Source organism: Streptomyces sp. NPDC052496 (assembly GCF_040679095.1).
GTDB lineage: Bacteria > Actinomycetota > Actinomycetes > Streptomycetales > Streptomycetaceae > Streptomyces.
Genome location: NZ_JBFAUH010000004.1, coordinates 114,678 through 345,363, shown reverse-complemented (window position 1 = coordinate 345,363; position 230,686 = coordinate 114,678). Strand labels below are relative to the sequence as shown.

Annotated in this window: 189 protein-coding genes and 10 pseudogenes (1 of these 199 running past the window's edge); 108 read left to right on the top strand and 91 right to left on the bottom strand. The window is 71.6% G+C overall.

What is annotated here, in order from left to right; translation table 11 throughout:
* On the top strand, positions 1 to 2,234 hold the 3' portion of the coding sequence (gcvP, locus tag AB0L45_RS08685; RefSeq protein WP_365837463.1) for an aminomethyl-transferring glycine dehydrogenase. It extends 652 nt beyond the left edge of the window; 2,234 of the gene's 2,886 nt are visible here — the last part of the coding sequence; the start codon falls outside the window, past its left edge; it ends in the stop codon at positions 2,232 to 2,234.
* A gap of 148 nt (positions 2,235 to 2,382) precedes the next feature.
* Here the strand turns inward: gcvP and AB0L45_RS08680 are convergent, their stop codons facing one another.
* Together AB0L45_RS08680 and AB0L45_RS08675 are read right to left on the bottom strand one after the other, a co-directional pair.
* Positions 2,383 to 2,589, bottom strand: coding sequence for a DUF5999 family protein (locus AB0L45_RS08680; RefSeq protein ID WP_365837461.1), 207 nt, complete (start codon positions 2,587 to 2,589; stop codon positions 2,383 to 2,385).
* A gap of 365 nt (positions 2,590 to 2,954) precedes the next feature.
* A complete protein-coding gene (locus AB0L45_RS08675; RefSeq protein WP_365837459.1) occupies positions 2,955 to 3,542 on the bottom strand; it encodes a hypothetical protein in 588 nt (195 codons plus the stop codon).
* Between the two features lie 622 nt (positions 3,543 to 4,164).
* On the opposite strand from AB0L45_RS08675, the gene AB0L45_RS08670 reads away from it, so the two are divergent.
* Positions 4,165 to 5,691 (top strand): glutamate--cysteine ligase, encoded by a 1,527-nt coding sequence (locus AB0L45_RS08670; RefSeq protein WP_365837457.1) that lies wholly within the window; start codon positions 4,165 to 4,167, stop codon positions 5,689 to 5,691.
* A gap of 93 nt (positions 5,692 to 5,784) precedes the next feature.
* Here AB0L45_RS08670 and AB0L45_RS08665 read toward each other — a convergent pair.
* A pseudogene (locus AB0L45_RS08665) lies at positions 5,785 to 5,889 on the bottom strand (bifunctional 5,10-methylene-tetrahydrofolate dehydrogenase/5,10-methylene-tetrahydrofolate cyclohydrolase); the annotation flags it as partial.
* Positions 5,890 to 6,293: 404 nt separating this feature from the next.
* Here AB0L45_RS08665 and AB0L45_RS08660 point away from each other — a divergent pair.
* A complete protein-coding gene (locus tag AB0L45_RS08660) occupies positions 6,294 to 7,049 on the top strand; it encodes a CPBP family intramembrane glutamic endopeptidase (protein ID WP_365837509.1) in 756 nt (251 codons plus the stop codon).
* 237 nt (positions 7,050 to 7,286) lie between these two features.
* On the opposite strand, the gene AB0L45_RS08655 is transcribed toward AB0L45_RS08660, so the two are convergent.
* Together AB0L45_RS08655 and AB0L45_RS08650 are read right to left on the bottom strand one after the other, a co-directional pair.
* Positions 7,287 to 8,111 carry a PhzF family phenazine biosynthesis protein gene (locus AB0L45_RS08655; protein WP_365837455.1) on the bottom strand — a complete coding sequence of 275 codons (825 nt, stop codon included), beginning with the start codon at positions 8,109 to 8,111 and terminating at the stop codon, positions 7,287 to 7,289.
* Between the two features lie 231 nt (positions 8,112 to 8,342).
* Positions 8,343 to 9,146: an aminotransferase class IV family protein gene (locus AB0L45_RS08650; protein WP_365837453.1), complete on the bottom strand. Its 804-nt coding sequence runs from the start codon at positions 9,144 to 9,146 to the stop codon at positions 8,343 to 8,345.
* Between the two features lie 155 nt (positions 9,147 to 9,301).
* Here AB0L45_RS08650 and AB0L45_RS08645 point away from each other — a divergent pair, with 155 nt between their 5' ends.
* Positions 9,302 to 9,649, top strand: a complete 348-nt coding sequence (locus AB0L45_RS08645) for a MerR family transcriptional regulator (protein WP_365837507.1) — start codon at positions 9,302 to 9,304, stop codon at positions 9,647 to 9,649.
* Here the strand turns inward: AB0L45_RS08645 and AB0L45_RS08640 are convergent.
* Complete coding sequence (locus AB0L45_RS08640; protein WP_365837452.1) at positions 9,628 to 11,016, bottom strand: MFS transporter; 1,389 nt, start codon at positions 11,014 to 11,016, stop codon at positions 9,628 to 9,630. The two genes, AB0L45_RS08645 and AB0L45_RS08640, sit on opposite strands and share 22 nt — an antisense overlap.
* 478 nt (positions 11,017 to 11,494) lie before the next feature.
* Between AB0L45_RS08640 and AB0L45_RS08635 the strand changes: the two genes are divergently transcribed.
* The 4 genes from AB0L45_RS08635 (at position 11,495) to AB0L45_RS08620 (ending at position 15,782) form a co-directional block, all read left to right on the top strand.
* A complete protein-coding gene (locus AB0L45_RS08635; protein WP_365837450.1) occupies positions 11,495 to 12,097 on the top strand; it encodes a PadR family transcriptional regulator in 603 nt (200 codons plus the stop codon).
* A 429-nt stretch (positions 12,098 to 12,526) separates the two neighbouring features.
* Positions 12,527 to 13,057 (top strand): Clp protease N-terminal domain-containing protein, encoded by a 531-nt coding sequence (locus tag AB0L45_RS08630; protein ID WP_365837448.1) that lies wholly within the window; start codon positions 12,527 to 12,529, stop codon positions 13,055 to 13,057.
* Between the two features lie 265 nt (positions 13,058 to 13,322).
* Entirely contained in the window at positions 13,323 to 14,537 is a 1,215-nt protein-coding gene (locus tag AB0L45_RS08625) for an EamA family transporter (protein ID WP_365837446.1), read from the top strand.
* A 252-nt stretch (positions 14,538 to 14,789) separates the two neighbouring features.
* Positions 14,790 to 15,782 (top strand): EamA family transporter, encoded by a 993-nt coding sequence (locus AB0L45_RS08620; protein ID WP_365837444.1) that lies wholly within the window; start codon positions 14,790 to 14,792, stop codon positions 15,780 to 15,782.
* Between the two features lie 303 nt (positions 15,783 to 16,085).
* Here the strand turns inward: AB0L45_RS08620 and AB0L45_RS08615 are convergent, their stop codons facing one another.
* Together AB0L45_RS08615 and AB0L45_RS08610 are read right to left on the bottom strand one after the other, a co-directional pair.
* Positions 16,086 to 16,727, bottom strand: a complete 642-nt coding sequence (locus AB0L45_RS08615) for an FMN-binding negative transcriptional regulator (protein WP_365837443.1) — start codon at positions 16,725 to 16,727, stop codon at positions 16,086 to 16,088.
* Positions 16,728 to 16,738: 11 nt separating this feature from the next.
* Entirely contained in the window at positions 16,739 to 17,413 is a 675-nt protein-coding gene (locus AB0L45_RS08610) for a pyridoxamine 5'-phosphate oxidase family protein (protein ID WP_365837441.1), read from the bottom strand.
* A 35-nt stretch (positions 17,414 to 17,448) separates the two neighbouring features.
* Here AB0L45_RS08610 and AB0L45_RS08605 point away from each other — a divergent pair, with 35 nt between their 5' ends.
* Entirely contained in the window at positions 17,449 to 18,780 is a 1,332-nt protein-coding gene (locus AB0L45_RS08605; protein ID WP_365837439.1) for an aminotransferase class I/II-fold pyridoxal phosphate-dependent enzyme, read from the top strand.
* Positions 18,781 to 19,043: 263 nt separating this feature from the next.
* Positions 19,044 to 19,619 (top strand): GNAT family N-acetyltransferase, encoded by a 576-nt coding sequence (locus tag AB0L45_RS08600; protein WP_365837437.1) that lies wholly within the window; start codon positions 19,044 to 19,046, stop codon positions 19,617 to 19,619.
* Positions 19,620 to 19,794: 175 nt separating this feature from the next.
* On the opposite strand, the gene AB0L45_RS08595 is transcribed toward AB0L45_RS08600, so the two are convergent.
* The gene (locus AB0L45_RS08595) at positions 19,795 to 20,859 is read right to left on the bottom strand and encodes a DMT family transporter (protein WP_365837505.1); all 1,065 of its coding nucleotides are present in this window, start codon (positions 20,857 to 20,859) and stop codon (positions 19,795 to 19,797) included.
* A gap of 38 nt (positions 20,860 to 20,897) precedes the next feature.
* On the opposite strand from AB0L45_RS08595, the gene AB0L45_RS08590 reads away from it, so the two are divergent.
* Positions 20,898 to 21,806 carry a LysR family transcriptional regulator gene (locus AB0L45_RS08590; RefSeq protein ID WP_365837435.1) on the top strand — a complete coding sequence of 303 codons (909 nt, stop codon included), beginning with the start codon at positions 20,898 to 20,900 and terminating at the stop codon, positions 21,804 to 21,806.
* A gap of 122 nt (positions 21,807 to 21,928) precedes the next feature.
* On the opposite strand, the gene AB0L45_RS08585 is transcribed toward AB0L45_RS08590, so the two are convergent.
* Positions 21,929 to 22,291, bottom strand: a complete 363-nt coding sequence (locus AB0L45_RS08585; protein WP_365837433.1) for a hypothetical protein — start codon at positions 22,289 to 22,291, stop codon at positions 21,929 to 21,931.
* Between the two features lie 216 nt (positions 22,292 to 22,507).
* On the opposite strand from AB0L45_RS08585, the pseudogene AB0L45_RS08580 reads away from it, so the two are divergent.
* A pseudogene (locus AB0L45_RS08580) lies at positions 22,508 to 22,661 on the top strand (transposase); the annotation flags it as partial.
* 42 nt (positions 22,662 to 22,703) lie between these two features.
* Here the strand turns inward: AB0L45_RS08580 and AB0L45_RS08575 are convergent.
* The 5 genes from AB0L45_RS08575 to AB0L45_RS08555 form a co-directional block, all read right to left on the bottom strand.
* A complete protein-coding gene (locus AB0L45_RS08575; RefSeq protein ID WP_365837431.1) occupies positions 22,704 to 23,108 on the bottom strand; it encodes a pyridoxamine 5'-phosphate oxidase family protein in 405 nt (134 codons plus the stop codon).
* Between the two features lie 89 nt (positions 23,109 to 23,197).
* Entirely contained in the window at positions 23,198 to 23,689 is a 492-nt protein-coding gene (locus AB0L45_RS08570) for a GNAT family N-acetyltransferase (protein ID WP_365837429.1), read from the bottom strand.
* Between the two features lie 33 nt (positions 23,690 to 23,722).
* On the bottom strand, positions 23,723 to 25,225 hold the full coding sequence (locus AB0L45_RS08565) for a carboxyl transferase domain-containing protein (RefSeq protein ID WP_365837503.1): 1,503 nt from the start codon (positions 25,223 to 25,225) through the stop codon (positions 23,723 to 23,725).
* A 178-nt stretch (positions 25,226 to 25,403) separates the two neighbouring features.
* Complete coding sequence (locus AB0L45_RS08560; RefSeq protein WP_365837427.1) at positions 25,404 to 26,858, bottom strand: acyl-CoA synthetase; 1,455 nt, start codon at positions 26,856 to 26,858, stop codon at positions 25,404 to 25,406.
* Between the two features lie 456 nt (positions 26,859 to 27,314).
* Complete coding sequence (locus tag AB0L45_RS08555; protein WP_365837425.1) at positions 27,315 to 27,779, bottom strand: pyridoxamine 5'-phosphate oxidase family protein; 465 nt, start codon at positions 27,777 to 27,779, stop codon at positions 27,315 to 27,317.
* A 212-nt stretch (positions 27,780 to 27,991) separates the two neighbouring features.
* Here AB0L45_RS08555 and AB0L45_RS08550 point away from each other — a divergent pair, with 212 nt between their 5' ends.
* Entirely contained in the window at positions 27,992 to 28,666 is a 675-nt protein-coding gene (locus AB0L45_RS08550; RefSeq protein ID WP_365837423.1) for a cysteine hydrolase, read from the top strand.
* A gap of 72 nt (positions 28,667 to 28,738) precedes the next feature.
* On the opposite strand, the gene AB0L45_RS08545 is transcribed toward AB0L45_RS08550, so the two are convergent.
* Both AB0L45_RS08545 and AB0L45_RS08540 read right to left on the bottom strand, forming a co-directional pair.
* Positions 28,739 to 29,185, bottom strand: a complete 447-nt coding sequence (locus tag AB0L45_RS08545) for a Rieske (2Fe-2S) protein (RefSeq protein ID WP_365837421.1) — start codon at positions 29,183 to 29,185, stop codon at positions 28,739 to 28,741.
* 298 nt (positions 29,186 to 29,483) lie between these two features.
* Positions 29,484 to 31,805: a prolyl oligopeptidase family serine peptidase gene (locus AB0L45_RS08540; protein WP_365837419.1), complete on the bottom strand. Its 2,322-nt coding sequence runs from the start codon at positions 31,803 to 31,805 to the stop codon at positions 29,484 to 29,486.
* A gap of 293 nt (positions 31,806 to 32,098) precedes the next feature.
* Between AB0L45_RS08540 and AB0L45_RS08535 the strand changes: the two genes are divergently transcribed.
* The 4 genes from AB0L45_RS08535 (at position 32,099) to AB0L45_RS08520 (ending at position 35,909) form a co-directional block, all read left to right on the top strand.
* Positions 32,099 to 32,518, top strand: a complete 420-nt coding sequence (locus tag AB0L45_RS08535; RefSeq protein WP_365837501.1) for a helix-turn-helix transcriptional regulator — start codon at positions 32,099 to 32,101, stop codon at positions 32,516 to 32,518.
* 10 nt (positions 32,519 to 32,528) lie between these two features.
* Complete coding sequence (locus tag AB0L45_RS08530) at positions 32,529 to 32,945, top strand: VOC family protein (RefSeq protein WP_365837417.1); 417 nt, start codon at positions 32,529 to 32,531, stop codon at positions 32,943 to 32,945.
* A 511-nt stretch (positions 32,946 to 33,456) separates the two neighbouring features.
* Positions 33,457 to 34,863: a cytochrome P450 gene (locus AB0L45_RS08525; protein ID WP_365837415.1), complete on the top strand. Its 1,407-nt coding sequence runs from the start codon at positions 33,457 to 33,459 to the stop codon at positions 34,861 to 34,863.
* A gap of 92 nt (positions 34,864 to 34,955) precedes the next feature.
* Positions 34,956 to 35,909 (top strand): bacteriocin fulvocin C-related protein, encoded by a 954-nt coding sequence (locus tag AB0L45_RS08520; RefSeq protein ID WP_365837413.1) that lies wholly within the window; start codon positions 34,956 to 34,958, stop codon positions 35,907 to 35,909.
* A 194-nt stretch (positions 35,910 to 36,103) separates the two neighbouring features.
* On the opposite strand, the gene AB0L45_RS08515 is transcribed toward AB0L45_RS08520, so the two are convergent.
* Positions 36,104 to 36,601 carry a DUF6232 family protein gene (locus tag AB0L45_RS08515; RefSeq protein ID WP_365837411.1) on the bottom strand — a complete coding sequence of 166 codons (498 nt, stop codon included), beginning with the start codon at positions 36,599 to 36,601 and terminating at the stop codon, positions 36,104 to 36,106.
* Between the two features lie 136 nt (positions 36,602 to 36,737).
* Between AB0L45_RS08515 and AB0L45_RS08510 the strand changes: the two genes are divergently transcribed.
* On the top strand, positions 36,738 to 37,826 hold the full coding sequence (locus AB0L45_RS08510) for a BTAD domain-containing putative transcriptional regulator (RefSeq protein WP_365837409.1): 1,089 nt from the start codon (positions 36,738 to 36,740) through the stop codon (positions 37,824 to 37,826).
* The gene (locus AB0L45_RS08505) at positions 37,816 to 38,001 is read left to right on the top strand and encodes a hypothetical protein (RefSeq protein WP_365837407.1); all 186 of its coding nucleotides are present in this window, start codon (positions 37,816 to 37,818) and stop codon (positions 37,999 to 38,001) included. The genes AB0L45_RS08510 and AB0L45_RS08505 overlap by 11 nt, the downstream gene beginning before the upstream one ends.
* A 61-nt stretch (positions 38,002 to 38,062) precedes the next feature.
* Here AB0L45_RS08505 and AB0L45_RS08500 read toward each other — a convergent pair whose 3' ends face one another.
* Entirely contained in the window at positions 38,063 to 40,450 is a 2,388-nt protein-coding gene (locus tag AB0L45_RS08500) for a SpoIIE family protein phosphatase (protein ID WP_365837405.1), read from the bottom strand.
* 79 nt (positions 40,451 to 40,529) lie between these two features.
* Positions 40,530 to 44,768: a HAMP domain-containing protein gene (locus AB0L45_RS08495; RefSeq protein ID WP_365837499.1), complete on the bottom strand. Its 4,239-nt coding sequence runs from the start codon at positions 44,766 to 44,768 to the stop codon at positions 40,530 to 40,532.
* A 1,138-nt stretch (positions 44,769 to 45,906) separates the two neighbouring features.
* Here AB0L45_RS08495 and AB0L45_RS08490 point away from each other — a divergent pair.
* From AB0L45_RS08490 to AB0L45_RS08475, 4 genes are all read left to right on the top strand, one after another.
* The gene (locus tag AB0L45_RS08490; RefSeq protein ID WP_365837403.1) at positions 45,907 to 53,619 is read left to right on the top strand and encodes an SDR family NAD(P)-dependent oxidoreductase; all 7,713 of its coding nucleotides are present in this window, start codon (positions 45,907 to 45,909) and stop codon (positions 53,617 to 53,619) included.
* Positions 53,620 to 53,884: 265 nt separating this feature from the next.
* A complete protein-coding gene (locus AB0L45_RS08485; RefSeq protein WP_365837401.1) occupies positions 53,885 to 55,129 on the top strand; it encodes a cytochrome P450 in 1,245 nt (414 codons plus the stop codon).
* 187 nt (positions 55,130 to 55,316) lie between these two features.
* Positions 55,317 to 56,222, top strand: coding sequence for a hypothetical protein (locus AB0L45_RS08480; RefSeq protein ID WP_365837399.1), 906 nt, complete (start codon positions 55,317 to 55,319; stop codon positions 56,220 to 56,222).
* Positions 56,223 to 56,481: 259 nt separating this feature from the next.
* Positions 56,482 to 57,831 carry a cytochrome P450 gene (locus AB0L45_RS08475; RefSeq protein ID WP_365837397.1) on the top strand — a complete coding sequence of 450 codons (1,350 nt, stop codon included), beginning with the start codon at positions 56,482 to 56,484 and terminating at the stop codon, positions 57,829 to 57,831.
* Between the two features lie 37 nt (positions 57,832 to 57,868).
* On the opposite strand, the gene AB0L45_RS08470 is transcribed toward AB0L45_RS08475, so the two are convergent.
* Both AB0L45_RS08470 and AB0L45_RS08465 read right to left on the bottom strand, forming a co-directional pair.
* Entirely contained in the window at positions 57,869 to 59,002 is a 1,134-nt protein-coding gene (locus AB0L45_RS08470; RefSeq protein WP_365837396.1) for a glutamate dehydrogenase, read from the bottom strand.
* A complete protein-coding gene (locus AB0L45_RS08465) occupies positions 58,999 to 59,703 on the bottom strand; it encodes a hypothetical protein (RefSeq protein WP_365837394.1) in 705 nt (234 codons plus the stop codon). Before AB0L45_RS08465 ends, AB0L45_RS08470 begins: the two co-directional genes overlap by 4 nt.
* Positions 59,704 to 59,958: 255 nt before the next feature.
* Here AB0L45_RS08465 and AB0L45_RS08460 point away from each other — a divergent pair, with 255 nt between their 5' ends.
* The 5 genes and pseudogenes from AB0L45_RS08460 (at position 59,959) to AB0L45_RS08440 (ending at position 63,613) form a co-directional block, all read left to right on the top strand.
* Complete coding sequence (locus tag AB0L45_RS08460; protein ID WP_267958755.1) at positions 59,959 to 60,084, top strand: hypothetical protein; 126 nt, start codon at positions 59,959 to 59,961, stop codon at positions 60,082 to 60,084.
* A gap of 1,729 nt (positions 60,085 to 61,813) precedes the next feature.
* A complete protein-coding gene (locus AB0L45_RS08455; protein WP_365837497.1) occupies positions 61,814 to 62,155 on the top strand; it encodes an anti-sigma factor antagonist in 342 nt (113 codons plus the stop codon).
* Positions 62,156 to 62,176: 21 nt separating this feature from the next.
* Positions 62,177 to 62,433 (top strand): annotated as a pseudogene (locus AB0L45_RS08450) (IS110 family transposase); the annotation flags it as partial.
* 141 nt (positions 62,434 to 62,574) lie between these two features.
* Positions 62,575 to 63,387 (top strand): GAF and ANTAR domain-containing protein, encoded by an 813-nt coding sequence (locus AB0L45_RS08445; RefSeq protein ID WP_125048470.1) that lies wholly within the window; start codon positions 62,575 to 62,577, stop codon positions 63,385 to 63,387.
* Positions 63,388 to 63,451: 64 nt separating this feature from the next.
* On the top strand, positions 63,452 to 63,613 hold the full coding sequence (locus tag AB0L45_RS08440) for a hypothetical protein (RefSeq protein ID WP_154806424.1): 162 nt from the start codon (positions 63,452 to 63,454) through the stop codon (positions 63,611 to 63,613).
* Between the two features lie 316 nt (positions 63,614 to 63,929).
* Here AB0L45_RS08440 and AB0L45_RS08435 read toward each other — a convergent pair whose 3' ends face one another.
* The 3 genes from AB0L45_RS08435 to AB0L45_RS08425 form a co-directional block, all read right to left on the bottom strand.
* Complete coding sequence (locus AB0L45_RS08435) at positions 63,930 to 64,619, bottom strand: GAF and ANTAR domain-containing protein (RefSeq protein ID WP_033035372.1); 690 nt, start codon at positions 64,617 to 64,619, stop codon at positions 63,930 to 63,932.
* Between the two features lie 101 nt (positions 64,620 to 64,720).
* Positions 64,721 to 65,461 carry a GAF and ANTAR domain-containing protein gene (locus AB0L45_RS08430; RefSeq protein WP_125048471.1) on the bottom strand — a complete coding sequence of 247 codons (741 nt, stop codon included), beginning with the start codon at positions 65,459 to 65,461 and terminating at the stop codon, positions 64,721 to 64,723.
* Positions 65,458 to 66,201 (bottom strand): ANTAR domain-containing protein, encoded by a 744-nt coding sequence (locus AB0L45_RS08425; protein WP_158710827.1) that lies wholly within the window; start codon positions 66,199 to 66,201, stop codon positions 65,458 to 65,460. The genes AB0L45_RS08430 and AB0L45_RS08425 overlap by 4 nt, the downstream gene beginning before the upstream one ends.
* 368 nt (positions 66,202 to 66,569) lie before the next feature.
* Here AB0L45_RS08425 and AB0L45_RS08420 point away from each other — a divergent pair, with 368 nt between their 5' ends.
* Complete coding sequence (locus AB0L45_RS08420) at positions 66,570 to 67,307, top strand: GAF domain-containing protein (RefSeq protein WP_125048472.1); 738 nt, start codon at positions 66,570 to 66,572, stop codon at positions 67,305 to 67,307.
* Between the two features lie 306 nt (positions 67,308 to 67,613).
* On the opposite strand, the gene AB0L45_RS08415 is transcribed toward AB0L45_RS08420, so the two are convergent.
* The 3 genes from AB0L45_RS08415 to AB0L45_RS08405 form a co-directional block, all read right to left on the bottom strand.
* Entirely contained in the window at positions 67,614 to 68,615 is a 1,002-nt protein-coding gene (locus tag AB0L45_RS08415; protein ID WP_365837391.1) for an acyl-CoA desaturase, read from the bottom strand.
* 101 nt (positions 68,616 to 68,716) lie between these two features.
* Positions 68,717 to 69,184 carry a DUF5994 family protein gene (locus AB0L45_RS08410; RefSeq protein WP_063749331.1) on the bottom strand — a complete coding sequence of 156 codons (468 nt, stop codon included), beginning with the start codon at positions 69,182 to 69,184 and terminating at the stop codon, positions 68,717 to 68,719.
* The gene (locus AB0L45_RS08405) at positions 69,181 to 69,459 is read right to left on the bottom strand and encodes a hypothetical protein (protein WP_234339626.1); all 279 of its coding nucleotides are present in this window, start codon (positions 69,457 to 69,459) and stop codon (positions 69,181 to 69,183) included. Before AB0L45_RS08405 ends, AB0L45_RS08410 begins: the two co-directional genes overlap by 4 nt.
* Before the next feature lie 323 nt (positions 69,460 to 69,782).
* Between AB0L45_RS08405 and AB0L45_RS08400 the strand changes: the two genes are divergently transcribed.
* A complete protein-coding gene (locus tag AB0L45_RS08400; protein WP_365837389.1) occupies positions 69,783 to 70,985 on the top strand; it encodes an IS110 family transposase in 1,203 nt (400 codons plus the stop codon).
* 218 nt (positions 70,986 to 71,203) lie between these two features.
* Here AB0L45_RS08400 and AB0L45_RS08395 read toward each other — a convergent pair.
* From AB0L45_RS08395 to AB0L45_RS08340, 12 genes and pseudogenes are all read right to left on the bottom strand, one after another.
* Positions 71,204 to 71,599, bottom strand: a pseudogene (locus tag AB0L45_RS08395) (DUF5994 family protein); the annotation flags it as partial.
* Positions 71,600 to 71,781: 182 nt separating this feature from the next.
* Positions 71,782 to 72,870: an acyl-CoA desaturase gene (locus AB0L45_RS08390; RefSeq protein WP_125048473.1), complete on the bottom strand. Its 1,089-nt coding sequence runs from the start codon at positions 72,868 to 72,870 to the stop codon at positions 71,782 to 71,784.
* A gap of 20 nt (positions 72,871 to 72,890) precedes the next feature.
* The gene (locus AB0L45_RS08385; RefSeq protein ID WP_365837387.1) at positions 72,891 to 74,042 is read right to left on the bottom strand and encodes a ferredoxin reductase; all 1,152 of its coding nucleotides are present in this window, start codon (positions 74,040 to 74,042) and stop codon (positions 72,891 to 72,893) included.
* Between the two features lie 1,356 nt (positions 74,043 to 75,398).
* The gene (locus tag AB0L45_RS08380) at positions 75,399 to 75,722 is read right to left on the bottom strand and encodes an STAS domain-containing protein (protein WP_234339621.1); all 324 of its coding nucleotides are present in this window, start codon (positions 75,720 to 75,722) and stop codon (positions 75,399 to 75,401) included.
* Positions 75,723 to 76,618: 896 nt separating this feature from the next.
* Positions 76,619 to 78,370, bottom strand: coding sequence for an alpha/beta fold hydrolase (locus AB0L45_RS08375; RefSeq protein ID WP_365837385.1), 1,752 nt, complete (start codon positions 78,368 to 78,370; stop codon positions 76,619 to 76,621).
* A 787-nt stretch (positions 78,371 to 79,157) separates the two neighbouring features.
* Positions 79,158 to 80,063, bottom strand: coding sequence for a LysR family transcriptional regulator (locus AB0L45_RS08370; RefSeq protein ID WP_365837383.1), 906 nt, complete (start codon positions 80,061 to 80,063; stop codon positions 79,158 to 79,160).
* A 299-nt stretch (positions 80,064 to 80,362) separates the two neighbouring features.
* Positions 80,363 to 81,040 carry a type 1 glutamine amidotransferase domain-containing protein gene (locus AB0L45_RS08365; RefSeq protein ID WP_033035380.1) on the bottom strand — a complete coding sequence of 226 codons (678 nt, stop codon included), beginning with the start codon at positions 81,038 to 81,040 and terminating at the stop codon, positions 80,363 to 80,365.
* A gap of 114 nt (positions 81,041 to 81,154) precedes the next feature.
* A complete protein-coding gene (locus AB0L45_RS08360; RefSeq protein WP_365837381.1) occupies positions 81,155 to 81,931 on the bottom strand; it encodes a type 1 glutamine amidotransferase domain-containing protein in 777 nt (258 codons plus the stop codon).
* Positions 81,928 to 83,133, bottom strand: a complete 1,206-nt coding sequence (locus tag AB0L45_RS08355; RefSeq protein ID WP_365837379.1) for an MFS transporter — start codon at positions 83,131 to 83,133, stop codon at positions 81,928 to 81,930. Before AB0L45_RS08355 ends, AB0L45_RS08360 begins: the two co-directional genes overlap by 4 nt.
* A 258-nt stretch (positions 83,134 to 83,391) precedes the next feature.
* Positions 83,392 to 84,183, bottom strand: coding sequence for an HAD family hydrolase (locus AB0L45_RS08350; protein WP_234339622.1), 792 nt, complete (start codon positions 84,181 to 84,183; stop codon positions 83,392 to 83,394).
* Positions 84,183 to 84,734, bottom strand: a complete 552-nt coding sequence (locus AB0L45_RS08345; RefSeq protein ID WP_033035381.1) for a DJ-1/PfpI family protein — start codon at positions 84,732 to 84,734, stop codon at positions 84,183 to 84,185. The genes AB0L45_RS08350 and AB0L45_RS08345 overlap by 1 nt, the downstream gene beginning before the upstream one ends.
* 89 nt (positions 84,735 to 84,823) lie before the next feature.
* Positions 84,824 to 85,612, bottom strand: a complete 789-nt coding sequence (locus AB0L45_RS08340; protein WP_078659543.1) for a cupin domain-containing protein — start codon at positions 85,610 to 85,612, stop codon at positions 84,824 to 84,826.
* Between the two features lie 538 nt (positions 85,613 to 86,150).
* On the opposite strand from AB0L45_RS08340, the gene AB0L45_RS08335 reads away from it, so the two are divergent.
* Entirely contained in the window at positions 86,151 to 87,326 is a 1,176-nt protein-coding gene (locus AB0L45_RS08335; RefSeq protein WP_078659544.1) for a cytochrome P450, read from the top strand.
* 158 nt (positions 87,327 to 87,484) lie between these two features.
* Entirely contained in the window at positions 87,485 to 88,741 is a 1,257-nt protein-coding gene (locus AB0L45_RS08330; RefSeq protein ID WP_033035405.1) for a cytochrome P450, read from the top strand.
* A 272-nt stretch (positions 88,742 to 89,013) separates the two neighbouring features.
* On the opposite strand, the gene AB0L45_RS08325 is transcribed toward AB0L45_RS08330, so the two are convergent.
* The 6 genes from AB0L45_RS08325 to AB0L45_RS08300 all read right to left on the bottom strand — a co-directional run bounded on the left by AB0L45_RS08325 (position 89,014) and on the right by AB0L45_RS08300 (position 92,909).
* Positions 89,014 to 89,181 (bottom strand): CsbD family protein, encoded by a 168-nt coding sequence (locus AB0L45_RS08325; RefSeq protein WP_234339623.1) that lies wholly within the window; start codon positions 89,179 to 89,181, stop codon positions 89,014 to 89,016.
* Positions 89,182 to 89,278: 97 nt separating this feature from the next.
* Positions 89,279 to 90,721 (bottom strand): GAF domain-containing SpoIIE family protein phosphatase, encoded by a 1,443-nt coding sequence (locus AB0L45_RS08320; RefSeq protein WP_078659546.1) that lies wholly within the window; start codon positions 90,719 to 90,721, stop codon positions 89,279 to 89,281.
* 19 nt (positions 90,722 to 90,740) lie between these two features.
* Entirely contained in the window at positions 90,741 to 91,367 is a 627-nt protein-coding gene (locus AB0L45_RS08315; RefSeq protein WP_234339624.1) for a hypothetical protein, read from the bottom strand.
* Entirely contained in the window at positions 91,364 to 91,744 is a 381-nt protein-coding gene (locus tag AB0L45_RS08310) for an STAS domain-containing protein (RefSeq protein WP_033035382.1), read from the bottom strand. The genes AB0L45_RS08315 and AB0L45_RS08310 overlap by 4 nt, the downstream gene beginning before the upstream one ends.
* 312 nt (positions 91,745 to 92,056) lie before the next feature.
* The gene (locus tag AB0L45_RS08305; protein ID WP_033035383.1) at positions 92,057 to 92,335 is read right to left on the bottom strand and encodes a hypothetical protein; all 279 of its coding nucleotides are present in this window, start codon (positions 92,333 to 92,335) and stop codon (positions 92,057 to 92,059) included.
* Between the two features lie 7 nt (positions 92,336 to 92,342).
* On the bottom strand, positions 92,343 to 92,909 hold the full coding sequence (locus tag AB0L45_RS08300) for a DUF5994 family protein (protein ID WP_033035384.1): 567 nt from the start codon (positions 92,907 to 92,909) through the stop codon (positions 92,343 to 92,345).
* A 526-nt stretch (positions 92,910 to 93,435) separates the two neighbouring features.
* On the opposite strand from AB0L45_RS08300, the gene AB0L45_RS08295 reads away from it, so the two are divergent.
* Positions 93,436 to 93,564 carry a hypothetical protein gene (locus AB0L45_RS08295; RefSeq protein WP_324607473.1) on the top strand — a complete coding sequence of 43 codons (129 nt, stop codon included), beginning with the start codon at positions 93,436 to 93,438 and terminating at the stop codon, positions 93,562 to 93,564.
* A gap of 20 nt (positions 93,565 to 93,584) precedes the next feature.
* On the opposite strand, the gene AB0L45_RS08290 is transcribed toward AB0L45_RS08295, so the two are convergent.
* Positions 93,585 to 94,292, bottom strand: a complete 708-nt coding sequence (locus AB0L45_RS08290) for a DUF4386 domain-containing protein (RefSeq protein ID WP_033035385.1) — start codon at positions 94,290 to 94,292, stop codon at positions 93,585 to 93,587.
* A 64-nt stretch (positions 94,293 to 94,356) separates the two neighbouring features.
* Positions 94,357 to 94,992, bottom strand: a complete 636-nt coding sequence (locus tag AB0L45_RS08285; protein ID WP_033035386.1) for a DUF4386 domain-containing protein — start codon at positions 94,990 to 94,992, stop codon at positions 94,357 to 94,359.
* 699 nt (positions 94,993 to 95,691) lie between these two features.
* Here AB0L45_RS08285 and AB0L45_RS08280 point away from each other — a divergent pair.
* Together AB0L45_RS08280 and AB0L45_RS08275 are read left to right on the top strand one after the other, a co-directional pair.
* Positions 95,692 to 96,366 (top strand): annotated as a pseudogene (locus tag AB0L45_RS08280) (IS701 family transposase); the annotation flags it as partial.
* A gap of 220 nt (positions 96,367 to 96,586) precedes the next feature.
* A pseudogene (locus tag AB0L45_RS08275) lies at positions 96,587 to 97,518 on the top strand (IS5 family transposase).
* Positions 97,519 to 97,673: 155 nt separating this feature from the next.
* Here the strand turns inward: AB0L45_RS08275 and AB0L45_RS08270 are convergent.
* The 3 genes from AB0L45_RS08270 to AB0L45_RS08260 all read right to left on the bottom strand — a co-directional run bounded on the left by AB0L45_RS08270 (position 97,674) and on the right by AB0L45_RS08260 (position 100,794).
* Positions 97,674 to 98,129 (bottom strand): hypothetical protein, encoded by a 456-nt coding sequence (locus AB0L45_RS08270; RefSeq protein ID WP_234339450.1) that lies wholly within the window; start codon positions 98,127 to 98,129, stop codon positions 97,674 to 97,676.
* A gap of 134 nt (positions 98,130 to 98,263) precedes the next feature.
* Entirely contained in the window at positions 98,264 to 98,587 is a 324-nt protein-coding gene (locus AB0L45_RS08265) for a hypothetical protein (RefSeq protein WP_033033242.1), read from the bottom strand.
* 158 nt (positions 98,588 to 98,745) lie between these two features.
* Positions 98,746 to 100,794: a hypothetical protein gene (locus tag AB0L45_RS08260; protein ID WP_033033241.1), complete on the bottom strand. Its 2,049-nt coding sequence runs from the start codon at positions 100,792 to 100,794 to the stop codon at positions 98,746 to 98,748.
* A 619-nt stretch (positions 100,795 to 101,413) separates the two neighbouring features.
* On the opposite strand from AB0L45_RS08260, the gene AB0L45_RS08255 reads away from it, so the two are divergent.
* The gene (locus AB0L45_RS08255) at positions 101,414 to 101,614 is read left to right on the top strand and encodes a hypothetical protein (RefSeq protein WP_365837372.1); all 201 of its coding nucleotides are present in this window, start codon (positions 101,414 to 101,416) and stop codon (positions 101,612 to 101,614) included.
* 22 nt (positions 101,615 to 101,636) lie between these two features.
* On the opposite strand, the gene AB0L45_RS08250 is transcribed toward AB0L45_RS08255, so the two are convergent.
* Positions 101,637 to 101,903, bottom strand: coding sequence for a MoaD/ThiS family protein (locus tag AB0L45_RS08250; protein ID WP_050509122.1), 267 nt, complete (start codon positions 101,901 to 101,903; stop codon positions 101,637 to 101,639).
* A gap of 714 nt (positions 101,904 to 102,617) precedes the next feature.
* Positions 102,618 to 103,724, bottom strand: coding sequence for a PP2C family protein-serine/threonine phosphatase (locus tag AB0L45_RS08245; RefSeq protein ID WP_050509121.1), 1,107 nt, complete (start codon positions 103,722 to 103,724; stop codon positions 102,618 to 102,620).
* Between the two features lie 356 nt (positions 103,725 to 104,080).
* Here AB0L45_RS08245 and AB0L45_RS08240 point away from each other — a divergent pair, with 356 nt between their 5' ends.
* The 4 genes and pseudogenes from AB0L45_RS08240 (at position 104,081) to AB0L45_RS08225 (ending at position 107,856) form a co-directional block, all read left to right on the top strand.
* Positions 104,081 to 106,234 (top strand): hypothetical protein, encoded by a 2,154-nt coding sequence (locus tag AB0L45_RS08240; protein WP_365837370.1) that lies wholly within the window; start codon positions 104,081 to 104,083, stop codon positions 106,232 to 106,234.
* Between the two features lie 139 nt (positions 106,235 to 106,373).
* A pseudogene (locus AB0L45_RS08235) lies at positions 106,374 to 107,042 on the top strand (transposase); the annotation flags it as partial.
* The gene (locus AB0L45_RS08230) at positions 107,038 to 107,700 is read left to right on the top strand and encodes a hypothetical protein (protein WP_365837515.1); all 663 of its coding nucleotides are present in this window, start codon (positions 107,038 to 107,040) and stop codon (positions 107,698 to 107,700) included. The pseudogene AB0L45_RS08235 and the gene AB0L45_RS08230, both read left to right, overlap by 5 nt.
* 27 nt (positions 107,701 to 107,727) lie before the next feature.
* Positions 107,728 to 107,856 (top strand): hypothetical protein, encoded by a 129-nt coding sequence (locus AB0L45_RS08225; RefSeq protein WP_365837513.1) that lies wholly within the window; start codon positions 107,728 to 107,730, stop codon positions 107,854 to 107,856.
* A gap of 87 nt (positions 107,857 to 107,943) precedes the next feature.
* Here the strand turns inward: AB0L45_RS08225 and AB0L45_RS08220 are convergent, their stop codons facing one another.
* Positions 107,944 to 108,138: a hypothetical protein gene (locus AB0L45_RS08220; protein WP_365837368.1), complete on the bottom strand. Its 195-nt coding sequence runs from the start codon at positions 108,136 to 108,138 to the stop codon at positions 107,944 to 107,946.
* Between the two features lie 442 nt (positions 108,139 to 108,580).
* Between AB0L45_RS08220 and AB0L45_RS08215 the strand changes: the two genes are divergently transcribed.
* The 3 genes from AB0L45_RS08215 (at position 108,581) to AB0L45_RS08205 (ending at position 109,552) form a co-directional block, all read left to right on the top strand.
* Positions 108,581 to 108,859, top strand: coding sequence for a DUF6211 family protein (locus AB0L45_RS08215; protein WP_365837366.1), 279 nt, complete (start codon positions 108,581 to 108,583; stop codon positions 108,857 to 108,859).
* Positions 108,860 to 109,060: 201 nt separating this feature from the next.
* Positions 109,061 to 109,315, top strand: coding sequence for a hypothetical protein (locus AB0L45_RS08210; RefSeq protein ID WP_234339449.1), 255 nt, complete (start codon positions 109,061 to 109,063; stop codon positions 109,313 to 109,315).
* 3 nt (positions 109,316 to 109,318) lie between these two features.
* Positions 109,319 to 109,552, top strand: coding sequence for a hypothetical protein (locus AB0L45_RS08205; protein WP_365837364.1), 234 nt, complete (start codon positions 109,319 to 109,321; stop codon positions 109,550 to 109,552).
* A 412-nt stretch (positions 109,553 to 109,964) separates the two neighbouring features.
* On the opposite strand, the gene AB0L45_RS08200 is transcribed toward AB0L45_RS08205, so the two are convergent.
* Positions 109,965 to 110,510 carry an isoprenylcysteine carboxylmethyltransferase family protein gene (locus AB0L45_RS08200; RefSeq protein ID WP_365837362.1) on the bottom strand — a complete coding sequence of 182 codons (546 nt, stop codon included), beginning with the start codon at positions 110,508 to 110,510 and terminating at the stop codon, positions 109,965 to 109,967.
* A 335-nt stretch (positions 110,511 to 110,845) separates the two neighbouring features.
* On the opposite strand from AB0L45_RS08200, the gene AB0L45_RS08195 reads away from it, so the two are divergent.
* The 5 genes from AB0L45_RS08195 (at position 110,846) to AB0L45_RS08175 (ending at position 116,682) form a co-directional block, all read left to right on the top strand.
* The gene (locus AB0L45_RS08195; RefSeq protein WP_365837360.1) at positions 110,846 to 111,769 is read left to right on the top strand and encodes an acyl-ACP desaturase; all 924 of its coding nucleotides are present in this window, start codon (positions 110,846 to 110,848) and stop codon (positions 111,767 to 111,769) included.
* 50 nt (positions 111,770 to 111,819) lie between these two features.
* A complete protein-coding gene (locus AB0L45_RS08190; RefSeq protein ID WP_033033280.1) occupies positions 111,820 to 112,080 on the top strand; it encodes an acyl carrier protein in 261 nt (86 codons plus the stop codon).
* Entirely contained in the window at positions 112,067 to 113,290 is a 1,224-nt protein-coding gene (locus AB0L45_RS08185; RefSeq protein WP_033033231.1) for a beta-ketoacyl-[acyl-carrier-protein] synthase family protein, read from the top strand. Before AB0L45_RS08190 ends, AB0L45_RS08185 begins: the two co-directional genes overlap by 14 nt.
* A 33-nt stretch (positions 113,291 to 113,323) precedes the next feature.
* Complete coding sequence (locus tag AB0L45_RS08180; protein WP_365837358.1) at positions 113,324 to 114,430, top strand: type III polyketide synthase; 1,107 nt, start codon at positions 113,324 to 113,326, stop codon at positions 114,428 to 114,430.
* Between the two features lie 149 nt (positions 114,431 to 114,579).
* A complete protein-coding gene (locus tag AB0L45_RS08175; RefSeq protein WP_365837356.1) occupies positions 114,580 to 116,682 on the top strand; it encodes an MMPL family transporter in 2,103 nt (700 codons plus the stop codon).
* Between the two features lie 568 nt (positions 116,683 to 117,250).
* Here AB0L45_RS08175 and AB0L45_RS08170 read toward each other — a convergent pair.
* A pseudogene (locus AB0L45_RS08170) lies at positions 117,251 to 117,346 on the bottom strand (3-oxoacyl-ACP reductase); the annotation flags it as partial.
* A gap of 811 nt (positions 117,347 to 118,157) precedes the next feature.
* Here AB0L45_RS08170 and AB0L45_RS08165 point away from each other — a divergent pair.
* From AB0L45_RS08165 to AB0L45_RS08105, 13 genes are all read left to right on the top strand, one after another.
* The gene (locus AB0L45_RS08165; RefSeq protein ID WP_154806426.1) at positions 118,158 to 118,787 is read left to right on the top strand and encodes a tyrosine-type recombinase/integrase; all 630 of its coding nucleotides are present in this window, start codon (positions 118,158 to 118,160) and stop codon (positions 118,785 to 118,787) included.
* Positions 118,788 to 119,022: 235 nt separating this feature from the next.
* Complete coding sequence (locus tag AB0L45_RS08160; RefSeq protein WP_125048485.1) at positions 119,023 to 119,229, top strand: helix-turn-helix domain-containing protein; 207 nt, start codon at positions 119,023 to 119,025, stop codon at positions 119,227 to 119,229.
* Between the two features lie 211 nt (positions 119,230 to 119,440).
* Positions 119,441 to 120,199: a tyrosine-type recombinase/integrase gene (locus tag AB0L45_RS08155; protein WP_244955486.1), complete on the top strand. Its 759-nt coding sequence runs from the start codon at positions 119,441 to 119,443 to the stop codon at positions 120,197 to 120,199.
* Between the two features lie 417 nt (positions 120,200 to 120,616).
* Entirely contained in the window at positions 120,617 to 121,570 is a 954-nt protein-coding gene (locus AB0L45_RS08150) for a hypothetical protein (RefSeq protein ID WP_365837354.1), read from the top strand.
* Positions 121,571 to 122,472: 902 nt separating this feature from the next.
* Positions 122,473 to 122,877, top strand: coding sequence for a helix-turn-helix domain-containing protein (locus AB0L45_RS08145; RefSeq protein WP_324607449.1), 405 nt, complete (start codon positions 122,473 to 122,475; stop codon positions 122,875 to 122,877).
* 40 nt (positions 122,878 to 122,917) lie between these two features.
* Complete coding sequence (locus tag AB0L45_RS08140; RefSeq protein WP_174856506.1) at positions 122,918 to 124,156, top strand: site-specific integrase; 1,239 nt, start codon at positions 122,918 to 122,920, stop codon at positions 124,154 to 124,156.
* A gap of 166 nt (positions 124,157 to 124,322) precedes the next feature.
* Positions 124,323 to 125,147 (top strand): HipA family kinase, encoded by an 825-nt coding sequence (locus AB0L45_RS08135; protein ID WP_365837352.1) that lies wholly within the window; start codon positions 124,323 to 124,325, stop codon positions 125,145 to 125,147.
* Positions 125,144 to 125,539 carry a DUF3037 domain-containing protein gene (locus tag AB0L45_RS08130; RefSeq protein WP_365837350.1) on the top strand — a complete coding sequence of 132 codons (396 nt, stop codon included), beginning with the start codon at positions 125,144 to 125,146 and terminating at the stop codon, positions 125,537 to 125,539. Before AB0L45_RS08135 ends, AB0L45_RS08130 begins: the two co-directional genes overlap by 4 nt.
* Positions 125,540 to 125,729: 190 nt before the next feature.
* Positions 125,730 to 126,491: a 3-oxoacyl-ACP reductase FabG gene (fabG, locus tag AB0L45_RS08125; protein WP_365837348.1), complete on the top strand. Its 762-nt coding sequence runs from the start codon at positions 125,730 to 125,732 to the stop codon at positions 126,489 to 126,491.
* Between the two features lie 17 nt (positions 126,492 to 126,508).
* Positions 126,509 to 127,279 (top strand): SDR family oxidoreductase, encoded by a 771-nt coding sequence (locus tag AB0L45_RS08120; protein ID WP_365837346.1) that lies wholly within the window; start codon positions 126,509 to 126,511, stop codon positions 127,277 to 127,279.
* 320 nt (positions 127,280 to 127,599) lie between these two features.
* Positions 127,600 to 128,565, top strand: a complete 966-nt coding sequence (locus AB0L45_RS08115; RefSeq protein ID WP_365837344.1) for an aldo/keto reductase — start codon at positions 127,600 to 127,602, stop codon at positions 128,563 to 128,565.
* A 111-nt stretch (positions 128,566 to 128,676) separates the two neighbouring features.
* Positions 128,677 to 129,354, top strand: a complete 678-nt coding sequence (locus tag AB0L45_RS08110; RefSeq protein ID WP_365837342.1) for a uracil-DNA glycosylase — start codon at positions 128,677 to 128,679, stop codon at positions 129,352 to 129,354.
* 111 nt (positions 129,355 to 129,465) lie between these two features.
* Positions 129,466 to 130,296 (top strand): hypothetical protein, encoded by an 831-nt coding sequence (locus tag AB0L45_RS08105; protein ID WP_365837340.1) that lies wholly within the window; start codon positions 129,466 to 129,468, stop codon positions 130,294 to 130,296.
* 38 nt (positions 130,297 to 130,334) lie between these two features.
* Here the strand turns inward: AB0L45_RS08105 and AB0L45_RS08100 are convergent, their stop codons facing one another.
* Together AB0L45_RS08100 and AB0L45_RS08095 are read right to left on the bottom strand one after the other, a co-directional pair.
* Entirely contained in the window at positions 130,335 to 130,817 is a 483-nt protein-coding gene (locus AB0L45_RS08100) for a hypothetical protein (protein WP_365837338.1), read from the bottom strand.
* Between the two features lie 101 nt (positions 130,818 to 130,918).
* Entirely contained in the window at positions 130,919 to 131,551 is a 633-nt protein-coding gene (locus AB0L45_RS08095) for a TetR/AcrR family transcriptional regulator (RefSeq protein ID WP_365837336.1), read from the bottom strand.
* 214 nt (positions 131,552 to 131,765) lie between these two features.
* Between AB0L45_RS08095 and AB0L45_RS08090 the strand changes: the two genes are divergently transcribed.
* Together AB0L45_RS08090 and AB0L45_RS08085 are read left to right on the top strand one after the other, a co-directional pair.
* On the top strand, positions 131,766 to 133,046 hold the full coding sequence (locus AB0L45_RS08090) for an FAD-dependent monooxygenase (RefSeq protein ID WP_365837334.1): 1,281 nt from the start codon (positions 131,766 to 131,768) through the stop codon (positions 133,044 to 133,046).
* 94 nt (positions 133,047 to 133,140) lie between these two features.
* Positions 133,141 to 134,046, top strand: a complete 906-nt coding sequence (locus AB0L45_RS08085; RefSeq protein ID WP_365837332.1) for a Gfo/Idh/MocA family oxidoreductase — start codon at positions 133,141 to 133,143, stop codon at positions 134,044 to 134,046.
* A gap of 29 nt (positions 134,047 to 134,075) precedes the next feature.
* On the opposite strand, the gene lnt is transcribed toward AB0L45_RS08085, so the two are convergent.
* The 4 genes from lnt to AB0L45_RS08065 all read right to left on the bottom strand — a co-directional run bounded on the left by lnt (position 134,076) and on the right by AB0L45_RS08065 (position 140,713).
* The gene (gene lnt, locus AB0L45_RS08080) at positions 134,076 to 135,620 is read right to left on the bottom strand and encodes an apolipoprotein N-acyltransferase (RefSeq protein WP_365837330.1); all 1,545 of its coding nucleotides are present in this window, start codon (positions 135,618 to 135,620) and stop codon (positions 134,076 to 134,078) included.
* A 75-nt stretch (positions 135,621 to 135,695) separates the two neighbouring features.
* Entirely contained in the window at positions 135,696 to 136,193 is a 498-nt protein-coding gene (locus AB0L45_RS08075) for a nuclear transport factor 2 family protein (RefSeq protein ID WP_365837328.1), read from the bottom strand.
* A gap of 180 nt (positions 136,194 to 136,373) precedes the next feature.
* Positions 136,374 to 138,290 (bottom strand): ABC transporter ATP-binding protein, encoded by a 1,917-nt coding sequence (locus AB0L45_RS08070; protein WP_365837326.1) that lies wholly within the window; start codon positions 138,288 to 138,290, stop codon positions 136,374 to 136,376.
* Between the two features lie 302 nt (positions 138,291 to 138,592).
* Positions 138,593 to 140,713 carry a heavy metal translocating P-type ATPase gene (locus tag AB0L45_RS08065; protein WP_365837324.1) on the bottom strand — a complete coding sequence of 707 codons (2,121 nt, stop codon included), beginning with the start codon at positions 140,711 to 140,713 and terminating at the stop codon, positions 138,593 to 138,595.
* A gap of 98 nt (positions 140,714 to 140,811) precedes the next feature.
* On the opposite strand from AB0L45_RS08065, the gene AB0L45_RS08060 reads away from it, so the two are divergent.
* The gene (locus tag AB0L45_RS08060) at positions 140,812 to 141,282 is read left to right on the top strand and encodes a metalloregulator ArsR/SmtB family transcription factor (protein ID WP_365837322.1); all 471 of its coding nucleotides are present in this window, start codon (positions 140,812 to 140,814) and stop codon (positions 141,280 to 141,282) included.
* A 91-nt stretch (positions 141,283 to 141,373) separates the two neighbouring features.
* Here AB0L45_RS08060 and AB0L45_RS08055 read toward each other — a convergent pair whose 3' ends face one another.
* Together AB0L45_RS08055 and AB0L45_RS08050 are read right to left on the bottom strand one after the other, a co-directional pair.
* The gene (locus AB0L45_RS08055; RefSeq protein WP_365837320.1) at positions 141,374 to 142,729 is read right to left on the bottom strand and encodes an NAD(P)/FAD-dependent oxidoreductase; all 1,356 of its coding nucleotides are present in this window, start codon (positions 142,727 to 142,729) and stop codon (positions 141,374 to 141,376) included.
* A 292-nt stretch (positions 142,730 to 143,021) separates the two neighbouring features.
* Entirely contained in the window at positions 143,022 to 143,573 is a 552-nt protein-coding gene (locus AB0L45_RS08050; RefSeq protein WP_365837318.1) for a GNAT family N-acetyltransferase, read from the bottom strand.
* A gap of 266 nt (positions 143,574 to 143,839) precedes the next feature.
* Between AB0L45_RS08050 and AB0L45_RS08045 the strand changes: the two genes are divergently transcribed.
* Together AB0L45_RS08045 and AB0L45_RS08040 are read left to right on the top strand one after the other, a co-directional pair.
* Complete coding sequence (locus AB0L45_RS08045) at positions 143,840 to 145,252, top strand: SLC13 family permease (protein WP_365837316.1); 1,413 nt, start codon at positions 143,840 to 143,842, stop codon at positions 145,250 to 145,252.
* Positions 145,253 to 145,813: 561 nt separating this feature from the next.
* Complete coding sequence (locus tag AB0L45_RS08040; protein WP_365837314.1) at positions 145,814 to 146,308, top strand: STAS domain-containing protein; 495 nt, start codon at positions 145,814 to 145,816, stop codon at positions 146,306 to 146,308.
* Positions 146,309 to 146,315: 7 nt separating this feature from the next.
* Here the strand turns inward: AB0L45_RS08040 and AB0L45_RS08035 are convergent, their stop codons facing one another.
* Together AB0L45_RS08035 and AB0L45_RS08030 are read right to left on the bottom strand one after the other, a co-directional pair.
* Positions 146,316 to 146,804 carry a glutathione peroxidase gene (locus AB0L45_RS08035; RefSeq protein ID WP_365837313.1) on the bottom strand — a complete coding sequence of 163 codons (489 nt, stop codon included), beginning with the start codon at positions 146,802 to 146,804 and terminating at the stop codon, positions 146,316 to 146,318.
* A 338-nt stretch (positions 146,805 to 147,142) separates the two neighbouring features.
* Positions 147,143 to 147,286 carry a hypothetical protein gene (locus tag AB0L45_RS08030; RefSeq protein ID WP_365837311.1) on the bottom strand — a complete coding sequence of 48 codons (144 nt, stop codon included), beginning with the start codon at positions 147,284 to 147,286 and terminating at the stop codon, positions 147,143 to 147,145.
* Between the two features lie 332 nt (positions 147,287 to 147,618).
* Here AB0L45_RS08030 and AB0L45_RS08025 point away from each other — a divergent pair, with 332 nt between their 5' ends.
* The 10 genes and pseudogenes from AB0L45_RS08025 to AB0L45_RS07980 all read left to right on the top strand — a co-directional run bounded on the left by AB0L45_RS08025 (position 147,619) and on the right by AB0L45_RS07980 (position 162,189).
* Positions 147,619 to 149,997, top strand: a complete 2,379-nt coding sequence (locus AB0L45_RS08025; RefSeq protein WP_365837308.1) for a glycosyltransferase family 39 protein — start codon at positions 147,619 to 147,621, stop codon at positions 149,995 to 149,997.
* A 168-nt stretch (positions 149,998 to 150,165) separates the two neighbouring features.
* Positions 150,166 to 151,512: an ArgE/DapE family deacylase gene (locus AB0L45_RS08020; protein WP_365837306.1), complete on the top strand. Its 1,347-nt coding sequence runs from the start codon at positions 150,166 to 150,168 to the stop codon at positions 151,510 to 151,512.
* Positions 151,509 to 153,062, top strand: coding sequence for an aldehyde dehydrogenase family protein (locus AB0L45_RS08015; RefSeq protein ID WP_365837304.1), 1,554 nt, complete (start codon positions 151,509 to 151,511; stop codon positions 153,060 to 153,062). The genes AB0L45_RS08020 and AB0L45_RS08015 overlap by 4 nt, the downstream gene beginning before the upstream one ends.
* A 74-nt stretch (positions 153,063 to 153,136) precedes the next feature.
* A complete protein-coding gene (locus AB0L45_RS08010) occupies positions 153,137 to 153,967 on the top strand; it encodes an SDR family oxidoreductase (RefSeq protein WP_365837301.1) in 831 nt (276 codons plus the stop codon).
* A 76-nt stretch (positions 153,968 to 154,043) separates the two neighbouring features.
* Positions 154,044 to 156,443, top strand: coding sequence for a penicillin acylase family protein (locus AB0L45_RS08005; protein WP_365837299.1), 2,400 nt, complete (start codon positions 154,044 to 154,046; stop codon positions 156,441 to 156,443).
* A 201-nt stretch (positions 156,444 to 156,644) separates the two neighbouring features.
* Positions 156,645 to 157,625, top strand: a pseudogene (locus AB0L45_RS08000) (RNA polymerase sigma factor); the annotation flags it as partial.
* Between the two features lie 182 nt (positions 157,626 to 157,807).
* Entirely contained in the window at positions 157,808 to 158,422 is a 615-nt protein-coding gene (locus AB0L45_RS07995; RefSeq protein ID WP_365837297.1) for a hypothetical protein, read from the top strand.
* A 7-nt stretch (positions 158,423 to 158,429) separates the two neighbouring features.
* Positions 158,430 to 159,500, top strand: coding sequence for a hypothetical protein (locus tag AB0L45_RS07990; RefSeq protein WP_365837295.1), 1,071 nt, complete (start codon positions 158,430 to 158,432; stop codon positions 159,498 to 159,500).
* Between the two features lie 92 nt (positions 159,501 to 159,592).
* Positions 159,593 to 160,987, top strand: a complete 1,395-nt coding sequence (locus AB0L45_RS07985) for a hypothetical protein (RefSeq protein WP_365837293.1) — start codon at positions 159,593 to 159,595, stop codon at positions 160,985 to 160,987.
* Between the two features lie 212 nt (positions 160,988 to 161,199).
* Complete coding sequence (locus AB0L45_RS07980) at positions 161,200 to 162,189, top strand: alpha/beta hydrolase (RefSeq protein WP_365837291.1); 990 nt, start codon at positions 161,200 to 161,202, stop codon at positions 162,187 to 162,189.
* 48 nt (positions 162,190 to 162,237) lie between these two features.
* Here AB0L45_RS07980 and AB0L45_RS07975 read toward each other — a convergent pair whose 3' ends face one another.
* Both AB0L45_RS07975 and AB0L45_RS07970 read right to left on the bottom strand, forming a co-directional pair.
* Positions 162,238 to 163,116 (bottom strand): alpha/beta hydrolase, encoded by an 879-nt coding sequence (locus AB0L45_RS07975; protein ID WP_365837289.1) that lies wholly within the window; start codon positions 163,114 to 163,116, stop codon positions 162,238 to 162,240.
* A 352-nt stretch (positions 163,117 to 163,468) separates the two neighbouring features.
* A pseudogene (locus AB0L45_RS07970) lies at positions 163,469 to 164,962 on the bottom strand (amino acid permease); the annotation flags it as partial.
* 567 nt (positions 164,963 to 165,529) lie between these two features.
* Here AB0L45_RS07970 and AB0L45_RS07965 point away from each other — a divergent pair.
* The 4 genes from AB0L45_RS07965 to AB0L45_RS07950 all read left to right on the top strand — a co-directional run bounded on the left by AB0L45_RS07965 (position 165,530) and on the right by AB0L45_RS07950 (position 171,023).
* The gene (locus tag AB0L45_RS07965) at positions 165,530 to 167,371 is read left to right on the top strand and encodes an ABC-F family ATP-binding cassette domain-containing protein (RefSeq protein ID WP_365837495.1); all 1,842 of its coding nucleotides are present in this window, start codon (positions 165,530 to 165,532) and stop codon (positions 167,369 to 167,371) included.
* 335 nt (positions 167,372 to 167,706) lie between these two features.
* Positions 167,707 to 168,849: a Vms1/Ankzf1 family peptidyl-tRNA hydrolase gene (locus AB0L45_RS07960; protein WP_365837287.1), complete on the top strand. Its 1,143-nt coding sequence runs from the start codon at positions 167,707 to 167,709 to the stop codon at positions 168,847 to 168,849.
* 243 nt (positions 168,850 to 169,092) lie between these two features.
* Positions 169,093 to 169,374, top strand: a complete 282-nt coding sequence (locus AB0L45_RS07955) for a hypothetical protein (RefSeq protein ID WP_365837285.1) — start codon at positions 169,093 to 169,095, stop codon at positions 169,372 to 169,374.
* 422 nt (positions 169,375 to 169,796) lie between these two features.
* Entirely contained in the window at positions 169,797 to 171,023 is a 1,227-nt protein-coding gene (locus AB0L45_RS07950; RefSeq protein WP_365837283.1) for an amidohydrolase, read from the top strand.
* Here AB0L45_RS07950 and AB0L45_RS07945 read toward each other — a convergent pair.
* Positions 170,987 to 171,187 (bottom strand): hypothetical protein, encoded by a 201-nt coding sequence (locus AB0L45_RS07945; RefSeq protein ID WP_365837281.1) that lies wholly within the window; start codon positions 171,185 to 171,187, stop codon positions 170,987 to 170,989. The genes AB0L45_RS07950 and AB0L45_RS07945 overlap by 37 nt on opposite strands.
* A 307-nt stretch (positions 171,188 to 171,494) precedes the next feature.
* Between AB0L45_RS07945 and AB0L45_RS07940 the strand changes: the two genes are divergently transcribed.
* Entirely contained in the window at positions 171,495 to 171,614 is a 120-nt protein-coding gene (locus AB0L45_RS07940) for an LPFR motif small protein (RefSeq protein ID WP_365837280.1), read from the top strand.
* 84 nt (positions 171,615 to 171,698) lie between these two features.
* On the opposite strand, the gene AB0L45_RS07935 is transcribed toward AB0L45_RS07940, so the two are convergent.
* Positions 171,699 to 173,798, bottom strand: a complete 2,100-nt coding sequence (locus tag AB0L45_RS07935; protein WP_365837278.1) for a catalase — start codon at positions 173,796 to 173,798, stop codon at positions 171,699 to 171,701.
* Positions 173,799 to 174,148: 350 nt separating this feature from the next.
* Here AB0L45_RS07935 and AB0L45_RS07930 point away from each other — a divergent pair, with 350 nt between their 5' ends.
* Together AB0L45_RS07930 and AB0L45_RS07925 are read left to right on the top strand one after the other, a co-directional pair.
* Positions 174,149 to 174,988, top strand: a complete 840-nt coding sequence (locus tag AB0L45_RS07930; protein WP_365837276.1) for a SigB/SigF/SigG family RNA polymerase sigma factor — start codon at positions 174,149 to 174,151, stop codon at positions 174,986 to 174,988.
* A 51-nt stretch (positions 174,989 to 175,039) separates the two neighbouring features.
* Positions 175,040 to 175,870, top strand: a complete 831-nt coding sequence (locus AB0L45_RS07925; RefSeq protein WP_365837274.1) for a VOC family protein — start codon at positions 175,040 to 175,042, stop codon at positions 175,868 to 175,870.
* Between the two features lie 16 nt (positions 175,871 to 175,886).
* Here the strand turns inward: AB0L45_RS07925 and AB0L45_RS07920 are convergent, their stop codons facing one another.
* The 10 genes from AB0L45_RS07920 to AB0L45_RS07875 all read right to left on the bottom strand — a co-directional run bounded on the left by AB0L45_RS07920 (position 175,887) and on the right by AB0L45_RS07875 (position 190,947).
* Positions 175,887 to 176,645 (bottom strand): class I SAM-dependent methyltransferase, encoded by a 759-nt coding sequence (locus AB0L45_RS07920; protein WP_365837272.1) that lies wholly within the window; start codon positions 176,643 to 176,645, stop codon positions 175,887 to 175,889.
* 134 nt (positions 176,646 to 176,779) lie between these two features.
* The gene (locus AB0L45_RS07915) at positions 176,780 to 177,991 is read right to left on the bottom strand and encodes an aminotransferase class V-fold PLP-dependent enzyme (RefSeq protein ID WP_365837270.1); all 1,212 of its coding nucleotides are present in this window, start codon (positions 177,989 to 177,991) and stop codon (positions 176,780 to 176,782) included.
* Positions 177,992 to 177,996: 5 nt separating this feature from the next.
* Complete coding sequence (locus AB0L45_RS07910; protein WP_365837268.1) at positions 177,997 to 179,331, bottom strand: pyridoxal-phosphate dependent enzyme; 1,335 nt, start codon at positions 179,329 to 179,331, stop codon at positions 177,997 to 177,999.
* On the bottom strand, positions 179,328 to 180,902 hold the full coding sequence (locus AB0L45_RS07905) for an alanine racemase (protein WP_365837266.1): 1,575 nt from the start codon (positions 180,900 to 180,902) through the stop codon (positions 179,328 to 179,330). The genes AB0L45_RS07910 and AB0L45_RS07905 overlap by 4 nt, the downstream gene beginning before the upstream one ends.
* Before the next feature lie 93 nt (positions 180,903 to 180,995).
* Entirely contained in the window at positions 180,996 to 182,567 is a 1,572-nt protein-coding gene (locus AB0L45_RS07900) for an APC family permease (RefSeq protein WP_365837493.1), read from the bottom strand.
* Positions 182,568 to 182,968: 401 nt separating this feature from the next.
* Positions 182,969 to 185,284: a collagenase gene (locus AB0L45_RS07895; protein ID WP_365837264.1), complete on the bottom strand. Its 2,316-nt coding sequence runs from the start codon at positions 185,282 to 185,284 to the stop codon at positions 182,969 to 182,971.
* A gap of 195 nt (positions 185,285 to 185,479) precedes the next feature.
* Positions 185,480 to 186,214, bottom strand: coding sequence for a GntR family transcriptional regulator (locus AB0L45_RS07890; protein ID WP_365837262.1), 735 nt, complete (start codon positions 186,212 to 186,214; stop codon positions 185,480 to 185,482).
* A gap of 121 nt (positions 186,215 to 186,335) precedes the next feature.
* Positions 186,336 to 188,504, bottom strand: coding sequence for a glycosyltransferase family 39 protein (locus AB0L45_RS07885; protein ID WP_365837260.1), 2,169 nt, complete (start codon positions 188,502 to 188,504; stop codon positions 186,336 to 186,338).
* A 279-nt stretch (positions 188,505 to 188,783) separates the two neighbouring features.
* Complete coding sequence (locus AB0L45_RS07880; protein WP_365837491.1) at positions 188,784 to 190,031, bottom strand: HAMP domain-containing sensor histidine kinase; 1,248 nt, start codon at positions 190,029 to 190,031, stop codon at positions 188,784 to 188,786.
* 328 nt (positions 190,032 to 190,359) lie between these two features.
* A complete protein-coding gene (locus AB0L45_RS07875) occupies positions 190,360 to 190,947 on the bottom strand; it encodes a helix-turn-helix domain-containing protein (RefSeq protein ID WP_365837258.1) in 588 nt (195 codons plus the stop codon).
* A gap of 101 nt (positions 190,948 to 191,048) precedes the next feature.
* Between AB0L45_RS07875 and AB0L45_RS07870 the strand changes: the two genes are divergently transcribed.
* Positions 191,049 to 191,507, top strand: coding sequence for a nuclear transport factor 2 family protein (locus tag AB0L45_RS07870; protein ID WP_365837256.1), 459 nt, complete (start codon positions 191,049 to 191,051; stop codon positions 191,505 to 191,507).
* 130 nt (positions 191,508 to 191,637) lie between these two features.
* Here the strand turns inward: AB0L45_RS07870 and AB0L45_RS07865 are convergent, their stop codons facing one another.
* The 3 genes from AB0L45_RS07865 to AB0L45_RS07855 all read right to left on the bottom strand — a co-directional run bounded on the left by AB0L45_RS07865 (position 191,638) and on the right by AB0L45_RS07855 (position 195,565).
* Positions 191,638 to 193,248: a M4 family metallopeptidase gene (locus AB0L45_RS07865; protein ID WP_365837255.1), complete on the bottom strand. Its 1,611-nt coding sequence runs from the start codon at positions 193,246 to 193,248 to the stop codon at positions 191,638 to 191,640.
* Positions 193,249 to 193,615: 367 nt separating this feature from the next.
* Entirely contained in the window at positions 193,616 to 194,143 is a 528-nt protein-coding gene (locus tag AB0L45_RS07860) for a DUF4232 domain-containing protein (RefSeq protein WP_365837253.1), read from the bottom strand.
* A gap of 267 nt (positions 194,144 to 194,410) precedes the next feature.
* Positions 194,411 to 195,565, bottom strand: coding sequence for a right-handed parallel beta-helix repeat-containing protein (locus AB0L45_RS07855; protein ID WP_365837251.1), 1,155 nt, complete (start codon positions 195,563 to 195,565; stop codon positions 194,411 to 194,413).
* A gap of 418 nt (positions 195,566 to 195,983) precedes the next feature.
* Between AB0L45_RS07855 and AB0L45_RS07850 the strand changes: the two genes are divergently transcribed.
* The 4 genes from AB0L45_RS07850 to AB0L45_RS07835 all read left to right on the top strand — a co-directional run bounded on the left by AB0L45_RS07850 (position 195,984) and on the right by AB0L45_RS07835 (position 198,986).
* Positions 195,984 to 196,298 carry a hypothetical protein gene (locus AB0L45_RS07850; RefSeq protein ID WP_365837249.1) on the top strand — a complete coding sequence of 105 codons (315 nt, stop codon included), beginning with the start codon at positions 195,984 to 195,986 and terminating at the stop codon, positions 196,296 to 196,298.
* 151 nt (positions 196,299 to 196,449) lie between these two features.
* A complete protein-coding gene (locus AB0L45_RS07845) occupies positions 196,450 to 196,995 on the top strand; it encodes a hypothetical protein (RefSeq protein ID WP_365837247.1) in 546 nt (181 codons plus the stop codon).
* 196 nt (positions 196,996 to 197,191) lie between these two features.
* Complete coding sequence (locus tag AB0L45_RS07840) at positions 197,192 to 197,809, top strand: flavin reductase family protein (RefSeq protein ID WP_365837245.1); 618 nt, start codon at positions 197,192 to 197,194, stop codon at positions 197,807 to 197,809.
* A 187-nt stretch (positions 197,810 to 197,996) separates the two neighbouring features.
* Positions 197,997 to 198,986 (top strand): endonuclease/exonuclease/phosphatase family protein, encoded by a 990-nt coding sequence (locus AB0L45_RS07835; RefSeq protein ID WP_365837243.1) that lies wholly within the window; start codon positions 197,997 to 197,999, stop codon positions 198,984 to 198,986.
* Here the strand turns inward: AB0L45_RS07835 and AB0L45_RS07830 are convergent.
* The 4 genes from AB0L45_RS07830 to AB0L45_RS07815 form a co-directional block, all read right to left on the bottom strand.
* Positions 198,935 to 199,216, bottom strand: coding sequence for a DUF2277 domain-containing protein (locus tag AB0L45_RS07830; protein ID WP_365837241.1), 282 nt, complete (start codon positions 199,214 to 199,216; stop codon positions 198,935 to 198,937). The genes AB0L45_RS07835 and AB0L45_RS07830 overlap by 52 nt on opposite strands.
* 44 nt (positions 199,217 to 199,260) lie before the next feature.
* Positions 199,261 to 199,923 carry an alpha-ketoglutarate-dependent dioxygenase AlkB gene (locus AB0L45_RS07825; protein ID WP_365837490.1) on the bottom strand — a complete coding sequence of 221 codons (663 nt, stop codon included), beginning with the start codon at positions 199,921 to 199,923 and terminating at the stop codon, positions 199,261 to 199,263.
* Positions 199,924 to 199,954: 31 nt separating this feature from the next.
* Complete coding sequence (locus AB0L45_RS07820) at positions 199,955 to 200,899, bottom strand: GNAT family N-acetyltransferase (protein WP_365837239.1); 945 nt, start codon at positions 200,897 to 200,899, stop codon at positions 199,955 to 199,957.
* Positions 200,900 to 200,994: 95 nt separating this feature from the next.
* A complete protein-coding gene (locus AB0L45_RS07815) occupies positions 200,995 to 201,180 on the bottom strand; it encodes a hypothetical protein (protein ID WP_365837237.1) in 186 nt (61 codons plus the stop codon).
* A 349-nt stretch (positions 201,181 to 201,529) separates the two neighbouring features.
* On the opposite strand from AB0L45_RS07815, the gene AB0L45_RS07810 reads away from it, so the two are divergent.
* The 14 genes from AB0L45_RS07810 to AB0L45_RS07745 all read left to right on the top strand — a co-directional run bounded on the left by AB0L45_RS07810 (position 201,530) and on the right by AB0L45_RS07745 (position 219,092).
* A complete protein-coding gene (locus tag AB0L45_RS07810; protein ID WP_158712156.1) occupies positions 201,530 to 201,736 on the top strand; it encodes a hypothetical protein in 207 nt (68 codons plus the stop codon).
* A gap of 128 nt (positions 201,737 to 201,864) precedes the next feature.
* Complete coding sequence (locus AB0L45_RS07805) at positions 201,865 to 202,116, top strand: hypothetical protein (RefSeq protein WP_365837235.1); 252 nt, start codon at positions 201,865 to 201,867, stop codon at positions 202,114 to 202,116.
* Positions 202,117 to 202,272: 156 nt separating this feature from the next.
* Positions 202,273 to 202,776, top strand: a complete 504-nt coding sequence (locus AB0L45_RS07800; RefSeq protein ID WP_365837233.1) for a hypothetical protein — start codon at positions 202,273 to 202,275, stop codon at positions 202,774 to 202,776.
* Between the two features lie 245 nt (positions 202,777 to 203,021).
* Positions 203,022 to 203,984, top strand: a complete 963-nt coding sequence (locus tag AB0L45_RS07795) for a hypothetical protein (RefSeq protein ID WP_365837231.1) — start codon at positions 203,022 to 203,024, stop codon at positions 203,982 to 203,984.
* Between the two features lie 511 nt (positions 203,985 to 204,495).
* Positions 204,496 to 205,716 carry an MFS transporter gene (locus AB0L45_RS07790; RefSeq protein ID WP_365837229.1) on the top strand — a complete coding sequence of 407 codons (1,221 nt, stop codon included), beginning with the start codon at positions 204,496 to 204,498 and terminating at the stop codon, positions 205,714 to 205,716.
* Between the two features lie 448 nt (positions 205,717 to 206,164).
* Complete coding sequence (locus AB0L45_RS07785; RefSeq protein ID WP_365837227.1) at positions 206,165 to 209,995, top strand: amino acid adenylation domain-containing protein; 3,831 nt, start codon at positions 206,165 to 206,167, stop codon at positions 209,993 to 209,995.
* Positions 209,992 to 211,287: an ATP-grasp domain-containing protein gene (locus AB0L45_RS07780; RefSeq protein WP_365837225.1), complete on the top strand. Its 1,296-nt coding sequence runs from the start codon at positions 209,992 to 209,994 to the stop codon at positions 211,285 to 211,287. Before AB0L45_RS07785 ends, AB0L45_RS07780 begins: the two co-directional genes overlap by 4 nt.
* Entirely contained in the window at positions 211,284 to 212,231 is a 948-nt protein-coding gene (locus AB0L45_RS07775) for a peptidase (protein ID WP_365837223.1), read from the top strand. The genes AB0L45_RS07780 and AB0L45_RS07775 overlap by 4 nt, the downstream gene beginning before the upstream one ends.
* Before the next feature lie 2 nt (positions 212,232 to 212,233).
* Complete coding sequence (gene asnB / locus AB0L45_RS07770) at positions 212,234 to 214,027, top strand: asparagine synthase (glutamine-hydrolyzing) (RefSeq protein ID WP_365837221.1); 1,794 nt, start codon at positions 212,234 to 212,236, stop codon at positions 214,025 to 214,027.
* Positions 214,028 to 214,096: 69 nt separating this feature from the next.
* Positions 214,097 to 214,930, top strand: coding sequence for a hypothetical protein (locus AB0L45_RS07765; RefSeq protein WP_365837219.1), 834 nt, complete (start codon positions 214,097 to 214,099; stop codon positions 214,928 to 214,930).
* 11 nt (positions 214,931 to 214,941) lie between these two features.
* Entirely contained in the window at positions 214,942 to 215,856 is a 915-nt protein-coding gene (locus tag AB0L45_RS07760) for an aminotransferase class IV (RefSeq protein WP_365837217.1), read from the top strand.
* 60 nt (positions 215,857 to 215,916) lie between these two features.
* Positions 215,917 to 216,867 carry an AEC family transporter gene (locus AB0L45_RS07755; RefSeq protein WP_365837216.1) on the top strand — a complete coding sequence of 317 codons (951 nt, stop codon included), beginning with the start codon at positions 215,917 to 215,919 and terminating at the stop codon, positions 216,865 to 216,867.
* Positions 216,868 to 216,968: 101 nt separating this feature from the next.
* Positions 216,969 to 217,931 (top strand): TauD/TfdA family dioxygenase, encoded by a 963-nt coding sequence (locus AB0L45_RS07750; protein ID WP_365837214.1) that lies wholly within the window; start codon positions 216,969 to 216,971, stop codon positions 217,929 to 217,931.
* Between the two features lie 186 nt (positions 217,932 to 218,117).
* Positions 218,118 to 219,092, top strand: coding sequence for a carbon-nitrogen hydrolase family protein (locus AB0L45_RS07745; RefSeq protein ID WP_365837212.1), 975 nt, complete (start codon positions 218,118 to 218,120; stop codon positions 219,090 to 219,092).
* A gap of 118 nt (positions 219,093 to 219,210) precedes the next feature.
* Here AB0L45_RS07745 and AB0L45_RS07740 read toward each other — a convergent pair whose 3' ends face one another.
* The 3 genes from AB0L45_RS07740 to AB0L45_RS07730 all read right to left on the bottom strand — a co-directional run bounded on the left by AB0L45_RS07740 (position 219,211) and on the right by AB0L45_RS07730 (position 222,091).
* The gene (locus tag AB0L45_RS07740; protein WP_365837210.1) at positions 219,211 to 219,969 is read right to left on the bottom strand and encodes a winged helix-turn-helix domain-containing protein; all 759 of its coding nucleotides are present in this window, start codon (positions 219,967 to 219,969) and stop codon (positions 219,211 to 219,213) included.
* Positions 219,970 to 220,046: 77 nt separating this feature from the next.
* On the bottom strand, positions 220,047 to 220,658 hold the full coding sequence (locus AB0L45_RS07735; RefSeq protein ID WP_365837208.1) for a class I SAM-dependent methyltransferase: 612 nt from the start codon (positions 220,656 to 220,658) through the stop codon (positions 220,047 to 220,049).
* 152 nt (positions 220,659 to 220,810) lie between these two features.
* A complete protein-coding gene (locus AB0L45_RS07730) occupies positions 220,811 to 222,091 on the bottom strand; it encodes a glycosyltransferase family 4 protein (RefSeq protein ID WP_365837206.1) in 1,281 nt (426 codons plus the stop codon).
* A gap of 262 nt (positions 222,092 to 222,353) precedes the next feature.
* Here AB0L45_RS07730 and AB0L45_RS07725 point away from each other — a divergent pair, with 262 nt between their 5' ends.
* The 4 genes from AB0L45_RS07725 (at position 222,354) to AB0L45_RS07710 (ending at position 227,081) form a co-directional block, all read left to right on the top strand.
* Positions 222,354 to 223,046, top strand: a complete 693-nt coding sequence (locus AB0L45_RS07725) for a response regulator transcription factor (RefSeq protein WP_365837204.1) — start codon at positions 222,354 to 222,356, stop codon at positions 223,044 to 223,046.
* A gap of 127 nt (positions 223,047 to 223,173) precedes the next feature.
* Positions 223,174 to 224,670: an ATP-binding protein gene (locus AB0L45_RS07720; protein WP_365837202.1), complete on the top strand. Its 1,497-nt coding sequence runs from the start codon at positions 223,174 to 223,176 to the stop codon at positions 224,668 to 224,670.
* A gap of 32 nt (positions 224,671 to 224,702) precedes the next feature.
* Positions 224,703 to 226,295 carry a hypothetical protein gene (locus tag AB0L45_RS07715; protein ID WP_365837201.1) on the top strand — a complete coding sequence of 531 codons (1,593 nt, stop codon included), beginning with the start codon at positions 224,703 to 224,705 and terminating at the stop codon, positions 226,293 to 226,295.
* Positions 226,296 to 226,334: 39 nt separating this feature from the next.
* Positions 226,335 to 227,081 (top strand): phosphotransferase, encoded by a 747-nt coding sequence (locus tag AB0L45_RS07710; protein ID WP_365837199.1) that lies wholly within the window; start codon positions 226,335 to 226,337, stop codon positions 227,079 to 227,081.
* A 127-nt stretch (positions 227,082 to 227,208) separates the two neighbouring features.
* On the opposite strand, the gene AB0L45_RS07705 is transcribed toward AB0L45_RS07710, so the two are convergent.
* Entirely contained in the window at positions 227,209 to 227,835 is a 627-nt protein-coding gene (locus AB0L45_RS07705; RefSeq protein ID WP_365837197.1) for a helix-turn-helix domain-containing protein, read from the bottom strand.
* A gap of 127 nt (positions 227,836 to 227,962) precedes the next feature.
* Here AB0L45_RS07705 and AB0L45_RS07700 point away from each other — a divergent pair, with 127 nt between their 5' ends.
* Positions 227,963 to 229,402: an amidase gene (locus tag AB0L45_RS07700; RefSeq protein ID WP_365837195.1), complete on the top strand. Its 1,440-nt coding sequence runs from the start codon at positions 227,963 to 227,965 to the stop codon at positions 229,400 to 229,402.
* Positions 229,403 to 229,581: 179 nt separating this feature from the next.
* The gene (locus AB0L45_RS07695; protein WP_365837193.1) at positions 229,582 to 230,535 is read left to right on the top strand and encodes a chlorophyllase; all 954 of its coding nucleotides are present in this window, start codon (positions 229,582 to 229,584) and stop codon (positions 230,533 to 230,535) included.
* The last annotated feature ends 151 nt before the right edge of the window (positions 230,536 to 230,686 follow it).

Sequence of the window (230,686 nt, the reverse complement as noted above, 5' to 3'; positions counted from 1 at the left end):
TCTTCGGTGTGCTGCTCCAGTACCCCGGTGCCTCCGGCGCCGTACGGAACCCGCGCGCCGTCATCGAGCAGGCCCACGACCTGGGCGCGATCGTGACCGTCGCCGCCGACCTGCTGGCGCTGACGCTGCTGACCTCGCCCGGTGAGCTGGGCGCGGACATCGCCGTCGGCACCACGCAGCGGTTCGGTGTCCCGATGGGCTTCGGCGGCCCGCACGCCGGGTTCATGGCCGTACGGGAGAAGTTCGCCCGCAGCCTGCCCGGCCGCCTGGTGGGCGTCTCGGTGGACGCCGACGGCGACAAGGCGTACCGCCTCGCCCTCCAGACGCGTGAGCAGCACATCCGCCGCGAGAAGGCCACCAGCAACATCTGCACCGCGCAGGTGCTGCTCGCCGTGATGGCCGGCATGTACGCGGTCTACCACGGCCCGGACGGCCTGGCGGCCATCGCGCGCCGCACCCACCGCTACGCCTCCATACTGGCGGAGGGGCTGCGGGCGGGCGGCGTCGAGGTCGTGCACGGCGCGTACTTCGACACGCTGACCGTACGGGTGCCGGGCCGGGCCGCCGAGGCCGTCGCCGCGGCCCGCGAGGCCGGGGTCAACCTGCGGCTGGTCGACGCCGACCTGGTGGGCATCGCCTGCGACGAGACCACCGGACGCGCGCAGGTGCACGCCGTGTGGAGCGCCTTCGGCGTGCAGGCCGACATCGAGCAGCTGGACGCCGCCGTCACCGACGCGCTGCCGTCGGAGCTGCTGCGCGACGACGCGTACCTGACGCACCCGGTCTTCCACCAGCACCGCTCCGAGACCGCCATGCTGCGCTACCTGCGCCGGCTGTCGGACAAGGACTACGCGCTGGACCGCGGCATGATCCCGCTCGGCTCCTGCACCATGAAGCTGAACGCGACGACCGAGATGGAGCCGGTCACCTGGCCCGAGTTCGGGCAGCTGCACCCGTTCGCGCCGGTCGAGCAGGCGCAGGGCTACCTCACTCTGATTGCGGAGCTGGAGGAACGTCTCGCCACGGTCACCGGCTACGACAAGGTCTCCATCCAGCCGAACGCCGGCTCCCAGGGCGAACTGGCCGGTCTGCTGGCCGTACGGGCGTACCACCGCGCCAACGGCGACGAGCAGCGCACCGTCTGCCTGATCCCGTCCTCCGCGCACGGCACCAACGCCGCCAGCGCCGTGATGGCCGGCATGAAGGTCGTCGTCGTCAAGACCGGCGAGGACGGCGAGGTGGACACCGACGACCTGCACGCCAAGATCGAGCAGTACCGGGACCAGCTCGCGGTGCTGATGGTGACCTACCCGTCCACGCACGGCGTGTTCGAGGAGCACATCACGCAGATCTGCGCGGCGGTGCACGACGCGGGCGGCCAGGTGTACGTGGACGGCGCCAACCTCAACGCGCTGGTCGGGCTCGCCGAGCCCGGCAAGTTCGGCGGCGACGTCTCACACCTGAACCTGCACAAGACCTTCTGCATCCCGCACGGCGGCGGCGGCCCCGGCGTCGGCCCGGTCGGCGTCCGCGCCCACCTGGCGCCGTACCTGCCCAACCACCCGCTGCAGCCCACCGCGGGCCCCGAGACGGGCGTGGGCCCCATCTCCGCGGCGCCGTGGGGCTCCGCGGGCATCCTGCCCATCTCCTGGGCGTACGTCCGGCTGATGGGCGGCGCGGGCCTCAAGCGCGCCACCCAGGTCGCGGTGCTCGGCGCGAACTACATCGCCAAGCGCCTGGAGCCGCACTACCCCGTGCTCTACACCGGCCCCGGCGGCCTGGTCGCGCACGAGTGCATCATCGACGTCCGGCCGCTGACCAAGGCGACCGGCGTGAGCATCGACGACGTCGCCAAGCGGCTGATCGACTACGGCTTCCACGCGCCGACGATGTCCTTCCCGGTGGCCGGCACGCTGATGATCGAGCCGACCGAGAGCGAGGACCTGCACGAGCTCGACCGGTTCTGCGACGCGATGATCGCGATCCGCGGGGAGATCGAGAAGGTCGGCTCGGGGGAGTGGGACCAGGACGACAACCCGCTGCGCAACGCTCCGCACACCGCGGCGGCGCTCAGCGGCGAGTGGACGCACCCGTACACCCGTGAAGAGGCGGTCTTCCCGGCCGGCGTCGAGGCGGCGGAGAAGTACTGGCCGCCGGTGCGCCGGATCGACGGCGCGTTCGGCGACCGCAACCTTGTGTGCTCCTGCCCGCCCATGGAGGAGTACGACGGCTGATCCGCCGTCGGCGCGCACCGTCCGCGGTCGCGCGGCATGCGAAGGGCCCTCGGCGTCGACGCCGGGGGCCCTGTTGTCCGTTGTGCTGTGTTGTCAGCCGGCCTGTGCCGAGCTGTGCGGTTCCGCGTGGTGGCGTGCGCCCGTGTGATCAGGCAGCGGCGGCCACGTGCGGCGTGCCCAGAACCCGGTGCGGCGCGATGACCTGGCCGTCCGGCAGCAGTTCACCGGTGTCCTCGAACAGGAGGACACCGTTGCACAGCAGGCTCCAGCCCTGCTCCGGGTGGTGCGCCACCAGATGGGCGGCCTCCCGGTCGGCGGAGTCTGCGGTCGGGCACGGCGGTTGATGCTGGCACATGGATGATGTCTTTCGCTGCGATGTGGTCTGATTCGTCCTGCGGCTCGACGAGATGCTCATGGCCGCTCCCCCGTTTCAGTAGGTCGATACCAGTGTTGCCCCACGGGCCGGATTCCGCAGGGATTTGGCTGCAGCGGCACTCACTAGATAATGACGCATCACCCGTGCGGTCGGTTCATTTCAAGTGCGTCCCCCTTACGGGGCGTTGGGAGCAGGGCGGACACGTACTCCGCGCGGGTGAGCACAGCGGAGCGCCCCGCGGCCGTGGAGGGCGCGGGGCGCGTTCCTGTGAGGCGGTGTGCTTCTGTGCGCGGTTGCGTCGTACGGCCTCGGCCGGTCGCCGCGGAGAAACCCCCTGCCGGGTCTCAGGCCGGCGACCCCAGGAGGGGCACCGGCGCGAGGCGCAGGGTCAGCCGGGGCAGCAGGTCCGCCACCCGGTGGGGCCGGTGGGCGGCGATGCCCGGCGGAGCCGGTGCCAGGGGGACGAGGACATCACCCGGGGCGGGCACCCCTTCGGCGCCGTCCGCGGCGATGTCGTGGTGCAGCCACAGGGTGAGCATGTACAGCTCCGGCACGGACAGCAGCCGTGGCTGGTACGGGGACGGTACGGACTCCGCCTGACGCAGTGCCCGTTCGGTCGACGTGACGTAGGGGCCCTCGCAGAAATGCGAGAAGGTCCAGCCGTCGGCCGTGAGCATGGCTTCCGCGGTCGCCACCGCCCGTTCGCCGTTGCGGATCAGGAAGCGCCAGCCGGTCAGCCGGGTACGGGGCGGCCCGGCGGGGTGGCTGACATCGTCCAGCACGTGTACGGGAAGGGGGAGTTCGGGGCTCAGCGGACCCTGGTGGGCACGGAGGGCGGGGGTGCGGGCCTCGCGCACGGCGGTGGGGGAACCGAGGGCGGCGAGGACGCTGCGGAGGGCAGGCGCGGGGGCAGGGGGAACATGCAGCGGCATGGTGGGTCGCCTCTCACTTGGGAGACACGGTGGTGCTGGGCATGGTGCGGACGGCGTCGTCAGCGTGCGGGGTCAGAGCGCCAGTACTTGGCCGACCGGGGATGTCGGCCCGGCGGGGTCAGCCGCTTTGCCACAGCCCCGGTGGAACACCGCAACGCTGGGCGCCAACTCTCTGCCTCGTCAGCGAAGTTTATACGACGTGTGTTCACCAAGTGTTTCGGCTAGCCGTTCCACGGATTGCCGACAAGGCGGAATCCGGACCCGCCCGAGCGGTGTTTTCGGTGCCTTTGTGCGGTGCGCGGTGCGACGGCCTGCTATTCCGTCGTGAACACGGTAGGCCGGATCTGTACGGTCATTTTCCGGATCTCGACGGCGTTTACCGCGACGCAATGATCCGGCCTCCGGAACCGACGGTATGCCCTCGGAATGTGCCAGCCCCCGCGTCTCTGGGAGCCTACCGGTTCCGGCGCACGTCCGAGGCGTTATCGATCGGATTGGCGGGCATCATCGACCGTAGCGCGATCGCCGGGGTGCCGCCGGGGAGTTCAGCGGCCCGGGCGCTGCCGGAAGCTCCGGACGGCCCGCCGGGCCGGGGCCCGTCGTCATGAGGAGGGACGCTTCGATGGGGGAGAAGGTTGCGGCGGGCGGTACCGGTCTCACCGACCGGCAACGCTATCGAAGAAAGCTGCACGAGTGTCTGACGGGATTGCAGAGGCTCCTGAACGACAAGCGGTTCGATCGTCCCAAGAACCTGATGGGGCTGGAGATCGAATTGAATCTCGCCGGCCCTGACGGTATGCCGCGCATGATGAACTCGCAGGTCCTGGAGCGCATCGCGAGCCGTGATTTCCAGACCGAACTGGCCCAGTGCAACCTGGAAGTCAATATCCTTCCGCACCGGTTGTCCGGGCGCGTCCTCGACCAGCTCGCCGAAGAACTGCGCACGGGCCTGGCCTATGCCGACCGCAAGGCCGCCGAAGTCGCCGCCCGTATCGTGATGATCGGCATTCTGCCGACGCTGGCCGCCGAGGACCTGGTCGCCTCCAACCTCTCGGAGATCGACCGTTACGTCCTGCTCAACGACCAGATGCGGGCCGCGCGCGGCGAGGATTTCCAGATCGATCTGGAAGGCGTCGAGCGGCTGGTCTCCTCCTCGGCGTCCATCGCGCCCGAGGCCGCCTGCACGTCGGTGCAGCTGCACCTCCAGGTCACCCCCGGCCGCTTCCCCGCCGTCTGGAACGCGGCCCAGGCCGTCGCCGCCGTCCAGATCGCGGTCGGTGCCAACTCGCCGTTCGTCTTCGGCCGCGAACTGTGGCGCGAGTCGCGCCCGCCGGTGTTCCAGCAGGCCACCGACGTCCGGCCGCCGGAGCTACGGGCTCAGGGGGTGCGTCCGCGGACCTGGTTCGGGGAGCGCTGGATCGATTCCCCGTTCGACCTGTTCGAGGAGAACCTGCGCTTCTTCCCGCCACTGCTGCCCATCCACTCGGACGAGGACCCCCTCGCCGTCCTGGACGAGGGCGGCGTCCCGAGCCTGGCGGAGCTGGTGCTGCACAACGGCACCGTCTACCGCTGGAACCGCCCGGTGTACGGCGTCGCCGACGGCGTCCCGCACCTCAGGGTCGAGAACCGGGTACTGCCCGCGGGGCCCACCGTCACCGACGTCATCGCCAACACGGCCTTCTACTACGGGCTGGTGCGGACCCTGGCCGAGGAGCCGCGCCCGGTCTGGACGCGGATGCCGTTCGCCACGGCGGCCGAGAACTTCGACACCGCGTGCCGCCGCGGCATCGACGCCGTACTGAAGTGGCCCCGCTCCGGCCGCTCCGGCGGTCTCGGCGAGATCTCCGCCGTCCGCCTGGTACGTCAGGAACTGCTGCCCATGGCCGCGGCCGGCCTGGACGCCTGGGGTGTCGAACCGGTCGACCGGGACCACTACCTCGGCGTGATCGAGGCACGCTGCCGGCGCCGGGTCAACGGGGCGTCCTGGCAGGCCGCCGCGTACCACCACGCGCTCGGCCGCGGCCTGGACCGGGGCGCCGCGCTGGCGGCGATGACCCAGCGCTACAGCGAACTGATGCACTCGGGGGAGCCGGTGCACGCCTGGCCCGTCGAGTGGACCGCCGCGCCGGTGGCGGCGGGGCGGGGCTGAGGGGCGGGCGGGCGCGGTTCCGTACGTCGTCTCTGGGGCGGGCGTACGTCGCTTCCGGGACGGCCGTGCGTCGCCTCCAGGGCGGCCCGCTGTGAGCTGACGCTCCGTCGACCCGACCGTCCGCGCCAGGAGTACGGCAACGGTCGTCGGACCGACGCCCCCTGGCACCGGCGTGACCGGACTCGCTCGTTCCCGGGCGTGCCGGTAGTGCGGGAGACGAAGCCGGGCAACGCCACGTGCCGTGACCGTATCCCCGATCCCCGCCTTCGCACTTCGGAACGCTTCCTCCGTACGTGTCGTCGAGGCGAGGTTTACGAAGATGGGGCGACGCCCCGTGCGGCTCGCCGGAGCCGTCTCGGGCAAGGTATGACGTTCCAGGCGTCAGCGCGATCGTGCAGTGGTGCGGTCGCGAGTGGCCCCGTAGCGCGGTCGTGAGACAGCCCCGTGGTGCGGTCGTGAGGTAGTCCCGTAGGGCGGAAGTCGGAAGTGCGGAAGTGGAGGCAGCTGTGCAGTCGGACGCGAGTCCCGTGACCGGTGTGGGATCGCCCGGCCGGGAGTGGCAGGGCCCGGACGAAGGGCGGGACGAGGGCGCGGCCGGCGGGCTGCCGCGGCGGATCCTGCGCGGTGAGACGGTGCTGGTCCTGGCGCTCTCGCTGGGCGCCAGCGGCGTGTCCGCGCTGATCAGCTTCATCGGGTCGCTGACCAAGCCCGGCGGCCTCAAGGACCAGGCCGCGATGCTGAACTCCTCGCACGCGCCGGGACGCCCGTGGCTCGACCTGGCCTGGCAGCTGTTCGGCATCGCCACCGCTCTCGTCCCCGTGGCGCTGGTGGCGCATCTGCTGATCCGGGAACGGGCGGGCGGTCTCCAGGCGGTCGGCTTCGACGGGCGCAGGCCCGGCTCCGACCTGGGGCGCGGTGCCGGCGTGGCGGCGGTCATCGGCGGCAGCGGACTGCTGCTGTACCTCGGTGCGCGGGCGGCCGGCTTCAATCTGACGGTGGTTCCGGAGGGGCTGCCCGACGTCTGGTGGAAGTTCCCCGTACTGATCGCCTCGGCGGTGCAGAACGCCGTCGTCGAGGAGGTCATCGTCGTCGGCTACCTGCTGCGGCGGCTGGGGCAGCTGGAGTGGACCCCGGTGGCCGCGCTGGCCACGAGTGCGGTGCTGCGCGGTTCGTACCACCTGTACCAGGGCGTCGGCGGGTTCGTCGGGAACATGGTGATGGGCGTGATCTTCGTCCTGCTGTACCGGCGCTGGGGACGCGTCGGCCCGCTGGTCGCCGCGCACGCGCTGATCGACATCGTGGCATTCCTCGGATACGCGCTGCTGGCGGGGAAGGTGGGGTGGCTGCCTACGGGGTGAGGGGAGCCGCTGTGTCGTTATGGGAGTGTCGGCCGGGACGGGAGCGTCGGTCGTTACGGGAGCGTTGGCCGGTACGGGCCGTCGACCCGTACGGGAACGGGTCGGAATCGGGCCGGGGTGGGGCCGGAATCGGGCTGGGGTGGGGCCGAGCCCAGTCGGTACAAGGCGGCTGGGCTCGGTCCCGTCGGGCGCGTCGGGGCGCGCCCGCATCCCAGGGAGGGCAAGGCCCGGCAGCCCTCAGGGCGTGACCAGCAGCTCGCCGTCGATGACGGTGACGGCCGAGCCGGTCAGCAGCGTACGGTCGCCGCGCAGCGCGGTGCGTACGAGGCCGGTGCGGCGGGCGGGGCCCTGGAGGCCGGTGAGTTCGTCGCGGCCCAGCCGGGCCGACCAGAACGGCGCGAGCGCGGTGTGCGCGCTGCCCGTCACCGGGTCCTCATCGATGCCCACGGCCGGGAAGAAGCAGCGGCTGACGAAGTCGTGGCCGCCGTCCGGGTCGTCGGCCGCCGCGGTGGCGATCACCCCGCGTCCGCCGGGCGAGGCGAGCGTCCTCAGGTCCGGCTCCAGCGCCCGTACGGCCTTCTCGTCGGCCAGTTCGACGAGGAGGTCACCCAGGTTCGCGCCGGTGTCGTACGCGCCGCGGATCTCCACCCCCAGCGAAGCGGCGACCGCCGGCGGCACCTCGACCGGCGTCAGCGGAGAGGTCGGGAAGTCCATGGTGACCGCGCCGCTGTCGTCGGCCGTCGTGGTCAGCACGCCGCTGCGGGTGGCGAAGCGGACCGTACCGGTGGCGGTCCCGGTCGTGTGCAGGACGTGTGCGGTGGCCAGGGTGGCGTGACCGCACAAGTTCACCTCGGCGGCAGGAGTGAGCCAGCGCAGCGCCCAGTCGGCGGTGCCGCCCGCGGGCAGCGGGTGGGCGAAGGCGGTCTCGGAGAGGTTGACCTCGGCGGCGACCCGCTGGAGCCAGGCGTCGTCGGGGAAGCCGCCGGCGTCGAGCAGGACGACTCCGGCAGGGTTGCCGCCGAAGGGGCGGTCGGTGAAGGCGTCAACGATACGAATCCTCATGGCCTGGAGCTTAGGAGGCCACCTCGTTTCCGCCCAAGGCCAATTGCGAGGAGGTGGACTGAATTCGGGGCCGGAGTCGGGCTGGAGCGGGGAAGTGGCTGGCCCTGGGAGGTGGGAGAGTGAAGCCAGTCAGGCAGAGGTGCGCAGGGCTCGGGGTCTAGCGCCTGGCTTTGACGGGCTCTCCGCTTTGACGGGCTCCCCGCTTTGACGGGCTCTCCGCTCTCAGCCGATTCAGGGCGCGACGAGCGGCTCGGCCTCGTACGCGCGGTGCAGCAGTTCCAGGAAGTCCGGCGCGTCCGGCAGGGGCGTCGCGCCGATCCGGTGCACGGCCACGCCCGGTGTCCACGAGTTCATGACCACGCCGCCGGCCAGCGACGGCAGGTCGTCCAGGGCGACCTCCTGGACGCGCTGGGGGACGCCGAGGCCCTCCAGCTGCCGCCGGACGATGCCCATCGTGGTGCCGCCCAGCATCTCGGCCGCGGGCCACACCACCGAAGAGCCGTCCCAGAAGGCCAGGTTCCAGATGGAGCCCTCGCTGAGCCGGCCCCGGCGGTCGATGAAGGCGGCATCGTCGAAGCCCTGGCTCGCGGCCTCCCGGAGGAAGTACGTCTTGCCCACCTCGCCGACGTGCTTCACGCCCGGGAGGGGCCTTTCGTACGCGACCGCCGCCAGCGTCAGCGGTCCCCGCGGTCCGGTCGCGGCCGGGCCCGTACGGACCAGCACCTCGGGCTCCACATCGGCCCCGGCCACGGTGAATTCGCCCGCGGGCGAGAACACGGTGGCCGTCACCGAAAGATCGGCCGGACCTGCCTCCAGGGCCGCCCTCAGGTAGGCACGCACCCGGTCGTCGGCCACCGCCCGGCCGAACATCTCCTCCGACGCGGTCCGCAGCCGCTCCAAGTGGAGGTCGAGGCCCCGGACCCGGCCGCCGCGTACCTGTAGGGCGGTGAAGTGGGCGTATCCCGCGAAAGCGAGCGGTGCCAGGTCCCCGGCCGTCGCCGCCCGGCCGTTACGTTGCACGACGAAAGAGGTCATGATGTCACTCCAGCTGTACGACAACGGGGCAGGTGCCGGCAGGCCTCGGCCCCTGGGCGGTACGGCGCGGAACGTTCGCTCCGCGGGCGACGTTAAGGCTTCACACCAATGGAAAGGTCAATCTCAAAATGGGCGGGGCAGTGGGGACGGAGCAGATGCTGATCGGGGAGTTGTCCCGGCGTACCGGAGTCAGCCCCCGATTGCTGCGGTACTACGAGGAGCAGGGCCTGCTGTCCGCCGAGCGCGGTCCGAACGGCTACCGCTGCTACGACGACAGCACGGTGGTCACCGTGCTGCAGGTCCGCGCCCTGCTGGACGCGGGGCTGACCACCGAGGTGATACGCGCGGTGCTGCCGTGCGCCCGGGGTGTGCAGCCGGAGATCGAGATGTGCCCGTCCGTGCGGGCCGTCCTGAACCAGGTGCTGGCGGACACCGAGGAGCGCATCGACCACCTTCAGCGCAGCCGTAACGCCGTCGCGGGCTACTTGGGGCAGCAGTCCTGACCCGTGGGCGGGAGCGTGCGCGAGTGCGCTCCCGGAAGGCTCTTCCCCAGGCGCGCCAGCGGGGAGAGACCCATGATCAACGGCGAGAGGGCCAAACCGGCGGCGGTCACCAGCAGAGCGGTACGCAGCCCCCACTGGTCGGCCAGCCGGCCGCCGAGCAGCGAACCGAGCGGGGCCGGCCCCAGGCCCGCGAAGTTGATCGTCGCCACCACCCGGGCCTGAAGAGGCACGGGGGTGACGGCCTGCCGTACGGCCATGACGGTCACGTTGACCACCTGGCTGAAGGTGCCGAAGAGGACGTTGACGCCCACGAGCAGGGCGACCGTGACGGCGGTGGAGCCGTGCAGCGCGGGAACGCAGAGCAGCGCACCGTCCGCGAGGGCCGCCGCCGACACCAGTACCAGGCCGTGGCCGTACCTGCGGGGCAGCCAGGCGGCCAGCAGCGAGCCCAGGACCGCGCCCGGTCCCATCGCGGCGAGGGCCAGGCCGACGGCGGTGCCTGAGAGGTGCAGCTCTCGGGGCAGGAAGAGCAGGTAGACGGTCATCAGGGCCGCGAAGGAGAACTGGAAGGCGGCGGAGGCCAGGCCCACGGCGCGCAGCGTGGCGTTGCCGAGGACGAAGCGCAGCCCTTCGCCGATGTGGGACAGCGTCGGCTGGGCCGGGCGCGGCCGGGTGGGCCGAGCGGTGTCGGCGATGCTCGTGCCCGTGGCGTGATCGCCGGTGTCCGTAGCGCCGCAGCCGGCGCCCCCGGGGACCGCCTCCCGCCGTCGGATCCGACGGACCGACAGGTAGGACAGCGCGAAGCAGCACGCACCGGCAGCGGCCGCGACGGGCGCCGACAGCAGTGACGCCAGCGCGCCGCCGAGAGCGGGGCCGCCGATCTGCGCCGCGGACCTGCTGCCTTCGAGTGCGCTGGTGCCCTGCGTCAACTGATCGTGCCGTACCAGCCGTACGAGCGAAGCCTGGTACGCCACGTCGAAGAACACACTGAGCACGCCGACGACGAGCGCGACAGTGATCAGCACCGGCACCCCGAGGACACCGAGAAGGTACGCGCAGGGGAGTGCCGCCAGCGCGAGAGCCCGCCCGAGGTCCGCCGTCATCATGACGTCGCGCGCCCGCCGGCGGTCCACCCACGCACCGGCGAAGAGCGAGAGCAGCAGGACCGGGGCCTGCTCCACCGCGCGCAGGGCGCCGAGTTCGGACGCGCCGGCATCGAGGGCCAGCACGGCGATGAGCGGCAACACCACCTGACCGGTGCGTTCCCCGAACTGGGAGGCGCTCTGTCCGACCCAGGAGCGACGGAAGTCGACGTCACCCCACAGGCTCCGCGGGTTCGGTGGGCGGCGCTCGGACGTCGTCTTCATCGGCCGCACTGGAACCGGACCCCTCCTTGGGTTGCCGCACGGGAACCGAGCCCCCATCGGCTGCCGCACCGAAACCGGGCCCCCTTCGGCTGCCGCACCGAAACCGGGCCCCCTTCGGCTGTCGCACCGAAACCGGGCCCCCTTCGGCTGTCGCACCGAAACCGGGCCCCTTCGGCTGCCGCACCGAAATCGGACCTCCTTGGGGTGCCGCACCGGAACCGAGCCCCTAGGGCGGGCCGCTGCTGAGGAGCGCGCCGTGCTGCTGGGCGGGCTGTGGGGCAGCACTGGCGGCGAGGCTAGCTGGCGGCCGTCGGCCGCTGCAGGGATTTTCGCGCGGCTGGGCCGCGACGACCTCGGGTGTTGCCAGCCGAACAGTTCCGATATATCGTTGAAGCATCGCGAACGATCAAAGTGATGTCGCGATTGATCAAAGAAGCAGTTGCGAACTGAAGCAGTGACGACGAGAAAGGAGCGCATCATGCGTTCCCACGGACACGAACACCACGGACACGGCCGCCACGGAGGCCGAGGAGACTACGAAGGACGGTTCGAAGGGCGGCGCGCCGCGTTCGGGCCGTTCGGGCCGCCTTTCGGAGGGCCGCCGTTCGGCGGTGGCCGTCGCGGCGGCGGGCCGCGGGGCCGGGCGCGGCGCGGTGACGTACGCGCCTCGATCCTCGCCCTGCTGAAGGACCGGCCGATGCACGGTTACGAGATGATCCAGGAGATCGCCGAGCGCAGTGGCGGCGCCTGGAAGCCGAGCCCCGGCTCGGTGTACCCCACCCTCCAGCTCCTGGAGGACGAGGGGCTGATCAGCAGCGCGAGCGAGGGCGGCAAGAAGCTCTTCTCGCTGACCGAGGCCGGCCGTACGGAGGCGGAGAGCGTCGCCGACGCCCCGTGGGAGGAAGCCGGCCGAGGCGTCGACTGGGAGGCCATGAACGAGATCCGTAAGGCGGGTGGCGGCCTGGTCGAGGCATTTCGCCAGGTGTGGGCCACCGGCACGCCCGAGCAGCGGGAGAAGGCCATCTCGGTGGTCAACAAGGCCCGCAAGGAGCTGTACCTGATCCTCGCCGAGGACGAGTGACCCGCTCGCCGTCGCACGCGTGGAGTTGAGGCGCGGCGATGACGGGTGAGTTCGGCAGGGGCCGTGACCAGGGGAACCGGGTCACGGCCCTTTTGTGTACATGCGTGCGTGCCTGCGCGTAAGGGTGCGGGCCCGCCGGGGTGCGTGAACGGTTGGGCGCGTGAGCGTGAGTGGGCCGGAATGGCAGGGGTGCGTGCTGTCGGCCGGGGCGGAGGGGGGCGTTCCGCGGTGGCTCGGTGCGGTGGCGTTCCGGCGGTGAATTCGGGAGGTTTACGACGGCGGCATATGTCCTACTCGGTCTCAGGGGCGGCGCGCCGGCTCTCCTCCGCAAGGATGAGATTCCGGAAACGCGTGCCCAACCCTGGGCGGATGCGCAAATGCTTCCCGCCGGGGATGTTCCGGGCGTCAGCTGCTGGTGGGGTGGGGACTGTGCAAAACCGTACTGCGTACAACAGCGGAGAAGGCCCTCCTCGTGAGGACCTCGAAACGCGGCTCACCGTAGAGCTCGCGTCGGTGGTCTCCGCTGCCCGCAGGCGTGCCACGCGGGACGGTGACCGCCAGGTGGACACGGCCCACCTGCTGCACGGACTCCTGGAGTCGGACCCTTCGGTGCGGGCGGCGTTCGACAGTGGGGCGCAGGTCGCCCGGCTGCTCGGCTATCTCGTACAGCGCAGCATCGGCTACGGCCTCCAGTGGCACGGCACCGTCGAGGACTCCGGCGCGGTGCCGATGGTGACCGAGGGGGTGGCGCCGGGCTGGTCCCCCGCCGCGGCTGCCGCCCTGGACGGCGCACTCGACCGGGCGCACGCCCGGTACGCGACCCATGCCGCCTGCCTCGATCTGCTCGCGGCCCTCGTGGACGACCCCGAGTCGCGCGCGGTCGAGGTACTGCGCCGGGCCTCGGTCGACACGGAACAGCTGGCGGCCCGACTGGACGGGGACCGGGCGGGTCAGGAATGACGGGTGTGTGGATGACTGGAGCGTGGCCGGAATGACGGGCGCGTGCCTGTCGGGATGACGGGCGCGCGTCGGGGATGACAGGCGCATCGGGGATGACGCTGCTGACGGCTCCTGTCATGATGTGCCGATGCGTGCGTCTACGGGGAGTCAGGAGGCCTGCGGGGCTGGCGAGGGCTTGGGGGTTTCCAAGGTTTCGGGTGGTCCTGGGGTTTCGGGTGGCCCGGGTGGTCCTGGGGCTTCGGGGCGTCCTGAGGTTTCGGGGAAGTTGAAGACGTCAGGTGGTACCGGTCATGCGTCGCAACGTCCAGGGTGCGACGGTGCGGCCAACAGGGCCCGAAAAACCGGGCTCGCCCTCGCACTGATCTCCGCCGTGGCCTTCGGCGGCTCGGGTGTGGCAGCCAAACCCCTGATCACAGCCGGCCTCGAACCCCTGCACGTCACCTGGCTACGGGTCGCGGGCGCCGCCCTCGTCATGCTGCCCGTCGCCTGGCGCCACCGGCGACTGCCGCTGCGCCGCCCCGCTCTCCTGGCGGGTTTCGGCCTGCTCGCCGTGGCCGGCGTCCAGGCGTGCTACTTCGCGGCTCTCTCCCGCATTCCCGTGGGAGTCGCGCTGCTCATCGAATACCTCGCGCCCGCGCTGGTGCTCGGCTGGGTCCGCTTCGTACAGCGGAAGCCGGTCACGCGGGCCGCCGCGGTCGGTGTCGTCCTGGCGGTCGGCGGACTGGCCTGTGTGGTGGAGATCTGGTCCGGCCTGAGATTCGACCCGGTCGGCATCGCTCTGGCCCTCGGTGCGGCCTGCTGCCAGGTCGGGTACTTCGTGCTCTCCGACCACGGCACTGACGGCGAGGACGCGGCGGACCCGCTCGGCGTCGTCGCGTACGGGCTGCTGGTCGGCGCGGCCGTGCTGACCGTGGTCGCCCGGCCTTGGGAGATGGACTGGCCGGTGCTCGGTGGCAGCGCCTACCTGGACGGAACCCGGGTGCCCGCCATGGCGCTGCTCGGGTGGCTCGTACTGGTTGCCACCGTGCTGGCGTACCTCACCGGCGTCCTGTCGGTGCGTCGGCTGTCTCCGCAGGTGGCGGGGGTGGTGGCGTGTCTGGAGGCGGTGATGGCGACCGTCCTGGCGTGGGTGCTGCTCGGCGAACACCTCACCGCGCCGCAGCTGGTGGGCGGCGCGGTGGTCCTGATCGGTGCGTTCATCGCACAGTCGGCGACTCCGAAGGCGGCAGCGGAGGTCATTCGGAAGACGGCTGTGGGGACGGGTCCGGACGCGGCTGTGGAGACGGGCCCGGAAGCGGTTGCGGGGACAGGTCCGGAGACAAACCCGGAGACAGGTCCGGAGACAAACCCGGAGACCGGTCCGGAGACAGACCGGGAGACGCCTCCGTCGGCGGGCCCTGAGGCGCTCCCGAAGGCGCTTTCGAAGGCGGGCCGGAAGGACGAGGCCGCCCAGGACGGCGCGGTGCGCCGTGCGCCGTGACGACGGTTCCGGCTTGTCGGCCGACCGACGTTCCTCGTAAGGTGCCGATCATGCGATTGACTGTGCTGCCCCCTCCCGCCGCGTAGCGCGGGCGGCGGTCTCCGAGAGAGAACCTGGCCCGGGCCCGGTGTGATCCGAATCCGAAGGACACGCCCCGCCCCGGACTGGTCGCTGCTGCCCGCATACGGGCTACGCGACCTTTCCACTCCACGGCGCTCGGCGCCGTCCCGGATCTCCCGGAGAAGCACAGCCATGCATGGTGTCTCTTCCCCCGCCCTGCCCGTGGGCCGGGGCCTGTTGTACGTGACCCTCGCCGCGACCGCCTGGGGCACGGCGGGCGCGGCCGCCTCCCTCCTCTACCGCAGCAGCGGTCTGGGGCCTCTCGCCCTCACCTTCTGGCGGACCGCCGGCGGCCTCCTGCTGTTGTCGGCCGCGCGGGCGGTGCTTCGCCGCCGTACCGTGAGCGCGCCGGATTCCGCCGTACGCCCTAAGGAGCCGATGCGACGCCGCGCCGCGCGCATCGCCACCACCGGGGTCGCGCTGGCCGTCTTCCAGACCGCGTACTTCGCGGCCGTCGAGACCACCGGGCTGGCTGTCGGCACGGTCGTGACCATGGGGGCCGGGCCCGTCCTCATCGCGCTCGGCGCGCGGCTGACCATGGGCGAACGGCTCGGGGCCGGCGGAGTCCTGGCGGTCGTGGGCGCGCTGTCCGGGCTGGCCGTACTGGTTCTCGGAGGCGGTGATTCCGGTACGGTGCGGCCCGCCGGGGTCGCCCTTGCGCTGCTGTCCGCCGCGGGCTGTGCCGTGATGACGCTGACCACCCGCCGCCTGGGCCGGGCTGGTGACGTCGCCGACCCGTACGGTTCCACGATCAGCGCCTTCGCCGTCGGGGCCGGATGCCTGCTGCCGTTCGCCGCGGCCGAAGGTCTGTGGCCGCAGGCTCACGAACTGGGCCTCTCCCTCTGGCTGATGGGCTACATCGCCGCCGTACCGACGGCCCTGGGCTACGGCCTGTACTTCGCGGGCCTGGCGGCCGTACGGGCGGCCACGGCGTCGGTGATCTCGCTGGTCGAGCCGGTGTCCGCGGCGGTGATCGCGGTGCTCTTCCTGGGGGAGGAGCTGACGGCGGGCACGGTTGTCGGTACGTGCGTGCTGCTCGCGGCCGTCGCGGGGCTGGCCGTGGCGGAGGCTCGGGGCGCGATGGCGGCTCGTACGGGCGAGGCACGGGCGGCTACGGTGCGCTGACCGGCAACCGACGGCATCCGACCGGCATCCGACCGGCATCCGACCGGCCACCGACCGGCCACCGACCGGCAACTGACCGGCATCTGACCGGCCACCGATCGGCTGCTATCGGCCACCGACCGGCAGCTGATCCGCATGCGACCGGCAGCTGATCCGCATGCGACCGGTTGCTGACCGGCTGCTGACCGGTCGCGAGTCGGGGCGGGCTCCACCTGCCGCCCGCCCTCGGCTTCCCCCCCCGCGACCCCCGGCTGCGGTTCCCACCGCCCCCGCCCCTCCCCGGCTGCGGTTCCCGCCCAGCCGTCAGCCCCGGCCGGTCGCCAGTCGCCGCAGCTGGTGGGCGCGGGCCTGGGCGTCACGGGGTGCGGCCCGCTCGGCCAGCCGTTCCGAGATCCGCTGCTGGACGGTCTCGCTCCGCTTGCCCGCGTACTTGAACTTGGCCCGTACGTCCGTCACTTCCAGCCGCAGTCCCCGGATGCCGGGCAGTTGGCGTCCGTACGGCGGGCCGTCCGCGGTGACCGGTGCCGACCCGCCCTCGGGCTGGAAGTGCCCCAGCTGACGTTCCAGAAGTGCGGCCTTCTCCTGCGGATCGTCCACGATGTGGGCTGTGCAGGTGAGCTGTACGGCGGCGTAGAAGCTGGTCGGGACGCCGTGCTCGGGCGGGTCCTCCTCGGCGGCCTGCCACGGCCCGGGTATGAACACGTAATCGTCCACGACGCTGAGCAGGACGGCCGGGGCGGCCTCCAGCGCGCGCCATATCGGGTTCGGGCGGGCGAGGTGGGTGACGGCCTCGCGGCGGGCCGGGTCGTAGGCGAAGTGCAGGGGCTGGACGAGGGGCGGGGCGCCGGGCGGGCCGTTGACGGCGAGCTGGCCGAAGTCGTGGCCGGCCAGCCAGTTCTGCCACTCGGCGTCGTCGGTGGGCGCGTCCCACGGGTGGATCAGCACGCGGTCCCCCTTCAGTGAGCGGAGAGGTAGGCGGGCTCGGCGATGTCCGCGGCGAGATCGTCGGCCGGGACGGGCGTGCCGTACACGGGGGCGACCGGCAGGACGCCGCTCCAGTAGGGGAGCAGGTGGTCTTCGGGCTCGTCGTTCGGGCCGCCGGCGCGGATCTTGGCGGAGACCTCGTCCAGGTCGAGGCGGATGACGGCGGTGGCGGCCAGTTCCTTGGCGTTCGCCGGCCGGGAGTCGGCGGCCCGGCCCGGCAGGACGTGGTCGACCAGGGCGTCGAGGGCGGCCGTCTTCTCGTCGTGCTCGACGACCTGGTGGGCGGTGCCGTGGACGACGACGCTGCGGTAGTTGACCGAGTGGTGGAAGGCGGACTTGGCCAGGACCAGCCCGTCGACATGGGTGACCGTGACACAGACGGGCAGGCCTGGGTCGGCCGTCTCACCGGCCATGCGCAGCGGGCGCGAACCGGTCGAGCCGTGGAGGTACAGCCGGTTGCCGACCCGGCCGTAGAGCGTGGGCAGCACGACGGGGGCGCCGTCGCGGACGAAACCGAGATGGCACAGGTAACCGGCGTCGAGGATCGCGTGCACGGTCTCGTGGTCGTAAGCGGCGCGCTCGCGGGCGCGGGTCGGTACGGTGCGCTCCGTCCGGGCGAAGGACAGGTCCTGGGGCGCCTGGGGCATTGCGGACTCCATTGCACTAGTGCATACTTGGTTTTGTGCTAGAAGATTATCGGATCGAAGGGCGGCGCGCATCGGAGATTGCCGCCAGCGTCGAGCGAGCCGTCGGTGCGGGCGAGCTCCAACCGGGCGAAGTCCTGCCTCCGCTGCGGGAGTTGGCCGTCTATCTGGAGGTCAATCCCAATACGGTGGCGTCCGCTTACCGGACGCTGCGGGACCGCGGGGTGATCGAGACGGCGGGCCGCCGCGGCAGCCGGGTGCGCCCGCGGCCGGCCAGTACGGCTCGTGAGGCGGCGCTGGGGCCGGTGCCGCCCGGCGTGCGCGACGCGGCGGCCGGAAATCCTGACCCCGCGCTGCTGCCCGCCCTCGGGCAGGCGCTGGCCGCGGCCGCCGCCCGCAGCGCGGAGCGGCCGGTTCTGTACGGGGCCCCAGCCGTCGGCACCGAGCTCGAACGGATGGCCCGCGCCGCCTTCGAGGCGGACGGGGTGCCGAGCGGCGCCATCGCCGTCGCGTCCGGTGCGCTGGACGCGATGGAGCGGGTGCTCGGCGCGCACTTGCGCCCCGGTGACGCGGTCGCGGTCGAGGACCCGGGCTGGGGGAGCCTGCTGGATCTCGTCCCGGGACTCGGACTGCGGGCCGTGCCGGTCGCGGTGGACGACGAAGGGCCGCTGCCCGAGCAGGTCGGCCGGGCGGTGCGTGAGGGCGCCCGGGCCCTGGTCGTCACGGACCGGGCGCAGAATCCGACGGGCGCGGTGCTCAGCTCCGGGCGCTCCCAGGAACTGCGCGAGGTGCTGGCGGCCCATCAGGACGTGCTGCTGATAGAGGACGACCACGGCCACGACATCGTCGACCTCCCGCTGCACTCGCTCGCGGGAGCCACCGACCACTGGGCGCTCATCCGCTCCACGGCCAAGGCGTACGGCCCCGACCTGCGGCTCGCCGTGCTGACCGGGGACGCCGTGACCGTGGACCGGGTGCGCGGACGCCAGCGGCTCGGGCCCGGCTGGGTGAGCCACCTCCTGCAGGACGCGGTGGTGCACCTGTGGCGTACGGGAGCGGTCGACCCCAAGGCCGTCGCGGACGCCTACGGCAGGCGCCGGGACGCCCTGATCAACGCCCTGGCGGCCCGCGGCATCCAGGCGCGGGGCCGCAGTGGAATCAATGTATGGATCCCGGTCCCCGACGAAACCGGCGCGGTCGCCCGGCTGCTGCATGCCGGCTGGGCCGTTGCCCCGGGAGCCCGCTTCCGTATGCACTCACCACCGGGCATACGTGTCACCATCGCGGGCCTCACGGAAGACGAACTGCTGACACTGGCGGATGCCATCGCTTCCGCCGTCGAGCCGATGGAGGCGCGCAGATACGACTGAAGACCGCTTCGACGGAACAGGGCCGACCGGCCGGATCGACCGATCGACCGGACGACCGACCGGACCGAGCGACCGGACCGACCGACCGACCGGACCGACCGACCGGACCGACCGACCGGCCGGATCGACCGAGCGACCGGACCGAGCGACCGGACGACAGACCGACTGACAGACCGATCGAGAGACCGACCGAGGGGTCACCCGACCGAGGGGCAGGCCGACCGGCCGAACAACGGGGGAACGATGCTGGCTACCATCGCACGATGCCTGATCAGAGCTTTCTTGTCCGTGGTCCGAGGGTGGCCCTCCGGCGGATCTCCTTCCAGGACCAGGAGGAGATCGCGGTCCTGGAGCGGGCAAGCGCCGCACTGCACCACCCGTGGATCCCCGCGCGGGACACCACGGAGGAGGCCTTCCGCGCGTACGTCACCAAGTTCGACCAGCCCACCCACGAGGGCTTCGTGGTCTGCCTCCGGGACACCGGCGCGATCGTCGGCGGCGTCAACATCAACAACATCGTGCGCGGCGGTATCCAGAGCGGAGCCCTCGGTTACGTCGCCTATGCGTCCACCACCGGGCACGGCTATATGACCGAGGGCGTGCGCCTCGTCGTCGAGTACGCCTTCACCGAGCTGGGGCTGCACCGGCTGGAAGCCAACATCCAGCCCGGCAACGCCCCCTCGGTCCGGCTCGTCGAGCGGCTGGGCTTCCGGCTGGAGGGCTACTCCCCGCGCTTCCAGTACGTGGACGGCGCATGGCGCGACCACGAACGGTGGGCAGTGACGGCCGAGATGACCGGGCACGCCACGGGGGCGGATTCCCCGGACCACGCGATCTGACCGAGGCGACCCCCCTTGATCCCGCGCCGCTCAGGCATCGTGAACGACTTGGCAGGGCCAAGGCCAGGGCCAAGGCCAGGGCCAAGGCCAGGGCCAAGGCCAGGGCCCGGGCGGCGCGGCACATCACGACAGGCTGTTGCCGAGGAATCAGGGCGAATGTTGTCCGGGAGCGGTTCTAATCGTCGCCGCGCGGGGTGGTGCGGCGGGGACGGCTCTGGGTCAGGGCGGCGCCGGCCAAGACGATCAATGCGCCGACGGGCGTGTTCCAGCTGAGCTGTTCGCCGAGCAGGGCCACACCGGCCGCCGTGGCGATGACGGGGACGAAGTAGGTGACCATCTGGGCGGTCGTGGGCCCGACCTCCGCCACCAGTCCGTACTGCAGCAGGAAGGCGAAGCCGGTGCCCAGGGCGCCGAGCGCGAGGACGGCGAGGAGGGGGACCAGGGGGTAGGACGTCGGAACGGGAGTGAAGAGCGCGGCCACCACGCCGACCTGGACGGTGGCGAGGAGCATCTGGGCGCTGGAGAGCGCGACGTTGGATTCATCGACGCCGGCGAGGGTGCGCCGGACATAGATCCAGCCGATGGGGTAGCTCAGTGACGCGCCCAGGGCCATCGCCGTGCCCGTCGGGTCCGTACCGGAGAATCCCTGCCAGGCACCGAGCACGGTCAGCACGCCCAGGAAGCCGAGGCCGAGGCCCGCGACGCGGCGGCGGGTGGGCCGGTCCTCGGACAGGGCCACCAGCGAGAGGGCCATGCCCCACAGCGGGGAGCTGGCGTTGCAGATGCCGGCCAGGGTGGAGGGGATGGTCAGTTCGGCGTAGGCGAAGAGGGAGAAGGGGAGGGCGTTGAGGAAGAAGGCGGCCACTGTCAGGTGACCCCAGGTCCGAGCGGAGCGGGGCAGCCGCTCTCGCTTGGCCACCAGTACGGCGACGAGCACCACGGAACCGAACGCCACCCGGCCGAAGGTGACGTGCAAAGGCGCGTACCCCTGTGTGCCGACCTTGATGAAGAGAAAACTGAAGCCCCAGACCAGGCACAGGATTCCGAACCGCAGGCGCCAGTCGAAGACGCGGCGTGCCACGACCCGTTGCGTGGCGGGACGGGGAAGGGTGTGGGGCGAGGGTGGGTGGGTCGTTTTGGCGGACCCTGGTGGGGCGGAGTCCGGGTCGGTCATGTCGGCTTCGGAAGGGGCGGCGGTGCTCATGGGCACTACGATGCGGCTCGCGATCTCGTAGTACAAGCGAATTTTCATAGGGGGTATCGCTTAGCATTGCTTACATGTTGAATCTTGATCGCTTGCGGACGCTGAGCGCGGTGGCCCGGCACGGCTCGGTGAGCGCGGCGGCGGACGGTCTGCATGTGACCACCTCGGCCGTCTCGCAGCAACTCGCCAAGCTGGAGCGGGAGACGGGACAGCAGTTGCTGGCCAAGAACGGCCGCGGCGTGCGGCTGACCGACGCCGGCCGGCTGCTGGCCGATCACGCGGTACGGATCCTGTCGCAGGTCGAGCTGGCTCAGGCCGAGCTGGAGGCTCATCGTGGCCAGGCCGTCGGTGAGCTGCGGCTCGGTGCATTCCCCACCGCGGCGCGTGGGCTGTTCCCCGCCGCGTTGGCCGGTCTTCGCGCCGATTACCCCCAGCTCCGGCCGAAGCTGCGGGAGATGGAGCCGGATGCCTCGGTGCGGTGCGTGGTGCGCGGTGACATCGACCTGGGTGTCGTCCTGGACTGGCACAACCGGCCGCTCTCCCTGCCCGAGGGGCTGGCGAAGGCGCCGATACTGAACGACCCCGCCGACGTGGTCGTGCCGACCGGTCATCCCCTGGCGGGTCGCGACTCGGTCGAGCTTGCGGAGCTGGCCGATGACGAGTGGATCTCCTGGCCGCAGGGCGAGTTCTGTCACGACTGGCTGATGTTCACCCTGCGCGGTCAGGGGATCGAGCCGCGCATCTCCCACATGGTGGAGGAGCATCACACCCAACTGGCGCTGATCGCGGCCGGGCTGGGCGTCGCGGTGGCTCCGCGGCTGGGGCGCGGGCCGGTGCCGGAGGGGGTGAGCGTGGTGCCCGTACGGCACACGATGCGGCGGCACGTCTACGCGATCTGGCGCGCCGACGCCGACCGGCGGCCGTCCATCCGCGCCGCGGTCGCCGCGCTGCGTGCGGCGGGGGAGGAGGTCGAGGGCCGCTGAAGTCGTGGCACCGGACAGCCCCGACCCGGCGCGGTGACGCGACCGGCACGACGACGCGACCGGCACGACGACGTACGGGGGTGACGGGACCGCGGGACGACCCCGCTCATCCGGGCGGTCGGCTATGCGGCCGTCGCGCGGAAGCGGGCCAGAAGGGCCTGGGCCGACGGGGCGTCCGCGTCGAAGAACTGCGTGGCCAGTGCGGGTGGCACGGCCGTTCCGTGCATGCGGGCCTCGTGGCACGTGAAGCAGAACGCCGCCTCGAACAGCGCCAGGCCGAGGGAATCCTCGTACGCCCGGATGCCCCAGCCTGGCCGGAAGCCGCAGCGGTGTTGCTCGCTGCCAGGCAGGTTTCCGATCGAGGTCAGGGCATCGGCGGCCTGGCTCCCGGTCCAATGGTCAACCGTCCTGCCGGGGTATGCGACGCCTCGCTCGGCCGGGAGGCCGGAGATCCTTATGACCTCGATCAGTACGGTGGCGGCCACGGCGTCGGCGGGGAGGTGTGCAGCGACGATCTCGATCGGAGCCGGTCCGGGCCCGGCTCCGCCATGTCCTCCTCGACGGACTCGGCGCCTGAGGGGACTGGACTGGTCGGGGTGCGCGATCGACTCCGTCAGCGTCCGGGCAGCAAAAAGGGGGCCTGGCCGGACCGAATCCGACCGACCGCGGCAAGAGCGGATCGAAAATCCGCCTGGTCACCGGGCATCGAGTCCTCCACGCGGCTGGGCCGCCGCCGCTGGGCCGTGGAGAGGACGGTCTCCTGGCTCGTACGGCTGCCGCCGCCTGCACCGCCGGTACGAACGCAAGGCTGAGCGTTTCCTCGCCTTCGCCGGCATCGCCGCGGCCCTCATCTGTCACCGCTGGCTCATCGCTTCAAGCCGACTCCTGTTGCCACTGTCACTGGGCCGTGCCAGCCAGCAGCCACCGACGTACACGCACTTCCAGCACCACACGCTTGCTGGTGGGGCGCTCGGGAGCGGATACGTCCCACGCGTACTTCTGCTCGAACGCGGTCACGATCTCGCGGGGGAACCCCTCACCTCTCAGGAGTGCGTCTCCTTCGGCAACTACCGGGAACCGGCCATCCTCCAAAGCCAGGGACACCCGGGGCTCCTTGCGGATGTTTCTGACCTTGACGGAGCTGAGATCCGAACCGATCCACCACCGAGAGCTTTGGTAGACGAACCAGACGGGCGTGACGTGCGCAGAGCCGTCCGGGCGCACGGTGCACAGCCAGACGTTCCTTTCCTCGGCCAAACGCAGACGGACGGCTGGGCCTGGCTCGTTGACAAGATCACTCATTCCGTCATCCGACCAGCACGCGTGAGCGACCGCATCGGGCCGGCGCGTCGGACCATCGGCTTAGGTCTCACGGATCAAAAGAAACGACGTCAAGGGCATTGCTCGGAGTGATCGCGGGCTTCGGGTACATCGGCTTGCAGTAGGGAGGGGGACGTGCTGAAGCCGTGGCGTGAGTAGGCTCCGACGGCGCGTGCGCTGGAGTGCACTGTTACGCGTTCGAGGCCCTGCTCGTGGGCCAGTTCCAGCAGCGCGTCGATCAGCTGTCCGCCCAGCCCGCTGTCCCGTTCGTGCGGTGCCACGTACACACACTGCACGTCGCCCGATGCCCGGTCCAGCGCGCGCGGAGTCGGAACGCGCCGGGTGACCGCCAGCCAGGCCATGCCGATGACCGTGTCACCGCGCGCCAGGACCAGGCACTGGTGCGAGGACGCGTTCTCCCGGGCCCATGCCGCGAAGTGACGCCGGAACGTTTCGCGTGTGGTGGTGGGCGCGCCTCCGAGCTCCTGCACCCACTGCCAGCGGAGCTCGGCGACGGCGTCGAGTTCGTCCGGCCGGACGGGGCGAATACGGATGGTGTCCATGGGGGCATGGTGGCTCGGGGCAGCATCGGGAGGTCACCCGTCGGAGCGCGGTGGGACGACTCCCCGGATCAGTCCGAGGTCCAGCAAATCCTGGGGACGGACGCGGAGTTGGTCGGCGGTGCCCCGTGCCGCGTCCGCGTCGCGCTTGAGGATGGCGGCGGCTGCTTCCGGGGCGATGACGGAGAAGTAGCTGTCCGGCGTCGCCCACAGCCGGTCCGGCGCGGCCAGGGCCAGCGCGCCACCGGAACCGCCCTCTCCGATCAGCAGCGAGGTGACCAGCGTACGGACCGAGGCCAGCGCGGAGAAGACGTCGGCGATGGCGGCGCCCGCGCCGGCCCGTTCGGCTGCCGGGTCGTTGGCCGCGCCCGGGGTGTCAATGAGGGTGAGCACCGGTATGCCGAGGCGGTCTGCCAGCCGGATCAGTCGGGCCGCCGTGCGGAACCCCGCGGGGCGTACGGCCGTGCCGCACTGGGCGGCGAACGCGATCGTGCGCCCGTCGTGCCGGCCGAAACCGCAGCGTATGCCGGGGTCCGTACCGCCGCAGCGGTCGCCGCTGATCTCCTCGCGCCAGTCGAAGTACGCGTCCAGATACGCCTCGGCGCGGGGGCGCCGCGCGTCCCGGGCCGAGCACACGGCTTCCCATCCGGACGCCGGAAGTCCGGCCGTACCGAGCGCGGGTGGGGGAGGCGCGGGTGCGGCGGAGGGAACCTCGCTGTGCCGGGATGGCGCGGTTCTGGTGGAGGGGGTCTCGCCGTGCCGGGGTGGGGTGGTCTTGGTGGAGGGGGTCTCGCCGTGCAGGGGTGGCGCGGTTTTGGGGGAGGGGGCCTCGTCGTCACCGGGAGACAGCAGTCGTAGCCAGCGGCCGAGCGCCGCGCGCAAGTCGTCCGGCGGGACGACGGCATCGACCTGTCCTGCCGCCAACTGGCCTTCGGCGCTGTACGCGTACGGGTCGGCGTCCGCCGGTCGTACGCGCGAGCCCGCGAAGCCGACCTGCGCGCCCGGCAGTGCGAGCACCACATCGGCACCCGCGCCGAGCGTCGCCCAGCCGCCGCCGGTCGTCGGGTCGCGGACCACGGCGACCTGCGGCAGTCCCGCGGCCCGGTTCAGCGCGGACTGGCCGGCCACCCGCTGGAGCTGGGTCAGGGCCCGCATACCCTCCTGCATCCGGCTGCCACCCGTGGCGATCAGGGTCACCACCGGCAGGCGCAGTTCCCTGGCGCGGGTCCAGGCGGCCACCAGTCGGTCACCCGTGCGCTCCCCGAGGGAGCCGCCGAGAAAGCCGAACTCGAAGGAGACCAGGACGACGGGCACGCCCGCGACCCGGGCGGTGCCGCTGACCACGGACTCGTCCTCACCGGTCCGCTCCCGCGCCTGCTGCCGCGCGAAGCCGTACCCGTCCCAGGCGAGCGGCCCGTCGTCGTACGGGGCGGTGGGCGTGGGTCCGGCTGCCGTGGATCCGGTCGGCGTAGGCCGCGGGGCGCTGGTCGCCGCCTCCGGTGCCGGGAACTCCGCGAAGTCGTCCGTCACCACGGCGATCGCCTCGCGCGCCGACCAGCGCGGCGACGGCCCGGCCGGTACGGGCCGCCCGCCCACGTAACCGCCGCCTGCGTCCCCGCCGGCCTCCGCGCCACCAGCCGCTCCACCGTTGAGGTTGCCGTCCGGGAAGTCTGTGCCGCCTCCGGCTGCCGCGCCCGGGCCGGTCCCCGGAGCCCCGCTACGCACGGAGGTTCCGTTTCAGGATCTTGCCCATGTCGTTGCGGGGGAGGGCGTCGAGGAAGTGGACCACGCGGGGGCGCTTGTGCGGGGCGAGCCGGCGGGCCACGTGGTCGGCGAGTTCGGCGTCGGTCGGTCTCGGGGCGCTCTCGGCCGCCTGGGCCGGGACGATCCAGGCGACGATCCGCTCGCCCAGGTCCTCGTCCGGCTCGCCCGTCACGGCGGCCTCGCTGACGCCCGGGTGCTCCAGCAGGGCGTTCTCGATCTCCCCCGCGCCGATCTTGTAGCCGCCGCTCTTGATCAGGTCGGTGGCCTTGCGGCCGACGATGCGGTAGTTCCCGGCCGCGTCGCGCGTCGCCATGTCGCCCGTACGGAACCAGCCGCCGTCGAAGGCGGCCGCGGTGGCGTCCGGGCGGTTGAGGTACTCGACGAACAGGTTGGGGCCGCGGACCTGGATCTCGCCGACCGTCTCGCCGTCGCTCGCCTCGACGGCCTGGCCGGACTCGTCGACGAGCCGGACGTACACACCGGGCAGCGGAACGCCGACGGTGCCGGGCGCGGGCTCGCCGTCGGCCCGTACGCTCGTGTTCATCAGCGTCTCGGTCATGCCGTACCGCTCGATGACGCGGCACCCGGCGGCCGCGGCCAGCCGCTCGTGGTCGGTACGCGGCAGGGCCGCCGAGCCGGACACCAGGAGACGGGCCCGGCCCAGCGCCCTGGCCAGCGCCGGGTTGTCGCCGGCCTCGACGGCCAGGCGGTGGTACATCGTCGGCACCCCGAACAGCATCGTGCCGTCCGCCGCCAGCTCCCGGAGCACCCCCTCGGTGCTGAAGCGCCCCAAGTGGTGCACGCGGCCGCCGCGCCGCAGCGGCCCGAGAATGCCCAGGACGAGGCCGTGCACATGGAACAGCGGCAGGCCGTGCACGAGGACGTCGTCGGCGGTCCACTGCCACGCCTCCGCCAGCGCGTCCAGGGTGTGCGCGATCGCCCGGCGGGGGATGACGACGCCCTTGGGCGGGCCGGTCGTGCCGGAGGTGTAGACGACGAGGGCGGCGGATTCGGCGCCCGGCTCGTACGGCAGGGGCGGCACCTCCTCGCTGCCGGCGGTGGGCTCGACGTCGATACGGGGGAGGGCGGCCAGCGCGCCGGGCAGTTCGTCGTCCGGACCGGCCAGCACGAGCGTCGGCCCGCTGTCCGACACGATGTGCGCCAACTCGCTCTCGCCGATCTTCGGGTTGACGGGCACGGCGGCCACCCCGGTGAGCAACGTGGCCACCACGGCGACCGCGGTCTCCAGGGTGGGCGTGGCCCAGACGGCCACCCGGGTGTGACCGTCGAGGCGATCGGTCAGCCGGCACGCGGCCGCAGCCAGTTGGCGGTAGCTGAGCGCCCGCTCGCCGAAGCGCAGCGCGGGCTGCGGCGACGCGTCGCTCAGCGCCGGAAAGAGCACGTTCACCAGGTCTCCCTCGTCCTCGTCGTCCCACGTCGGTGCCGCCGCCCCGGACCTGCCGGAACGGGCCGACCCCACCACTGTGGCAGAGACCACCGACAACGCGATCACGGACCACCGGGGTGGTGATCACGGGCCGCTGAGATGGTGATCACGGACTGCCGGTGCCGGCGATCGTGGACTGCCGGTGCCGGTGATCACGGACCGACGGTGCCGGTGATCACGGATCACCGGTGTCACGGTCGCGTGGCGCCGCGCGGGAGCGAAACGGGCCGCCTGTACGGGGTGGCTCGCATCGGGCTGCCGAACGGGGCTGCTCGCATCGGGGATGCCGCACGGGGATGCCGCACGGGGCCGCCGCACGGGGCGGCTCGCACCGGGCCGCCGCACGGGGCCGCCTGCGCCGCGCCACCCGCACCGAGCCGCCGCACCGGACTGCGACCACGCCCGGTGCGGCCCGGCTCACCCCGTCATCTTGCGGAAGTCCCAGGACACCACGGCGTCCGGAACCAGTCGCAGCCAGGCGTGCCGGCCGTCGTGCGGCATCCGGTCCAGGCCGAAATACTTGGTGGCGAACAGGCGTTCCGGAACATCCAGTTCCGCGCAGGTGTCACCCGTTCGCGGGACCTCGCCGACGACCGCCACGCTGCCGGTCAGCTCCACCCCGCGCAGCTCGTCGTAGCCGTGTCCGTCGTCGACGACCGCCGCGATCCGTGGATTCCCGCGCAGCTGCGCCCACCGCTTGCTGCGGGTGATCGAGTACAGCCAGAGCGCCGTGCCGTCCCAGGCGAACCACAGGGCGCCGACGTGCGGCGTGCCGTCCGCGCCCACGGTGGCCACCCGGCACGTGCGCTGCTCCGCCAGGAAGGCGTCCCGTTCGTGCGGCGTCATCATGATGCGGCGTCCGCGCCGCTGTGTGCCCGTCATCCGTCGCCCACCTTCGTCGCCCACCTTCGTCGCCGTCGTACGGCTGCGGCCTGACTGGCCGTCAGGAACTGGTGGCAGGCATCATCCGGTCTCTTCCGCGCCGGCGCAATGGCGGCTACGCTCGCGCGGCCCGCGCCCGTGGTGCCATGGCGGGCGGGTGCATCGCGCATCGGTACGGCTTCGCGACGACCGGCCCCGGGAGGGACGAGACGATGGTTTCGGGCGCCCGCCTCTGGGAACAGACCGATCCGGCGACCACGGCCCTGCTCACCGTCGAGTGCCAGCGCGGGGTCGTCGGGCCGGACGGCGCGCTGCCGGAACTGGCCGAAGCGGCCCGCGCGTCCGGTGCGCTCGGCCGGGTGGCGCGGCTGGTCGGGGCCGCGCACGGGGCGGGCGTCCAGGTGCTGCACGCCGTCGCCGAGCGCCGCCCGGACGGCCGTGGCGCCAACCGCAACGCGCGCCTGTTCGCCGCCGCCGAGCGCCTGCCCGTACAGCAGCTCGCCGGTACGGCCGCGGTACGCATCGCCGCCCCGGTGCCGGTCTCCGAGGACGACCTGATCGTACGCAGGCTGCACGGCCTGTCGCCGCTCGCCGGCACGGACGTGGACCCGCTGCTGCGCAATCTCGGCTGCCGGACTCTGGTCATCGCCGGGGTGTCGGCGAACGTGGCGATCCCGAACGCCGTCTTCGACGCGGTCAACCTCGGTTACACGGCGGTGGTGCCCGCCGACGCCATCGCCGGTGTGCCGGCGGACTACACCGCGGCGATGGTCCGGCACACCCTCGCCCTCGTCGCCACCGTCACGACCACCGACGACCTGCTCTCCTGCTGGAGCGGGGCACCCGGCCCGCTCGGCGACGCAACCCGACCGGTCGGCCCGGCCTGACCGTCACCTCAGGCTGACCGTCACCTCAGGCTGAACGTCACCTCGATCTGATCGTCACCTCGATCCGACCGGTCACCCCAGCTTGATCGAGTCACCCTCCACGCTCACCTTGGCCGCGATCAGCCCCTTGGTGGCGGGGCCCTTGCGGACGCTGCCGTCGTCGATGGCGTAGGTGCTGCCGTGGCAGGGGCAGTTGATCGTGCCGTTCGCCACCTCGTTCACCAGGCAGCCCTGGTGCCGGCAGACCGCCGAGAACGCCTTGAACTCGCCCTTGGCGGGCTGCGTCACCACGAGCTTGCGATCCTTGAAGACCTTGCCGCCGCCTTCAGGGATGTCCGCGGTCCTCGCCAGCACGCCCCCGGCCGCACCGGCACCCGCGCCCCCGGTGTCCCGGCTTCCGGTGTCCGCGCCCCCGGGGGCCGTGTCGCCGTTCTTCGGCCCGTCGTCCGGGGACGACGCGCTGTCCCCGTACCCGTCCGCGCCGCTCCCGCACGCCGCGAGCGCGGCGGCCAGCCCCACCGCGCCGGCCGCCGCGACGACCGTACGGCGCGCCGTCGCCGTACCCGACCGCCCTCCCTGCGCCGGGCGAATCGCTGCCCGCCGAGTCTGCGTCTGCCGAGCCGGTGCCCGCTGATCCGATGCCCGCTGATCCGATGCCTGCCGAGCCGATGCCTGCCGCGTCATGGCGTGCCTCCCACTGTCGGTGCCCGGGGGTGCCGCGCGCCGCGCGCCGCGCGCCGCGCGTGGTGCGTGCCACGTGGCGGATGCGTCCCCTGGGCGTTGTGGAAGTTCCATACGGGTGGGCAGGCGCGGGCGTTCAGCTCTTGTCGAGTGCTGAGCGCAGGAAATCACGTTCGAAGCGGAGCAGGTTCTCGGTGACCGCCGTGTCGGCGGGCGCGTGGCCCGCGCCGGGCAGCGGCAGCACGCTGTGCTGTCTGCCGGCGGCCAGCAGTTCGGCGGAGAAGCGCAGGGTGTGGGCGGGGGCCACGTTGTCGTCCGACAGGCCCTGGACGAGCAGCAGCGGGCGGCGCAGCAGGTGACCGTGGCCCACCAGGGAGGAGCGCGCGTAGTGGTCCGGTACCTCGGAGGGGTGGCCGAGGAAGCGTTCCTTCCAGTGGGTGTCGTACAGCCGCTGGTCCGTCGCCGGAGCGCCGGCGACCGCCGCGTGAAAGACATCGGGACGGTGCAGGACGGCAGCGGCGGCCAGGAACCCGCCGAACGACCAGCCACGGATCGCCACCCGCGACAGGTCCAGCTCCGGGAAACGCGCGGAGGCCGCGTGCAGCGCGTCGGTCTGGTCCTCCAGTACGGGGGTGAGTTGATCGCCGTGGACGGCCTTCTCCCAGGCCGGGCTCCGGCCGGGGGTACCGCGCCCGTCCGTGGCCAGTACGGCGAAGCCCTCCTCGGCGAACCACTGCGCCACACAGGCGAACCAGGTGCGCGCCCGTACCGCGAACTGGATGCCCGGGCCGCCGTACGGGAAGAGCAGTACCGGCAGGCTGCCCGTACCGGGCTCGTGCCAGGAGGGGAGGTACAGCGCGCTGTGTACCTCTCGTCGCCCCAGCACGAGATGGTGCGGGCGCGGGGTGACGACCGGCTCCTCACCGAGCGAGGCGATGGTCCCGGCGACCTCAGTAGAACCGAGGGCCCTAGTAATCGAAGCAGCCCCAGCAGTCCCAGCAGTCCTAGCAGTCGAAGCAGTCCCAGCAGTCGAAGCACTCCTAGCGGTCCCAGCAGCCCCAGCGACCCCGTCCGCCCCAGCAGCCCCGTCGGCCCCAACGGCCCCGTTGGCCCCGGAACCGCGTACCTCGGCCACCGGTCCCTCCGGTGTGACCCCGCTGAGGACCACCGTGCCGCCTCCAACGGCGGCAGTGAAGAGTCCCGGCCCCTCGCTCAGCCGGACCAGGCCGCCCTCCGGGCCCCACCGCCACACCCCCACCGTCGTCGGCTCCTCGTTGGCGGTGAACCACACTTGCTCGCCCTCCACGGCGACGACCTCGCGCACCTGTAGTCCGGGCGGCGTCACGGTGGTGCCACCCACGCTCAGATGGCGGGTGCCGGGCGTGTCCTCGGGCACGACCAGGGCTCCCGAGGCCGTACGGGCCGGGGTGCCGGGCACGATCTCGGTCCAGGCGGGGTCGGTGCGCTCGTGCAGCAGCGCGGTCGCGCCGGTGCCCGTGTCGACCGCCAGGGTGCGCAGTGTCCGCTGGTCGCGGCTCTGTACGCCGATGAGCGGCCCGTGCGCGTCCCAGCCGGCGCTGACGAGGTACTCGTACGCGGCCCGGTCCCACGCCACCTCGACGTGCTGCCCTTCGGAGGCGGCGGCCACCGGCACGACGCGGAGCGTCACCTCCGCGTTGGCCGTTCCCGCCGAGGGGTACGCCACCACGCGCGGTGGCTGCTCGGGGCGCGCCGGGTCGCTGATGTGGCGCCGTGCCACGCTGGACGTGTCCACCCTGGCCACCAGGAGGTGACGGCTGTCAGGGGCCCACCAGTAGCCGCGCGTGCGGCCCATCGACTCGGCCGCCACGTATTCAGGCAGCCCGTAGGTGACGTCCGGGCCCTCGGCAGCCGCCAGTTGCCGGTCGGTCCCGTCCTCCAGGGCGACGACGTGCAACGATCCGTCGGTCACGTACGCGACGAGCCGTCCGTCCGGAGAGGGCCGGGGATCGACGACCGGACCGGCGGTCGGCACGTGGCAGGGGGCGCAATCGTCCGTACGCACCACCCACAGCGCGCCGGAGAGCGCACAGGCCCCCACGCGCGCCGTCGCGTCGGTCGCGTACGCCACCACACCCGTGGAGTGCTCGCGCGCCCGCTCCCGGCGCAGCCGCTCCGCCTCGGGCAACTCCTCCTCCGTGGCCGTGCCCGCCCCCAACAGCACCGGATCGGCCACCACCCGCTCCGCACCGCCCTCGTACTGCCACAGCCGGCCTACGGGGTCACTGCCCCCGCCGGTACGGACGAACAGCACCCGGCGGCCGTCGGGGGAGACGCCGAACTGCCGTGGCACACCGAGGGAGAAGCGCCGGGTCCGCGCGAACTGCGGGGGGAAGGCGGCCGCCGTCTCGGAGTCAGCGCCGGGCGAGCGGTAGGAACCATCAGCGAAATCATCAGCGAAATCATCAGCAACGGTCATGACGGGACTCTGGCATCCACCAGGCCGGTCAGGCACCGGGGCGACGCAAGGTCGAAAGAAGATGATGCCGAAAGGGAAAGTTGTCGAAAGGAGAAGGTGTCGAGAGGAGAAGGGGTCGCGAGGAGAAGGTGTCGCGAGGAGAAGGAGGAGACGACGAAGCCCCGCGGACGGGGGAACCGCGGGGCTTCGTTCGATAAGTGTACATGTGTTCAGGTGTTTATGTCCTGCTGAGCGCGGTGCGCCTCCAGATGTTCTCCCCGGCGCCGGCCCCCGCCACGTGGGATGATGACCAGGTGACGCTGGAGGACCTCGTCCGGCTCCGCCGGGCCCGTGACCTGATGGACCGCGAGTACGCCAAGCCGCTCGACGTGCCGGCGCTGGCGCGTGCCGCGCTCATGTCGACGGGCCACTTCTCCCGCAGCTTCCGCGCCGCCTTCGGGGAGACGCCGTACAGCTACCTCATGACGCGCCGCATCGAGCGGGCGAAAGCGCTGCTGCGGCGCGGTGACCTGTCGGTGACGGAGGTCTGTTTCGAGGTCGGCTGTACGTCGCTGGGGTCGTTCAGCTCGCGGTTCACCGAGCTGGTCGGTGAGAGCCCGAGCGCGTACCGGGCGCGCAGTCACGACGACGGCGCCGCCATCCCCGCCTGCTACGCCAAGATCTATACGAGACCGGTCAGGAATGGAGAAGCGAAGCCCACTTCCCGACCGTAGCGTTGTCCGTATGAACATCAGCCTTTCAACATGCTTCATCGCCGTGGACGACCACGACAAGGCGCTGGCCTTCTACCGGGACGTGCTCGGCCTGGAGGTGCGCAACGACGTCGGGTTCGAGGGGATGCGCTGGGTGACTGTCGGCGCGCCGTCGCAGCCGGACGTGAGCATCGTCCTCGAACCGCCCCTCGCGGACCCGAACGCCTCGCCCGCCGACCGCGAGGCCATGGCGGAACTGCTGGCCAAGGGCCTGCTGCGGGCCGTCATCTTCACGACCGACGACTGCGACGCCACCTTCGAGCGCATCCGCGCCGCGGGCGGCGAGGTGCTCCAGGAGCCGGTCGACCAGCCGTACGGCGTCCGCGACTGCGCCTTCCGCGACCCGTCCGGCAACATGCTGCGTTTCAACCAGGCGCGGGAGAAGTAGCGCACCGTACGACGCATGAGGGCGGCCCGGTCCGCTTCCCCGGAGCACGTACCGGGGGAGCGGACCGGGCCGCGCGTGCGTGAACGAGCGCACATGAGCGACAACATGAAACCCACCGGCACCGACCGGAAGGCGCCCCCGCGGACCCAGAAGGCCGCGCGCTCCCTGAAGGTGCGGCGGGCAAACTGGGGTGGAAGCACTGCACCGCCAGCGGTACGGACGTCGACCTCCTCAGCCGGAAGCCGATCGAGAAGACCGACTCGTTCGCCGAGGAGTTCGGCGGTGCGAGGGCCATCGCGAGATCACCTTCGAGCTGCGACCACCTTCGAGCTGCGACCACCTTCGAGCTGCGACCACCTTCGAGCTGCGACCAGCTACTAGCTCTGACGACTTCCAGCTCTGACCACTTCCAGCTCTGACCGCACGATGATGGAGCCCGCACCCCCGCCGCGCGGGCCCCCACACGGGCCCTCCGTGCGCGGAACCGGCTGTCAGTCAGGAGGCGTTGGTCATGCGTATCCCTGGTCCCGAGCCCCAGCCGGACGGCGGGGTGGGAGCGGTCGCCGCGGCGGGCGGACTGCACATCTACCAGCTGCGGCTGCACGCGGAGTACGGTCCCGTCGTACGGTTCCAGCTGCCGGGCGCGGAGACGGCCGTGTCGGTCGCCGACCCCGTACTGCTGGAGGCCACGGCCCACCTCGACAAACGCCCGGAGCGGCTGTTCGAGTTCCTGGCCCCGCTGTGCGAGGCGGGCAATCTCCAGGTGCTGCCCGCCGAGGAGCACACTCCCTGGCGGCGCGTCCTGCTGTCGGTGCTGGCCGGGCGCCCGTCCCACGAGCGGCACGCCGCGCGGTTCACCGCACTGGCGGTCGATCTCGCCGACCGCTGGGGCCGGCAGGCCGGCCGCGGTCCCGTCGCGCTGCAGAAGGACCTCACCGCGCTGTCACTGCGGATGATCTGTTCTTACGCGCTGGAGGACGAAGCCACCGACCCGGATGCCACCGACCCGGATGCCACCGATCCGGACGCCGCCGATCCGGACGCCGCCGATCCGGACGCCGCGGACCCGGACGCCGTCGTCGCGGCCTTCGAGGAGGTGCTGACCGAATACCTGGGCCGGCTCTACCAGGTGCCGGCCCCGGGCACCGAGGCGGAACGCGCCGAACGGGCGGCCCGGGCCCTCGCCTACCTGCGCGCGACGGTCGACCGGGTCGTCGCGGCGCACCGCTCCGGCAGCCGCGCGGACCGCAGCGATCTGATCGGGGCACTCGTCGAGGCCGGTGAGAGCCCCGCGCGGATCCGCGACACCGTCATGGTGACGCTGCTGGCCGCGCACCACACCACCGGAGTGGCCGTCTCCTGGACCCTGCACCTCCTGGGGCGCCACCCCGAGGCGGCGGACCGCGTCGCCGCCGAACTGGATCGCGTACTCGGGGACCGCGCGGTGCCCGAGTATGCCGACCTGCGGCACCTCCCGTACCTGGACATGGTGCTGAAGGAAGCGATGCGGCTCTACCCGCCCGGCCCGTACGGCGCGCGGGAGACGACCGAACCCCTGGTCCTGGGCGATTACGAGCTGCCGGCCGGGACGACGGTCTTCTACCCGTTCTGGGCCGTGCACCTGAACCCCGACCACTGGCCCGAGCCCGAGAGGTTCGTCCCCGAACGGTTCGCCCCCGAGAAGGTGGCCGGGCGGCCGAGGCTGGCCTACATCCCGTTCGGCATCGGGCCGCGCAGCTGCGAGGGCGCCGGCCTCGCCATGGTCGAGGCCGAACTCGTGCTGGCCGTCCTGCTCAAGCGCTTCCGGTTCCGGCCCGCGCCGGGACACCGGGTGACACCGGTCGAACGGTTCGTGCTGTGGGCGCAGGACGACATCCGGATGCTCGTGACTCCGCGCGGCACCGCACCGCGCCCGTAACTCCGTGCACCCTCCGTGCGCTGCCGGGGCTGGGGTGAGGGGAAGGCGGGTATGCATGGGGCGGCAGTGCCGGTGCGAGCAGGGGAGTGGCCATGACGGAGTGGTTATTGGCGTTCGACGCGGGCTGCGGCGTGTGCGGCGAGGCGGCCGGGAGGATCGGCGGGGTGGTCGACGACCGGCTGACGCTGGTGGGGCTCGGTGAGGAGCGGGTACGCGCCCTGCGGCGCACGGCGCTGGGCGGCGAACCGCCGTTCGCCCCGACGCTGCTGGCCGTGGACGGGGAGCGGGTACGGGCGTGGACGGGACCGGCGCTGTCGGCGCGCCTGTGCCGCCTTCTGGGGCCGGTCGGTTCGCTGCGCGTGGTACGGGCCCTGAACCGGACCGATGTGCTCGTGCACGGAGACCGGCGCCGGCTCCTCAAGGCCGTGCCGGGCCTGGCGCTGGGCGCCTTCCTCGTCTCCGGCGGGCTCGCCGCCCCGGCCATGGCCTCGGCCGGCCGCCGGATGACGGCCGCCGGCGCCGAGGAGTGGGCCGCCGGCCTCACCCGGATCCCCACCGGCTACCGCGAGGTGACCGCGCTGCCGATGCCGCAGCGCCGGGCCGTGTACGCCCGCATCCCGGACCGCGCGAAGGCCGGACTGTGGCTCGAACACGTACAGCGCTACCGCGCGGCGCACCCCGAACTGTCCGGGCCGCGGACGGCGATGCTGGAGAAGGTCGCCGCGGCCGTACCGGCCGTTTTCGCCGGGACGGGCGCCTGGTCGGCGTCGGATGTCGAGCGGCTACGGGAGGAGTCGGTGGCGGTGCTCGGCCCCGACGTGTCGTTCGCCGCGCTCGGCGTGCTCGGCCCGGCCGAGTCGCCTGCCCCCGCCGCCCCCGCCGCCTCGGCCGGTTCCCGTGCACGGAACCGCGTCCTGATGAACTGCGACTGTCACAAAGGCGCCAGCGGGTGCAGCTCCTGCGGCAATTCCGTGCCCTGTACCGAACAGGCCTCCGGATGTGGGTGGTTGTGGCAGCAGAGGTGTGACGGTGTGTGCGGGGGATGAAAGGCCGGGGAAGGCCGAGAGAATCCGAGAAAAGCCGAGAACAACCGAGAAGGGTTCCCGGGCCTGGTCCGCCGATCCGTCTCTCCAGACCATTCGTGACCCCGCGACATCGCCGTACGTCACCGGGGCCATGGCCTTGCCCGTGTTCCGGTCGCCGATCTGAAAGATCCTGTCACCGAAATGCACGGTTTCGCTCACCTGGTCACCTTGGCCGTGTTGTGGTTGCCGAACTGCTTGATGCTGTCGCCGACGTGGAAGTTCTCCACCTGGAACTGGAATTCCGTCTGTGGATTGTCGATCGCGTCCATGACCGAGCGGGCGATGTGCGCCACCAGATTCTTGTCAGGACTGGTCAGGATGGCATACGGCGCCCCCGCCGTCTCGATGTCGAGCCGGTGCAGTTCCCGTCGTGGCAACGCCGTGAACAGCCATATGAGACCGGAGGCCAGCAGCATGAGCAGGACGGCGAGAAACACCGACGAGACGCTCACGCCCGTGGTGCCCCCACCGCCGGCGCCGACCGACAGCGCCATGAGAACGGCGAAACTCCCGAGCATCCAGGGCCGCGCGCGCTTCATCACCACCGAGAATCTCGGCTTCACTTCGGTCGTCGTCACACAGGCGATGTTGTGCAGCGGGTACGCCGCGGATCCCACCCACAGGGTCCGCCGGCTGACCTCGACATTGATCATTTCACGTCGGTAGAACACACTTCCCCCGAGCTGTCGCGCTGTGGGTGCATCACGGTCGGCCCAGCATTGCCGAAGGCGTGGGCTCCGCGCAGGGGTTCCGCCGGAATTCCCTCCAGGCGTCCTGAACACTGAGCCGGTGGGAACGCGCATAGCGGTGCTCGGGCCGGTGCGGGTCTTCGACGGTGACGGGACGCCGGTGGGCATCGGAGGTGCGAGGCCGCGTATGCTGCTGGCCCGACTGGCGCTGGCGGCGGGCGACATGGTGGCCCAGGGCGCGCTCATCGACGGCCTGTGGGGCGTACGGCCTCCCACGGACGCGCTCAACTCGCTGCACGCGCTGGTGTACCGGCTGCGCAAGGCGCTGCCCGACGGCGGGCTGCTGGAGTCGTCAGGGGCGGGCTGCCGGCTCGCGGTGCCGAGGGGGCACGTGGACGCCGCTCGTTTCGAAGCGCTGGCGGCCCGGGGCGGGCAGGAACTCGCCGCCGGGACGCCCGGGAAAGCCGCTTCCGTGCTCGGTGAGGCGCTCGCGCTGTGGCAGGGGCCCGCGTTGGCCGACGTACGGGAAGCACCGTACGCCGCGTCGGCGGCGGCCCGGCCGGAGGAGTTGCGCGTCGCGGCGTTCGAGGACCGCTGCGAGGCGGAGCTGCGGCTGGGCCACCACACCCGGGTCCTGGCCGACCTGGAGACGGCAGCGGCCGATCACCCACTGCGGGAAGAGGCCGTCGAGGCGGTCTGTTCGGGCGGTCCGCTGCCGGCCGGGGACGTCCCGTACGTACTCGGCTCGCTGGTCGACAAGTCCCTCGTGGAACGGGCCGGGGACGGCTACCGCATGCTGGAGACCGTACGGGCGTACGCGGTGGAACGGCTCCTCCAGGCGGGCGAGCGGGAAGCGGTCCGGGACCGTCTCGTGCGGCACTTCGCCGGCGTGGCCGAGGAACACGAGCCGCTGCTGCGCTCCGCCCGGCAGGAAGAATCGTTCGCGCTCTTCGCGGCCGAATACGACAACCTTGCGTTCGCGCTGCGCACGGCCGTCGACGGACGCGACGCGGACGCGGCGGCCCGGCTGCTCGGCCCGCTGCGCTGGTACTGGAACGCGCTGCGCCACGACGCTCGCGCGGGCTCCCTGGCCGCCGGGGTGTGCGAACTCGGTGACGCGCAGCCCGAGGATGCCGCACGCCGCGTACGGCCTCGGTGTCTTCGAACTGGGCCCGGCGGTGACCGGTGACGTCCGGCTCCGCGGCATGGGCGGCAGCATGCAGGGCTCGCGCTTCTTCGCTGTGGGCACCTCCGACGGCGCAGAGTCCGTCGCCGTCCACACCAACACCGAGTTCAAGACCTGGCAGGTGCTCTTCCGGGTCCTGGAGGCCCAGTTCGGCATCCCGGCCGTCCCGGGGGTGTGACAGCGCCGTCCGGCCCGTTCCCCGCCGAAGACGGCGCGGGTCCGGGCCGGAGCCGGCCGTCTCAGACCACCTGCACCCCGATCAGACACGTGTCGTCGTCGGTGTCGGACTTGCTGTGGGTCAGCAGGCGGTCGAGCCGGTGCTCCAGCGTGGGGGCGGGGGCCTGCGCGGTGGCGAGCAGCTGGGCCAGGGAGTCGTGGATGGCGGTGTCCCGGCGCTCGACCAGGCCGTCGGTGTACATCAGCAGGGTGTCGTCCGCCTCCAACTGGAGCACGGCCTCCTCGTACGTGGCTTCCGGGAGCGCTCCCAGGAGCAGCCCGCGGACCAGTGGCAGCCTGCTCGCCTCGTGGCCGCGGACCAGTACGGGCGGCAGATGGCCGGCCCTGGCCCAGCGCAGCGTGCGGGTTCTGGGGTCGTACACGCCGCAGACGACCGTGGCGGACACCTGGTCGGTGAGGTGGTGGGCCACGATGTTCAGCCAGGACAGCAGCTGGCCGGGGCCGGCCCCGGTGACGGCGAGGCCGCGCAGGGCGTTGCGCAGCACCACCATGCCGGTGGCGGCCTCGATGCCGTGCCCGGCGATGTCACCGACGCACAGCAGGACGCGCCGGGAGGGCAGGACGACGGCGTCGTACCAGTCGCCGCCCACCAGGGACTCGGTCTCGGCGGGCCGGTAGCGTACGGCGATCTGCAGGCCGGGGGCGGCGATGGGGCCGTGGCTCGGCGGCATGATGGCCTGCTGGAGCTGGAGCGCGAGGCGGTTGCGCTCGGCCGACTGCTGCTCGGTGTGGGCGAGCTGGTCGCGGGTGGCGGCGAGCGCCACCTCCGTCCAGTGCTGGGAGGAGATGTCCTGGTACGCGCCGCGGACGGACAGCAGCCGGCCGTCCGCGTCGAGGACGGGCTCGGCGATCACCCGGATGTGGCGGGTGACGCCGTCGGGGCGCCGGAGGCGGAAGGCGGCCGAGGCGGGGCGCTGGTGGTGCAGCACGGCGCGCAGGAAGCGGCCGATGGCGACACCGTCGTCCGGGTGCGCGTGGGCGGCCAGGTCGTGCAGCGAGACAGGAGGGTCGCCGGCCGACCGCCCGTACAGCGTGAAGAGCTGCCCGTTCCAGGTGATCTCGCCGGTCAGCAGATTCTCCTCGAAGCCACCGATCCGGCCGAGGCGCTGGGCGTGCTGGAGGAGGCTGGCGAGCCGGGCGGCCTCGTCCTCGATGCGCCAGATGAGCAGCACACAGTTGCCGTGGCGGCTGACGCTGAGGTCGGCGACGGCGGCCAGCGGCACCTGGTCCACCAGTGCGGTCAGGGTCATGCGCTGGGCGCGGAAGGGCTCGCCGGTGGCGTAGACGCGCTGGACCTTGTCGAACAGGTCGCTCTCGTCGGCCGCCATCGGGTACGCCTCCAGCAGCAGCGCACCGTTCACGAAGCTACGGGGCCGGCCGGCCGGGTCCATGAAGCGCCCGTTGACGTGGTGGATCCGGAAGTCGGTGAGCTGACCGTCCTCCGCGAGGTGCGGGGTGAGGACCAGCGCCGGGTCGTGGAGGCCGTCCGCCAGGTCCACCAGCTCGGCCACCGCGGTGCTGTGCCGGGCGGCGGTCGGGCCGTGTTCCCGCGGCGTGGGGCCGTCCTGGAGGGTGTGGGCGCACAGCTGCGCCAGCGCCTCGATCTGCCGCAGGATCGCGGGCGGCTGCGGGGGCAGCGGCTGCTGCCAGCAGATCTCCAGGACGCCGTGGATGCGCCCGCCGGTGCCGGCCGGAAGCGCCACCCGGCCGCCGTACGGGTGGTGGGCACGGCCGATCGAGGGGATGCCCGTGTCGGCCAGGGAGGCGAACCGGACGGTGTCCCGTTCGGTCAGCGCCTGGCGGGCGACGGTGACCACGCCCGGCGGCACGTAACGCCAGCGCACCGCCTCGTCGGCGGGGAAGCCCGCGTGGCCGGCCAGCGTGAGGGAAGTGTCCGGCCCCGCGGACCAGATGGCGACGGCCGTCGCGCCCAGCGGAGCCAGCGCGTGCTGGAGCAGCGAGTCGGCTACGGACTGGGTGTCGTCGGCGGCCAGCACGGCGCTCTCGGCAGTGCGCAGCCGCACCGCCGCGGCCGGGTCCGTGCCGGCCGGCTCGGGACGGGTACGCCGCAGAAAGGCGTCGGCGATCTCCGCCACGCGGTCGCGGGCCGCCTGGTTGATGATGTCCACGGCCAGTTCGAGCTGCGAGACCGCCGCCTTCTCGGCCAGTTCGGCGAGCTGCCGGGTCGCCTGCGCCGGCCCGCAGTGCAGCCGCTCGATCAGGATGCCCTTGGCCAGTTCGATCAGGGCCCGCCCGTCGGCCGCGGCGTGCGCCTCCTGGACCTCGCTGCGCAGGCGCTCGACCGTGGCGGCCAGGCGGCCGACGGCGGATATCCGGCCCGGCGACACGCCGTCCCCGGAAGGGGTGACGACGTGCTCGTGAGTGCTCATGATGCTGTCGATTCTTCGATGCGATGGGTGCGTTCGTGAGCGGGTCGGGGGCGGCGCCCGGCCGTCCGGGCGCCGCCCTTCAGGAGGTCAGCCACCGGCGGACGCAGGCGATCAGGTCGTTGGTGTCCACCGGTTTGGTGACGTAGTCGCTGGCCCCGGAGGCGAGGCTCTTCTCACGGTCCCCGGGCATGGCCTTGGCCGTGACGGCGATGATGGGCAGGTGGGCGTGGGCCGGCATCCGCCGGATCTCCGCCGTCGCGGTGTAGCCGTCCATCTCCGGCATCATCACGTCCATCAGGATGAGGTCGATGTCCGGATGTTCGATGAGCGTCTCGATGCCCTTGCGCCCGTCCTCCGCGTGGCGGACGTTCAGGCCGTGCATTTCCAGGATGCTGCTGAGCGCGTACAGGTTGCGGGCGTCGTCGTCGACGACGAGGACGGTCCGGCCGCTGAGACTGTCGTCGACGGGCTGGGGAGCCTGCTGTACGGGCTCCTCCGGCCGCACCAGCGGCAGCACGTCACCGGGCTGCTCGGCGGACAGGTGCAGGGCGATGCGCTCGCGCAGCTCGTCGAGGCTGGACAGCAGCTCCAACGGCTGGGTGCCCGCGCGCTCCTGGAGAATGCGTTCCTGCTCCGCCTCCAGGCGCCTGCTGTTGTGCGCGAGGACGGCGACGGTGCGCACGGCGGCGTCGCCGTCCATCGCGTCCAGGAAGCGCAGGGCTTCCCCGTCGGCCATGTCCAGGTCGAGGACCACACAGTGGAACGGGCCGGCGGCCAGCGCGCCGGCGGCCTCCTGGGCGCCGACCGCGGAGACGACCTCGATGCTCTCCGCGCGGTCGCCCAGGTCCTGACCGCCGGTGAACTCCGCGACCGCGCTGTCCGCCACATGGGAGAGCAGCCCGTGGGCCCGCTCCTCGATCACCAGCAGGCGGCGGGGCTGCGCGGGGGCCGCGACGGGGGTACGCGGCCGGCTCACCGGCACGTCGTCCCGCTCGTCCGCCGGGCCCTTCGGGGCCGGGACCGTACCGGGCTCCTCCCGGAAGTCGGCGCGCGCGACCGGCAGGTACAGGGTGAAGGTGCTGCCCAGCCCCGGCGTGCTCTCGGCGGTCACCGCTCCGCCCAGGAGGTGCGCGATCTCGCGGCTGATGGACAGGCCGAGTCCGGTGCCGCCGTACTTGCGGCTGGTGGTGCCGTCCGCCTGCTGGAACGCCCCGAAGATCACGTCCAGTTGCTGCTCGGCGATGCCGATCCCGGTGTCCTTGACGCGGAAGGCGACCACCGGCCCGCCGCGGTGCACCGTGCCGGGCAGTTCACTGTCGGCGGCGGGCTCGATGCGCAGCTCGACGCTGCCCTGTTCGGTGAACTTCACCGCGTTGGACAGCAGATTGCGCAGCACCTGACGCAGCCGCGCGTCGTCGGTCAGCAGGTCCACCGGCACGCCGGGCGCGGCGGTGATGGTGAAGTCGAGGCTCTTCTGCGTGGTCAGCGGCCGGAACGTCGCCTCGACGTAGTCCAGGAGCTGCCGCAGCGCCACCCGCTCCGGGGTGATGTCCATCTTGCCCGCCTCGACCTTCGACAGGTCCAGGATGTCGTTGATGAGCTGGAGCAGGTCCGAGCCCGCGGAGTGGATGATGCCCGCGTACTCCACCTGTTTGGGCGTGAGGTTGCGGGTCGGGTTCTGGGCCAGCAACTGCGCCAGGATCAGCAGGCTGTTGAGCGGGGTGCGCAGCTCGTGGCTCATGTTGGCCAGGAACTCCGATTTGTACTTCGAGGCCAGCGCCAGCTGCCGGGCCCGGTCCTCCAGCTCCTGCCGCGCCTGCTCGATCTCCGAGTTCTTGGTCTCGATGTCGCGGTTCTGCGAGGCCAGCAGCTCGGCCTTCTCCTCCAGTTCCGCGTTGGACCGCTGGAGTTCCTCCTGCTGACGGGTCAGCTCCCCGGAGCGGGCCTGGAGCTCACCGGCCAGCCGCTGCGACTCCTCCAGCAGCTCGTCGGTCCGCGCGTTGGCGACGATGGTGTTGACGTTGACGCCCACCATCTCCATCAGCTGCTCCAGGAAGTCCTGGTGCACGGGGGTGAAGGCGGTGAAGGACGCCAGCTCGATGACGCCGAGGATCTGGTCCTCGACGACGATCGGCAGCACGATCAGGCTGCCCGGCGCCGTCCGGCCGAGACCGCAGGAGATGCTGATGTAGTCGCCCGGCACGCCGTCGGCGACGATCGTACGGCGACTGCGGGCGGCCTGGCCGACCAGGGACTCGCCCAGCCGGAAGCGGTCGTGGCCCGCGCTGTCGGCGGGCCGGCCGTATGCGCCGACGAGGCTGAGCACGGTGCCGTTCCCGTTCTCCTCGGCCAGGTAGAAGGCGCCGTACTGGGCCGAGACGAGCGGCGTCAGCTCGTCCATGACCAGCTCGGCGACGACCGAGAGGTCCCGGTGGCCCTGCATGAGGCCGGAGATGCGCGCCAGGTTGCTCTTGAGCCAGTCCTGCTCCTGGTTGGCCCGGGTCGTCTCGCGCAGGGACCGCACCATGGAGTTGATGTTGTCCTTCAGCTCCGCGACCTCGCCGGAGGCGTCCACCGTGATGGAACGGGTCAGATCGCCCTCGGCGACCGCGCTGGTCACCTCGGCGATGGCCCGCACCTGCCGGGTGAGGTTGCCTGCCAGCTCGTTGACGTTCTCGGTCAGGCGCTTCCAGGTGCCCGACACGCCCTCGACCTCGGCCTGGCCGCCGAGCCGCCCCTCGCTGCCGACCTCGCGGGCGACGCGGGTGACCTCGGAGGCGAAGGAGGACAGCTGGTCGACCATCGTGTTGATGGTCGTCTTCAGCTCCAGGATCTCGCCCCGGGCGTCGACATCGATCTTCTTCGACAGATCACCGTTGGCCACGGCCGTGGTGACCTGGGCGATGTTGCGCACCTGACCGGTCAGGTTGTTGGCCATCGAGTTGACGTTGTCGGTCAGGTCCTTCCACGTACCGGCCACGTTCGGTACGCGGGCCTGGCCGCCGAGCATCCCCTCGGTGCCGACCTCGCGCGCCACCCGCGTCACCTCGTCGGCGAACGCCGACAGCGTGTCGACCATCGTGTTGATCACGCCGGCGAGGGCGGCCACCTCGCCCTTCGCCTCCACCGTGATCTTCTGCGACAGGTCGCCCTTGGCGACCGCGGCCGCCACCTGGGCGATCGAACGCACCTGGCCGGTCAGGTTGGAGGCCATCACGTTGACGTTGTCGGTCAAATCCTTCCAGGTGCCCGACACGCCCCGTACGGTGGCCTGGCCACCGAGATTGCCTTCGGTACCGACCTCGCGGGCCACCCGCGTGACCTCGTCGGCGAAGGCGGACAGCTGGTCCACCATCGTGTTGATGGTGCTCTTCAGCTCCAGGATCTCGCCCCGGGCGTCCACCCGGATCTTCTGCGACAGGTCGCCCTGCGCCACGGCCGTGGTGACCTCGGCGATGGACCGCACCTGTGCCGTGAGGTTGTCCGCCATCACGTTGACGGACTCGGTCAGGTCCTTCCACGTACCGGAGACGCCCTTGACGTCGGCCTGGCCGCCGAGGCGTCCTTCGGTGCCGACCTCGCGGGCGACGCGGGTGACTTCGTCGGCGAAGGCGGACAGCTGGTCGACCATCGTGTTGATGGTGTTCTTCAGCTTCAGGATCTCGCCGCGGGCATCGACGGTGATCTTCTGCGACAGGTCGCCCTGGGCCACCGAGGTCGCGACCGCCGCGATCGAGCGCACCTGTGAGGTGAGGTTGCCGGCCATGAAGTTGACGGAGTCGGTCAGATCCCGCCACGTACCGCCCACGCCGGGCACCTGGGCCTGGCCGCCGAGGCGTCCTTCGGTGCCGACCTCGCGGGCGACGCGGGTGACTTCGTCGGCGAAGGCGGAGAGCTGGTCGACCATCGTGTTGATGGTCGTCTTCAGCTCCAGGATCTCGCCGCGGGCGTCCACGGTGATCTTCTGCGACAGGTCGCCGCGGGCGACCGCGGTGGTCACCTGCGCGATGTTGCGCACCTGCGAGGTGAGGTTCCCGGCCATGAAGTTGACCGAGTCGGTCAGATCCCGCCACGTACCACCCACTCCGGGCACCTCGGCCTGGCCGCCGAGCCGCCCCTCGCTGCCGACCTCGCGGGCGACGCGGGTGACTTCGTCGGCGAAGGCGGACAGCTGGTCCACCATCGTGTTGACGGTGTTCTTCAGCTCCAGGATCTCGCCCTGCGCATCGACGTCGATCTTCTGCGACAGATCGCCCCGGGCGACCGCGGTGGCCACCTGCGCGATGTCGCGCACCTGCGTGGTGAGGTTGCCGGCCATGACGTTCACCGAGTCGGTCAGATCCGCCCAGGTGCCGGAGACTCCCGGCACCTCGGCCTGGCCGCCGAGCCGTCCCTCGCTGCCGACTTCGCGGGCCACCCGGGTCACTTCCGAGGTGAACAGGGACAGCTGGTCGACCATGCCGTTGAAGACGGTGGCGATCTCGCCGAGCAGCCCGTCGTCCTCGTCCGGCAGCCGTGTGCCGAAGTTCCCGTCACGTACGGCCGTGAGCCCCGCGAGCAGTTGCCGCAGCTCCGGCTCCCCGACCCGTCCCCCCGTACGCCCCGACCTCGTCCGCGACACCGGACGCGCGTTCTCGCCCGCCGTCTCTGCACCCATGACCCGACCTCGCTCCACTTACCGAACCCCTTGCGCAGGGCACGACGGCGCTGTGTCCCCGCATCGAAGGCGCGCACCCCTGTGCCGCACGCCGACACCTCGTGACCTTGCCGCTCGGCAAGTACGGGAAGAGTACCGCGAGGCGTCTCACCGGAAGACATGACAACCGCACTTTTGTCCCGGATCCGGCCCCGTAACCACTCCTCGCCCCGATTCCGTGGCCCCGCCGCCTTTCCTCACCGGCCCGGCGGCCCGCTTCCGCCCCATTCGTCTGCGCCCGCCCGCCGCGCCCGCCGTTCCTGCCACCACACCCACCCTTCCTGCACCTTTCTGAGCACGGTCATGGCGGCGAGCAGGAACACGGCGGAGAAAAAGCGACGCAACAGGACCTGATTCCTTACCCGTACTCGTGTGGGGAATATCCGCACTCATGTGTGGCAGGCGTGCCGGGCGGACGCCTGGTGGAGCCCCCGTGACGAGGCGTCACGCTCAACGAGCACGCGCGTGGCGGGTGACGGCCCGGCATGATGATATTTCCGCCGCGCGCATCACCTCCGTGCGGCGCTGAATCCCCGGCGATGTGCGCGGTGAGTGTTTCGGCAGGCAATCCGAAAATCCGTCTTGTCGCGCCGATTCGGTACCCCATTAGGGTTACCGCCGCTTGTGCTGTGCTGATGCGCTGGTCAGGATGCGCTGTCGTCGGCCAAAGAAGCCCAGCGGGGCCCGGCACGCGACGAGCCCTTCCGGTGTCCGGCCAATGGGACCGTGCCGCCCTCGCGTTGCGCGCAGTGAGAGGCTCATGTCAGTCAACTCCAGCAAGGCACCCGGTCCCGCCCGAAAGATCGCGGTCATCGGGACGGCCTGCCGGCTGCCCGGCGGCATCACCGGCCTCGACAGTCTCTGGGCGGCGCTGTCGGCCGGCGCTGACCAGGTGACGGAGGTCCCGGAGTCCCGGTTCGAGGTGGCGCGCTTCGTCGACCCGGCCATGCCGCGGCCGGGAAAGAGCTATACGAAGGCCGGCGGATTCCTGGCGGACGTCAGCGGATTCGACGCCGCGTACTTCGGCATCTCACCGAAAGAAGCGGCACAGATGGACCCCCAGCACCGGTTGCTGCTGGAACTGGCCGTCGAGGCCTGCGACGACGCCGGGGTGGCCCCCGCCGCACTGGCCGGCTCGGACACCGCCGTGTACGTGGGAGTGTCGGACCATTCCTACGGCGCGCTGCAGATGATGGTGCCGGAGAACGTCAACGCGTACACCATGTCCGGTGCCGCGTCCTCGATCGCCGCCAACCGGCTCTCGCACTTCTTCGACCTGCACGGCCCCAGCATGATCGTCGATACCGCGTGCTCGTCGTCGCTGGTGGCCCTGGCCGAGGCGTGCCGGGCGCTGCGGGACGGCACCAGCCGCGCCGCCCTGGTCGGCGGCGTCAACCTGCTGCTCAGCCCGCAGCACTTCGTGGGCTTCTGCCAGGCGTCGATGCTCTCGCCCAGCGGGCGGTGCCGCTCCTTCTCGGCGGACGCCGACGGTTACGTCCGGGCCGAGGGCGGCGGCATGGTCCTGCTCAAGCCGCTCACCGAAGCGCTCGCCGACGGGGACCGGGTGGACGCGGTGATCGTCGACTGCGCCGCCAACAGCGACGGGCGCACCCCCGGACTGGCCCTGCCCCGCATGGAGTCGCAGCGCGCCCTCCTGGAGAGCGTCTACGCCCGCGCCGGCCTGGAAGCGGACGACATCGCCTACCTGGAGGCGCACGGTACGGGCACGCCGGTGGGGGATCCCATCGAGGCCGAGGCGATCGGGCGGGCGCTGGGGGTCCACCGCACCGTGGGCCCGCTGCCCATCGGGTCGGTGAAGTCCAACGTGGGCCACCTGGAACCGGCGTCGGGCATGGCCGGTCTGTTCAAGGCCCTGCTGGTGCTCCGGCACGGCGTCGTCCCGCCGTCGCTGCACGCCGCTTCCCTCAGCCCGCACATCGACTTCGAACGGCTGCGGCTGCGCCTGGTGGACCGCACCTGCCCGGTCGGCATCGGCGAGCGGACGGTGGCCGGCGTCAACTCCTTCGGCTTCGGCGGCGCGAACGCCCACGCGATCCTGGCCCCCGGCCCCGCCCGCGCCGTGGCGAGGAGCGCACCACGGGCCGCGGGGCCGTTGCCCGTGGTGGTCTCGGCACGTACCGAGGCCGCGCTCGACGCAACGCTACGGCGAGCGGTACGGCAGCTGTCGGCCGCCGACGCGGGGTCGTTCTACGACCTGGCGTGGACCATGACCGCCCGGCGGGGCCGGCATCCGCTGCGGGCGGCGGTGCTGGCCGATTGCCCGCAACAGGCGGCGGCTTCGCTGGCTCGACTGGTGGGGACGCCCGAGTCGGAGGGCGGATCCGAGGGGGGCGTCACCGAGGAGGACGTCACCGAGGAGGCAGCCACCGGGGAGGCCGCCACCGAGGGGGGCGTAATCGAGGACGGCATTACCGAAGGGGCCGTCTCCGAAGGGGCTGTCTCCGAAGGGGCTGTCTCCGAAGAGACCACCTCCGAAGCGGCCATCCCCGAAGCGGCCACCCCCGAAGTGACCGCCCCCGAACAGACCACCCCCGCGGACCCGCCGCAGCCGGCAGCGCCGCCGGCGCAGCGGGCCGAGGCGGTCCGCGACGGGCGGCCGGTGTTCGTCTTCTCCGGCAACGGGGCCCAGTGGGTGGGCATGGGCGCCGGGCTGCTGCGCGAAGACGCAACGTTCCGCCGCGCGTTCGCGGCCGCGGACGCGGTGCTGACGGGTGAGCTGGGCTGGTCCGTCCTGAGCGAGCTGGAACGGCCGGCCGGCCGGTGGTGCCTGGACCGGACCGAGATCGCCCAGCCGCTGATGTTCGCCCTCCAGGTCGCGCTGACGGCGATGCTGCGCGGCCAGGGCGTCGAGCCGGCCGCCGTACTCGGGCACAGTGTCGGCGAGATCGCCGCGGCGCAGGCGGCGGGCGCGCTGACCCTGCCGGACGCCGCGCGGGTCATCGCCGCACGCGGGCGGGCCCAGGCCGCCACCGCGGGTACGGGCCGCATGGCCGCCCTCACGCTGCCGTGCGCGCAGGTCCAGGAGCTGCTGCCGCGGTACCCCCAGGTGGAGATCGCCTGCGTGAACACCGCGCGCGACGTGACGGTGGCCGGCCCGGCGCGTGACGTGGAGGACCTGGTCGCCCACTGCGCGGCCCGAGGTGTCGCCGGCGTCCTGCTCGACCTGGACTACGCCTTCCACAGCCGCGCCATGGACCCCGTACGGGAGCAGCTGCTCGCCGACCTGACCGGGCTGCGGCCGCAGGACGGCACCGTCCCGATGATGTCCGCCGTGACCGGCCGGCCGGTGGCGGGCCACGCCCTCGACGGTGCCTACTGGTGGCGCAACGTACGCGACACCGTCCAGTTCGAGCCCGCGGTGACCGGCCTGCTGGCCGAGGGGTACGACGTCTTCGTGGAGGTGGGCCCCCACCCGATCGTGCGTCCGTACCTGAGGCGGATGACGGCCGGTTCACCCGCTCCGGTGGCCGTCGTACCGACGCTCTCCCGCGACGGTGACGGCCCGCGGCAGCTGCACGCCGCGGTGGCCTGCCTGATCGCCGCCGGAGCGCGCGTCGACACGAGCGCGTACTTTCCCGCCCCCGGGCACGTCGTCCGGCTGCCCGCCTACCCGTGGCAGCGCGAGCGCCACTGGAACGGCGAGCGCCACACCTGGTCCGGCGACATCGGCACGTACGACCACCCCTTGCTGGGCGTGCGCACGGCCCACTGCGAGCCGGTCTGGCACGGCCCGGTGCAGCCGCCCCTCGTCCCGTGGCTGGCGGACCACCGCGTCGCCGGCGCGGTCATCCTGCCCGCCTCCGGGTACGTCGAGATGGCGCTGGCCGCCGGACGGCGGGTGCTCGACGCCGCCTGCGAGGTGGAGAACCTGGAGCTGACCAGGCCCGTCGTCGTTCCCTGGGACGATCCCGGCCAGGTGCGCCTGGAGCTGACCTGGTCCCCTGAGGACGGCGTGGTCAGCATCGCCGCCGGGGACGGCCGGGCCGGCCGGGCACGCCGGCACGCCCGCGGCCGCGTACGGCAGCTGTTCAGCCGCCCGCCCGCGGGCCTGGACGTACCGGCCGTACGGGCCCGCTGTCCGCACCTCGTCACCGCCGAACAGCACTACGCCGCCATGACCGCGGCGGGCATCGATTACGGCCCCTCCTTCCGGGTCCTGCGCGACCTGCGGGCGGGGGACGGCGAAGTCCTCGCCCGCTACCGTCTGACGGCCGACGCGGCCGGCTACGAGGTCCACCCGGCGCTGTTCGACGGGGCGCTCCAGGCCGGTCTGCCCCTGATCGAGCAGGCGGTGGACCAGCGGCGGGACGCGTATCTGCCCGTCGGGTTCGGCGCCGTACGGGTCTGGCGTACCCCCGCGTCCGAAGGGCTGGTGCAGGTGCGTCAGCGGAGCCGTACCGCCACCGAGCTGTGCTGGGACATCGTGGTCACGGACCTGGACGGTACGGTCCACGCGCACCTCGAAGGCTGCCGGCTGCGCCGCTTCGACGGCATGCGTTCCGTCCCCCTGACGTACCAGCGCACGGTGATGCGCGCCGCCCCGCACGCCGGCCACACCGTCGCCGCCGGCCCGCTGCCGCCCACCGCCGACCTGCTGGCCGGTGCCCGGGACCGCCTCGCCCCGCTGCTGGGCCCCGCCGGCGGGGCCGCCGTCACCAGCCGTGTGCTGAAGCGGGTCTTCGCACGTGGCGCCGCGGAGGTCTTCGCCGGGCTCGTACCGGAGCCGGCCGCTGCCTTCTCCCTCGACGACCTGGTGGCCGGCGGCATGCTGGAGCGCCACCGGGAGCAGGCGCGGCTGCTGCTCGGCCTTCTGGTGCGTCAGGGGCTTGCCGCCCGCGAGGACGGCGAGCGGTTCCGGCTGACCGGCCCGGACGCTCGTCACTCCGGGGCCCTGCTCCCGACGGCCGGCAGCGACGCGGTGGGCCCGGCCCTCACCCTCCTGAACAACTTGTGTGCGCGGCACGGCAGTGAACTGCTGCGGGGCGAAGCCGACCTGCTGGAGAAGCTCCTCGACGACGGCGTCTCCACCGCCTACGAGCAGGTCTACGACATCGAGTTCCCCCTGCGCCGCCACAACCGGATCGTGCAGGCCGTCGTGGCGCGGCTGGCCGGCCTGTGGCCCGCCGACCGGCCGCTGCGCGTCCTGGAGATCGGCGCGGGCACCGGTGGCCTGACGGCGGCCGTCCTGCCCGTACTGCCTCCCGACCGTACGCAGTACGTCTTCACCGACGTCTCACCGCAGTTCCTCAGCCCCGCGCAGAAGCGGTTCGCGCGCTACGTCTTCGTCGGTTACCGCACCTTCGACCTCGACCAGGACCTCACCGGCCAGGGGCTGACCGAGGGCAGTTTCGACCTGGTCGTCGCGGGCAACGCGCTGCACACCGCGGCCGCGGTGGCCCCGGCGCTGCGCAGGGTGGAGCGCCTGCTGGGGTCCGGCGGACGGCTGCTCGCGCTGGAGTCGCACGACACGGAGCTGCTCGCCCCGCTGTTCGGATCCCTGGCCAGTTTCTGGAACGTCACCGACCACGACCTGCGCGGCGGCTCCCCGCTGCTCTCCGCCGACGCGTGGTTGCGCCTGCTGCCCGCGTGCGGCTTCTCCGACGCCACGACGGTCGGCGCCACCGCCGACGCCCCCGGCGAGGGCTTCTCCGTCTTCCTCGGCACTGCCACCACGGCGCCCGCCACCGCACCGGCCGCGCCCACCGCCGACCCTGACACCGCCTGGGTGGTGGTCGCCGAGGACACCGACCGGACAGGCCTGTGCGCGGCGGTGGCCGGCGCCCTGACCGCCGCCGGCGCGCCCTCGGCCCGGTGCCGGACCGCTCCGGACCTGCTCGGCGACGCTACGCGGTGGCTGCCCGCCCCGCCCGCCGACCCGGCCGTGGTCCTGGTCCTGGAGACGCCCGAGCCCGAACCCCGGACCGGGCCGGACGCCGGCGCCCCGGACGCGGTCCGGCTCACGGCCCGGCGCGCGGACCTCCTCCGTACCGTCGCCGGCGCGCTGGACACACTCGCCCTCGGCCGCGACCGCACCCTGTGGCTCGTCACCCGCCCCAGCGGCGCGCTGCCGGCCCCCGAACAGCCCTCGTGCGTCCTGGACGCCGCCGCCTGGGGCATCGCGCGGACGGTGAGCAACGAGTACCCCGACCTGACGGTCAAACGGCTGTCCTTGCAGCGCACCGGCGACCCCACCGCCGACGCACAGCGGGTCGTCCAGGAGCTGCTGACCGCGACCGACGAGACCGAACTGGCACTGACCTCGGCCGGCCGGTTCGTCCCCCGCCTGACCGAACTGCCCTCGCCCACCGGCACCCGCCCGGGGGACGGCTGCCGCGCCTACACCCTCGACGTACGCAATCCCGGCCTCTCCTACGACCTGGCCTGGCGCGAGACCACACCCCCGACCGTCGGCCCGGGCCAGGTGGCCGTCGCCGTCCGGGCCGCCGCACTGAACTACCGCGACATCATGCAGGCGACCGGTCTGCTGCCCGCGGAGGCGGAAGAGATCACCGGCGGGCAGGCCGGGCTGGGCCTGGAATGCTCAGGGGTCGTCACCGCGGTCGGCGACGGGGTCACCGCGCTGTGCGTGGGGGACCGCGTCCTCGCCCTCGCGCCCGACTCCCTGAGCACCCACACCGTCACCTCGGAGCACGCCGCCGGCCGCATCCCGGACACGATGACCTTCGCCGACGCCGTCACCCTCCCGGTGGCCTTCCTCACCGTCCACTACAGCTTCGCCCGCCTGGCCCGGCCGGCCGCGGGGGAGACCGTCCTGGTGCACGGCGGGGCCGGCGGAGTGGGCCTGGCCGCCCTCCAGTACGCGCGACGCTGCGGAGCACGCGTCATCGCCACCGCCGGGTCCGCGGCCAAGCGCGACCTGCTGCGCCGGCTCGGCGCCGAACACGTCCTGGACTCCCGCAGCCTGGCCTTCGCCGACGACATCCGCCGGCTGACCGGCGGCCGGGGCGTCGACGTCGTCCTCAACTCGCTCGCCGGCGAAGCGGCTGCCCGCAGTCTCGAACTGCTCACCCACGGCGGGCGCTTCGTCGAGCTGGGCAAGCGCGACATCTACGAGAACCGCCCCCTGCTGCTGCGCCCGTTCCGCAAGAACATCACCTTCCACGCGGTCGACCTCTTCGGCCTGCTCCAGGACCCGCGGCTGGCGAGGGAACAGTTCGCGGAGGTCACCGGGCTCATCCGCAGCGGCGCCTACCGGCCCCTGCCGCACAGCAGTTACCCGGCCGCCCGCGTCGACGAGGCGTTCAGGCTGCTGCAGCACTCCCGCCACATCGGCAAGGTCGTCGTCACCTTCGGGCCCGAGGACCCCGCACCGCGCGTCGAACCGTACGGGCACCTGCCCCGGCTCGACGCCGCGGCCACCTACCTGGTGACCGGCGGCCTGTCCGGCTTCGGCGCGCTCACCGCCCGCCACCTCGCCGAACGCGGCGCCCGCCACCTCGCCCTGGCCGGCCGGCGGGGAGCCGCGACGCCCGAAGCCGAAGCCCTGCTCGCCGACCTCACCGCGCGGGGCGTCCAGGTGTCGGTCCACCGCGCCGACGTCAGCGACGCCCGGGCCGTGGAACGGATCGTGGCCCGGGCCGCCGCCTCCGGGCACCCGCTGCGCGGCGTCGTCCACTCGGCCATGCACCTGGAGGACGGCGCCCTGTCCGAGCTGACCGACCAGCAGTGGCACGCCGTCCTGACCCCCAAGATGGCCGGAGCGGCGGTGCTTCACGACCTCACCCGACACCTGGACCTGGACTTCTTCCTGCTGTACTCCTCGGTCACCGCCATGCTCGGCAACATCCGGCAGGCGAACTACGTGGCCGGCAACCTCTACCTCGAAGCGCTGGTACGCCGGCGACGGGCCCTGGGCCTTCCGGCGACCGCGCTGGCCTGGGGCGCACTCGGCGAGACCGGTTACGTCGCCCGCAACGACCTGACGGGCGTCATGAGCCGCGCGGGCTTCGAACCCGTCAGCCCCCGGCAGGCGCTGCACGCCGTCGACGCCGTCCTGACGCACCCCACGGACGTCCTGGGGGTCGGCTGCTACAACTGGGCGCCGCTGTCCCGGATCCTGCCCGCCATCGTCACCCCGCGCATCGTCGCCCTCCTGCCGGTCCTCTCCGACGACGCCGGACACAGCAAGGAGGAACTGGCGCGCACGCTGGCCCGTATGTCCGTCGACGAGGCCCGCGCGGTGATCGCCGGCATCGTGGCTGCCCTGTTCGCCGATGTCCTGCACATGTCGCCGGAGCAGATCGACCACCACCGGCGGCTGGACGAGTACGGCATGGACTCCCTGATGGGCACCGAACTGCTGGTCACCGTCCGGCAGCAGTTCGACCTCGACCTGCCTCCCATGGAACTGCTCAGGTCCGAGGGCACCATCGCGGACTTCGCCCGCATCGTGCACACCCGCCTGGGCCTGTCCCGCTCCGCCGACGGGTGACGGGACGGGCGGGGGCGGAGTGGAGGTGCGGGCAGCCCGCAGCCCCCGCCCGGGAACCAGGAGCCGGAAGACTGCGCCCGGGAACAGAACGCGCGCCGGAACACCCGGCGGCGCCGGCGGCGCCCGGACATCGTCACCGCCGTGCCGATGCGGGGCCTGACCGGCTGGCTGGCGCCCGGGAACAGGCGAGCGGCCGGTGTCGCGAAGCAGGGCGTCCGTCCGTCCGCCAGGTTTCGGGCGGGGCGGGCGGGACACCCCCATCCGCATGAATCTTCGTCGTCCTGTTCTCGACAGCACCGTGCCGCTGCTGACCCAGGGGTACGCCTGGCTGCCCGACCGCCGGCGCCGTACCACCGCGCCGGTCGTCCGGGCCCGGCTGATGGGCCGTCCGGCGGTCGCCCTGCACGGTCCCGAAGCGGTGCCGTTCTTCTACGACGAGCACCACGTCCACCGCCACGGCGCGCTCCCCGGGCCGGTGCTGTCCACCCTGTTCGGCCACGGCGCCGTACACACCCTCGACGGTGAGCCGCACCGCGTACGCAAAGCGCTGTTCCTGTCCCTGCTGAAGGACTCCGGAGGAGTGGAGGCGCTGGCGGAGCGCGTCCGTGAGGTGTGGGACGAGACGGCCACCGCATGGCCGGGACGGTCGCGGGTCGTGCTGTTCGACGAGGTGAGCGCCGTCCTGACCCGGGCCGTGTGCCGCTGGGCGGGCGTTCCCATGGCCGGCACCGAGGCGCAGCCGGTCGCCCGCGACCTGGTGGCGATGGTCGACGGGTTCGCCACGGCCGGGCCGCGGCACTGGCGTGCGCGAGCGGCCCGCCGGCGCCAGGAGGCGTGGCTGGCGCAGCTCTTCACCGACGTGCGGGACGGCACGGCGCACGCACCGGCCGGCTCGGCGGTGCACGCGGTGGCGCACCACCGGGACGCCGACGGCGAGCGGCTCGACCCGCGGACCGCCGCGGTGGAACTGCTCAACGTCATCCGGCCCACCGTGGCCGTCACCTGGTTCGTCACCTTCGCCGCCCACGCCCTGCACCGCCGCCCGCAGGAGCGCTCGCGGCTGCTCAAGGAAGGGCCCGCGTACGCGGAGGCGTTCGCCCATGAGGTGCGCCGCTTCTACCCGTTCGCGCCGTTCACCGCGGGCCTGGCCGCCAGGGAACTGACCTGGCAGGGCGAGCGGATCCCCGAGGGCGCGCTCGTCCTCCTGGACCTGTACGGACAGAACCACGACAGCGCGCTCTGGCCCGACCCGTACGTCTTCGACCCGGGGCGCTTCCTCGACCACCCGCCCGGCCGCGACGACCTCGTGCCGCAGGGCGGCGACGACCCGGCGACCGGGCACCGCTGCCCCGGCGAGGACGTCACCGTGGCCCTGCTGCGCACCACTTCGGAACGGCTCGCCGCGCTGGAGTACGACGTCCCGGAGCAGGACCTGCGCATCCCGCTGCACCGCATCCCGGCTCGGGTACGCAGCGGGTTCGTCATCAGCGGCGTCCGTACACCGGTCTGACCACGAGCCCCGGCCGACGGCAGCCGTCCCCCCAGGTCCCGTACGGGACATTGGCGCGTTCCCGTCCCTACCTGCCCAATTTTCTCGTATCTGACAGGCCAACTGGCGGTATTGTCACGGAAAACGACTGATGCCCTCCGTCTTCCGGACATGAGGGGACAGAGTGGCACATAGATATGGGGGATCTGTGTTACGAACGCATCGAGCGCGCCGCCGTGTCCGTCTGGCACTGGCCGCGGCCGCCACCGTCACCGCCGCCCTCCTGCCGGTGACCTCCGCCACGGCCGCCCCGGCCGGCGCGCCCGTCTCCGCCCCCGCCGCGCAGGCGGACGAGCTGCCCGCCTCCGAGCGGCCGGCTCTCTACGCCCGGGACCAGTACGGCGTGTTGTGGCAGTACGAGGGCACCGGCCACTCGGCCAAGCCGTTCAAGCTCCCGGTGAAGATCGGCGGAGGCTGGAGCTACCGGCTGGTCACCTCGCTCGCGGGTACGACCGCCGACGGCAAGGGCGACCTGGCCGCCGTCGACCGGGACGGCACGCTGTACTTCTACCAGGGCACCGGCGACCCCTCCGCGCCGTTCGCGCCGCGCGTCGAGATCGGGGGCGGCTGGGACCGGTACGTCAGCATCGCCGGCGCCTCGGACACCAACCACGACGGCAAGAACGACCTGGTGGCCCGCGACCGTGACGGCGTCCTGTGGTTCTACGCGGGCACCGGCGACCCGACCGCGCCCTTCGCACCTGCGGTTCGGGTGGGCGGCGGCTGGAACGCCTACGACACCGTGACCACCTACAGCGACGGCGTCCTGGCCCGCGACCGCGACGGCGTCGTATGGGCCTACAAGGCCAGCGGTTCCAGCTATCCCAGCGAGCCGTTCTTCCCCCGCGTACGGGTGGGCTACGGCCTGAGCGGCTACTCCACCTTCGTGGGCGTCACCGACATGACCAGCGACAAGCTGGCCGACGTGGTGGCCCGCGACGCCAACGGCAAACTCTGGCTCCACTACGGCGAACGCAGCCAGGGCATGGTCGTCCCCATGGAGGGCGCCCTGCCGATCGGCGGCGGCTGGAACATCTACACGCTGCTCTTCTGAAGGGTCTTCCGAGGATCTTCTGAGGGCTTCCAAGGGCGCTCCTGAGGGGCGCCCTTGGTGCCTGCCGCCCGGGGCCGGGGCAGGGGCCGGGCGGCCTCCGTGCCCCCTTGGCCCTCCCGGGCAGCCGAGCGTGTCCCGTAGGCTGCGCGCGTTGCCACGGCGAAAAGGTGCATAAGGTGTGACGCACGGCCCGTACGCATGCGCGCATGGGGCAGCGGGCCCGGTCCGACGGTCACCTACGAGGCGAAGGCGCAGCGCCATGCCGATCCGTGCTGCTGACGGGCTCTACACCGTTTCCTCGGGATGTGCGCTCCGGGAGTTGCGCAGAGGCGGCCCGCTGGGGTTGTTGGAGTGGGTCGGCCGGCTGTCGCGAGGGGCGCTGGTCCGGTTGGACCTCGGGGCGTTCCGTCCATTCGTGGTCACGCACCCTGACCACGTACGCCATGTGCTGCGCGACCGGGTGGCCGATTACCGGCGGGGCACGGCCATGTGGCGGGCGCTGGGCCGGCTGACGGGTGACGGCATCGCGGGTGAAGGGGAGCGGTGGCGGGCGAGCCGTGACCTCTGGTGCCGGGGCCTGTCGGGTGTGTCCGCGCAGACTCTCGCCGAGGGGCTGGGCCCCTGGGTCGCCGGGGCGGTGGCGGACCTGGAGCGGCGTGTGGCGGCGGGGGAGACGGTGGTGGACGCGGAAGCGGAGATGACCCGGATCCTGCACCGGATCATCAATCCGGTGCTCTTCGGCTCCCGCATTCCCCAGCACGAGTGCGACCGGCTCGCCGCGGCGGTCGCCGTCGCGTTCGATTCCTTGCTGTGGCGGATGGCGCTGCCCTTCGTACCGCTGACGGTGCCCGTGCCGGGTGACCGCGCGTTCCGCCGCGCCACGCTGACGGTCAGGGAGATCCTGCTACCGCAGGTCCGCCGGGCACGGCATACGGGCGGCAGGGGGCCGGACCTGGTGAGCGCTCTGCTCGACGGGGTGGACGGCGGCGGCCGGCCGCTGAGCGACCAGCACGTCGCCCAGGACATCGTGGCGTTGTTCGTGGCGGGCTCGGAGTCCAGCGCACTCACCCTGACCTGGGCCTGGGCGGCACTCGCCCGCAATCCGGAGGTCGCGGCGCGGGTCCGCCGCGAGGCCGACGAGGTGCTGGGCGACGGCCCCGTCCGGCGCGAGGTGCTGCGCGAGTTGGTCTATACGCGGCAGGTGGTGGCCGAGGTCTGCCGGCTGCACGCGGTGGCCTGGGCGGTGCCGCGCACGGCCGTTCGCGACGACGTCATCGACGGGGTACGGATTCCGGCCGGGGCCACGATGGTGCTCTCCCCGTACCTGACCCACCGGCTGCCCCAGTTCTGGGAGCGGCCGCTGCACTTCGACCCCGGTCGCTTCACCAAGGACAGGGTCCGCAACCGGCACCCGCTGGCGTACCTGCCCTTCGGCGACGGGCCCCACCAGTGCGTCGGGCAGGCCTTCTTCCTCCAGGAGGCCGCGTTGATCATTGCCGTGATGATGCACCGTTTCGACATCACGGTGAGCGGCCGGGCCGAGCCGAAGGCGGCGGTGGCACTGCGGCCCCGGCAACGGGTCGGCCTGCTGCTCGCACCACGCCGCTGAACGGTACGGGTTCGCGCCGGGCTCCCCGGGATCGCCGTCAGAGGCGGTCCCACCACCAGGCGATGGACGGGATCGGCGGCGCGTCGCCACGCGGTGCGGCCCGGGTGAAGGAGCCGGTGGTGGTGACCGCCGCCGGGTGGCGGCCGTCGGGGTTGGTGTAGCGGCCGGCGCGCAGGCCCCATTCGAGGTTGCCGCGGATCAAGTGGGAGAGGTGGTCGAGGTAGCACCGCAGCGGTGCGCACGCGGTGGGCAGCACCTGGTCGCGCAGCCGCACGAAGCGCAGGGTCAACCGGTTGCACAGGTCCACGGCCGCTTCCAGCGCCGCTTCGAGGCCCAGACCGTGTTCGGCCGCGAGGATGTCCACGAGGTTCAGCCGGCACCGCGGGGGGTGCGGGGCGCGGGCGGCCAGCCAGTGTTCCTTCCCGTAGGAGAACAGGTCGTCGTCGAAGGCGGCAGTGGTGAGGGCGAGTTCCCCCAGCGCGCGTACCGCGGGAGCGTCCATCGCCCGTCCCGGGATCTCCGCACCGTCGATGATCTCCATCCAGCTGGTCGTCGCCGTTCCGGCCGCGGTGTGCTGCCGCATGCGGGCGTAGACGTCGAGCGTCGGCGTACGGCAGCGCAGACGGCAGCCGAATTCCCACAGCACGCCGAGGAACCAGGCACGGTGCCCCTTGAGCACGCGCCCGACCTGCACCGGCGTACCTGCCGAACGGCAGCGCGCCGCCAGGTCGCCCGCCGCAGCCAGGAACGGCTCGCCCCCGGCCGGCTCCGCGTGCGGGGCCTCCAGAACGCGCAGCAGGCGCGTGGAGACATCGGCGAAGTTCCCGGCACACATGCTGGCCGGGCCCTCGTCGCAGTGCAGATCGTCGAAGGCGAACATGAGCACGCACCAGTCCACCGCGAGCTGGAGGCGGTCGGCCGGCGCCCGGGGCATCAGCCGGCCGTAGAAGCCGCCGCAGTCGTTGCCGGTCATCCGGACACGCTGCACGCCCTCCCGGCACAGGCCGTACCCGTTCAGCCAGGACGCGGCGCGCGTGTTCAGCAATGCGGTGTCCGGGTGCTGGGCGGTGGGCAGCGGGCAGTACCGCGGCGGAATCACCACATGGAGGTGGTCCGCACCGTTCCCGCCGCGGGCCCGGGCCGCCGCCGGGAGCAGGACGTTGCCGCTCATCCCGCGTACGGCAGCAGGATGCCGGACAGGGCGCGGGCGGCCTGCCGGGCCGCCTGGGCCACGCTCCCGGTGGCGGTGGCATCGAATACGGTGCCCTGGGCCGGCAGCGGACTGGTGCCGAAGGCGTCCTTGAGCGCCTGCTGCCCGCCCGGCCCCGCATTCAGGGAAGCGGCGCCCTGGGCCGTCCCCTTGGCCACGTCGACCTTGGTCTTGTCCATCTGGAAGGCGAAGCCGAACAGTTCCACCGGCTGCTGCCGCACACCCCGGCCGGCCTTGGTGCCGTCCGTGCTGGTGCCGTTGGCCTTGTGGGTGGCGAAGTCGAACGTCGGATCCGCGAAGGTGACGGTCTTGCCGGCGGACTGCTTCGTGAAGGTGATGCCGCCGTCGGCCGGCACCGACCCCGTGCTGAGATCGAGCGCGAACTCCCCCCTGGTCATCGGCAGCCGCACACACCGGCGGCCACCGACGTCGACGGTGCTCGCCGGACTCTTCGCGCCCAGTGTCACCCCTTGGTCGGCCAGTGCCTTGGCAACGGCAGGCGTCGGGCACAGATCCGTCTCCGCCCGCGACACCTTGACCTGGGGAGCCGGCAGCACACTCGGAGTGACCCCGGCCGCCGCACCGGCCCAGGACAGCACACACCCCGCTCCGGCCACCGCACAGACGGGCACGACAAAACGGCTCCAGCGTGAACAGGACATGACTACTCCTCAGGCCCCGAGCCAGACGTCACCAGCGACTCTGCCGCCTCCGCTACGCCGGCCCCTCCTTGCCGGACCGACCGACTCCACGCGACCACGTCCTGGGGCGGGGCACCATCCGTACGGGCCAGTCAGGTGACACTCGCCCGGACTGAGCCGATGCAGGCGTACCGATATAGTTGCATCGTTACTGGCGTGCTGCCTCACCCACCGGTCGCTGACCTGCGACAGAGCCCAGGAAGTAGCCTGATCCCCATGTTGTCCGAAGTCACCGCGACCCGTTATGTCACGCCCTTGCGTGAAGGCGGGTCGCTTCCGGGGATCGTCGAGGCCGACGATCTCGGTACGTACGTCATGAAGTCGTCTACCAGGCCGGGCTGACCTGCGGTTATGTGGCCCTTCGGGCCTCTGACCTGCGCAGAACGATCTTTCGGCGTCTTTCGGCGTCGTGCCGCGTTACGCAGCCGATTCTCCCCAGCCGCTCCCCAGCGGCCTCCATACTCCCCAGATTCTCCCCAGAGAGGACTGGCCGTGAGGGGCGGGGACGCGGGCAATCAGTCCTTACGGAGACTTTTGGTGAGTACGCTGCGTGACCCGGGGAGGGCTGGGTGTGGGACGGCGAAACGGCCCGCAGTTTCTTCGTCTGCTGGTGGTACAGGACTCATTGTGGTGCTGACCTGTTGCGTCGGCACATGTCACGGGCGCTCGGGGAGTGTTGGTCCGCGTATGGTCCGGATCTTGGTACCAGCACCGGAGCTGGTGATGGGCCGCTCGGTGCGGTGCTGGAGAGGGGCGGGGTGGTGACACGAGGCCGGTGACGTCGTGCTGATCGGGCAGTCGCCGAACAGAGGGACTCGGGGAAATGCTGTCTCTCCACTCATCATGGCGCGCACGGAACGGGCGGGGCCGGCGCAGGCGTTTCCGGGCAGCCCGGCACCAATGCGGGACGCGTTAAGCGGTACGACATGGCACATGGCGTAGAAGCGTGATCCAAAACGAGTGAGTACGCCCGGGCATCGCGTACAAGGAGACAGCGCACGGTGAATCGTCGGGCCGGGGCAAGTACGCGGTGATACCGGAGGGTGGTCACCGGGGCGTACAGACGACGGCGTGCGTCCGCGGACAAGGGCGCCGCCGCTATTCCGCGTCCGCGTTGCCCGGACGGGGTACACGAAAGGCGCACCGGTCACCGGGCGGCGGCCCGCCGCCCGGACCGCGATGAGCTGTTCCTTGGGTGGATCGACGATCGCCGCACGAATCCACCCGCATGCCCAGGCCGAGTACCTCCTGCCGCATTGCCATGAGACCGTCTTCTGGGCCCGCTGGCTGACCACCGCTTTCCTGGCCCGCGCCGACCCGCCGTCAGCCGACTCCGGCGATGCCGCGCTGATCGTCACCGAACTGGTCGCCAATGTCATCCGGCACACCGAGAGCCGTTGCCGTCTGAGTCTGTGTGCCGGCCCTGGATATTCCCGCTCACCGTGCACACCGAGAGCGGCCGGGGTCTGGTCATCGTGCACGCCCTCACCCAGCACCTGGAGATCGTCGATGATCCGTGGGAAGACCGTCCGCGCCGCCCTCGCCGCACCCTGAAGCCACCTCCCAGGGGCAGGCGAACTCGGGCGCGGGGCGGGACAGGCGGCAGCCGGACCGGCCGGCGCGGCTGCTGAACCGGCGCGTGCCCCGGACGGAGAACGAGGCGTCCGGTCGCCGGCTCGCCCATGGCCTCAACTGGCTCCGAACCGACGCCTGTCATCCGCGCTTCATCGAGACGCTGCCCGCCGTGGAAGGCGCTATGAGCGGGCAGTCTGTGCCGGTCGAGGGTGAGGAGCCCGCTCGATGTAGTACGGAACTGGTCGGCGTTCATTCGTACGGGGTAACCGGCGAGGGTCTGAGCAGATGCACCCGGCACACCTGGCTATCTTCGACCCGTCGCCCCTGGACCCCGGGTGCTGTCTGTTCAGCACACGATCTCGTCACCATCCGGGCGCGGGGCGTGCCGATCCAGGACTACGCCATGGCGAAGACCACACGCCGCATAGCCGGATCCCAGGCTTCATCCGGCTCTGCGAATGTTTACGGACCAGGCGACCACAAACCCCCTTATGCCGTGCAGGGGTTCACCGTGATCGAGCTGCGCGGCGACCTCGACCTGTTCACCTCCGATCACGCCAGTACTTTGCTGGAGGCCGCCTTCACTCTCCCCGGCCCCCGGATGCTGGCGGACCTCCGATCGGTGGACTTCTTCGACGGCTCAGCCCTGTCCCTGCTGTGCCGGGCCCGCCGACGCGCCGTGGCACACGGCGGCTACCTGGGGCTGGTTTGCGTTCGTCCCTGGCACCTGCGCATCCTGTGCCTGGCCGGGCTGAGCGAAGTTCTCCGCCCACGGCCCACGGTCGATCAGGCAATCGCGGCGGCCCTGCTCCACTTGGAGGGCCGAACTCGCCCCTGACGCAACCCTCGATGTTCACTCGACGCGCTCGACGAGCGGACCGTCGTCGTTCCCGGCACCGGCCCCCCGACATCGTCATTCCGTCGCCGGCCCGCTCCCTGGCGGCCGTCCACGAACAACGACGATCCTTGGAAGCCCAGATCAGCGAACCGTTGGAGGCACACCCTCTGCACCAGGTCCTGACCTCAATGCCGGGGCTCGCGGTCAGGACCGCCGCCGTCCTGCTGGTCACCGTCGGCGGCGGCACCTTCCACGAATCCGGAAAACACCTCGCTTCGCTTGACGAAAGACGTAGAGGTCCCCCCCCGGGGAAGAGTAGTTTAGTGATAAGCCAGTCCCCGCCCGGGTGGTATTCCACCCAGACCCCGTAGTGTGCTTCCGGCCACGGTTGCTGGCACCGTCCTGACCGGAGGCCGCCCATGTCCAGCTCACCCATTCCGCCGCCGGATCCGTCCGCGAAGAACGGTCCTTCCCGGCTGCCGCGCGAGGCGCGGATCACCGCCGCGCTGATCGACCTCGCCGACACCCTGGTCGATGACTTCGACCCCGCCGAATTCCTCTACCGCGTCGCCGAACACTGCATGGACCTGCTCGACATCGGCGACGCCGGCGTCATGCTCGCCCTGCCCGGCGGACCGCTACGCCTGGTCGCCGCCTCCTCCGAACGCGTACGCCTGGTCGAACTCTTCGAACTCGACGCCAGCGAAGGCCCCTGCTGCACCGCCTTCCACCAGGCCACCTCCGTCGACCACACCCTCAACGCCACACCCTCACCGCGCTGGCCGCGCTTCAGCACCCGCGCCCACTCCGCCGGCTACACCTCTGTGCACGCCACTCCCATCCGGCTTCGCGCCGACACCATCGGCGTGCTCAACCTCTTCCGCCGTGTCCCCGGGCCGCTGCTGCAAACCGACCGGCACCTGGCCCGCGCCCTGGCCGACGCCACCGCCATCTCCCTGCTCCAGCAGACCACCCTCGACCAGCACCGCACCGTCCGCGCCCAGCTCGAAAAAGCCCTGGACACCCGCACCATCATCGAACAGGCCAAAGGCTTCCTGACCGCCCGCCACGAAACCGACCCCGACACCGCCTTCCACCACATGCGCGCCCACGCCCGCCACCACCACCTGCGCCTGGTCGACCTCGCCCGCGACATCGTCAACGGAACTACTGTTATCCCGCCTCACCCTGCCGCCGGGGCCCCCGAACCACCTGGGCAGGGAACGCGGTGACGTGCCCCTGTAGCGTCGGCGCGATCCGGCCCCCTTGTGCACAGCACCCCGTATGCGTTTCGGCATGACGCGTGCCATCGCCCGTGACGCACCCGCTGTGTCCGTCGACCTGCGCTCGACGATGTTCATCGACTGCTGTGAAGCGCGGGAACTCCTGCGTGCCCGACAGCAGGTACGGGCACGGTCGGACGGTTCTACCTGGTCCGCGATGATCAGCGCACCCTGAGAGCACTCGTGATCACCGGCCGCCTGCCGACCTTCCGGCTCGCACGGACGCCGAAGGAAGCGCTCGCAGATGCCGGAGGACGCTTCGGTCGAGAGCCGAGTGAAGCGCGGTGCTGTCCGAGGCCGGTGCCCGGTTGCGCGCCGCTGAAGACACCGGCCGCGACCTGATCACCCGACTGTCTCCGTATCCGGCCCACAGCGGTACCACCGACGCGGCCTCCGCCCTCGCCGGACGGCTCATCCGGCCGTGCGCCACTCCGGTCTTCCCTCGTCCGCGCCCTAGGACCGTGACGGCCGCGGGGGCCGACAGATGGGTGTCAGTCGAGTTCGTGGGTGTCGAGGACATGTTGGGCGGTGTGGAGCAGGGGCTGGCTGTGGCGGAAGGAGTGGGCGCGCAGGCGGGCGAGGGCGTCGTCGGGGGTGAGGCCGTATTTGGCGGCGAGGACGCCGGCGGCCATGTGGACGGTGGGTGGGTAGCCCTGAGGCCCGCGCTGGGCGGGGCGGGCGGGGGCGGTGAGCAGGTGGGGATGCTCGTCCAGGGCGAGGAGGGCAAGGATACGGGCGTAGGCGCCGGCGCGGTCTTTCTGCGCGGGGGTGAAGCGGACGGGGTCCCGGCGGTAGAAGTCCAGGGCGCCGACGGGGAAGTCGTCGAAGGTCAGAGGCAGGGCCAGGACGCTGCGGGCTCCTTGTTCGCAGGCAATGGGGACATAGGCGGGCCATCGTTCGGTGTGGTGCAGGTCGGCTGCTTCGATGAGGGTGCGGTGGGTGTAGGCGTCGGTGCAGGGGCCTTCCCCGGTGACCAACTGCGCGTCTTCCACCGCCCGGGCGCGTTCGTCGGTGGCCGCGGCCAAAAGTCGCAGCTCACCGGCGACGACCAAGGTGATTCCGGCGAAGTCGGCGTCGAGGTCGTCGGCGCAGGCGCGGCAGCCGGTGGTGAGGCTGAGGCCGCCGTTCAGAACGGCGGCGCTGATGCGCTGCCAGGCTGTGGCGCGATGATCATGGTCCATGGGATCCCTGCACGGCGGAGGCGGTATGGCGGGAGGACCGTCCTTCCGCCGGGGGCTGGGGCGGGTGCCGGGCCGGGCTCGGTGCGGGCCGGGCGATGCGATCAGGCGGAGCAACCGGGGCGTTGTATGGCGCCGGTGTCCAGGGAGCCGTCGATGAGCTGCCGGCACATGGTGGTCAGTCGAAGTTGATGCCTGCGGGCGTGTTGACGCAGGGCGTTGAAGGCGGTGTCGAGGTCGGTGTCCCAGCGTTCGGTCAGGATGCCCTTGGCCTGTTCGATGACGATGCGGCTGGACAGGGCGGCTTTGAGCTGGGCCCGCTCGACGTTGCCGTGCACGATGGTGCGGTGCTGCAGGATGGCGATGGTCGCCACGTCCGCGAGCGCCTGTGCCACCCGCGCGTCAGGATCACTGAGTTTCTGCTCGCGCACGTCGAAGAGGTTCATGGCGCCCACGATCTGCTGCCGCAGCCGCATGGGCAGGGCGTGGGTGGTGGTGAAGCCGGTCTGGCAGGCGCGTTCGGCGAAGAGCGGGAAGGCGGCCACCTGGGCGGAGACGCGCAGATCGATGTTGAGGCGGGCGACGCCGCTGCGGTGGCATTCCACGCAGGGGCCCTGGTCGGTCTGCAGGGCGAACAATTCCAGCAGCCGGGTGTGCTCGTCGGAGGCGGCGATCAGGTGGAGCCTGCCGTTCGGGTCGGCGAGCATGACTCCCACGGCCGTCACGTCCAGCAACTCGTTGCAGCGGTCGCACAACTGGTGCAGGAAGTCGATCAGGTCGAAGTCGTCGACAAGGGTGTCGACTGCCTCGACCATGGCCGCCAGCAGCTGCTCTTCACGTGTCATGGCCCTTCAGTCCCTTCGCCGGCAGCGGTGCCCGGCCCGTTTTCATCATCTCGGAAGCTCAGTCGTCTGGCCACCACGTCCTCGGCGACTTCGGTCACCGTGCGCCCGTGGCGGAAGGCGTAGGCCCGCAGCCGTAGCAGCGCCTGCGCCAGTGAGACTCCGGCCTGCACGCTGACCATGCCGCTGGCCTGGTGGACAGCGGCCCGGTAGAAGTCCGATTCGTTCTCCGCGGCGGCGAAGGCGTCCCGCTGCGGACCACCCTGCAGGAGGATGGCGGTCAGGGCGTTGGCCACGATCCAGGCGTCGGTCATCGCGGTGTCCGACAGCGGGCCGGGGGCCGCCCGCTGCAGGGTCAGGGTGCCCAGGCAGGCGGAGCCGACGTGCAGCGGGAGGCAGAAGACGGCGCCGATGCCCAGCTCCGTGAGCTGGGGCAGCAGGGCGGGCCACCGGCCGGTCGGCACGCGTGACAGATCCGGCACGAGCACCGGCGCGCAGCAGGCGGTCGTCTCGGGGCCCGGCCCCTGGCCCAGGGTGTACTGCCAGTCCTCCAGCCGCGTGCTGGCGCCCGGGGTGGACCACAGCACTTCAGCCAGGCCACCGTCGGTCGTCGCGGAAGCGGCGAGACCGTCCACCCGCAGGACCTGCGCACACAGGTGCGGGTCGGCGCCGATCAGGCCCGTGGTGCCGCGCGAGGGGCGCAGGCTCCCCAGTACGGCCGCCAAGTCACTGCCAGTGCCCACCTTCACCTCCCTGCGTGATCTTCGGGAAATCCTCTTCGGCACAGGGACGGCCCGACGACCACCAGTCTAGGTAACTTCACGTCGCGCGGACACCTGACCGTGGAACTCGGAAAAGCGGTGCCCAGGCCCGGACGCGGCCCCCCGAACAAGCGGGCCACGGCGCCTCTCTTCCCGCGAACCCTGTGCAGGGCCCGATGGCGGCGTAGGGTGAGGAAGCAGGCTGCCCGCAGGCGATACTGACCGCCAACGAACCCTGACATTGGCCTCCGATCGGGGCAGCGTCGGCGGTGAATGCCGGAGATCGGTCGCGTTCCCATGGAGACTCGCTTTTGGGGTGTACGTACGCCCTCTGCCGCGTCGAGCTCCCCGTGACCGGGCCCCGGCCGCAGGCCGTGGCGCTCGCCGCCCGCTACGTAGGCCAGGACCACCCGGCCCGGCAGATCGGCGAAGCCTGCTGGACGGCCCTGCACGGCGCCTACTCGGTGGGAGTGACCCTCGCGGCCGACGCCGCCTTGGCCCAGCGGGTCTCGCTGTGCGCCGTCGGTCCCCTGGCCGAGCGGGGTGAAGCATTGCAGATCAATCTCGGCGAAGGCCCCTGCGTCCAGGCTCTGCGCCAACGCGCACCGGTCCTCGCCGACGACCTCCGGGATTCCGACGCCACCCGCCAGTGGCCCGTCTACGCCCGGCACGCACAGGAAGACCACATTCGGGCGGCGTTCGCACTGCCCGTTCTGGCCGGCCCCGGTCCCGCGCAGGAGGCCGGGCTCGTCCTGACTCTCTACAGCGACCGGCCCGGCCCGCTCACCGCAGCCGACCTGCACATTGCCCGTGATCACGCCGATGCCGCCGAGCTCCTGCTCCTGACTGCCCCGGTGCCGGCCGAGGACGACCTCGCCCACGCCTGGCTTCTGCCCACCGACGCCGTCGTCCACCAGGCCATCGGCATGATCAGCTACCGCCACGCCGCCACCACCGGCCAGGCCCTGGCCCTGCTGCGCGCGCATGCCCACACCCAGGACACCGACCTGGTCGTCCTCGCCCACGCAATCGTCCACGAACACCACACCCTCCCCGTCACCCCCGAACCACCCGGACCCACGGCCTGACGAAGCTCGACGGCCGGCCTCGAATCCGCTCCGTGCAGCGCCGCGGCATTCCGGGGCCGCCGGGTGAGGAACTGCCGGGAGTGGCGCCGCGGCGGAGGAGGACACGTCCTGCTCCCTCGCCGCCCGGCACCGGCCCCGCGTCGTCTCGACGAGCACACACAGGCCAGCGAGGGCACCGTGCCGCTTTCGCCACTTGCCCGAGCTGAAAGTTGCACGCGAGGGCCGCGAGGGCCCCCACCACGCATACCACGCCACCGTGCCGTTCAGCCCACGCGAGGTGCGGGACCACTCAGCATTCCGGTCGGGTCACTTGCGGTAGTGGTCGAGGCGGGCGGGGCTGGGCCAGCGGATGTCGGTGGCCCAGCCGAGGAGTTCGAAGAGGCGGATGACGGCGGCGGTGGGGTCGAGCTGGCCGCGGTCGACGCCGTGGCGGGCGCAGGTGGGGTCGGCGTGGTGGAGGTTGTGCCAGCTTTCACCGAAGGAGAGCAGGGCCAGCGGCCACAGGTTGGTGGCGCGGTCGTGACGGCGGGTGCGGAAGGGGCGCCTGCCGGCCATGTGGCACAGCGAGTTCACGCTCCATGTCACGTGCTGGAGCAGGGCGACGCGTACCAGGCCGGCCCACAGCAGTGCCGTCAGCGCGTCGTGCAGGGTGCCGCCGACGCCCCAGCCGATGGCGAAGGGCAGGGCGAGGCTGAGGGCGCACAGGGCGGGGAAGGCGCGGGAGACGGCGCGCAGCCCGCGGTCGGCGAGCAGGTCGGGAGCGTAGCGTTCGGCAGGGGCCGGGAGGCTGGTTTCGCGGTGGAAGAGCCATCCGGCGTGGGCGTGGGCCAGGCCGCGGAGCTGTCCGCGCAGGCTGGTGCCGTAGCGGAACGGTGAGTGGGGGTCACCGGGGCGGTCGGTGAAGGCGTGGTGGCGCCGGTGGGTGGCGACCCAGCCGATCACATCCCCCTGGAAGCTCATCGAGCCGGCCACCCCCAGAGCCAGGCGCAGCGGCCGGGCGGCGGTGAAGCTGCGGTGGGTCAGGCCCCGGTGGAACCCGGCGGTCACGCCCAGTCCGGTGACGACGTAGAAGACGAGGGCGATGACGATGTCGGCCGGGGCGAGCAGGCGCCCCCACAGCCCCCACCCGGCCAGGACCACGGCCAACAGGGGAAACGCCACGATGGTCCCGGCCAGGACCAACTGGAGGCGCTGGGCGCCGGTACGGGCAGCGGGATGCCCGGGGCACGGGAAGGGGGAGGTCCCGTCATAGGCGGGTGGGCTCCCGGGCCGTTCGCATGATGCCTGGGGTGCGGTGGTCGTGGTCATGCCTGGCTCCTCGGCCTGGTCGCAGGGGTCCGGTGCGGCCGGGGGCTCGGGCCGGTGAAAGGCGGGATGCCGGAGCGGTGCGGCGTGGCTCCTGCCGGTCGTCAGGTGCTGTGGGACGGGGCCGCGTGCGGGGCGTGGTGCCCATGACGCAACCGCGGCCCCGTGTCGCCGTCCGTGCGGGACGCGCTGGTCATCATGCGGTCGGCCCGCCCCGGTGGGGTGCCGGGCGCCACGACGAGCAGGTCGCACCGGCCGGTGCCGAGGGCGAGCAGGCACACGGTGTGCCGGTGGCCCGTTCCGCCGGACCGGCTGACGCGGATCACCCGACGGCCGAGCACCAGACGGCGGGGGCCGGCGTTCCACATGGCGTCGTCCACGGTGACCCGCGTGATACGGCCCCAGCGCGGCGTCAACGCATCCAGCAGGGCTGGCAGTTCGGTGGCGAGATCGCGGGTGTGCGGCCACCACGCACCGTCGATCCGGTGCGGTCCGTTCCCCTGCGGGAGCAGCGCCAGGCGGAGGGGAACGGCCTGGTATGCGGCGGCCGTTGGCGCGTCGGTGCTGGTCATCGTGTCCGCCTGTCTCCAGATGGTTCGCCGGGTGTGGGAGGTAGGGGCCGCCGGGGGGCGGCGTTCGTGAGTTCGTCGTGGTGGGGCGGGCCGGTGACCGGCCACGGCGGGGACGTTCCTTCGGTACCGGGGGTGCGGGCGGTGTCGACCGTGAAGTGGAGCCTGGTACCGCCGTCGGGCCCGTCGGTGGGGTAGCTGCGCTGCTCGGTGGCGGCATAGCGGTCGCGCAGCGTCTGGGCGACCAGCCGGGCCGCTTCGGGCGACGCCGCCACGATGCGGACATCGGCGTGTCCGGGCGCCGGCGACGACTCCTCGGCCGCCGTAGTGGCCCCCGGGCGAGGGGTGGCGCGTTCGGGGCGGTTGCTCAGTGGGCGACGGTGTGTCATGCGTTCTCCGTAAGTTGTTAGGCGGCCCGGGAGGGCCGGGTGTGGCTTATGCGTTCTTGCCATCAGTGGCTTCCGAGGAGTGGCCGCCCGGTCCTCCGGGGCGCCCCGGCTGCTGATTGAGATGTGCGCGCTTCGTGCGGTCGCTGATTACGGAGATGACAGCGGGGTGTTCCTCGGGCCGACGGCGTGCCGTGCGACGCGAGGAGGGGCGAGTGAGCGAGCGACGGGCCCGGGTCTGGGCCGGTATCGACGCAGGCAAGAGCCACCACTGGGCGGCGGTGGTCGACGAGACCGGCGCGACCCTGTGGTCGAAGAAGATCGACAACGACGAGTCGGCGATCCTGACCGCGCTCGGCGAGATCCTGGACCTGGCGGACAAGGTGTCCTGGGCGGTGGACATCTGCGGCACGTCCTCCGCCTTGCTGTTGGCCCTGCTCGCAGCGCACGGCCAACAGGCTGTCTACGTGCCCGGCCGCACGGTCAACCGCATGTCCGGCGCCTACCGGGGCGAGGCCAAGACCGACGCCCGTGACGCCTACGTGATCGCTGAGACCGCCCGCCACCGCAGGGACTTCGCCACCATCGACGTGCCCGCCCAGCTGGCTGCCGATCTGGCCCTGCTGACTGCCCACCGCACGGACCTCGTGGCCGATCGGGTGCGGATGATCAACCGTCTGCGCGATGTGCTGACTGGCGTCTTCCCCGCCCTGGAGCGTGCCTTCGACTACAGCTCGCACAAAGGCGCGTTGATCCTGCTGACGGGCTACCAGACCCCGGCTGCCATCCGCCGCCGCGGCCGGGCAAGACTGACTGCCTGGCTGGCCAACCGGAGCGTCCGCGGCGCCGACGCCGTCGCGGCAACCGCCCTGGAGGCTGCTCAAGCCCAGCAGGCCGCCCTGCCCGGCGAGGACGTCGCCGCGCAGATCGTGGCCGAGCTGGCCACGCAGATCCTGGCCCTGGATGATCGTCTGAAGCGGATCGACAAGCAGATCCGAGAGGCGTTCCGTGATCACCCGCAGGCCGAGATCATCGAGTCGCTGCCCGGCATGGGACCGATACTCGGGGCGGAGTTCGCCGTCGCGGCCGGCGACCTGTCGGCCTACGCAGACGCAGGCCACCTGGCCTCGGCGGCCGGACTCGTACCGGTCCCGCGTGACTCGGGCCGGCGCACCGGCAACCTGCACCGGCCCAAGCGCTACAGTCGCCGCCTGCGCAGGGTGTTCTACATGTCCGCGCAGACCAGCATGATGCGCAAGGGACCGAACCGGGACTTCTACCTCAAGAAGCGCGGCGAGGGCTGCAAGCACGTTCAGGCCGTCATCGCCCTGGCCCGCCGACGAGCCGGGGTGCTGTGGGCGCTGCTGCGTGACGGACGGGTCTTCACCTCCGTTCCACCGGCCACGCAAGCGGCTTGACTTCAACATTGAGACTCCTTGAGGGCGGCGCGGGGGCGGCCGCGGGTGGTGGTCGGTCACGGTCGCCGTCGGGGGCGTGGCGGTGCGCTGAGCGTGCGGCCCCCGGGCGGATGCCGGGCTTCCGGGCAGCGTGTGCAGGCTGTCCGTCGTCCCCTGGGCAACCGGGACCGTCGGTGCCCTGGTCGCCTCCCCCAGTCGCGGGCGGTACGGACGTCGTGCGGATCGGCCGCGGCGTGCGTCAGCGCGGCGGCACGGCCGGGGGCGGTTTCGGGCGCCAGGATCAGCCGATCCCAGCGCCCGACGGTGTACGAGGCGAGGAACAGCTCGTGCGGGTCCTGTTCGTCCCTGAATGCGCCCACCCGCACCACATGATCGTGCACGGGCGTCTTGCGCGGAATCACCGGCCGGTGGCTGGGATTCACCGTGATGTGGGTGATCCGGTCCCACAGCGCGTCCAGTGTCGCGGTGAGAGCAGGTAGTTCACGCCCCAAGTCGCGGGAACAGGGCCACCGGTCGCCGTCCAGCGGGCCACCCGACCGGCTCGCCGGCACCAGGGAAAGCCCAGCCGTTCGCCGGGCGGAAGAGAGGGGCGTCGGTTCGGCGAGCACCGTCATGGCTCGCTCCCACCTGAGAGGCACCACGACGGGCGGGGTCGGCTGCCTGGGGTCGTCGCTCTCCGGGAACGACACCGGCATCTGAGCCGGTGTGCGGAATGCTCCCGGTAGTGCCAGCCTACCGCGCCCGGGAGGCGCGCGGCCCGAGCGGAGGACGGCCCGCAAAGCACGCGGGCGGGGCGTCAGGAGCCGTCGGGACGCCGTGTCGCTGTCGTACCCGGGAGCGCGTAACGGAGGATGCGGCTCCAGGTGGAGGCGTACTGCCTGCGCAGCGGGCCGGTCACGTACGGGATCCCGTACGCCTCGCAGGTCTTGCGCACCCGGTGGGCGATCTCGGCGTAGCGATTGCTGGGCAGGTCGGGGAAGAGGTGGTGCTCGATCTGGTGGCCGAGGTTGCCGCTGAGGACGTGGAAGAGCGGGCTGCCTTGGAGGTTCGCCGAGCCCCGGATCTGCCGGAGGTACCACTCGCCCCGGCTCTCGCCTTCGACCTCCTCTTCGGTGAAGGTGCGCACTTCGCCGGGGAAGTGGCCGCAGAAGATGATGGTGTGCGCCCAGATGTTGCGCAGGGTGTTGGCGGTGAGGTTGCCGAGAAGGCACGGCACCGCGGACGGACCCGCGAGCAAGGGGAACAGGAGGTAGTCCTTGGTGAATTGCCGCAGGGCCTTGCGGGCCAGCCCCGCGGTGTCGGTGACGAGCCGGCGGACGCTCTTGCGACCGGAGATGACGGCGTCCGTCTCCAGGTCGTACAGCGCGATGCCCCACTCGAAGACCGGCGCGAGGAGGGCGGCGTAGAGCGGCTGGAGGAGGTGAGCCGGATGCCAGCGCTGATCCGCGCTCATGCGCAGGATGGTGTATCCGAGGTCGCGGTCGCGTCCGACCACGTTGGTGTAGGTGTGGTGGAGGTGGTTGTGGGTGTGCTTCCAGGCGTCGGCGGGGGAGGGAAAGTCCCATTCCCAGGTCGTGGAGTGGATGGCCGGGTCGCCCATCCAGTCCCACTGCCCATGCAGGATGTTGTGGCCCAGCTCCATGTTCTCCAGGATCTTGGCGGTGGTCAGCATTCCGGTGCCCGCGAACCAGGCGGGCGGCAGCAGGGAGACGGCGAGGGCGGCGCGGCCCCCTGCCTCCAGCGCGCGCTGCACGGCGACCACGGTGTGGATGTAGCGGGCGTCGGAGGCGCCGCGGCCGGTGACGACATCGGCGCGGATTCGGTCCAGCTCCTGTCCGATTGCCTCGATCCGGTCGGGAGTCAGGCCGGGGACGGCGGTCGCCATGGTGTGGCTCCTTCACATGCCTAGATGTCGAGGGCGAGCGGATTCGCCGCGGCGTTCACGCAGCTCTGGATCAGCTTCCCCGGCTCGCCGTGCACCTCGCCGGTCCGCAGATCGCGCACCCGGCCGTGGAGCAGCGGTACGAGACAGCCGAAGCAGATGCCGCGCCGGCAGCCGTACGGCATGGGCACACCGGCCTGCTCCCCGGTCACCAGCAGTGGGACGGCCGGGGCGGACTCCGCCTCGACGCCGCTTCTGGCGAACCTGACCCTGCCTCCACGAGCGCCGGGCTCCGGTGGGCGCGGCGGGGCGGGGGCGAAGCGCTCGGTGTGCAGCCGTCCGGTGAGGCCGGCTGCCGCCCAGTGCTCCTCGATCGCGGCCAGCAGGCCGGGTGGTCCACAGGCCCAGGTCTCGCGAATCCGCCAGTCCGGACAGGTGCCGGTGATGTCCGTGGGGGTCAGCCGGCCCGGTGGCGGGGCCTTTCCCGCCGGAAAGGCGTGGGAAGCCTGGGAGCGGGTGTGCCGTTCATGGAAGCGGAACCACGGCAACCGGGCTGCCATGTCCCGCAGCTCGGCGCGGAACAGGACCTCCCGCTGTGTGGGAGCGCTGTGCAGAAGTACGACGTCCGGGGGGCCGGGCCGTCGGGGGCGACGCTTCGCCAGCGTACGCAGCATTCCCATGACCGGTGTGATGCCACTGCCCGCTGACACCATCAGCATCCGGCATGGCGGCGGGTCGGGGAGCACGAACTCGCCCTGGGCGGGGCCGAGCCGCAGCACGGTGCCGGGCGGGGTGTGGTGGACCAGACGGGGGGAGACCCGGCCCCGCCGGTCCGCCTTGACCGTGATGGCCAGCGCCGTACCGGCCCCGCCGGGCGGGGAGGTCAGCGAGTAGGTGCGCCAGTGCCGCACGCCGTCCAGTTCGACACCGACGGGCAGGTACTGTCCGGCCCGGTGCCCCGCCCAGCCGCGGCCTGCCCTGATCACCAGGGTGGCGGCGCCGGGTCCTTCCGGCCGTACGGCGACGACCCGGCCCGCCGGGTGGCGCGCCGACAGCAGCGGATCGATCAGACCGAGGTAATCGTCCGGCGCCAGCGGGGTGGTCAGCAGGGCCGCGGCCGACAGGATCCGGTCGGTGAACCGACCGGTGAAGAGCGAAGGCGCGGACCAAGACATCTGCGGGTTCCTCTTCTCGTGCCCTGTGCGGTGACGCGAGCAGTCAGAACGTTGCACACATGTACATGCTTGTCTGGCGGTGACCACCGCCAGACAAGCACAGGCGCCCGGCCGCGTGGAGGGAATCCCGCCAGTGGGCACGGGGCCCCGGCTCCTGTTCGCGGCCGTGGTGGACTCCGCCGTCCACGGGTCACCTCCACGGACCGCGCGTCCGGTACGGGGGCCCTGACACCGGAGCGCACCGGGCATGTCGGGATGGGACGGCTCGACAGGGTCCCGGTTCCGACAGCCGGTACTCGTGCGCCCGATGCCGGCGGCGCGACCGGTCGGCAACGCGGGCAGCCGGTTCGGGCACAACGCGGCAGGTACGTCGTCGCACCCTGTGTCCGCGGGGCGCCCGATCCGCCGCCGGGCACAAGATGTCCGTAAATGGCCCTGCGGTTCGTGTCGGGAGCCGGTCACTGTGGGGCTGCTCGAAGGGACGCGGACCACCGGGCCGGGAGCCGGCGGTGCGGGCCGGGCGCCCGGCAGGAGTGTGCGCTCAGCAGCGACGCGCCGTCGGGAGCTGGAACATCGACGTCCTGATGCGAGGGTGAACCGGTCCAGCGGGCCGACGCGACGCGCCGCGGCGTCCGGCACAAGGGCCGGTGAGACCAGGGGGAAGCCTGCGGCGCCCCCGGGGCCGGCCGGCCGTCGCACGGCTCATCGTCCGCTTCGCCGCCGACCTCGACCCGGCAGCCGCCCTGACCACCGCCTGCCGTACCGTCCTGACCGGCCCGTGTGCGGTCGGTCCGACGCCGGCCGTCGATGCCGCCCGGGCCCGGCGTACACCGTCTCGGCCGCACGCCGGGCGGCGACCGCCGTTTCGGGCGACGGCCGCGTGCCCCGTGCGGTGCGGCGTATGCCGCGCCCGCCGTCTCACGTGACACTCCCTCATCGGCAGCCAGTAGCGTGAGGATCTGGCTCATGAACGCCCGAGGAACGATCCGGATCCGCCGCCGGGAGAGCAGAGGCGGGTCCGGCGTCTCGTGAGTGTGCACCGCAGGCTCGCTCATCTGCGGCACGTACCCCCGGGCCCGGCACCGACGACCGAGGGCTCCTCCCTCACCCTAGGGCTGCTCGCCGCCGTGGGAGCGCGGCCCGCCGCAACTGGTACACAACGACGGGACCGGACGTGCAGCAGAGCCGCCGGTGTGACAGGCCGCTGTCAGCGCCTCCCGCGATTCCGGCCGCACACCCGTACCCCGACAGCGTGCCACGGTCCCTCTGCGTTCTCTCCCGGCCGAGGGAGCCGCTTGGTGGGACAACGAAGCCGCAGCCACCGGTCGGGATCGTCGCGATTCCGCCCCGCCGTGGTCATGGCCGCGGACGTCCGAGTGACGGTGGCGGTGGATCCGACGGTGGCGGCGGATCGGTGAAGAGGGTGCTGTGCCCGGCTGTCAGCTCCGCCCGGCGCCAGGCGCGGCCGTCTTCGGCCAGCGCGTTCACCGCGGCGGCACCGTCGGCGAACACGGGCAGCAGAGACACGGTGCCGGTGCGCTCGATGACCTTGCGTACGGCGAGGCAGGGGCCCGCGAGCAGCAGTTCGCCGCCGACCGAGTGCAGGCGCATCGCCTTGCGGACCAGGACCGCGAGGGCGTCGATGGTCAGACGCTCCACTGCCGTCACATCGAGGATCACGGTAGGTACTGCGGCGCGGCACCGGATGACGGAAGCCAGGCAGCTGATCGTCTCCCAGGAACCGTCGGGCAAGGGGAGCAGGTGATACTGGGCAGGTCGAGACAACGAAATCGGGGCCTTCCGCGCGCAGAGCGGACGCTTCGGGCCCCAGAGGTGTCGCGGCCCCACGGCCCGACGCGCTTACCGTGCCGCTGGCATACCCCCTCACCCCCCGCGGCACCCCGCCCACTTGCCATGAGATTTTCTACGCTCAATGTCCACCAGAGACTCGGAGCTCCGCATCGGGAAGCGCGGACCAGCAGCGGGAGGAATCGAGCGGCGCGGGCCGGCCCGTGCTCCCGGAACCGAACTGACCCTGTGTCCGGCGTTTACGCTCCCAGCGCGGGGTTACCCGCCCGGTACCTCGATCGCATGTTTTCGAGCGTCGCGGTCAAGGCATGTTCATCGCCGTCGGCCGGCGGACCGTGGTGCACGGTCGCCGCCGTCGGGCAAAGGCGGCGGCGATACACCGCACCTCGGTCGGCCGACTTTTCGAACTCGGCGTCGGTTTGAGGGTCATGACTGGGAACGCGGCTCAGGCGATCTGCCGCCCGGCCGCGGACTGGCCGCGGACACCCAGCCCCACGCGCACGCCGCCAACGGCTTCCATGTGAAAAACGGCCGGACGGCCGGTTCGTCGAGAAGAACGGCACCGACTTCGTCTTCCGCGGTGTCAATCATTCCCACGCCTGGCGTCCTGACCGGACCGCCCGGGCCCTGTCGCTCCGTTCAAGGGACGCAGCCGATGCCCGTTCCGGCATGGAGCGGACATCGGTACGGCTGCCCGCCGGCGCTGCCGCCAAGGGGAGTCGGACCCGCCGGGTACAGCCGCTCCCGGGCGGGACCGGCGGAGGATCTCAGCCCAGGGGGAGTTCGAGGTAGGAGGCGTCGCCGTCGGGGGAGCTGATGGTGAGGGTGTGCGGTGCCTCGTTGGTGTCGCTGTAGAACGCGTCCTTGCTGTCGATGACCAGCATCAGGCGGCGCCCTGCGCGGATGTCGTAGCCGGTGGCCTGGAGTTCGAGGTCGACGGTGCCGGAGCCGCCGATCGTAGCGGCCGGCGCGGTGAACGGCGCGTGGGTGATGATGTGCGCGTTGCCGTCGGCGCCCGCGTCCAGCAGGTAGGCGATGAAGGTGGCCTCGCGTGTGCTGCTGGTCACGGTCAGGTGCAGCTTCGGGATGCCGTGCAGGCGCAGGCGCTCGGAGGTCGCCGGTGCTGACCAGACAAGCGCGTCGGAACGGGGGATGTCCGGTGTCGCGTAGACCTTGGGACGGCCCAGCATCTCGGCCAAGCCGGTCCAGATGACGGTGTCGGCGACCTCGGCCAGGGTGTGGGTGCCGACCTGGAACGCCCGCTCCCAGCCGGCCGACTCGGCTTCGGTCAGGTGCCCGTCGCCGCCGCCCTCTGCGGGGCTGGAGAGGTACAGCTTCCGGGTGTCCTGGGTGACCGCGGCCCAGTCCGGGTGGGTCTCCAGGGCACGGGACCACATGATCTGGCTGACGACCTCGCTGTCGTTCCCGGTGCCGTTGTCCTCTTCCCTGAGGAAGTGGTCGAACCACCGGTTGGCGGCGGACCAGATCCGGTTGGGCAGGCCGATCATGCCGGACATCTCCGGCCCTGAATGGTCGCCGACCGAGAAGAGCAGCCGTTTGGGTCCTTCGAGCCTGTTGAACATCTCCAGTGTCTGGTTGGACGGGAAGAGCGTCTCGTGCCATGCCTGCGCGAACAGGATGGGTACCCGCCGCGCGTTGAGGGCGTCGATGTGCGTCAGGGGGGAGCGGTCCTCGGCCCACAGCAGGATGTCGTCGATGTCCGCACCGGCCAGAACGAGGTCGAAGATCTCCTGGGTGCGCTTGCTGAGCCGGGCGTTCTTGGCGGCGCCCAGCAGCGCGGCGACGGAGGCCAGGTGCCGGGTGCGGTTCTCGTAGAACGCTGTGGCCAGGTCGCCCCAGGTGCTCATCGCCACGACGGCGTCGACCCGGGAGTCCTGTGCGGCGACGATCTGGCTGATGCCGGAACCGTAGGAGTCCCCGAGGAAACCCACCTTGGTGGGCTCCTGCCCCAGGGCGCCGGTGAAGTAGTTCAGTGCCTCGACGCCGTCTTGGATGTCGGCCTCGCCGGCCACCTCCACCTCACCCTCGGACTGGCCGAACCCGCGGGCGCTGTAGGCGAGCACGTCGTAACCCTTGGTGGCGAACCGCATGCCCTGGACCGCGTACGCGAGCCAGCCCATGTCCGCCCACGGGGAGGGCATGATGATGGCCGGCCGCGGCGTGCCGTCGCCGTGGATCCACTGGACGGCGTCGAGCGCGTCCCCTCCGGCTCCGGGTACCCGCACCTTGCTGAAGCGGGTCACTCTGCGGGCCTCGTCCACCTCGGAGGCGAGGGCCGGAGGCAGACCGGAGGTGTCGCCGGTCTCCAGGGCGCGGGCGACGACGGGGAGATCGGTTTCCTCGGGTGCGATGTACAGGCCGGCCATGGGCGGGACCTGCAAGGTACTCGCCTGACCGGTCGGCTGCACCTGGCCGGTCTCCCCGGGCGGGGCGTTGAGTGCCAGCAGCCCTGCCGGGTCTTCTGAGAGCCGTCGGGCCCAGATGGTGCGCTCGGTCATGGCAAAGTGCTCCTTTTTCCGGAAGAATGTGCGACAGGATGCGGACGTCAGTACGCATTCACCTGGTTGCCAGGTGGAAGAATGGCAAGCGGCCGAGTGTTCAGCGGGGAGCGATTCCGGCGGACACGTTCGCGGTATGCCAACCGAGCGGGAATTGCCGTTTCATGCAGCGGTCGTCCCGTCGCATCAGGATGTACTTTCCGAATTCGGCCGTCAATGGGGCCTCAAGATGAGGCACTACATGGCCGGTTCTCACCCCGTCGAGCCGTACCGTGGGCCGTCTGCCGAGGACATCACGGGCCCGTCAAGTGCTCTTTCGGAACAACAGTCGCATCAGCTTCGGCCTGGCACCTCGGCCGTGACCATCGGTACCGACCACGGCCAGAAAATCGTGGTCCAGGTCGGCCGGGTCTGCGTCGCCGCCAGAAGCTCGACCCCGTGCGCCCGGGGACGGGAATGAAGCTGCTCGATGAAGCCGGTTCGATGGGCGGCCTCGCAGATTCTCTCTCAGGCGGCAGCGGGGACGCCGGTGTTCTGTACGGCTGGGCGCTCCCCGCAAGGCGCGCAAAGCGGAGCGAGGAAACTACTGAAGTCTGCCCGGGCTCCTGCCGTCAGGGGCGGACGTGCCGCCTATATGTCGGGTTCTGCCCGCGCACCAGCTGTCTCGCACCGGCCGGCTGGGAGACCGGGACGCTTGCGTTCGGCTTCGTCAGCAGTGCCTCGGTGGACTCGTGCACGCTGAGGCCGTTCCACTCCTCGACGAGCCGCGATGGTGTCAGCCCGGCGGTCACACCCACAGCCGGGCCTTCATCAGAAGGTGGCTGTGGAGCAGGGTCAGGTCGGGGTGGCACATGCCTCCGTCCCGGGTGGCGAGGTAGAAGGTGTTGATGGGCGGGATCTCGGGCTCCAGCAGCTTGACGGCCTCGCCGCGAAGGAGAGCGTCGGCTGCGAGGTAGGTGGGCAGCACCGAGATTCCGGCGGAGGACTTGACTGCTGCCAGTACCCCGCGCAGGTCCGGGATGACGAGGGAGGGGGCCGACGTGGGGCGTATCCCGAAGACGGTGAGCCAGTAACGGCGGATGATCGGAAGCGACTCGGCGTAGGCGATCAACGGGTATTTGTCGAGGACGGCCGCCGGTCCCTCCTTCATGATCCGTCCGGTGGGGATGCCGCTGGCCAGTTCGGGGGAGGCGAGTATCGCGAACTCCTCGTCGACCAGCGTGACGGCGCTGATTCCGCGCAGCCGGGGCCGGACGGTCGACAGGACGAGGTCGTAGTGGCCGCTCGCCAGGCGCTCCAGGAGGTCGTCGGCAAGGCCGAAGCTGAAGTTGATCCGCAGGCCGTCTGCGACGAGGTCGCTGACCGCTGGTACGACACGGGAGCTGATCAGCTCCACCGGCCCGCCTACGCACAGCGGACGGCCGCCGGGACCGGTGCCGAAGTGACGTTCGACCACGATGCCGAGGGCGTCGACCGGACCCTGTACGTCGCGGATGAGGGAGTCGGCGGCACAGGTGGGGACGACACCCTGCGGAACGCGTTCGAAGAGCTCGTTGCCGAACGTGCGCTCAAGATTGCGGATCTGGTGGGTGACGGTCGGTTGCGAAAGCTCCAGACGCTGAGCCGCCTTGGTCAAGGAGCCGAGACGGTAGACGGTCACGAACGTCCTGAGCCAGCTCAGTTGAACGACCATAGTCAGCGCTCCCGCGCTCGCCCTGCTGTTGCCTTCGCTCCCCCGGAGCGGACTCGGCGCCTGACCGGGTGGCTTCGCCGGGTGGTGTGTGAAGACGCCGGGCCGGGCATTTCGGGGGCGGTCGGGAGTCCTGCGGCAATGGTGCGGCACAGGGAGCGACCGCGGGGGCGGCGGACGAGATGACGGTGCGTAGGGCGACGAAAATACGTATACGGGACTACTTCTCGTGCCTGGAAGCACGAGAAGCGGTCACCTCGGTACGGGGCACGGTGACGACGGCGGGGCAACGGGCGGCGAGGTCAGGCGGCCTCCACCTGCTCGATCACCAGCTCGGCGACCCGCACGGCCGAAGCCGGGTTCTGGCCGGTGACGAGTCGCTGGTCGGCGACTGCGTGTTCGGCGAAGTTCGCGGTCTTGGTGACCTTCGCGCCGCGTTCGGCGAGCTTGCTCTCCAGCAGGTAGGGCACCACATCGGTCATCCCGGCGGCGGCCTCCTCCTCGTTGGTGAAGGTCGAGACCTGTTTGCCGTCCACCAGGTACGAGCCGTCGCCGAGCTTGACGTTGACCAGTCCGGCCGGGCCGTGGCAGACGGCGGCGACGACGCCGCCCCGCTCATAGATTCCGGCGGCCAGCGCAGCCAGCTCTGCCGACTCCGCCAGGTCCCACATGGCGCCGTGGCCGCCCGCGTAGAAGATGGCGTCGTAGTCGGCAGCCTGCAGATCACGCGGAGCGGCGGTACTGGACAGGGCGGTGCGGGTCTCCGGGTCGGCGAGGAAGTCGGCCTGCACCCTGTCCTCGGGGTCGAAACCGTCCTGCGGCGGGGCGCCGCCCTGTACGGACACGAAGTCGAGGTCGTAGCCCGCCTTGCGGAAAACAGCGGCGGGATGGGCCACCTCAGGGACGTAGAAACCGGTCTTCCGGCCGGTATCACCGAGGTCGCCCTGGCTGGTGAGCGCGAACAGAATTTTCTTCGGCATGGAGTTCTCTCCGGTTGGCGAGATGTTGTGAGTGAGCTGCCGGGCAAGTTTTTCCCGTGTTCATCGAATCTAGGCGCCGGGCGTTCCTGCCGCCAATAGCGTGGCCAATATCCCTTATAGGGATTCGTATGAGTGTTTTTCGGCCCGGGAAATTCCGGGTGTGGCGAGAGTGTCTGTGTGTTGGTCAAGGCCGCCGCTCGGGTGCCTCAAGAGCAACTCGGCCATCCGCTCCCCGAGCCCGGCGGACGACTGTGGGTTCTGCCCGGTGACCAATCGCCCGCTGACCACCACATGCGGCGACCGGTCGGGGGCGGCGGAGAATTTCGCACCGGCAGCTTCCAACGTGGTCTGCAGCGGGAACGGTACGACGTCGGCCAGCCCGCGCATGGCCTCCGACGCATGCGAGAACGCGGTCAGTTCGCGGCCGTTCACCAGGCGGCTGCCGTCCGAGAGGGTCAGATCGACGAATGCTGCCGGGCCGTGGCAGATCGCCGCGAGGACCCCACCGGACTCGTACACCTGCCGACCGATGGCGTGCAGTGCCGGGTGCCCCCGGAAGTCCCACATCGTCCCGTGGCCGCCGACGAAGAACACACCTGCGTAATCGCCCGCTTCCACCTCCTCCGGCCGCAGCGTTCGGGAGAGCCGTCCGCCGCCGTCCGGATCGGCCAGGAACGCCCGCTGTGCGGGGTCGGCGGAATCGTGGCCGACGACCGGCGGCCGGCCGCCCCGTACGGAGGCGAAGTCCACGGTATGGCCGTCGGCACGCAGCCGTTGCCAGGGAATGGCGGTCTCGGCCAGGTGGAAACCGGTGGGCGAGCCCGTACGGCCGAGGACGGCATGGCTGGTCAGCACGAACAGTACGTGTTTTGCGACGTTCGCTGCGTTCATTGTGTGCCTTTCGGGCTCCGGGTGAAGACGGCCACGGCGAGGGCGGCGATGAGCGTGGCGATGACGAGGACGGCCAGCATGGGCCGGTAGCCGAGTTGCGCGGCGGTGAGCTGTCCGGCCGAGGCGCCGACGAACAGGGCGAAGGTGTTGACCGCGCCCGCCGCCCCGCGTGCCCTCGGCGCGAGTTCGTGCAGCAGCCCGACGAGCCCCGGCACGATCAGACTGGTCCCGGCCACGAAAATCACGCCGGCGCCGACCAGCGCCCCTGTCATGGCAGTGGCTTGCGCCACCAATGCCAGCAGCAGTCCGGCGGCCGCCGTCAGATACCCGGCGACAGCGAGCGTGCGCGGCCCCTCGGCGCCGAACCGCCGGTTCACCAGTGGCCCCGCCAGCAGCCCGGCCGCCCCGACGGCTTGAACCAGCAGCAACTGGTTCGCGTCGAATCCGGACACCTCTCGCAACTCCCGGCCCAGAACCGCGTAGAAGGCGACGAAGCTTGCGAACACGGTCAGAGCGGATCCGAATACCGCTGCCGGCCCTCTGGTGCGCAGGAGCGCCGACACCGCCCCGGCGACCTCGCGGACCGAAGCCGCCGAGCCGGCCGCACCTGGTGCCAGCAGCCGCCACAAGGCCACGGCGGCCATCGCGTACACGACCGCCGCGGGCCAGAACACAGCTCGCCAGTCGGCGTACTCCGCCACCAGCTGGCCGAATACCTGTCCGGCGATGCCCGCCCCCAGCAAACCGGTCGTGAGAAGAGAGAGTGCGACCGGCCGTCGGGCGGCAGGCGCCCGTTCGGTCACGTAGGCGAGCGCGGCGGGCGCGAAGGTCGCGGCTGCGAGTCCTTGGAGGACGCGGCAGGTCAGGAACCAGCCGAAGTCCGGGGCGGCGGCAGTCAGCGCGGTGGTCACGGCCGTCGCCAGGGCGCCGCTCGCGAGTACGGGGCGCCGCCCGACCCGGTCGGACAAGGGGCCGAAGACCAGGAAACCGAGGGCATAGGCGAAGGAGAACGCGGCGCCGGTCCAGGCGGCGGACGCGGCGTCGATACCGTAGGCGGCCTGGACGCGGCCGGTGATCGGGATCGCGAGGTAGAGCTGTGCGGGGATGGCGAAGGCCATGGCCACCAGCAGCGTGAGCTGAACGGAGAACCCGGGCCGTGGCCGGTGAGTGGGGGTGGGGCGAGCGGCGGTGACGGTGAGCATGCACGTCCTCCGGGAAGAGCCGGGCTGTCGAGTGGTCAGGTCACAAGTGCCGGGGCCGGGAGCCGTAGAGGAAACGGGGCGCGGCGGGGTACCTGCCGCGCCCCCACAGGCCAGGCAGATGTCTCGTGCACACCCGCGACAAGAGGGCCATGTGAACGGTCCGGTGCGGTACCGGTGAGAAGGCCGGGGCGCACCGGCATGCACGCTTGCCCGTGCCGCACCGGCCGCGAGGAGACTGCCCCGTCGGGGTGCGGACGCTCACAAGGCAGCCGACAGGCCGGCGAGCCCGGCCAGCTCCAGCCCCTCGATCCCGGACAGTGCGGCTTCCGCCCGGTGTTCGGGTGTCTGGTAGCCCCACTGCGCCCACCGGGCCCGTACGCCCACCGCCGCTACGTTCCGTACGTTGGGCAGGTTGTCGTCCACGAACGTCACGGCGTCCAGCGGCACACCCCGTCGCGCGCAGGCGTCCTGCACGGCCGCTGCTTTGTGGGCGCACTCTCCGTAGACCTCGGCCACGGTCCATTCCAGGCCGTTCCGCCTGAGGATGGAACGCACCGAGGATTCGTCCTTCGCCGTCACGATCACCACCGCCCCGGCGTGCCGGAGCAGCTCCGGCACGCCGGGATAGAGGGTGTGCAGACCGAGCCAGAAGTCCGGCTCCACCGCCCGGAACCACTCCCGGGCCTCGGACGCCGCCGTCGTGAACCGCGCTACACGCTCCCGCGGAAGCGAGCTGAAGAGCCGGTCGAAGTCCGCCTGTGACGTGATGCTGCCGGCCTCGGTCAGATGGGCCACCAGGAAGTGATCCAGCAGCCGTGCGTAGTCCCGCACCTTCCGGAACCGCTCGGTGAACGTCCCGGGCAGCCGCTCCAGCTGCCCGGGGCCGGCGACCGTCCGGTCGTGCGGACGCTCCCCGAGCCAGGTGACGAGGGCGCATTCGTCGAGGGCGTCACAGATGACCCCGTCGAAGTCGAGCGCCAGCATGCCCTTGTGGGCGCTGATCCGGTCGGGGACCCGGGTGTCGGCCCGGGCGCCGGCGTGGCGGCCCATCAGGAACCGTCCTTCTCCGCGATCTTCTGCGCGGTCTCGAAGACGGCACGCATGAACGTCCCCATGTAGCCGTAGTACGAGCACGTGATGATGTTGCCGTCCACGACGACGTCGCTCTCGACCACCTCCGCGCCCGCGTTGACCACGTCGTCGCGCAGTCCGATGTACGCGCAGGCTTTCCGGCCCCGCAGCACCCCGGCGCTCACCATGATCCACGGCCCGTGGCACAGCCCGGCGACCACTTTGCCCGCCTCGGCCATCCCCGCCACGAAGTCCAGTACGCCGCGGACCTGCCGCACCCGGTCCGGGGCCTCGTGACCGCCGGTGAGAATCACGGCGTCGTACATCTCCACCGCCAGGTCCTCGTAGGCGATCAGCGGCCGAGCCGTCTTGTCCATCGGGAGCGGGACGCCGTACTTGCCGATGGTCGCATCGCCGTTCTTCGTGGCGATGTCGACGTGCCATCCCTCTTCGAGGAGGCGGTAGTAGGTGAAGACGACGTCGTGGTCCTGGAACCCCTGGCCGGTGACGATGACAGCACTGTGAGACATGACCTTTTCCCCCGTGAATCTTTCGTTGACGCTGTTTGCTGACTCTCCGCCTGATCCACCGCACAGCTCCGTCAGGCGGTTCGGATCCGTCAGGCGGTGCTGACGCACAGATACTGCATTTCGGTGTGCGGCCGCCGGCTGTCTTGCCGGTGGGCGGTCAGAATCTCCAGGTCCGAGTAGACGGCACCGGATACGCAGAGCGGGACATGGAACAGATCCTGCGCCCGCCGCCGGTAGAACACGTCCATTCCGGTGCGCAGTTCGAACCGGAATCGCCCGTCCGGGGTCCGTGCCCGCATCCGCGTGTGAGGAAACGCCGGCACCTTCCGCATCGGGTGCTGCGGGGCATCGAGAGAGCCCGACTCGTACGCTGTCCCTGCCCGGTTGTAGTCATCCTTGAGCCGCATCAGATCGAACTTGTTCCGCGGCGACTCGACCTCGATCAGTTCCAGCGGTTCGTCTCCCGCATTCCGCGTTCCGTGGAACGCCCCGGGCGCGATCCGCACGACGCTGCCCTGCCGGATCGGTACGGACGTGCCGTCCAGTCCGGCCGTCACGCCTCGACCGCCCAGGCAGAGCAGGTACGTGAGCTTACGCGGGTGTACATGGACGGATGTGCTGTGCGGGGCGTCGATGTGCAGCGCCCAGAAGTCGAAGAACTCGTCCACGTAGGCCCGGTACTCGTACCCCCAGGGCTTCGGGATCACCTCGTCGAGGTGTGAGTCCTCGTCGAACTGCTCATTACCGACGCGGGCCCCGCGTCGCAGCAGCCGCTTGAGTTCGGCGATGTCCGCCGGTCCCGTGTCCAGACGGACGAGATGGGACGGGCCGTCGTCGGTCGTGGTCGGTTCCTGTGTCGTTGTAGGCGTGATCGCCATTTTTCCTTTTCCCCCGTTTGCATGTAGCCGATTGCCGATGGTCCGTGCACGGACCGGACGGCGGTCTCAGCAACTCAACCAAAGCAGTGATCGCAGCGGGGATCAAATAGAAACTTCTGGCGGGGGGTATGAAGTTTCCTTGTTGATGGGGATTTGAGCTTTCGGTGCCAACCTGTCGCCAGGAGTTCATGGCCGAAAAGTCCGCGCCGTGTCACTCCGGTCCTCGTATGCAGAACAGACTAAAGAAGACCAACAGTTTTCGGAATGACGGTCAGACTCCTCGAGCGCCTCACTCCGGCTCCGGCGAGGGGGCTCGCAATGGTCCGGCGTCGTGCGTCACGGCGACGGTCGGAACTCCTCTTCCCAGTTGTCCGGGTGTCCCCAGGCGGCGTCCGGCCGGGGCCCGCAGGGGGTGACAGACCGCCGGCGGCGGAGCAGGCTGTGCAGTGACGGCCGGGGTAGCCCCGGGGGAAGCCGGACCCGCCTTGTCCGCGTGGGCCGAGACACCCGAGAACCCGACCGTCCTCAAGGGGGAGCCATGGCGTGGTCGGCACGCGAAGGGGGCGTCCGGCGGCGCCGTGACGCGGTCTCCTACCGGCGTGATCCCCTGGCGTTCTGGGCCGCGGAGTTCGATGGCGTCCACGATGTGTGGCGCTCGACCGCGGGCCGGGTGTGCGTGGCCGGTCCGGCGGCCGCCCGCGAGGTGCTGGGCAACCGGCGCGGCACGTTCGTGGAGACCTCCGACTTCTTTCACACCCGCACCGGCGTCTTCGGGCCCCGGCCCGCGCAGATCCAGATCGGCCATGCGGCACGCGACCTGATACGCGGCCACCTCGATGAGCGCAGAGCCGACCTACCGCGTTTGGTCGGCGAGCGGCTCGTGCCCGCCAGTTACTGGCCCGACGCGGGCAACCTGCTGGTCCGCGAGCATCTGCGAGACATCCTGCTGCGCCCGGACGCACCCGCCGAACTGCACGAAACCCTCCAGCACGTCATCGCCCGGGCCGTGCTGGCCGGTGCACGGGAACAGCAGCCGGCCTTCTCGCGCCGGGCGTTTCGCCGTCGGGCCATGGGGGCTCTGGTTCAGGAGATCGAAGCACGCCGGGGCAGCCGCCGGGGCGGGCCGGCCGATCTGCTCGGTGTGACCGTCGCCGGAGCCGGATGGTCGGCGGACCCCGTCGACGTGGCCGAGGTCTACCTCTCGTTGTTGTTCGCCACGGTCGGCTCGGTCGGCTTCGCCCTCGGCTGGTCGGTCTACCTCGCGGGCCGGCACCCTCGCGTCTGGGAGGAGGAACCGGTGTGGATCGTCCGGGAGGCGCTGCGGCTGTGGCCGGTGGCCTGGCTGTTCGCCCGCACGCCCAGCCGCGCGCACCACCTGGCCGGCGTGCCCACCGGGCCGCACGACGAGGTGAACGTGTGCCTGTACCTGGTGCACCGCCACCCGCACCACTGGGAGCACCCGCACGAGTTCGCACCGCGCCGCTGGGCGGCCGCCGGGCCCGATCCGGCGTTCCTGCCGTTCGGGGCCGGGCCGCACGCCTGCACCGGAGCCGCCGTGACGATGAGACTCCTGGCAGACCTGATCGGCATCATCACCCGCGACTGGCGCCTGTCGGTCACCGCGGGCGGCGACGGCCCCCGTCCGGGTCCTGCGCTGGCTCCGCCGCCTTTCCTCGCGGAGCTGCGCGACCGCGTCGCCCCGGGGAGGAGGTGAACGACATGAGGAAGCTCTTCCGCTCGGCCAAGTCGGCCCTGAACATCCGCTCCGGCTACAGCACGTACCACTTCTGGTACCTCTACCACCACATCTGACCGGAACGTGGGTGAAAGCCGCCCCGACGGCTTTCACCCGCACCGCGAGAGGCCGTGCCCGTGACCACACCCGACCATGGCGACGACTTCCTGCACGGCCTGCGGCTGCGCAGCGCGGCCGAAGGCGGTGTCTTCTGGCTGGAGGACGGGCCGCTCGCCGTCTTCGAGCCGAGCGCGGCCCAGCTGGTCAGCCGGGCGAACTGGGACGGCCTGATGATGCACGACCGCTTCCTGGACACCCTCCGGCGGCGCCACAGCGCGCCGGTATCGTGGAAGCGCATCCGCACCGCCTGGCTCACCCAACTGCACACCCTGGCCACCGAAGCACACCACACCGCCATGGTCACGCGGATGCGGCAGCTCATCGACTCCCGGCTCGGCGACGACGTCGACCTCGTTCTGCTGGCCCAGGACACCGCCGTGCAGGCGATGCTGCCCATCGCCCTGACCGGCCTCACCCCACGAGAGACCGCCCGGATCGTCCAGGACCTCAATCAGAAACTGCTGCGCCTGATCGACCGCTCTCCCGAACGCGGGCTGCGCCACCACGCCCACTTCGCCGCCGTCCAGGTCCGGGCCGGCCTCGTCGTACGGCGTGTCCTGCGTGAACGCGCCGCAGGACGCCGCCCCCGCCGGCCGGACCTCACCGACCCCATCGTCGACCTGCTCCCCGAACTCGGCATGGACCGCGCCCTGGACGTGGTCACCACCGTGCTCACCGCCATCGGCGGCCCGCCCGGTTCCGCGGCCGCCAGCGTGCTCTACGAACTCGTCCGCAACCCGCACTGGGCACGACGCCTCGCCGGCGAACTGCGCACCGTCGATACGGCTGCATTCTGCGCAGCACCGTCGAAGGCGGCACCGCTCACCCACCGCTTCGTCAAAGAAGTCCTGCGCATGTGGAGCCCGCCCCTGCTGCTCATGCGGCGGGCACGGGCCACGTTCGACCTCGCCACCACCCGGCTGGAGACGGGATGCGGTTATCTGGTCAGCCCGCACATGATCCACCGTGATCCCCGCTGCTGGCAGCGGCCCGACACCTTCGACCCCGACCGCTTCCTGCCCGGCGCACCGCACGGACCGGCCGATCGAACGCACTACGTGCCGTTCGGCTGGGCCCCGAAGAAATGCATCGGCGCCGACATCGCCACCACCCAGCTGATGGCCCTGTGCCACCTGATGTGCACCCGCTACCGCCTCACCGTGCCGGATGCCAGCACCGTCACCATGGCCTGCCGCTTCGCCCCCGTGCCCCAGCATTTCCACGGCCGCCTCACCCTGGCGCAACCCGGCGGTACGGAAGACCCGGGCCGGTGACGCCAGAACGCGCGGACCGGCCGGCCGGGGCACGTCCCGAGGCATGTCGTGTGTGGCGGCCTTGGCGTTGGCGTCGTGAGCGCATCCACGTCATGCAGATCTGCCGCCCGTGAGCGGCCGGTCGTTGCACCGGGCCAGGCGGTGGCCGGACCTCTCATCAGCGTCTCCGACGGCGCCTGTCGGGCCCGGTGGCATGGGCCCGTCCGGTCCCGCGCCACCGGGGTCGCGGTGTCAGAGGCCGGACGGGCCGGATCCGCGGCAGGTGCGCGCCGTCAGCGCTTGAATGCCTTCCTGGCCTTGGCGGCGGCCTGCTTCAGGTGACCCATCGAGCGGTCCGTCCTGCCTTCGCGCTGAGTCTGCCCGTTGTGGGTGGTTCGGCCGAGGGTTTCCTTGATCCTGCCTTTGGCTGTCTGTGCTGTGTTCCTGATGGCTTGTCCCATGTTCATGGTGGTCCTCGTCTCGTGGTGTGGCGGCTGTCGCTTCGGGGGCGGGTTGGGTGTTGCGGAAGGTGGTCCGCGGCCTCGTTCGGTGGCGAGATCATGCGTGCTGTTGTGGACGGGGGCTGCTGGTGTGGGTGGTGCCCGACGCGCCGACGGGGGTGCCGTCGGCTTCCAGGAGGGTGGCACTGAGCGCGAGGAGGGCCACGTCGTCGGCCGGGCCGACGGGGAATGTCGCCAGCAGGGCGGTGAGGTCGTCGATGACGGCGGCTGCGCGGGGTGCGGTGCTCGTGGCTGCGTGGTGGGTGAGGTGTGCGGCCAGGCTTTCCTCGTCGAATCGGGCGCCGTGTGAGGTGCGTGAGGCGGTGAGGCCATCGCTGTGCAGCACAAGCGCCTCGCCCGGTGCCAGGTGCAACGTGCGGGAGGCGGTCGGGGCGTCGGCGAGGGCACCGAGGAGCATGCCGCCGGGCAACTGCACCGGTTCGGCGCGGGGGCGTAGCCCCTGGCGGGCCGGACGCAGGTGGTATGCGGGAGGGTGGCCGCCTCCGGTCAGGGTGATGGTGAAGCCGCCCGCGGGGTGGGGAGCCAAGGTGCCGAGGATCAGGGTGCACAGGCGGACGTCGGCGGCCGGGTCTGCCAGCAGGGCCGTGTTGAGCGTCTCCAGAACGGTGCGAGGGTCGGGCTCCAGGAGTGCCGTGGAGCGAAGGGTGTGGCGGATCATGGAGGTGAGCGCGGCCGCCGTCGCACCTCTGCCGCTCACGTCACCGAGGCAGAAGGCCCACCGGTCGGCGCCGAGGGGGAAGATGTCGTAGAAGTCGCCGCCGATGTCGTGGAGGGAGGCAGTCGTGTAGTGGCAGGCTGCCTGGAGGCCCGGCACATGGGGGAGGACCGGTGGCAGCAGGGAACTCTGCAGGGCCGCGGCGAATGCGGCGGTCCGGGCCCGGTCCTGCTCGGCCCGGTCGCGTGCCGCGCGTGCGACCTCCAGCAGTTCGCGTTCCCTGCGCAGCAAGCGCAGCGCGGACAGCCGCAGTTCCAGTTGGTCCATGACCAGCGTGGCCAGGTCGGTCAGCGCGGCGGACTGCTCGGGCCCGATCCGGTGGGGCCGGGTGTCCAGGACGTCGACGGCGCCGAGCCGGTGGCCGTCGGGAGTGGTGATCGGTGCGGCGGCATAAAAGCGGATACCGGCAGGGCCGGCCACCATCGGGTGTGCGCGGGTCAGGGCATCGTGACGGGTGTCGGGGATGACCAGGGGAGTGTCGGAGAGGATCGCCGAGGTGCTCAGACTGGCCTCCCGGCCGGTCTGGGCAGCGCCTTCCAGCCCGTAGGCAGCCTTGAACCAGACCCGGTCGGAGTCGACGATCGTCACCGTCGCCATCGGGACGTCGAAGAGCCGTCCGGCCAGCGCGGCGATCCGGTCGAACGCCCCGTCCGGCGGGATCCCCAGGATGTCGTAACGGCGTACCGCCGCGATACGCCGCGCTTCCCGTTCCCGGCTGCCCTCGGAGACGGCTCCGGGCCCCCCGTCCTGTTCGCCGACCGGCATGCGCCCACCTCGCTTCGGGTCACTCGGGACGCTGCGTACGGGCCTCGTGCGCGAGGCCGTGGCGTTCCCCCAGGGGCAGCACCAGTGCCCGCAGCGCCGCGGGGCCGGACGGCCTGCGGACCTGCCCGATGTCCTGCCACCCCCACGCCCGAAAGGCACTGTGGGCGGCGTGGTCGGCCTGATCCACCAAAGTGGCGCCGAGCGAGGCGTGGTTGTCTGCGAGCAACCGTGTCTGCAGCCGCCGGGCGAGGCCGGAGGCGTGTTCGTGCGGGTGCACCACGGTCTCCGTCACGGCGAAGGTGTGCCCGGAGGAGGTCAGCTGCTCGACGGACCGGGGAAGGCCGCCCTCGAAGCCGATCCACCAAGCCCCGTCGCGTGCGACGGGGAAGCCGAAGGCGCAGCCTGCCAGGGTGGGCGTCTCGGCGACGAGAAGGGAAAAGCCCGGGCGCCGCACGGAGTCCGCGAGGCGGCGAAGGAAATCCTCTCTACGGTGGTAGGTCTCGCCGAACGCGGCCTCCGCAGACTCCACGTACAGGTCCGCCAAGTCCTCCCGGAGCGCCTCGGCCTGCCAGCGGCTCAGGCGGCGCATGCGCACCGCTTCCGGGGCGGACCGCTCCTGGCCCGGCCCGGGGCCGGTGCCCGTCACGGTGCACCTGCCGAAAGGGGAGCGGGCCACGGTGCCGGCGTGCTCTCGCGGTGACTCGCAGGAACGCCGCTCAGCAGCAGGGTGAAGTCACTGTGCGAGAGAATGCGTCGCAGCGCGAGCGGCGGATGATGCAGTCGCAGGGTTCCGCCTCTCCGCGTGGCCTGCGCGGCAGCGTGCAGGAAGGCGTTGAGCCCGCTCACGTCGCAGAAGGTGACGGCAGTCAGGTCGACGTCGATGGTGCGGATACCGCCGTACAGGCACTCCCGCAGGGACGCGGTGACCAAAGGCGCCGTCGACAGGTCGATCTCACCGGACAGAGTGATCAGTGCACGGTTTCGCTTGTCGTGCCGGTAGACGTTCAGATCGGGCAGGGACATGGCGCCTCCGGTTCCGGGCGACCGGGCCGGGACGGGGGCGGTTCGGGCCGAGATCCCGGCAGGGATGTGCGCTCAGCAGCAACGCGCCGTCGGGGTCTGGAACGTCGACGTCTTGATGTGAGGGTAACCCCGGGCTCAGCGGTCCGGGAGCTGCGAGGGGCATCAAAACCCGTACGGCCGAGAGGAGTCCGGGTATGGCGGTAACGGGGCGCTCGGGGGCGCGACAGCGCACCAGCCGGGGGTCCGGCCGGGCCGCGCCCGAACGGCACGGCAGGCCCGGTCACAGGCCCGCCGCGTTGCGCTGTTCTCCTGTCAGGACCTCCGGCCCTTGAAGGAGCCGGTGACCCTGCGCCGCGGGCGCAGGCGCCCGCGGCCTCCGTCCCTGTGGTCCCGGCGCGTGTGCACGGCGGGAGGGGTGGTGGTGACCGGCTGCGACCGGGTGGGCTCGTGGGAGCCGCGGCGGTCCGGAAGGCGGCGGCTGTACCGGTGCAGCGCGATCCGGTCGTTGTGCTGGGCGTTCAGAAGATGGATCACGAATACTCCCAGAGCGATCATCGCGAGTATGACGGTGACGGTGATGCCGTTGCCCATGGCCGCGTCACCTCCTGTCGGCCGTGGAATCGCGCGCGGCCATGGCGCCGCCCTCCGCTTCCCATGTCTCGGTGCGGCCCGGCGGGGCCGACTCGGCAGGGGCCGAGGGGTGACGGGCCGACTCGGCCGCCATGAGTTCGCTGCCCGTTCGGGCGGTGCGCGGATCCGAAGCGGCGTCCATGAGCCGTGCGGCGGCGGCCGCGCAGGTCTCCGGAGGGACGATCAACAGGTCCCAGCGCCCGACGCGGTAGGAGAGCAACAGGAGCTGATGCGGGTCCTGTTCGTCGGTGAACCAGCCCACCTTGATCACACGGCCGTTGGCGGGGATCGTGCGTGGCACGACCGGCCAGTGCGTCGGGTTGACCGTGATGCGCGTGATGCGGCCCCACAGCGGGTCCAGCTGTTCGGCGAGGGCGGGAAGCTCATGTGCGAGGTCACGCGAGCGTGGCCACCAGGCGCCGTCGAGCAGCCCGGTCTGCGGGCCCGAGGGCTTGAGGGAGAGGCGGACCGGCGGGTGGCCGGAGGGGCTGACGGCCGGCGCGGCCGGCGGGGGGCGTTCGGTGATCACCGTCATGGTGTCGACCCGTCCCCGGGCCCGGCGTGCCCGGCCCGGTGCTTGGAACCGAGAGAGATACCGGCAAGGAAGCCGGTCAGGAAATGCTCTCGGTATCATCGAGCGTACTCCGTCGGCAGCGCTGACCACGACTGTCGACGGCTGGAGCTCTGGGCAGAGAGCTGACCAGGGGAGCGGTGGTCCAAGAGTGGGCTGGTCACCTCGAGGGCTCTTCGTACGCGGGCTCCGTTGCCCGTGCCGTTCTCGGCGAAGCACCACACCGGGGCCGCCCCGGGCGAGGTCGCGTGATGACCACGAACACACTCGGTCCGCCGGTAATCGGCAAACGGGCCTTCCGGCCCCGGACGTCCCAGCAACAGCTGCCGCACTCGGGTGCGGACGGTGCGCCTTGACCGTTGATCCTCTGCTGCCCGTGATGCTGCCGGACGGTGCCCGAGCCCATCAGGCGGGCCCAGGGGTAGCCGTAGTGAGGAGGGAGACGACTCCTCGCCACGACGGTACCTTCGACGGCACGTAGTGGCCGAGGTTGCGGGATCTCGAGACCGAGCCGCCCGGCTCGATGCGCGTGCTGACCGAGCGGCTGGGTTGCTTCGCACGTCCCGGACTGGATGCGAGCGCCTGGGACACGCACCCGCACCACCCTGGCGCGCCGTGAAGTGCCCCCAGTCCTGCCCGTCAGGCCCGGAGCTCTTTCAAAGTGACGTTCCTGCCTTTGGTCAAAAGCCAGAGCATCAGCAGGAACTCACCGATAAAGGCGAACATCGCGACCTCGGCCGAATAGTCGGCAGACAACAGTATGCCGAAGCTGTCCACCAGGTAGCCGAGCCCAGCGATCACCAGCAGCGCCCCCAGGACCTTGGGTACATACTCTGACCTGTATGCAAGAAACCCGAGCGTCAGCAGGTGGAAGGCAAACAGAATGAGACCGGAATTCCAGGTGTCGTGAAAAGCGTCTATCTTGACCAGGGCTTCCGCATGCGAGCGACTCACGCCGTGAAGCCCTCTGCCCACGTCATCGCCGACGAGCGAAGGAACTCCTGCCAGTTGACCTACAGCAACCATGAGCACCGCTGCGTATGCGAGCCTGAACCACGCGGCAAGCGCGGACAAACCCTTGTGGGCCGGCGTGAAGAAGGCCAGTAGTGCCCAGGCCACTATGACATCGAGAACAGCCACCAACGCCAGAGCGGCGACACCGTAACGGAACATCACCACAGAACCATGTATGTCGTGTGCTGTCTTCTCGGCATCGCCTTCAGTGACGAGTCCTTCCACTACGGCGAAATTGGCAAAGACGGCCAGAGCTGACATCGTCACCAACCCGACCCCCGCAGTCAGGGCTGCCTTGCGCATCTCTGTGTTCGCCGGCACCACGGTCGCCATGATCCCCTCTCATGCGGATGCCTCGACCGGGCGGTCTCTGGCTGCTGCATTTCGGCAAGAGACGTCACCCGCCAGGGCTGTCGGACGCCACACCCGGACGATTCCCCTGCGGACGGGCGCACTGTTCGACGGAGCGGAAACCCCTGAAGATCAGCAGCAACGGGAGCAGCACTTCGAACAGGCCGCCAGGTACGAGGAACACGGCACCGGCACCGGAATCGAGATTGATCGCTCCCAGCGCATCGGCCAGTACCCCTGCCAGCAGAGCGGCGTAGCCCGCGACTCCCAGCAGCGACAGCCACTTGGCAACCAACCCGGAGCGCAGCAAAAGGTGGGACAGGATGAGTCCGCCGGTGCCGGACAAGGTGTACACAAGCAGGTCGTATTTCTCGAACTGGCTGCGGCTCGTCAGGAAGTAAGCTCCGATGGCGATGATCGCCATGCCCTCCACCACTCTGAGGAGGAGATAGCCCGCAGACAGGTACTTCCCGTGTGGCTTAAGAACGGGGAACAGTGCGATGCCGATCGAGGCGACCGCTAGGGCCGTGTACCACTGCAAAAACACTCCGACAAACAGCGTCCCGCTGCTTGACTCCCCCTCGGAGAAGTAAGCTTGCACGAGGGAACTGCCAGCGGCAAAAGTGACCGTCGAGGAGATGAAGAGCAGCCCCACCAGGACGGCAGTCTTCCTCTGCGGCATACCTGTTTCTCCTCTGCGCTGCGCACACGGGAACTCGGCCGGAGGCTGTCGGCAACCGGTGCCGGGCGTGTCGGGCTACTGCGGATTCCGGCACCCGCCCTCCGTCGACTACGGTAGCGCCCACCAACACGGTAGGCGCCCCTCCGTCATGGGCGCCCTGCAAAGCGTTTCCGGCGATCTCGACAGCGGTGATGCGATGACCATCCCGCGGTCTGCGCTGCCGTAGCGTGAGCGGAACCCGTCCACCTGAGCACTGGCTGCCCTCGGTCCCGGCTCTGCCCTGGCCGCAAGCCCCGGTACGCCACCAGCGTCACTGTCAGCGGCGGCTCCTGCGGCTGCTTCTTCGAACCTGCAGGAGCCTGGTGGCGGCCCGGCACCGGAGCTGTCGGTCGCCTGCGCGGAGGGCCCGTGCTCCGGGGGCCAGTACCCACTTGAGAAGCAGCGCGTCGCGCGCGTACAGCGGCTGCCGGACCTCAACCTTGACATCGCGGTGGACCCTTTCGGTCTCCGTGCAGGCGCGCTCCTGGGCCGATGGCCATGCCGCACGGCTTCCTGGGCACTCGACGGTCCGGACGCGGGTACTGCAACGGTGCTTGCCGTGACTGGTGGCCAGTTGGGTCGTTGGTCTGGTTATGGGTGGGGGCCTTGCTGATGTCAGGTTGTGGGCGGGTGAGCTTGAAGCGGTGCATGGGCGGTTCCGACAGTGTCGCCTTCGAGACGAAGGTGGCCATGGCCAAGGAGATGGTCCGCCGGGCCATCGCCGACCGGGTCCCGTTTCGGTGGGTGACGGCCGATGCTGCTTACGGCTTCAGCAAGGGCTTGCGCTTCGAGCTGGAGCAGGCCGATGTCTTTCACGTGATGGCCACCACCCGGCACGACACCGTCGTCACCCGCTGGGCCATCGACCACCCCGTCCACGACCTGTTCCCCGGCCTGCCGCGGCAGAAGTGGAAACGCCGGTCCTGCGGCGAGGGGGCCCACGGCCGGCGGATCTTCGACTGGGCCCGCGTTGAGGTGCGGCCCTGGCACCGCGAGGACCGTCAGCACTGGGTGATCGCCCGTCGCAGTGTCAGCCGGCCCGAGGAAATCTCCTACTACATCGCCTACTGCCCCGCCGGCACCACTCTCGACGAGCTGATCCGCGTCGCCGGGAGCCGATGGGCGGTGGAGGAATGTTTTCAGAGCGCGAAGCAGGAGTGCGGGCTGGACGACTACCAGGTCCGCCGCTACCCGGGCTGGCACCGCCACATGACGTTGGCCATGGCCGCCCACGCCTGTCTGACTGTCCTGCGGGCCCGTGAGCTGGATGCGGAGAAAGCAGAAACGGATCCTCCCAGCTCATCCACCTCAGTCTTGCCGAAATCCGGCGTCTGATCTACCGACTCACCCACCGCCGTCCGGCACCGGCCGAGCACACCCTGTACTGGTCACACTGGCGTCGACGGCGCCAGCACCAAGCCCGCAACAGTCACTACAAGCAACGCGGGCACAGCCCCTGATCCTGGCCACCAGTCACGGCAAGCACCGTTGCAGTACTAGGCACTGTTTCTCAGATCTCCTTACGGGAGTGAGGCGTTGGGGCCAGGCTGTATGCATGGGACGCGGAGACCTGACGAACGCGGAGTGGGACCGGCTGGAAGCGTTCCTGCCTCGTGGCGGTGCGCGCGGAGGCCGGTGGAGTGATCACCGGCGGGTGATCAACGGGGTGCTGTACCGGGTGCGTACGGGGGTGCAGTGGCGGGATCTGCCGGAGCGGTTCGGGCCGTGGGAGACGGTCTACAAGCGTCATCGCCGCTGGTCGGCGGACGGGACGTGGAAGATGCTGCTGTCGAAGGTCCAGGCCGCCGAGGACGCGGCCGGCCGGATCGACTGGGACGTGCCGGTGGACTCCACCGCGGTGCGAGCGCACCAGCACGCCGCCGGCGCGAGGAAGGCTCCGCCCGCCGTGGATGGTCAAAAGGGGGACGGGCGGGGGACGAACCAGGCCGATCCGGTCCTGTCGAAGCTGGCCGTCCGGCTGGTGGAGGTGGTCAGCTCGGCGAGTGCCTGGGACGCTCCCGAGGTGGCTTCACCACCAAAATCCACCTCGCCGCCGACGGACGATGCCGGCCGCTCGCCCTCGTCCTGACCCCCGGACACCACGGTGACGGCCCCCAGCTCGAGCGGGTACTGGAACAGGTGTCCGTGCCCCGCACCACAGTGGGGCACCCCCGCACCCGGCCTGACCACGTCCTGGCCGACAAGGCCTACACCTCTCGAAGAAACCGGAGCTACCTGCGGCGACGTGGCATCCGGCACACCATCCCCGAACGGGCCGAACAGCGCAGACACCGCCTCAACCGAGGCTCCCGAGGCGGCCGGCCCACCGGCTTCGACGCAGAGCGCTACAAGAAACGCAACACCGTCGAACGCGCCGTCAACCGCCTGAAAGGCTTCCGCGGTGTCGCCACCCGCTACGAGAAACGCGCCTACATCTACTTCGGCACCGTCACCCTCGCAGCCCTCATCATCTGGCTCCGCACATGATCCGAGAAACAGTGCCTAGGGGGCTATCGACGCACTCGACGGCTTCCGGGCCGTGGAATTACGGTAGGAACGAGGAGTGTTTGTCGGTCGCGGCACGGCCAGCTTCGCTGCAATCCGGTTGTGGATCCATCAGTGATCCGCCCGCCTGTCCCTGACTACCGAGCGTACGGTGTGCCGATGCCGTCGATGCCGTGCACGTTGACGCTGGGGGCCAAGGCGTTGCCTTGGCCGCTCATGAGCGAGTCCCCGAACACTGCCAGGTTTTGATTGAAGGACTCATCGCGGTTTTGCCCTCCATTGTTTCCGAGGCCCAGGATGCCGGAAGCCTGGGCCGTGCCGGTGACGGCCAGTGCAGCCCCGGCGAGGGCGAGGGTGGTAAGGGCACGCGTGGTGGTGTTCATATGCTGATAACGACCTTGCCCGGGCATGGTGACGCCCGTCCGACAAACACCACCCCGATCCAGCGCGGGACACAACGATCTGTCGCCGGGGCCGTCACGTAACCCGACGCCAGTACGAGAGAGGGCTTGATCTCCTCCGGCCTGGCCACCTCGTTCGGTGTTGCGCTGCTGCGGCCTCGTGTTCTTCGTTTGGGGCTTGTCGATGCCCATGGGGCCGAGCTCGTAAGTCTTGTCGCGTCGGCGCTGCGAGCACCTGTGAGAGCGTTACCGCGAGCGGCCTGCGCCCAGACGGCATAACGCCCTGCGGCCCGCAGCGGGCGCAGGGCGGCTAACCTCCGGTCAGGTCACGCCTGCCCGGTCTCGAACCGCGCTACCTGCTCGCCGTCCACTGTGAAGTGCCACTTGGTGCGCATCGTCCCCCAGGTGTCGTTGCGGTAGTCGACGACGAGCGACAGTCCCTCGTCCGCCTCCGATGTGACGTCCATGTGGCCGTTCGAGCTGAAGATCTCCCTTTGGCTCCATTGGCTGATGTCGCATTCCGTGCCGTCGTCGGACATGGTCGCGCCGGGCGTGAGCACGTCGCGGAAAGCGGCCTGGTCGTTGGCGTTGACGGCGGCGACGAAGGCGCGTACCGCCGGGTGAGTGAGCTGGTCGGGCTGAATCGTCATGCGTACAGGGTCACACCGCCGTCGGCCCCGCCTGCCTGCCGACACACCGCGCCTTCCCGGCCAGGGACCGGTGCCGGGGATCCGGCGTGGTGGACCGCTGGCACCCGCCGGATGCCGAGGCGTCCCGGCGGGTGCGGTGCGTGCGGGCGGCGGTGGGCTCAGCGGCGCCGGTACATCACATACAGCTTGTCCGCGTTGGAGGCCACGGCCGGCTCGTCCAGGGAGGTGATGCGCTTTCCGCCGACGTAGCCGTCGTCGAGCCATGGGACGGCGTCGGTGTAGGTGGCGGCCCGCAGGGTGCCGTCCAGGTCCTGACGGATGGCCCAGATCTTGGACTCGTGGACGGTGAGGGCGAGCCCGCGCCTGGTGCTCCAGTTGGCCTTGGAGACATCGGTGCGCCAGCCGGTGGCCGAGCCGGAGATCATGAAGTGGACCTTGTCGTCCAGTCCGCAGGCCAGCCGCCACACCTGCCCGGTTCCGTGGGGGACCATCGCGGCAGCGCCCTTGACCCGCCAGTCGACGTCGGACTGGTAGGCACGGCTCCAGCCGCTGCCGTCGTGGGTGTTGTGGTAGAGCAGGCCGTCGGTGCCGACGTGTGTCAGCCACAGCCTGCTGGGGACCGCGGCCATGGAAGGGGCGAAGCCCGGCCCGTAGTCATCCCACTTGCCGACACTGCTCCAGCCGCCGGACTCGGTGTAGGTGCGCCAGTACAGGCCGCGGCTGGTGCCGCTGACGGCATAGAACAGCTTGCCGTGGGCCGCGCACAGGGCGGGGGCGTAGATGCTCTGGTCCTGGCCGATCCGCTCGGGCCTGCGCCACACTCCGTTGTCCAGGCGGCTCCACATCACCGCCTTGTCCTCGCGGACGAACGCGGCGTAGAGCTTGCCGTTGTAGGCGGCGAGGGCGGGCGGGGTGATGCTCTTCCACGGCAGCGCGATCGGCGCGCTCCAGCCGAAGTGGCTGCCGGTGCGTACGGCGTATTCGAGGGTTCCGGCGGGGAAGGGCACCGGGTCGCCGGTGTACCTGATGCGCAGTTCGTGGTGGCCGTCGCCGTTGAAGTGCCAGGCGGCCTGGCCCCGGTGGGACAGCACGGCCAGGTCCTGGCGGTCCATCCCGATGGTGCGCTGGCAGGAGAGGTCGTCGTAGTTGCGGAAGCACTCCATGAAGGTGACGAAGAACTTGCCGAGCTCCCACGCCATCGTCGCCCACGTGGGGATGTAGATCACGGCGGGCGTGAAGTTGGCGCAGTTCAGGGTGCGGTCCATGACGGCGATGGCCTGGAGCAGGGCCTTCTGGAGCTCGCTGAACCATGCTGCGTTGCTCTGGTCGGCTTCCCAGCAGCAGATCGTCGTCCCGACGAAACCGCTGGAAGACCCGTCGAAGAAGATCTTCTTGTTGGCGGCGAAGGACCGGGTCTGGTTCTTCTGGACGGCTCCGAACTCCTCCGAGGTGAAGGGGCTGCCCTTGCCGCTGTCCCCGACGCTGGTGGCCGTGGTCCAGTAGATCTCGTCCCGGCCGCCGCCCTGGTCCCCGACCACCCGGTGGACGTAGAAATTCTCCAGTTCCAGCTTGACCCGGAATGCCGAGGCTGCCTCGGCGCCGTCCGGGCTCTGGGCGCTGTCGGCGGGTGCCTGCTCATCCTGCCCGGCGCCGGCGGTCGTGATACAGCCGGCGGAGGTGAGGGGGGCGGTGCCGTCATCGAAGCCGGTGACGGCGAACCCGGTCTCGCGCATCGCTGCGATGAACGCCGGGTCCTCCGGCCCCCCTTCGGCGACCACGGCGGGGGAGACGATCTGCACGTTCGCACATGCCAGGGCCTCGGCCTGCAGCCTGGCGAAATCCTGGCGCAAGTCCGCCATCGCATAGCCCTGTGTCACCGGCAGCCGCGTGATCCTCTCCGGCAGCACCGCCACCTTCCCGCCCTGCGCGGTGACCACCTCCCGGTACACACCACCCCACGCCTTGGTCTCCGCGGCCGACAGCTGCGCCCCCACCGCCTCCAGCAGGATCCGCTCCAGATCGGTAAGTGTCTTGTTCTGCCGCATCCGGTCCGCGCCGTGCAGCATCGCTCCCAGCAGCACATTGGCGTACGCACCCTGCCCCAGCGCCAGCGCCCGCCCCGCACGCTGCTGCGCACGCTGTCCCGACAGCAGCTGCCGCAGCCGCTCCAGGCGGTCCTGCTCCGTCGACTGCACTTCATCGGCCATCGCGAACTCCTCACAACCGCCACCTGTCCGCAACCAGCCGGTCACGGACAGGCACACGGTAGGGTTCCCGCCCCGCCCGGCCCCACCCAAACGCCCAAGCCGACAGAAACGACCGGAAACACCATCTTGCGCCCAGCCGCTCAGAAGCGGCAGGCGGGTGAACACGTCTGGCATGCGCACCTTCGTCCCGTACCCCGGCCAGCGAACCTCGCTGGGCCTGTGGCGGCCGACGGCCCGGGACGCTACGCGGCCTGGCCGGCCACGGGGGCGGCATCTGGCTCCCGTCGGCCGAAGGCACTGCCCGTCGGGTCGTGCGCCCAGGCCGGCAGCCGGGTCTTCCCGCCCGCGGGCGGGAAGGCTGGCCGAAGTGCCGCAAGTTGCGTGCCTGAGCTGTTTGGGTTACCGCGGCAGGGGGCAGCGACCAGTCGCGCGAATGGTCACCGTTGTGACGACATTGTGAGTGTCTTGCCCGTCGTTTCGAGCGCCCCCCAGGAGCGAACAGGTGCCCATCGATACTCAGACAGGCGCGCCGTGGGGGCTCGCCCGGATCTCCCAGCGTCCGAAGCTGACGTCCAGCACGTTCGACTAGTACAAGTTCGACAGTCGGGCCGGCGAGGGGGTGGACATCTACGTCCTGGACACCGGCATCAACACTGCCCACGTGTCGTTCCAGGGACGTGCCCGGTGGGGTGCCAACGTGACGGGCGACAGGAACGACCGGGACACGGTCGGGCAGGGAACCCATCTGGCCGGCACGGCTGCCAGCCTGAAGTACGGCGTCGCGAAGAAGGCGTCGCTCATCACATGGTCAGCACGGTGAAGGCATGGACGAGGCGACGACCTCAGCCGCCGGCGATGGCGGTGAGGAACTCGATTCGGTCGTCGTCGGAGAGCGGCATGGCCGGGTCAGGGCTGGGGATCCTCTCACCGTTGAGAATCACCCTATGGGTCTGACGCAGCTGCCCGGAACTGTCGAGCAGGAGGCGCCCCAGCTGAGGGTATTTCGCCGTCAGCTCCGCCAAAGCATCCGAAAGGTTGGCGGCTTGGACACTGACCGTCCGCTGGTTGTCGGCAGCGCGAAGCAGCATTCCGTTGAATTCAAATGTCATGTCAAGGGACTGTCCAACCTTGACCTCCTCGAACCTTCCTCGGTCCACGAGTCACCCTTGGCTGGCACACACGCATCGCCGCCGCCGGGCAGTGCGCAACGCACCAGATGCAGCCTGCACAGCCGAACACAAGGACTTGACAGGGAATCGACAACCGGCCCGCCCACGATGCCTACCTGCGGTGGGGGGTACACAGTAGTGGGGCAGATCAGGCACGTCCCGGAATCGCCGTTCTACGATGCCATGTTCCTGCCCAACGCTGGATGACTGGAACGACTGTGAACCCAGCAATCGACCAGCCTGCCCCGGCCCCGACAGGTAACCAGTCGCCGGGACCGACTCTCGCAGGACATTCCTCTGTTCGCCTACGACGCTCCAGTTCGACACGGTCCTCGAAGCCTTGATCGGCCGAATACCGCACAGCACAGCGGCCAGTGTTCCTGGGCGGCGCGCGGCCTCCTTGGAAGACCGCGTCTACCCGGGACTCGTGCCGGCCACCGACTTCACGGCCCCCGGTCTGCCCGCCGCGCAGGTCCACACGGGTCGGCCTTTGACTGTTGCAACCGGTCCCGCATCACGATCAGAAAGACGCTTGCCATGACTACGGTCCGAAAGGCGGATGGCGCTGAGTCTTTGCTCCGCGCGGCCAGGGTGACCCGACTTTCGCGGTTTTCGCAGACCGGCGGTGAGGGGTGTTGGTGAGGCGTGCCGCGGCTACTTGGCGGCCACATCGTCGGTGTCGGTGGCGATCGGCTGCTTAGGTGCGTGGGGACGTGGCTCCGTCAGGGACTCGGGGTCGGGCTGGACGAGCAGCAGGGTGAGGTCGTCGGCGTTGCTGTCGGCCGTGTGGCGGTCGACGAGATCGACCAGGGTCGTGAGGGCCTCGTCGAGGGCGGGGGCGGACAGTGCGGCCCGGACCGCGCGGTCGAAGGTGAGCGCGGCGCCCTTCGCGTTGCGGGCCTCGGTGAGGCCGTCGGTGTACAGGAGTATGCGCTGCTCGGGGGAGAGCCTGATGGTGTGCAGCCTCGGTGTGGGCGAGAGGCCCAACGGCGGGGAGGGGTCCGGCGATTCCAGGAGGTCCAGGCGCCCGCCCACCCGCAGCGGCGGAGGATGGCCGCAGTTGACCAGGTGGACTCCGCCGGGAACGAAGTCCGCGAGCAGCAGGGTGACGAAGTCCTCGTCACCCAGTTCGGTCCGTACGCGGTCGTCGAGGGTGTGGGCGAGGCGGACCAGATCGGGTTCGGTGGCCGCGGTGTGCCGGAAGGCGCACAGGACGGCCGAGCTGAGGCGTACCGCGCCCAGGCCGTGGCCGGTGACGTCACCGATGATCAGGCGGGGCCCGGACGGCATGAGCACGGCGTCGTGGAGGTCGCCGCCGACCAGTGCGCCCTCGCTCGCTGAGCGGGACCGGACGGCCATGGCCAGGCCGCCGAGTTCGGCCGGCAGGGGGCGCACCAGGGCCTGTTGGGAGACTTCGGCGAGGTGGGTCATGTGCTCCAGGGCGGCCTTGCTGAGCGTACGGTCGTGCGCCGTAAGCACCGCCCACAGGCCGCAGAAGGCGATGAGTGCGACGCGCACCGCGTGATCCTGGACGGTGGGCGGCGGGACTGTGTCGCGGAACACGGTCGGGATCGCGAGTACGAGGAGCGTCGCCACGGCGGCGAACGCCGCGGTGGCGCGGGTGGGCAGCCGCTGGGCGGCGAGCAACGGCCCGACGACCAGCAGGGTGGAGAGCGGCACCTCGGGGCAGGCGACGGCCGCCGCCGCGACGCCGGTCTCGAACACCGCCGCCCGCAGCAGCCATCCAAACTCGGAACGCATCACGCGCCTCCGCGGCATGTAATTCCGGCCCCGCACCAAGCCCTGAACGTTCCCAGATCTCGCCAGGGCGGGGGCGGCATTCACCCGATCGGTCACAGAGCGTGGCAGGTGACTGGAAGGCGGTCGGGAAGTGGTCGGAAGTGGCGTGATTCCGTGTGGAAGTGTCCACGGGGAGGCGAGGGGCGACGGCGTCGGATTCAGGGAGTGAGGTCCGGCCATTTCCCGCACCGTCACGGTCCGCTGTTGTCGCGGGCGGTCACTTTCTTGCTGACCGGTATGGCGAGTGGCGAGCCTTGGCAGGCTGGCGCCGTACGGGCATGGGGACGTGGGCCGCAGCGGCCCGGATGGGGAGACTTGTGGGCACGCGCACACAGCGGCAGTGGCAAGAGGGGAATCTGCCCGCGGAGGCGACCGAGTTGGTCGGGCGGCAGACAGAGCTGGCCCAGGTCCGGGGGCTGCTCGCAGAGTCCCGCCTGGTGACGCTGACGGGGGTCGGCGGGGTGGGCAAGACCCGCCTAGCGCTGCGGGCTGCCTCCGAGGCGCAGCCGGTCCACCCGGACGGAGTGTGGTGGGTGGGCCTGTCTGATCTCCGCAGGGGCACCCTGCTCCCGCTCTCCGTCGCCGAGGTGCTGCCGCTGGCCGGCCAGTCGACCCGGCCCGTGATCGACGTACTGGCCGAGTATCTGGCGGGCCGCGAGCTGTTGATGGTGTGGGACACCTGTGAGCATCTGGTCGATGCGTGCGCCCTGACCGCCGAGGTACTGCTGCGGGCGGCGCCGGGACTGCGGATCCTGGTGACGAGCCGACGCCCGCTGAGCATCGTTCCCGAACGGCAGCTGACCGTCGCGCCGTTGCCCGTTCCCGGCCCTGGGGACGCGGTGGCCCGGCCGGGGGCCGCGGGGGCGGGGGACGCAGTCAGCCTGCTGGTGGCGCGGGCAGCTGAGGCGGCGCCGGGTTTCACCGTCACCGACGCCAACCGGTCCGACCTGGTCCGCCTGTGCCACCGCCTGGACGGCCTGCCGCTCGCCCTCGAACTGGCCGCCGCCCGGCTGCGTGACCTGTCCCTGACCGAGCTGACCAACCGTCTGGAGGACCGCTTCTCCGTCCTCGGCGAGACCGAGAAGGCGGTGTACGACGCCGACCCTCCCTGGCACCAGGCCCTGCGCACCGCCATCGGCTGGAGCCACGAGCTGTGCACTCCGGCCGAACGGCTGCTCTGGGCCCGCCTCTCGGTGTTCGCGGGCGGCTTCGACGCCGCGGCGGTCCGGGCGGTCTGCGCGGATGACCGGCTGCCCGAGCAGGCCCTTCCTGGCCTGCTGCGTGGCCTTGCGGAGAAGTCGATCCTGTCCTGCGGCCGGGTCAGCAACGGCAACAGCGAGGGTGACGGCGAGCGGTACGGAGTCCTGGACACCGTCCGCGAGTTCGGCGCCGACTGGCTGCGCGGCCTGGGCGAGGAACGCACCCTGAGGTACCGGCACCGGGACTACTTCCTGGCCCTCGCGCTGCGCGCGGACGCCGCCTGGATCGGGCCAGAACAGCTCTCCTGGTACGAGCGGATGACGGTCGAGCACGCCAACATCCGTGCCACGCTGGACTTCTGCCTCGCCGACGGGGACGCACGGGCCGCGCAGGAGATGGGCGGGGCACTGTGGTTCCTCTGGTATGCCTGCGGCTTCGCCAAAGAAGGAGAGCACTATCTGGACCGGGCCTTGGCCCTCGACTCCGGCCCCGGACCGGTGCGCGCCAAGGCCCTGTGGTCCCGCGGCATCGCCGCCTTCGCCCAGGGCGACACAAAGACCGGCCTCCGCCTCGCCGCCGCTCTCCGGGAGGCCGCAGCCGGCGAGACCGACGAGTCCGTCCCTGTCGCCGCCGCCTTCCTGGAGGGAACCAGCCTGACCCTGAGCGGTCGGCAGACGCGGGCCGCCGAGGTGCTTGACACGGTGCCGGGCACCCGGCCGGCCGGTGGGCGTTATCCTGCGGCGTGGCTCCTGGCCCGGGGCGCCCGGGCCTTCGCCCACTTCAGCCTCGGGCAGTTCGCCGACGCCGCCGCGGTCGCCGAGGACGTACGGGCCACGTGCGCCCGGCAGGGCGAGACCTGGCTCCGCGCCTACGGCGACTACCTACGCGCCCTCGCCGCCCTCGGGCTGCGGCGGGCGGAGGAGGCCGCGGCCCACGCCCGCACCGCCCTCGACGGCAAACGCCGCCTCCACGACAGCCTCGGCACCGCCGTCACCGTCGACCTGCTCGCCTCCGCGTCCGTCGCCTGCGGGCGCGCCGAGCGCGCCGCCCGGCTCCTCGGCCTCGCCCAGCAGATCTGGAACACCGTCGGCACCCCCCAGATCGGCTCGCCCGAACTCATCGCCGCCCGCACCGCCTGCGAGGAACATATCCGCCGCCAACTCGGCGACGACGCCTACAAGACCGCCTTCCAGGCCGGATACGACAACGACGCGGAGACCGGCATCGCCTATGCACTCAGCCTGGATCCACCGAGCCGATTTCCTCCGTGAGCGTGTACGGGGGCGCGGCTTTCGCAGACCGTGGGTGAGGGCTGTTGGCGGGGTGTGTTCGGCAAAGGCGGCTGCGTGGCCGGGGAGATGAGAGAAGCATCGACGGTGCTTACACCGCCTCCGAAGGAGGGGGCCGTCGATGCTTCCCGATCCGACCGTACCGGCCTCACTGCTCGCCGGGCTGTCCCAGTTGCGGGGCTGTTTCACCGCTCCGTCGTTCGTCACATTCACCGCGCTGGTCACCGGGTTGATCGCGCAGACCGGCCGCCGGACGGTCACCGGGATGCTCCTCGGTGTGGCGCTGTCCCGGCTGTGGCCGCATGACCGGGCGCACACGTCCTTCTCCCGCGCTGCCTGGGACCCCGACCTGCTGGGCATCTCCTGCTCCCACCTGATCGCCCGCTGCCTGTTGGCACCCGGCGAGCCGCTGGTGGCGGCGGTGGACGACACGCTGTTCAAACGGTCGGGGAAGAAGGTGTTCGGCACCGGCTGGCAGCACGACGGCGCCGCCAAGGGCCCCAAGCCCGTCGGCCGCGGGACGTGCTTCGTCATCCTCGGACTGATCGTGACGCTGCCGTTGATGGCCCGGCCGGTGTGCCTGCCGGTGATGTGCCGGCTGTGGCGGCCGGGCGGGACCACGACCAAGGTCGAGCTCGCCGCCGCGATGATCCGGAAGCCGGCGGCCTGCCACTGGCGCCGACGTGTACACGTGGTCGCCGATGCCGCGTATCACGGTCATTCGCTGCGCGACCTGCCCGATCGCGTCACTTTCACCACCCGGCTGCCCAAGAGCGCCGTCCTGTATGACCCGCCCCACCTCCCACGGGCCGCCCGGGCGGCCCCGGCTGAAGGGCGAGCGGCTCGGGGTCGTGGCCGACATGGCTGCACAAGCGGTCTTCCGCACCGCGAGGGCGGACCGCTACCAGCGCCGCGAGCAGATCCTTCTCGCCGAGATCCACTGCCTGTGGTACGGCTCCTTCCACACCCGGCCCGTCCGTGTCCTGCTCATCCGCGGCAGCGACCCGGACACGAACAAGCCGCTGTTGTCCCTGGTCACCACCGATTTGACCACCCCGGCCGAGCAACTCGTCACCCGGTACGCGTGGCGGTGGTCCATCGAGGTCACCTTTGCCGTAGCACGCGAACACCTCGGTGCGGGCCAGGCCCAGGGCCGCGTCCGCCACGCGGTCGAGCGGACCTTACCCTTCGCGATGTACTCCTACACGATCACCGTCCTGTGGTACGTCCTGCACGGCCACCACCCCGACGCCGCCGCCGAGTCCCGGCGTCGTTCACCCTGGTACGTCACCAAGACCCAGCCGTCCTTCGCGGACATGACCGCCAAGCTCCGCCGCGTGATCATCGCCGCCAGGATTTCCGCCCTCGACCCCGCTCAACCCACCGACGACGAAATCCGAGCCGTCCAACACGCCTGGGCCGCAGCCGGCACCAACGACACCGAATGACCTACGGAATCAGCGAAAGTCGAGATGGTGAGCGACCTGTACGCAATGGGTCTGTTCCAGCCCGAGGCGATCGAGAGGGCAGTCGCGACGGTGCCCCGGCATCTGTTCGCGGCGGATGAGTCGCTGGAGTCGGCGTATGCCGCGAACAAGGCTTGAGCAGCCACGCGTGCCATGGCACAACTGCCCTGGGGCACCGCCGCACGCGGCGATGCCCCAGGGCGCAGTCCACGACCACCGTCGCGGCTACTCGCCGCCGCTCTGCTTGATGCTGGTGATCTGGACGTTGTCCGCGCTGGTATTGCCAGCCGAGACAACGGAGACCGGGATGCGCTTGGCGTTGACCAGATTGAGAACGTCGGTGGCGTGCGCCGGCGCGGTGGCGGCCAGTAGGGCGCCGCTCGCGGCGGCCCCGGCGAGGATGCAAGAGGTGATCTTCATGGCCTGTGTAACGACCGGATCGTACGATCGTCACCCATGCCACCCGCTGGGCATGCGGGTCTGTGACCGGCACACATGCTGCGGTGCTCAGAGGCCGGTGTCACGAACTGCTGGCGGTCAGCCCTCGACGACACGCGATCAAGGTTCGCCGTCTCAGGGCAAGCGTCTCCGGTACGAGCTGTGCGTGAGCCAGTAGACCCAGCAGGCAACGGCCGCCCCCACGGAACAGAAGACGCTCTTCTGAACGGCCACGGCCCGGAACTCAGTGGTCCCCGCCAGCCCCGGAAGAAGGTGGTTTATTTCCTCGTCGCGGTCGGAGCGGGCAACCTCCGGCCGGCACCCCGGCCCGCTTGGCGGATGGACCCCAGACAGAAGTGACGGCCAGCGCACAAGGGCAACAAGGCGCTGGCCGTCGTGTTCTCTCACCAGAAAGAACCCCTCCATGCTAAGCGACCGCGACGCCGCTCGTCCCCAGCCCGGCGACCTCGCCCACCTCAAGGTGGGTAACCGCATCGGCGCCGGACCGTACGACCTCTTCGTCATCGTTGACGACGTACCGCCCCGCGGGGAACGTCTCGTACTCAACCGCTCGGGCGGCCATCCGGATCGAGACGACTGGGCCGCAGCCCTCATCCTGGCCGACGTCGCCACCCTCATCCGGATAACTCCCGAAGGCACCCGGATCTGGGTGCCGGCCCACGACCCCGAGGCCAGCTCATGACCCCGCAGGCCCCTGACGACCCCGAGCACGGACAGGAGAACGCCTTGCACCGCGATGACGGCCGCACGCTCTACTCGCGCGCCGATCTCCAGGAGGCTTACCACCTCAGCGAATCGACCCTTCAGAGCCTCTGGACCGGGAGAACAACGGCCACCCGGACGCCGAGATCATCGACGGCGTCATGCACTGGGACGACGCCGAGTGGCTCCCTGGTACCGGGAGCTCCAGCGGCAGCGCGCCGCCGCCGTCACCAAGAACACTCCGGACCTCGCCGGTGACCCGGAAGAGGAAGTTGGCCCGGCCGGGGCCGCCCGCATCTGCGGCTACGCCGACACCTCCACCGTTTCCCACAACGTGAAGAACCCGCCCGAAGGCTGGCCGGCGCCGTCCAGCTACGACCTGCTGCCCAGCGGACGCCAGCGGCCCAAGTGGAAGAGGTGGGAGCTGTGGTGCTAGGTCGTGGAGCGCAAGGGCCGCGGTCACGTCGGCGGTCGCCCGAAGGGCCGGCGCGGGCTGGCGTACCCGTACCAGGGAGACGAATGGCTGACCCTCGCCCGGCAGGCCCTGAAGGGGAACCCCGGGGTGACGAACGCCGAGCTGATCACACAGCTCCAGGGGCAGAAGGAGCGGACATACTCGTGCCCCGTCTGGAACCTGATCCTGAAGTCCGCCCGCGAGCACCCCGAGGACTGACCATGTCCGAGGCACGCTGTCCCCGCTGCGGCGGGTCGCTCGGCGACCGGCCGGCACGCTCACGCCTCGCCGTCGACCGCGAAGTCCTGGTGTGCACGGCCTGCGGCCAGGACGAAGCCGTACGCCAGGCCACGGGACGGACGTCCATCCCGTTTGGAGAGTGGCCGAGCAGTCGGTAGGACCCTTTCGATGAAGAAGCCCTGCGCCCCGTCCGCTGGACGTGTACAGGGCTTTCCGGCATCACTGGTGCAATACAGCGGTCACCGCGACAGCCAAGGTCATCGCCGCCGAGAAGGCTGTAGACAGTGGCCGGCTGCCTGGGCCCCAGACGTCGGGAGGTTTCCTCTCGCGTCTTCGGAATGGTGGTGTGCTTGCCGGTTCTGGCGCCTGGCGCCCGTCTTCCGGCGGCGGCTCAGGAGGTCCGTGCTGGCAGGGACAGGGCGGAGTTCTCCACCCGCAGTCGGACGCTGAGGACGGCCGCGTTGGCGGCGGTGAACGACAGGGCGGTGACCCAGGCCCCGTACACCAGGGGAAGGGAGAGTCCTTCGACGGCCACGATGAGGTAGTTGGGGTGCCGCATCCAGCGGTACGGGCCCCGGTCGACCAGCGGCATGCCGGGCACCACAATGACACGGGTGTTCCAGCGTGGCCCCAGGGAGCGCACGCACCACCAGCGGCCGCCGTGCACGAGTACCTGGACGCACAGGGCCGGCCAGCCGAGGACCGGAACGAAACTGCGGTGCAGGAGGATCACTTCCAGCGGGATGCCGAGGAACAGGCCGACGTGCGCGGCGGCCATGAAGGGGAAGTGCCGCCGCCCGTACTCCACTCCGCCGCGCGCCATCGCCCACCGGGCGTGGCGACGGGACAGCCGCAGTTCGAGCAGCCGCTCGCAGGCCACTGCCGGCAAAAGGAGCTGCAGGCCCATGGGGAGGGCCGCCAGGTTCACGTAAGACATCACGTTCCGCCTTCGTTGTGCGGGGAGACGGTGGCTCGACGACGGCCCGGCGGATGGTTTCCGTACGCTGCTTATCGTACGAATTCTTCGAATATCTCAGCGGTCCCCCCGAGCGCGTGCGAGCCTTTTTGCGGCTGTTCCCCCTCTTTCCGCTATCTCTCGTAAATCCTTCTACCCACACCCTGCATACAGGCGTCACACCCGCGACATACTCACCGTAAGTACGATCAGCCGAAAGACGTCACCCGAAAGACGTCACCCGAAAGCCGATAAGTTTATCCATCGGCCTTTGCCGGCGGCTCGTCGGAACCCCGGGAGAGGAAGAGGCGGACCATATGACTGCCACCTCGGCGGACAGCATGCTGCGCGAACTGGAGCCGTCCGTGGAGCGGTTGCTGAACCGGCATCTGAACGTGACCCAGGACTGGCTCCCCCACCAGTACGTGCCGTGGGGCGAAGCCCGGGACTTCGACGGGCCTTGGGGCGGTGACGCCTGGGAGCCGGAGCAGTCGGCGCTGCCGCGCGCCGTACAGGACTCACTGATCATCAACGTGCTCACCGAGGACAACCTGCCCAGCTACCACTTCGAGATCGCGATCCGGCTCGGGCGGGACGGGGCCTGGGGTGCCTGGGTCCACCGGTGGACGGCCGAGGAGGACCGGCACTCCTTCGTTCTGCGTGCTTTCCTCCACGCCCGGCGGGCGGTGGACCCGGTCGTCCTGGAGGATCTGCGGCTGCGAAACATGGCGAGCGGGTGGTTTTCCCGCAATTGGTTCACCCCGCTGCACACCTTGGCGTACGCCACCGTGCAGGAACTCGCCACCCGGCACGCTCACCGCAATACCGGTGTCCTGTGCGGTGACCGGCTGGGCGAGAGGCTGATGACCAGGATCGCCGCGGACGAGAACCTGCACATGCTCTTCTACCGAGAGCTGCTGGCCGACGCGTTCCAGGCGTTTCCCGACGACGCGATGACGGCCCTGGCGGACATCCTCGGCGACTTCCGGATGCCGGGGGTGGGCATCCCGGGATTCGGATCGCGGGCCGCCCGCGTCGCGGCGGCGGGCATCTACAACCCGGCTGTCCACCACGAGCATGTCGTCGCGCCACTGCTGCGCACCCTCTCGGTGCCGGCGGCGACCGGGCTCGGCCCCGTCGGCCGACAGGCGCAGGAGCGCATCGGCCTGCACGAGGAGCAGCTGAAGTCGCGGGCGGCCCGGGCCCGCGACCTCTACGAGAGGACGCGCGCAGGCAGGTGAGCGCCGCTCATCTCCCAGGCTGCCTGCACAGAGGGATAGGAGCCATGAGCATGACCGAACCGGTGGAAGACTTTGTACTGCCCGAGCGACTCGTCACCTTGCTGACCGACCATCTGAAGGTGGCGCTACCACCTGAACGGCTCTCTCCCGCGATGACGCTGGAGAGCCTCGACTTCGACTCGCTGGCGCTGATGGAACTCGTGGTGGCGGCGGAGGAGACGTACGGGCTCTCCCTGCCCGACGATCTCCTGGACCTCTCTCCCGCCTCCACCCTCGAAGAAGCGGCGAGGCTGTTCGATGCGGCGAGCTGAGATCGCGGTCACCGGGCTGGGCCTGGTGACCCCGGCCGGGCACACCGCGCAGGAGAACTGGGCGACCCTGTGCCGGGGCCGGTCGACGGCCGCCGCCGACCCGGTGCTGGAAGGTCTGCCCGTCGACTTCTCCTGCCGGGTCGTGGGCCTGGACGCCACGGCCGAGTTCGGCCGGTCGGCGAAGCGGCTGGACCCCTTCGCCCGGTTCGCCGTCATCGCGGCGAGGAAGGCGGTCGCCGATGCGGGCCTCGATCCGCTCACCTGGCCCAAGGAACGGGTCGGTGTCGTCCTCGGCGTCACGGGCAGCAGCCTGAGCACCTACGACACCGAGTACGGTCACCTCAACGGGGGCCGGCCGGATCGCGTCTCCCCGCTCGCGGTGCCGCGCAGCATTCCCAACATGGCGGCGGGCGAGGTCGCGATCGACCTCGACGCGCGTGGCCCGAACTTCATCGTCTCCACGGCCTGTGCCTCGGGTGCGACCGCGATCGGGACCGCGCGGGAACTCCTGTACTCCGGCGCGTGCGACATCGTGCTGACCGGCGGTTCCGAGTCGGCGCGCACCCGTATGAACTCCGCGGCCTTCGCACGGATGCGGGCCCTGTCCCGCCGCCGGGATGAGCCGCACGCCGCCAGCCGGCCGTTCGACGCGGAACGCGACGGTTTCGTCCTCGGGGAGGGCGCCGCCGTCCTGGTGCTGGAGCGTCCGTCCGCCGCACGCGCCCGGGGAGTGCCGGTTCATGCTCTGCTGCGCGGCTTCGCGGCCAACACCGACGCGTACCACCCCATCTCCCCGCACCCCGAGGGCCGTGGCGTGCTGCACGCCATCACCACCACGCTCCAGGACGCCGGATGCCGGCCCGGCGATATCGGTCACATCAACGCGCACGGCACCTCCACCCCAAGGAACGACGCCCTGGAGGCGGCTGCCATCTCGCGGATCTTCGGAGACCATGCCCCACCGGTCACCGCTCCCAAGGGCGTCGTCGGGCATGCCCTGGGCGCGGCCGGAGCGATCGAGGCGGCCTATACCGTTCTTGCGCTTCGCCACGGATGTGTGCCGCCGGTGGCGAACTTCAGGGGCCAGGACGGTGACCACAAGCTCGACATCGTGGCGGGGCACCCGCGCCCGGTATCCGCGGGCACGGCCCTGAGCTTCTCCTTCGGGTTCGGCGGACAAAACGCGGTGCTGCTGTTCACGGCCGGCTGATGCCCGGGGCGAGAGAAGGGAGGGGACAGACCGATGGAAAGGACGACCGATCCCCCCATGCGGGAGCCGGGCGGGCCTGCACCACGAGTAGCGGCGGTCGAGGTGGCCTTCACCCCGCACCGCTACCCGCAGGAAGAACTCGTGGACGCCCAGGAGCGCATGCAAGGGCAGCGCCCGGCGGCACTGCAGATTCTGCGCAAGGTCCGTAGCAGTACGGGCATCGCCACACGGCATGTGGCACTTCCGCTGCCGGACCTCGAAAAGCTCCTGCGGTGCGGGGATTTCACCGAGACCAACGGCGTGTACCTGACCACCGCCCTGGAGTTGGGAGAGCAGGCACTGACCCGGGCCCTGCACTCGGCCGGCATACGGCCGGACCAGGTCGACACCATCATCAGCACCACCGTCACCGGGCTGGTCGTGCCCTCGCTGGAGGCCCGGCTGGCCTACCGGGTGGGGCTGCGTCCGGATGTGCGGCGCGTTCCGCTGTTCGGCAACGGCTGCGCGGGAGGAGCCGCCGGGCTGGCGCGGCTCCACGACTGCCTGCTGGCCCGTCCCGGCCAGGTGGCCGTGCTGCTCGCGGTGGAGGTGTGCTCCCTGCACTACCGCGCTGGTTGCGGTGCCGCGGACCTCGTCGCCGGCAGCATCTTCGGGGACGGCGCGGCCGCCGTCGTGGCCGTGGGAGGAAGCCGGTCCGGTACCGCAACCGGGCCGGAGCTGGTCGACACCTCCAGCCTGCTCCTTCCGGACAGTGCGGAGGTACTCGGCTGGGACATCGGCTCCCACGGCTTCCGGATCGTCCTGTCTCCCCAGATCCCGGCCCTCGTGGAGAAGCACCTGCCCCATGCCGTGGGGGAGTTGCTCAGCCGGCACGGACTGACGACGCGGGATGTGGGGAGCTGGATCGTGCACGGCGCGGGACCGAAGGTCTTCACCGCCGTGGAGCGGGCCTTCGCCCTGCCTCGCCAGGCTCTCGAACTCACCCGCCGGTCGGTGTCCGCCAAGGGCAATCTCTCCTCCGTGTCCGTTCTGGACGTGCTGTGTACGGCGGCAAAAGCTCCGCCGCCTGGGGGTACGCCCGGTCTCGTCGTAGCGATGGGGCCCGGATTCGCCATCGAGCTGGCTCTCATCCGCTGGTGAGTCGCCGTCGCGTGCGGCGCGCCGGAAGCGCTTCCTCCTCATCGCGACAACGCCGCCGCTCCCTCATCGGCGGGCGTTCGAGGGACCGCGCACGCGGCTCACCGGCCCGTCGCCGCGAAGACAGCGAGCTGGATCAGGAGGTGGGCAGGGTGCGAAGAGCCTGGCTGGTCGTCACCGGCGCCGTTGTGGCGATGGTGTGCGCCGGTGTGCTGGCCCCGGCGGCGTTCGAGGCGCTGAGCACGGGCGGTGCGGCGTACACCGGCAGTGAGGCACACAGAGCCCGGCGGGAGGCGGAACGGCTGGGCGTGCCCTGCCCTGATCTGCTGCTCGCCCTGTCAACGCGGGCCACGGACAACTCGTCGATACCGGCGCAGGACGCCGCCCGTGTGGTGGTGGAGAAACTCTCCCGGCGCCCCGACGTGCGTACGGCATGGTCCGCGGCGACGGCCGACGATCCCTGGCTGCGGTCCAAGGACGGCCGGACACTACTGGTGGCCGTACAGCTGGAGGGCACGGCCAAGGAACGCTCGGACACAGCTCCCCGCGTGGTGGCCGACGCCCGCTCCGCCGCCCCGAGCAGCCGCGTGGAGCCCAGCGGCGAAGTGTGGGCCAACCGGGAGATCGACGAGGCCATCGAGCGGGATGCTCGCCGCGCCGAACTGCTGGCGGCACCCGTAATCTTCGCCGTCCTGGTGTTCGCCTACGGCTCCGTGGTGTCCGCTGTGCTCCCGGTCGTAGTGGCCGCCCTGGCCGTCGGGTGCTCGCTCCCTGTGCTGGGCGCGCTCACCCAGGTGATCGACGTGTCCCGGACCGCGGCCAGCGCCGCTTCGGCGATCGGTCTGGGCCTGGCCGTGGACTACAGCCTCTTCCTCCTGGCGCGGGTGCGGGAGGAGACGGCGCGGGGCGCCACTCCCGAGGCGGCGCTGTCGGGCGCGCTGCGCTCGGCCGGGCACTCGGTGGCGGTCTCGGCCGCCGCCATCACCGCCTGCGCCGCCGCCGCCATGGTGGTGCCCGTCCCCCTGCTGCGCGGACTGTGCGTGGCGGCCATGGTCGTTCCCGTCATGGCCGCGGTGGCCGCCTTGACGGTCGTACCCGCCTGCCTGCGGCTGCTCGGCCCCCGCGCCCATGCCTGGGATCCACTGGCGCGGTGGCGGCGCACCCGTACGGGCGACAAGAGCCCCTTTTGGCAGGGGGCGGCACAGGCGGTGACCGCACGGCCCCTACTCTCCGGCGCGCTGGTGACGCTGCTGCTGGTCCTGATGGCGACGCCGGTCGTCCACGTCCGGCTCGGCCAGGTCGACGAACGCGCCCTGCCCGCCTCCGCCCAGGCGGCCGCCATCGCGGCCCGCGTGCGCGCCGACTTCGCCGTACCGCCCGACCGGGTCCTCACCGCCGTCGTCACCGGACCCCGCGCGGCGGACGGCGCCCGGGCGTACGGCGACCGGCTCGCCGGCCTCCCCGATGTGACCGGCGTCCGCGTGGTGCGCGCGGACCCTCGGGAGCAGGCAGCCGTCGTGACGGTGGCCGGCTCCCCCGCCCCCGATTCGCAAGCGGCGGACGACCTGGTGCGGACAATCCGCGACACTCCCGCGCCGGGCCGGGCATCGGTAGGCGGGCAGGCGGCGCAGATCACCGACACGACGAACGCCGTCGCCGAGGCGCTGCCCGCCAGCCTGCTGATCATGGCCGCAGCGCTCATGCTCCTTCTGGGCTTCTACACCCGCACCGTGGTCGCCCCTCTGAAGGCACTGGCCGTGGCGGCCATCAGCCTGGGGGCGAGCTTCGGCGTCATCGTCCTCGTCTTCCAGGACGGCCACGGCGCCGCGCTGCTGGGCGGCATGACGGCGACGGGAGCTCTGGACGTCTCCGGGCTGCTGTTCGCCCTCTTCATCACGCTCGGCCTGTCGGTCGACTACGAGGTGTTCCTGCTGGGCCGGATCCGGGAGGAATACCTGCGCCACGGTGACAACCGCACGGCGATCACCGACGGGATCGGCCGTACCGGCCGGCTGATGACGGCCGCCGCGACGGCGGTGGCGATCTCCACCGCCGCCATGGGCACGTCCGACGTCGCCGTGCTCAAACTCATCGGCATCGGACTCGCCTTCGGCGCCCTCATGGACGCCGTGCTGGTGCGCGGAGTCCTGGTGCCGGCCGTCATGGCCGCCCTCGGGCCACTCAACTGGTGGCTGCCCGGCCGCAGAGCCGTCCCGCCGCCGCCCACCGCAAAGGCACCCGAGGACGAGGGCTGAACGAAAGCCGATTGGCGCGCCTGTGGTATCCATGGACGTCCCGGATTCCCGGGCGCGGTCCTACAGCGCCTGCCACCGTGCGGTGTACTGGTGCAGCAGTGCCGGGTATCCGACACAGAACCGTCTGTCTGGTTGCTCAACCTTCGGCTCTGGGCGGCCTTCGTTGTGAGGTCCGAATCCTGGGTGTGTGGCCAGCCTGGCGGGCTACCGGGGACGATTCCAGGGTCTTCACCGGGCAGCGTACCGAAGATCGCCCCACGCCACTCAGCGGCCTGCAGGAGCAACCGCAGCGAGGCCCGGCAGGGCAGCATCGGCTTCGTGATGGGCGCCCTGCCGGGCCTCGGAACGGCTCCGGCACACCGGCCGGCGTTTCAGCTCGCGTCGGGGCTCTTGCCCACCAGCTGCGTCAGCTTGCGTGAACTGCTGCCCTCCGCCGCCGCGTTCCCGGCGGCGGCAGGCAGCTTCCGAACGACCGGTCAGAGCCGCGGTACGGCCCCGTGACCGGGTACGGCGAAAACAGGCGGATGGTGAGTCGGCCTGGGGCGCGGCACTGGCGTTGCCGCCAGATTCAGACTGTCTTCACCGTGCCACCGTCGATGACGTAATCCGCACCTGTGATGTTGCCGGCGGCGTCAGAGACAAGAAGTGCGATCAAGGCCGCCAGTGCCGAGGAAGCCGATGGGCTCCACGTGGGACAGGAGAGGCGGTCATGGGCCTGTTTCTCACGAGCAACGCGTTCACATCCCGGGCTGTGTTCGAACAGTTCTTGGGTGTGTCAACGCGTACTCGTGGTAGCTGAAAGCGCTGCTCGATACGGGCGCTAGGTCGGGGGGACCAGCGACGCCCGTCGGTCGCCCCGACGCACACGGGCGCCATCGCGGTCGTGTACAGCAGACGCCTGGCAGCGGTTGTAGTTGTATAGGAATCGCTGCTGTTCAGCCAGAGATCGGGAAGGTCCCATGATGTCTCGCCCGGCCTGTGGATCAGCAGGAGACGTTCTGCCTCGTCCTGGGCGACGAGATGCGCGACGCGGGACATCCGCGGACGTGATATCCGCTGAAAGCGTGTCATCCCGGGGGTTGGGTCAGCCTGCACCGACAATGCCCTACCGTCGGCTAGGCCGAAACGGCTAGGTGCTTAGAAGGCACCTGCTCTATTCCTCGGTGTCAACGGGTGAACCTGCCGACAGGGAGCTCCTTTGTGACGCTGCAGCCGTGGCGGTTCGCCGACGGCAGACGCATCGAGTCGGCAACGGACTGGAACAGGGCGGCGAAGCAAGCAAACCTAGAACAGCCCGGAGAAGCGCGGTGATGCCCTGCTGTTTCTGCGAGCACCTATACGTTGGGCAGGCGGGGCAACATAGCCGACGATCGCCGGTTAGCCAAACCGGTGATTCCGCGGATCATTGAATCTGTCGCGCGGTTCTCCGTGTGGCTCATTGAGATACTTCCCCGAGGAGTTCGGAGTTCATACCTGTGCCTGTCGACGTCATGGACGAAGAATGGCTGCTTTCCGCAGAGCAGATTCGTTCGTTGCTCAAGGCGATCCGTGGAAAAACGGGTGGCCATCACTCGGTGTACCCTTTCATACGCACCGTCGCCGAGCAGGCTCTGCGTCCGAGTGAGGCTCGCGCTTTGCGGGTGAGTGACGTGGTTCTCTCGGAGGGTGGCGAGACAAGCTTGACGGCCCGCCATAAGGGGGCTGAGCGGAAGGTTCCCCTTCGGCCGCAGTTCGTTGGGTTCCTGCGCGAGTGGATAGACGAGGGCGGCCTTCAGGAAGACGAACTGCTGTTTCCGGGCAAGCATGACCGCCCGCTCACGGCTTCCGTGTACATGCGGATCTGGGAGCAGGCTCAGGAAGCCGCTCTGCCGCGGGACGAGCGGTACTGGTGGCGCCTGGGGGAGCCCATCGCCATTCTTCGCGAGTCGCGCCTGGTGATGTGGCTGAAGATGGGCACCTCACCGGTCACGGTTGCCGAGTGGGGTGGCGTGAGCCCGAAGTGGCTTGCGCTGCGTTATCCGTACTGCTTCCGCACGGAGGAGGCCGAAGTCGGCTCGGAGCACCTGACGCAGGTGACAGCGCTCCCGGGCTCGCTCCACTTGTGATCCCCGGCCTGGGCTCTGGCTGACGGCCAGAGCCCAGGCGCCACTCAGCTCATCCTTTTCCGCGTCGGTGGTTCTCACTCCGATACGACGTCATGTGACCAGTGTCCGCCTGGTCGAAGTCGCGCGGAGAGGCGGTCCCGCTGCCCTTGACGGGGCTGGTTGCCCGCCTTGGCCCGCCGGTGACCCGGCTGCCGACTCGCTGGGCGCCAATCCACTTCACCGCAAGGTCTCCTTCATGCCTGCACGCTTGCTGTCCGTCCCCGCCGTCGCCGCCGCCCTGGACGTCGACCGCCGCACCGTCTATCGCTTCATCGCGGCCGGCGACCTGCCTGTCATCGACCTCCGTACCGGACCAGGCCCGTCCCGCGTACGGATCCCAGCAGCCAGCCTCGATGAGTTCATCAGCCGCCGCACCGTCGCAAAGCCAGCAGCCCACCACTGACCCCAGTCCTCGCCGTCTGCGTCAACATCGAACATGGAGTAGAGCCTGTATCTCCGAAAGCTGAAGTCCGGCAAGTGACAGGCGACCGTACGCAACCGGGCCGGGGACCGGTTCAGTGAAACCTTTCCCCTCAAGGCGCAGGCGCGCTTGGGGCACCGAGATGGAGACGCAGTTCACCCGCGGGGCTCTTCGAGATCCTCGGGTCGGTGAAATGTCATTCCGCGAATGGCACGACCGCTGGTGGAACGCCCGCATCGTCGAGCCATACACCCTGCGCGGTGACGCCTCCAGTATCAAGAACCACGTTCTGCCCTACTGGGCCGACTGGGAGATGCGGGCCATCACCCGCATGGACATCCAAAGCTGGATCCGTACCCTGGCCGAGAACAGCACGGGGGCGGCCGCGATCCAGCGGGCCTACAACCTGATGTCGTCCATCATGCGTGCAGCTGTCGACGACGACGCGATAGCAGTGAGCCCGTGCCGCAGAATCGATCTGCCCCAGATCGCGGTCAAGCCGCCCCAGTGGTTCACCCTCGACCAGGCGCAGAGCATCCTCGACGAACTTCCTGCCCCCTGGAAAATGATGTGCCTGCTCGGCTTCTACACCGGCCTGCGCTGGGGCGAACTCTCCGGGCTGCACCGCCACCGCATCGACCAGCGCCGCTCACGCCTGTTCGTGGTGGAGGCCAATACCAAAAGCGGCATCAAGGAGTACCCCAAGAGCTCCAGGAGCCGACGGGAAGTCCCGCTGCCGCCCCATGTCCTGGAGGTCCTCGCCCGCTTCATCCACCGCCTCGACCGGGACGCGCTGGTGTTCACCACCATCACCAAGGGCCGTGCCGGACGCCGCTTCGACGACGGCAACCGGCGGGCCGGTGCCGAAGTAGGAGTGCCGGTCGCGTTCCTGCTGCGGGGTGAGCTGATCGACCACGATGAACGGAAGTTCCATGGGGGCCTCTCGCTGTGATCCGAACGCCAGGCTCCGGAACCGCAGCCCCGGGGCGTCATCACCACGGCACCACAGCCACCGCGGCGCGCGAAGCCGGTGACGCGCGGCGACCGGCGGCTGACGCCGCGGCGTCGTCCCCGGCGTGCCGACCGGCGAAACACCGGCGAACCGGCCGGCGTTGTTCCGGCTGGGCGGCGGGCTGCGTACGCTCGGAAGGTTCGGTCGGTAGCACGGCGGAAAGGGCCCGAGGATGGGACAGGCCGGGAAGCGGTTGCCCAACGCATTCCTGAGCCACTTCATGGAACGGGCCCAGCTCTCCAACGCCCAGCTCGCCCAGGCGGTGACCGCGGGGGCGCGGGCCGCAGGGCACCGGACATCAATCCGGACGAGAGCCGGGTACGGCGCTGGCGCGGCGGGGAATGCCCGCGCGAGCCCGTGCCGCAGATCATCGCCCAGGTGCTCGGCGCCCGGCTGGCCCTGCCGCTCACTCCGGCAGACGTGGGCCTGCCGGGACCACTCCAGCCGCCCGGCCACGGCACCGACCTTCCGTGGCAGCACACCGCCACCATCGCCGCCATCGCCCACCTGACCCGGAGTGACCTGATGCTGCCGCACACCCGCACCAGCGACGACGCCGCTCAGATCCGCGCCGCCGACGCCCTCCTGGAGCCGCTGCGCCGCTGGCCGTCCGCCAAACCCACCAGCCTGCCGAACGCGCCGCGCACCGGCCGGCTGGGCACCGCACAGGTCGAATCGATCGAGACACTGACCGCCGCCTTCCGGGACGCGGACAACCGGCACGGCGGCGTGCTCTCCCGCCGGGCGGTCGTGGCCCAGATGAGCGAGATCAACGACCTGCTCGCCACCGCCTCCTACACCGAAGCCACCGGGCGCCGCCTCTTCCGCGCCGTCGCCGACCTGGGCAGCGTCGCCAGCTGGATGAGCTTCGACGCCGGAGCACACGTCAGCGCACAGCGCCTGTTCGTCACCGCGGTGCACGCCGCCAGCGAAGGCGGAGACCGGCAGCTCGGCGCGCACATCCTCCAGTGCATGGCCCGGCAGATGTCCCACCTGGGGCATGTCGAGGACGCCCTCGAACTCATCGCCCTGGCCCAGTACGGGGCACGCCGGCACGTCAGCCCCGGCACCCGCGCGGTCCTCGCCGCGCTGCACTCGCGGTTCAGTGCCAGTGCGGCGACTTGGAGGAGAGCCAGCGGGCGGCCCAGGAAGCCGAAGACGCCTTCACCCGCATCCGTCCCGGTGACGAGCCGCCGCACACCGCGTTCTTCGATGAGGCGGAACTGTCGGCCACGCTCGGCGTCGCCCACCAGATCGCTGCCAAGCAGACCCCCGGTCACCAGCGCGCCCGCCGCGCCGAGCAGTCTCTGACGCTGCTGACGAACGCCCTGCGGCTGCGGCCCGCCGGCCGCGTACGCTCCCGCGCGTTCGACCACATCGGCCTCGCCCGCACCCACCTGGCCGTCGGAGAACTGGCCGGGGCCTGCCAGGAGGCCACCACTGCCCTCACCATCGCCGAGGGCCTGCACAGCACCCGCATCGCCGACCGGCTCAGCGAACTCCATGAGGAGACCGAGCCGCACGCGAGCAGCAGCGACATCAGCGCCCTTCGCGAGCGCCTGGAAAACGCGGTCACCACCGCACGGTGAACGAAGCACTGGAAGCTGAGTGAGACGGACTGCTGCACGTGTGCCACCGAGGAGGCATCGCTGTGCTGGTCTCGCCCGCAACGCGGTGCTGATCAGCGCCCGCACGTCTGTGAGGGCGTAGGTGCCGCGCCTTTGTGCTTTCCGCTCGCACCGCGCGGGCTATCGGCCAGCCTATTCGCCCACGGCAGACGAGAAAGAACTGCAAAGGACTGGAACCTGCTCCAGGGCTATGTGAACGTATAACACCCCCGGAGGAACAGGGCTCAACAACAGCTCGCCGGGCGACAAGTGAGGAGTCTGTTCTGTCGACCTGGCACTCTCCGACCTGTTCGGATGACTCTCCCAGCTGCCTGCGCTCTGAAGGCAAGTGACGCGAGGACCACGACTGGGTTGGCCGGACGGGGCAACGACACTATGGGCCTCGGATGCCGTCGCAAGACGGGTCCGCTGGTCGAAGAGAAGGCGGAAATCCGGCACTTGAGAAACCTGCTGGGTGTAGCCGCCGACGGTGGGTGAGAGCGCCTCTCGGCGGCGAAGGAATGCAACATAGCCGACGATCCCCGGTTAGGGAAGCCGGGGATCGTCCGGACACTCAAAGCAGTCCGCAACTGGCTGCGCTTAGCAGTGGAGCCAGACGGACGCGAACAACGTCGAGTCCCAAAGCCTCGGCGTCGCTGCCCGCCGTCCTCCCAGCGCTTGAAAGCCTCTGTGACTGCAAACTCATTGTCTTCCCCGCCCGCTGCCGTTTCCGTCCTCGGTCCGACAGGTGCCGCACAAAGAGCGTTCCTGAACCTCAAGGAAGCGGCAGAGTACCTCGGTCTGTCGCCGAACACGCTCTATGTGTGGCGACACCGTCGGCAAGGGCCGCCGAGCTTTCGTATGGGCGCCCGTGGTCGTGTGATGTATCGATTGGAAGCGCTTGACGCCTGGGTCAGAGAACAAGAGCTGGCCGACTCGCGCTCCAACACTTCACTGAGCCCCGTGAGTGCACCGCCAGCGTCGCGTCCCAGCGGCGCAACCGGAACATGACACATGTACACCCTCTTCTTTGGTTGCATCGAGGAATTTTTTGGCTGGGTACGTAGAAGACCGCTGGATCAAGAAAAAGAAGGACCCTGTCACCGGGAAGAGGGAGCGCACCAGCCGTTACGGCAAGGGCTCCCGTTACAGGGTCTCGGGGATTCCGGGAGTGCGGGACAGGTCGTTCGAAACGCTGGAGGACGCGAAGGCGTGGCTTCGGCGATCCAGCACCGATCAAGAGCGTGGGGAGTTCGTTGACCCCCGTGACGGATCGATTCTGCTTGCGGACTACGTGCAGCGCTTCTGGTTCCCCGGCATGTCTGGCTCTGTCAAGACCCGGCAGAACCAGAGCAGGAAGGTGTTGCTTCATGTCCTCCCGTACCTGGGTGAAGTTCCGCTGAGGGATGTGACCGCTGCTCGGCTTCGCGCCTACATCGCCGATCTCGAGAAAGCCTGTTCGCCGCAGTACGCGCGAGGGATCCTCGGCGCCCTGTCCAACATCTTCGAGACGGCCATCGACGACAAGCGATTGATCCGCAACCCCATGCGGGCAAAATCGGTTCGCTGGCCCAAAGCTGACGATGTGAGACGCGAAGCATGGCCCATGGAAACGGCTCGCCAGATGCGGGACACCATAAGCGACCGTTACCGGATAACGGTGGTTCTCGGCGTAGGGTGCGGTCTGCGGCAGGGCGAGGTGTTCGGGCTGAGTCCCGATGACATCGACTATGAAAAAGGCGTCCTCTATGTGAGGAGGCAAGTTCAGACGTTTTGCGGGCGCCTCTACTTCGCCCTCCCGAAGGGCGGTAAGACGCGTGTTGCGGACATGCCTTCCTCTGTCGCCTGTGAGCTGAGGGAACATTCGAGGAAGTATCCAGCGGTGGAGGTGGAGCTGCCATGGGGTGAACCTGGTAAGCCGACGAGGACGGTTTCGCTGCTGCTCACGACCAGGTTCGGCAATGCCATCGCGGTGAACACGTACAACACCTACGTGTGGAAGCCCGCGCTGGCGCGCGTCGGGATCATCCCTCCGCGGCCTGCGGGTGCGAAGCCGTGGCAGTGGAAGGCTGCGCACCGGGACGGCTTTCATGTGCTGAGGCATACCTACGCGTCGGTCGTGCTTGAGGCCGGCGAGTCGGTGGTGACCTTGGCCAGGTGGCTGGGCCACTCGTCCTCGGTGATCACGCTGAGTCACTATGCTCACTTCATGCCGGAGGCCGGCGGGCGGGGGCGTAGGGCTATCGACGGGCTGCTCGGTGCCCCGGCGGAAGCTGTGGTTGACGATTGAAACTCCCCAAATTCTCCCCACGCCCCTTCGCGGGCCTCCTTGGGTGAAGGCGGCGACCGGAGGGGATTCGATGCGCCCGCACCGATATGATTGCATCGAAACCGGCGTGCGACCTCACCCGCACGTCGCTGACCTGCGACGAAGCCCAGGAAGTAGCCTGATCCGCATGTTGTCCGAAGTCATCGCGACCCGCTACGTCACGCCCTTGCGTGAGGGCGGGTCGCTTCCGGGGATCGTCGAGGCCGACGATCTCGGTACGTACGTCATGAAGTTCACCGGGGCGGGGCAGGGGCGCAAGACCCTGGTTGCCGAGGTCATCTGTGGGGAGCTGGGGCGGCGGCTCGGGCTGCGGGTGCCGGAGCTGGTGCGGATGCAGCTGGATCCGGTGATCGGGATGGGCGAGCCCGACCAGGAGGTGCAGGAGCTGCTGAAGGCCAGTGGCGGTCTGAACCTGGGGATGGACTATCTGCCGGGGTCGCTCGGGTTCGACCCGTTGGCCTTCGAGGTGTCCGCGCGCGAGGCGGGCCGGGTGGTGTGGTTCGACGCGCTGATCAACAACGTGGACCGTTCGTGGCGCAACCCCAATCTGCTGGTCTGGCACGGGGAGCTGTGGCTGATCGACCACGGTGCCACGATGATCTGGCAGCACAACTGGCCCACTGCTGAGAAGTCGGCGGCCAAGCCGTACGACGCCTCCGACCATGTGCTGGCGAGCTTCGGGCCGGACATCGAGGCCGCGGCGGCCGAGCTCGCGCCGCGGGTCACCGAGGAGCTGCTGACCGAGGTCGCGGCCGCGGTGCCGGACGAGTGGCTGGTGGGCGAGCCGGGGTTCGGGTCGCCGGACGAGCTGCGCGGTGCGTATGTACGGGCCCTGCTGGGTCGCGCCCCGGTGATCGGTGAGCGGATCGGTATCGGGGAACCCACGAAGGACGGGCCCTCGCGGGTGCCGGGCTGGCTGGCGACCGAGTTGCCGCGGAGGACAGTGAAGTGAGCGGCCTGCACAACGAACGTGACGTGTTCGAGTACGCCCTGCTCAAGGTCGTACCGCGGGTCGAACGCGGCGAGATGATCAACGCGGGCGTGGTGGTGTACTGCCGCGCCCGGCACTTCGTGGAAGCGCGTACGTACCTGGACGAGGGGCGGCTGCGGGCGCTCGACGCGACGGCCGACGTCGAGGGCGTCAAGGCGGCGCTGCGGGCCGTCGAGGGGATCTGCGTGGGCGGTGAGCGGGCCGGGCAGGCCGCGGGGGACGACGCGGGGCGGCGCTTCCGGTGGCTGATCGCGCCGCGCAGCACCGTCGTCCAGCCCGGCCCGGTGCACACCGGGCTGACCGTGGACCCCACCGTGGAGGCGGAGCGGCTGCTCGGCCTGCTGGTGCGGTGAGCGGGGGGCGGCCGCCGGTCCGTGAGGTGCCGGCGGCCGCCCTGAAGTGCGCGGGCGTGCGGGGGAGGCGTTGACAGGGGGTGGCCGGGCTTCTAGCGTCAGCCCTGCTGAAGCTACTAAGCGGTTGCTCACCTGTGGTTGCGGTGCGGCGGACCGCTCGTCGAGGTTTCGAGGGTGAGGAGAACCCCGCATGTCCACCACCGAGCAGCGCGTGGCCATCGTGACGGGCGCGGCCCGTGGCATCGGCGCGGCCACCGCCGTACGCCTGGCCGCCGAGGGCCGCGCCGTCGCCGTCCTCGACCTGGACGAGGCGGCCTGCAAGGACACCGTCGAGAAGATCACCGCGGCCGGCGGCAGGGCACTGGCCGTCGGCTGCGACGTCTCCGACGCGGAGCAGGTGGAGGCGGCGGTCGCGCGGGTCGCCGCGGAGCTGGGCGCGCCGACCGTCCTCGTCAACAACGCGGGGGTGCTCCGGGACAACCTGCTGTTCAAGATGAGCGACAGCGACTGGGACACGGTCATGAACGTGCACCTGCGGGGCGCGTTCCTGATGTCGCGCGCCTGCCAGAAGCACATGGTCGACGCCAAGTTCGGCCGGATCGTCAACCTCTCCTCCAGCTCGGCGCTCGGCAACCGCGGACAGGTCAACTACTCGGCCGCCAAGGCCGGCCTCCAGGGCTTCACCAAGACCCTCGCCATCGAACTCGGCAAGTTCGGCGTCACCGCCAACGCCGTCGCGCCCGGATTCATCGTCACCGACATGACCGCCGCCACCGCCGAGCGCGTCGGCATGGGCTTCGAGGACTTCCAAGCCGCGGCCGCCACCCAGATCCCCGTCCAGCGCGTCGGCCGGCCCGAGGACGTCGCCAACGCCATCGCCTTCTTCACGGGCGACGCGGCCGGCTTCGTCTCCGGCCAGGTCATGTACGTGGCCGGCGGCCCGCTCAACTGACGCCGGAGGCCAGGAACATGACCGCACAGGACAAGCAGCTGCCCCCGCTCTCCGGCAAGGCGGCACTGGTCACCGGCGCCAGCCGGGGCATCGGGTACGGCATCGCGCAGGCGCTCGTCGCGCGCGGTGACAAGGTGTGCATCACCGGCCGCAACGAGGACGCCCTCAAGGAGGCCGTCGAGACGCTGGGCGCCGACCGGGTCATCGGCGTCGCGGGCAAGGCGCACGACGAGGCTCACCAGGGCGTCGCCGTCGAGCGCGCCATGGAGGCGTTCGGCCGCGTCGACTACCTGGTCAACAACGCCGGTACGAACCCGGTGTTCGGCCCGATCGCGGACCTCGACCTGAACGTCGCCCGCAAGGTCTTCGAGACCAATGTCGTCTCCGCGCTGGGCTTCGCGCAGCGCACCTGGCACGCGTGGCAGAAGGACAACGGCGGCGCGATCGTCAACATCGCCTCCATCGCCGGCGTCTCCGCCTCGCCCTTCATCGGCGCGTACGGCATGAGCAAGGCCGCGATGATCAACCTGACGTTCCAGCTGGCGCACGAGTTCGCGCCGGCGGTTCGGGTCAACTCCATCGCCCCGGCGGTGGTCAAGACCAAGTTCGCGGCCGCGCTGTACGAGAACCGCGAGGAGGAGGCCGCGTCGGGCTACCCGATGGGACGCCTCGGTGTCCCGGAGGACATCGGGGGCGCGGCGGCCTTCCTGCTGTCCGACGCCGCCGGCTGGATCACGGGGCAGACGCTTCAGGTCGACGGCGGGCTGTTCCTCAACGCGGGCGTCTGAGCGGATGCCCGACGTGGGGGTCTGAGCGGTTCCTGGACGTGGGCGTTTGAGTGGTTCCTCGTCACGGGTGTCTGAGCGGTTGCTCGTCACGGGTGTCTGTGGAGACGGGCGCCGGGGGCGTACGCGGGCGTCGCGTCGAGGCGGCGGGTGCCGGTGCGTACGCCCGCGTGCGGACGCACCGGACGGGGCTTGCGTTCGTGTGCGCTCCAACAGGCAGGGTCTGTGGTGCCGGTCCGGAGCGGACCGGCACCACGTCCGTTCCGGCGCCCCTGCCCGGCCAGGCACGGGGCCCGCGACGCATCCCGCGAAGGAGACCCACCATGCGTTACCGAAGACTCGGCGGCGGCCAGGGCCCCACAGTCAGTGCCGTCTGCCTCGGGACGCTCCCGTTCGGTACCACCGTCGACGAGGAGACGTCGTACGCCGTCCTCGACCGCTTCGCCGAAGCGGGCGGCACCTTCGTGGACACCGCCGACAATTACGCCTGCTGGGTGCCGGGCGCGACCGGCGACGAGAGTGAGCTGCTGCTCGGGCGCTGGCTGCGCAGCCGGGGCGCCCGGGACCGCACGGTGCTGGCCACCAAGGTCGGTGCCCGTCCCGATCCGTCCCGCGGTCCCGAGTGGCCCGCCAATCTGGCGGGGCTGGGTGAGAAGGCCGTACGGGCCGGCATCGACGGCAGTCTGCGGCGGCTCGGCACCGACCGGGTGGACCTGTATTACGCGCACGTCGAGGACCGGGGCGTGCCGCTGGAGGAGACCGTCGGAGCGCTCGCTGACCTGGTGCGGGACGGCAGCGTGGGCGTCCTCGGGGCCAGCAACCACGCCACCTGGCGGCTCGCCGAGGCCCGCCGCATCGCCGGCGCGCGGGACCTGCCCGGTTTCCGCGCCGTACAGCAGCGGTACACGTATCTGCGGCCCCGGCCCGGCGCGGAGCCCGGCCTCCAGCGGGAGACCGACGAGGAACTGCTCGACTACGCCGCCGCGCACGACGACCTGACGCTGCTGGGCTACTCGACGCTGATGCACGGCGGATACGCGCGGCCGGGGAAGCCGCTGCCGGAACGGTACGACCACCCTGGGTCGGCGGCGCGGATGCGGGTCGTCCACGAGGTCGCGGCGGAGGCCGGGGCCACCGTGAACCAGGTGGTGCTGGCCTGGCTGATGGGCGGCCGGGTGCCGGTCGTACCCGTCCTCGGTGTGAGTTCCGTGACACAGCTGGACGAGTGCCTGGCGGCGCTCGACCTGCAACTGGACGCGGCACAGCGGGCGCGGCTCGACACGGCGTGAGCGGGCGGGGGGCGGGCGGCGGCCGGGCCGTCGGCGGGCGTGCGGGCGTTGTCAGTGGTCGCCGGTAAGTTCATGGCCGAGAACGGATCGCACACCGGAGGTTGTTCAGTGATGACCGACATGCTGCCCGAGTCCTGGCGCGGCGTCCTCGGAGAGGAGCTGGAGAAGCCCTACTTCAAGGAGCTCACCGAGTTCGTCGAGCAGGAGCGGGCGAAGGGGCCGGTCTACCCGCCCCGCGAGGAGGTCTTCGCGGCCCTCGACGCCACCCCGTACGACCAGGTCAAGGTGCTGATCCTGGGGCAGGACCCGTATCACGGCGAGGGCCAGGGGCACGGCCTGTGCTTCTCCGTGCGGCCCGGCGTCAAGACGCCGCCGTCGCTGCGCAACATCTACAAGGAGATGAAGGAGGAGCTGGGTCACCCGGTGCCGGACAACGGGTACTTGATGCCCTGGGCCCGCCAGGGCGTGCTGCTGCTGAACGCGGTGCTGACGGTGCGCGCGGGCGAGGCCAACTCCCACAAGGGCAAGGGCTGGGAGAAGTTCACCGACGCGGTGATAAAGGCGGTGGCCTCCCGGCCGGACCCGGCGGTGTTCGTGCTCTGGGGCAACTACGCGAAGAAGAAGCTGCCGCTGATCGACACCGAGCGGCACGCGGTCGTGGAGGGCGCGCACCCCTCCCCGCTGTCCGCGAAGAAGTTCTTCGGCTCCCAGCCCTTCACCCGGATAAACGAGGCCGTCGCCGCGCAGGGCCACACCCCGATCGACTGGCGCATTCCCGACCTGGGCTGAGCCCGCAGGAGACACGGCGTGCCGCGCACACCGCGCGGTGCGGTCCGCTGCCGGTTAGCGTCGGGGGAGGCAGGCCGTACGGGCGGCGGACGAGCGCGGGAGTGTGCGGCGGTGGACGATCAGCGTGCGAAGGCTGACGGTGACGTCGTCCTGACCCGCATCGGGCAGGCGGTCATGCTGCACCGGGGCGGCGACCGGGAAGAGGCCCGCAACCGTCTCGGGCAGCTGTGGGCCGAGGTCGGCCCGGACGGCGACCCGTTCCAGCGCTGCACGCTCGCGCACTACCTCGCCGACACGCAGGACGACCCGGCCGATGAACTGGGCTGGGACCTCACCGCGCTGGAAACGGCGCGCGAGGCGGGAACGGCAGGACGGGGGCAGGGACAGGGGCGGGAGTGGAAAGAGGGGCAGGAGCGGGAAGAGGGGCAGGAGCGGAAGGGGGAGCGGGTTCAGGGCCGGGAGCGGTGGTCAACGGCGCGCGGCTGCGGCTCGGCGCTGGCGGCGTTGCTGCCGTCCCTCCATCTGAGCCTCGCCGCCGACTACGCCGCCCTGAACCGCCCCGCCGAGGCCCGCGCCGAGCTCGACCGAGCCCGGCGGACGGCGGCGGCCCTGGCCGACGACGAGTACGGCCGGGGGGTACGGCGGGGGATCGAGCGGCTGGGGGACCGGATCGCGGGCGGGGGACGCGGGCTGGACGGGGGCGGAGCTGCAGGTGGTGCGGGTCGTGGTGGCGGTGCGGACGGTAGCGGCGGCGTAGGTGGTGCGGATCGTGGTGGCGGTCCGGTCGGTAGCGGCGGCGTAGGTGGTGCGAGCCGTGGCGGTGGTCCGACTGTAGACGGAGACGGGGGCGGAGACGGAGGCGGGGGCGCAGGCAGAGACGGAGCCGGAGGCGGGGGCGCAGGCAGAGACGGAGACGGAGACGGGGGCGCAGGCGGAGACTGAGAAGGGGGCGGATACGCAGGCGGGAGCGGTGCGCGGGGTCAGTCGCCGTAGACGTGGCGGCAGATGGTGTCGGCCCGGTCGTCGTCCTGCCAGCGCCCGTAGGCCCGGGCCAGCTTGCACAGGCCGGGGGCCGGTGCGGCCGGGCGGCGGTTCTCGGCCCGCGGCCACAGCGGTCCGTACCGGCGGCCCCCGGGCGCCTCGGCCTTGCCCCGTACGCCCCGGCCTGCGCCCTTCGCCTTCTTCTTGCCCGTCGCCGCGGGTTCCGGTCGCGACCGCCGGTCTCCGGACGCCGGGGGCCGGGCGGGCGCCGACCGCTGCGCGGCGGCCCCGCGCGGTGTCGTCGGCCGCTCGCGCGCCGGGGCCTGACGGACCTCCGGGCCATTGGGCTCGACGGAGGGGGCGGGCAGCGCGGGGCGCGGCAGCAGGCTTTCGGGGGCCGGGCGGTGGGCGACGGTGACACAGCCGGTGGTGACGACCGCCGCCGTCACCATGAGGACCGCCGCTGCGGGAATACGGAACACCGGCCAACTCTGCCGACCGCCAAGCCCCTTGGGAAGTCCCCGCAGGGGTGAACGCTCCGGGCGGCGTTGACCTCGGGCCGGCCGGCAGGGGACACGGTGTGTCAGCCGTGCCCGAGCATCCCGGCGAGCAGTTCCCGCGCGCCGGCGCGGAGTTCCTGCCGGGTGGGTGGCGTGGCGTGGAACTGTCCGGCGACGCAGGAGAAGAGGACGCCGTCACACCAGGCGATCGTGTTCAGCGCGTGCCGTTCCGGGGACGCCGACCCGGCTGCCGTCAGCATCGCCACCAGCGGCCCGCGGAACTGCTGCCCGGTCCGGTCGTAGAACGTGCGCAGTTCGGGGCGGCGGGTGGCCTCCAGGGCCAGTTCGTACCGGGCGACGACCAGTTCCCGGTGGCGGGTCAGCGAACGGTGCAGGGCGAGGGCAAGGGCCTCGGCGAGCGCGTCGCCGCCGCCGCTCACCGCTTCCGGCAGTTCCGGGGGCATGAGGACGGCCGCCTCGCGCTCGGCCAGTCGCCGTACCACCGTTTCCAGCAGGGCCGCGCGGGTGCGCGCCAGGTTGGACGTGGACCCCTGCGGCAGCCCGGCGGCCTCGTCGACGGCCCGGTGGGTGAGCCCGCGCAGTCCGCGTGCGGCGAGCAGGGACAGGGCGGCGTCGGCGATGCGTACGTGGCGGGGCACGTCGGCTCCGTCGCGCGGCGCGGGGGTGTCGGTGCGGGGTGCGGCGTGACCGGTCATGGCAGGGGAGCCTATCGCTTTGACTACGGCTGTAGTAGCGTGCAACTACAGGTGTAGTCGCGCGTGTGGTCGGCAGCTGGGGCCGCGATCGCCATCGCAATCGCGATCCGATCGCAGTCCCAGGCACGGTCACAGGTGCAGACGCCGACGCCGACGCCGACCTCGACGTCGACGTGTCCAGGACACACCGGCGGGCGATCCAGGGGAGGGACTCATGCAGCAGCGCACAGCGGTCATCATCGGCGGCGGTATCGGCGGCCTCACCGCCGCCGTGGCCCTGCACCGGCAGGGATGGCAGGTCACCGTCCTGGAACGGGCTCCCGCACTGGAACCCGTCGGCGCCGGCATCGCCCTGGCACCCAACGCCCAGCGCGCGCTGGACACGATCGAGGCCGGCGACGCCGTACGGGACATGGCCGCCTGGCAGACCGAGGGGCAGCTCAGGACGCCCCGTGGCCGCCGGCTGGCCCGTACGGACAACGCAGCCTCCGTACGGCGCTTCGGCGGCCCCGTCGTGATCGTTCACCGCGCGGAGCTGATCGGCCTGCTCGCCGCGCGGCTGCCCGAGGGGGCCATACGGACCGCGGCGACCGCCGAGGTGGCCGACCCGGGTGACCCCGCGCGGCCGGACCGCCCGGCCCGGGTCCGTCTGCGCCCGCCCGCCGGGGGCCCGAGCCCCGCCGAAAGCGCTGGTCAAGGCGCCGCCCAGAGCGGCACCACGCTCACCGCCGACCTCGTCGTCGCCGCCGACGGGATCCACTCCGCCGCCCGCCGCACACTCTTTCCCGGCCACCCCGAACCCCGTTACGCCGGTTTCACCAGCTGGCGCCTCGTCGCCCCGGCCCCTCGCCGCCCGTACGCCGGGCACGAAACCTGGGGACGCGGCGAGATGTGGGGGAGCATGCCGTTGCACGGCGGCCGGGTGTACGCGTACGCCACCGCGGTGGTGCCGCCCGGGGGCCGCGCGCCCGACGGCGAACGGGCCGAGCTGCTGCGCCGCTTCGGCGGCTGGCACCACCCCGTACCCGAGATCCTCGAAGCCGCCGACCCGGCCGCCGTCCTGCGCACCGACGTCCGTACGGCGGCCCGTCCGCTGCCCGCCTGCCACCGCGGCCGGGTCGCGCTGCTCGGCGACGCGGTGCACCCGATGACCCCGAACATCGGGCAGGGCGGCTGCCAGGCCGTCGAGGACGCGGTCGTGCTCGCACACCACCTCGCGTCGGGCCGGGAGCTGCCGGCCGCCCTCGACGCGTACACGCGGGACCGGCTGCCGCGGACCACGGAGGTGGTGCGCCGGGCGGAGCGCGTGGGCCGCCTCACCACCTGGCGGTCCGTGCCGGGCGTCCTGCTGCGCGGAGCCGTCGTCGCCTGCTCGGCGCGGCTCGCGCCGGACCTCGCGCTGCGCGCTCTCGACGGCATCGCCGACTGGCGGCCACCGGGCGGCACGTATGCTTCCGGGGCGCCGGGCGAACCGCCGGCGCGCCCGGCGCGGTGACCGTACGGCATCGGCGCGGGCGGCACCATCGGCACGCCCGGCGCGCCGGTCCGCGCGGGCGGCCCGGGGCGGTGGCGCAACCCAGGGAGTATGCGTGAAGGTCGGCTGCATCGGACTCGGCGACATCGCACAGAAGGCGTATCTGCCGGTGCTCGGCGCGCAGCCCGGTGTCGAGCTGCACCTCCAGACCCGTACCCCGGCCACACTGGAGCGGGTCGCCGGAACGTATCGCCTGTCCGCCGCCCAGTGCCACACCGACCTGGACGGGCTGCTCGCCGCCGGCCTGGACGCGGCGTTCGTGCACGCGCCGACCACCGCGCACCCGGAGATCGTCTCCCGCCTCGTCGAGGCCGGGGTGCCGACCTATGTCGACAAGCCGATCGCCTACGAGCTCGCCGAGACCGAGCGCGTCGTACGGCTCGCCGAGGAGCGCGGCGTCAGCCTGGCGGTCGGCTTCAACCGCCGCTTCGCGCCGGGCTACGCGCAGTGCCTGGAGCACCCCCGCGACCTGATCCTGATGCAGAAGAACCGGGTGGGCCTGCCGGAGGACCCGCGTTCGCTGGTGCTGGACGACTTCATCCACGTGGTCGACACGCTGCGTTTCCTGGCGCCCGGCGCCGTCGACCACGTGGACGTGCGGGCGAAGGTCGAGGACGGCCTGATGCACCACGTGGTGCTGCACCTCTCCGGCGACGGCTTCAGCGCCATCGGCACCATGAACCGCCTCAGCGGTTCCGCGGAGGAGATCCTCGACGTGTCGGGCCAGGACACCAAGCGTCAGGTCGTCAACCTCGCCGAGGTCATCGACCACAAGGGACAGCCGAGCGTGCGGCGGCGCGGCGACTGGGTGCCGGTGGCCCGGCAGCGCGGCATCGAGCAGATCGTGCTCGCCTTCCTGGACGACGTACGGGCGGGCCGCCTCGTGTCGGCCGAGGACGCGCTGCGTACGCACGAGCTGTGCGAGCGGGTGATCCGCGAGGCGCTGGGGCAGGGGGCGTAGCTCCACGTTCCCCCTGGGCGAGCCCGGGCCTAGCGGTTCCCTCCCGGTCCCTGCGCGCCCCGGCGCGAACGGAGCGTACGCGCCACCGTCACCACCGCGTACGCGCCGAGCGCCAGCATCGCGCCGTACAGCGCCCAGTCGCCGAAGCGCACGTACGGGCTGGTGCCCGTCGCCAGCGGGACGTCGTACACGGCCGCCGCGCCGCGCTCGGTGCCGAGCCGGCCGCCCACCGGCTCGCCGCGCGGCCCGTACACCGCACTGACTCCGGTCAGGGTGGCGTGCGCCATCGGCCGCCAGGTCTCGGCGGCGCGCAGCGCGGCCAGTGAGGCGTGCTGGGCGGGTGCCCAGCTGTCCTGGAAGGTCGCCGTGGAGGACTGCGCGACCAGCAGCTGGGCGCCGTCGCGCACCAGCTGCCGGCTCATGTCGGGAAACGCCGACTCGAAGCAGACCAGCGGCCCCACCCGCAGCCCGCCCGCCGAGCCGACGGGCATCAGCACCTGCCGGGCGCCGCGCATCCGGTTCTGGTCGGCGGCCTTGCCCACGTGCGTGGCCCAGCCCAGTACGGAGCGGAGCGGGATGTACTCGCCGAAGGGCACCAGCCGCATCTTGTCGTAGCGGTGGCCGGTCGCGCCGTGCGGGCCGACCAGCACGGAACTCTTGTAGATGCCGGGCTGCCCGGCGTGCCGCCCGTCGACGTTCACCAGCAGGTCGGCGCCCGCCTCCCGGGAGAGCGCGGCGAGCCGCGCCGCCATGGCCGGACTGCGGGCCAGATCGCGGTTGACGCTGCTCTCGCCCCAGACCACCAGCCGGACGCCGCGCCCCGCCAGCGAGCGGGTCAGCGTCTCGCCGAGGGCCAGCCGGGCGTCGGCGCCCGCCACATCGCCCGGCTGGACGACACCGATACGGATGGTGCCCGCCGCTCGCGGCACCGGTGCCCACAGCCAGGCCGTGGTGCCGCCGGCCGCGCAGACGAGGAGACCCGCCACGGCCGGCACGCGGGCGCGCGGCAGCGCGACGAGCACCGCGAGCGCGGTGTTCACCGCCACGACGAGCAGGCTCAGCAGCCATACGCCGCCGACGGACGCGAGCCGCAGGGCGGGCGGAACCTGCCACTGGCTGGCTCCGAGCAGGCCCCAGGGCCCGCCCAAGTGCTCCCAGGACCTGACCAGTTCGGCCAGCAGCCAGCCCGACGGTACGAGGACGAGGGCCGCCGCGCACCGGCGCGCCCCCGGGGCCCCGTACAGCAGCGCCCGTACGAGCAGGCCCCAGGGCGCCCACAGCAGGCCGAGCAGCGCCGCCAGCACGAGGAGGAAGACGTGCAGGCTCGGCAGCAGCCAGTGGTGGACCGCCAGGATGAAACCGGCGCCGCCCAGCCAGCCGTCCAGCGCCGCCCGGCGGTTCGAGCAGGCCGAGCGCGCCAGCAGGATCCACGGGACGAGCGCCACGTAGGCCAGCCACCACAGGGCGGGCGCCGGGAAGGCCAGGGCGGGCAGCGCCCCGGCGACGACCGCGGCGGCGCCGCGTGCCCAGGGCGACGTGAGCGCACTCTCCCACCAGCCGGCCGACTCCCGCATGCCGTTCCCTCCGTCGGATCGCAGCACCAGTGTGCGGGCGTCGGCCGATCACGGACAGCAGGCGGGCGTGGCCTGTCAGGACCGTGCCGGGGCCAGCTGCCGCCATTTCTCGTGGACGACGACCTCGTTCAGCCGCCAGCCCTCGGCGGCGCGGCGGGCGGCGAAGACGTAGCGGCCCGCGCAGGTGTAGTTGGGTGCCGCGGCGCGGTACGCGGCCGCGCCGGGCGGCGGGTCGTGCGGGCCCGTGAGGTGCATCGGGTTGAGGTAGTCCGCCTGCACGGTGGCCGTGTCGCCGGGCGCGCCGCCGTCGCGCAGCTCGATGCCGATCCGCCGGTTGACGATCAGGTGCTGGCGTACCGGGAAGCGCCGCATCATCTCGGCGAGCCAGTCCGCGACGTCGGTGACGCTGCCCGCGATACCGCCCGCCGAGCGGTAGTCCACGCGTCCCCCGGGGACGAACAGGGCCCGGTAGGCGGCCCAGTCGCCGTCGTCCACGGCGATCGCGTAGCCGGTGACCAGGTCGTCGATGGCGAGGCGGTCCATGACAGTGGTGTGTTCCACGCGCTGGGTCATCGCCTCAGTGTTCGGCATGGAGCGGGCCGCGCCAAGGGCCGGGGCGCGCGGGCGGTACGGCCGGCGGCCCCTACCCGGAGGCGGGGGCCGCTGGTGTGCGGGTGGGGCCGGTGGTGTCTTTCGGGCGGGGCCCGCGGTGTCTTTCGGGGGGCCGCTGGTGTCTCCGGGCGGAGCCGGTGGTCAGTGCGCCGAAGCCGGCTGCCCCGCGTCGCGCGCCGCGCGTTCCGTGGAGGTCTGCGCGTGCTCGAACTGGGTGCGGTACAGCTCCTCGTACCGTCCGCCCGCCGCGAGCAGCGCCTCGTGGGTGCCGCGCTCGACGATCCGGCCGTCCTCGACCACCAGGATCAGGTCGGCGGCCCGTACGGTCGACAGGCGGTGCGCGATGACCACGGACGTACGGCCCTCCAGGGCTTCGCCCAGTGCCTCCTGGACCGCCGCTTCGGAGGTGTTGTCCAGGTGGGCGGTGGCCTCGTCCAGGATGACCACGCGCGGCCGGGCGAGCAGCAGGCGGGCGATGGTCAGCCGCTGCCGTTCACCGCCGGAGAGCCGGTAGCCGCGCTCGCCGACCACCGTGTCCAGGCCGTCGGGCAGCGAGGCGATCAGGCCGTCCAGGCGGGAGCGGCGCAGCGCGTCCCACAGTTCCTCCTCGGCCGCCTCCGGCCGGGCGAGCAGCAGGTTCTCGCGGATCGTGTCGTGGAAGAGGTGCCCGTCCTGGGTCACCATGCCGAGGGTGTCGCGGATCGAGTCGGCCGTCAGGTCGCGTACGTCCACGCCGGCCAGCCGTACCGCGCCGGTGTCCGCGTCGTACAGCCGCGGCAGCAGCTGCGCGATCGTCGACTTGCCCGCCCCCGAGGAGCCGACCAGAGCCACCATCTGGCCCGGTTCGGCACGGAAGGAGATGCCGTGCAGCACCTCGGCACCGCCCCGGGTGTCCAGGGCCGCGACCTCTTCGAGGGAGGCGAGGGAGACCTTGTCGGCGGACGGGTATCCGAAGCGTACGGAGTCGAACTCCACCGAGACCGGCCCGTCCGGCACCGTACGGGCGTCCGGCTTCTGCTCGATCAGCGGCTTCAGGTCGAGCACCTCGAAGACCCGCTCGAAGCTGACCAGCGCGCTCATCACCTCGGTGTGCGCGCCGGACAGCGCCGTCAGCGGCGCGTACAGGCGGGTCAGCAGGAGTGCCAGCGAGACGATCGCACCCGTTTCGAGGTGGCCGCGCAGCGCCAGGAAGCCGCCGAGGCCGTAGACGACGGCCAGCGCGAGGGCGGAGACCAGGGTGAGGGCGGTGACGAAGTACGTCTGGACCATGGCGGTACGGACCCCGATGTCCCGCACCCGCCGGGCCCGCGCGGCGAATTCGGCGGACTCCCGGGCCGGGCGGCCGAAGAGCTTGACGAGGGTGGCGCCCGGCGCGGAGAACCGTTCGGTCATCTGCGTGCCCATCGCCGCGTTGTGGTCGGACGCCTCCCGGCGCAGCCCGGCCAGCCGCCGGCCGACGCGGCGCGCCGGCAGCACGAACGCCGGCAGCAGCACCAGCGCGATCAGCGTGATCTGCCACGACAGGCTCAGCATCACCGCGAGGGTCAGCAGCAGCGTCACGACGTTGCCGACCACGCTGGACAGCGTGTCGCTGAACGCCCGCTGCGCGCCGATCACATCGTTGTTCAGCCGGCTGACCAGGGCGCCCGTCCGCGTACGGGTGAAGAAGGCGACCGGCATCCGCTGCACGTGGTCGTAGACCGTGGTCCGCAGGTCGAGGATCAGCCCCTCGCCCAGGCTCGCCGACAGCCACCGGGTCAGCAGGCCGAGCCCCGCCTCCGCCAGCGCGATGGCGGCGATCAGTCCGGCGAGGCCCAGGACCGTACCGGCCGCCCCGCCGCCCTCGATGGCGTCGACCACCCGGCCGGCGAGCAGCGGGGTGGCGACCGCCAGCACCGCGGTCACCGTGCTCAGCACCAGGAACCAGGTCAGTGCGCGCCGGTGCGGCCGGGCGAAGGCGACGATGCGCCGCAGGGTGGCGCGGGAGAACGGGCGCCTGTCCTGCTGCGCGTTCAGGGCACTGTGCAGCGAGTGCCAGGCGGTGACTTCCATGTCCATCGCGGTCCTCCGGAGCAGCGTGGTCGGCACGGGAACGATCGCGGGCCGTGGTGACCGGCGACATGCCAGAAGCTATGACCTCAACCAATGTTGAGGTCAAGGGATTCCCTTGTCGGCGCGCCGGGGGGGGGAGGCGCGCGGTCCCTCGGGTGTCCGCATCGGGCCCGGTTCCTCGGGTGTCCGCCTCGGGCCCCGTTCCTCGGGTGTCCGCCTCGGGCCCGCTTCCTTGAGCCTGGCCCCATCGGGCCTCGCTGCCTCGGGCCTCGCCTCCGCGGGCTCCCCGTCGGCCATGCTCCCGTACCTCAGGCGCTCGCCGCCTGTCGCCAGGCCGCGGAGCGCAGCAGCCGCAGGCCGTTGAGGCCGACCAGGACGGTCGAGCCCTCGTGGCCGAGCACCCCCAGGGGCAGCGGCAGCTGCCCGGCCAGGTCCCAGGTGACCAGCGCGCCGATGCAGACGGACGCGATGACCAGGTTCTGCACCACCAGCCGGCGCGCCCGGCGGGAGAGGGCGACGACCGTCGGCACCGCGCCCACCTCGTCGCGCACCACCACCGCGTCGGCCGTCTCCAGCGCCAGGTCGGAACCCGCCCGGCCCATCGCGACGCCGCTGTGCGCGGCGGCGAGCGCGGGAGCGTCGTTCACCCCGTCACCGACCATGAGCACCTTCGCCCCGCCGTCCTGCCAGGCGCGGACCGCGGCCACCTTGTCCTGCGGGAGCAGTCCGGCCCGTACGTCGGTGATGCCGCTCTCCTCGGCCGTACGGCGGGCGGCGCGGGCGTTGTCGCCGGTCAGGAGCGTGACGGCGGCCATGGGGGTGGGGCCGGCCATGGGGGTGGGGTCGGCTTCAAATCCGGCCTCGATTCCGATTCCGGTTCCGGCTTCGGATCCGGTCTTCGTCAGGCGGCGCAGCCGGGCCACGGCTTCGGGGGCGCCGGGGCGCAGCCGGTCGGTGACGGCCAGTACGGCGACGGGCGCGCCGTCCACCAGGACGGCCACCGCTGTCCGGCCGGCGGCCTCGACCTCCGCCGCGGCAGCGCGCGCCTCGCGCAGGCGTGCCCCCATGCGCGTCTCGCCGCTCCCGTCCGCCGCCGCGCTCAGCAGCGCGGCCGGGCTGCCGACCCGTACCGTGCGCCCCTCGACGACGGCGTGCACGCCCTGGCCCGGCGTGGACGAGAAGTCATGTGCGCCGGGCACCCGCAGGCCCTGCTCCCGTGCGGCGGCGACCACGGCGCGGGCGAGCGGGTGCTCGCTGGGCCGCTCCGCCGCGGCGGCGAGCGCGAGGGCCTGCGCCTGGCCGGCGCCGCCCAGCGGATGCACGGCGGTGACTCGCGGCGCGCCCTCGGTGAGCGTGCCGGTCTTGTCCATCGCGACCCGCGTCACCGCGCCCAGCCGCTCCATCGCCACCGCCGACTTGACCAGGACGCCGTGCCGCCCGGCGGTGGCGATCGCGGACAGCAGCGGTGGCATGGTGGCCAGCACGACCGCGCACGGCGACGCCACGATCATGAAGGTCATGGCCCGCAGCAGGGTCGTGGTGAAGTCCGCACCGAGGAGCAGCGGCAGCGCGAACAGGGCGAGGGCGGCGACCACCACGGCAGCGGAGTACCACTGCTCGGCCTTCTCGATGAACACCTGGGTGGGCGCCTTCGTCCGGCCCGCCTCCTCGACCATGGCCACGATGCGGGCGATCGCCGACTCCGAGGCGTCCTTGCCGACCCGTACCCGCAGGGCGCCGGTGCCGTTCAGCGTGCCCGCGAACACCTCGTCGTCCGGGCCCTTCGCCACCGGCAGCGGCTCGCCGGTGATGGTGGCCTGGTCCACCTCGCTCGCGCCGTCCAGCACCGTGCCGTCGGCGGGCAGTCGCTCCCCGGGGCGTACCAGGACCGTGTCGCCCACCAGCAGCGCGGCCGCCTCGACGGTCTCTTCCCGGCCGCCGTCCGTCAGCCGTACGGCGGTGGAGGGCGCGAGGTCGAGCAGCCCGCGCACCGAATCCTCCGTGCGCCGGGTGGCCAGGGCCTCCAGGGCGCCGGAGACCGCGAAGATCACGATCAGCAGGCCGCCGTCGAGGAACTGCCCGATCGCCGCCGCGCCGACCGCCGCCACGATCATCAGCAGGTCGACGTCGAGGGTGCGCTCGCGCAGTGCCCGCAGGCCCGCGAGGCCCGGTTCCCAGCCGCCGGCCGCGTAACACACCGCGTACAGCGGCCCCCACGTCCACGCCGGGGCGCCTGCCAGATCCAGGGGGAACGCGAGCAGGAAGGCGAGCGCCGAGAGGGCTGCCCAGCGCACTTCGGGGAGGGCGAGGAGCCGGGTACGGCGCGGGCGGGGCGGGGGAGTGGCGGTGGCCGGTGGGGCGATGGGGACTGGTGGTGCGGCAGTGGCCGGGGGCTGCTGTGTACGGCCGTGGCTGGACGTGGACGTCATCGGTACCTCGGTGCGGGGTGGGGACGGGGTGGAACCCGGACACCATAACCGAATACATGAAGACGTCTTCAAGTGTTGCCGAATATACGATGAGGCATATGGGACACGGAGTCGACGGCAGGACCACACCGGCAGCACACCTGGACGCGGATGCCGCCGCGACCATCGCGGCCACTCTCCAGGCGCTGGCGACCCCGTCGCGGCTGATGATCCTCACCCGCCTGCGCCAGGGGCCCTGCCCGGTGGGTGAGCTGGCCGGGGCGGTCGGCATGGAGCAGTCGGCGGTCTCCCACCAGCTGCGGCTGCTCCGCGCGCTCGGCCTGGTCACCGGCTCCCGGCAGGGCCGCCGGATCGTCTACAGCCTGTACGACACCCATGTCGCCCAGCTCCTCGACGAGGCCGTCTACCACATCGAGCACCTGCGGCTCGGCGCGCGGGATCTGCCCGACATGGCCGAGGGCGAGGAGGCGGGCGGGGCCGGATCCGACGCCGGGGCCGGGGCCGGACCTGGAGCCGGCTCCGGATCCCGAGCCGGGGCCGGAGCCGGGGGGCAGCCCTTCAAGCGCTGACGCATCCGCCGGTACGCCCGGTGTTCCCGGTATGCCCGGTGTTCCCGGTGCGCCCGGCGTGTCCGGGGGCGCCCGACGGGCGCCCCCGCGCTCACCCCGCCCCGTGCGCCGCCAGCCGCTCCCGTACGTCCTCCGCCGAGAGGTACACATCGGTCCGCTCGAAGTCGCGCAGCGTCGCGGGCTTCTCGGCCTGGAAGCCGGTGCGGACGAAGTCGTCCCCGGCGGTGGCGTTGATCAGCCAGTTCGCCACCGTACGGAATCTGGCCACACCGGTGCGCAGCGCCAGCAGGTGGTAGCCGCGCGCCGCCACCTGGGCGGGCAGCCCCGTCAGCTCGTACCCCAGCGGCTTGGACACCGCGTCGATGCCGCCGAGGTCCACGACCAGACCGAGGTCCTTGTGCCGGTACGGCGAGCGCGGCGCCCCGCGCAGCGCGGCGATGATGTTGCGCGCGGCGTGCTTGCCCTGCCGCTGGGCATGCTGCGCGGTGGGCGGGCAGACCGCACCCGCGCCCTTCGTCAGGTCCGGGACGGCCGCCGCGTCACCGCAGGCCAGCACGTCCGGCATGCCCGGCACGCTCAGGTCGGCGTCGACGACGAGCCGGCCCCGTACGGTCTCCGCGCCGAGCGTGCCGATCAGCGGACTGGCCGCCACGCCCGCCGTCCAGATCAGCGTCCGGCACGGCAGCACCCGTCCGTCCGTGAACTGCACGCAGTCCTCGGTCACTTCGGCGACCGAGACACCGAGCGACACCTCCGTACCCCGCTGACGCATCAGCTCCAGCGCCTTCCGGCCGAGCCGGTCGCCCAGTTCGGGCATCAGCTTCGGGGCGATGTCGATGAGGTGCCACTTGATCTGGGTGGGATCCAGACGCGGATAGCGCCGGGCGGCCGCGTTGGTGAGCCGCTGCAGGTAGGCGACCGTCTCCGTACCCGCGTAGCCGCCGCCGACGACGACGAACTGCAACCGCGCCGCGCGCTCCTCCGGGTCCGTCGAAGCCGCTGCGATATCGAGCTGGGCGATGACGTGATCCCGGATGTACGCGGCCTCGGCCAGCGTCTTCATGCCCCGCGCGTAGGTCGTCAGGCCGGGAATGTCGAACGTACGGGTGATGCTGCCGGGCGTCAGCACCAGCCGGTCGTAGCGGATGTCGGTGGTCTCACCCGTGATCAGCCGTACGATGCAGACCTTCGCCGCGGTGTCGATACCGATCACCCCGCCGGGCACCAGACGCGTCCGGCGCAGGATCCGCCGCAGGGAGGGCGCGATCGACTGGGGGGTGACCACTCCGGCGGCGACGTGCGGCAGCAGCGGCAGGTACAGCTCGTAGTTGTTGGGGGTGACGAGCACGATCTCGGCCGTCTCGGCGGACAGCCCGTGCTCCAGGCCCCGGGCGCACTCCACCCCGGCGAAGCCGCCGCCCACGATCAGGACTCTGGGTCGTTCCATGACGCGTCCTCGCCTCTGTCAGCAGCTGTGTCGGCTCCCGGCCACGCTGGCACGGGGCGGCGGGCCTCGCCACCGCGCCCACCGGGTACCTCCTGCGACCGGGTGAGAAACAGGCGCCCCGGCAGTCACCGGAATCTCGGCCGCCACGGTCGCCGCAGAACGTATCGACTGCCATGGCTGTCGCACTACGTCACGACTGCCGCGGCTGTCACACTGCGTCACGACGGCCATGGCTGCCGCACTGCGTCACGGCTGCTGTCGTGGTGGCCGCCGAGCCGCGACGCGTCCCGGCTCAGCGGCCGTCGCGGTGGGTGGGCCGGGGGCGGCCGGTGCGGGCGAAGTGCGGCAGGGAGATGCCGCCGCGGTGCGCCGCCTCGCCGGCGGTGCCGGGCCGGACGAACAGGGTGACGGTGACGCCCTCGGTGAACCCGTTGCGGCGCATCAGCGTCGCCGACGCCGTGTTGCTCACCTCCACATCGGTCACCACGGACGAGGCGCCGGCCTCCGTCAGCGCGGCACAGCAGTCCTGCACCAGCCGCCCGGCCACGCCGCGCCCCTGGAAGTCCGGGTCCACCGCGATCCACTCCAGGTAGCCCCAGTCCTCGCGCTGTTCGAAGGTCATCGACCCGAGGACGAACCCGGCGAGCCGGTCCCCGGCCATGGCGACCCGGCAGGCCGGCACGGAGGCGTCGAGGTGGGTGGCGACGGCGGTCAGCGACCAGCCGGTGTACGGCATGGAGCCGGTGTCGTAGACCCGTTCCCCCAGCTCCAGGACGGCGGGGAGGTGCTCGGGCCGCAGGGGGCGGAGGGTGATCTCGGGGTTGTGCGCGGCCGGTGTCGGCATGGCCGGCGCTCCTTTCGGCGGGCATGTGCGGAGGCGTACTCAGCACGTACGGAGGCACGTTCTCAGCGCGTACTCAGCACGTACGGAGGCACGTTCTCAGCGCGTTCTCAGCACGTACGGAGGGCACCTTCTCAGCGCGTGTGGAGGACACGCATCCAGCACCTCCTCAGTGCGCCTCCTCAGTACGTATGCAGGACGTGCTGGGGCAAACCCACCCTAATCGGCGCGATCTCGGGCCGCGGATCCACCCCTGTAGTTTGCGGAGGGTGAGCACCACCGTCGCTGAGATCCTGTCCCTCCTGCTGCTGGTCTGCGTCCTGGTCTTCGCCGTACGGAGGCCGGGCGGCGCCCCCGAGGCAGTGGCAGCCGTACCGGCGGCGGGCCTGCTCGTGCTGGCCGGCGCGGTGTCGCCGACCGCCGCGTGGCAGCAGGTGCACACGCTGCTGCCGGTCGTCGGCTTCCTGGCGGCCGTACTGGTCCTGGCGCACCTGTGCGCCCGGGAGGGGCTGTTCGAGGCGGCGGGTGCGGCGCTGGCGCGGCGCTGCGCGGGACGGCCGCGGCTCTTGCTGGCCGGGGTGTTCGTACTCGCCGCCGCGGTCACGGCGGTGCTCAGCCTGGACGCGACGGTGGTGCTGCTGACACCGGTCGTCGTGGCCACCGCCGCGCACGCCGGCGCGCGCGCCCGCCCTCACCTGTACGCCTGCGCCCACCTGTCCAACTCCGCCTCACTGCTGCTGCCTGTCTCCAACCTCACCAACCTGCTGGCCCTCGGCGCGGCCGGGCTGTCCTTCACGCGGTTCGCGGCTCTGATGGCGCTGCCGTGGGCCGTCGCGGTGGTCTTCGAGTACCTGGTCTTCCGGAGGTTCTTCGGCCGGGACCTGGCCGGCGACGAGGGGTACCGGGACGCCACGGAGGCCGCAAGGGCCAGGGACGCTACGGAGGCCGCAAAGGCCAGGGGTGCCACGGAGGACGCCGCAAGGGCCACGGGGGCCAGGGAGGCCGCAAGAGCCAGGGACGCCACGGAGGCCGCTGAGGCTGCGGAAGCCGCTGACGGCACGCCGGACACGACCCCACCACCCCTCCCCGTCTTCGCCCTGGTGGTCCTCTCCCTGACGCTCGCCGGGTTCGTCGTCACCTCGTTCGCCGGGCTCAACCCCGTCTGGGCGGCGCTGGCCGGCGTGCTGGTCCTGGGAGCACGCGTGCTGGCGCGCCGGGAGACGACCGTGACCGGGATCGTGCAGGCGGCCAACCCGTTCTTCTGCCTCTTCGTGCTGGCCCTGGGGGTCGTCGTGGAGGCGGTCGTCGCCAATGGCCTCGGCGGGGCCGTCGACCGGCTGCTGCCCGAAGGCGCATCGCTGCCCGCACTCCTCGGCACCGCCGTGTTCGCCGCCCTCCTCGCCAACGTCATCAACAACCTGCCGGCCGTGCTGGCCCTGCTGCCCGTGGCGGCACACGGCGGCGCGGGCCCCGTCCTCGCCGTACTGCTCGGCGTGAACCTCGGCCCGAACCTGACGTACGTGGGATCGTTGGCCACCCTCCTGTGGCGACGCATCCTCCAGGACCGGAACGACGCGCCGGACCTGGGCACCTTCACCCGGCTCGGCCTGCTGACCGTTCCGGGCGGTCTGGTCCTCTCGACGCTGGCCCTGTGGGGAGCCTTGCAGGTCATCGGCACATAGGGCGCACGCTGATCCGCGCATACATGCCGGTTCGTCCAATGGGGCGAATATGTGACCGATTGACGGCGAGAGAGCGCAGACGCCGTGTAAGGCAAATGTGGGAACGGGATAAGCGCTGACCGGAAACAGCTCGGTCTTTCGGCCGACTCGCGGGGCCGGGGGTGAAGCAGGCTGCCCCCTCGGCGCATCCGGAGCCGCTCTCCGCCGCTTCCGTCCCGTCCGTCACCGGCCCGCCGTTCCGGCGTCGCGCGCAGTGACCGCCGTCACAGGGGCGATTGCCGATGGGCGGGCGTCCACTGTTCGGGCTCACGGCACGAGTTTGAGACAACTTCATTACGTATGTGCCGTCCGGACTGACGGTGGGGCCAGCGGGTAAGCCGTAGGCACGTAGGGCGCAGCCGACGACCCGGACCCCGCCGGAGGCTGGCACCGCGCGGATGCCGAACGCCGACGGTGGTCATCCCCGCCCGGGCCGCAACGGGCGAGTCCCCCAACTTCCGTACGTCTCCACCGCCAGCGTGCGGCGGCATCTCGCGCACCGGCACGGAAGTGGGGACAGAGATGGTGGACCAGGGACGGAGTTACGCGAGCCGGGAACACGCGGTGGGCGCGACCACGGTGGTGGAGCTGAGCGGAGAAGTGGACATTCTGGCGGCGACCGCGTTGACGGCGCGGCTCGACGAGATCACCGGAGCGCGCTGCCCCGATCTCGTCCTGGACATGCGGGACGTGACCTTCATCGACTGCTGCGGCGTGTCGATGCTGTGCCGCACCCGGCGCCGGGTCGAGGCCAAGGCGGGCCGCCTGCGTCTGGCCGGCGTCGCCGACAGCCCGAGCGTGCTGCGGCTGTTGCGGCTGACCGGCCTGTTGTCCTCGTTCGACCTCTGCCTCGACCCCGGTCCCGACACGATGTTCGGGCTCACCTGCGGAGCCTGTGTCGAGTCCGGCGTCGAACCTCCTGCCGAGACCCGTACCGAGACCCGTACCGACGGCTGCGCCGAGGGCGGGGGACGCCCGGCCGCGCCGGACGCCCCCACGGACACCGCTGTGGCCTGAGCCCGCGTCAGGCGGGCAGTACCGCCTCGATCGCCTGCGTCACCTCCGCCGCCTCGGGCTCGGTCCGGGGCCGGAACCGCCCCACGACCGTCCCTTCGGCGTCGATCAGGAACTTCTCGAAGTTCCACTGCACGTCACCGGCCTCACCCGCGCCGTCCTCGGTGCGGGTGAGTTCCGTGTACAGCGGGTGCCGGTCCGGGCCGTTGACGTCGGTCTTCTCGAACAGCGGGAAGCTGACCCCGTAGGTGGTGGAGCAGAACGTGGCGATCTCCTCGGCGTTGCCCGGTTCCTGGCCCGCGAACTGGTTGCTGGGGAAGCCGAGGACGCTGAAGCCGCGGTCGCCGTACTGCTGCTGGAGCCGCTCCAGGCCCTCGTACTGCGGCGTCAGGCCGCACTTGGACGCCACGTTGACGACCAGCAGGGCGCGGCCCCGGTAATCGGCCAGCGAGGCGGGCTCACCGTTCAGGGTGCGCAGGGGGATGTCGTACAGGCTCACGTTCAGGCTCCTCGCTACGGGACCGCGGTTGCGGACGGACTCGGACTTCCTCAGGAGCAACAGTGCCCACACGCGCGTTCTTCCCCGGACGCCACTCCTCGGGTCGGGCCCCGGGCCGGTGACGGACAGAAGGTGCGTTCCCGCGGCTGCTCGGCGCGCCCCGCCATGCTCTGCGCCGTCGAAGAGTCCGGACGCGGGCAATATCTCGGCTGTGAAATGGCTGTGTGCGGACTATCCGTATTCTGTGCGGGATTGGATATCGGCCATGCTTTGTACCGTCATTCGCGGGGGAGTGGGACGTGCGGAGGGCGGGAAGTCGCAGGCTGAGGCGTGGCCGGTCAAGGGCGGGGCTGCGGGCGGGAGTTGCAGTGCCGGTCGGTGTGCAGGTCGGGGCGGGTGGCGGCGGGCTCCGGGGGCTTCGGGAGAAGCGTTCCTGCCAGGAGGGAATTCCCGGTGGCGGTGGCCGCGGGTTTCCGTTCCACGGATTGACCGGAAACGTGCTGGACGCAGCAGGATTCATCATTCCGCTTCCGTGGCTCATGTTTCTCTCATGTTCGCGTGGCACGGTGAGGTTGGTATTCGAGGCGGTACCGGCACCCACGTACGGACGTGCCCTTTTCCTGTGGCGGGACATCCCGCTGTTCCGGTGCCGTCGCCGCCGGTGATGCACTGCCCCCGAAATCCGGCCTCGGCGCGAGGCCGCCGACCCCGAAGGTGCCGTTCGCGGCGGCGCCCCGCACGGTCGTGCCCGCGCCGGGAACCCACCGTCGCCCTGCGGTGTCCCGACCCCCCTCCGCATCCGGGAGAGACCACCATGTCCGCCACCACCTTCGTGGACCGGCCCGTCCTCACCGAACGCCCGCACGGCCGCTGGCAGTTCTGGCAAACCCCCGTCGGGCGGCCGCGCTGGGACCGGCCCGCGCTCCTGGGCATCGCCGCGCTCGCCGCGGTGCTGTACGCCTGGAACATCACCGGCAGCGACTACGCGGGGTACTACGCCGCCGCCGTACGCAGCATGTCGGAGAGCTGGAAGGCGTTCCTCTTCACGTCCTTCGACCCGGCCTCCACCGTCACCCTGGACAAGATCGGCGGCTTTCTGTGGCCGCAGGCCCTGTCCGCCCGGCTCTTCGGGTTCAGCAACTGGGCCCTGACCCTCCCGCAGTGCGTCGAGGGCGTCGTCTGCGTCCTGGTGATCCACCGCACGGTACGGCGCTGGCGCGGCCCGGCGGCCGGCCTCCTCGCCGCCGGAGTGCTGACGCTCACGCCGGTGGCGGCGTCGATGTTCGGGCACGCGCTGCTGGAGGCGCCGCTGACCATGTGCCTCGTCCTCGCCGCCGACCAGTGCGCGCAGGCGATGACCGGCGGACGGCTGCGGCACCTGCTGCCGGCGGCCGTCTGGGTGGGGGTGGCGTTCCAGGCGGCGATGATGCAGGCGTGGATCATCGTCCCGGCGCTGGCGGTGGCGTACTTCGTGGCGTCACCGGCCGCGCTGCGCAAACGGCTCGGCCACCTGCTGACCGCGGGCGCGGTGCTGCTCGCCGTCTCGTTCTCCTGGGTCCTGCTGATGACCGTCGTCCCGCAGGACTCGCGGCCGTACGTGGACGGGTCGCGCGACAACAGCGCCCTGTCGATGGTGTTCGGCTACAACGGCTTCGACCGGCTCAGCTCCGGCTGGAACATCGATGCCGCCGACCGTACGACGCCGGGCGCGGCCAAGGGCACGTCCGCGGCGGGCGGCGGGGCAGGGCAGGAGGCCGGGAACGGTACCGGTGGCGGCGCCAAGACCGGTGCCGGCGCCAAGACCGGTGGCGGCTCGGAGGGACGTACGCCAGGCACCGGTTCCGGACGGCACGCGCCTGGTAAGAGCGCCGGTGCGGGGGCAGGTTCCGGTGCGGGCGGCGGCGGAGCGCAGGTGGCGGTGGGTGCTCCCATCAGCGGCTGGTCCAAGCTCTTCCGCGCGCCCCTGGCCCAGCAGATCAGCTGGCTCTTCCCGCTCGCGCTGTCCGCCCTCGTCCTCGGCCTCGTCACCCGCCGCAGGCAGCCCCGTACGGACCCGGTACGCGGTGGCTACCTCCTGTGGGGCGGCTGGCTGCTGACGGCGACGGCGGTCATGAGCGCCATCAACGTCCCGCACGCCACGTACATGTCCGCGCTGGCACCGGGCCTCGCCGCGCTGTCCGCCGCCGGCATCGTCACACTGTGGCGCGCGCACCGCCGGGCGACGGTGTGGCAGGCGACGGCGTGGCAGTCCGGCAAGGGCGGCAAGGGCGGCAGGACTCTGCGGGTGTGGGTGCTGCCGGCCGTCGTCGCGGTCCAGGCGGTCTGGGCGGTGTACCTCGTCTCCGGCTACTCGGACTGGGTGCCGTGGCTGATCCCCGCCATCGTCGTGACGGCGCTCGTCGCCGTCGGCCTGCTCGCCCAGGGTGCCCTGCGCGCCCGGCGGCGCACCCGGGCCCTGCGGATCGCCACCGCCGGACTGGTCGCCGGCTGCGTCACGATGGTCGCGGCCCCCGCCACCTGGTCGCTGTCCGTCCTCGACCCGCGCTACACCGGCTCCGCGCACTCGGCGTCCGCGGGCCCGCAGGACTCCATGATCGGCACGCCTGCCCGGCTGACGGACACCCAGCGCAAGATCCTCGACTACGTCGAGCGCCGCCGCGGAACAGCGGACTACACCTTCTCGGCCGGGCTGCTCACCGCGGAGCCGTACATCCGGCTCGGCGGTTCCACCGTCCTGCCGCTCGGCGGCTTCGCGGCGGGGACCGAACCGGTCACCCTCGACGCGTACCAGCGGCTCGTGGCGGCCGGGGAACTGCCTTTCGCGCTCGTCGGCAAGGGGGACGACGTGGGCACGTCGGAGAAGGCGCGGATCAGCCGGTGGGTGCGGTCGGCGTGCGAGAAGGTGGACCCGTCGGCGTACGGCGGCGAGACGCGGGCCGGGAGCGGCGGCGCGGCCGGGGCCCAGGCCGGCGGCGGAGAGCAGGGACAGGCCCGTACCCGTACCGGCCACGGCCACGGCAACGGCGAAGGCGACGGTAACGGCAACGGCGACGGCAGCGGATCGCAAGCCGGATCCAGCAAGGGCAGCGGGTCACAAGCCGGTTCCGGCAACGGTTCCGGCACCGGCTCCGGCCCCGCGTCCAGCGCCCGCCAAGACCTCTACCGCTGCTCCGCCGCGGACACGCGCTCCTGAGGACACGCGTCCCGCCCCGCGGACCTCGCGCCCGCCCCCCGTTCCGAATATGACCCTCTTGGCCCGTCGTGCCCCTCTTGACCCGTGAGCGAACGGGCCAGCACAGTACGGATGACCGTCTGGTCCGACCGGTCCCCTGACGTCGCGTCAGGAGGGGTGGAGGGTGCCGTGCACAACAGCCCGAGCGTCGTTCCGTCGGGCCCGGAGGCCGGCGTGCCGGAGACGGACCGGTCGCGTACCGCCGTGCCCGTGTCCGTGCCCGCACCCGTACCGCCGGTCGACGAAGCAGCCGCCGTGGCCCTCACGCAGGCCCTGGTGCGGCTGCGTACCGTCAACGCGGCAGGCGCCACCGCCGTCGAACAGCCCGCCGCCGACCTCGTCTCCCGGCTCTTCACCGACTTCGGCTGGCCGCACGAGGTGGAGGAGGTCGCCCCCGGGCGCCCCAACGTCGTGGCGGTCGTCGAGGGCGGTGGCGGGCCGGGCCGCACCCTGATGTTCGAGGGGCACACGGACGTCGTGACGGAGGGCGACGCCGGCGCGTGGTCCGTCGACCCGTACGGCGCGCGGATCCGCGACGGTCGGCTGTGGGGCCGTGGCGCCGCCGACATGAAGGCGGGAGTGGCGGCCATGATCTACGGGGTGCGGGCGCTCCAGGAGGCCGGGCCGTTCCCCGGCCGGGTCGTCGTCGGTGTGCTGTGCGACGAGGAGGGGCTGATGCTCGGCGCCAAGGCGTTCGCCGCCTCGCCGCTCGCCGCCGAGGTGGACGGCGTCGTGGTCTGCGAGCCGGAGGGGTACGAGGTGTGCACCTCGGCCCGCGGCGGCATCCGCCTCCGCTTCGGCCTCCAGGGGGCCATGGCGCACGGCGCGATGCCGCAGGAGGGCCGTAACGCCCTGGTCGCGGGCGCGCGCGTCGTCGCCGCCCTCGCGCAGGCGCAGGAGTGGGCGGTCCGGCGGTACGGAACCCATCCGCACGCCGGGACGGTGACCGTCACCCCGACGGTGCTGCGCGCCGGCGACCCCGACCAGCTCAACGTCATCCCCGGCCACGCCGTACTCGGCGTCGACGTACGGACCGTCCCCGGCACCGACCACGCCGAACTCGTCGAGCACCTGCGGCGGACGGCCGTGGCCGCGGCGGCCGAGGTGGGGGTCACGGCCGGGCTGACCGTCGTCGACGACCGGCCGGCCGTCGAGATCGCCGCCGGCCATCCGCTCGTCACGGGCCTGGTGGCCGCCCACCGCCAGGTGCACGGCGTCGCCCCGGCCTTCGGCGCGGTCCCCGGCACGACCGACGGGACGATCCTCACCCGCGACGCGGGCCTGCCGACCGTCGTCTACGGGCCGGGCGGCAAGTGGATCGCCCATCAGCAGGACGAATACGTGGAGGTACGGGAGATCGCCGAGTACGCGCGGGTGTACGCCGTGGCGGCCCGGCACTTCCTTTCCGGGGCCGGTCCGGAGAGTACGACCGAGGGCGGTGCCGGGTCCGGCCACCCCGAAGGCGACTCCGCATGAAGTCCCCCACGCCCCCGCCCGGCATCCCCGATCCCAGCCCCCATCCCAGTCCCAGCCCCGATCCCAGTCCCAGCCCCACCCTCGCCCCCACTCACAGCACGCCGTACGTCCACCCCGCCGCCCTGCCCCCGGGCCTCCCCGTCGGTGACGGCTGGGTGCCTGCCCCGCGTACCGGGCCGGTGGTCTTCCCGTACGACGGCGAGGAGTTCGCCACCGCGCCGGTGGGCGACGCCGGCCTCGCGCGCCGCGCGGTCGAGCACGCCGTGGCCGTCCGCGCCCGCGTCGCCGAGCTGGCCTCGCGTGTACGGCGGCAGGTGCTGAACGGTGTCGCGGCGGACCTGGAGGACGTCGCCGGACCGGTGGAGGACCTGCTCGTCCGGGAGACCGGCAAGCCGCGTACCGACTGCCGCACCGAGGTACGGCGGGCGGTGGCCACCTGGCAGGCCGCCGCCGACGAAGTCGTGCACATCCACGGGGAGACGGTGCCGCTGGACCTGCTGCCCTCCGGGGACGGCATGTTCGGGTTCTGGACCCGGCGGCCGGTCGGTGTCGTGGTCGGCATCGCCGGCTTCAACTATCCGATGATGCTGGCCTCCCACAAGATCGCCCCGGCGCTCGCGGCCGGCTGCCCGGTGATCGTCAAACCGGCCCCGGCCACTCCGCTGGCCACCCTGTGGCTGGTCCACCTCGTACGGGAACGCCTCACCGCGGCCGGTGCGCCCGCCGGCGCCGTCCAGCTGGTCACCGGCGACACCGAGGTCGGCCGCGCGCTGACCACCCACCCCGGGGTCGCAGCGGTCTCCTTCACCGGCTCCGCCGCCGTCGGCCACCGCATCGCCAAGGACGCCGCGCCGCGCAAGGTGGTGCTCGAACTCGGCTCCAACGCGGCGCTCGTGGCCGCCGCCGACGCCGACCTGGACGCGGCCGCCGACGCGGTGGTCCGCGGCGGTTACTACGCCTCCGGCCAGGCGTGCATCGCCGTACAGCGGGTGATCGCCTTGGCGGAGATCGCCGGCGAGCTGGAGCGGCGGATCGCCGAGCGGCTGCCCGGCATCGTCGTCGGCGACCCGCGCGCGGAGGACACCCGGGTCGCCGCCCTCATCGACGAGGCCGCCACCGCACGCGTGCTGTCCTGGATCGACCGGGCCCGCGCGGCCGGTGCCCGGGTGGTGGCGGGCGGCACGCGCGTCGGCCGGTGTGTGGCGCCGACCCTGCTGGCCGAGGTCCCGGACGGCGAGCCCGCCTGGGACGAGGAGATCTTCGGGCCGGTCGTCGCGCTGCGTACGGTCCCGGACCTGGAAGCGGCCTACGACCTGGTCAACGCCGGGCGGTACGGGCTGCACGCGGCGGTCTTCACCCGCGGCCTCGATGCCGCGTTCCGGGCGCTGGACGCGCTCGACGTCGGCGGCGTGGTGATCAACGAGGTGCCGGGTTACCGCAGCGATGTGGCTCCGTACGGCGGCGTCAAGGACTCGGGGCTGGGCCGCGAGGGGCCGCGCTTCGCGATCGAGGAGCTGACGGTGACGCGGATGGCGGTGATCCGCCCGTGAACGGCGCGGACCGCGGCGGCACCGCTGAGGAACACACCACGGACAGGGCGCGAGCCACGGACAGGGAGCGAGCCATGGACGACGACGCCGCGGCCGGTGCGCCGGTCGAGTACGCGAAGCTGTTCCGTCTGGACGGGCGGCGGGTCGCGGTCGTCGGCGGGGCCGGCGGCATCGGCCGGGAGGCGGTACGGGCGCTGGCCGCCCACGGCGCCGAAGTGATCGTCGCCGATGTGGACGCGGTCGGCGCTGCGGCGGCCGCCGAGGCCGCGGCGGCCGAGGCACCGGCTCCCGGCAGCCGGACCGGCACCGCGACCGCCTTTCCCCTCGACGTCCTGGACGCGGACGCGGTACGGGCCGCGGTGGACCGGTGGGGGGCTCTGGACGGACTGGTCGTCACCGTCGGCGTCAATGTGCGCAAGCGGATCGCCGATTACACGGCCGCCGAGTTCGACCGGGTGCTCGCCCTCAACCTGCGGGCCGTCTTCCCGCTCGTACAGGCCGTCGCGCCCGCCATGGCGGAACGCGGCCGGGGCAGCGTGGTCGGCCTGGCCTCGATGCGTGCCTTCCAGGTCGAGCCGGGGCAGAGCGCGTACGCGGCGGCCAAGGCCGGGCTGGTGCAGTTCCTGCGGACGGCCGCGGCGGAGTGGGGGCCGCACGGCGTCCGGTTCAACGCGGTGGCGCCCGGTGTGGTCCGCACGCCGCTCACCGACCAGATCGCCGCCGACCCGCAGTGGTACGACGCCTACGCGCAGGCCTCCGCGCTGCGGCGGTGGGCCCGCGCCGACGAGATCGCGGGCGCCGTCACGTACCTCGTCTCGGACGCGTCCACCTTCGTCACCGGCAGCGTCCTGACGGTCGACGGCGGCTGGACGGCGGTGGACGGCCGGTACGACCCGTCGCTCTGAGGACGGCCGGTACGACCCGTCGCTCTGAGGACGGCCGGCCCGGCGTACGGCACGAACGCAACCCCCACGGAGTCCCATGCCACCACCCACCACCACCCACCACGTCCCCGGCCTCGCCGCCCCCGTCGAGATCCGCGTCGACCGCTGGGGTGTGCCCCACCTCTACGCCGCCTCCCAGGACGACCTCTTCCTCGCCCAGGGTTTCAACGCCGCCCGGGACCGGCTCTTCCAGATCGACCTGTGGCGGCGCCGCGGACTCGGCCTGCTCTCCGAGGTGTTCGGGGAGAGCTGCCTGGAACACGACCGGGCGGCCCGGCTCTTCCTGTACCGCGGCGACATGGCCGCCGAATGGTCCGCCTACGGGGCCGGTACGGAGCGCGTCGTCGAAGCCTTCGTACGCGGCGTCAACGCGTACGTCGCGCTCTGCCGGGACGATCCCGCGCACCTGCCGCCCGAGTTCGCGCTGCTCGGCCACCGGCCCGCCTACTGGGAGCCCGCCGACGTCGCCCGTATCCGCAGCCACGGCCTCTTCTACAACCTGGAGCAGGAGGTCGCCCGCGCGCTGACCCTGCGCGACCACGGCCCCGCCGTGGAGGACCTGCGCCGGGTACGGGAGCCCGCGCACACCCTGCGCGTACCGGAGGGCCTGGACCTGTCCGTCATTCCGGACGACGTGCTCCGCGTCCACCGGCTGGCCACCACCCCGCCGTGGGAGACCGGCGGCCCGCCCCAGGGGCCGGACGGCAGCAACAACTGGGTGATCGCCCCGTCCCGTACCGCCACCGGCCGGCCGCTGCTCGCCAACGATCCGCACCGCGCCGTCACCCTGCCCGCGCTGCGCTACCTCGCCCACCTGTCGGCCCCCGGCATCGACGCCGTCGGCGCCGGGGAGCCCGCGCTGCCCGGCATCTCCATCGGCCACAACGGCCGGATCGCCTTCGGGCTGACGATCTTCCCCGTCGACCAGGAGGACCTGTACGTCTACCGCACCGACCCCGCCGATCCGCGGCGGTACTGGTACGACGGCCGCTGGGAGCCCATGCGCCGGGTGACCGAGACGGTCCCGGTGCACGGTGCCGAGCCGCCGGCCACCGTGGAGCTGTGGTTCACCCGGCACGGCCCGGTGATCCACGACGATCCGGAGCGCGGCACGGCGTTCGCGGTACGGGCCGCCTGGCTCGACCCGGGCATGGCCCCGTACCTGGGCAGCACCGGATACCTGACGGCGGACGGCCCGGACGCCTTCGTCAGCGCGATGCGCCGGTGGGGCGCGCCCGGCGAGAACCAGGTGTACGCCGCTCCCGACGGGACCATCGGCTGGCAGCCCGGCGGCCGGGTTCCCGTCCGCCCGAACTGGGACGGCACGCTGCCGGTGCCCGGCGACGGCCGCTACGAGTGGGCGGGCTGCCACCCCGTCGAGTCCCTGCCGTCCGTACGCGACCCGGCCCAGGGCTGGTTCGCCACGGCCAACCAGATGAACCTGCCGCCCGGCTACCCGAACGCCGCGCGGACCGTCACCTACGACTGGCACGCGCCCGTCCGGTACGAACGGATCGCCGCGGAACTGGCCGCGCGGACCGGCTGGACCGTCGCGGACTGCGTACGCCTCCAGACCGACCACACCAGCCGCACCGCACGCCGCATCCAGCCGCTGCTGGCCGGCGTCGGCAGCGACGACCCGGACGTGGCCTGGGCGCTGGCACAGCTGCGCGCCTGGGACGCCGTACTGGCGCCCGGCTCCGTACCCGCCGCGCTCTTCGAGGTCTGGTACCGGCGGCACCTGCGCCCGGCCGTGCTGGACCGGGCGCTGGCCCGCCTGCTGCCCCCTGACCGCCGGGCCGCCGCCCTGGCCCGCGTCCTGCCCACGGACGAGGCCGCCACCAGCGACCCCCGGGTGGACCTGGACCTGCTGCTCAGCCCGGGCGGCCGGCTCGGCCCCGACCCGGAAGCCGCCCTGCGTACGGCCGTCCTCGACACCCTCCCCGCCGCGCTCGCCGAACTCGGCCGGCTGCTCGGGCCGGACCGCGACCGCTGGACCTGGGGAGCGCTGCACCAGGCGGAACCACGGCATCCGCTCGCCGCCTGGCTGGGGGAGCGGGCCCCGTGGTGGACGCGGGTCGGGCCCGCACCGCGCGGCGGCAGCGGTGACACGGTCGACGCCACCGCGTACGGCGCGGACTTCCGGCAGACCGCCGGGGCGACCTTCCGGCTGGTGATCGACGTCGGCGACTGGGACGCCTCGGTGGCCATGAACGCGCCCGGCCAGTCCGGCGACCCGGACAGCCCGCACCACCACGACCTCTTCGCGGACTGGGCGGCGGACCGCGCCTTTCCGCTCCTGTACGGCCGCGCCGCGGTCGAACGGCACACCACCCACGTGATCATGCTCAAGCCGTCCGGAGCGCCCGAAGGCGCGGGAAGCCCTCTCAAGACGCAGCGAGAACCGGGCCCAGGGCGGCGCGCGGGAGCACCGTGATTCAGATCACGGGAATTGCGGTGTAACAAACCATGGGTAAGTGCGCGATGAATAAAGAGGTGCTCGCCGTGCACCGTGCCTGGCACCGTACCTATGTGTATCGAGAGGTTCCTCGTGTCACTCACCTCGCCCGTCATGCGACCGCAGGAAACAGCCGAATCCCCGGCGCCGGAAGGCGTACCGTCCGACGGTACGGCCGTCGAGGCGGCCGGCGGATTCACCCTGTCCCACGGTGACGAGGGGGACGCCCCGGCGCAGCAGGTCGCCGGCGCCGGAGCCTCCGCCGACCCGGTCAAGGACTATCTGAAGCTGATCGGCAAGGTCCCGCTGCTCAACGCGGAGCAGGAGGTGGAGCTGGCCAAGCGCGTCGAGGCCGGACTGTTCGCCCAGGAGAAGCTGGACACCGGCGAGCCCGCCGGCAAGCTCCGGCGCGAGCTGGAGATCCTGGTCGCGGACGGCGCCCGCGCCAAGGAGCACCTGGTCGAGGCCAACCTGCGGCTCGTCGTCTCGCTCGCCAAGCGCTACACCGGCCGCGGGATGCTCTTCCTGGACCTGATCCAGGAGGGCAACCTCGGTCTGATCCGCGCGGTCGAGAAGTTCGACTACGTCAAGGGATTCAAATTCTCGACGTACGCGACCTGGTGGATTCGCCAGGCCATCACCCGCGCGATGGCCGACCAGGCCCGGACCATCCGCATTCCCGTCCACATGGTGGAGATCATCAACAAGGTGGCGCGCATTCAGCGCCAGCTGCTCCAGGACACCGGCCGCGAACCCACCCCGGAAGAACTGGCCAAGGAACTCGACATGGCCCCGGAAAAGGTCATCGAGGTACAGAAATACGGCCGTGAACCGATATCCCTGCACACCCCGCTGGGTGACGAGGGCGACAGCGAGTTCGGCGACCTGATCGAGGACACCGAAGCCGTCGTCCCGGCGGAGGCCGTCGGCTTCTCCTTCCTCCAGCAGCAGCTGCGCTCCATCCTGGAGACCCTCGCCGACCGCGAGGCGGGCGTCGTCTCCATGCGCTACGGCCTCAAGGACGGGCAGCCCAAGACGCTCGACGAGATCGGCAAGGTCTACGGCGTCACGCGTGAGCGGATCCGCCAGATCGAGAACAAGACCATGTCGAAGCTGCGCCACCCGTCGCGGTCCCAGCTGCTGCGTGACTACCTGGACTAGCCGGTCTCGGGCCCGGTCCCGGTCCCGAGGCGGTGTGTGGCCGAGGGCGTGTGACCGAGGGGCGTGCGGCCGGTCCCGATGGGGGCGCGCGTCCCGCGCAACGCGCCCGTCGTGGCCCGGTGACCGGCCGCCGGGCCGCTGCTAGCCTCGCAGCAGCGGCTCGCGGGGGACGGGGGTCCGGGATGAGGTCCGCAGCAGCGAAAGCCGGTCGCGCCACCGCAGCGGTGGTGCTGGCACTGCTCGCCGTCACCACGGCCTGCGGGCGGTCCGGCGGGCCGCCCGGCCCCGGCGGAGTGCCGTCGGGCGCGGGATCCGGTGGCGCCGCTTCGTCCGTGTCCGACAGCGGTGCGGCGGGCAACGACGGACCGGGTGCGGACGGATCGGGCCCGGACCGGCCGGGTGCGGACCGACCGGGCGCCGGTGGCGGCTCGCACGGCGCCGGGAGCGGCCAGACCTCGTACAGCCAGGGCGGCGACCCGGTCAAGCCGGTGTCGCAGCCGCCGGTGGACAGCGGGGATCCGGAGACGACCGGCGTCGGCAGCACGCCCAGCAGCGGTCACACGCCCGCCCCCTCGTGCACCGATTCCGCCGGTGAGCGGGTCTCGTGCCGTACGGAGGACTCTTCCTCGCCGTCAGCTGACAGCCGACCCGGGCCCACGCGGACGGAGACCGAACGGTCCGGACAGAACGAGGGAGGCGGCCCGACCGGGGAGTCCCAGCAGTCCCCGCGGTCCGCGCGGTCGGACTCGGACGACGGCCGGCCCGGCCCCAGCCCGGCCGCCTCCGACGTGCCCTGATCCGGCGATGGCCGCCCCGCCCGCCGTACCGGACGATCCGGCCGGTGCCGGTGCCGGTGCCGGTGCCGGTGCTGGTGCCGGTGCTGGTGCCCGTGACCAGGTCCTGATCCGCGCGCGTGCCCGATCCCGAAGCCGCGCCCGCGTCCGCGCCCAGGCCCGCGCCCGTGCCCAGGTCCGATCCCGTGCCCGCGTCCGGCGCCGCAGGCACCTCCACCCGCCCGCCCCGCCCCTCACGGCTCCGCCCGGCCAGCGGTTCGAGTTCCTCAACACCGTCCTCGGCGCCGGCTCACTCGTCGGCGGCCTGATGTTCTACGCGGGCGTCATGCACAGCAGCGCCTACTTCGCCTATTTCCAGATCCGCGCGTCGGCCCTCGGCTTCGGCTTCCCGCAGATGATCATCTGGAGCCTGCGCCTGGTGACCCTGCCCGTCCTCGTCGGCCTCGCCCTCCTGGCCGTGGTGCCGCGCCTGCCGGACCTCCTCGTCTCGCTCCGCGTCCCGCACCGCGTCACCCGGGAGGTGCGCCGCGCGGGCCGGGCCGTCGCCCGCCAGTACGCGCTGTTCGTGGCCGCCGGCGTCGCGCTGATGCTGCTGTGGCAGCACATCCAGCCGTACGGATGGGCGGCGCCCTTACTGGTGGCCACCGGCCTCGTCCTGGGCCAGAGCGACGCGGCGCACCCCGGCCGCCCGGCACGCGGCCTGTGGCGCCGCGGCTTCCCGGTCGCCGCGGCCGCGCTGTTCGTGGTGTGGGCCATCGCCCTGGTCGCGGGCCGGCTCGGTACCCAGGACGCCCGCTCGCTCGCCGCCCACCTGGTCCGCCGCCCCGCCGTCGTCGTCCTGAGCACCGAGCGTCTCAGCCTGACCGGGCCCGGCATGGTGTCCGAGACGCTCCCGGGCATGCACTACCGCTACCGCTATACCGGACTGCGCCTCATCCTCGAACGCGACCGCCGCTACTACGTCGTCCCCGTGGGCTGGCGCGCCCGTACCGACCCCGCCTTCGTCATCGAGGACGACGACACGATCCTGATCCAGCTCATGCCGGGAACGCAGCCCCCGCAGGGCGTCGAGATGCGGTGAGGGCGCCGCCGCGGGCGCGCGGATCGCGGGATTCTGGTCCAGCGTGCAACCATCCAGCACCCGTACCGGTCTGGCCTCGTATGAACGGATCGATGACGGGGACACGGTCGCAGTGCGTGGCGGGGGCCGCGGCGGCCGTGGTGCTGGTGGCGCTGGCCGTGACGGTGACGGCCGGCCGCAAGGTTCCGGTGGCCGCCGTCGCCGGCGGGGCGCCCGCCACGAGGCCGGAGCTGACGCTCACCGACACGAGGAGCACGTACTACATCCCCCGCTACCGCGAGCCGGTCCGGGACCACCTTCCGGGGGAGTACCGGGTCAGGCTGAAGGTCCGGGAGCCGCACGTCGTCAAGGACGTCAAGGTACGTATCGACCTGGCCGTCCTCAAGGGCAGGGCGGACGTCAGCTGGGTCAATCAGGGATACAAGTGCGGCATGGCGGACCAGGTCATGACCTGCGCACTGGGGGACGTCGAACAGGGCGCACTGTTCACCCCGTTCACCCTGACGCCCCGGCCAGGGGCCGCCGCAGGACCGGCCGGGGCCATCACCACCACCGTGACCAGCGCCGACGCGCCCACCGTCCGGCACACCACACACGTGATCGTCGGCGAGCCGGTCATCACGGCCCGCCAGTCCTCCAAGCGGACCGGTGTCGCGCCCGGCTCCGCGCTGCACCTGACACCCGCCTTCGGGAACAAGGGGGACACCGGCATCGACGACGGCCTGACCGTGCTCGTCCAGGCCACCGAGGCGACACTGCGGCGCCTGCACGGCAACTGCCGCTACGACAAGGCCGTCGCGCCCACCAAGGCGCAGTGCGACTTCGCCGGGCCGCTCCCGGCCGGTACGGCGTACGAGACCGACGCGCCGCTCACGGCGGAGACCGGTGCCACGGCGATGCACGGCCGCATCTCCTACACCGTGCTGCGGGCCCACGACACGGCCGCGTTCGACCAACAGCTGCTGCCCGCCTCGGCCCCGCGCGGCACCGGCGCCCCGCTCGGCCTGCGCCCGGTCGACGGCAGCGGCGGCGACTTCGTCCCGTCGCAGCACTCGTACGCGGACCTGGCCACCGGCGGCCTGGACTTCGACTCGACGCAGACCGACGACCTCCGGGCGGTCGGCTTCACGATCAAGGGCAAGGTGGGCGAGGTCGTCGACGTCCAGGTGCCCTACCCGACGAACTTCACCGACGCCGACATGGAGGTGACGCTGCCCGAAGGCGTCAGCCTCGTCCCCGTGCCACGCGGCGAGCACACCAGCGACATGGTCTACTGCGAGCCGGGCAAGGCCGGGGACGGGCCGGGCAAGGCCGGAAACGGACTGGTCGAGTGCCACGGCTGGCAGGTCGGCGGCACCTGGCTGCGCGCCCGTATCGACCGGCGCGTCCAGGGAGCCCGGGGGTCGGTCCACGCGACCTCCGGCCCGGAGAGCGACCCGGACCAGGCGAACGACACGGCACCGGTCACGGTCGAATACACCGGCTGAACCGGGATCGGAACCGGAACCGGGATTGGAACCGGAACCGGGATCGGAACCGGAATGGGAACCGGCGGGCGGGCCGTCGGCGGGTGGAGTGCAGTGGACCACTCGCCCGGCGAAGCCGTTCCGCCGTGCGCCCGTTGCCCGTACCGTTCGGTGCGTCACGCGAGTTCCGCCGCACCGCACGGTGCGCCCGGCAGACGACCGCAGGAGGACATGTGACCAGCGCAGTCGAGCACAGCTCCGTCGAGGTGAACGGCGTCCGGCTGCACATCGCCGAACAGGGGCAGGGGCCGCTGGTCCTGCTCCTGCACGGCTTCCCGGAATGCTGGTACTCCTGGCGCCACCAGTTCGCGCCGCTGGCCGCGGCCGGGTACCGCGTCGTGGCGCCGGACCAGCGCGGTTACGCGCGCAGCGACCAGCCGGCCGACATCGCCTCGTACACCATGCTGCACCTGACCGGCGATGTGATCGGCCTGATCCACGCGCTGGGGGAGGAGCAGGCGGTCGTCGTCGGCCACGACTGGGGTGCCCCGGTGGCCTGGACGACGGCGCTGCTGCGCCCGGACGTGGTGCGCGGTGTCGTCGGGCTGAGCGTGCCGCCGGCCCCGCGCTCGCCCGTGGCGCCGCTGGCCCGTCTGCGGGAGCTGCTCGGGGACGGCTTCTACCAGGTCTACTTCCAGGAGCCGGGCGTCGCCGACGCCGAGCTGGCCCAGAACCCCACCGCCACCTTCCGCGCCATACTGTCCAACGGCTCCGGTGACAGCCCGTTCACCGACCCGCCCCGTCCGTGGGTCGTCCCGGAGGGCGCCAAGCTGCTGGACACGATGCCCGAACCCGAGGAACTGCCCGGCTGGCTGACCGAGGAGGACGTGCGGGCCTTCGTCGGCGAGTACGCCCGGCACGGTGCCCGCGCCTTCACCGGCGGCCTGAACTGGTACCGCAACATCGACCGCAGCTGGGAACTCCTGGCGCCGTTCCAGGGCCGCGGCATCGACATGCCCGCCCTGTACCTGGCGGGCGACCGCGACCTGGTCCGGGCCTTCCCCGGCGTGGACGAGCTGCTGCCCGCCCTGGAGCGGGCGATGCCGAACCTGCGCCAGGCCCCGCCCCTGGCCGGCTGCGGCCACTGGACGCAGCAGGAGCGGCCGGACGAGGTCAACACCGCGCTGCTGGAGTTCCTGGCGGAGCTGCCCGCGGCGAAGTGACCGTACGAGCCGGGGGCGCACGCCAGGCGCGGGCGTGCGCCCCCGCCGTCACGCGAGCCCGGCGAGCACCCGGGCGAACTCGGCCGGCCGGCTGACGTACCCGACGTGCGACGCGGCCAGATCGTGCACGTCGAACGGATTGTCCGGGGTCAGCGCGTCGGCCGCGGCGATCATGCGGTCCTGGACGGCGAGCGGGATGCTGCGGTCCTCGGTGAGCCGCAGGAAACTGTGCGGCACCTGGCCCCACCGGTCGGCGCGCACCACACCGTCCGGGGCCACCACCGCGTAACTCTCGTCCGGGTCCATCGAGTCCAGCAGCGCCCGGAACAGGTCGTCCGAGGCGTCCGCCATGATCGCGGCCTTCAGCTGCGCGAACAGCTCCGGATCGGCCTGCGCGGCGCGCCAGTTCAGCCGGGCGAAGCCGTTGGCCTGCGTACCGGGCAGCTCGATCCGCGCCGCCGCGGCGTCGAGCAGGTTCTCCTCGCCCTCGGGGACGTCCCACGCCTCGGTGAGCATCCGGGCGTCGCTGAGGCAGATCGCGGAGATGTAGACGATACGGGCGAGCAGCTCCGGTACGGCGTTGCCGACGGCGCTGATCGTGACGCCGCCGAGGCTGTTGCCGGCGAGGATCACCGGGCCGTGCCCGGCGAGCCGCCGTACGACGCCGACGACGTGGCGGACGTTGTCCTCCAGCGTGACGCCGCGCATCGGTGACGGCTCGGCCGCCAGGGCGCGGGCGTCCTGCCGGGGGCTGTAGTACGCGGCCGGGCGGCGGGCGCCGAAGCCGTGTCCGGGCAGGTCGACGGCGTACGAGCGGTGGCCGAGCAGGGCCAGTTCGTTGCGCAGGGGGCCCCAGGCCTGGGCGTTGCTGGAGCCGCCGTGCACGAAGAGGAAGGTGGGCCGGGCGGCGGTGGGTGCGGAAGGCATGGCTGAGCGGTCCTCGTCATCGGAGGGCGGAAGGTGGTCGCGCGCGCCGAAGCCGCCGCCGGTGCGGTCCGGCGGCGGCTTCAGCGCGTGGAGCGGGTGCGCGAGAGCTGCACCTTGATGACGAAACCCATGGGGCACACGGTAACCAGCCGCATCGGCCGGCGCACGGGCATTACGTACGGGCATTACGTACGGGCTCGGCGCCCCGTGCGGAGGCCGGCCCGGGGCTCCCCCCGGCGTGGGCGGACTCGGACTCCCCCGGGCGTGGGCGGACGCGGGCTCCCCGGTGCGTGGGCGGACGCGGGCTCCCCGTTCGAGGGCGGACCCGGGCCCGCCTTCCGTCCCGCCGCTACACCGTGGCCTCGGCCTCCTCCGCCATCTCCCGCGCGCGCTCGGCGAGCTTGCTGTGCCGCCGGCCGTACCCGAAGTACAGCGCGAGGCCGACCGCGAGCCAGACCAGGAAACCGACCCAGGTGATCAGCTGGAGGTTGAGCATCAGGTACAGGCAGCACAGCAGCGAGACCAGCGGGATGACCGGCACCCACGGCGTGCGGAAGGCGCGGGGCAGGTCGGGCGCCGTACGCCGCATGATCAGTACGCTGGCCGAGACCGACGCGAAGGCGAACAGGGTGCCGATGTTGACCATCTCGGCGAGCAGGTCGAACTTCAGGAAGGCCGCCAGCCCCGCCATGATCAGGGCCAGCACCATCAGGTTGATCTTCGGGGTGCCGTGCCGCGGATCCACCTTGGACAGCGCCTTCGGCAGCAGCCCGTCCCGGGCCATCGCGAAGATCACCCGGCTCTGCGACCGGAAGCAGATCAGACTCACCGCGGCCAGGCCGACCACCGCGCCGAGACTGATGACCGTGGCGAAGAACGGATGGCCCTTGGCGGTGAACGCGTCCGCCAGCGGAGCCTTGACCGACAGCTCCGAATAGTGCTGCATTCCGGTGACCACCAGGCACACCGCCACGTACAGCACGGTGACGACGACCAGCGAGGCGATGATGCCGATGGGCAGATCGCGCTGCGGCTTCTTGGTCTCCTCGGCTGAGGTCGCCACCATGTCGAAACCGATGTAGGCGAAGAAGACCATGGCGGCGGCGCTCAGAATTCCGCTGATGCCGAATGCCGTCGGGGTGATGCCCGTCAAAAGCTGCAACAGCGGGGCCTGCAGGCCGGACACCTCGGCGGTGTGCTGGGCCTCGGGCACGAAGGGGTGGTAATTCGCGGTGTCGATGAAGAACAGGCCCGCGACGATCACCAGCAGCACGATCGCCAGCTTGATGCCGACCAGCACATTGGTGACGCCCTTGGACAGCTTTCCGCCGACGACGAGCACCGCGCCCAGGACGAGCACCAGAAGCGCCGCGGGCAGGTTCACCACGGAGTCGTCGCCCCCGCTCAGCGCGGCGGGCAGGTGCAGGCCGACGCCGTTGAGCATCGACTGGAGATAACCGGACCAGCCGACCGCCACCACCGCGGTGGCCAGCGTCAGTTCCAGGCTCAGTGCCCAGCCGATGATCCAGGCCGGCAGTTCGCCCAGCGACGTGTACGAATACGAGTACGCGGACCCCGCGACCGGTACCGACGAGGCGAATTCGGCGTAACACAGCGCGGCGCAGGCGCAGACCGCGGCGGCGACGACGAAGGAGAGCGCCACGGCGGGCCCGGCCATGTTCCGGGCCACCGTACCGGTCAGCACGAAGATTCCGGTGCCGAGAATGACACCGACCCCGAGGATGGTCAGATCGAACGCGGAAAGGTCCCGGCGAAGTTGTTGTTCGCCCTCTCCACGAGCCTCCTTGACGGCTCGCTCCAAAGGCTTTTTGCGCAGCAGACTCACGGTGGGTATTCCGAACTCTCTCAGGGGTACGGGAAACGGTCGTACGCGTTCCCGGTCGGAGTGTCCGTCAGGCATCCGCGTCCTCGCAACGTAACGCTCCGGCGTCTCAAATGCTGGGACCGGCGCCGGGACGCGGCGCACCGCCCGCACGGAAGAACCGACCGGTACGACACCGCGTCGCCGCGCTACCGCGGCGGAAATTCCGCCGCCGGGCCGGCCCCTTCGGCTACAGTGAAGACATGGCTTCCTGGTACTACTACATCTGAGACCGGGCGTGACCGCGAGCGGCTGACTTCCCGCCGCCCCGCCGTACGACCGGCAGCGCCGCCGACCGCGCAGACCACCTGCCCGGGCCGCCGCGCCGATTCCGCGGTCACCTTCCTCCCGCAGCCGCACTTCACCGCATGTTGCTCAGCCGCTTCCCGTTTTCCGTTGCGTGCTGTCAGCGGTGTGCCACCGCGCGCTGCCTTCCCGGCCTCCATCGGAATCCGGCCCCCGTGCGCTCCGCGCGCGGCGCGGCCACGACGTACCCAGGGAATTCCCGTGCGCCACCGCGCCCAACTGACCATGACGGACGTCTCCCGCACCTACGGTGACCGAACCGTGCTGGAACAGGTCTCGCTGACCGTACGCCCCGGCGAAAGAGTCGGCGTCATCGGAGAGAACGGCTCCGGCAAATCCACCCTGCTCCGGCTGCTGGCCGGAGCCGAGAAACCGGACGCGGGCGAGATCACCGTGTCCTTCCCCGGCGGCACCGGCCACCTCGGCCAGACCTCCGGCCTCGACCCCCGCGGCACCGTCCAGGACGCCGTCGACGCCGCCCTCGCCGAACTGCGCGCCCTCGAAGCCCGCATCCGCGCCGCGGAAGCCACCCTGGCCACCGCCACCCCGGACGAACTCGACGCGTACGGCGAGCTGTTGACCACGTACGACGAGCGCGGCGGCTACCGGGCGGACGCCCGGGTGGCCGCGGCCCTGCACGGCCTCGGCCTGGGCCACCTCGCCCGCGACCGGGCGCTCGGCTCGCTCTCCGGCGGTGAACAGTCGCGGCTCTCGCTCGCCTGCGTACTGGCCGCCGCGCCCGAACTGCTCCTGCTGGACGAGCCGACCAACCACCTCGACCACCAGGCCGTCACCTGGCTGGCGGCCCACCTGAAAGCACACCGCGGCACGGTGGTCCTCGTCACCCATGACCGCGCCCTGCTCGAAACGGCCACCTCCGCCATCCTGGAGGTCGACCGCGACCTGCGGACCGTCACCCGGTACGGCGACGGCTGGCAGGGCTACCGGACGGCGAAGGCCGCGGCCCGCCGCCGCTGGGCGCAGGACCACGACGAGTGGCGGGCGGAGGTCGCCCGGACCGCCGAGCTGGCCGACTCGGCCGGCCGGCGGCTCGCAGGCACCGGCAAGGACCCCCACGAAGGCTTCGGCAAGCACCGCCGCTCGCACGAAGCGAAGCTGTCCGGCCAGGTCAGGGCGGCCAGACAGCGCCTGGAGCGGCTCCGGCGCCACCCGGTGCCGCCGCCGCCCGTACCGCTCCGGTTCACCGCGGAGCTGCGTACGTACGCGGACGCACCAGCCCTGGAAGCCGGCGGCCCCGCCGAGCCGGCCCCGGAAACCGCCGAGCCGGCCGTCAAGCTGGCCCCGGAAACCGCCGAGCCGGCCCCGGAAACCGCCGAGCCGGCCGCCGAGCCGGCCCCGGAAACCGCCGAGCCGGCCCCGCAAGCCGGCGCCCCCGCCGAACCCCGCACCTCAAACCGTCCCCGCGCCCCCCACCACCCCCACACCTCCCACCGTTCCCGTTCCCGTCCCCTCGCCGAACTGACCGGCGTCACCGTCGGCGACCGGCTGCGCATCGCGGAGCTGGCCGTGCTGCCCGGCGACCGCATCCTGGTGACCGGCCCGAACGGCGCGGGCAAGACCACGCTGCTGCGCGTCCTCGCCGGTGACCTGCGCCCCGACACGGGCACCGTGCGCCGGCCGGCCCGTACCGGATACCTGGCGCAGGAACTGTCCGCCGCACCGCCCCGGCAGTCCCTGCTCGCCGCCTTCGCCGCCGGGCTCCCCGGCCCGCCCGAGGAGCACGCGCCCGGGCTGCTGGCCCTCGGCCTGTTCCGGGAGGCGGACCTGGCGGTCCCGGTGGCGGCCCTCTCCGTCGGCCAGCGGCGGCGGCTGGAGCTGGCGCGTCTGGTGACGCGCCCCGCCGACCTGCTCGTCCTGGACGAACCGACCAACCACGTCTCCCTCGCCCTGGTCGAGGAGTTGGAGGAGGCGCTGGCCGCCTACCGTGGCGCGGTGGTCGTGGTCTCCCACGACCGTCGCTTCCGCGGCGGGTTCCAGGGCCGGGAGCTGGCGCTCGACGGCGGCCGGCCGGTAGGGGAGCGGGAGCGCGTCGCGCAGCGCCGCTGACCCTGGGGCGGCGGTCGCGCTCCGAGTGCGCCCGCCGCCCCGAGGGCCGAGAGTGGAGAGGAAGCCCGCGAGGAAAGGGTGAAGGAGCAACCAGTCCGGTGGTGGAGGGGCATGGCGGCGCCGGTACCACCGTTACGCGGCGTCCGACCCGCACCGGTGCGCGCCCCACGGGCACCACCGGCCGCGCGCATCACATCCGAACCGTCCGCACACGTTGCAACCGTCGAAAACCGGGCACCCGCCACACCGTCAGGACATCAAGACATCCACGTCATCACCGCCAAGGCTGTCACGACTGTCAGTCGGTGAACCGCGAATCCTGAGGAGGAAGCGCCATGCACCTTTCGCTCCTTCAACCGATCATCGACCGGCCGGGCCCCTGGGCATCCGTGTACGCCGAAGTGCCGCACACCACCGAGGACGCGGCCAAGCAGTGCGAGCTGTCGGCGGACGCGGCGGCCCGACAGCTCGCGGAGCAAGGGGCGGACCGGGCCACGTGCGACGCCGTACGGGAGGCCCTGGCCGGCGTCCGCGCCGACGGCGACGGCACGGCCCTGTCCGGGCACGCCGTCTTCGCCACGGACGGCGAGGTCGTCCTGGACGCGCCGCTCTCCGGCCGCCCCGCCAGGTCGTTCGCCACCTGGTCGCCGCTGCCCCGGATCACCCCCTGGGCCGAGGCCGCCGCGGACGACACCCGGTGCCTGGTCGTGTACGTGGACCGGGAGGGCGCCGACTTCGCGCTCCACAGCGACCAGGGCGCACGGGACGCCGGTACGGTCGACGGCCTGGACTGGCCGATCCACCGCACCTCGACGGCGGACTGGTCCGAACGGCACTTCCAGACCGCGGTCGAGAACACCTGGGACCAGAACGCCGGCGAGATCGCCGAGGCCGCGCAGCGGGTCTTCGCCAGCTGCGGCGCCAAGGTCATGCTGCTGGCCGGCGACCCCCGCGAGCGCCGCACGGTCCACGAAAAGCTCCCCGAGCAACTGCGCGCCGTCACCTACGAGACCGACCACGGCGGCCGGGCCGCGGGCTCCGAGAGCACCGCGCTCGAACGCGACATCGCCCAGGTACGCGCCGCCTACGAGCGCGACCACGTGGCCGACGTCCTCGACCGCTTCCGGGCGGGCGCCGGAGTGGGCGGCACGGACCCCGCGTACGCCGCCACCGGCGTACCGGCCCTCGTCGAGGCAGCACGCGAACACCGCATCGACACCCTGATCATCACCCCCGGCGGCGCCGACGCCGGCCGCGAGGTCTGGGTGGGCCCCGGCGCCGACCAACTGGCCGTCCGCAACTCCGAACTCCAGTACCTCGGCGAGACCAACCCCTCGGCCGCCCGCGCGGACGACGCCCTCCTCCGCTCGGCCGCCGCCAACGGCGCCGACGCCGTGGTCGTCCGCGACCCCGCCGAAGCCCCCACCGGCGGCCTCGGCGCCCTCCTCCGCTGGAGCACACCGACCCAGCACGAGTAGGAAACGCACACCGGAAGGACCGGCACCCGGCAGTGTCCGCTCTGCCTGGGGCCGGTCTTTTTTGTGTACGGGGGGTGATGTCGCGCCGTACCTGCAACTGGTCCAGCAGGTGCGCCAGGCTCTGCGGCCGGGGCTGCTGTCCGAGGGACCGCCGATGTCGCGCTCACCTTCCCGCCGGCCACGTCCGGGAATGTCACGTTCCTCCGGTCCGGCACCGGCTCGGACGTCCGCGTGGACGTACGGGTGTCCAGGCCCGGCGACTGGGTCGTCTCCGGCGCCACCCCGGTCCTCGACCGCTCGGGCCACGAGACCAGCCACAGCCTGGCCTGCGCGCGGAGCGCGGCGCCGGCCGACGGCGAAGAGGCAGCAGGCTGCTCCGACCCCACGGGCCTGCACACGCGGATCGCGTATCAGCCCGGGGACCGTTACTGGGACTTCCAGTGGACGGAGACCGCGCTCCACCTCGCCCTCGCGCTGCTGGCGGGCGGCTTCTGCGCCTGGTGGCTGCGCCGCCGCAGGAGCTGATGCGGGCGGGCCCGTGCGGTGCGCTCCTTCCGCCGGGGCCGGCCGTCAGGTCCAGGGCTGCCCCGGCAGACGGGGCCGAGCTGGTCAGGCGGAGCCGTGGGAACCGGCTGAAGGCGCCGTGACCTGCTTGCTGCCGGCCTCGGTGAAGACCGTCACGTCGACTCGACCTTCCTTTCGCTCGTCCTCCTGTGGCCCACGCTCGCAGGCTAGGAGCGGGCGTGCCGGGCGGGACAGGGCGCACGTTCCGCGCCCGGTCGCGGGAGGCGGGCGCACGCCGGGCGGTACGGCGCGTCCGTCCCACTGGGCGCGGGTGCCTCAGCCGGGCGGGGCGGTGCGTAGGGCTGGGCGCGGCGTTGACGGCCGCGTTACGGTCCAGAGGGTGCGCCCGACGTGCCGGTGAGCCGAGATTCGAGGAGGTCGCCTTGGCCCGTACCGCTCCGCCTCCCGGCGCCGTGATCCGCGCCCGGCTCGACGCCGTGCGTGACGCGCTGCTGTCACTCGCCCGTGAGCTGCACGCGCACCCTGAGACGGCCTTCGCCGAGCACCGCGCCGCCGATGCCCTGACCCGCCTGCTGGCGGACGCCGGCTTCGCCGTGGAACGCGGTACGGCCGGACTGCCGACCGCCTTCACCGCCACCGCGGGGCCGGCCGACGCCGACCTGACCGTGGGGCTGTGCCTGGAGTACGACGCGCTGCCCGACCTCGGCCACGCCTGCGGACACCACCTGATCGCCGCTGCCGGGGCGGGTGCCGCCCTCGCGCTGGCGGCGGTCGCCGGTGACCTCGGGCTGCGGGTGAAGGCGCTGGGCACGCCGGCGGAGGAGGGGGGCGGCGGCAAGATCCTCATGCTCGACGCGGGGGCCTTCGACGACGTGTCGTGCGCGATGATGGTCCACCCGGGCCCGGCGGACGACTTCGGCGGGACGTCCAGGGCCGCACGCGGCGTCGAGGCCGAGTACCGAGGCCGTGCCGCGCACGCGGCCGTCGCCCCGTACGACGGCGTGAACGCCGCCGACGCGTGCGTGGTGGCCCAGACCGCGCTGGCCCTGCTGCGCCAGCAACTGCCCGACGGCGTACGGATGCACGGCATCGTCACGCACGGCGGCGACCGCACCAACATCATCCCGGCCCGGTCCCGGATCAGCTGGCAGCTGCGCGCCGACACCCTGGAGGAGCTGGAGACCCTGTGGCCGCGCGTCCGGGCCTGCTTCGAGGCGGGCGCGGTGGCCACCGGCTGCGAGCTGACGCTGACCGAACCGGCCGCCGCCTACGCGGACCTGCGCCAGGACGCGTGGCTCGGCGAGACCTACGCGCGCCACGTACGGGCGCTGGGCCGTGACCCGGAGCCCGCGGCCTTCATCGGGGCCTCCACCGACATGGGCAACATCAGCCACTTCCTGCCCGCCATCCACCCCACCATCGGCCTGTCCTGCCGCGCCCGGCCGCACACGGCGGAGTTCGCCGAGGTGACCGCCGGTGAGCATGCCGACCGGGCGGTGCTGGACGGCGCCCTGGCCATGGCGCTGACGGCCGCCGACCTGGCCGCCGACCCGGACCGGCGGGCCCGGATCACGGCGGCGCACCGGGCCAGGGCCGGGGCCGCGGGCGCCCGTCAGCGGCGCTCGTCGGCCGGTTCGCCCTCGGGGTGACCGGCCGCGTTCTGCTGCTCCTCCAGGTTGGTGGAGAACGTGTCCCCTTCCTTGCCGACCCGCTCGTCCTCGTCCTCGTCACCCGTGACGTCCAGCTCCGCGTCCTCGAACTCCTTGATCACCTCGTCGGCGGCGGAGTCGGTGTGCTTGCGGTCGATTCCCATGGAGCAGTCCTTCCTGTGGGCCCGTCGGCCGTGCGGTCCGGCGGGCCGGTCGTCCGGCCGGCCCCGCGGCCCCGGCCTGCGGGGCGGCGCGGTGGCCGGGCACCCGTGTCCCACCGGGTGCCGCACGTCCCACCGGGTTCCCTGCCGTGCGGTGATCATGCCCGGGGCCGCGGCGGCCCGTTCGCCCGTACGGGTTTCCCGCCCCGTTCGGGGGCTACCCGGTGCGACGGCCGCTCGCGGCGGACCGGGGACGGGCGTCCGGCCGGTCCCGGTTCCGCCGCGCCACCGGAACCAGGAGGTACGTGGGATGTTCCGAGCGATCGCGGACGTGCTGAGGGCCGTGGGCGGCACGCTCGCGGCAGTGGTCACCCTGCCGTTCAGGGCGCTGGCCCGGTTGTTCGGGGGCGCTTCGCGTTCGGCCCGCTGATCCACACCGCCGCTCAGCCGCGCGTACGTGAAGGGGGACAGCCGCCACCCGGCCGTACCCCTTCACGTACGCATCCGCCGGACCTCAGCCCGTCGGCGCCGGCCGGTTCCAGTGCCGGTGTGCCGCCACCGCGTCCGCGAAGGCCTCCGTGAAGCCCTGGGCCGTCGCGCCGCCCGTCAGGCGGTCCGTGACGATGCCCGCGTCGGAGACGGTCGCGTCCCCGTCGGCGGCCGTGCGCAGCCCGTCCGGCAGCAGGTCCGCCAGCTTGGCCACGCTTGCGCCCAGGGCGCCGACCGGCTTGCCGTGACGGTAGGCGTTGCGGACGAACCGCAGCGCCGCGTCGTCGGCCGCCGCGTCGCCGGAGTCCAGCCCGCCCGGGGGCAGCAGCACCGCGTCGTAGAGCACCGAGGCGACGGTGGGCAGCGCCCGGTCCACGGCGAGCGTGCTGCCGTCCTTGTCCTGGACGGTGCCGTCCTGCGGGGCGAGCAGCTCCACGTTCGCGCCCCGCTCGGTCAGCGCGTCACGGACCGCGATCGTCGGGGCGGCGTCCACGCCGTCGGAGACCAGTACGGCGATCTGCCGGGTGCTGATCGAGCCGTCCCCGCGGTTGTTCTCCAGGCTCAGCGCGGGGGAGCGGGCCGGCTGCGGCGTGTCCGGGCGCTCCGGCGGCGCGGGTACGCCGATGCCCTCGGCGACCGCGACGGCCAGCGCGTGGTCCACGTACGAGAGCTGCTCGACCGTACGGGCGCGGACCTCCTTGGCCCCCACCTTGCCCAGCTCGAAGCGGAACGCGTCGATGATGTGCTGCTGCTCCCAGTCGGCCATGCTGTGCCAGAACATCGCGGTCTGGGTGTAGTGGTCCGCGAAGCTGGGGCTGCGGCGGCGGATCTTCCGGCCGTCCACGCGCTCGGTGTAGTGCCGGAAGGCCGGGTCGTCCGGGTCGGCCAGGGCCGGGCAGCCGCCGCCGAGTGAGTTCGGGTGGTAGTTGGCGCCCCGGTGGATCTCGCTCTGGTGGTATCCGTCGCGCTGGTGGTTGCGGGCCGGGGTGACCGGCCGGTTCACCGGGAGCTGGGCGAAGTTCGGCCCGCCGAGCCGGATGAGCTGGGTGTCCAGGTAGGAGAAGTTACGGGCCTGGAGCAGCGGGTCGTTGGTGAAGTCGATGCCCGGCACGACGTTGGCCGTGTGGAACGCGACCTGCTCGGTCTCGGCGAAGAAGTTGTCCGGGTTGCGGTCGAGCACCATCCGGCCGATGGGCTGCACCGGGACCTGCTCCTCCGGGATGATCTTGGTGGCGTCCAGCAGGTCGAAGTCGAAGGCGTGCTCGTCGGCCTCCGGCACCAGTTGCACGCCCAGCTCCCACTCGGGGTACCGGCCGGCCTCGATGCTGTCCCACAGGTCGCGGCGGTTGAAGTCGGGATCCCGGCCCTGGGTCTCCTGGGCCTCGTCCCACACCAGGGAGTGCACGCCCAGCTTCGGCTTCCAGTGGAATTTCACGAAGGTGCCTTGACCCTGCGCGTTGACGAAGCGGAAGGTGTGCACGCCGAAGCCCTGCATCATCCGGTAGCTGCGCGGGATGGCCCGGTCGGACATCAGCCACATGATCGTGTGCAGGGTCTCGGGCTGCAGGGAGACGAAGTCCCACAGCGTGTCGTGCGCCGAGGCACCCGTCGGTATGTCGTTGTGCGGCTCCGGTTTCACCGCGTGCACGAAGTCCGGGAACTTGATGCCGTCCTGGATGAAGAAGACCGGGAAATTGTTCCCGACCAGGTCGTAATTGCCCTCCGAGGTGTAGAACTTCGTCGCGAAGCCGCGTACGTCACGCACGGTGTCGGCCGAGCCGCGCGGGCCCTGCACGGTGGAGAACCGGACGAACACCGGCGTCTTCACGTCCGGGTCCTGGAGAAAGGCCGCCCGGGTGAATTCGGCGCACGACCGGTACGGCTGGAAATAGCCGTACGCACCCGCTCCACGGGCGTGCACCACCCGCTCCGGAATCCGCTCGTGGTCGAAGCGGGTCAGCTTCTCCCGGAAGTGGAAGTCCTCCATCAGCGTCGGCCCGCGCTCGCCCGCCTGGAGGGAATCGTCGGTGTGGTCGACCGGCACGCCCTGGTCGGTCGTCATGGGCCCGGAAGCCGGGTCCGCGGCGCGGAAGCGGTCACGCTGTTCTTGCTTCGGGTCGGCCATCGAAATACTGCTCCTTGTCTGCCCGGTCCACACGCGTGGCAGCGCCCGCACGGCGAATGCGCGCCGCGTGCGGCGGCCCGTCGCAAGGGCACTCCGGCGTGCCGGGTATCCGATCGGCCGAATGGCCAAACATGCGTTTCGGGCCGGTCGGATGACGGCCCGCAGCGACGCGTGAGCGCTCCGCAGGCGAGTCGGTGCTGATCGTCCTATGCTCGGGAGTACAGACGCTGGGCGTATGCCGCGTGCCTGGTCGGACCCGGTATGCGGGCAGCCGGAGGTTGCCCGGTCGGTGTGCCTCCGCCGTCTCGGAGACGACGCCCGGACCCCGCGTCCGTTGGGAGAGTGATCCCGTGAGCACAGCCGCCACGGCTCCGTCACGCCGCCGACGAGCCTTTCCGGACACACCGGACGCGGCCGAGACGAACGCCGTTTTCTCGCGCCTGGCAGAACTGCCCGAAGGTCCGGAGAAGCGGCGGCTGCGCGACGAACTGACTCGTGCCTGGCTGCCCATGGCCGTACGTCTCGCGCTGCGCTTCCGGGACCGCGGTGAAAGCATGGACGATTTGAAACAGGTCGCCGCGCTGGGCTTGGTGAAGGCCATCGGCGGGTACCGGCCGGAACGTGGCAGCGCATTCGAAAGTTACGCCATCCCCACCATCGTCGGCGAGGTCAAGCGGCATTTCCGGGACTGCACCTGGGGCGTGCACGTACCCCGTCGTGTCCAGGAACTCCGCAATACCGTGCGGCTCGCCGTACGCGAACTGTCCACGGCCTCCGACAGCCGTTTCCCGACCGTCGCGGAGATCGCCGAACGCACCCGGCTCTCCGCCGACGACGTCATCCTGGGCCTGGAAGCCATCGAAAGCTACAAGACCCTTTCGCTGGATGCCGAGCGGCCGGGCGCCGACGACGATTTCGCCCTGCGTGACAGTATCGGTTTCACCGAGTCGCAGTACGAGCTGGTGCTCGCCCGGGAAACGGTGCGGGACGGACTGCGCGGCCTTCCGGAGCGTGAGCGCCGCATCCTGTACATGCGGTTCTTCTGCGACATGACGCAGAGCCGTATCGGCGAGGAGCTGGGGCTGTCCCAGATGCATGTGTGCCGTCTCATCAAGCGGACCTGCGCGCGCATCCGCGAGCAGGCCGACGGGACCGGCCCCGAGGCGCCCGCCAGTTCGGTTGCGGCGTGAGCCGGTGGAATGACATGCGGTCCTGCCTTTCCTGGTAGGACCGCAGTAGCAGTGCTGGACACAATGGTGGAGAAGGGCCGGCTTTACATGGGCGACTGCCAGATGACGTTCGTTCCCGGGGTGCCGTCGTGGGCCACCCTCCTGACGGGGGACCTCGACGTCGCGACGCGTTTCTACGGACCGCTGCTGGGCTGGCGGTTCGAGGCCGGACCGGACCGGTGGGGCCCGTACGTGCGGGCGATGGCCGGGGACACGGCGGTGGCGGGGCTGAGCGCGGCCGCCCGCCACACCGAACTGCCCAACGCGTGGACGACGTACTTCGGGACGCGCAACGCCGACGACGCGGCGAACGGGGTCCGTGAGCGCGGCGGCACGGTCGCCATCGGACCGCTGGACTTCGACGCGGGCCGGCTGGCGCTGGCCGCCGACCCGGCCGGGGCCAACTTCGGCCTGTGGGAGTGCCGCGAGAGCACCCCGCAGCCGCACCGGCAGGCGGTGGGCACCGGCGCGCCGGTCTGGGTGGAGCTGCGCACCAGGGACGCCTTCGACGCCGCGCGGTTCTACGGAGACCTCTTCGGCTGGCACAGCGACGCGGACGACAGCCCCTTCGACGTGCGCTGGGAGGACGAGCGGGTGGTGCTCAGCGTCGAGGAGCGGGACGCGGTGGGCCTGTACGGCGGCGCGATCGAGGCGGCGGCCGACCCGCAGGTCCGGCCGCGCTGGAACATCCACTTCCAGGTGCCGAGCGTCGAGGAGGCGGTGGAGACCGCGAAGAAGCTCGGCGGCCAGGTGGAGTCCCAGGCCGAACGCACCTCGCACGGCCCCGTGGCCGAACTGCGCGACCCGGAAGGCACCCTCTTCCACATCATCGCCCCCTTCTGAGCCCGCCCGCGCCGGGCTACCGCACCGCCACCAGCACCGCGTCCTCGCCGAACTGCCAGACCGGTGCGGCGTGCCGGAATCCGGCCCGGCGCAGCAGCCGCACGTGGTGGGCCAGGGGCATCCCGTTGTGCACCCGGTGCGGGGTGTGCCGGGCCCGGCGGGCGGTGAACGGGCCGGCCAGTTCGGGGTCGGCGGCGGCAGCGGCCCACCAGGACGCCCAGTCCTCGCGGCCGGGCGGCCGCTGCCGTTCGGCCCGCCGCAGCCCCACCTGCGCGGCCACCTCCGCCGCCTGGTCCCCCCGGGGGCTGCGGAACCGGTCGCTGTTGACCAGTACGCCGCCGGGCCGTACGAGGCGGGCCAGGTCCTCGTACGCCCGGCGCAGCGCGTCCGGCGCCAGGCAGTGCAGCGCCGTCGAGGAGACCGCCGCGTCCAGGGGGCGCTCCAGGTCCAGGACATCGGTCCAGCCGGGCGCGCCGACCGGTGCCTCGACGAAGCGCACCGCGTCGCCGTGGTGGGTCCGGCCCAGGGCCAGCAGGACGGGGTCCTTGTCGACGGCCACGACGTCCGCGCGGGGCAGCCGCCGGGCCAGCCGCGCGGCCAGCGACCCGGGCCCGCATCCGAGGTCGAGGACCAGTGCCCGTTCCTGCCGGCCGGCCACTTTCTCGACGGCGTCGGCGACGACCGTGAAGCGCTCCTCACGGTCGATCGCGTACCGCTGCTGCTGCCGTTCCCACCGCCGCACCCACAGGGCGGCCGTAGCCGTACTCAGTCCCATCCGCCCGCGCCACCTCAGCCGTTTCTCACCTGTTCGCCCGGTGGGCCTCAACCTACAGGTGAAAACGGTTTCCAATGGCGTGTTGTCACTCCAAAGGGGTCAGGCGCGTACCCGGGCCGGGCCGCGCGCTCCGTTCAGGCACACGCCCCCAGCACCTCCAGCAGCCGGTCGATCTCCGCCGGGGAGTTGTACGCGTGCAGGCTCACCCGGACCGAGTGCTGCCGCTCACCTCCGCTGCCCTGGCACAGGCTGTCCGAGCGGACCATGAAGCCGTGGTCGAACAGCGCGAAGCCGAGGTCACCCGAGTCGACGGCGTGGTGCCGGAAGGTCACGATGCCCTGCCGCCGCTGTACGTCCGTGTCGGCCGCCAGGCTGCGCCGGCAGCCCAGCACCTCGTACGCGGGCAGGTGGCGCAGGCCCTCGGTCAGCCGCGCGGCCAGCGCGGTGGTCCACCGTTCGACGCGGCCGGTGCCCACCGAGTCCAGCCAGTCGAAGGCGGCCAGCAAGCTCCGGATGCCGGTGGTGTTGGGGCTGCCGTCCCACCCGCCGGGCACGAACGCCGGGCCCCGCGCGTTACGGGCCCACACGGCCCCCGAGCCGGGCAGCGCCAGCGCCTTGTGCCCGGAGAAGACGGCGAAGTCCACGTCCAGGTCCGCCAGCGACACGGGGATGTGCCCCACACTCTGGGCCGCGTCCAGGCAGATCGGCACGTCGGGCCCCACCGCCTGCCGGATGCGGTGCACGTTCATGTCACCGCCGTACACGTGATGGACGTGGGTCACCGCCACGAACCGGGTCCGCGGCCCGGCCAGCGCGGCCAGGGCCGCCGGGTCGTAGTCCCCGGACCCCGCCTGGTACGGCATCGGGCGGACCCGGATCCGCAGGCCCTGCCGGGCGAGCAGGTCCCGGACCTCCAGCCACGGGACGATGTTCGCCTGGTGGTCGGCGAGCGGCACCACGATCTCGTCGCCGTCCCCCAGGTGGCCGGCCAGCCAGTCGAGCGCGACGGCGCGCAGCCCCTGCGTCGCCCCGCTCACGAAGTGCACCCCGGAGCGCTCCGGATCCGGATCGCCGAGGAACTCCTTGATCCGCTGCCGGGTCTGCTCGACCAGCGCCGTGGTGCGGTTCGCCCAGGTGTACGTGCCGCGCCCGGCATTGGCGTTGCCGGTGGTGAGGTAGTGCTGTACGGCGTCCAGGACGGCCTGCGGCTTCTGTGTCGTGGCGGCGTTGTCCAGGTAGGCGAGGTGCGGGGCGCCGGTGATGATGGGGAACTGGGCGCGTACGCCGGTGTGCCACGCGTGCAGATCGTCCAGGACCGCGGTGGCGGGCGCGTTCGTCGTGGTCATCGGCGTCACTCCCGTACCAGCGGGGCGCCCGCGTCGCGCCAGGCGATGATGCCGCCGCGCAGACTGCGGATGTCGGGGTGGCCCATGCGCGCCAGCAGCGCGGCGTACTTCGCGGACTGCTCGCCGACCGGACAGGCCAGCAGGACGGGGCGGCTCTTGCTGAACGGCAGCCCGCCGCGCACCAGTTCACCGAAGAGCTCGTCGACGATGTTGACCGACCCGGCGATGTGCAGCGCGGTGTAGGCGAACGGGCTGCGCAGGTCCACGACGAGCGGCCGGTCGCGCTCGATCCACCGTACGGCGTCCTCGACGCCGATGTCCGGTGCCCGGCGCACCTCGGCGTCGGAGAGGGTGGCGACGGAGTTCGGCTGCGGCGGCCGGCCCAGCAGCTCGGGCCGCCGCTGCCGTACGTAGCCGAGATAGCTCTCGATGCGGTCGCACACGATGAACACGGCGGTCTGGCGCCCGGCCGGGCCGTCAGGCTCCGGCCCGGTGTCCAGCGCGCGCAGGTGCCGCACGGCACCGAAGTACGCCGCTCCGCTGGTCGGACCGGCCAGGATGCCGCACCGCCGGGCCAGCGTCAGCATCCCGTCGATCGCCTCGTCGGCGGTGACGGAGGCGATCGTGTCGTACGTCCCCGGGTCGAACAGCCCGACCTCCTGCACCTCGTCGATGGTGCGGATGCCGGGCACGAAGTCCGCCTTGTGCGAGACCAGCCCGACCACGCCCACCCCGGGATCGTGCTCCCGCAGCACCCGTGCCACCCCGGTCGACGAGCCGGCCGTGCCGACGCAGGCGATGAACCAGTCCGGCGCCCGGCCGTCCAGATCCTTGACGATCTCCGGGCCGGTGCCTTCCACGTGGGCCTGTGTGTTGCGGTCGTTGTAGTACTGGTCCGTGTACAGGTACGCGCTGCCCGGCTCGGTGAGCGTCTGGTGGAAGTGGGTCAGCGGGTCGTCGGTGTTGGTCGGGTCGAGACACTCGGTCTGTCCCGGCAGCTCCTCGACCTCCGCGCCCAGCAGCAGCAGGAGGTCCTTGACCTCCGGTATGCGCATCCGGTTCGTGACGCTCTTGAACGGCACCCCGTGCATCCCGGCGAGCACGGCCAGCGCCTTGGCGGTGTTGCCGCTGGACAGCTCGATGACGGTACGGTCCTCGTCCGCGGCGGCGGGCAGCCCCGCCCGCACCATGTTCCAGGCGGCCCGGTCCTTGACCGAGCCGAACGGGTTGAGCATCTCCAGCTTGGCGTACAGCTCGACGGTGCGCAGGCCGTGCACGGACGGATCGATGCGTACCAGCGGGGTGTTGCCGATGGCGTCGGTGATGCGCTCGAACCTCATGCAGACCCTTTCGTCCGGCGGTTGACGTGCGGCCAGTACTGTTCGTCCAGGCACCAGTGCCAGGAGGCGGCCTCCCGGTCCGCGTCGTCCGCCGGACCGTCCTGCCACACGGCGACCTTGCGGGCGACGGGCTGCTGCTGGGCCTCGTCGGCGCTGAAGTCCATGCAGTAGCCGGCGGTGTTCGCGAAGGCCAGCAGGTCCCCGGGGCGCGGCGCGCGCGGCAGGTGGACCGCGCGCCGGGTGATCATGTCGGCCTCCAGGCAGAGGTTGCCGGCGAGGAAGCACGCCACCGGCCCGGCGTCCGGGGCGCCACCCGGCGCGCCCCGCGGGACGAGGACCGGGTCGACGAGGACACCGTGCTCCTCCAGGCCGATGTCGTCGGCGTTCGCGTCCAGGCGCACCAGCAGCTGGCCGGAGCCCGTACGGTCGCCGGAAGCCGCGGGCCCGGCACCGGGAGCGTCCGTACGGTCAGCTGCCTCCGCGCGGTCCGTGGCCTCCGTACGGCGTACCTCCAGCACCCGTGCCAAGGTGACCCCGCACTGGTCCACCAGCGCGCGCCCGGGCTCGGTGTGCAGCTCGTACAGGTTCTCCAGCAGCAGGGTGGCCAGCGGGCGGCCCAGGGAGGGGGCGGGGAGGGAGAGGAGCGCGTCCAGGTACTGGGCGCCGGCGGTCGGGCGGTGCGCCGGGTAGAGCGCCAGCGCGCCGCGCAGGGTGCCGTTGTCGTTGCGCAGGCCGTAGGTGTGCCGGCGCCAGGTCATGGGCGGGCGGGTGCCCAGCGCGGCGTTGGTCAGCTCGGTCGTGTACCGCTGCCACTGCGCGCCGTCGGCGAGGTAGTCGGTGCCGAAGCCGCCGCCGATGTCGACGGCGCGCGGTGCGAAGCCCCGCGCCCGGCAGGTGTCCAGCGCCTTGACGCACCCTTCGAGCGCCACCGCCTTCTCGGCCGGGCTGGTCGTGTCGAGGTGGTAGCCCACACCGGTCAGCTCCACCGCGTCGCTGTGCCGTTCCACCGACTTCAGCAGGCCGTCCAGCTCCGCTTCCGCCGTGCCGAAGCGGCTCTGCCGGGTCAGCAGCTTGACACCGGGGGTGCAGAAGCCGGAGAGCCGCAGCAGGATGCGGACGCGCGGGAGGCCGTAATCCCGTACCAGCGCGGCCAGTTCGTCCAGTTCCACCGGGCTGTCGATGTTCACGGTGGTGCCCGAGCGGGCCGCCAGCCACAGGAATTCCGGGTTCTTCGGCCCGGTCGCCATGATGCGGTCCGGTACGAATCCGGACCCCAGGGCGTGCTGGAGTTCGCCGAGGGAGGCGACGTCCACGGCCGCCTCGGTGGCGGCGAGCCGGCGGAGCAGGGCGCTGGAGCGGTTCGCCTTGTGCGCGAAGAAGATGCCGCCGCTGAGGTGGTGCCTTCGGTAGACGGCCCGGAAGGCGGCCAGGTTCTCGGCCATGCGGTCCGGTAACACGACGTTCAGCGGCGATCCGAGCCCGCCGGTGAGCGTATGGAGGAACGTCCGCGCGCGGAGCAGGGACGCCAGCCGGGACTCCAACCGCGGTTCCAGGTACAAGGGAACGTCCATACGCAATACTTCCCCCGGTACGGACCCCAGGCCACCTCATCCGCGGAAACGGCGCGTGCCGGGCCGGCCGCGGGCGCGGCCGGCCCGCGGCGGTCACCCGGCGGCGGTACGGGACTCCGTCAGGTGCCGGACGCCGGACCGTACGGCCCAGAAGAAGACCGCGAGCGCGAAGGCCGCCACGACCAGCGAGTCGTACGGCGCCGGCAGCCGGGTGGCGCCCCCGAAGCTGCCCAGCCAGGACAGTACGGTCAGCACCGCCAGGTACGTCACCAGCCAGGCACCGGTACGCAGTTCGGTGCGCAGCGGCAGGCGCCGCCCGGCCCCGTCCCGGTCGCCGACGGTGTCCGCCGCGCCGTTGCCGGAGCGCCGCATGGCCAGGAAGACCAGCAGCCCGGCGAGGACCAGCGGCAGCGCCAGGCGCAGGGTGTGCCAGCCCGACCAGTACACGAACTCGCTCGCCACCACGAAGCTGACCGGCGCGATCCAGCGCAGCCCCGGCACCCAGCCGGTGGTGCTGCTCCCCGGGTCGGCGAGGAAGACCGCCGCGGCGACCGCGGAGGCCCCGTAGATCAGCAGGTACATGTTGCCCATGACGCTGACGATGTCCTGCCAGCCGCCGAACGGCAGCAGGAAGATCACGATCACCGCGAGGTTGATCGCCAGCGCCCGGCGCGGTACGCCGAACCGCGCGTTGACCTTCATGAAGAACCGGGGGATCGTACGGTTCTTGGCGAGCGCGTAGGTGTGCCGGGCGTTGATGGCCACGCCCACGTACGCCGAGCCGCCCGGGGAGATCACCGCGTCCGCGTACAGCAGGCTGGACAGCCAGTGCAGGTTGAGGATCAGCGCCAGCTGCCCGAACGGCGACTCGAAGGAGACACCCTTCCAGCCGCCGCCGAGCAGACTCTCGGGGACGGTGAACAGGAACGCCACCTGGAGGGCCAGGTACATGGCGACGGCCAGCGCGATGCCGGTGAGGACGGCGGCGGGGATGGTCTTGCGGGGGTTGCGGGCCTCGCCGGAGAAGTCCAGTGGCGCCTGGAAGCCGTTGACCGAGTAGACGATGCCGCCGCCGGCCAGCGCGGTCAGGCAGGCGGCGTACCCGTACGGCGCGAAGCCGCCGTGGTCGGTCAGGCGGCCCTCGTGCCAGCCGGAGGCGATGAGCGCGACGACGGTGACCACCGGGACCGCGATCTTGAACACCGAGACCAGGTTGTTCAGCCGCGCGAACATCCGCACCGCGAACCAGTTCAGCGCCGTCAGCACCACGCTGAGCGCGGCGGCGACGCCCACACCGGTCAGGGTCAAGGTGTGGCCGCTGTACAGCCCGGGTACGTAGTGCGCCGCGTACTGCATGATCGCGCTGATCTCGGCCGCGGTGCCGCCCACCGAGAGCAGCACCGACCAGCCCACCAGGGTGCCGACCAGCCGGCCGTTGGCGAACAGCGGCCAGCGGACCGTACCGCCGCCCTCCGGCCGCGACGCGCCCAGCTCGATCATGACCAGCGCGACCAGGCCGCACAGCAGGCCCGCGCCGATCCAGGACAGCAGGGAGGCGGGGCCGGCTGTCTGGGCCGCGTACAGGGCGGCGAACAGCCAGCCGGACCCCACGATGTTCGAGAATCCGATCGCGGTGAGCCCCCAGAACCCCAGGTCCCGGCGCAATCGGCGCTCCTGCGCCACCACGGGCGCACCGGCCTCGTCGACCTCACCCGTCACCTGACGTTCCGACACCGAACTTCCTCCCTGACGTCCCTGCCGACGGCGGCCGCCGCCCGCGCGCGGCGTGCACCGCACATGCATCACCACAACAGTCACGGACGGCACACATTCCTCTTCAGTCACACCGTCCGCCGCCGATGCCGGACGTGCACATGCGGATTCTGCCGTTCCGTGGCAGTGAAGACGCACGTCACCACGCACGACCGGGCATTCGGTGTCCGAATTGCCCGGTCATGGTGGTGGCGCTCCGGCGGCAACCGCGGTGGTACGCCTGCCGGGAGGGAGGGAGATTACGGCTGTGTGAAATCTGCGGCCGGACGTTCGAATCGTCCCGTTTCGGCCGGTCAGCTGCGCAGCGGGCCCTCACACGTGTACGACGCGCTGCCGGCCCGGCCGTCGGACCAGAGGTCCACGGGCCCGAAGAAGCAGTCCATGTCGGCGAGGTTGTCGGCCGCCGGGCCGGCCCGGTCCAGCAGGAAGTAATCGACGGTCTCCGACATGTCGGCGAAGATCCGGTCCGCGTCGCGGGCGTCGGAGAGGTTGGCGGTGATCCGGCCGGTGCAGGTGAAGCGGGCCCGGCCGGCCGTCTCGCCGCTGCCCGTGCAGGCCGGCGTGAGGTAGGTCGCCGCCGCGATGGCCGCCCGGACCTCGGCCGGCTCGGCGAAGCGCAGCGAGGCGACCGGGTGGAAGGTGGTGCTGGGCACGTACAGGTCGTCCACCTCGGCGATCCGCGCGTCGAGGAACGCGTCGTACGCCCGTTGCAACGCCGAGTCCGCGCCCAGCCTGCTCCGCCAGGCGTCGAACCCCTTCGGGTCGTCGGCGCGCGCATAGCCGTACATCTCCCGCAGCAGCGACGGCCGCTGCTGCCACAGGAACGCGAAGAAGGTGCCGGCGTAGTTGTAGAAGCGGAAGCCGTCACCGGCGTACGTGGCGTGCAGCAGCCGGTCGACGCTCATCCGCGGCCCACCGCCGGCCGTGTCCGCGATGACCCCCTTGACCAGCGATTTCCGCACCCGGACCCCGTCGTCACGGGTGGCGCCGGCGAAGAACTCGGCGGTGCCCTCGTCCATGGCCGTGGTCAGGTCGCCGGTGTACCAGGGCGCCTCGCCGAAGCTGCCGGGCACCGCCCAGCGGCCGTTGAGGTAGTGGGTGTACTCGTGCCGGAAGAGCTCTTCCAGGGTGAGTGAGGAATCCTGCGGCACCCGGCGCTGATAGGTGTAGAAGGTCGCCCCGTTCTCGATGTAGACGCCGCCGTTGTCGGTGCCCATACCGGTCAGCAGCGGATGCATGATCTCGTACTCGGCGCGGGACGCGTACAGGTGGACGTGGAGCGTGGCGTTGGTGTCGCCGGCCAGCGGCCGGTCGGTGCCGAGCACCCGGAAGAACTGGGCTTTGACCTTCTTGCTCGCGTAGTAGAGCTGGTCGACGGTGGTCCGGTCGAGCGCGGTACGGACTTCGAGGCCGCCGCGGTCGTAGCGGTACGTGTTCGGGAAGATCTCGTTCTCGATCTGCTGGAGGCAGACGCCGTAGCGCGCGCAGGCACCGAAATAGTTCAGCCAGCCCGCCACCTTGGCCCAAGGGGCGCTGCGGCGCCCGAAGTTGGTCTCCGCGACGGACAGCAGGCTGCCGAGGTCGCTGACGACGGCGGGCTTGAGGGCGTCGATCTGCCCGAAGCGGCCGTACTCGCCCAGCGCGTCGCGCACCGCCCAGGCGTTCGCCGTCCCCTTCAGGTGCGTGTGTCCGGAGAAGGCGCGGAAGGCGGCGCGGTACGGGGCGTCGGCGGTGACGGCGGCCCGGAAGGCGGTGTCGTTGTTGCCCGGGTACACGCCGAGGTAGTTGACGGTGAGGGCGGCGAGGGCGGCCCCGCCCCACATCGGGTCGGTGGCGGTCGGCGTACCGGGCCCCATGGTGCCCAGCACCCGTCTCACCAGCGGCAGTTGGTGCTGGCGCAGCCCTGGCGCGCTCGCCGCGGTGAGGGCTTCGCGCAGCGTCTCGGCGTTGTGCCGGGTGGGCTCGAAGGTGCGCGCGGCGGTCCCGTACGCGGCGACGGCGGCCCGCATCGCCTCGACCGTGGGCGCGTCCGTGACATCGATCTCGTCGCGCGAGAAGTCGTGGTACACGACGGCGTGCAGGTAGGTGAACAGCTCGTACAGGTGGGTGGCGTCGGTCCCGTCGTGACCCGGCGCGAGCGCGCCGGCCCGGCGGGCCACGGCCTGGACGTGCGCCCGCGACATCACGGGGGCGAGCCGTGCGTCCCACGTCCAGATCAGCCCGCGCAGACAGCCTTCGGCGGTGACGGCCGGGTCGGTGAGGAAGTCCGCGAGCGCTTCCGGACCGAGGCGGGTCAGCGCGTCGAGGGTGCACGGGGCCGCGGTGCCCGGGCGGTGGGCGGTGGCGCCCCGTACCAGGTCGCCGGGGGTGCGGCCCCGGGGGACGAGGCCGTTGCCGGGCGGCAGGTCCCGCGCCGCCGGCTCGGGGGCGTCGGCGAACCGGGCGGCCCGGTCGGTGTCGTCCGCCTGGTGGGCGCGGGCCGCCGCCGGCGGGCCGGCCGACGGCCGGCCGGGCGCCGCTCCGTGGGCGGCCTGCGCCGCGGGGAGTGCGAGTCCCAGCGACAGGACGGCGCTGAGCAGGCCCTTGCGCACAGTGCGTAACGGAAACACCGGCTGCTCCTGTGTAGAGGGGTGGAGGGCACGTACGCGCGCACGGACGGCCAACTGCCGCTGCATACCTGGCAGTTGAGCGACGGCCCGGCCGTCGCGCGCCCCGTAACCTAGTAATGTGACATTGCACTGACAACCCGTCGGGTACGCCTTTCGGCTCCACGCCTGCTCAGCGTCCCGCCCCCGCCGCGGCCGTCAGCGCCCCGAAGCCGTACGGGTCCGGGCCGTCGCCGCCTGCCGACCGCCCCGTACGGTCCGCCGCGCGGCGGGCTCCTCCCCGGACCGTGCCCACAGCGACCTCACATGCCCCAGGTGACGCGCCATGCACGCCTCCGCCCCCGCGGCGTCGCCGGCGAGCGCCAGGTCCAGCAGCTCCACGTGCTCCTGCGCCGACGGCAGCAGCTCGCCGCGCTCGTCGAGGCCGGTCAGCCCGTACAGACGGGACCGCTTGCGCAGGTCACCGACGGTCTCCACGAGCCGCGCGTTGCCCGAGAGCGCCAGCAGCCCCAGATGGAAGCGGCGGTCCGCCTCCAAGTAGCCGATGAGATCGTGCGCACGCGCCGCGGAGACGATCTCCTCGGCGAGCGGCCGCAGCGCGGCCAGCTGGTCGCGGGAAGCCACCCGCACCACCCGTCCCACGGTCGGCACCTCGATCAGGGCACGGATCTCCGCGAACTGGTCCAGGTCGCGCTCGCTCACCTCGGTGACCCGGAACCCCTTGTTGCGCACCGGCTCGACCAGCCCCTCGCGCGTCAGGTCGAGCATCGCCTCCCGTACGGGCGTCGCCGAGATGCCGAACCCGGCGGCGAGCGCGGGCGCGGAGTGCACGGTGCCGGGCCGCAGTTCACCGGCGATCAGCGCGGCGCGCAGGGCGTGCGCGGCCCGGTCGCGCAACCGCTCCTGGCCGGTGATCGGTCCGAGGTGCTTCACATCGCCCCCTGGGTGGGCCCCGCGCGGGGGCTCCGTACCGGCGTCGGACAGGAGCCCAGCGTACAAGGCGACGCGGTGCCCGGGACCGGTGGTGCCACCGGCCCCGGGCACCGCGGCCGGGTCAACTCGCTTGCGAGGAACAGTCGTAGAGGGAGCCGGGGCCGGACGCCGAACGGCCTTCGGACGCGGTGGAAGAGCTGGAGGCGGCCGGTTCGCCGCCGTACTCCCGCGGGTCGACCCGTGTGCAGTGGGCGCGCACCCAGGCGTCGATCTTCTCGTTCTCGGAGGTGGCGGCGCCGTCGTCCGCGCCGCCGCGGCTGCTCCCGCCCGGCACGTCGAGCAGCGCGAAGCGCAGCGCGCCCGAAGCGACGAGGTGCCGGTACGCGGCGAGGGTGACCGACGGCACCCGGCCCGAGGCCCCGCCGAGCGGCAGGACGGGCAGGCCCGTCGCCAGAACGCCCCGGGCCCGGGCCCAGCCGGGGCCCGAGGAGAGGATGTACTCCGCCGGGCCGCTGTGCTGCCTCGCGTAGTCGAGGAGACGCCGCTCGGCAGGGGACAGGTCCTGACGGCTGCTGTCGGGCGTGGAACGCTGCGGAGGACCGTCGGACAGCGCGACATGGCTGAACGAACCGGGACCGTCCGGCCCCGCGTGGGCGTCGAACGCCGACCCCGCGTACCGCGTGTCCAGTACGGACAGCGACCAGGTGGCCGGGGCGGCGAACAGGGCGAGACAGCCGGCGGCCAGGCCGACGACGGACAGGCGGCGGGCCCGGCGCTCGCGGGAGAGTGCCACGATGCCGAGCAGCGCCGCCGCCGCGACGAGCGGCGTCAGCCACGGGACGAAGTCCGGGTGGCGGAGCGCGAGGAAGACCGCCCAGGCGGCCTGGAGGGCGATGACGGCAGGAAGGGCGGCACGGGCGTAGCGGCTGCTGCTGTGCCCCGTGAGGCGGGCGCGCCACAGGGCGACGGTCCCGGCGGCGGACAGGGCCGCGAGGGAAGGGGCCAGCGCCGCTACGTACGCCGTGTGCGGTACGGGCGTGAAGCTCAGCACCGCCGCCGTGGCCACCAGCCAGGTGCCCCACAGCAGGTATCCGGCGCGCGTCCGGTCCGTACGGGGGCGCTTGCGGCAGCGGAGGAGGCCGAGGACGAGACCGATGGCCGCGAGCGGGTAGAGCCAGCCGATCTGCGCCGTCAGGCGGGTGCTGAGCAGCTTGTACCAGGCGACGTTTCCCGTGTCCGAGCCGGAGATGGTCCGGGTGCGGTTCTTCGCGCCGCTGGTGCCGCTGGGCTTCGCGCCGCCGCTGTTCCCGGTCTTCGCGTCGTGGTTGTCCCCGGTCCGCGTGCCCGGGGCCCCGCCGGCCGCCGCGCCCGTCCGGGCCGTGGCGCTCTCCGTCTGCCCGAGCCGGGAGAAGCCGTTGTAGCCGAAGACCATGGAGAAGGCGCTGTTGTCCGTCGTGCCGTCCACGTACGGGCGTACGTCCTTCGGGGTGAACGTCATCATCAGCACCCAGGACAGCGACACCGCGGCCATGACCGCGCCGGCGGTCAGTACGTGACCGAGCCGCTTGCGGAAGGGGACCGGCGCGGTGACGAGGTAGGCGAGGGTGAGGGCGGGGACGATGAGCCAGGCCTGCATCATCTTGGCCTGGAACCCCAGGCCCACCCAGACCCCGGCGAGCAGCAGCGGGCCCGACCGGCCGCTCTGCGCGGCCCGTTGCCCCTGATCCGCCGCGAGGACCAGGCACATGATCAGTGCGGCGTCGGGGATGGCGTGGCCGAAGAGGGAGGCGGTGACGGGGGTGAGGGTGAACAGGGTGGCGGCGAGGAGGGCGGTGGCGGGGCCCTGCCAGCGGCGTACGACGCGGTGGAGGACCAGGACGGTGATGACGCCTTCGAGGCATTGGGGCAGGGTCAGGGCCCAGTCGTGGAAGCCGAAGAGGCGGGCGGAGAGGGCCTGGGGCCACAGGAAGCCGCCGATTTTGTCGAGGGTGATGGTGGCGGAGGGGTCGTAGGCGGTGAAGAGGAATGCTTTCCAGCTCTCGGTCATGCTGCGGGCGGCGACGGAGTAGTACGGGGCCAGGCCGCTGGTGGTGATGTTCCACGCGTACAGCAGTGCGGCTGCGGCGGCGATGCCGAGCAGGGCGGGGCGGGCCCAGAGGGGCTGGTCCTCGGGTGAGCGCCACAACTCCCAGCGGCGGCGGGCGCGTCGAGGCGCTGGAGCGAGCGGGGACGGGCGTGCTGGGGCGGCGGCCGCCGGGGTGGGTGGCGTGGAGGCGGAGGATGCGGACATGGTCGACGAGGGCTCCCTGGTCGCGGGACACGGACGCGTACGGGACGACGTGTGGGACGGGCGTGTACGAGACGGACGTGGCGGGACGTCCGTCACCCGTTCGGGTACGCGTGCTGCGTGCCGATGGTGGTTCCCTGTGACGGGCCGGGCAAAGGAGGCGATTGACCAGATGTTGTCCGGGAGTTGACCGGGCAGCTCAGCGCGGCGGACGGAGCCTGCATCCCGGACAATGCGCGGGGCGCCGACGGGGTGGCCGGGCGGCCGGGCGGTTCCGCGGTACTACGCCGCGCCGTCCTCCGCCGACGGGGCCCCGCCCGTCGCGGGACGCCGGTCCGTGTCCGGACGGCGGACGGTGACTTCGGCGACGGCTCCGCCGTCGGGAGCGTTGGAGAAGCGCAGCGTCGTACCGAGGACGCGCGCCTGCCCCACGGCGATCGTCAGCCCGAGGCCGTGTCCGCCGCCCTTCCTGCCGTCCCGGGAGCGGGTACGGAAACGCTGCGGCCCCTCGGTGAGCAGTTCGTCGGGGTAACCGTCGCCGTGGTCGCGCACCGTGACGACCGGCCCGTCGACGGTCAGGACCACCGGCGGGCGGCCGTGTTTGTGCGCGTTGGCGACGAGATTGCCCAGGACGCGCTCCAGCCGCCGCTGGTCGGTCTCCACCCGGCAGTCCCGCACCACCCGGACCTCGGCCGCCAGCCCGGTGGCCCGCACCGCGCGCTCGGCCAGCGGCCCGAGCCGGTGCACGTCCAGGTCGGCGCGCTCCACCTCGGCGTCCAGCCGGGAGATCTCCAGCAGGTCCTCGGTCAGCCGGCGCATGGCCTGGACGCGCTCCTGGACCATCTCGGTGGGCCGCCCGGCGGGCAGCAGCTCGGCGGCCGCGTGCAGGCCGGTGAGCGGGGTGCGCAGCTCGTGGGCCACGTCGGCGGTGAAGCGCTGCTCGCTGTGCAGCTTGCTCTGCAGGCTCGCGGCCATCGCGTCGAGGGCGGCGGCCACGGCGGCGGTCTCGTCCCGCGCGTACCCGGGGCACCGGGCGCGGGGGTCGTCCACCCGCGCGTCGAGGTCGCCGTCGCTGATACGGCGCGCCACCTGGGCGGTGTGGTGCAGCCGCCGGGTGACGTTGTTGGTGGCGTAGAGGCCGACGACGAGGGTCAGTGTGATGGCGACGGCCGCCGAACCGATGATGGCCTGGTCGAGGCCGCTGATGACGGCCGCCCGCTGGCTGAAGTCCTGGCCGACGGCCAGCGCCTTTCCGTCGGCCGGTGTCACCGCCCACATCGTCAGGCGGCCGTCGTGCTCGCCGAGCTGGGTGCCGCGCCGGCCCCGGTGGGCCATGTCGCGCAGCGCGGGCGGCAGGTCCGGCGGGTCCAGCCGCGCGTCGCGGCCGAGCGGCTCACCGGCGACGTACGTCTCGACCACCGAGTTCAGCCGGTCCAGCGCCGCGTTCCGGGCCTGGTCCTCGGACTGCCGGCTGACCAGGACATGGACCAGTACGCCGAGCACCGTGGCCAGGAAGCAGCACATGACCATGATGAACAGCGCGGCCTTCCACCGCAGCGTCGCCGTCCAGGACGGCAGCCGTCGCCACCGGTGCCGGCCCGTCCCCGCCGTACCGGCGCTCACCGTACGGCCTGCCGGGGTGCGGGGGCGGAGCGGGGGAGGTGCACAGTGTTTCCAGTCGGTGGTCACGGGGGCGCGGGCCGGAAGGGAACCCTACGTCGAACATGATGTTGGCTCCCCTCCATTGCGGCAATCCGGCGATCGCGTAACGAACGTCCATAAGAGGGCGAACGGTGCTGTTACCGCGTGTGGCGCAGCCCCGGCTCCGGACCGTGCGTCCAGCGGCGGGGCCGCTCTCTCAGCGCTCCGCCCCGGCCGCCTGCGCCGTCGCCGCCGTCACCAGCGTCACGGCGGCATCGCGTGCGCGCAGCGCGGTGTCCGGGTCGCCGCTGATCGTGGCCGTCGTGATGGCGCCGTCGATCAGCAGCGCCAGCTGTTCGGCCAGCGCCGCCGGATCGCCGGCGGGCAGCTCCCGTACGAGGCCGGCGACGTACGCGTGCACGGCGTCCTTGTGGTCGCGTGCGGCGCGGGCCACGCCCTCCGAGACGGCGCCCAGCTCGCCGAAGGCGTTGATGAAGGCGCAGCCCCGGAAGCCCGGTGCGGTGAACCAGGCGTGCAGCCAGTCGAAGACGGCTGCCGGCGCGTCCCCGGGCGCGGCGGCGTGTTCCTGCACGTGGGCGGCGAGGGCCGCGCGCCAGCGCTCGTCGCGGTGCCGCAGGTAGGCCTCGACCAGCTCGTGCTTGGAGGGGAAGGACTGGTACAGCCGCTTCAGGGACACGCCGGACGCGGCGCGGATCTCGTCCATGCCCACGGCCTGGATGCCGCGGGCGTAGAACAGCTCCTCGGCGGCGTCGAGCAGCCGTACCCGGGCTTCTTCCTGATGCACTGCGGCCTCCCGCTATCGCCGAGAACGATCGTTCTCGTAGAGTAGCGGACGCCATGGAGAACGTCCGTTCTCCGTGTGGTTCCTCCTGCAAGGAGTCCGTCATGACACCACGACCCCCGCTCCCGCCGTTCGACCGGGAGAGCGCGCTGAAGAAGGTACGGGCCGCCGAGGACGCCTGGAACACCCGCGACCCCGAACACGTCGCCCGCGCGTACACCGAGGACTCGGTCTGGCGGAACCGGAACACGTTCCTCACCGGCCGCGCCGAGATCACGGCCTTCCTCCGCGAGAAGTGGGCGCGGGAGCTCGACTACGCGCTGCGCAAGGAGCTGTGGTCCTTCCAGGACGACCGGATCGCGGTGCGGTTCCAGTACGAGTTCCACGACGCCACGGGCCAGTGGTGGCGCAGCTATGGCAACGAGCTGTGGGAGTTCACCGCGGAGGGGCTGATGCGGCGGCGCGAGGCGAGCATCAACGACGTACGGATCGGCGCTCAGGAGCGGCGCGTCTTCGGCCCGCGGCCGGCGGCGGAGGACCGGGCCCTGATCCCGGTGTGGTGACCTGAGCCGTCGCGGGGCCCGGCACCCCGACGCACCGCGCACCGCCGGGACATCCGGCGGTGCGCGGTGCGCGGTGGCCCGGCGCGCCGCTGACGACGACGCGCGCGCCGGGACCTGCGTCGGACGACGCTTACTTCACGTTGATCGCGGTCCAGGCGGCCGCGACCGTCTTGTACTCGGTGCTGCTGGCGCCGTACAGGTCGGCGGCGGCCTTCAGCGTGCCGGTGCGGGCGCCCGCGTACTTCGTGGTGGAGGTGAAGTACGTGGTCAGCGCGCGGTACCAGATCTTCTCGGCCTTGCTGCGGCCGATGCCGGTGACCTTCGAGTTGTCGTAGGTCGGGCTGTTGTAGGTCACGCCGTTGATCGTCTTGCTGCCGCTGCCCTCGGAGAGCAGGTAGAACCAGTGGTTGGCCGGGCCCGAGGAGTAGTGCACGTCGACGTTGCCCAGCGACGAGGACCAGTAGTCCTTGGACGCGCCGTCCTTGGAGGGCTTGTCCATGTAGCGCAGCGGGCTGCCGTCACCGTTGATGTCGATCTTCTCGCCGATGAGGTAGTCGCCCTTGTCGGCCGCGTTGTTGGCGTAGAACTCGGCCGCCGTGCCGAAGATGTCGGACGTCGCCTCGTTCAGGCCGCCGGACTCGCCGCTGTAGTTGAGCCGCGCGGTGGCCGCGGTGACGCCGTGGCTCATCTCGTGGGCGGCCACGTCCAGCGAGGTCAGCGGGTTGCTGTTGTTCTCGCCGTCGCCGTACGTCATGCAGAAGCAGGTGTCCTGCCAGAACGCGTTGACGTAGCTGTTGCCGTAGTGGACGCGGGAGTAGGCGGCCTTGCCGTCGTTGCGGATGCCGTTGCGGCCGTGCACGTTCTTGTAGTAGTCCCAGGTGACCGCCGCACCGTAGTGCGCGTCGACGGCCGCGGTCTGCCGGCCGCCGCCCCACGTGTCGTCGGCGTCGGTGAAGAGCGTGCCGGTGCCGGACGTGCCCTGGCGCAGGTCGTACGTCTTGTGGCCGCCGCGGGCGCCGTCGGTGAGGTTGTAGGTGCTGCCGCTCTTGGTGGTGGTGAGCGGGACGGTGCCGCTGTACGTGCTGGTGCCCGTACCGGTCTCGATCGTCTCGTCCTGGAAGAGCTTGGCCCCGGTCTTCGCGTCGGTGACGACGTGCAGTTCGCTCGGCGTGCCGTCCTTCTGGACGCCGGTCACCACCGTCTCGTAGGCCAGTACGGGCTTGCCGGTGGCGGCCCAGATCACCTTGCGCGGCGCGTTCTTGGCCTCGGCCTTGGTGTTCTTCTCGGCGGCCGAGGCGGACAGCGCGCTCTTCTTCGCGGCCGTCGCCGGCTGCGCGGCGTCCGTGGTGGGCACGGCTATCTTGGCCTGCGTCGCCTTGTCGACCGTGCGGGCGCCGCTCTTCTTCTCATGGACGACCAGGTCCCCGCCGAGGACCGGCAGGCCCTCGTACGTGCGCTCGTAGCGCGTGTGCACCGTGCCGTCCGCGTCCTTGATGACGTCACGGGCGACGAGCTTCTCCTGACCGCTGAGGCCGATCTTCTGCGCGGTGACGGCGGCTTCCGCCTGCGCGCTCTTGATCGCGGTCACCCGCTGCTGGGCGGACAGCGCGACGGCGTTCGCGCCGGTCGCGGCGTCGGGCTGCGCGGTCGCCGAGCCGGTCTGGACGGTGACCGCGACCATCGCGGCGGAGGCGACCAGGGCGGCGGCACGGAGGGTGTACTTGCGGGGGGTGGAGGTCATGCGTCTCAACTCAGTCTCCTAGCGCGGACCGTACGGTTTCGGCCCGAATGAGGGGGAGGGCGAGCCCTGTCGGGCCGCCCGGTGGTGCAGGAGTGAATCGAGAGGAGACTGCCATCAACCGACCGTGTTTGTCAGGTCTTCAACAAGGATTTCACAGGGGGTTTGACGATATGCGGTTGTTTGTCGCCGATTTCTGGTCGCTAGGGACCACTTTTGTGAACAGTGGGTGGCGAGTGGAGACGTGGGAGTGGCGGATCCGCCCCGGCGCACATCACCGCCGTACCGCATGCCGGAGGCCCGGCGCCGCCATCGGGCGCCGGGCCTCCGTATCGTTCGCCGGCGGTGGTGCCGCTACGGGAACGCTGCCTCAGGGGGTGGGCAGCTTCGCCGACCAGGCCGTCACGGACAGCGTGCCGTTGTCCACTTCCTGGTCGAACGGGAGCACGTTGTGACCGTTGCCGCCCCTGGGCGAGACCTGCACGTACTTGGCGTACGCGGTGTTCGCGCCGGTGTGCGTCCACACCAGGTCGGCGTAGGCGCTCTTGCCCGGCGCGAGCGTGACCGGGTGCACGCCCGGGTCCTTGGCGAAGTACGTGTCGCCGTGCCGCGCCTGGGTCTTGATCGCGGTGTGTCCGGCGCCTTCCAGCGCCAGGCCCGGGTAACCGGAGATCGTGCAAGTGCTCTTGCCGACGTTCTCCATCCGCAGGTACGTGCCCGCGTGGTTCATCCCGGCCTGGCTCCCGCCCGCGTCCGTCGTGGAGACCTTCAGCGTCCCCGGCTGGCACGCTCCGGCACCGGCCGGCCCCGCCCCGGCGGCGGAAGCCGCACCGGTACTCACCCCGGTGGCCAGGGCGGCGGCAGCGGCGACGGCGGCAGCGGTACGCAGACCACGCATGGTTGATCAACTCCCTCTTCCCCGGCATCCCGGGGAACACGCTCGTGATGCACCCACCCGCCTGCCCCACGCACGGGACACGACACGTGCCGGACGCGGCGGCGGGCCGGTACGGCCTTCCTCGTTTCCGTGCGGTCCACCCTGCGCGGGGACGCTGATGATCGGCTAACACCCGGCTAACGTCCCGGAACCCGCGGCGGTGTGCACGACGGCCGCCCCGGAACGTGGCCGGGGCGGCGTCCGCGCGCCGGGAACGTGCCTCCCCGGTCAGTTCATGGTCGACCCGATCGGGGCGTTCCCGGTGGTCAGGAAGGTGGTTGCCGGGAGCGAGCCGTCCGCCTTGCGGGGTCCGTACGCGGTACGGGCGTCGGTGGACCGGAACGCCGGCGTCGCCACGCCGCGGTCCCAGTTGTTCCCGGCCGACACGGCGGCGGAACCCAGCTTCACCGGCGCGTCGCCGTTGGAGACGGCCAGGTTCTTCGCCAGGCGGCCCTTGCCCTTGGCGAAGTAGAAGCCCGCCTTCTTGTTGGCGTACGCGGTGTTGCGCCGGAGGACGGTGGCGCCGGGGTTGCTGTTCTCGGTGAAGCCGTGCATCGAGTTGTCCCAGGCCGCGTTGTCCGTCACCGTGTGGGCGGCGACCGTACCGCCGCCGCCCAGCTTGAAGCCGTTGCCGTTGCCCTCGAAGGCGGGGACGTTCCAGCGGTTCTTGCCGTTGCCGTAGGCCCAGGTGTGCTCGATGGTGACCGGACCGGCGAACTTCCAGAGGTCCAGACCGTCGTCCGCGTTGTCGAACAGCCGCGCCCCGGTGATCCGGTTGCCCTTGCCCGAACCGAACTTCACGGCGATGCCGTCGGCGTTCTGGCCGTGCGTGGCGCGGTCGACATTGCCGTGACTGTCCAGATTCTGTACGAGATTGTCGTCGGTGCCCTCACCGCGCAGGGTGAAGCCCGAGTTGCCGTTGTCGGCGGTGACCAGGTTCTTGAAGATGCCGCCGGTGGAGGACGTGGCGACGAAGCCGTGCGCGGGCGACTTCTGGAAGGTGAGGTTCTGGACCGTCCAGTAGTCACCGGATATCCCGGCCAGCCAGGAGCCGGCCGGCAGCTTCGAACCGTCGATCCGCACCTTCTCGCTGCCGTACGCGGCGAGGGTGATACGGGCCGCGGGCGTGCCGTTCGCGGAACTCTTCAGGCTGCTCGTCGGGTAGTACGTACCGCCGCGCACCTGGATGGTGGTGCCGGCCTCGGCGTGCGCGACGGCGTCCTGGAGGGCCGCGGTGGACGAGACGACGACCGTCTGGGAGGCCGCCCCGGCCGTGCCGGGGGCGAGTGCCAGCCAGGCGCCGCCGGCACCGGCGGTCAGGGCGACGGCGGTGGCGACGGTCAGGGTGCGGGTCCTGCGGTGGCGACCGGTGGTGCTGCTCACGGCAGTTGTTCCTTTCGTGGGGGACGGGAACGGCGGCCGGCCGGGCTCGCTGCCCGGGGCCGCACACGTCCTTGTCACCGCGGCGGGCGGAAAGGTTGCCGTGCGGGGCGGAATGTTCCGGGCGTACGGGGCGAGGGCGTGCCCGGCCCGCTCGGTCCGGTCCGGAGCCGCGGACGCTTATCCTCGTCGCATATTGAGACAGGGGGATTGAGCCGGTGAATTCCAGGCGTTGAAAAGTGATTTCCGGGCCCGGCTCCCCGCGTCTCCCGCCGTGGAAATAAGTAACATCGGGGCCGCGTCAAACTCGCTCATTTGGTGACGTCGGAACGTCTTGCCGCTGCTGCCGCCGCGCCAATTTAATTGCTGCAGCACGAGGTTCATCCCCGCAGTGTTCACCCCCCACAGTAGGAGACTTCGCATGAAGCGCATTCCCCGTATCCTCGCCGGCCTGGGTATCGCGACGGCGGTCGCTCTCGGCGCGACCACGCCCGCCCTGGGGACGACGGGATTCTTCCTGTACACCACGCCGTCGAACCAGCAGGACCAGCTCGACAACCCGCGGAGCAATACCTGCCACACGATCGAGGGGAACGGCCGGGCCTACAACGGCACCAACAAGGTCGTCGCGCTCTATGCGTCGCGGGACGACTGTGAGGGAACCGCGACCCAGTTCCTGAGGCCGCGACAGCACGGTGCGGACGTGGAATTCCGGAGCGTGGAATTCATTCGCTGACCGGTCGCACCGCGCCGGTCCGCCGCGCCGGCCCTGCCCTTCCACCGCACCTCGGGTGGGCGGGCGGGCCGGCGCGGCCCGGCCCGCAACGGACCCACGCGCCGTACGGGCACGCCGGCCGTGCCCCGGCCCGAGGAAAGGAGACGGTGCCATGACGCACCGGCGAAGGCACACCCTGGCGGTGGTCGTCGCGTCGTTCCTGCTCACGGTGGTGACAGCGCCACCTGCCGCGACGACCACCGGATACTTCGAATACACCGAGCCCGGCCCCGTCCACACGATCAGGGACTTCTCGGCGGCCGGTTGCCACACCTATCTGCGGGCTTCCGGGCGGGCCTGGAACATGACTGATGTCCCGGCGGAGCTGTATTCCTCGGACAATTGCTCAGGGAATTTCTTGCGGAAGGTGCAGCCCCAGCAGGAGGCGCGGGCGGCGTTCAACAGTGTCCTGTTCAGGCCGCGGCCGAATTCTGGCTACTTCCGGTACCGGGAAGCCGGTCGGGTGAAGACGCTGCACAATCCCCGTAGCAATGCCTGCTTCACGCTGGAAAGTGACGGGTACGTCTACAATGCGACGAACAAGACGGCCGAGATCTGGCGCAGCGAAGAATCCTGCCGAGGTACGGCGGATCACTTCCTCCGGAAGCAGGAGCACTCCGACGCGCTGACTTTCGCGAGCGTGCAATTCATCAGGTAGCCGGGGGTGGGTGGCCGGAGAGCGATGATGTCGCACCGGGTACACCGCGCCCGGAGTCCCGCCACCTGCTTTCCCGTACGCGTCGGGGTCGCCGTACGCGGCGGTGCCCCGGCACGCGCGCCGGCCGGGGCGTCGCACGGGCGGTCCGTCCCGGAGGCGCTGGGCCGCGGACCGGCAGGGATGGATACTGATCTTCATGCGTATCGACTTCGACCCTGCACAGTACGACCGGCAAGGCTTCTACCGGCTGCTCACGGCGACCGTGGTCCCGCGGCCCATCGCCTGGGTGTCCACCATCTCCGGTGCGGGCGTGGCCAATCTGGCTCCGCACTCCTTCTTCAACATCGCCTGCGTCGCGCCGCCCATCCTGCAGTTCTCGGCCGTCGGACGGAAGGATTCGCTCCGCAACATCGAGGAAACCGGCCAGTTCGTGGTGAACCTGGCCCCGGAGGAACTCGCCGGGCAGATCAATGAGACGGCGACCGACTTCCCGCCCGGGGTGAGCGAGTTCGACGAGGTGGGAGTGGCCCCCGAGCCGAGCCTGCGGGTCAAGCCGCCGCGGGTCGCGGCCTCGCCGGTGGCCTTCGAGTGCGAGCTGCACAGCACGACGCGGTTCGGCGACTCGACCGTCGTCTTCGGCCGGGTGGTGCACGCCGCGGTGTCGGAGGAGGTCATGACCGACGGCCACCCCGAGATCCGCAGGATGCGGCCGCTGTCCCGGCTGGGCAAGGAGGAGTGGGGCACGATCGGCGACGTACGGGAGATCTCGCGCATCCGGTACGCGGACTGGCGGGGCCCGGCAGCGGAAGCCTGACGGGCGGGCGGGGGAGTACCGGAAGCCTGAGCGGCAGGCGGGGGAGTCCGGACGCCTGAGCGGCAGGCGGGGAGTAGCGCGTTCTGTTCCCCTCTCCCTCGTGTCCACTTCCGCATCACCCCGGTCTCCGGGACTCTGCAGTGACCCGGCCCGCAGGCGTAGCGGGCCACCGGCCACTGGAGATGCGATGACGAGATCGACGGGGTGCTCCGCCGCGGTGCCGGAACTCCCACTGGGCCCGGCACCGGACCTCACGGGCGCCCCTCGCGCCTCCGTAGGGCCGTTCAGCCGCCGTACCGCACTGCGGGCCGTCGCGGCGACGGCGGTCGGTACGCCTGCCCTGGCCTACGGAGGCGGCACCGCGCACGCCGCACGGGGCGACCGGCGGCTGCGCGCCATGACGTTCAACCTCCGGTACGCCTCGGACCAGCGCCCCAACTCCTGGCCCGAACGCCGCCCGGTCATGCGGGACTTGCTGCACCGCGCCGCACCGCACCTGCTCGGCACGCAGGAGGGCCTCTACCACCAGCTCCAGGACATCGCGGACGACCTCGGCGACGATTACGCCTGGCTGGGCACGGGCCGGGCCGGCGGCAGCCGCGACGAGTTCGCCGCCCTCTTCTACGACATCCACCGACTGGCCCCGGTCGAGTACGACCACTTCTGGCTCTCCGACACCCCGTATCTGATCGGTTCCGCGACGTGGGGCAACACGGTCATCCGGATGGCGACATGGGTACGCTTCCGGGATCTGCGGACCGGCGGGGAGTTCTACGCCCTCAACACCCACCTCGACCACCTCAACCAGTACTCACGCGAGCGCTCCGCGGCCCTGATCACCGACCGGCTCCGCGCCCTGGACCCGGCCCTCCCGCGCATCGTCACCGGCGACTTCAACGTCCCCGCCCACCACAACCCCGTGTACGACACCATGCTGAGCCGGGGCGCGCTCGTGGACAGCTGGGACACGGCCGACTCGCGCAGCACTGCGTACGCCACGTTCCACGGCTACCGGCCGCTGGTGCGGGACGGCGAACGGATCGACTGGATCCTCACCTCACCGTCGGTCCGGACCCGTCGCGCCGTGATCGACACGTTCTCCGAGGACGGCCAGTTCCCCAGCGATCACCTGCCGGTGCGGGCGCTGCTCGAACTGCCCGAGCCGTCCAAGGCCTGAGCCGCACCGCCGCCACGGCTGCCTCCGCCCCGTACCCGGAGCCCGGCCAGCAGGTCGTGCGTCGCGGCCGCCACCGCGTCCACGGCCTGCTCGAACACCTCCCGGTTGTGCTCGGCCGGCGCGCGGAACCCGGAGACCTTGCGGACGTACTGAAGGGCCGCGGCCCGTATGTCCTCCTCGGACACGTCGGGCGTGACAGGCGGCCTGAGCGTCTTGATGCTGCGGCACATACCTCCAGTGTGCCGTGCCGACAGGAAGGATCAAGGCCCGAGCGCTACTCCAGGCCGGTGACCCGGAGGGTGATGTTGAGGCGTCCGCTCGTCAACCCCGTCGCGGGGTCGCCGGTTCCCGGGCGGACCTTCGTCACCCCGTGGTAGGCGAACCGTGACGGCCCTCCGAAGACGAACAGGTCGCCGGAGGCCAGTTCGAGGTCGGTGCAGGGGCGGCCGCGGGTCTCGGTGTTGCCGAAGCGGAAGACGCAGGTGTCACCGATGCTGAGCGAGACGACCGGGGCGCTGGAACGTTCGTCCTTGTCCTGGTGCATGCCCATGGTGGCCCGGCCGTCGTAGAAATTGATCAGGGCGGTGTCCGGCGTGTAGCCGGCTGCGGCGGCCGCGTCCTCGTACGCGTCGGCCAGCGCCGCCCGCCCCAGCTCCACCAGCCAGTCGGGGAAGGCGGCGACCCGAGCACCGTTGACGTCGTCGGCGGTGCGCTTGTAGGTGTACGGCTGCCAGTGCCATCCCAGGCACACGGTCTGTACGGACATGACGCCGCCGCGCGGCAGCCGGGTGTGCCGGATCGGCACCGGCCCCCGCGCCCAGTCGCGGCAGGCGGCGACCAGCTCCCGCTGCCGTTCCAGGGACAGCCAGCCGGGTACGTGCACCGCGCCCGGCGCGGGCCGGGACCGTGCGCGCTCCGTACCGCCGGAACCGGGCAGGGGGAGCGGCAGGGGCGTGTCCACAGCAACCTCACTCCTTCGCCTGCCCGCCGGGCTGCTCCGCGGGCTCCGCGATCAGCGCCGTGGCGATCCGCCGGAAGCCGACCCGCTCGTAGATCCGTGCCACGTCGTCGTTGTTCGCCGACAGGAACACCGTACGCATGCCCCGCTCGCGGGCGTCGGCCACCAGCGCGGCGGTGACCGCGCGGCCCAGGCCCCGGCGGCGGGCGCTGGGCAGCGTACCCACACCGACGATCTCACTGACCGTGCCGACCGGCTGGTGCTGACCGGCGCACAGCGCGGCGCCGTCCTCCTCCGCCACCGCCACGGCGGTGTACCCGTTCCGTATGCGCTCCGCCACGACGTCCACCGCGCCGTCCTCGGCGAGCTGCCGGGCCGCCTCCGCCAGCTCGTGGGCGCCCGCCGCACCGACCTGGGTGTCGGGCTGTCCGAAGGCGACGTGCGGTACGGCGACGGCGTACGGCAGCGCCGGGTCACCGGCCTCCAGCATCCGGACGCGCACCGCCCCTCCGGTCCCGGCCTCCGCTCCGGCGTCCCGTCCGGCCCCGGCTTCCCCTCCCGTCCCGGCCTTCGCTCCGGCTTCGCCGTCCTCGCCGGGCCGGTCCTCGCTCAGGTCCAGGGCCAGCAGCGGGTGCTCGTGCACCCGCAGGCCCGACTCCTCCACCGCGGCGCGCAAGCGCGGGGTGTTCTCGGAGACCCACTCGAAGCTCTCGGGTATGCCCAGCTCCCGCTGCCGGGCCCGGACCCGGTCCACGTCGGCGGCGCTCACCGCGTCCGCCGTCCGCCCGCGGGCGGGCCGCGCGTAGTACGGCCAGCCTCGGCCGTCGCGGACGAAGAGGGTCAGGGCCCCGAAGTCCTCGGCCCGGGCGCCGCAGCGCGGAACAGCGTCGTAGTACTCCTCGATCCGGTCGAGCAGCTGCTCCAGCAGCAGGTCGGCAGGGTGGTTCTCGTTCATCGCGGCAGCGTTCACGCCCGCATCCAAGCAGCGGTACGCCACTCACCGCCAACGCATTGCGACCGCCGCTCACCGTCGGCCACCTGCTCCTCGGCTCAGACGGCCTCGACGACGGCTCCGCGCACCGCGCGCGTCCATATCTCCAACAGCCGTGCGTACTCCGCACGGTCCTCAGCCGTCCACGACCGGCCGCGGCGAGCGCGCACGAACCGCCGGATGGCTTCGTTCGCGTCGGCCGGGGCAGGGAGCGCACCCGCGCAGGAGGAAGGAGTTGGGGGCATGCCGTCCATGCTAGGGGCGGCCACTGACAACGGGCCCTCGCCGAAGTGCCCCTGGCCGCCGCACCGCTGCCCCGGCGTGGCCCCGTGCGCCGGACGCACGCGGCTGACCAGCCATGACCGTTACGTGCCCGGCGCGCGGGATTCTCCGTATGTGTCCAGACCCACACCGTGTGCCCGGCCTCACCCGGGCATCGCCCCGCGTGCGCGCGGTCGCCGGGCCGCCTCAGCCCCCTGTAGGCCAACCGGGTAAATCGTCAGAAAAGCCGCGTTTCTCCTTTCATATGATCGAACGGCGAGGGTTGAATCGGAGCGTCAGTCACTCTCAGCACGCCTCAAAGGAGGATGTTGTATGCGTTCTGTCATGCGTCCGCTCTTCGTCGGCCTCGCGGTGGTGGGCCTGTCCGCCGCCGGCGCGGTCGCGGCTCAGGCCCACGGTCACGACGACGACGAGGTCAACATCAGCAAGTACACCAACGCGCCGAGCCATGCCTCGCACAACTGGGGCAGCGGCAACTGGAACTCGGCCGCCCGATTCGGGGACCTGGAGCAGGACTGATTGCCCCAGCTCCTTGATGGCGGGCACATCCGGCATCCCACCGGATGTGCCTGCCGGCACGCGAACGGTCCGGGCGAGGCGCCTCTCCCGCCTCGCCCGCCGATCCGCGGCCAAGGGCGCCCGGCGTCATGGCGAACGACCAAGACACTCCCGAGCGGCAGGCTGCCCTGCTGCAAGCGCGGCTGCACCATGCGCAGTCCGAGCTCGCACACCTCACCCGCAGGCGTGACGAGCTCGAATCCGCGCTGAAGTACGTGGTCGACCAGGCGGGCGGCGCGGTGACCGTCACCCGGCAGGACCGCGACCGCCTGCGTGCTGCCGCCCGCGTACACATACGGTACGAACCCTCCGACGGCAGCTGGCACTACGAACTGCGCTGAAAGGAACGGGTTCCGGCCCGGCCCCGAGCCGGGTGCCGGCTCGGACTCCGGTCCGGACGGCTCCGCGCGCATTTCCCCGCCCGCGCCTTCTTTCAACGGCTCCGAAACGGGTATCACAGAGAAAACCCCACCCCACTGTGTGCCTCGGAGCCGCAGATGCAGCATGCCCTGCCCATGCCCGGAGACATAGGTCTCACCCGAATCAACGGCAATGTCGGTCACTTGATCCGTATCGGCCAGTGGCTGAACGGAAACGGATTCGGTGAATACCAGCACGCCTTCCTCGTACTCCCCGGCGCGATGCTCATCGAAGCCGAGCCCGGCGGCGCGACCGTCCGTTCCCTGTCGGCCTACGACGGCGTGGACGTGCTGTACGTATGCCCGCAAGGACTCACCGACGGCCAACGGGACGCGATATGCGCCGCGGGGCGCCGGTACGAGGGCGTCCCGTACAGCTTCCTGGACTACCTGGCCATCGCCGTCCACCGCCTGCGCCTGCCCTTTCCGGGTCTCCGGCGCTATGTCGCCGCCACCGGCCACATGATCTGCTCCCAACTCGTCGACCAGAGCTACCAGGACGCCGGCGTACGCCTCTTCGACGACGGCCGCTGGCCCGGCTATGTGACCCCCATGGCCCTGTACCAACGCCTGGCGCACTGAGCCCACGCCGCACCGCCGAACGCGCCGTCCGGTAATGTCACTTCGCGTCCCCGCACCGATTCCGGTGCAGCATCACGGGTTGACGGGTCATCACCCCGTGCCGGCGAAAGACGTCATCGGTGATTGAAGCATCGGTCGGTGCGGTGTCCGGCCTTGTTCCGGCATTTCTCATATCCGCCGTCCTGCTGTCCGTTCCGGTCGCTCTCCTCGCCAGGTCACGCGGGCATTCCCCCGTTCTTCCGGTATTGCTGACCACGGCCCTGGCCGGCGTGCTCACCGTGACACTGCTGCCGGGGGCCTACGGAAACGGATCGCCCGGCAGCTGCGACCAGGGCCTGCCCGGCTTCGCCTTCCTGGCCTCCGCATCGGCCCGGCTGAACGTCCTGCCATGCTTTCTGGCAGTCCTCCTCTTCCGGCGCCCGCTCCTCGTACTCGCCGGGGCGGTGGCGCTGACCGGTGGCACGGAACTCGTCCAGGGGCACCTGAGCCTGGGCCGTGCGTGCAGCTACGACGACGTCAAGGCGAATGTGCTCGGCGGCGTCATCGGTGTACTCCTGGGCTGCCTCTTCCTCTGGGGCCGCCGACGCCGCCCGCCCTTCACGTGGCGGGACACGATGTGGGGCCTCGGCGCGCTCGTCCTGACCACGTGCGCCGTCGCGGCCGCGTTTCCCTGCACTCTCACCGTTGTCGACATCGAGGCGACGGCCGACCGGACAAGGGCGAGGTTCGGCGACACCCGGGCCATGCAGCAGTGGTTCGCCGGCACGGTCACCGAAATACACGGAGTGCAGACCGACCCGGAGATGGAGATCCGGATGCCGGAGCCCGGCCAGGACCGGTGGCTGCTGCGTGCGGTGACCGAGCGAGGTTCCGTCGTGGCGACCTGGCCGGACCGCAAACTCGTGGAAATCAAGGCCGACGGCCGTCGGGGCGAGGCCGGTTTCCCTGCCGGCACCGGCTCCCCCTCCGGCGCCGGTCCCCTTTCCGACACCGACCTGCGCAAGGCCGCGGAGCGATTCGCCCACACCTGGTTCCCCGCGGAGACGGCCCACGCCGATGCCCGGTTCCAGCACCTGCGGAACGAGCCGGACGCGCGGCTCCTCAGCTACCCGCGCCTCGCCCACGGCGCCCGGTCGCCGATACGGCTGGACATCGTCGTGTCGACGTCGGGGCGCGTCACGGGCCTCACCGCCAAGGCTCTGCCGTAGCGCCCGACGGCCCGACGGCCAGGCGGTCCGACAGCCCGACAGCCCGACCTCGAACCGGAATATTTAATTCAGCCGGACGCGGCCGAACTGAGCCGGACCGGACGAATCCGAGCAGATGAATGCGAATCCCCTGACCTGCCGGGTGGCACCCGCCGGATGAGTTGTCTAGACCTTCGCCATTAATAGTTACCCGCAAGTAGGAGTCGGCGCTCCGGTGCCCCGTCAGCGGTTTTTGACGGTCTTTACCGTCCGGGCTTTCGCTTTTCCGTGTGACATGCGACACAGCCTTAATCGCTGGACACGATGGCCCGCACACCGATTCGATGGGTCCGCGAGGTCAACGATCTTGGCCTCGGATTACGGGGGAATTCCCGAATCTTGTCGTTAGGCAATGGCGCTGAACGAGGGGTAGGGGCGTGTCAGTGATCCTGGCATCCGAAAAAGGATTCAATGAGGGGCATACGGCCCCGAACCGGCAGGGCGGAGGGGCGGACCACAGTTCGGCGAGACCATGCTGAGCCGCTTCCTCCCGCCGAAGGGCCCTGCGCGCGTCCTCACCGGTGTCACCCTGGTGCACACGCTGGGGCAAGGGCTGTGGATGGCACTCAATGCCCTTTACGCCACAACCGTTCTGCGTCTCTCGCCAGGCCAGTTCGGCATCGGTGTGGGAGTGGCCGCCGCTGTCGCCCTCGCGGTGAGCACGCCGGCCGGGCACCTGGCCGACCGTATCGGGCCGCGCTCCGTCCAGATCTGGTCCTTCCTGGCTCTCGGACCGCTGACCGCGGCGCTCCTCATGGTGCGCGGATTCGGCATGTACCTGCTCGTCGTGTGCGTGCAGGCCCTGGCCTACAGTGCCAGCCGCAGCGCGCGGATGGCGATGGTGGCCGGGCTGATCCCGCCGGAGGACCGGGTCGCGGTCCGCGCCTACCTGCGCGCCACCAGCAACGTCAGTGTCTCGGTGGGCGCCGTGCTCGCCGGTGTGCTGCTCGCCTTCGACTCCGTGCGGGCGTACCAGCTGGCCGTCGTCTTCAATGCCTCGACGTACCTGATCACAGGCCTGCTGACACTGCTGCTGCCCGCCGTCGAGCGCCGCCCGGCGCGTACCGGGCCGGCGCTGATCGTGCTGCGGGACCGGCCGTACCTGGCCTTCGTCGTCCTGGACGGGCTCCTGTCCATGCACAACGTCCTCCTTGAGGTGGTGCTGCCCCTCTGGGTGCTGCACCACACCGGCGCGCCGCGCTGGATGGTCGCCGCGATCCTGCTGACGAACACCGTCGCGGTGGTGTTGCTCCAGGTCAGAGCGGCGCGCGGCACCGACGAGCCGGCGGCTGCGGCCAAGGCCTCCCGGTCGGGATCGCTGTGTCTGGGGCTGGCGTGCGTGCTGTTCGCGTTCAGCGGCGGCGTCTCCTGGGCCGTCTGTTCCGTGCTGCTCCTCGCCGGCGCCCTGGCGCACGTACTCGGTGAGATCCGGCAGTCCGCCGGCAGCTGGGGCATGTCCTTCGGTCTGGCGCCGGACGACGCGCAGGGCCAGTACCAGGGCACCTACGCCATGGGCTCCGACCTGGGCAAGCTGATCGCCCCCGCCCTCCTGACCTGGCTCGCCGTCGAGCACGGCACGGCGGGCTGGATCACCATGGCCGTCGGGTTCGCCCTGGTGGGGGCCGCCATGCCGGCCATCGTCAGCTGGGCGCAGCGCAGCAGACAGTTCGAGCCGGACCCCGTGGCGGTGTGAGCGGGCGCGGCCCCGTCCGTCAGCCCGCGCCACCCGGCAGCGGCCGTCACCGTCAGCAGTAATCCCGTCCCTTCAAGTTCGTCGCGGTGTGTTCGTGCGTACGCCCGCATGTGCGCCCGGCGGTAAGTCCTCAGGCAGTGCCGTACGCCTAGCCGTACGTATTGCCGTGCGCGTTTCCCGTGTGCCGCCATACGCGTGCCGTGCTTCTTTCCGTGCGCGGTCCCGTATGCATGTCCGTCCGTCCTCCCCTTTTCTCCGTCTGCTGCTTTCCCTGCCTTGATGAAATCCTGTGGCGTTTTCATTCGAGTGCGGGCGCAGGAAAGCGCGGCTGGGTGGGGCATGGACGTTGTGATCTCCCGCAAGGAATTGGCCGAGCTGTTCCGGCGCGCCTCGAAACGACTGCGCGGCACCGCTCGACAAGCGAGAACGAGACGATAGGAAGAATTCGATGGGGGAAACCTCTGCGGCCTCATCCGCCGCTGTACCGGCGGGTGCGCCACCGGCCCTGCAACTGCCCGTACGGGGCCCGGGCGACCGCACGGCGCGTACCGGAGCTCCGGCGGAGTATCTCTGGTCCGGCGACGAGCTGGAGCGGTTGGCCGGCTCCGCCGGGGTACAGGTCCCGGACGTCCTCCACGCGGCCTTCACCCTGCTCGTGCACCGCTACAGCGGCCAGGACGACTTCGCGTCGGCGCGAGCGGGCGGCCCGGACGGCGCGCCCCCGGGCCGCCCCGTGGCCGTACGGTCGCGGATCGCGGAGGACGTGACGCTCACCGCGATGGCGTCGGCGCTCGGCGCCCAATACCGCCGGGCGGCGGCGGAGGCCGGTCCCGACGAGGCCGCCGAACTCGGCACCGGACTGCGCGTCGGCCATGCCGCATCCGACGGCCCCGCCGTCCTCCCCGAGGGCTTCGCGCTGCTCCTGCACAGCGAACGGACGCCGGACGGCCACCGGTTCACCCTGCACCACGACACCGAACTCCTCACCGACGAGCTGGTCACCCGTATGACCGCCAACCTCGTCACCCTCCTGCGCGACGCCGTCCGGCGCCCGGAGGCGCCCGTGGGTGAACTCGCCTTCCTGTCGGAGGCCGAGACCCGGCACCTGCTGCACGAGCTGAACGACACGGCGCACCCGTACGCGTCCGACACCCCGCTGCACGCCCTGGTCGAGGCGCAGGCCCTCCGTACGCCCGACGCGGCGGCCGTCGAGTGGCGGGGCACCGTGGTGACCTACCGGCAGCTCGACGAACGGGCCAACGGGCTGGCGCGCGCCCTGGCGGCGGCCGGCGTCGCCCCGGGGGACCGGGTCGGGCTGTCGCTGCCCCGCTCCCACCACGTCGTCACGCTGATCCTCGCCGTCCACAAGGCGGGCTGCGCCTACGTGCCCCTGGACCCGGCCTACCCGGCGGACCGGCTGAGCGCCATCGCGGCCACCGCCGAGATGTCCGCCGTCGTCCACGACGGTGACGGCGCCCCGGCCTGGCTGGACGGCACCGGCGTGGCCCCGCTGCCCTGGACGGAGCTGTGGGAGAAGGCGTCCGGCGAGGACACCGGCCCCCTGGGCATCACCGTCGAGCCGGCCGCCACCACCCACCTCATCTACACCTCCGGCTCCACCGGCCTGCCCAAGGGCGTGGTCATCAGCCACCGCAACGTGGTCGCCCTGCTCGCCTGGGCCGAGGACACCTACCGGGCGGAGGAGCTGTCCCGGGTCCTGTTCTCCACCTCGCTCAACTTCGACCTGTCGGTGTACGAGCTGTGGGCCCCGCTCACCCGCGGCGGCTGCGTGGTCGTCGTGGACAACGTCCTCGCCCTCACCGAGGACGGGGACCTGCGTCCGACGCTGGTCAACACCGTGCCGAGCGCCCTGAACGTCCTGCTCCAGCGGGCGGCGCTGCCGGCCACGACGCGGGTCCTGAACGTGGCCGGCGAGCCGCTGTCCAAGGAACTGGTCAACGCCGCTTTCGAGAACAGCGGAATCGCACGCCTCTACAACCTCTACGGCCCCTCCGAAGACACCACGTACTCCACGTGGAAGTGCTTCACCGGGCCGACCACCACCGCCCCCACCATCGGCGTCCCCGTCCACAACACCGTCGCCCACCTCCTCGACGCCCACGGGCGGCTGGTGCCCCAGGGCGCCACCGGCGAACTGCACCTGGGCGGCGACGGCCTGGCGGGCGGGTACATCAACGACCCGGAGCGCACCGCCGCCGCGTTCGTCCCCGCCCCGGCACCGCTCGCGGCCCGCACGGGCGGCCGGCTTTACCGCACCGGTGACCTGGCCAGGTGGACGGAGGACGGCGAGCTGCGCTTCCTGGGGCGCAAGGACAGCCAGGTGAAGGTACGCGGCTTCCGCATCGAACTCGGCGAGATCGAGGCCGTGCTCCGCGAAGCCGTCGGCCTGCGCGACGTCGCCGCGCTGGCCGTGCGCACCGGCGGCGACACCCGCCTGGTCTGCTACGTCGGCCTCGAAGGCGACGCGGTCACCGTCGAGACGATGAGCAGCCACCTGCGGGCCCGGCTGCCCCACTACATGCAGCCCGCCAAGATCCTGGTCGAGGACCGGCTGCCCCGGCTGCCCAACGGCAAGGTCGACCGCAAGGAACTCGCCGCCCGGGACATCGACTGGAGCCTGGGCACCACCACCTGCCTCACCGGCGACGACCCCGACGAGGCGGCGGTCGCACGGGTCTGGACCGACCTGCTGGGCACCGCACAGCTCTCCTCCGACCTGGACTTCTTCTCCGTGGGCGGACACTCACTGCTGGCGAACCTGCTGGCGGCCCGCCTGTCGGACACGGCCGGCCACCCGGTACGCGTCGCCGAGGTCTACGAACACCGCACCCTCACCGAGCAGGCCCGCCTGCTGCGCCGCAAGCGCGCCCAGCAGCCCGGCACCCCGGGCACGGCCGGCACCGCCGGAGACACCGCGGGCACGCTGCGCGCGGTCGCGGAGACGCTGCGCGAATCCGGCCGGGGACACGGCGTCCCGGGCGCCGGTGCGGCCGTCTACCTGGACGGCACACTGGAGTACTCGTACCACGGGGTCGCCGACACCGGGACCGGCGAGGCGTACGGGCCCGGCACGCGGCAGCGCGTCACCTGCATCACCAAGCCGATGCTGGCCTTCGTCGCCCTGTGCCTGGTGGACCGGGGCCTGATCGGTCTCGACCAGCCCCTGCACGACGTCCTGCCGGAGGCGTTCCGGCGCCGCGACGGCGTGACCGTACGCGTCACCCTGCGCCAGCTGCTGTCGCACACCAGCGGCGTGGACGACTCCTACGAGGTGTGGCACGACACGGACCTGCCCGACCTCGACGCCTACCTCGCCACCCTGGCCGGGTACGGCCAGCTCTTCGAGCCCGGCGAGGTGTTCGCGTACTCGGCGGTGGGCACCTCCATCGTCGCCGCCCTGATCGAGAAGCTGCTCGGCGTGCCGTGGCGCAGGGCGGTCAACGACCTGCTGCTCACCCCGCTCGGCATCAAGGAGATCCCGGAGACCTTCACCGAAGGGGGCCACTACGAGGGCACCGTCTCCGTGGGCTACGTGTGGAACGAGCAGGCCAAGAGCTACGTACGGCACGACCCGCCCCCGCAGACCATCGCCGACGACGCCGCCGGATCCTTCTCCGTCTGCCTCACCCTCGAAGAGCTGGCGAAGATCGCCCTCCTCGCACTCGACGACGGGGTCGCTCCCGGCGGCCGGCGGCTGCTGTCGCAGGAGCTGGCCCGGCAGATGCGCACACCGCAGATCCCCGTGCCCGGCCACCACTTCATGCACGCCTGGGGCCTGGGCTGGCTGATGTTCGGCCCGTCCGCCTTCGGCTTCAACTCCAACGGCAGCGGCCACCACAACTTCCTCCAGATATTCCCCGAGGACCGGTCCTTCCTGCTGCTGCTCGCCAACGCCTACCCGGCGTTCGGCCTCTACGAGGACCTGCTGCGGGCCCTCACCGGCGAGGGCCTGATCCGCACCGGACGCCCCTTCACGATGCAACTCGACGACTGCGTGGGCACCTACGCCTCCGACGGGTACCGGCTGACGGTCCGGCGCGGCGCCGAGCACCTGCGCTACGCGTACGCCGAACGCCAGGCCGGCGGGGCCTGGCGGCAGCTCGACGAAGGTGACCTCGTCCTGTCCGGCGCGGGCGGCTTCAGCTCCATGTCCGAGAAGAACATCCTCGCCGGTTCCATTTCCTTCATCCCCACACCTGGCACCGACCTCCCGGCGTACGTCCGGATCGGCCAGCGATTCGCGAGGAAGACGCGATGACAATGGCGCACAGCCCGGCGGACCGGGAGACCGGCCCGCGGCACGTGGTGTTCGTGACCTGGAAGACCGGCAACGCCCCGGCCTTCGAGGCGGCCAAGCGGCTCGGCCACCACGTGACCCTCATCCGCTCGCTCCTGATGGAGCGGTCCCAGAACATCGACTTCGAGACCTCACCGTACGCACGCCACGTCGACCGGACACACGTGCTCAAGGACGCCACCGACATCGAGGCCCTGCGCGCCTGCGTGCGCGCCGTGCACGCGCAGCGCCCGATCGACGGCTTCGTCGCCACCGTCGACGCCCTCGTCGTCCCGGTCGCCAGGATCGCGGAGGAACTGGGCATACCCTTCACCGACGCCCGTGCCGCCGAGGCCGCCAAGCAGAAGAACCGCTGCCGCGAGATCCTCGCCGCGGCGGGCGTGGACAGCACCCGGCACGCGGTCGTCACCTCCTTCGAGGAGGCCGCCGCGTTCGCCGACACCGCCGGATACCCCGTCGTCGTCAAGCCGGCCCGCGGCTCCGGCAGCGAGGGCGCGCACGTCGTCGCCGACCGTGCGCAGCTGCGCCAGGTCGTCGGACAGGCGGCGGACGACGGCCCCTACCGGGCCGGCATCCTCGTCGAGGAGTATCTGCGGGGACGGTTCGTCTCCGCGGAGATCGGGCTCGCGCGCGGCCGGTTCCTGCGGCTGGCGGTCAGCGAACGCTCCACCTGGCACCGGCACGAGGCGCTGGAGACCGGTACGACCATCCCGGCCGGCCTCGACGCAGACGAGCACGACCGCGTCATGGAGTTCGCCGAGGCGGTGGTCGGCGCGCTCGACCTCAAGCTCGGCATCTTCCACGTCGAGATCATGATCGGTCCGGACGGCCGCCCACGGCTCATCGAACTCAACCCGCGCCTCATGGGCTCCTGCCTGCCCAACCTGTTCGCCCTCGCCGGCGGCGGCGACATCTTCGAACTCCTCGTCCGCATCCACCTGAACGAACCGGTCGAGCCCGCCGCCCCGCAGTTCACGCAGTACGCCACGGTCCGCTGGTTCGGTGCCGTGGACGCCACCCCCACGCCGGACCGGGTGCCCGACCTGGCCTGGGCCGCCGCCGAGTACGGCGACAGCCTGCGCTCCTTCACCGTCCGCTTCCCCGACGGCGACACGCTCCTGCCCTGCCGGGGCAACCTCGGCAACTTCGGAGAGGTGCAGACCGTCCACCCCGACCGCGCGACATCGATACGTATCGCCGAGGACATCGTCGCCCGTACGGCCGGCCTGCTCGGCATGGAGGTCACCAGGTGACGGCCACGACCACCTTCTACGAGCAGACGCGCACCCAGCTCACCCGGCTGGGCCTGCCCGGCGGCGACCCGCACGCCGCCACCGGCTCCGGCGGCACCTTCGCCGACGGCGCGCACTTCCGCATCGAGGTGCCGACCGTGAACACGGTGCAGGCCGCCGAGACACTGCTCTCCGAGAGCCGCCGCCGCGGCTTCACCGTCAACCGCATCACCGAGACCCGCGGCATGTACCGGCACACCGCCCGCACGATCGGCGAGTACGTCGCGCTCGGCAAGGAGTACGGCGCCGAGATCCTGATGTCCGTCGGACCGCGCGCCGGCTACGACATCGGCGCCAGCGTGCACACACCGGAAGGCTCCCGGATCGGCTACCGGCTGCGCGGCCAGGAACAGATCGTGCGGGCCGTGGAGGACGTCAAACGCGGCATCGAACTGGGCGTACGCGGCTTCGTCGTGTACGACGAGGGGCTGCTGTGGGTGCTCGGCAGGCTGCGCAACGCCGGGGACCTGCCCGCCGGAATCCACCTGAAGGTCTCGGCGCACTGCGGCCAGGGCAACCCGGCCTCCGCGCAGATGCTGGAGATGCTCGGCGCCAACAGCTTCAACCCGGTCCGTGACCTGACCCTGCCGATGATCGCGGCGCTGCGCCAGGCCGTGACGATCCCGCTCGACTGCCACGTGGACAACCCGCGCACCTCCGGCGGGTTCATCCGCACCTACGAAGCCCCCGACATCGTCCGCGTCGCCGCCCCCGTCTACCTCAAGACCGGGAACAGCGCGCTCGAAGGCCACGGCACCAACCCGGCCCCGGCCCAGCTGGAGGACATCCTGCGGCAGGTCGAGATCGTCACCGAGTTCCTCGGCCGCCACTATCCCGAAGCCCGCCAGAGCGGCACCGAACGGGCCCTGGAGCCGGCCGGCGCCGTACCGCACAGGGAGCTGTGACCATGTGCCGCATCTACGGCTGCTTCGGCGGCGACCACGTCAGCACCGGCACACTGGACGCCGTCGCCGACGCGATGCGCGAGGGCGGCCCGGACGAACAGACCCGCGAGCACGGTGACGGCTGGGCGCTGGGCAACAACCGGCTGGCCATCCAGGGCATCACGCACGGCCACCAGCCCTTCACCCGCCCCGGGCTGACGTGCGTGTTCAACGGCGAGATCTACAACCACCGGCGCCTGCGCGCCGAACTCGCCGGCCGCGGCTACTCCTTCGAAGGCGACTGCGACGGAGACGTCCTGCTGCCGCTGTACGAACTGTACGGCGACGCCTTCGTCACCCGCCTGGAAGGCATGTACGCCATCGCCGTCGTCGACCAGCGCGACGAGCCGTGCCTGAAGCTCTACACCGACCACGCCGGCATGAAGTCGCTGTACTACTACCGGTCCGCCGACGGCCGGCGCCTGTGCTTCGCCTCCGAACTCCGGGCGCTCAGCCGGTTCCCCGACTTCCCCGACGAGATCGACCCGCTCGCCGTCGACCGCTACCTCGGAGGCAAGGCGGTCTGGGGGCCGTCGACCGTCTACACCCGGGTACACACCCTGCAACCCGGATCGGCGCTGCGGTTCGCCGGCGGGCGGCTGTCACTCACCCGTACGTCCCTGGAGGCGGCCCGGCCGGAGTGGCCCGACGGGGAGCCGACCGTCGCCGCCGCTGCCGGGATGCTCGACGGGCTGCTGCGCGACGAGATGCGCCGCATGCTCGACGCGGACGTCCCGGTGTGCGTCATCACCAGCGGCGGCCTGGACTCCAGCTACACCACCGCGCTCGCCGCCGACCTCTCCTCCGACGTCGCCTCGTTCAACATCGCCTACCAGGGCGACTGGCCCGCCGACGAACGGCACTTCGCCGCCGAGGTGACACGGCACTGCGGGACACGGCACCACCAGGTGCTCCTGGACCCGGCCGGCTTCCCCGCGCTGATCGAAAGGTTCGTCCGCCACCTCGACCAGCCCAACAACGCCCCGCACAGCCTCAGTACCTTCGCCCTGTTCGAGGCGGTGCACGACGCGGGGTTCAAGGTCGCGCTGACGGGCGACGGGGCCGACGAACTCTTCGCCGGGTACGCCCGCTTCGTCAAGGCCGACCGCGACGGGGCGGTCACCTGGCACCGCGCGTACCAGGACACCATGGCCGCGATCCACACGGCGGCCCTGGAACGCCTCTACACCCCGGACCACCTCGCCCAGGTCACCGCCGCCGGCGGCTGTTTCGGCAACCAGGTCGGCGACGAGCTGGACCGGCGGGTGCGCTCGGGGGAGCTGAGCAAGCTCGAAACGCTGCTGCGCTACGACCAGTTCGAACGGTTCCCCTACTACATCCTGCGCCGGGTGGACCACCTGAGCATGGCGCACTCGGTGGAGGCCCGCATCCCGTTCCTCCAGCCGTCCGTCATGCGCCTGGCGCACGCACTGCCCGCGCACGTCAAGGTGGCCGGCGACACCGTCAAGGCACCGGTCGCCCGGGCCGCCGCGCGCTGGGTGCCCCGCAGCGTGATCAACCGGCCCAAGCAGCCGTTCACCCTGCCGGTCACAGCGATGATCAAGCCGGGGGAGGCCCTGTACGACATGATCGGGGACCTCCTCCTCGGCCCCGGCGCCCGCTGCCACGCGTACGTACGGCGGCAGGCGGTCCACGACCTGTTCCGCACCCAGACCGAGACCCCGGCGGCGCACGCCGCCGAGTCGCTCTGGTCGCTGCTGATGCTGGAGACCTGGCTCACCGCCCGGCAGCTCTGACCTGCAAGGACCAGACGTCCCGAACCATCGGGACGAAGCCACGGAAGACACCGGAAGAAGGAATCCGTCATGACCGACGCGCACGAGACCGCGCCCGCCATCACCTCGATCCTGGCCAACGTCACCAAGGACGACATCCGGCGGGATCCGTTCCCGCACATCGTGATCCGCGACGCGCTGCCGCGGGAACTGTACGACGCGCTGGCCAAGTCGATGCCGACCGCGGAGTACATCGGGGAGCGCATCGGCAAGCCGATCACCTCGAACGAGCGCTACAACTACATGTCCGAACTGATCCTCCACGACGACACGATGGCGAAGGTCTGGAAGGACTTCGTCACCTACCACTCCTCTCCCGCCTTCTACGAGGAGTTCCTCGACCTCTTCCAGGAGGACCTGCTCGCCAACCTGCCCACCGCGGAGGAGGGCATCGGGCGTCCGCTGCGGGAGCTGCGCGTGGGCCGGCGCCACCGGGACACCTTCGAGACCCACGACATCCTGATGGACTGCACGGCCGTCATCAACTCGGCCGTCACCGGCAAGCCCTCCGCCTACCGGGGCCCGCACGTCGACAAGCCGTACAAGCTCTTCGGCGGCCTGTTCTACATGCGCCTGCCGGAGGACGACGCGGTCGGCGGTGACCTCGTGCTGTACAAGTACCGGGCCGGCGCGCACAAGTTCTACACCAGCGCTTCCGAGTACGGCGACAACCGCTTCGACATCGACCCGCAGTACGTCGAGGAGGTCACCACCGTCCCCTACGAGAGCAACACCCTGGTGATGTACCCCATCAACCGCCTCGCCCTGCACGGCGTGTCGGTGCGCAGCCTCACCCAGCACCAGCGGCGCTTCGTCGCGCTCGTCGGCGACCTGCAGAACCCGCTCTTCGACCTCGCGCTCTGAGAGGGAGTTCCATGATCCCCTTCGACCGGCGCACCGGGAAGATCTGGTACGACGGCGCGCTCGTGGAGTGGGCGGACGCCACGCTGCACGTGCTCAGCCACGGCCTGCACTACGCCTCCAGCATCTTCGAAGGCATCCGCATCTACGGCGGCGAACCGTTCATGCTGACGGAGCACATCGCGCGGCTGCGCTCCTCGGCACACATCCTCGACTTCGACCTCCCGTACGACGACGCCGTGCTGCACGCCGCCACCCTGGACGTCGTCCGCACGGCGGCCATCACCGAGGGCTACATCCGCATGAACGCCTGGCGCGGCTCGGAGGTCATCCAGACCGCCGCCCTCAAGACGTCCGTGCACGCCTCCGTGGCCGCCTGGGAACTGCCCGAGGGCTACTACGCCGCGACCGACGCCCTGGAGAAGGGCATTTCCCTGGTCACCGGGCGCTACGCCCGACCGTCCCCCCGGTACGCGCCGGTCAAGAGCAAGGCGGCCGGCAACTACATGATCGGGACGGTCAGCAAGAACGAGGCGCTGCGGGCCGGCTTCGACGACGCCGTACTGCTCGACGACCGCGGCAACTTCGTCGAAGCCACCGGCGCGCACCTGTTCTTCACCAAGGACGGCGCGCTGCACACCCCGACCACCCGCTGCACCATCGACGGCATCACCCGGGCCTGCGTGCTGGCGCTCGCCGACCGCGAGGGCATCGCGTGCACCGTCGGTGACCTGGCCCCGGCCTTCGCGGCCGAGGCGGACGGCGCGTTCCTCTGCGGCACGGCCTGCGAGATCCTGCCCGTCGCCCGGATCGACGATCATCACTACGACCTCACGGGCAACAAGGTCGTCCGGCAGCTGATCACCGGCTACCGGGACCTGGTCGAGGGCCGTCGCGTCGTCGACGTACCGAACATCTGGGCCCGGTAACCGGTCCGCACAGCAAGGAACGAGGCTCCGCCACGGGGCCGCAACAGCAAGGGCACACACATGGAAGCGCTGGACGCGCTCGGGAAACTGGCGCCGGTGGTACTGGCCTTCGGGTGCGGGGTCGTCCTCGCGAAACGGAGGGTGGTGCCGGCCGAGAGCTCCAAGGTCTTCGCCGATTACGCCTTTCTCTTCGCGGTCCCGTGCTTCCTGTTCGGCAACATCTACCGGAGCGACCTGGGCGCCCTGTTCGACTGGCGGGCCATCGCGGGCTACGCGACCGCGGCGGGTATCGCCGTCGTCCTGGCCGGCGCGCTCAGCCGGGCCTTCGGGGTGCGCGACCCGCGCGGCCTGGCGCTGCGCATCATGGCCGCCGTCCAGGTGAACACCGCCTACTTCGCCGTACCGGTGTTCATCATGCTGTTCGGGAACGCCGCACCGATCTTCCCGGTGCTGCTGTTCCAGGTCTGCGTGCTGTCCCTGGTCATCATCTCGATCATGGAGCTGGGGCGCCCGGACCGCGGCGGAACCCTGCGTACGCGGCTCACCGCGGCCGTCACCGCCTCGCTGATGACGCCGGTCGTCATCGCCTGCAACGCGGGCATCGTGCTCAACCTGCTGTCCGTACCGCTGCCCCAAGTCGCCCTCGAAAGCTTCGCGTTCGTCGGCGACAGCGCCTCTCCGGTGGCGCTGTTCGCCCTCGGGCTGCACCTGGGCGGCATGGGGCTGACGGTGCGCGGGACCACCGTCGAGGAGCTGTGGATCATAGCCTTCAAGTGTGTGGCCTTCCCGCTCATGACCCTGATCGTGGCCCGCCACGGCTTCGGTGTCGGGGGCGACTGGCTGCACTACCTGGTCCTGCTCGCCGCGATGCCCGCCCCGCAGAACCTGTTCATCTTCGCCCAGCGCTACGACGTGGGGGTCGACATGTCCGCCGCCCTCGTCATCAAGAGCTCGGTCGTGGCCCTGCTGCTGCTCCCGCTGTGGGTGCAGTGGGCGGCGCACTCGGCCTGACGGCCGGACCGTACGGACGCGTCGACGCGTACCGATGCCGGGCCGGCCGTTCCTCCCACCCTTCCCGCGAACCGTTCGCGACGTCCGTGAAAGGCAGAACCGTGACCCAGACCGCGCAGCCCACCAGGATCACCGTCCGGCAGGTCGCCGGCCGCATCGGAGCGGAGATATCCGGAGTCGACCTGCGCACGGAACTCGACGACGCCACCGTGGCCGAGATCCGCCAGGCCGTCCTCACCCACCGCGTGGTCTTCTTCCGCGACCAGCACATCGACCACGCCCAGCACGTCGCCTTCGGCCGCCGCTTCGGCGCCCTCACCCGCCGCGAGGGCAAGAAGCACGGCGTCCACCCCGAGGGCCACCCGGAAATCCTCACCGTCGACCCCAAGGCCGACACCGAGCGCTACGGCGCCGACTTCGAGGAGCACTACCGCCGCAAGTGGGTCTCGCCGATCGCCGGCTGGCACAGCGACCTCACCCAGGCCGTCAACCCGCCGGACCTGTCCATCCTGCGGGCCGAGAAGACCCCCGAATTCGGCGGCGACACGCAGTGGACCAACACGGTCGCCGCCTACGAGGGCCTGGCGGCGCCCCTGCGCGAGTTCGTGGACCAGCTCACCGCCGAGCACGCCTTCTTCACGGCGGTGCACCTGCGCCACTCCGACGAGCGGGACCGCGGCATCCTCAAGCTGTACTGCGAGGACCCGCAGGTGGCCGTCCACCCCGTCGTCCGGGTCCACCCGGAGACCGGTGAGCGCGCGCTCTTCGTCAGCCCCGGTTCGACCACCCGCATCATGGGATTCTCCGAACTGGAGAGCCGCCACCTCCTGGAGCTGCTGTTCCAGCATCTGACGAGCTCGGAGTACACGGTCCGCTTCCGCTGGGAACCGGGCAGCATCGCCTTCTGGGACAACCGCACCACCTGCCACTTCGCCCCCACGGACTTCGCCCACCTCGACGTCGAGCGGGTGATGCACCGCGTCACCGTCCTCGGCGAGCCGGCGAAGGGGCCGAACGGATTCGTCTCCGAAGGTGTCTCGGGGGAGCCGATGCGGGCCTGGTAGGGGAAGTCCGCGGCCGTATGCATCGGTTGGCCGGCTGGCTGGTCGGGTGGTTGGCCGGCAACGGCGGGGGACGTCTGACAGACGGCCTCCGCCGACGGCACCGGTCCTCCTGCCTGACGAGCCGACCTGGCGGGCGACCTGGCGAGATCGCGCCCCAACTCCCAGGCCACTCCGTATCGTTGCGCCATGGACCGCATGAAGGTAGCCGTAGCTCAGGCAGGTTCCCCGCTGTTCGACACCGGCGGAGCAGTGGCAAAGGCGCAGCGGCTCATCACCGCGGCGGCGCGGGAAGGCGCTGAACTCGTCGTCCTGCCGGAGGCGTTCCTCGGCGGCTACCCCAAGGGCCTGGACTTCGGGGTGACCGTGGGGTCACGGTCGGCGCCCGGACGTGAGGAGTTCCGCCGTTACTGGGACGGCGCGATCGACGTGCCCGGACCCGCCACCGATGCGCTGGGCGCGCTGACGCGTGAGCTGGGGTGCCACGCCGTGGTCGGGGCGGTCGAGCGCAGCGGCCACACCTTGTACTGCGTGGCGCTGTTCTTCGGGCCGGACGGGCTGCTGGGCAAGCACCGCAAGCTGATGCCGACCGCTGCCGAGCGGCTGATCTGGGGCCTCGGCGACGGCTCCACGATGCCGGTGGTCGAGACGGGCCGGGCCCGCCTCGGCGCGGCCATCTGCTGGGAGAACTACATGCCGCTGTTCCGCACCGCGATGTACGCCAAGAACGTCGGCATCTGGTGCGCGCCCACCGTCGACGACCGGGAGAGCTGGCAGGCGACAATGCGGCACGTGGCCGTGGAGGGCCGGTGCTTCGTCCTCGGCGCCTGCCAGTACCTGACGCGGGCGGACCTGCCGGCGGACGTGCACCCGGTACAGGGGGAGGAGGCCGACACCGTGCTGATCGCCGGCGGCAGCGTCATCGTCTCCCCGTTCGGAGAAGTACTGGCCGGGCCACTGCGCGACGGCGAGGGCCTGCTCACCGCCGAACTGGACCTCACCGAACCGGCCCGGGCCCGCTTCGACCTCGATGTGACGGGGCACTACGCCCGGCCGGACATCTTCACCCTCCAGGTCGACGAACGGGCGAAGGAGGGCGTCGTCCGGGGCGATCGGGCCGCCCGGCCATTCAGCGATGAACCACCTAGCACTGTGACCGCATAATTCACCGGGTTGCTCGGGTGTGCTGGTGGGAAGTGTCAGCGCTTCCAACCAGCAGGGGAGGCGGGCCGGCATCACCGGTCAGGGTCCGGAGGCTGACGGAGCAGGAGGGACAGAAGCTTCAGCAGACTGTGCGGCGGGGCCCCGTCCGAGACGTGATCCACCGCTTCAATGAGATCCTTTCTGCACGGGCGATGATGTCCCGGACTGCCTCGGGGCTCGTCATGACGGATTCCATGGCCGTCTTGAGCCGCGCAAGGTCGCTCGCACTCCCGGCCGCACAGAACATGCCAGCCTCGCTGTCGAAATCGAGGCGCTCGGCAAGGAAGCCGTGAGGCAGTCCAGGCCGGTACTGCATCCGTTTGAGGCGTGTGCGGGCCAGGTCGGCGAGTTCGTCGATGCTGCACGGGGCCAGGTGGCCCAGCCTCGACTTCAGTTGAACCCGGATGCCCTCGGCCGGGTTGAGGTCCCGAAACCCCTTCTGCTCGCCCTTGCACCCGTGGTGGACCAGCATGCGGAAGATCAGCCTGGTGCGGTGGCCGGGGCGGCGGCAGACCAGCCCGGCCAGCGAGATTCGGTCCGACCCAGCGGCGCGGAGCCTGACCGGGGGCGGGTGGCCGCGCCGGGACCAGGTCCGGGCCTTGGGCGGCCGCAGCGCCTGGCCCGCCTCGTCGGCGGAGCACAGCCATGCGTCCCGTTCCCGCACCGTTTCCTCTGTCCGCGGCCACGTCTGCTTGAGCCAGGGCGCGACCGCGTCCCTGTCACGTTCGGGGGCCGGGCGCACGGGAACCTGCACGGTGAAGCCCATCTGGTGCAAGATCGGCCAGGTCTGCCGGGCCCGCTGCTGGGCGGTCAGGCCGCCTCCACCCGGACAGCGCATGCTCCTTGCATACGCCGCCCATCGCCGGGGGCAGGGCCCCGTGGCGAGACGACGTGATGTGGGCGGTGCGTTGGGGGTCAGCTGCTGCGGGTGGCCCAGATCTCGACATACGGGCCCCGGTCCACCGAGTCGACCTCGAAGCCCGCACCGGCCACAGCGGCGGCGAACTCGTCGGGATCCCAGACCGTGTACCATCGCCGGCCGTCAGGTTCGTCGAGCCAGCCCGTGCGGCCGGTGGCCTTGAGGCACACGTACAGCTTGCCCCCGGGCCGCAACAGCCCGCCGAACTGTCCCAGCACGTTCACCGCGTCCGCCGCATCGAGGTGGACGAGTGAGGCGGAGGCCCAGACGCCATCGAACGTTCCGGCCGGGAACCGCGTCCCGACCTCACGCAGATCGCACTGGAAGGTGGGCGCGTGGGCGCTGGCCATCGCCACGAACACCGGGTTGAGGTCGACACCGCGCACCACATGCCCGTACGCCCGGAACCTCTCCAGGTCGCGGCCCGGACCACAACCGGCGTCAAGGATCAACGAAGGCGCAGGCAGGGAGTCCGCGAACCGCTCGACGCGATCCGCCATCTTCGGAGCGTGCACGGCCGCGTAATCGTCGGCGTGGTCGCTGTAGACGGCGACCGACTCAGCGACAGGGTCCAGCGGCTCCCTGTCGGACGTGGTGCGTGACTTCATCCCGCCCACATTGGCTTGCTCCCGCGTCACTGACCAGCGACCAGAGCGAAAAGGGATCAAGCTCATACTTCACACGGCTGCTCGGACCCCAACGTCTGCGCCGACAGCACGTCGGACAACGCAACGGTCATCGTCACCCCGAAGCGAAAGGGTCACTGGCTAAGTGTCCAGGTGGCTATGGCGCGCGCCGTGGAACGTATGGTGCGTGCGGTTTCGAGGGCGTGGGTGCGTGCGTGGAAGGCAGCGCTCCGTCCGAAGCTGATCGAGCGGCGTCCGGGGCCACGCCGGAGGAGGTCCTGATAGAGGTCCTGGTGCCGCTCGGCTATGAGCGCGGGGTCGAAGCGGGCCGAGTTCCGCAGGGCCGCCTCGCCCATGCGCCGGCGCAGCTGGTCATCGCCTACGAGCTTGAGCAGCGCCGTGGCCATGCCGTCGGCGCGGCCGGTGGGCACCAGGTATCCGTCGACACCGTCCTTGACGATCTCACGCGGCCCGACCGGGCAGTCCGTGGAGACAACGGGCAGACCGCACCGCATCGCTTCGACAATCGTCATGCCGAACGATTCCCGGTCGGAGGCCGAGACGGCGATCGAGCCTTTCGCCCATTCCGGTTCGAGCGGGTCGACTTTGCCCATGAGATGGGCGCGGTCACGCAGTCCGAGTTCATCGATCAGGCGGGTGAGGGCTTCCTTCTCATTGCCCGTGGTGTCACCTTCACCGAAGATACGCAGCTGCCAGTCCGGGTACTGTCCGGCCACTTCGGCGAACGCCTTGATCAGGAGATCGTAGCGCTTGAGGGGAATCAGCCGGCCCGCTGCGAGGATGACCTTTCCGCTGCCGTCGGCGGGTTCTACGGTGGGCCGCGGGACGCTGTTCGGTATCGCCTCCACCCGTACGCCCGGGAAATCGAGCTGCCGGTACGCCCGGGCGTCGGACTCGGACACCGTGGTGATGGCGTCCAGCAACTGATAGCGATGGCGTATCTCGTGCCGCAGCCGGAATCCATGGCCCGAGAACGTCAGGTGCTCCTGCCCCACGCGAATGCCCGCCGCGCGTGTCTGGCGCGCGATGTGGGTGTTGAGACCAGGCCGGGTTCCGACGATCACGTCGGCCTCCAGCCGCGACAGGTACCGGCCGATACGGGAATCCGTGAGACGGCTGTACTGCCGGTGCCGACCGTCCGCGCGCGGAAAGACTCTGGCGGGCTGGGCATGGCGGGGGTCGTCACCCTCGTAATCGGCCGACGCGGCACGCAGGTCCACGAGCGGGGTCAGCCGGACCTTCGCCGGCACATCCATGACCGGAACGTCGCGGTGCCGGAACACCGAGACGATCTCCACGTCATGCTGCTCGGCCATGACCGAAGCGAGGTTGTACGTGGCCCGCACCGTGCCGCCGATGCCGTAGGCATTGTGAATGAGAAAGACCATGTGCACGGGCGGGCCGCCTAACCTTCAAAGCGTCGTGATGTCGGGCCGTTCCCCTTCCCGTAATGGCATGGCCGACAGGGCGGCACCGGTACGCGCAGCGCGGCTTTGCGGCGCGGCTCCGGAAGGGCGGGGCGGCTGCATTCTGCGCACACCGACCCGAAGAAAACCTGAAGAATCCGATGCCGGAGTCCGGCCCGGCCGGAACGGGCCACGAAAGCCTGAAGTTTTCTTAAGAAAGCGGAGCGGGAAGTGTGCCAGGCTTGAAGACGTGCACCGCATTCTGCTCGTCGAGGACGATCCGCAAGTCGGCCCCGCCATCCGGCGGGGCCTGACCGCTGAGGGCTACGTCGTGGACGTCGCCACCGACGGCGTCACCGGCCTGGAACTCGCGCTGCCCGGGGAATACGACGTCATCGTCCTGGACGTGATGCTGCCCCGCCTCCACGGTTACGGGGTGTGCGGCCGGCTGCGGGCCGCCGGTGTCACCACGCCGGTACTGATGCTGACCGCGAAGGACGGCGAGCACGACGAAGCCGAGGGGCTGGACACCGGAGCCGACGATTACCTCACCAAACCGTTCTCCTACGTCGTCCTCCTCTCCCGGCTGCGGGCCCTCCTGCGGCGCGGCGGCCGTACCGGCACCTCACCGGTGCTGTGCCACGGCGACCTGTGGATCGACCTGGCCACCCGCCGGGCCGGCCGCGGCGCCACCGCCGTCCACCTCACCGGCAAACAGTTCGGCGTGCTCGCCGCGCTGATTCGCGCCCAGGGGCGGGTGCTGTCCAAGGGCGAGATCCTCGACGAGGTGTGGGATCCGGCCTTCCGTGGTGACGCTTCGATCGTCGAGGTGTACGTCTCCGCTCTCCGCCGCAAGATCGACACCCCTTGGGGGACACGCTCGATCGAAACCGTCCGCGGCTACGGCTACCGCCTCGCCCCCGTCGGAGGCACCGGTGACTGAGCGCGCGGTGCCACCAGGACGCCCGGAGCAGCCGGGAGCCCCAAGGCGTCCGGGCCACCCGGGGGAGCGTCCGGGCCACCCGGACCCGGCGGCGCCGCACCGGCCGCGGGCCGGGGTGCTGCGGTGGGTGCCGACCGAGGCCCGGGCCGCGATCCTCGCCGGACTCGCCGCCTGTGTCGTCTTCACGGCCGGAGCCTGGTGGCTGCGCGCCCATGTCCATGAAGAGACCTTGGAACAGACCGCGCACCTCGCCGCGGTCCAGGCGCACACCACCGCGGCGACCGAGGCGAGCGCCGACCAGAGCCACGTCTTCGAGCAGGGCTTCTGGCCCAAGATCGAGATCGACGACCGTGGCCGGGTCCACCCTGCCGCCGGCATCGCCGTCACCCTGGACGGCCTCGAAGACCTCATGCCACCCGCCCCGCCCGACGCCGGCCCTGACTGGACCCGCACCGTGAGACTCAGCGCCGAGCGGACCCGCGGTCTGGCGCAGAGATGGCACGCCCAGCTCGAATCCGCCCTCCCTCAGGGGGACGAACCCGCCGCCGCGACCCTACGGACGCAGGCCCGCCAACGTATCGAACGCCTGCTGCACCGGGACCTCACCGCCGTCGCCGCCCGCTACACCCTCCCCGACCGCCGCTGCGCCGACCCCGCGGACTCGCCCGGCAGGTGCCGACGCACCGTTTACCACCTGGTGCCGCCCGACGACGCCGACGCCGCCGTCGCCTCGCTCGACGTACCCCTGAAGGCCGGTGTCCCCGCCGCCGCCCTGATCGTGGCGGCCACCGCCTGGATCACCACCCGCCGGTCCCTCAAACCGGTCGAGGCCATCCGCGCGCAGGTAGCGGACATCACCGACACCACCGACCTGCACCGACGGGTTCCCGTCCCGGTTGCCAGGGACCGGATCCGTGCGCTGGCCGAGACCACGAACACCACCTTGAACCACCTCGAAGAAGCCGCCGAACGGCAACGCCGTTTCGTCGCCGACGCCTCCCACGAACTCCGCTCACCCCTGACGGCCCTGCACACCCAGCTCGAAGTCGCCCTCGCCCACCCCGAACACCTCACCGACGCCGTCCACGACGCCCTCAAAGCCACCGACCGGCTCCGCCGCGTCACCGACGACCTCCTCTACCTCGCCCGCACCGACACACCGGAGCTCCGGGACGTCGTCGACCTGGTCGAGATCGCTCACGAACTCGCCCACGAGTACGGCCATCGCGGCCTCCCGGTCGTCCTCGGGCCCTTCCCCGAGGAAGCGCCCGCGCGCGGTGACGCCCTCCAGCTCCACCGGCTCCTGCGCAACCTCCTCGACAACGCCCACCGGCACGCCACCGCCCGCGTCACGCTCACCATCACCCCGGACGCAGATGGCTGGGACCTCTCCGTACACAACGACGGCACTCCGCTCGCCCCCCAGGACCTGGAGCGGGTCTTCGAACGCTTCACCCGCCTCGACGAGGCCCGCGCCCGCGACACCGGGGGCAGCGGCCTCGGCCTGGCCATCGCCCGCGACATCGCGCACCGTCACCACGGCACCCTCACCGCCCACACCCGCCATCCCCGCCCCGGCACCACGTTCACTCTCCACCTACCGGCCATCAAGGCATCACCGTGACAACCCCCATGACAGCCCCTGTGGCAGTCCCCATGACAGCCCCTGTGGCAGCCCCCACGACAACCCCTTCGCCCCGGCTCGCCATGCCGGTCATACCCGGCGCGTCCGTCGGCCGAGCCCTGTTCAGAGGCGTGGCCGGGGCGACGCCGCCGGCCGTCGCGCTCGTCCTCGGACTGTGGGGCAGCTGGAACCCCTCCGCGTGGACGGACGAGATCGTCACCATCGACGTGGCACGGCGGTCCTGGCCGCAGCTGATGGAGCTGCTGGGGCGGGTCGACGCGGTGCACGGCCTGCATTACGTACTGATGTGGCTGGTCGGGCAGCTGAACGGCGGGCTCAACGAGTTCACCACGCGGGCGCCCTCCGCGGTGGCGGTGGCCGTCGCGGCGGCCGGGCTGGCATGGCTGGGGCGGCTGCTCGGCGGTCCGCGGCTGGGACTGTGCGCGGGACTGCTGTTCGCCGTGCTGCCGACCGCGTCACGGTACGCGCAGGAGGCCCGCTCGTTCGCCTTCGTCATGGCGGTGGCGGTGCTGGCCACGGGCGTTCTGGTGAAGGCGCTGTCCGGCCGCGTCCGGGGCGGGTGGCCGGTCTGTTACGCCGTACTGATCGCCCTGCTGGGCTGGTTCAACCTCATCGGAGTGCTGCTGGTGGCCGCCCACGCGCTCACCGTGGTCCTGCGCCGCCCCGGCCGCCGCGTCCTCGTACGCCTGCTGTCGGCCCAGGCCGCCGGTCTCGCCGCCGTCGTCCCGCTGCTGGTCCTCGCCGCCACCCAGAGCTCCGCCGTGGGCGACGCCGCGCCGGTCACCGCCGGAACCCCGTTCACTTACTTCACCTGGCTCCTCACCCCCGGCCAGGGCACCCTCCCCACCGCACCGAGACTCCTGCTCACCTCCACCGCCCTGGCCGCCCTGGCCCTCCTCGTCCTGCGCCGGCGCAAGGCCCCGCCCCTGGCGCTCGCCGTCGGCGTGCCCTGGCTGACCGTCCCCCCGCTCCTCCTCATGGCCGTCTCCCTCGGCCACCCCCTCTTCGCCTACCGCTACCTGCTGTTCTGCCTGCCCGCCCTGGCCCTGCTGCTCGCGACGGCCCTCACCGTCGTACCGCTGCGTCTGCAACTGCTGCTCGTCCTCCTGCCGGCCGTTCCCCTCTACGCGTCCCACCTCGCCATACGCCACGAGGACAGCCGCCAGTGGGACACCCGCGCCGTGATCAGGACCCTGCGCATCCATGACGCCCCCGGCGACGCCGTCCTGTTCACCGGTGCCCGGTGCGGCCTGATCGCCACCGCCTTCAAGGAGGCGTTCACGGGCCGCCCCGACCTGGGCCGGGCGCAGACGGCTGCCGAACTCGGCGCCCTGGACAACCTCCCCACCGACCCCGACCGTCTGCGTCAGCGCCTGACCCGCACGCCCCGCGTCTGGCACATCACCTGCAACCACCTCTCCGCCGGAGCCCGCCAGGCCGCCACCCGCACCGCCGCATCCCAGCAACAAGCCCTGGCCCAGGCCGGATTCACCCCGTCCTACCACCACGAGGCCCCCGGTGTGGACATCACCCTCGAACAACGAACCGCCCCCACCGGGCAGCGATCGCGAAGATCGTGTCCGCCGTGTCCCCGCTCCCGATAATCCCAGCACCGGGGGCGGCCATTTGGGATCATGGCCGCCATGGATGAGGTCACAGTCGTCGTCGCCCATGCCGAGCGCGCGACCCTGCGCGTCGGTGACGTCTTCCTGAAGGTGGACGCCGATCGGACGCGTACCGGTGTCGAGGTCGAGGCGATGGCCCTGGCGCCGGTGCCGACCCCGAAGGTCCTGTGGCGCAAGCCGCCCGTGCTCGCGATCGCCGCGGTCCCGGGGACGGCCCTGGGCCGCCTCGGCGAGCCGTCGACCGCGTCGCCCGCGGCATGGGCCGCGGCGGGCGCCGCCGTCCGGAAGCTGCACGACGCGCCGTTGCCGCCCTGGCCCGGCCGAGGCGGCCGGAGCCCCGACGTGTTGGCGGCGGAACTCGACGGCGAATGCGACTGGCTCGTGACGAACGGCGTCCTGCCCGCCGACCTGGTCACCCGCAACCGCCAGGTCGCCGAGGGCGCACTCCGGCCGTGGACTCCGGCGTTCACGCACGGCGACCTGCAGATCACACACGTCTTCACCGACGGCGACGAGATCACGGGCATCATCGACTGGTCCGAGGCGGGCCAGGGGGACGCCCTGTTCGACCTCGCCACCTTGACGCTCGGACACGAGGAGCACCTGGCCGACGTCGTCGCCGGTTACGGCACCGACGTCGACCTCGACGTGATCCGCGCCTGGTGGTCGCTGCGCAGCCTCCTGGGCGTTCGCTGGCTGGTCGAGCACGGCTTCGACCCGTTCGCACCGGGCTGCGAGGTCGACGTGCTCAAGTCCCGTATGTGAGAGGCCCCCGGCGCTGCGCCGGACCGGACTGTTCGGCCGGCGCCGCAGCACGAGTACGGCCCGCACCACTGACAGTCGGCGGACGTGACCTTGCTTCCTGGTGCTGAGGGGCGGGGACGCGGGGCGGTCAGCCGGTGGTCGTCCGGGGTGCGTCGAGGGGGGCGTGGTGCTGCGCCAGGATTCCCTCGATGCTTCTCATCAGATGGTCTCCCGCTTGGTCGATGCTTCCGTTCTGGGCGCTGACCTGCGCGCCTTCCAGTACGAAGGTGATCGCGGCGGTGGCCTGCCCGGGGTCGCGCAGCCCGGCCCGGGTGCACATGCCGAGCAGTCTGCTGGTCTGGTGGGCCTTGTGCTGCTCGATCACTTGCCGGGCGGGGTGGGAGCGGTCGGGCAGCTCGGCGAGGGAGTTGATGAACGGGCAGCCCCGGTGCGAGATCGCCGGCAGTCCCTCGGCGATGAAACGGGCCAGGGCGAGGATCTGGTCCCTGGGCCGGCCGGGGTGTTCGGCCTCGGCCCGGTCGAAGGCCGCCTGGTAGTCCGCGGCGACGATCCGCAGCCACTCCGCGACCAGCGCGTCCTTGGTCTCGAAGTGCCGGTAGATCGCCATTTTGGTGGTCTCGGCCCGCTCGGCGATCGTCTGGACACCCACCCGCCGGATCCCCTCGCTCTGAAAGAGCTCTTCCGCGGCGTCGAGGATGCGCTCGCGGGGCGGCAGTTTGGCCACTCTGCTCGGCCTGCCGGCGCTTGCTGCCATGACTGCTACTCCGTGAGGTCCGGTCCGTTGTGGCTTCACTGGCTTCACCGTTACGGTACCACTCGGTGCCACGCGATACCGTTGGGTATCGTCTGGGACTCGCAGGTATCGTCTGAGGGGAGTGACAGTGGACATCACCGAGTACGTGGGCTTCGACGCGGTCGGGCTCGCGGAGCTGGTGGCCAAGGGCGAGGTGGCCCCCGCCGAACTGGAAGCAGCCGCCCGCGAGGCCGCGCGCGCGGTCGATCCGCAGATCAACGCCATCGTGGAGACCTGGCCGGCCGAGGACGAGCCCGGCCCCGGCAGCGCGCCGCTGGCCGGAGTTCCTTTCCTGATCAAGGACATCGCGGTCGCCATGGCCGGGAAACGGATGGAGCTGGGCAGCCGGCTCGCGGCCGGCAACGTCTCCGGCACCGACTCCTCCGTGATGCGGCGCTTCCGTCGCGCCGGCCTCGTGACGTTCGGGCGCACCACGACACCGGAGATGGCCTACAGCAACACGACGGAACCCGTGCTGTACGGCGCGACCCGCAACCCGTGGGACCTGGCGCGCAGCGCCGGCGGCTCCAGCGGGGGCGCCGGCGCTGCGGTGGCCGCCGGCGTGGTCCCGATCGCGCACGCCACCGACGCCGCCGGTTCGATCCGCGTTCCCGCCGCCCACAACGGCCTGTTCGGACTGAAGCCCACCCGGGGCCGGGTCTCCATGGGCCCCCACTTCGACGAGCTCTTCAACGGCCTGGTCGTGCACGGCAGCGTCAGCCGCACCGTACGCGACAGCGCGACCCTGCTCGACCAGATCCGCGGCCCGGAACCGGGCGACCCGTACTTCGCCCAGGAGCCGTCCCGGCCGTACGCGGAGGAAGTCGCCCGCCACCCGGGCTCGCTGCGGATCGGTGTCGTCACCCAGGCATGGGGCGGGCACCGTACGACCACGCCGGTGGCCGACGCGCTCGGCCGCACCGTGCGGCTGCTCGAAGACCTCGGCCACCAGGTGGTGGAGGCCGAGGTCGGCCTCGGGGTCGACTGGGAGGAGTTCGTCCTGGCCAGTGCCCGTCAGTGGACGGCGAATCTCACGGCCTCGGTCGACGGGCTGGCCGCCGCCTTCGGCCGGCCCGTCGACTCCTCGACCCTGGAGCCGCCCATCCTGGCCAGCTACCACTACGGGCAGCGGGTCAGCGGCGCCCAGTTCGTCGCCGCCCTGGACATCCGCAACCGCATCGCCCGCAGCCTGGCGCGGTTCTTCGACACCCACGACATACTGCTCACCCCGACCACGCCGGACCTTCCCCCGCTCCTGGGCACGCACGCCGAGGGCGCGGAGGCATTGGACGGCCTCGGCTGGCTCCGCCGCCTCATGGACATCTCCCCGTTCACCGCGCCGTTCAACGTGGCGGGCACGCCCGCCATGTCCGTGCCGGTGACGGCCGACGCGGAGACCGGACTCCCGGTCGGCATGCAGTTCGCCGCCGGATACGGGCTCGAAGGCCGCCTCTTCCGCCTCGCCGGACAACTCGAACAGGCAAGCCCCTGGTCGGGCCGGACCCCCACGGTGTGGGCGGGAAACTGACCGCGCCGGCCGGGCCCTGCCGCTTTCGGCCCATCCCGCGACGGATCGTCCCCTCCGCCGAGGCGAAGGGCGAGGCCGTGACCGTCCTGTTCGAGAGCGCTCCCCATCGGAAACGCCCTGTCCGAGAGCAAACCCCATCGGAAACGCGAAACCGCGGAAATACGGAGGAAGATCGGCCCATGACTGTGACTGCATCAGGCACGGCGGCTACGCACGTCGCCACCCCCGCCCCCGTCCCCGTCGTCTCGGTGAAGCCGGTGACGCTGGAAGCGCCGGACCGCGGTGAGAGGCTGCGGGTGAGGATCTCCGCGCCGGCAACCGGAAGCGAACTGCCGGTCATCATCTTCTCGCACGGATTCGGGTCGTCGTTGCACGGCTACGGTGCTCTGACCGACTTCTGGGCCGCTCACGGCTTCGTGGTCATCCAGCCCACCCACCTCGATTCCAGGACCGTGCGTCTTCCGCAGGGCGATCCCCGCATACCGCGGATCTGGCGTTCCCGCGTCCAGGACCTGAAGCGCATCCTCGACCAGCTCGATCTGCTGGAGGCCGCCGTCCCGGGGCTCGGCGGGCGCCTGGACCGAAGCCGTATCGCCGCGGCCGGACACTCCTTCGGCGGTCAGACGGCGGGCATGCTGCTGGGCCTGCGCGTCCTCGATCCGGTGAGCAACAGGGCGGAAGACCTCTCCGACGCGCGGATCAAGGCGGGCGTGCTGCTCGCCACGGCCGGCCGGGGCGGAGCCGACCTGACCCCCTTCGCGGCCGAGAACCTCCCGTGGCTGAAAGGACCGGACTTCACGCACCTGACCACCCCGGCCCTCGTGGTGGCGGGGGACGACGACGACCTGCGGATGTCCGTCAGGGGGCCGGAATGGCTCACCGACCCGTACCACCTGAGCCCGGCGCCCAAGAGCCTGCTCACGCTGTTCGGGGCGGAGCACTCCCTCGGTGGGATCACCGGCTACGACGTCCGGGAGACGACGGACGAGAACCCCGAGCGCGTGGCTCTGGTCCAACAGGTCACCTGGGCCTACCTTCGCCACGCACTCGGCATCGAGGACACCGGCTGGACGGCGGTGCGGAAAGCGTTGTCGGAGAGCGCCGACCCCATGGGCCGGATCACATCGAAGTGAACCGCTGAGCTCGTTCCCCCGCGCGATCGTCGCACGCCGTGGTGCGGGTGGCTGGAGGGCTGCACGGCAGGGCGCTGCCACCCCCCACGGCGACCGGAATGGTTCATGCCGGTCGGGATGGCGTAATGACTGAAACCGTGTGAGACGGGCG

Bases quoted from the DNA above. Each gene is read 5' to 3' on its own strand.
- AB0L45_RS08680 (WP_365837461.1), bottom strand. From the start codon at position 2,589: ATGTGCCAGCATCAACCGCCGTGCCCGACCGCAGACTCCGCCGACCGG.
- AB0L45_RS08675 (WP_365837459.1), bottom strand. From the start codon at position 3,542: ATGCCGCTGCATGTTCCCCCTGCCCCCGCGCCTGCCCTCCGCAGCGTC.
- AB0L45_RS08670 (WP_365837457.1), top strand. From the start codon at position 4,165: ATGGGGGAGAAGGTTGCGGCGGGCGGTACCGGTCTCACCGACCGGCAA.
- AB0L45_RS08655 (WP_365837455.1), bottom strand. From the start codon at position 8,111: ATGAGGATTCGTATCGTTGACGCCTTCACCGACCGCCCCTTCGGCGGC.
- AB0L45_RS08650 (WP_365837453.1), bottom strand. From the start codon at position 9,146: ATGACCTCTTTCGTCGTGCAACGTAACGGCCGGGCGGCGACGGCCGGG.
- AB0L45_RS08645 (WP_365837507.1), top strand. From the start codon at position 9,302: ATGCTGATCGGGGAGTTGTCCCGGCGTACCGGAGTCAGCCCCCGATTG.
- AB0L45_RS08640 (WP_365837452.1), bottom strand. From the start codon at position 11,016: ATGAAGACGACGTCCGAGCGCCGCCCACCGAACCCGCGGAGCCTGTGG.
- AB0L45_RS08635 (WP_365837450.1), top strand. From the start codon at position 11,495: ATGCGTTCCCACGGACACGAACACCACGGACACGGCCGCCACGGAGGC.
- AB0L45_RS08620 (WP_365837444.1), top strand. From the start codon at position 14,790: ATGCATGGTGTCTCTTCCCCCGCCCTGCCCGTGGGCCGGGGCCTGTTG.
- AB0L45_RS08610 (WP_365837441.1), bottom strand. From the start codon at position 17,413: ATGCCCCAGGCGCCCCAGGACCTGTCCTTCGCCCGGACGGAGCGCACC.
- AB0L45_RS08600 (WP_365837437.1), top strand. From the start codon at position 19,044: ATGCCTGATCAGAGCTTTCTTGTCCGTGGTCCGAGGGTGGCCCTCCGG.
- AB0L45_RS08590 (WP_365837435.1), top strand. From the start codon at position 20,898: ATGTTGAATCTTGATCGCTTGCGGACGCTGAGCGCGGTGGCCCGGCAC.
- AB0L45_RS08575 (WP_365837431.1), bottom strand. From the start codon at position 23,108: ATGAGTGATCTTGTCAACGAGCCAGGCCCAGCCGTCCGTCTGCGTTTG.
- AB0L45_RS08570 (WP_365837429.1), bottom strand. From the start codon at position 23,689: ATGGACACCATCCGTATTCGCCCCGTCCGGCCGGACGAACTCGACGCC.
- AB0L45_RS08555 (WP_365837425.1), bottom strand. From the start codon at position 27,779: ATGACGGGCACACAGCGGCGCGGACGCCGCATCATGATGACGCCGCAC.
- AB0L45_RS08550 (WP_365837423.1), top strand. From the start codon at position 27,992: ATGGTTTCGGGCGCCCGCCTCTGGGAACAGACCGATCCGGCGACCACG.
- AB0L45_RS08540 (WP_365837419.1), bottom strand. From the start codon at position 31,805: ATGACCGTTGCTGATGATTTCGCTGATGATTTCGCTGATGGTTCCTAC.
- AB0L45_RS08530 (WP_365837417.1), top strand. From the start codon at position 32,529: ATGAACATCAGCCTTTCAACATGCTTCATCGCCGTGGACGACCACGAC.
- AB0L45_RS08525 (WP_365837415.1), top strand. From the start codon at position 33,457: ATGCGTATCCCTGGTCCCGAGCCCCAGCCGGACGGCGGGGTGGGAGCG.
- AB0L45_RS08520 (WP_365837413.1), top strand. From the start codon at position 34,956: ATGACGGAGTGGTTATTGGCGTTCGACGCGGGCTGCGGCGTGTGCGGC.
- AB0L45_RS08515 (WP_365837411.1), bottom strand. From the start codon at position 36,601: ATGATCAATGTCGAGGTCAGCCGGCGGACCCTGTGGGTGGGATCCGCG.
- AB0L45_RS08500 (WP_365837405.1), bottom strand. From the start codon at position 40,450: ATGAGCACTCACGAGCACGTCGTCACCCCTTCCGGGGACGGCGTGTCG.
- AB0L45_RS08495 (WP_365837499.1), bottom strand. From the start codon at position 44,768: ATGGCCGGCAACCTCACCACGCAGGTGCGCGACATCGCGCAGGTGGCC.
- AB0L45_RS08490 (WP_365837403.1), top strand. From the start codon at position 45,907: ATGTCAGTCAACTCCAGCAAGGCACCCGGTCCCGCCCGAAAGATCGCG.
- AB0L45_RS08485 (WP_365837401.1), top strand. From the start codon at position 53,885: ATGAATCTTCGTCGTCCTGTTCTCGACAGCACCGTGCCGCTGCTGACC.
- AB0L45_RS08475 (WP_365837397.1), top strand. From the start codon at position 56,482: ATGCCGATCCGTGCTGCTGACGGGCTCTACACCGTTTCCTCGGGATGT.
- AB0L45_RS08470 (WP_365837396.1), bottom strand. From the start codon at position 59,002: ATGAGCGGCAACGTCCTGCTCCCGGCGGCGGCCCGGGCCCGCGGCGGG.
- AB0L45_RS08465 (WP_365837394.1), bottom strand. From the start codon at position 59,703: ATGTCCTGTTCACGCTGGAGCCGTTTTGTCGTGCCCGTCTGTGCGGTG.
- AB0L45_RS08460 (WP_267958755.1), top strand. From the start codon at position 59,959: ATGTTGTCCGAAGTCACCGCGACCCGTTATGTCACGCCCTTGCGTGAA.
- AB0L45_RS08445 (WP_125048470.1), top strand. From the start codon at position 62,575: ATGTCCAGCTCACCCATTCCGCCGCCGGATCCGTCCGCGAAGAACGGT.
- AB0L45_RS08440 (WP_154806424.1), top strand. From the start codon at position 63,452: ATGACGCGTGCCATCGCCCGTGACGCACCCGCTGTGTCCGTCGACCTG.
- AB0L45_RS08435 (WP_033035372.1), bottom strand. From the start codon at position 64,619: ATGGACCATGATCATCGCGCCACAGCCTGGCAGCGCATCAGCGCCGCC.
- AB0L45_RS08430 (WP_125048471.1), bottom strand. From the start codon at position 65,461: ATGACACGTGAAGAGCAGCTGCTGGCGGCCATGGTCGAGGCAGTCGAC.
- AB0L45_RS08415 (WP_365837391.1), bottom strand. From the start codon at position 68,615: ATGACCACGACCACCGCACCCCAGGCATCATGCGAACGGCCCGGGAGC.
- AB0L45_RS08410 (WP_063749331.1), bottom strand. From the start codon at position 69,184: ATGACCAGCACCGACGCGCCAACGGCCGCCGCATACCAGGCCGTTCCC.
- AB0L45_RS08390 (WP_125048473.1), bottom strand. From the start codon at position 72,870: ATGGCGACCGCCGTCCCCGGCCTGACTCCCGACCGGATCGAGGCAATC.
- AB0L45_RS08385 (WP_365837387.1), bottom strand. From the start codon at position 74,042: ATGTCTTGGTCCGCGCCTTCGCTCTTCACCGGTCGGTTCACCGACCGG.
- AB0L45_RS08375 (WP_365837385.1), bottom strand. From the start codon at position 78,370: ATGACCGAGCGCACCATCTGGGCCCGACGGCTCTCAGAAGACCCGGCA.
- AB0L45_RS08370 (WP_365837383.1), bottom strand. From the start codon at position 80,063: ATGGTCGTTCAACTGAGCTGGCTCAGGACGTTCGTGACCGTCTACCGT.
- AB0L45_RS08365 (WP_033035380.1), bottom strand. From the start codon at position 81,040: ATGCCGAAGAAAATTCTGTTCGCGCTCACCAGCCAGGGCGACCTCGGT.
- AB0L45_RS08360 (WP_365837381.1), bottom strand. From the start codon at position 81,931: ATGAACGCAGCGAACGTCGCAAAACACGTACTGTTCGTGCTGACCAGC.
- AB0L45_RS08355 (WP_365837379.1), bottom strand. From the start codon at position 83,133: ATGCTCACCGTCACCGCCGCTCGCCCCACCCCCACTCACCGGCCACGG.
- AB0L45_RS08350 (WP_234339622.1), bottom strand. From the start codon at position 84,183: ATGGGCCGCCACGCCGGCGCCCGGGCCGACACCCGGGTCCCCGACCGG.
- AB0L45_RS08345 (WP_033035381.1), bottom strand. From the start codon at position 84,734: ATGTCTCACAGTGCTGTCATCGTCACCGGCCAGGGGTTCCAGGACCAC.
- AB0L45_RS08340 (WP_078659543.1), bottom strand. From the start codon at position 85,612: ATGGCGATCACGCCTACAACGACACAGGAACCGACCACGACCGACGAC.
- AB0L45_RS08335 (WP_078659544.1), top strand. From the start codon at position 86,151: ATGGCGTGGTCGGCACGCGAAGGGGGCGTCCGGCGGCGCCGTGACGCG.
- AB0L45_RS08325 (WP_234339623.1), bottom strand. From the start codon at position 89,181: ATGGGACAAGCCATCAGGAACACAGCACAGACAGCCAAAGGCAGGATC.
- AB0L45_RS08320 (WP_078659546.1), bottom strand. From the start codon at position 90,721: ATGCCGGTCGGCGAACAGGACGGGGGGCCCGGAGCCGTCTCCGAGGGC.
- AB0L45_RS08310 (WP_033035382.1), bottom strand. From the start codon at position 91,744: ATGTCCCTGCCCGATCTGAACGTCTACCGGCACGACAAGCGAAACCGT.
- AB0L45_RS08305 (WP_033035383.1), bottom strand. From the start codon at position 92,335: ATGGGCAACGGCATCACCGTCACCGTCATACTCGCGATGATCGCTCTG.
- AB0L45_RS08300 (WP_033035384.1), bottom strand. From the start codon at position 92,909: ATGACGGTGATCACCGAACGCCCCCCGCCGGCCGCGCCGGCCGTCAGC.
- AB0L45_RS08290 (WP_033035385.1), bottom strand. From the start codon at position 94,292: ATGGCGACCGTGGTGCCGGCGAACACAGAGATGCGCAAGGCAGCCCTG.
- AB0L45_RS08285 (WP_033035386.1), bottom strand. From the start codon at position 94,992: ATGCCGCAGAGGAAGACTGCCGTCCTGGTGGGGCTGCTCTTCATCTCC.
- AB0L45_RS08270 (WP_234339450.1), bottom strand. From the start codon at position 98,129: ATGGGCATCGACAAGCCCCAAACGAAGAACACGAGGCCGCAGCAGCGC.
- AB0L45_RS08265 (WP_033033242.1), bottom strand. From the start codon at position 98,587: ATGACGATTCAGCCCGACCAGCTCACTCACCCGGCGGTACGCGCCTTC.
- AB0L45_RS08260 (WP_033033241.1), bottom strand. From the start codon at position 100,794: ATGGCCGATGAAGTGCAGTCGACGGAGCAGGACCGCCTGGAGCGGCTG.
- AB0L45_RS08250 (WP_050509122.1), bottom strand. From the start codon at position 101,903: ATGACATTTGAATTCAACGGAATGCTGCTTCGCGCTGCCGACAACCAG.
- AB0L45_RS08245 (WP_050509121.1), bottom strand. From the start codon at position 103,724: ATGCGTTCCGAGTTTGGATGGCTGCTGCGGGCGGCGGTGTTCGAGACC.
- AB0L45_RS08230 (WP_365837515.1), top strand. From the start codon at position 107,038: ATGACCCGCCCCACCTCCCACGGGCCGCCCGGGCGGCCCCGGCTGAAG.
- AB0L45_RS08220 (WP_365837368.1), bottom strand. From the start codon at position 108,138: ATGAAGATCACCTCTTGCATCCTCGCCGGGGCCGCCGCGAGCGGCGCC.
- AB0L45_RS08215 (WP_365837366.1), top strand. From the start codon at position 108,581: ATGCTAAGCGACCGCGACGCCGCTCGTCCCCAGCCCGGCGACCTCGCC.
- AB0L45_RS08200 (WP_365837362.1), bottom strand. From the start codon at position 110,510: ATGTCTTACGTGAACCTGGCGGCCCTCCCCATGGGCCTGCAGCTCCTT.
- AB0L45_RS08195 (WP_365837360.1), top strand. From the start codon at position 110,846: ATGACTGCCACCTCGGCGGACAGCATGCTGCGCGAACTGGAGCCGTCC.
- AB0L45_RS08190 (WP_033033280.1), top strand. From the start codon at position 111,820: ATGACCGAACCGGTGGAAGACTTTGTACTGCCCGAGCGACTCGTCACC.
- AB0L45_RS08185 (WP_033033231.1), top strand. From the start codon at position 112,067: ATGCGGCGAGCTGAGATCGCGGTCACCGGGCTGGGCCTGGTGACCCCG.
- AB0L45_RS08180 (WP_365837358.1), top strand. From the start codon at position 113,324: ATGGAAAGGACGACCGATCCCCCCATGCGGGAGCCGGGCGGGCCTGCA.
- AB0L45_RS08160 (WP_125048485.1), top strand. From the start codon at position 119,023: ATGCCTGCACGCTTGCTGTCCGTCCCCGCCGTCGCCGCCGCCCTGGAC.
- AB0L45_RS08155 (WP_244955486.1), top strand. From the start codon at position 119,441: ATGTCATTCCGCGAATGGCACGACCGCTGGTGGAACGCCCGCATCGTC.
- AB0L45_RS08135 (WP_365837352.1), top strand. From the start codon at position 124,323: ATGTTGTCCGAAGTCATCGCGACCCGCTACGTCACGCCCTTGCGTGAG.
- fabG (WP_365837348.1), top strand. From the start codon at position 125,730: ATGTCCACCACCGAGCAGCGCGTGGCCATCGTGACGGGCGCGGCCCGT.
- AB0L45_RS08120 (WP_365837346.1), top strand. From the start codon at position 126,509: ATGACCGCACAGGACAAGCAGCTGCCCCCGCTCTCCGGCAAGGCGGCA.
- AB0L45_RS08115 (WP_365837344.1), top strand. From the start codon at position 127,600: ATGCGTTACCGAAGACTCGGCGGCGGCCAGGGCCCCACAGTCAGTGCC.
- AB0L45_RS08110 (WP_365837342.1), top strand. From the start codon at position 128,677: ATGACCGACATGCTGCCCGAGTCCTGGCGCGGCGTCCTCGGAGAGGAG.
- AB0L45_RS08095 (WP_365837336.1), bottom strand. From the start codon at position 131,551: ATGACCGGTCACGCCGCACCCCGCACCGACACCCCCGCGCCGCGCGAC.
- AB0L45_RS08090 (WP_365837334.1), top strand. From the start codon at position 131,766: ATGCAGCAGCGCACAGCGGTCATCATCGGCGGCGGTATCGGCGGCCTC.
- lnt (WP_365837330.1), bottom strand. From the start codon at position 135,620: ATGCGGGAGTCGGCCGGCTGGTGGGAGAGTGCGCTCACGTCGCCCTGG.
- AB0L45_RS08075 (WP_365837328.1), bottom strand. From the start codon at position 136,193: ATGACCCAGCGCGTGGAACACACCACTGTCATGGACCGCCTCGCCATC.
- AB0L45_RS08070 (WP_365837326.1), bottom strand. From the start codon at position 138,290: ATGGACATGGAAGTCACCGCCTGGCACTCGCTGCACAGTGCCCTGAAC.
- AB0L45_RS08065 (WP_365837324.1), bottom strand. From the start codon at position 140,713: ATGACGTCCACGTCCAGCCACGGCCGTACACAGCAGCCCCCGGCCACT.
- AB0L45_RS08060 (WP_365837322.1), top strand. From the start codon at position 140,812: ATGGGACACGGAGTCGACGGCAGGACCACACCGGCAGCACACCTGGAC.
- AB0L45_RS08055 (WP_365837320.1), bottom strand. From the start codon at position 142,729: ATGGAACGACCCAGAGTCCTGATCGTGGGCGGCGGCTTCGCCGGGGTG.
- AB0L45_RS08050 (WP_365837318.1), bottom strand. From the start codon at position 143,573: ATGCCGACACCGGCCGCGCACAACCCCGAGATCACCCTCCGCCCCCTG.
- AB0L45_RS08040 (WP_365837314.1), top strand. From the start codon at position 145,814: ATGGTGGACCAGGGACGGAGTTACGCGAGCCGGGAACACGCGGTGGGC.
- AB0L45_RS08025 (WP_365837308.1), top strand. From the start codon at position 147,619: ATGTCCGCCACCACCTTCGTGGACCGGCCCGTCCTCACCGAACGCCCG.
- AB0L45_RS08015 (WP_365837304.1), top strand. From the start codon at position 151,509: ATGAAGTCCCCCACGCCCCCGCCCGGCATCCCCGATCCCAGCCCCCAT.
- AB0L45_RS08010 (WP_365837301.1), top strand. From the start codon at position 153,137: ATGGACGACGACGCCGCGGCCGGTGCGCCGGTCGAGTACGCGAAGCTG.
- AB0L45_RS08005 (WP_365837299.1), top strand. From the start codon at position 154,044: ATGCCACCACCCACCACCACCCACCACGTCCCCGGCCTCGCCGCCCCC.
- AB0L45_RS07995 (WP_365837297.1), top strand. From the start codon at position 157,808: ATGAGGTCCGCAGCAGCGAAAGCCGGTCGCGCCACCGCAGCGGTGGTG.
- AB0L45_RS07990 (WP_365837295.1), top strand. From the start codon at position 158,430: ATGGCCGCCCCGCCCGCCGTACCGGACGATCCGGCCGGTGCCGGTGCC.
- AB0L45_RS07985 (WP_365837293.1), top strand. From the start codon at position 159,593: ATGACGGGGACACGGTCGCAGTGCGTGGCGGGGGCCGCGGCGGCCGTG.
- AB0L45_RS07975 (WP_365837289.1), bottom strand. From the start codon at position 163,116: ATGCCTTCCGCACCCACCGCCGCCCGGCCCACCTTCCTCTTCGTGCAC.
- AB0L45_RS07965 (WP_365837495.1), top strand. From the start codon at position 165,530: ATGACGGACGTCTCCCGCACCTACGGTGACCGAACCGTGCTGGAACAG.
- AB0L45_RS07960 (WP_365837287.1), top strand. From the start codon at position 167,707: ATGCACCTTTCGCTCCTTCAACCGATCATCGACCGGCCGGGCCCCTGG.
- AB0L45_RS07945 (WP_365837281.1), bottom strand. From the start codon at position 171,187: ATGGGAATCGACCGCAAGCACACCGACTCCGCCGCCGACGAGGTGATC.
- AB0L45_RS07940 (WP_365837280.1), top strand. From the start codon at position 171,495: ATGTTCCGAGCGATCGCGGACGTGCTGAGGGCCGTGGGCGGCACGCTC.
- AB0L45_RS07935 (WP_365837278.1), bottom strand. From the start codon at position 173,798: ATGGCCGACCCGAAGCAAGAACAGCGTGACCGCTTCCGCGCCGCGGAC.
- AB0L45_RS07920 (WP_365837272.1), bottom strand. From the start codon at position 176,645: ATGGGACTGAGTACGGCTACGGCCGCCCTGTGGGTGCGGCGGTGGGAA.
- AB0L45_RS07915 (WP_365837270.1), bottom strand. From the start codon at position 177,991: ATGACCACGACGAACGCGCCCGCCACCGCGGTCCTGGACGATCTGCAC.
- AB0L45_RS07910 (WP_365837268.1), bottom strand. From the start codon at position 179,331: ATGAGGTTCGAGCGCATCACCGACGCCATCGGCAACACCCCGCTGGTA.
- AB0L45_RS07905 (WP_365837266.1), bottom strand. From the start codon at position 180,902: ATGGACGTTCCCTTGTACCTGGAACCGCGGTTGGAGTCCCGGCTGGCG.
- AB0L45_RS07885 (WP_365837260.1), bottom strand. From the start codon at position 188,504: ATGTCCGCATCCTCCGCCTCCACGCCACCCACCCCGGCGGCCGCCGCC.
- AB0L45_RS07880 (WP_365837491.1), bottom strand. From the start codon at position 190,031: ATGGTCATGTGCTGCTTCCTGGCCACGGTGCTCGGCGTACTGGTCCAT.
- AB0L45_RS07870 (WP_365837256.1), top strand. From the start codon at position 191,049: ATGACACCACGACCCCCGCTCCCGCCGTTCGACCGGGAGAGCGCGCTG.
- AB0L45_RS07865 (WP_365837255.1), bottom strand. From the start codon at position 193,248: ATGACCTCCACCCCCCGCAAGTACACCCTCCGTGCCGCCGCCCTGGTC.
- AB0L45_RS07860 (WP_365837253.1), bottom strand. From the start codon at position 194,143: ATGCGTGGTCTGCGTACCGCTGCCGCCGTCGCCGCTGCCGCCGCCCTG.
- AB0L45_RS07850 (WP_365837249.1), top strand. From the start codon at position 195,984: ATGAAGCGCATTCCCCGTATCCTCGCCGGCCTGGGTATCGCGACGGCG.
- AB0L45_RS07845 (WP_365837247.1), top strand. From the start codon at position 196,450: ATGACGCACCGGCGAAGGCACACCCTGGCGGTGGTCGTCGCGTCGTTC.
- AB0L45_RS07840 (WP_365837245.1), top strand. From the start codon at position 197,192: ATGCGTATCGACTTCGACCCTGCACAGTACGACCGGCAAGGCTTCTAC.
- AB0L45_RS07835 (WP_365837243.1), top strand. From the start codon at position 197,997: ATGACGAGATCGACGGGGTGCTCCGCCGCGGTGCCGGAACTCCCACTG.
- AB0L45_RS07830 (WP_365837241.1), bottom strand. From the start codon at position 199,216: ATGTGCCGCAGCATCAAGACGCTCAGGCCGCCTGTCACGCCCGACGTG.
- AB0L45_RS07820 (WP_365837239.1), bottom strand. From the start codon at position 200,899: ATGAACGAGAACCACCCTGCCGACCTGCTGCTGGAGCAGCTGCTCGAC.
- AB0L45_RS07815 (WP_365837237.1), bottom strand. From the start codon at position 201,180: ATGCCCCCAACTCCTTCCTCCTGCGCGGGTGCGCTCCCTGCCCCGGCC.
- AB0L45_RS07810 (WP_158712156.1), top strand. From the start codon at position 201,530: ATGCGTTCTGTCATGCGTCCGCTCTTCGTCGGCCTCGCGGTGGTGGGC.
- AB0L45_RS07805 (WP_365837235.1), top strand. From the start codon at position 201,865: ATGGCGAACGACCAAGACACTCCCGAGCGGCAGGCTGCCCTGCTGCAA.
- AB0L45_RS07800 (WP_365837233.1), top strand. From the start codon at position 202,273: ATGCAGCATGCCCTGCCCATGCCCGGAGACATAGGTCTCACCCGAATC.
- AB0L45_RS07790 (WP_365837229.1), top strand. From the start codon at position 204,496: ATGCTGAGCCGCTTCCTCCCGCCGAAGGGCCCTGCGCGCGTCCTCACC.
- AB0L45_RS07785 (WP_365837227.1), top strand. From the start codon at position 206,165: ATGGGGGAAACCTCTGCGGCCTCATCCGCCGCTGTACCGGCGGGTGCG.
- AB0L45_RS07780 (WP_365837225.1), top strand. From the start codon at position 209,992: ATGACAATGGCGCACAGCCCGGCGGACCGGGAGACCGGCCCGCGGCAC.
- asnB (WP_365837221.1), top strand. From the start codon at position 212,234: ATGTGCCGCATCTACGGCTGCTTCGGCGGCGACCACGTCAGCACCGGC.
- AB0L45_RS07765 (WP_365837219.1), top strand. From the start codon at position 214,097: ATGACCGACGCGCACGAGACCGCGCCCGCCATCACCTCGATCCTGGCC.
- AB0L45_RS07760 (WP_365837217.1), top strand. From the start codon at position 214,942: ATGATCCCCTTCGACCGGCGCACCGGGAAGATCTGGTACGACGGCGCG.
- AB0L45_RS07755 (WP_365837216.1), top strand. From the start codon at position 215,917: ATGGAAGCGCTGGACGCGCTCGGGAAACTGGCGCCGGTGGTACTGGCC.
- AB0L45_RS07745 (WP_365837212.1), top strand. From the start codon at position 218,118: ATGGACCGCATGAAGGTAGCCGTAGCTCAGGCAGGTTCCCCGCTGTTC.
- AB0L45_RS07740 (WP_365837210.1), bottom strand. From the start codon at position 219,969: ATGCGCTGTCCGGGTGGAGGCGGCCTGACCGCCCAGCAGCGGGCCCGG.
- AB0L45_RS07735 (WP_365837208.1), bottom strand. From the start codon at position 220,658: ATGAAGTCACGCACCACGTCCGACAGGGAGCCGCTGGACCCTGTCGCT.
- AB0L45_RS07715 (WP_365837201.1), top strand. From the start codon at position 224,703: ATGACAGCCCCTGTGGCAGCCCCCACGACAACCCCTTCGCCCCGGCTC.
- AB0L45_RS07710 (WP_365837199.1), top strand. From the start codon at position 226,335: ATGGATGAGGTCACAGTCGTCGTCGCCCATGCCGAGCGCGCGACCCTG.
- AB0L45_RS07705 (WP_365837197.1), bottom strand. From the start codon at position 227,835: ATGGCAGCAAGCGCCGGCAGGCCGAGCAGAGTGGCCAAACTGCCGCCC.
- AB0L45_RS07695 (WP_365837193.1), top strand. From the start codon at position 229,582: ATGACTGTGACTGCATCAGGCACGGCGGCTACGCACGTCGCCACCCCC.